Origin of the sequence: Candidatus Didemnitutus sp., assembly GCA_019634575.1 — a bacterium.
In the GTDB taxonomy this organism is placed as follows: domain Bacteria; phylum Verrucomicrobiota; class Verrucomicrobiia; order Opitutales; family Opitutaceae; genus Didemnitutus.
Genome location: JAHCAY010000001.1, coordinates 2871548 through 3102233, shown reverse-complemented (window position 1 = coordinate 3102233; position 230686 = coordinate 2871548). Strand labels below are relative to the sequence as shown.

Genomic DNA, 230686 nt, shown 5'->3' with positions numbered 1-230686 from the left:
TATCGGGCCGCTCAACCCCCAACTGTGTTCAAACTTGCGCGCTTATGGGCGAAGTCTGCGCATCCGTTGCGTGCAAGGCGTTAGGGCAAAACGAAAAGCCCCATCCCGCCGCCGCACGCGCCGTGTGTGTCAATTTGCGGTGACAGGGCGGCGCTCCGAGTCCGAGTGCCGTCTAAGCAACGGCTTCCAACGTCCCAATGTCGACCGCCGGGTTCGCCAACGTAGCCTGGAAACGAGGCTCGAGCGCCTGCACGCGACCCGCCGCGACGGTGACCACCAGATCAGCGACCGCGAGGAAGGCAGGCGTGTGCGCCGCGACGATCACCGTGCGGCCCATCGCACGCTGGCGTTCGCAGAGGGCGACAAGTGTTTGCTCGGCTTTCGCGTCGAGAGCGGAGCTGGGCTCGTCGAGCAGGAGGATCGGTGCATCGAGATAGAGCGCGCGCACGAGCGCGAGCCGCTGGCGCTGGCCGCCGGAAAGATTGCCACCGTTCTCGCTGAGGTGCGTGAGGAAGCCTTGCGGCAGTTGCTCGACGAATTCCAACACGCCGACCTCGCGGCAGAGGCGGAGGATTTTCTCCATGTCGGGCGCAGCGTCGCCGGGCGCGAGATTCTCCACGATGGTGCCGGCGAGCAGGTGCGTCTGCTGCGGGACGACGGCAAGATTACGGCGAAGACTTTCGAGGCGGTAATACTGCACGTCGTGTTCGCCGATGGAGACGCGGCCGGCGCTAGGTTGATAAAGGCGCTGAATAAGCGCGAACAGCGTGCTCTTGCCGCAGCCGCTCTCGCCGACGAACACGGTGAGTTTTCCGGCGGGAATCGTCAGCGTGATGTCCTGCAGCGTCGCCATGCGGCCGGCGTGCTTGAACGACACCTGCTCGAACCGGATGTCACCAACGCGCTCGGACGTAAGCTCGATGGTGCCATGGTCCTTTTCGAGTTCGAGGTCCATGATCTCGAAGAGGCGGTCGGTCGCGATGAGCGTTTCCTGGATCTGCGTGTTGAGGCCGAGCAATGCCGTGATGGGGCCGGTGAGATAGCCGGCCAGCGTGTAGCACGACATGAGTTGCCCCGGCGTCAGGCTGGCATCGAGCACGAGTGTCGCGCCGAGCCAGAGCAAACCGATGAGGTAGCCCTGCGTGATGAGCGAGCCAGCAGTCCCGGTGCCGAGCGCGGCGAGGCCGGCGTGCCAGCCGGTCTTGAGCAGCCGCACGAGTCGCACCTCCGTGCGCAACTCCGCGTAGTCCTCGAGCCGGAAGCGGCGGAGCGCCGGCTGGGCTTGGAGCGACTCGACGAGTTGGGCGTCGAAATCCGCCGCGCGCTCCATGATCTGGCGCTGGTAGGTGCGGTTGCGGAGGTTGATGAACCAGTAGAGTGCGCCGTTCAGCGGCAGCAGCGCGAGCGAGAGCAGCGCCAGTTTCCACGACCACAGGAACATCGCGCCGAGCGAGAAGACCAGGATCAGCGGATTGAGAACGAGGTTGAGCAGCGCGCCGTTGAGGAAATTGCGGACCTTCACCGCGTCCGCCACGCGCGAGGTAATCTCTCCCACGCGCATCGAGTCGAAGAACGGCTGCGGCAACCGCATCAGGTGCCGGTAGTAGGCGAGGATGAGCGACGCATCGATCTGCTGCGCCGTGCGCATCGAGAGCAGCGACTGGAAAACGCCGAGCAGGAGCTTGAAGGCGAGGATGACCAGCATCGCGACGCCGAGCAGATTGAGCAGCGAACGGTTTCCGTCCGGGATGACGTGATCGACGATTTTCTGAACGTAAACCGACATCGCGAGCCCAAGGATCGTGGTCACGACCGCGCCGACTAAGGCCTGCACGAGCACGCTGCGATGCGGCGCGAGCAAACTCCATAGCCGCCGCCACGGCGACACCGTCGAGTCGCCCGGCCGGAATTCCTCGCCCGGCGCCACGAGGATCAGCACGCCGGTCCACACCGCCCTGAACTTCTCGTGCGACCATTTCTCGACGCGGCCGATCGCCGGGTCCATCACGCGTGCGTGCTTCGGCGTCCACTCCACGAGCACGACGTAGTGAAGGAGTTTCTGATCGATCAAACAGTGCGCGATCGCCGGCAGTGGCACCGTCGGCAACGCCTCCGCCGGCCCCTTCACGCCCTTGGCCGTAAAGCCGAGCTGCTTCGCCGCCTCGACGAGCCCTAAGGCCGTGGACCCGCGCTGGTTGGTGCCCGCGAGCTGCCGCAACCGCGCCACCGGCACGTCTCGCCGGTAATGCGCCCCGATGAAGCGCAGGCACGCCGCGCCGCAGTCGGTGATATCACGTTGGCGGAAAATTCTGCTCATAGCACTTTCCGATCAGATGTCGGACTCGGGCTCGGCGCATCGTTCCTTCCAAACAAAAGCGTAATTATTTGCGAAACCACCGTATGTTTTTCGCCAGCACGATCCAATAGAAAACCGCACAAATACCAGTCGTGAGCCAGTAACAGGCAGCAAAATCGCTCCATCCGGTTAGAATCCCAAATTTCGCAAGAATGTCGCGGAGAAGCACGCTGATGACAGCGATTGCGAGATTTCCAGCCATCATTCTCCAGTGATTAAGGTCAGACAGTTTCATGATCGAGTTGCCGACGAAGGGCATACTTCGTCGGCAAGTGAAGACTACGGTCAGTTGACGCCGTTGGCGTTCAGGACCGTTTCGGTAGCATAGGCAGCCATGGCACCGTCAATGGCAATCGCCGTTCCGATTGCAGCCGTTGCAATCACTCCCGCCCCAAGCAGTGGAAGAGCGACAGCCGCTGCGGCACCCAGCACCCCGATTGTTACAGCACCTGCAACTGCGCCCCAGAAGCTAGCTTGGGATGCACCACCTTGGACTGATGCAAGTTCCGATTCCGTGAGTTCAACAATTTCGTTTTTCATTTGTTTTGTTTTATCCACGGCGGGATTGCCGTGAAATTGGTTTAATCGACAGGGTTGCGCGCAGTATTTTCTTTCATCTCGCCGCCCTCGGCCTGCTCGACTCGCAGCCAGTTGAAATCGCCGAGAACGCGGCGCGCTTCTTCGAGAGTCGCATCGCGAAACTCCATCCGCTCCGCCTCGGGCACGTCGGCCATCACGTGCGGCATCCGCAGCTCCAATACGCCGACGTTTTTCGGTTTCAGGTAGGCGCGCATCTCGGCGCAGGCCTGCGCCCAATTCATGCCGTAGCACTCGCGGAAGACCGCCTCCGTCGCGCCATCGTGTAGCGCCACCTCGGCGAAGGCCCAATAACCGTCCCGGTTGCGTCCATTCGTCGTCGAACCGAAGGGACTCCATCGTCCGAAGAGCGCCGTCTGAAATTCGGAGCTCCACCCTGCGGTCGCGACTCCCTTGTCGCTGCACTTGCCAATTTTCGCCGGACCAATCGTTCGCAACGCCGCATAGCGGGCGCGCGCTGCGTCGTCACGCGCCCAAGTTTCGCCGAGTGTGAGTAACGCATCGGCTTCGGCAGTGTAGCCATGGCGGCGGTGCAACTCGATGGCTGCTACGATGTAGTCGGGCTCGTCGCGAAAGAACTGCGCGCCTTCAAACAGCACGGCGAGATGGCGCTTCGTCGGTGCCACGGCACTCTGCGCCCACACTTCGGCGATCATTTGATAGATCTCCAACACGGGCGGTTTGCGCGCTCGCGCGGCGAAAAGCGGGGTGAGCACGCGATCCAGCGCTTCGACCGACAATTTTCCATCAGCCGGCAGACCGATGCGCATGTCCGCCAATCGTAGGCGCGCCAGCGCTAGTAATGCGGGCGTGCCGGCGGCATGGTGCGCAAAGGCGTAGTCGAGGTGCGGACGCGCGGCATCCGGGTGCCCCGTCTCGTATTCGAGCAAGCCAGCCAGTTCGTGCACCTTGGGATCGTCAGCGGCTTTCCTTAATCCCCGGGCAACAGTGCGGCGAGCGGCGGCCTCATATGTTGAGGCCACTTGCGGCAACGCAGAGCGCAGCCGGAGCATTTCCATGCGCTCGAAATTCCCCTTCAACCGCGCAATCTCGCCCTCGGTTGCCGACCGAAATGACAGGTGGGCAAACGCCGGCAGCGCGTCGCTGAGGTGCGGAACCGCCACGTAAGGAGACTCTGCGCGCGCGCGCCGTGCGAATTCGACCAGCTCGGCTTCAGCTTGAGCATCGTCGATGCCGAACACAGCTTGGAAGGACATCCCTGTCGTCGGCTGGCTGCGCGCGTGCGCAACAAACATCCAAAATCTACGCGTGAAATCCGGCGTTGTCCGCGAACCGAACAACGCCCAGCGCAAGAGCAGGCCCGCTTGCGCGCAATAACGCGAATCGCGCGAAACCATCGACGCGTTTTTCTGCCAATCCGTGAAGAATCGGTTCCAAGGTATCAGATCTTCAGGCGAAAAGTCGGCCGGCCATGGAAGGCAAGGTAGACGGATGAGATCGACCGATTTTCCAACGAAGCCCGTGGCATCCCTCTGATGGACGGATTGAATCCCAAGGTCGCCTGGGAACAGCCCCCACGTTCCCACCAACCCTTCTTTCAGCCATAGCGGGGTCACGGGCCTGTTTCGCTCCAGCAGCGAGCGAGCGTAATGAATCGCCGCATGTTCATAGGAATCGACCGCGGAGAGATTCGCGGAAAGATACACTGCGCTGCCATCGCTTCGTGCGATCACGTTGGGAATGAACCAGCCGTCGGACTTGAAACCGAAGTCGTAGCCGCTCTCAAGATAGGAGCGTTTTCTTGTTGGTTTAAGCGGGGATCGCTTCCCGCCCCATAGGACCACTTGCACCGGTTCATTACCCCCGTCTTGCAGCGACTCGGGCAAAAACAGGGCTCCGCGCGCCTGCGCCTCCACAAACTCCCGCGAAAGCGACTCGCTGCAAAGTGTCAGGATCTCGAATCCGTTCACGGACGCGAACTGCCAGCTCAATCCATCGGCATTCTCCTGCACGACGAACGGCGCCAACTTCACCACGTCGTCTGCGCCGTCCGGAGCGTCAGCGAGCGGCATGGCCGCCGCGCCGGTCGCCACCACCGATAAGAAAGCGCATCGCGCCGCCAGTCTGTTCATGATGAGAACGGGCTGCACTCCACGGAGGAGTGCAGCAGGAGCGTCAGATCGCGCGGTAAACACCATTCCCCGCATCATAGGGATTCGGCTCCGGCGGCGTGAGCAGCGCCAACAGTCGTAGAATTTCTGGGGAGAAACCCTCGGTGAAGGGTGTGCTGTCGCCGCCGCCAATGATGGCGGTCAATTCGTGTTGGTTCAGTGTAGTCATGGTTTTGTTTTTTCGCGGCGGGATTGCCGGGAAAGGGGTTAGGAACGCGGGCCTGTCGCGGCGTGGTTCTGCGGGTCGAGCCATTCGCTCGCGTCCTGGTAGAGAATTTGGAGCAGCGTGCGGCGGGTGGTGATGAAGCGCGCGGAGACCGTCATGCCTTTGCCGAGCGCGCCGACGGCACCGTTCGCGAGTGTGAGGTGCGGTCGCGCGGGCTCGATCGTGACCTTGAACACCGGCGGCGAGCCGCTGCTCGCGCTGGATGCGTCGGCGGCGACACCGGCCACGCGTCCTTCGAGCAACCCCCACTGCGTGTAAGGAAAGGCGTCCACTTGCAGCCGCACCGTCTGCCCGACGCGCACGAGGCCGATATCGCGGGCCGATACGAGCGTCTCGACACGCAAACGGTCGTCTGGAGAGATGTTCGCGATTGGCTGCGCGGCGTTGACGAACGCGCCGGTGCTCACTCCGACCAACCCCTGGATCGCGCCGGCGACGGGCGCTCGCACGATGGCCAGCGCACGTTCGGCTTCGAGGCGCTTCGCTTCGGAGATCAAGTTGTCGAGTGCCACCCCTTCGTCCTCGCGCCGCCCGTGCCAGCGCGTGCGCACCTGCTCAACCGTCAGTCGTGACTCGGCTTGCACGCGCTCAAGCGCGTAGCGGGCGTCGTCCAGCTCACGCTGCGTCGCGATGCCTTTTTCGGCGAGCGCAGTGGCGCGACCCAGCTCGGTGCGCGCCTTCGCTTCTGCGACGCGACCGGCCTCGATCTGGACGCGCAGTTGGGTCGTTTCCTGCCGCAACGCCCTCAATCCGGCAAAGGATTCCACGGCGCGCCCCACATCCAGCATTTGCAACACGTTTGGTTCGGTCAGGCGCGCCGCGGAAAGATCATCCAACAACGTGAGCAGCGCGCGTTTCTCCGCTTGCAGTGCGGCATTGCGTGCGAGGCGCTCGTCGAGATCGGGCGTCGCCAGTTCCAACAACGGCTGGTTCAGCGTCACGCGCTCGTTGTCCTGCGCGAGCACGCGCGCGATGCGTCCGCTCAATGGCAAACGCAGTTCGACGCGCTCGGTGGCCGGCCGCACGATGCCCGGCGCGCTCACCGAGACGTCCACCTCCACGAAGGGGAGACTCCCCAGCCCGACAATCACTCCGGTGAGTGCCAGCCAGTAGATCCACGGCCGCCCGCCACCGTGCAACGCACGCAGGCTCTCCACCGTGTGAGGAGCGAGGGCGACCGGAAGGGGCGTGGTCTGAACAACGGGCACGGCCGGCCAAGCTGCGCAGCCGGAGTCAGCGAGCGAGCCCACCGAATTACCAATTCAGGTGAAAGGAATCGCTTGACGGCCCGGTAGCTAAACCGGACCGGCGTCGGCGCGGCTTGCGCTGGAACGAGGCAGGAATCCGAAGCCGTGCACGATCGCCCAATGCGTGAGTCGCGCGGAAGTATGAAGGTCGAGCTTCTGCATCACGTTGCGCCGATGCGCTCTTGCCGTGTGCTCGCTGACGCCGAGCGCCGCGGCGATTTCCCCGTCCTTCTCCGCCCGGGCGAAATGCGGCAGCAACGCGACTTCGCGGGGCGAAAGCAGCTTGAAGAACGCCTGCGGGTCCGCGCGGAACCGCCGCAACGCCGCGCGCACGTCCGGCGGATAGTATTTGGCGCCGGCAGCCACCGCTTCGAGTGCGATCGGCAGTTGCTGGATCAGATCGCCGGCTTTCCAGAGCAGGCCGGCGATATGGGGCTCGCTCGCCGTGTGGAGGACCGCCGAATCCCGCCGCACCGATACGATCACGACGCGTGGTGGGCGAGCCGACAGCAGCAGATCTCGCGCGAGTTCGCTGCCATCGGCATCGGGCAGGCCGAGATCGAGCAAGACGATGTCCGGTCGCAGTGCGGTCGCGACGGCCAAGCCATCGCTCGCCGTCGAGGCCGATTGCAGTTGTCCCGTGCGCGGCCAGCCACGCAGCGCGGCGGCAATCACGGTCTGCCAAAGGGAGTCGTCCTCGATATGAAGGATCGAGTAGGTTCGTTGCGTCATTCAGTCCTGGCCCGTGAGCGCGACTCACCGATGGGCAAGATCCCGTGTTCGACAACCGAAAACCGGCACGCACCGCGTGTTAAACGTTCAAGCGCCCGGCCGTGCCATCGGACTCACTCTCCACCGTCGCTGCGCGAAGCATCGTATCCCTTCTCGCCGTCCTCGCGCACGACCCAGCCGTCGCTCGGCGGGCGGACGAAGCCGCGCATGATCGCCCAGTGGATCAGGCGCGCCGTGCTATGCAGGCCCAGTTTCGTGAGGATGTTTTGCCGGTGCGACTTCACCGTGTGGATGCTGAGGTTGAAAAACCGCGCCACTTCCTCGTCCGACATGCCCTCGCCGAAGCGCGGCAGCAGCTCCAGTTCGCGATCGGAGAGGATCTTGAAATACGCCTGCGGGTCCGCGCGGAATTTCCGCAACGCCTCGCGCACCTCGGGCGGATGGTATTTGCCGCCGGCGGCGACGATGCGGATCGCTTCGGGCAATTTTTCCAGCACATCGCCCGTCTTCCACAGCAGCGCCGCGATGGGCGGACTGCCGGCGGCTTGCAGCACCACGTCGTCGCGCCGCACCGAGAGCAACACGATGCGCGGCGGCGTTTCCAGCGCGCCGAGCGCCCGCGCCACCGCCAACCCATCGCCGTCCGGCAGCACCACATCGAGAAGCACGACGTCGGGTCGCAGCACGGGCACCCGGTCGAGCGCGGCGGCGGCACTGGTTACCGTCTCGAACACCCGGATCTCGGGCATCCCGGCCACCGCGCCGGCGATGGTCGTTTGCCAGAGGGAATCGTCGTCAACATGGAGCAGGCAAATGGAAGGTTTCGTCACTCAACCTGGCCCGTGAGTCGCCCCAGCCAAAGCTCCGCTCCGGAAGCGGCAAGCCCGAACCCCGGTGAGTGATACCCAGTGCGCATCGGGAGTAGGCGGAGCGGTGCCGATGATCACGCGCCGCGCTTACGATTTTGCTTCGCCGTTTTTTCCGGCATCCAGCGAGCCACGTCCCTGTGCCGTGGCTGACCCGCGCTCGGAGAGCGCGGGCTACCTCGCATCGCATCGCCGCACCACCAGCGGGCGGCCGTGGAGTTTGTCGGTTAATCGCCGCCGTCGCCGCCGGAGGGCGGGCGGATCACGCTGCCGTAGAAGACCGCGTTAAAGAACACGCGATTGCCGCCATACCAGAAGCCGCGGAAGTTCGGGTCGTCGGGCATCGCCACCACGGCCCCACGACCGACCGGCAACGCGACGAGCGCCGCGGTGTTGGCGAGCGCGGCCTGGTTGGCTTCGGAGATGAAGCCAGATTGGAGCGGCTTCGCCGTGTAGACGGCGGGCGTCTCGTAGGGCGACTTGGCGTGCTTCAGGAAAATACCGTTTTTGCGGAAGAACGAGACGCGTTCGTCGCTGAAGCCGTAGCCGAGCGGATGCGTTGGATCGATGGACGCGGCCACGACGGCGCCGGCGATCAGGCGCTGCGCCTCGCGGTCGCCGGCGGAGGCGTAGGGGAAGCGTCGGCCGCCGTCGGCCGCGTCGTCGCCCGGCGCGGCGCTCGCGCGCGTGCGACCGCCGCTCGTCGCCGCCGTTTCCGTCGAGCTGCGGCCGGCGAATTCGAGCGCGGCGAGTTCCTTTTTCGCCGCCCAAGACGCGGCGCGACCCATGAGGACGAGCGTGCCACCGTCGCGGACCCAGCGTTTGAGATTGGCGACGGTCGTGTCGCTCACGGTGTCGTCGTAGCGGCCGTCGGCGAAGACGATCGTGGTGTAGCGCGCGAGGTCGGCGCGGCCGAGTTGCGCGAGGTCGAGGAGCGTGGGCGTGAGACCGACGCGCTGATCGAGCACGTGCCACGCGGCACCGATATCGTGCGGGTCCACGCCGTCGCCGCAGATCAGCGCGACGCGCGCGGGCGGGAGCACGACGAACGACGCGCTGCCGAAATCCACGCCCTTCGGCGTCAAGCCGGTGCCGCAGGCGTAGACGGTGACTGCATCTTCCTTCACGATCGTGTCGATGACGGCGCGGATCGCGGCGGCGCGCTCGGGTTGCAGACCGACGGGCACGAGCACGGCGCCGTAGCCGAAGGCATGGCGCGCACCGTCGGCCGTGAGCGCCTCGATGGGCGAAGTGAGGCCTTTCACGAGGATGCCGGCGGCGTGGAGGCGCTGGAGCGCGCGCGGGGCGAAGTAGCCGTTCCAGTTGAAAAGGTAGGCGTAGTCGCTGTGGCCGCCGACGAGTTGGCCGGCGGGAAACTCGGGCGCACCGAGCGGCTGGCCGGCCGCGGGAGCGCGGTCGAGTTCGGCGTAGGGCAGGTTGAAGGCGAGCGGGAGCGTCCACGCGGAGACGTCGTAGAAAACCGGGTCCTCGAACGTCGTGCGTTTGACGAACATCTCCGTGAGCAGGCGGAATTGCGGCTGGTTGGTCAGCGCGACCCACGCCGCGCCAGCCTGGTAGGTGCGACCGTCGGCGGTGACGTCTTCGGCGAGCGCGCGGACTTCGATGTGATGGCGCGCGAGCAGCGAGCGGAACGCCCACGCGCGGGCCGGATCGCCGTCGTCGCCGAAGACATAGGCTTTCGTCTTGGCTTTCGCGGCGAGATCGGCGGTCTCGCGCGGGAAATCCTTTTGCAGGCCGAGCAGCTCGGTGCGGAGCGCGACGGAGGCGTCGATCGAGCTGAGCGAGGACAGCACGTGGTTGCGGATCGCGAAGGCGAACGTGAGCACGCCGTTGCTGCTCTCCTGCGCGTGGCCGCGCGCGCTCGCCTGCTCGAAGAGGATGCCGATGGTGCCGTGGAGGTCGGGATACGTGGAACCCTTGCCCGGGTAGAAATCGTCGAAGCCCTGCTCACTGTAGTAGAAAATGCCTTTGCCGTTCAGCGCGCGCTCGTGGAACGCGGCGACCTTGGCGGTGAGTTCGAAAACTTTGGCCGGCGAACTCGGGTTGTTGCGCGTCGGCACGCCGGGCTGGAAGAAGAACGTGCCGTTCGTGCCCATCTCGTGGTGGTCGGTGAGGAGGTTCGGGCGCCAGCGGTGGAAAAGCTCCGCGCGGGCCTGCGCCTCGGGGTGCACGAGCGGCAGCCAGTCGCGATTCGGATCGAACCAGTAGTGGTTGAACCGGCCGCGCGGCCACGCCTCGTTGTGCTCGCGGTCGAGCGGGTCGACGGAGGGCGCGTTGAGCGACTTGTGCTGGTTGAACCACTGCGCGGCGCGGTCGCCGCCGTCGGGATTGCGCTGCGCCTCGACGAGGATGACGGAGCGCTGGAGGATTTCCGCGACCTTCGCGTCCTGCGCGGCGGCGAGATAGTAGACGACGAGCGGCATGGCGTTCACGCCGCTCGGCTCGTTGCCGTGGATGCTGTAACCGAGATCGACGACCACGGGCATCGCCGCGACGTCGAGCGCGGCGCTCTTCGCCGGATCGAGCAACGCGAGGTGGTCGGCGCGGATCTGCTCGAGCTTCGCATGGTTCTCCGGCGCGGTGATCGTGAGAAGGACGAGGGGCTTGCGCTCGTGCGTGTAGCCCATGATCTCGAACTTCACGCGGTCGGGCGCAGCGGCGGCGACGGCGCGGAGGTAGGCGGTGTTGAGCTCGCTGCGGATGTGCCAGTCGCCGACTTGGAAGCCGAAGAACTGCTCCGGCGTCGGGACCTTCGGGTTGTAGGTCGTGCCGGCGGGCAGGTAGTAATCGAGCGGCACCCCGGCGCGCAGCACCGGGGCCAGGGAAACGATCAACGCGAGCGCGAGGGGTAGCAGGCGGCGAAGCAGCATAGTCCGGCCACGTTGCACGCCCGGAGTTTTCCCGCCAACCGAAATGGATGGCGTAGATTTACGCCCCGGCGCGTGACTGCGCGCTGGCCAAACCACCGCGCGTCCCTACAACTCGCGCACTCCCCTCCTCCATGATGCGACGACTTCTGTTCGTGTTCGCGTGCGCCGCCCTATCGCTCGGCGCTCAGGAAAAATCTCCCGCGGCGACCGCCGCTGCGTCAGCCGCCGCGCCCGCGCTGCCCGACGGCCTCTACGCCGAGTTCACGACGCCGCACGGCGCATTCGTGGCCGAGTTGTTTTATCGAAAAACACCGATGACGGTCGCGTCGTTCGTCGGCCGCGCCGAGACCGGCATCGCGGCGCGCGAGGGCCAACCGTTCTTCAGCGGCCTGACTTGGTATCGCGTCGTGCCGAACTTCGTCATCCAGAGCGGCGACCCCATCCGCAGCGCGATGAAGCCCGACGCCAAACCCACCGACGCCGACGACGCGGCCGGCCACCCGTTTCCCTTCCCCGACGAAATCGCGCCGGGCCTGCACCACGAAGCCGCCGGCATTCTCTCGATGGCCAACGGCGGCCCCGACACGAACAGCAGCGAGTTCTTCATCACCCTCCGCGATACGAACCGCCTGAACTACCTGCACAGCGTCTTCGGGCGCGTGGTGCGCGGCGTGGAGCTGCTCCCGCAGATCAAGCAGGACGAAGGTTTCACGGTCAAAATCCTCCGCGTCGGCGCGGCCGCGCGGGCCTTCAAGGCCGACCAGATCGCCTTCGCCGGCTACATCGACGCCGCGAAGAAATACGCCGCCGCCCGCGAGCCGGGCCCGACGGCGCACTTCGACGATCCCGACAAGGTGCTGCCCGCCGAGCCGCCGCGCGCCGTGTATTTCAACTACAAGCTCGCCAACTTCGAGCGCTTCACCGGCCGGAAGATCTACGCCCGTGTCTTCGCCAAATCCCCGACCGAAGCCGAGGACGCCCAGCCCGGCGCCTACATGAGCGCGCTCGCCAAGAAACTCGGCACCGATCGCGACGGCGTGCTCGCCGTGTATTTCGCCGACGAGAAGGACTGGCGCATCTGGTTCGGCGACGAGGCCGTCGCGACCTTCCTCGGCCGCAAGCCCACCGCCGCGGACCTCGCGCCCGACGGCCCGCTGCATAACGCGAAGATGGCGTTCATCGACGCCGCCGTCGCGCGCGGCGACGCCTTCGCCAAACAAGTCATCGCCGAGGGCCGCCCCGTGAACGACGCGCAACACATCAAACTCACCGTCGACGAAATCCTCGACGGCCTGATCTATCTCTTCGAGCCGAAATCCAAGTAACCCGCCCCATGTCGCTCCCCCGCTCTTCCCTCCTCGCCCTCGCTCTCTGCGCTCCGTTGGCCGCGTTCGCCGGCCCGGAACTCAAAGACGCCGTCACCGCCCGGGTGAACGCCGAGTATCCCTCGCTCGAAGTCATCTACCGCGACCTGCACACGCACCCGGAACTTTCGTTCGTCGAGAAGCGCACCGCCGGCATCGCCGCCGAGCAGCTGCGCGCGGCCGGTTTCACCGTCACCGAAAACGTCGGCAACACCGGCGTCGTCGCCGTCCTGCAAAACGGCCCCGGCCCCACGCTGGCCATCCGTGCCGACATGGATGCGCTGCCGATCAAGGAGGCGACCGGCCTGCCCTACGCGAGCCAGGTCACGATGGCGGACGTCGCCGGCAAGCAGCAGCCCGCCATGCACGCGTGCGGCCACGACACACACGTCACCACGCTCATCGGCACCGCGCGCACGATGGCGGCGCTGAAAGCTCACTGGTCCGGCACGCTCGTGTTCTTCGTCCAACCCGCCGAGGAAATCGGCGGCGGCGCGCGCGCGATGTTGAAGGACGGCCTGTTCACGAAATTTCCGCGGCCGGACAACGTAATTGCATTCCACGTCGGCGGCGACTCGCCCGCCGGCCAGGTCGCCACGCTCGAAGGTCCGAGCTACGCCAACGTCGACTCGATCGACATCCTCGTGCGTGGCATCGGCGGTCACGGCGCGCGCCCGCATTCGACGCGCGACCCGATCGTGCTCGCCTCGGAAATCGTCCTCGCGCTCCAGACCATCGTCAGCCGCGAGCTGAAGCCCGGCACGCCGGCCGTGATCACCGTCGGCGCCATCCACGGCGGCACGAAGCGCAACATCATCCCCGCCGAGGTGCGGCTCGAACTCACGCTCCGCAGCTACAGCGACGAAGTGGCCGCACACCTGCTCGCCTCGATCAAGCGCATCGCGGAAAACACCGCCCGCGCCGCCGGCATGCCCGACGACCTGTTGCCGGTCATCACGGTCGAGCAGACGCGCACACCCTTCACGTTCAACGACCCCGCGCTCACGCGCCGCCTGACCGGCGTGTTCGCGCAATGGTTCCCCGCCGAGCAGCTCGGCACCGCGGAGGCCGGCACCTATGGCGAGGATTTCGCCGAATACGGCCGCACCCAACCGCGCATCCCGATCTCGATCTTCTGGGTCGGCGGCAGCGACCCGAAGGTCCTCGCCGACGCGGCGGCGAAAGGTCAGCTCGCGCCGTCGAACCACAGCGCCTTCTGGGCGCCGCTCCCCGAGCCGACGATCAAGACCGCCATCACCGCGATGAGCGCCGCCGCGCTGGACTTGCTGCGTAAGAAATGACCGCCCTCCATCTCTCCCGACGACTGGCGCGGCTGGCGCTCGCCGTCACCGTCTCCATCGGTGCCCAAGCTGCAGACCGCCATGAGCGCGACATGCAACGCGCGCGCTCCATGTTCCCTCGCGTGTGGGCCAAGATCCAGGCCGAGAGTTATGATCCCACCTTCGGCGGCGTGAATACCACTGAACTGGAACGCACTGCCACCAGCCAGCTGGAGAATACCAAATCCCTCGCGGAAACCTATGCGGTGATCGCGCAAGCCGTCGTAAATCTCAACGACTCGCACACCCGCTTCTTTCCCCCGCTCCGCCCAGTGCGCATCGAATACGGCGTCTCCTTCGATGTCGTCGGCAAAAACGTCTACGTCGGCGCCGTAAAGCCCGGCAGCGATGCCGCCAAGCAAGGCCTCCAAGCCGGCGAGCGCGTGTTGAGCGTCAATGGCATGCCCGCTTTCCGCGACAGCCTCAGTCTCATCCAATATTCCATCCTCACCCTCAACCCGCAAACCGGGCTACGTCTACAGCTGGCGCGGGCCGACGGTGCGATCCGTGAGCTGACTTTTGCTGCGGAGGTCAAAACTCTGCCCCGGAATCTCGACCTCGCCGGCGGCGATTTTCTGCGCCTGATGCTCAAGCAAGAAGAACGCGAGGCTCAGCTCACCAGCAAGTTCGTGGACCTCGCACCGAAGGTGCTTTGGTGGCAGCTCTCGACGTTCAGTCTCCCAGAGGAAGTGGAACGAGGACTCCGCAAGTCCGCGAACTATGACCATGTGATCATCGACCTGCGTCGCAATCGCGGCGGACTCGAGAGCGAGATGCTCGATGCCATCGGAGCCTGTCTGGGAAAAGGTCGCCACCCCATCGGCAAAATCCAAGAACGCACCAAGGAGACGCCGCTACAGGCGAGCAGCCGATTCAATATCCCGGGCAAACTCTATGTGCTGATCGACGGCAATTCCGCCTCCGCTTCCGAGGTTTTCGCTCGCGCACTCCAGCTTGCCGGTCGCGCGACGGTGCTTGGTGATCTCTCCGCCGGGAAGGTCAACCGCTCGCGCACGCACGTGCTGACGCTCGGCGATGGTGCCAATCTCGTGGTGTTCGCCGTGCAAGTCACGGAAGGCCAGATCACGATGAGTGACGGCCAGATCTTGGAGAAAAACGGCGTCACACCCGACGTCTGGCTTGTGCCTTCCCCCAAGGATCTAGCCGCCGGCGACGATCCCGTGCTCGCCACTGCGGCCAAGATGGCCGGCGTCACGCTCAGCAAACAACAAGCGGGGGAGATTACGCGCAAACATCGCCCTCAGCTATTCGACTGATTTCATGTCGTTCACGATTCGTCCCCTTCTCTTCGGACTCCTGCTGCTGAACTGCGCCCCGGCGCGCGCCGCCACCGAGGCGCATGTCGCCGCCGACATCCGCGCCACTCTCATGGCGCAGGTCGAAGCCTGGAATACGGGCGACGTGGCCAAGTTCATGGAATTCTACCTCAAGAGCGACGCGCTGCGCTTTGCTTCCGGTGGCTCCATCACCTATGGTTGGCGCACCACGCTCGAGCGCTACCAGAAACATTACCCGGACAAAGCCACGATGGGCACGCTGGCCTTCACGCTGCACGAGATCGAGGTGCTCACGCCCGACACCGCACTCGTCTTCGGCAAGTGGGAGCTCACACGCGCACAGGACAAGCCATGGGGCCTCTTCACGCTCGTGATGAAAAAAACTGCCGACGGCTGGCGCGTCGCCTCCGATCACACATCGAGCGCGGCAAAATCCTGAGCGGGCAGCAAAAAGCCCGCGAGTGACGGCGCGGGCTTTCAGGAACCACGAGAAAGTCGCAGCAAAAATCAGAGCAACTCGGGCAACACTTTGAGTTTCCCGTCGGCGGCGGGGCGCAGGCGGTCGCGGGCCATCTCGTGCGCGATCTCGCGCCACGTGATGTCCTTCGCGCGGTGCGAGGCGCGACGCGCGAACATCTCGTCGATGTTCTCCGTGATGATGCGCGTGACGACCTTCTCGATGAACGCGCGGCCCTTGCCGTCCTCGGCCATGACGCGCGCGCGAAACTCCGCGTCGACGTCGGCCTTGGCCTCGATGAAGGCGGCGATCACACCGCCGGAGTTCGCGATGAAGTCCGTCAGGCACACGATGCCGCGACGGTGTTGCAGGAAATACTCGCTGACGAGGTCGGCCGGGTTGTTCGCGCCCTGCAGCACGATGCGCGTGTGGATGTGCGGCGCGTTGTCCGGGTGGATCGCGTGCGGGCGCGCGGCGGGCACGAGGATCGTGCAGGGCATCTCCATCATGCGGTCGAGATGCTCGCCGTCGAAACGGTGTTTCACCGGGCCGGTGTAGCCGGCGAGGCCGGCGGGGCTCCGGCGGAGCGCGAGCAGCTGCGGGACGTCGAGCCCGGCCGGATTGTAGAGGCCGGCGTTGATGTCGGAGGCGCCGACGATGCGCGCGCCGAGCGACGCGAGTTTCTCCGCGATGGGCGCGCCGACGTTGCCGAAGCCTTGGATCACCACGCTCGAGTCCTTGATGCGGAAATCCGGGATGTGTTTCTCCGACGCGATGGCGGCGGCGAAGAGGCCGTGTGCGGTGATGGCCCACTCGTCGAGCGGGAAGCCGCCCTTCGCGGGCGGACGGCCGACGCCGCCGCGGCCGTGGTTGGCCGCGCCGTTCTTCTGCGCGAAGACCTCGTAGATCGTCTGCATGTCGGTCTCGTTCGTGCCCATGTCGGGACCGGGGATGTAGTCGGGGATGCCCCACAGCGCCTCGGCAAACATGGCCACGAGCGCGCGTTTCTCCTCGGGCTTGTCGGCGAAGTAGCGCGGCTCCACGCGCAGGCCGCTCTTCGCGCCGCCGAGCGGCAGCATGGCGGCGGAGCTCTTCATCGTCATCGCGGCGGCGAGGCCGTAGACCTCGTCGACGGTCACGTCGGGCGCGAGACGCACGCCGCCGAGACCGCGTCCGCGCACGAGATTATCGACCGCCACGAAACCCCACGTCGCGTCGTCGGCGGGGTCGTGAATGCGGTAGATGCACTCGGGCCCGAATTCGTTGCGGGCGATCTTGAAGCGTTGCTCGATGGCTTCGCCCTTCACGGCCTCGGCGACGAGGCGGCTGGGCAGACGGAAGTTTTGCATGGGGGGATTTTTTCGGGGAGAAACGCCTACCCAAGGGCAAAACTCGAAGCCGCCGCAACCATGAGGCGGCGAACTCTCGCGATTATCCGCCCGAATAATCGGCAAAACGCGCTTTCTTCACGTTGCGAAAACCGGCAGCGTCGCGGACCGGTCCCTCCTCTCCATGCGCAAATTCGGTTTTATTCTCATCCTCGGCGGCGTGCTGGCGTTCATCGCGATTCAGGCGCGCACGGGCATCTTCCGCCGCGCCAATCCCGGCAAGCCCGCCAACAAATACGTGCGCGAAATGCAGGAGGCGCAGGAGCTCGCACCGGAGGACATCGCCGTCATCAAGCAGAAATACCCGGACGCGATCGTCACGCCCTCGGGCTTGCGCTATGTGGTGCGCCGCGAGGGCGCCGGCTCGCCGCCGTCGTTCGGAGCGATGGTCTCGGCGCATTACGATGGCCGTCTCATCGGCGGCGTGAAGTTCGACAGCAGCTACGATCGCGGCACGCCGTATGCCTTCCGCGTCGGCACGGGCGAGGTCATCAAAGGCTGGGACGAGGCGTTCGCGCACATGAAAAAGGGCGAGCGCCGCACGCTGATCGTGCCGTGGTGGCTGGGCTACGGCGTGCAGGGCAAGGGCCCGATCCCCGCGCGCGCCACGCTGGTTTTCGAGGTCGAGTTGGTGGACATCCAATAGGCCGCTCTCCCGTCGAGTCGGGAAATTAGCTCGCCGCGCCGGACCGCGCCGCGCCTACTGGAGGTCGTGGCTGCCGCAAAGTCACCGCCCCATCCCCTGCGTGCGTTCGGCGTGCACGACACGCTGAAGTTGCGGTTGTTTCTGCTCTCGCTGGCGCTGGCCGTCCCGCTGATCGTATTGATCGGCGTCGGCATCCGGAAGAAATTCGTCGACGACCGCGCCGCCGCGCTCCAGCGCCTGCACGCCCAGCGCATCACCGCCGAGCAGACGCTGAACAACTATCTCGAGCACGTGCAGTTCATGCTGGCGGAACTCGAGGACGTCGTCGGCTTCCGCGACCTCGCCTCCGCGCACGCCCACGAACAAACGGCGCAATTCCTCCGCCTGCACCCCGAGTTCATCAACGTCGCGGTGATGGATCGCGGCGGCACGCTGCGCTTTTCCACGGCGTTCCCCCTCGCCGATCCGCCGCAAAACTACCGCGGCATGGCCAACATCGAGGAAGTGCTGCACACGCACGACTTCATCGTGAGCGGTGCCGCCCGCGGCGTGACCACCGGCCGCTGGGGCTGCGTCGCCGCGCGCCCGCTCCGCGCCCAACCCGACCTCGTCCTCGCCACGCCCATCGATCTCGCGCGGCTCTCCCAACAACTGTTCTTCGCCCCGGACAATTCGGCGCTCGTGGTCAACGTCATCGACGCGCGCAACACCGTGGTGCTCTCCTCCTACGTCGCGCACACGCGGATCGGCCAGACCCGCCCGATGGGCGAGGACGTCCGCCGTGCGCTCGCCGCCGGCGCCAACGTCGGAGAAATCGACGGCGACGACGGCCCGCGCCGCACCTTCGACGCCGCGCGGACCCGCATCGCCGACTGGATCGTCGTCGCGTCCGTGCCCACGGACGAGATCTACGCCGACGCCTGGCGCAATCTCCGCCTCGCGCTCGCCGCGGTCGCCGCCGTGCTGGCGGCCGTCGCCGTGCTGATCCACTTCTACGCCCACACCCTGATCCGGCCGGTCGCGGCGCTCGCCGAGGTGGCGCGCGCCCACGCGATCGGCGACGACCAGCGCCTCGCCCCGGTTGCCGGACCCGAGGAGATCGCGGACACCGCGCGCGCCTTCAACGAGATGGCCGCCGCGCGCCAGCGGGCGCAAGCCGGGCTGGTCGAGAGCGAGCTGCGCTACCGCACCGTCGTGGATCAATCCGGCCTGCTCGTCTACGACCTCGACATCCCGAGCGGCCGCATCGAGTGGTTCGGCGAAAGCGCCATCGCCGACATCGCCGGGCACACCGCCGAGGAATTCTCCCGCGTCGACGGCGCCGGCTGGGAGGAACGCATCCACGCCGACGATCGCCCGCGCGTGCTCGCCGCGTTCCATCGCTGCCTGAGCACGCGCGAACCGTTCCTCGCCGAGTATCGCTTCCGCCGCTCCGACGGCTCGTTCCGCACCGTGGAGGACTTCGGGTTCGTCCTGCCCGACGCCACGGGCAAACCGCTCCGCATGCTCGGCCGCATGAGCGACATCACCACGCGCCGCCAGACCGAGGACGCGTTGCGCGAGAGCGAGCAACGCTACCGGCTCGTCATGGAGCAGACCGGCCAGTTGATCTACGACCTCGACGTCGAGGCGCAACGCGTGCGCTGGTTCGGCACCGCCGCCGCCGAGCAAATCCTCGGTTGCAGCGCGGAGGAATTTTCCCGCCTCGGCATCGACGGCTGGCGCGCCTGCCTGCATCCCGAGGATCGCGACCGAGCCGTCGCACGCCTGGAGCATTGCCTGCGCACCGGCGACCCCTGCCAGGCGGAATACCGGATGCGCCACCGCGACGGCACCTATCACCTGGTCGAGGAGCGCGGCGCCGTGCTCCGCAAGGCCGACGGCGCCATCCACCGCATGGTCGGCCGCATGACCGACATCACTGAGCGCCGTCAGGTCGAATTGGAGCGCCAGCAACTCGACAAGAAACTCCTCGAAACGCAGAAGCTCGAGAGCCTCGGCGTGCTCGCCGGCGGCATCGCCCACGATTTCAACAACCTGCTCACCGGCGTCCTCGGCAACGCCGGTCTCGCCCGCATCGACCTGCCGTCCGACTCCGCCGCGCACAAGCAAATCGCCCAGATCGAGCACGCCGCCCAGCGCGCCGCCGATCTCTGCAAGCAGATGCTCGCCTACTCCGGCAAGGGGCGCTTCGTCGTGCAGACGCTCAACCTCAACGAACTCGTCGAGGAATGCCTCGCGCTGCTCACCGTTTCGATCTCCAAGAAAGCTGCGCTCCGCTTCGACCCCGCCCCCGCCCTGCCCCCCGTCTCCGCCGACGCCACGCAGCTGCGGCAGGTCGTCATGAATCTCGTCATCAACGCCTCCGAAGCCCTCGAAGGCGCCGCCGGCCAGATCACCGTCACCACCGGCACCCTCGCCGTGGACGCGGCCTACCTCGCCACCGCGCAATTCACCGGCGACCTCCGCCCCGGACCCGCCGTGTTCCTCGCGATCACCGACACCGGCACCGGCATGACGCGCGAGACCATCGCCCGCATCTTCGATCCGTTCTTCACCACGAAATTCACCGGCCGCGGCCTCGGCCTCGCCGCCGTGCTCGGCATCATCCGCGGACACAAGGGCGCCATCAAAGTCGACAGCGCGCCGGGCTCCGGCACGACCTTCCGCCTCCTCTTCCCCGCCGCCCTGGGATGCGCCCAACCGATCACGCCCCCGGCGCCCGCACACTCGACCTGGAAAGGAAGCGGCCGCGTGCTCGTGATCGACGACGAGGAAGCGGTGCGCGAAGTGAGCCTTTCGATCCTGCGCGCGCTGGGATTCGAAGCCGAGGCGGCGCAGGACGGCATCGAGGGCCTCGAGAAATTCGAAGCCGGTCCCGGCCGCTACGCCGCCGTGCTCCTCGACCTGACGATGCCCCGCATCGACGGCGAGGAGACCTTCCTGCGCCTCCGCCAACTCCAGCCCGACGTGAAGGTCATCCTGATGAGCGGCTACAACCGCGTGGACGCGATCAATCGCTTCATCGGCAAGGGACTCGCCGGCTTCGTGCAAAAACCCTTCCCGGTCGAGACGCTCGCCGCCGAGTTGCAACGCGTCTTCACCACCGATCTCCGGCGCTGACCGCGCGCGCCGGGCGCGACCACACGGCCCGGCACCCGCGCCACGCTCACAACCCGAGCAGCGAGCCGTTCCGCTTCAACCAGCGCTCGGCATCCTTCCACCACGGGCAAACCTCCTCCACGCGCGCCCAGAAGCGCTCGCTGTGGTTCATTTCCTTCAGGTGCATCAGCTCGTGGTAGATGATGTAGTCGCGCACGGTGTCCGGCGTCTGCACGAGCCGCCAGTTGAGCGACACCCCGCCGGCCGCCGAGCACGAGCCCCAGCGCGCCCGCTGGTTGCGCACGCTCACGCTCTTCAAATCCACGCCCGTCTCCGCCGCCAGCTCCCACGTGCGCGCCGGCAACTCGATCTTCGCACGCCGGGCGAAATGCGCCTCGAGCGTCGGCCGCAGGTCGCCGTCCAGGGACGCGACACGGAACACGTCCGCCGCCACGCTCACCTGCGGCTTTTCGCCCTCCACCGCCACGCGCACCTGGTGCATCTCGCCGCGCCAGAGCACATGCGTGCCCACGGTCCAGATTTCCGCGGCGCGCGGCCGTTTCGCCTGCCGCGCTCGCGCCCGCTCGAGCCAGTCGCGATGCTGCTCGACGAACCGCTGCGCCTCACGCTCGTTGCCCCGGAGCGGAATCGTCGCCACCGCCACGCCGTCGCGCCGCAACGTCAGCCGATAGCGCCGCGCCTGCGCGCTGCGCACATAGACAATCTCGGGCGACGGCGCCATGACCGTGCCCAGCTGAAAAAATTCCTGCTCCCCGCTGTTCACAACCGGTCAGCTAAATTCGGACGCCGGCGTTTTCCAACGAAAACTCGCGGCTCCTAAATTCGCTTAAAGAAGATTGCGTTCGTCGCGAAAGTGCCGTCGGGGTCGCGCGCGTAGTCGGGAATGCCGCCGCAGTGGGTGTAGCCGAGCTTCTCGTAGAGACGCACCGCGCCGCTCGCGCCCACGCTGGTGTCGAGGAAGAGCAAGGTGCGTCCCGCGCGCCCGCCCTCGGCTTCCAACTCGCGCATCAGCGCCGTGCCGATCCCGCGGCCGCGCGCCGCGTGGAGCACGAGAAGCTTCTGAATCTCCGCGCGATGCCGGCCGTTCGGGCGCGATTCGAAGGCGATCTGCCCGCTGCCGAGCAACGTGCCGTCGGCGCCGAGCGCACCGAGGAGCACCTTGTTGCCGACAGCCAGCTGGCTGGCGACGCTTTGCCAGTAGGCCTTCGCTTCGCCGTCGCCCAGCGGCAGCATGAAGCCGATCGACGCGCCGTGGGTGACGGCGTCGGTGAGAAGATTTTCGAATTCACGCAGACGCGCGAGCAGCTGCGTGTCGGAGAAACGGACGATTTGCATGCTCTCGCTTCGCAGGAAACGCGCCAGCGCCTTCGTCACACGCGCATCAGTTTCCACTGTGGCGGCGCGCCCGCCTCGACGGTGAGCCACGCGAAACTCGCCGGCGCGCCGCGATTCGGGCGGGAGATGCAGCCGGGATTCAGCCAGCGCACGCCGGCGGCGTCGGTCTCGTCGCGCGGCACGTGCGTGTGCCCGTGCAGGACGAAATGCGTGCCACGCGGCACACGGCGCGGCGGGATGTGGGTAAGAAAGAAACGCCAGCCGGCGCGTTCGAGCGTCAGCTCCAGCGGCCAGAAATTGTGCGCCTCGTTGTTGCCGAGCACGACGTGCAGCGGCTTCCCGAGCTGTTCGAACTCCACCAGCACCTCCGGCTCGCACACATCGCCGAGGTGCCAGATCTCGTCCGCCGCCGCGAGTCGGGCGGGGAGATCGGCGGGGTATCGGTCGTGCGTGTCGGAGATGACCGCGATGCGCATCGCGCGACTCAAGTTCGCCCGCCGCCGCCGGGCAATGCCGGAGTCGCCGGACCGCGGCCGCGCGGTCGGAACCTGAAATATTCTTAATCGAGTTTGCCCTCGCGACCGCGCGCCCCGCGGGTTTTCATTTTTCCGTCACCCCACTCCGTGAAAATCCTGATCGTCGAAGACGAGCGGCGGCTCGGCCAATTCATCCGGAAGAGTCTCGTGGAGCGGAGCTATACCGCGACGTGGGTGGCGAGTTGCGCGGCCGCGCGCGACGCGCTGTGCGAGACCGGCTACGATGTCATCATCCTCGATCTCGGCCTGCCGGACGGCGACGGCCTCGAGTTGCTGCGCGAATGGCGGCACAGCGGCTTCAATGAGCCCGTCCTCATTCTCAGCGCGCGCGACGCCGTGGAGGACCGCATCAAGGGACTCGACGTCGGCGCCGACGACTACCTCGCGAAACCGTTTTCGCTCGAGGAACTGCTCGCGCGAGTGCGCTCGCTGCTGCGCCGGCACAGTGCGGTGAAGGAAACCGTCCTCGAGCATCGCGGCGTGCGGATGGATTTGCTCGCGCGCACCGTGACCCTCGACGGCCGGCCGGTCGAGCTGACCAGTCGCGAGTTCGCGCTGCTCGAGGTGTTCCTGCAAAACGCCGGGCGCCTCCTGCCGCGCACGCTCATCGCGGAAAAAATCTGGGAGGCGCACTACGACATGGATGGCAACCTGCTCGACGTCTACATGAGCAAGCTGCGCGCGAAGTTCGACACGGAGCCCGCGCGGCCGCTGTTCAAGACCGTGCGCGGCGTCGGTTACCAGTTGTTGCCATGAGATCCATCGGCGCGCGGCTGGCCCTGTGGTATGCCAGCGTCTCGACCGCCACGCTGGTGCTGCTCTTCGTCGCCGGCTACTACCTGCTGCAACAGCATCTCGTGCGCGGCCTCGACACGCTCAACCGTGCCGAGTTCGAGCAGATCAAATCCAGCCTCGGGCCCGACTACGCCAAACTCAGCCGTGCGGAAGTCGAGGAGCGCATGCGTGGGGTCGCGGAGCTGGCGTCGGTGCTGTTCTACGTCGAGATCCACGCGAAGGACAAAAGCCTGCTCTTCGCCTCGCCCAATCTCGGGCCGCGGCGGTTGCAGGACGTGCCGGGCGAACACGAGTTCGCCGGAAATCTCGAAGGCTTGGGCGCCGTGCGCATCGGCGAGTTCTTCCTCGGGCCGATGGACATCCTCGTCGCGACCTCGGCGGATCAGGTGCGCCAAGTCATGAACGGCTACGCCGAGATCAGCCTCATCCTCGTGTGCCTGATGCTCGTGCTCAGTCTCATCACCGGTCTCGTGCTCAGCCGCGCGGCCCTCAGTCCGGTGCGCGCCATCCAGGAGACCGCTCACCGCATCCGCTCCGACAATCTCAGCGAGCGGATCCCCGTGGGCGAGGTGCAGGATGAAATCTCGAACCTCGCCCGCCTGCTCAACGAGATGTTCGACCGCCTCGAAATCTCGTTCAATCAGATCCGCCGCTTCACCGCCGAGGCGTCGCACGAACTGAAGACACCGCTCTCGCTCGTGCGCCTCCAGGCGGAGAAACTCCTCGTCGAAGGCGGACTCACTCCCGCACAGGAGGAGGCCGTGCAGGTGCAACTCGAGGAGATCGCGCGGCTGAACAAGATCATCGAGGAACTTCTCTTCCTTTCCCGCGCCGAGGCGCGCGCCGTGCGCCTCGATTTCCGGCGCGAGGATCCGCGGGCGTTCCTGCAATCGTTCGCGCAGGATGCCCGCGTCCTCGCGGAGCACCGCGGTGTGGATTTCGCCCTCCAACTCGAAGGCGACGGACTCGTGGAGTTCGACCCCAGCTGGCTGCGCCAAGTGTTGTTCAACCTGGTGCAGAACGCACTCAACGTCTCGCCTACGGGCGGCTCGATCCAGCTGGTCTCGGACTTCACCGTCGAATCGTGGCGCGTCGCGCTCGAGGACGAGGGGCCGGGCGTGGCGCCGGAACAACGCGAACGGATTTTCGACCGGTTTGTGCGGCTCGAGACCGACGAGAAACCCGCCGCCGCGAAAGGCAGCGGACTCGGCCAGGCCATTTCCCGCAGCATCGTCGGCCTGCACGGCGGCACGATCCGCGCCGAGGCCGGCGCAAGCGGCCGCGGCTTGCGCATCGTCTTCGAGCTGCCCGTGCTCGAGCGCCGCGTGGGCGACGGCGCGCGGGCGGGAGCCTGATTTCACCACAGCCCGATCGTCCGCCACCACGGCAGCCCGACGCCGAGCCAGATGCCGAGGTTCGCGAGCGAAACGATGAAGCCGAGCAGCCACCAATGGCCCTGGCGCACGTAGCCCGCGCCGAAATACACCGGCGCGGAGCCCGTGCCATAGTGCGTGATACCGGCGTTCAAATTGGAGAAAAACGCCAACGGCCACACCGCCAGCGCCGGCGGCACGCCCGCCGCGAGCGCCGCGCCGAGAAATCCCGGATACAACGCCGACACGTGCGCCGTCATGCTCGCGAAAGTGTAGTGCGCATAGAGGTAGGTCACAACCAGCGCGCCGAGCGCCATCGCCCACGGCCAGCCGTGCAGGTGCGCGAACACCTCGGCGGAGAGCAGGCGGATCACGCCTTGTTGCTGGAGCTGCTCCGCCATCATCAGCAGCGGCGCGAACCAGATGAGGGCATCCCACGCGGTCTTGTCACCCAGCAACTCGTCCCACGTCACCACACGGCAAAGCAAAACCAGGCTCACGCCGGCGAGCGCCACGGTGGTGTTGCCGAGACCGTGCCATGGTGCCGTGACCCACGCACCGAGCACGAGCAGCATGATGCCGACGAGCACGCGTTCGCCCCGACTCATCGGGCCGAGATCGTGCAATTTTGCCCGCGCATGCGTGCGCGCATGCTCCGTCTCGCGCAGATCGGGCGGACTGAGTTCGTGCAGTAACCACGGGATCAACGCGAACGAACACAGCCCCGGCAACGACGCCGCGAGCGCCCAGCGTCCCCACGTCATGTCGACCCCCGCAGTCGTCTTCGCGAGGCGCGCGATCAGCGGGTTCGCCGCCATGCCAGTGAGGAACATCGCCGAGGCCGTGTAGGTGCAATGAAAGCCGACGAGCGTCAGGTAGGCGCCGATGCGATTCGCCGTCGGGCCCGGTCGCGAATCGAGTGCCTCGGCCAAGCTGCGCACAATCGGCGCGATGATGCCGCCGCCGCGCGCCGTGTCCGAGGGCACGACCGGCGCCAGCACGAGGTCGGAGATCGCCACCGAGTAACCGAGCGTGAGCGAGGTGCGGCCGAACCAGCTGATGAAAAAATACGCGATACGCGCCCCGAGCCGCGTGGTGTGAATCGCCCGCGCAAAGAGGAACGCCGCGAAGATGAGCCACACCGTCGTGTTGCCGAAGGCCGCCAGCGCCGTCTCCGCTTCGAGCGTGCCGGTGAGAATCAGGAGCACCGTGGCGAGAAAGACGCTGACGCCCATCTCCACGGGGCGCACGACGAGCGCCAGGATCGTCGCCGCGAAAATCGCCAGCAGATGCCGTTGCGGATCGGTGAACGGCCCGAGCGGCGCGAAATACAGCGCGAATCCCGGCGCCAGCACGAGCGCCCAGCGACGCAGCGTCGTCGCGGCGGAAAGTTTCATCGGCTGAGGGGTGGTCACCGCGGATCCGACGCTGCGAGACGCCTCGCGCGGAGGCAAGGGAGTTGCGCTCAGCTCAACGCGCGGAGCGCGAGCAGCGTGAGCGTCACGGTGAGCGCGCCGCCGATGCGGGTCGCGATCTGCGCGAACGGCATCAGCTGCATGCGGTTCGCCGCCGTGAGGATCGCGACATCGCCCGTGCCGCCCTGCCCGCTGTGGCAGGCGTTCACGATCGCGGCTTCGAGCGGGTAGAGCTTCACCCAGCGCCCGACGATCCACCCGGTCGTCATCAGCGTCGCGACGGTGGCGACGATCGTGACGAGGTTCGCCCAATGGAACGCGGCGATGAGCTTGTCCCACGGCGTCATCACGCCGCCGATGGCGAAGAGCAGCGGATAGGTGACGGCGATGCGGAAGAAGCGATACACGACGTAGGCGCCGGCCTGCGTGCGCGGCGGCACGACGAAGGCGAGCTTCGCCGCCACCGCGAGGAACAGCATCGTGACTGGCGCCGGAAAACCGAAGAGCTCCTTGCCCATCAAGCCCGCGAGATAGAGCGTGACCGCGAACATGCCGGCAGCGGCGATGTGGTCGATGTCCATGTGGTCCGGCACCTCGTGTTCGCCGGCCTTCAGGTCGTCCTGTTCGCCGGGTTGCAAGCGACCCTCGCCGGTGAGGTGCGGGAATTTCTTCCCAAGGAAATTCAACAGCCCCGAGAACACCACGGCGGTCAGGCTGCCGAACATCACGGGCGGCAGGATCTGGGCGAACAACTCGCCTTGGTCGACATGCAGCAACTCCGCGTAACCCGTCGAGAGCGGGATCGCGCCCTCGCCCACTCCGCCCGCCATGATCGGCACGACCACAAACAGCAGCGTGTGCCGCGCGCCGAGCCCGAGCGCCGTGCCGACCGCCGTGCCGACGATCAGCGCCGCGAGCGACCCGGCCGCGAGCGGCACGAAGATCTTCACAAAGCCCCGGATCAACACGCGCCGATCCATGCCGAGAATGCTCCCGACGATCACCGCGGTGATGAACACGTAGAGGAATTGCGAGGACTTGGTGAAGTCCGCCACCGGCTGCATGATCGTGTCGGGCAGGATGCCGTAGAACGCCAGCGCCGACGGCACGAAGGTCGCGCAGATCGCCGCGCCGCCGATGTGCTTGAGCAGCGGCAGGTGCTTGCCGACCTCGGCGCAGAGAAATCCACCGACGCCGATCACGGCGATCATCATGCACATCTCGGCCGGCACTTTGCCGAGCCATACGAAATACCCGACGATGCCGATCAGCGCCACGAGCACCGGCAGCGGAACGACGCCGACCCGCCGCTCCATCCAACGCCACCAACCATGCGGCCAGAACGACTCGCGCGCCGGTGGATTCGCAGGCTTCGCCGGCGCGACACCGTCGGCGGCGGGCGGCAGTGTGGCGGGTTCAGTGGACACGCGGAGCCTCCGGAAGAGCCGCGCGCGACACAGCGACGGCGGGATTGGCGCGAACGACACCCGCCGCGGTCCGATTCGCCCGCCGGCGCAACCAGCTCGCGACGCCGGTATAGGTGAGCAGCGACACGGACAGCGCGCCGAGCAGCAGCACGAGTTGCATTGCCGGCCCACCCCACACGCCCGTGTGGAGCGACATCATGAAATAGTAGACGCGCAGCCCGGTCGGCGCGGTCGCATAAGGCTGTGCGCGCAACAGCGCCCCGCTCGCGCCGTCCCAGTAGGCGTAGGAGCGGGCGTTGGGATGCGCAGCGCCGGCTTCAATGCTGTAGGCGGAGACGACGCCCCCCTTTTTCGGCAGCGGAAGATAGGTCTCACGCGCGGTGGGAAAATGTTCCGCCATGGCGGCAGCGATGCGGTTGAAGCCGACGAACGACTTCGCGCCGGGCGTGCGCGCCAGCGGCGGCGCGGCTTTCGTGGACCCGGTGAGCGGATAGAGCGCGTTCTTCAGCCAATCGAGGGAGATCGGCGATCCGGTGAGCGCGAGGACGGCCAGCACGAGCGCGGCGTAGATGCCGACCGTCTTGTGCAGGCTGAGATTCCACGGGCGGCCGGTGAGCTTCCAGTTCAACGTGAGTCCGGCGACGAGCGCGCGTCGCGTGGCCGGCCACCAGAGCACGACGCCGGTGGCGACGATGAGCACGAAGGCGAGTGCATTGTAGCCGCTGATCGTTTCTCCGATGGAGGATGGCGCGATCTGGAAATATTTGTGCAGGCCCTCGATCCACCCGAAACCTTCGCCGTAGCGCGCGCGGACGCCGAGCACTTCGCCGGTGTAGGGATTCAGGTGCACGTAGTCCTTGTTGGAAAAATAGACGAGGAACGGCGCCGTGGCGTCGCCGAAATAGCGCAGGCTCTCGAGCTCGCCGGTCGGGTGCGCGGCGACGGCGCGCGCGACGAGTTCCTCCGGCGCCAGGCGCGCTGTGCCGGGAACGACGATCCAGCGTTGGGGATCGAGGCGGCGTTCAAGGTTGCTGCGAAAAACCAGCAGCGCGCCCGTGAGCGAAACGACGAGCAGCAGCGCCCCGAGTCCGAGACCCGCCCACAGGTGGAAGTTCAAAAACCATTTGCGCGCGGCGGGAGTCATGCGGAGAAGTGGCGGAGAGGTTGGCGCGGATGCGGGGCGCAGCGGGGAGCGGCCGGCGGGCTCAGAAAATGTAGCGGGCGCTGAAGGTGATCTTGCGCGGCTCGCCGGGGTTGAGGCGCGTGGCGTCGCCCGGGAGCGCGCCGGCGATGTAGGAGCGGTCGAGCACGTTGCCGACGTTCAGTGCGTAGTCGAAGTGCTTCGTGCGGTAGTAGAGGCCGGCGTCGATGCGCGCGTAGCTCGGCAGCTCGAGGCGCGAGGTCGCGACGTTGGTGATGACGGCCTGGCGCTGGCCGGCATAGACGCCGCCGAGACCGAAGCCGAGGCCCTTGAGACGACCGTCGGGAATGTTGTAGCGCGTCCAGAAGCTCGCGCCGTGATGCGGCGTGTTGTCGAGCAGCGCGCCGACAAGCGCCGCGGTGGTCGAAGTTTTGACCGTGGCGTCGATGTAGGTGTAGCCGACTTGGATTTGCCAATAGGGCTTCGGCAGCCAGGCGGCGGAAAGTTCGACGCCGCGGCTTTCCTGCAGGCCGGAGAGGTTCGCGATGGAGTTGCCGGAGGGCGACGTGGTGCCGGTGGTGGTGAGGACGTTCTTCTTCTTGATGTCGTAGAGCGCGACCGACGCGGTGAGGCCCCGCGCGGGGAGTTCGAGTTTCACGCCGGCTTCGACTTGATTGGAGCTCTCGGGCGGGAAGCTGGGGTTGTCGTTGAGGTCGACGTTGCCCGGCGACTGCGGCTTGAAACCCTCGCAATAGCTGCCGTAAACGGACCACTCGGTGGTGGGATGAAACACGAGGCCGAGCGAGGGCAGGCTCTTCGACTCGGAGGGTTTGAGGCCCTTGTGGGGAATCACGTCGAGCTGGTAGGAATCCTGTTTGTCCCAGCGCCAGCCGATCGAGGCGTCGAAGCGCTCGCCGAGCTTCATCACGTCGGAGGCGTAGAGGCCGTAGTTCCAGAATTGCGTGCGGCGATCCTGCAGGCCGGAGGGCGTGAGCGCGTAGTTGCCCGGCGCGTCGGGAACGGAGACGTAGAGGTTAACGGGCGTGACCTGCGGGCCGAAAGCCTTGCGATTGGTGTCGAGGAACTCGTGTCCGCCGTTCGCGCCGAGAATGACCGTGTGCTTGACCTTGCCGGTGACGAACTCGCCGACGGCGTTCGCGTCGACGAAGTTGTAGCGTTTGGTGTTCAGCTGAACGCGGTAGCGCGGGCGGATGGTCGAGAGGCGGTAGTTGGTGGTATTGCTGACGATGGCGCCTTGGGCGGTCTCGAGCGCGAGACGGGAATCGGTGTGATAGGTCGTGCGATACGCCGCGCGCACCGTCCATGTGTCGAGCACGCGTGTCTGGAAACTGAGGCTCGCGGACTCACCGTAATCGGTGTCGCGGGCGTCGGGCGCTTGGTAGGTGACGTTGATCGGCGGGAGCAGCGCGAGGTTCAGGAACGGGACGGCGAGGCCGTCGTCCGCGTGGCGGTCCTCGCGGACGTATTCGGTTTTCAGGGTGACGAACGTGTCCTTGTTCCAGCGATAGGTGAGCGACGGGTAGAGGTATTTGTTGCGCTCCATCGCGTAGTCGCGGAACGAGGTCTTGTCCTCGTAGCTGGCAACGATGCGATAGAGCCACTTGCCGGCTTGGTCGATCGGGCCGGTGGAGTCGAAAGAGGTCGTGAGGCTGTTGGAGTCGCCGAGGCTGCTGGTGTTGCCGGAGTAGGTGCTGGCGAAAACCGAGAGCGACGTCTGGGCGCGGGCGAGCGGGCTCTTCGTGACGATATTGAGCAGGCCGCCGGGGTTGGCCTGGCCGTAGAGGACGGAGGTCGGGCCCTTGATCACTTCGAGGCGTTCGACGTTGACGGTCGGCGGCGAGGCGAAGCGCGACGGCGGACCCGGCAGGCCGTCGACCTGGATGCTTTGCAGATTGGAGCCGGCGGCGGAAAAGCCGCGCAGCGTGAAGGCGTTGGCGTTCGTGCCCTGCTTGTTCAGGCCGACGACGTAGCCGAACGCGTCTTCGAGCCGCGAGGAGCGCACGTCGTCGAGGAAGGCGCGGTTGAGCACCTGCACGCTGAAGGGCAAGTCGACTTGCGCGACGGGCATCTTCATCGCGCCGGTCGTGGTGGCGTCGGTGTAGCGGCCGAGCGTCGTGGTGACCTTGTAGGCGTCGAGGTGGACGACGTTTTCAGAATCGCCGCCGGTCGCGGCGGACGACGTTGCCGTCTGCGCGAGCAGGAGCGAGGGGCAAAGGAGGAGACCGGCGACGAGTGGGGCGCAGCGCAGGGGGTGAGCGGCCGAAGAGTTCATGGGGGCGTGGGGTGAGCGGGCGGAGATACCCGGAGGTGCGCCGCGAAGGTAGTCGTCGATTTTTAAAGGAAACTGAAGCCCGTCTGAAAATAATTTCAGGTCCCGTTCCTCCACGTCGCGAAGCCGGGCGGGAAGAGGTGAAAATTGCTCGCTCACCCCGAGCGCGAACGCACTGTGAGGGGAACCGGGCCTATAGCTCAACGGTTAGAGCAGGGGACTCATAATCCCTTGGTTCTGGGTTCGAATCCCAGTGGGCCCACCACGGTCTCTGCGTCCAGAGAACTGGCTTGGTGCTGGTTCTCCGGCGGCGCACCACATCGGCAAATCGGCGCTGAATGCCGTGCGGGAGGTGTCGCGGTTGGTGTGCGGATCCCGAGTCGTGAAATCCGCGGATGGTGCGCGGACCTCAGACTCGACGGTGGAAATGAAAACGCCGGACCCTTTCGGGTCCGGCGTCGAGAGCCCGGCTTACGCGCCGGCGAATCAGTTCTTCGCCGCGGCGGCGGGATTCACGAGCTTGTCGCGCAGGAGTTGCGCGGCGAGAAGCTCGACGATGTTGCTCGCACCGCTTGTGCCGCCTTGGCCGGCGACGATGTCGGGCACGAGCTTCTGCCCGCTGCTGGCGAGGGCGCGCGCGACTTCGATCGCAACGAAGCTCTCGCGGCTCGTGGCCTCGGCCTTCTGCTTGATCACGGCGGCCTCGGCCAAGCCGATCTTCTGGGTCTTCTCGGCCTCGGCAGCGCCGACGTTCTTGATCACGGTGGCGTCGGCTTCGGAGAGCGCGGTCTTGGCGCGCGCTTCACCCTCGGCCTTGCGGATCGCGGCTTGCGCGGCGAACTCGGCGATCGCGACCGAGCGCTCGGAGTCGACGACCTTGGCCTGCGTGGCGGCAACGGCCTTGGCCTGCTCGAGCTCCTTGCGCACGACTTCGGCCTGGCGTTGCGTCTCGTAGGTGACGCGCTCCTGCTCGGCGATTTTCCGGTCCGTGAGGGTCTTCATCAGATCCTCGGGCGGCACGATGTCGCCGATGAGCGTGTCGACGGCGCCGACGTTGTAGTGCTCGAGCGCGGCGCTGATCTGCTTGCGCGCGTCGCCCTGCTTTTCCGAGCGGGCCTTGAGGAACTCGATGACGTCGGAACTCTGGGCCGCATTGCGGAAGTAGTTGCCGATGGTCGGCTCGAGGACCTGCGTGACGAGGTTCACCATGTTGCCGAAGCGCGCGATGACCTTGGGTGCGTCGTTGCGCGGAATGTGGATGATCTGCGAGACATCGAGGTTGAACTTGAAGCCGTCGGACGAGCGCACGGTGATCGTCGAGAGTTTCTCGTCGAGGCGGTGCGACTCGGTTTTGCCGGTGGCCCAGTTGAGGACGACGTTGGCGGTCGGGACATTCTCGACGCGGTGCGTGCGCGGGTTGATCGCGTAACGGCCCGGATCGAGCGGTTCGGCCCAGACGCCTTTTTTGCCCTTCTCGACGAGATTGCCGTGTTTGAACGACTCGCCGGTCACGTCGCGGCCGACCTCGCCCACATAGGCGATGACGACGCCGGCGTGCGCGATCGGCACCTCGGTCATGTCGACGGTCTCGACGGTCGCGAAGGCGGGATTGATGAAGTAGCGGCCCGCGAGGAGCACCTGTTCCTGCAAGCCCTTGAAGCCGCCCGCAGAGACGAAGGTCTCGCCGTCCTGGAAGGAGTTGTGCCCGTCGATGGTGCGACCGGCAATCTCACCCTGCGGGAGGCTGCGACCTTCCTTGGTGGTGATGATGCCGACGCGGTTCTCCTTGATCTCGAGCACCGACGCGTCGCTCACGGTGAACAGCGCCGTGTTGATGCGGTAAGTGCCGGGCGGAATGATCGCGATCTGCGGTCCGCGCTGACCGCCAGTTTGCAGGAAGGCGCGCGCGTCCTGGAACGAGTCGCAATCGACCTTGCGGCCGAGCACGCGACCGCCGGAGAGCGGCTCGCCGTCCCGCGCCTCGACGACACCGAGCTTGCCCTCGGGCACGGTGACGAACGGGACGATGTCCACGGTGTATTGCCACGGCCAGAGCCAGCAATGCAGGCCCGGCGCGAGGGTGTCGGCCTGGATGCCCGCTTCGCCGTTGAGCGCGATGATGCGGCCATCGGGCAGGCGCGAGCTGGCGCCGCTGAGGCCGAATTTTTTGGTCACGATGCCCACGCCATTGTTCGGCACGATGACCACGCCGAACAGGCGCAGCCACAGCCGATAGGTGGCGAGGAGAAGGACCGCCAGCATGCCGGCGGCCGCAAGGACAATGAGGAGTGTATTCATGGTGGGAATGGGTTCGACGCGGCAGCATGACCATCGATGTCGGAGCGACAATGCTAACTGGTTTAAAACTACACTGCTTTATTGTATCTCGATAATGCTTAATTAAATTGCGCCTTGAATTTACAACTGCGGCGGCGCAACCTGCGTCCATGCCGAAAGTGAGGGCCATCACCGAAGCGGAACGCGCCTATCTCGAGCGCCGGCTGGCGCCGGTCCTGCAGGCGCTGCGGGAAGACAAGGCGTTGTGCGAGGAGTTTCTCGTCTTTGTGCGCGAGCGCGGCGGAAGCATGTCTCTTACGCTGGATCGGCTGAAGACTGTCTGGTGGCCGAGCCGGAAGTCGATGTATCCGGGCTTCTTCGTGCTGGCGCTGGCGGAATTCGGCCTCGCCCACGACTTGTGGGCGAACGAGAAGCCGCGCCGCGCCAACAAGCGCTGACCGACGGAGCCTGTCAGCTCAGCGTCGGGATGCGCTTCGGCTCGGCTGGCGGCGCGCCGACCGAAGCGCGCGTGACGAGTTCGACGGGAAACACGATGGGCTTGTCGGTCGACCCGGCGATGGTGTCGGGACGCGTAATGCGGTTGAGCAACACATCGACTGCGCGCGCACCCATGGCGCGGAGCGGCTGGCGGACGGTCGTCAGCTGCGGCACGCACATGCGGGCGGCGAGCGAATCGTCGAATCCCACGACGGAAATATCCTCGGGCACGCGGAAACCGCACTCGGCCAGCACCTCGATGCAGCCGATGGCGACGCCGTCGTTCACGCAGAAGATCGCATCCGGCAGCGGCTCCCCGGCGTGCCGCCGCAACCAGGCGCGGAGCGCGGCGGCGCCTTCGTGGGTGTTGAAACCGGCCGGCACCACCCATGCCGGATCGCTCGCCTGACGCAGCGAAGCGAGCGCGCGCCTGTAGCCGCTGATGCGGCGCTGTGGGCCGGTCAAATCCTCGGGACCGGCCAGATGCAGGATGCGACGGTGCCCCTCCACGAGCAGGCGACGGGTGATTTCGTAAGCACCGCGCTCCTCGTCGCTCTCGACGTTGAGCACGCCAGGCAGGGGAATGTTCGCATGGATCGAGACGAACGGCGTGTGCGTCGGCAACGGGACGTGATCTTCATGAAACGTCGGCGCCAACAGGATGAGTCCGTCGATGCGGCCGTCGCAGAAACGGTGCAGACGCTCGGGATCCTTCTGCCAATCGTGCAGCGAGAAAACCGTCGTGTTCTGATCATGGCGCGCGGCGGCCTCGAGGATGCCGTTGAACACTTCGAGGAAGTAGTGGTTCAACTCGCCGTCGGTGATGACCGCGGCGACGCCGAGCGTGTCCATGCGCCGATTGGCGAGCGCGCGGGCGGCGGCGTTGGGGCGGTAGGCGAGCTTGCTCGCGGCGGCGAGGATGCGCTCGCGCGTCTCCGACGAGATGCGCGACGACGTGCGCGCGCCGTTGAGGACCGCGGACGCGGCCATGGCGGACACGCCGGCGGCGCGGCCGACATCGGCGAGTGTGGCGGCCCGGACGGGCTTGGTCTTCTTTTTCTTCACGGCGCGCGGCATGGTGGGACGGGCAATCTCAGGGCAGGCGCGGCCCGGTGCAAGCCACGGCATGAAAGCGCACCGGTTTCACGCGAGAGTGAGGATGACCGTGTCGCTGCCGGCCACAGCGGCGGTCGCGGGACCGTTGGCGACTTGGGCGGACCAGCGCGGCGGCAGCGCGCCTTGCCATTTCACCTCGATGCGTGGCCCGCTGCGGCGCGCGATCGCGGAAGCCAGCAACTCGCCGCGCGCGTCATGCAGATCGCATTTTGCCGTCGCTCCGTCCGTCAGTTCGTAGACGCGGAGATTCACCCGGTCGGCGAAATCGTAATCGGGCCGGTCGTCGCGCGCGCCGAAGGCGATCAAGCTGTCCGGGCGGGCGAAAAGCGGCAGGCTGAGAAAACCATGCCGCGCGCGGTGCCAGCGTCCGCCTTCGAGGACTTCACCCGTAAGCACGTGAGTCCAACGGCCGGCCGGCAGGTAGTAGTCGACGCTGCCATCTTCGGTGAAGACCGGCGCGACGAGCAGCGAGGAGCCGAGCAGGTATTGGCGATCGAGCGTGTCGCACGCAGGATCGCCGGGGAATTCGAGCAGCATCGCGCGCAGCGTCGGCACGCCTTCGCGGTGCGCTTCGACAGCCGCGCTCCACAGGTAAGGCATGAGCCGGCACTTTAACTTGGTGAAGAACCGCACGACATCGCACGCCTCGTCATCGTAGGCCCACGGCACGCGGTAGCTGCCGCTGCCGTGCAGGCGACTGTGCGATGAGAGCAGGCCGAACGCCGCCCAGCGCTTGTAGATGTAGGCGGGCGCCGTGCCTTCGAAGCCGCCGATGTCGTGGCTCCAGAAACCGAAACCGCACAGGCTGAGCGACAGCCCGCCGCGCAGAGACTCCGCCATCGACTCCATGGTCGACCAGCAATCGCCACCCCAGTGCACCGGGAAACGCTGGCCGGTCGCGTAGCTCGAGCGAGCGAACAGCACCGCCTCGCCTCGTCCGCGCGCGGCCTCCACGGCGCGAAAGACGCACTCGTTGTAGAGGATCGGGTAGAAGTTGTGCATCTTCACCGGATCGGAGCCGTCGTGGTAGACGACACCCTCGGTCGGAATGCGCTCGCCGAAGTCGGTCTTGATCGCATCGACGCCCAGGCGCAGCAGGCGTGTGATGTGGCCGGCGAACCACTCCGCCGCCGCCGGATTCGTGAAGTCCACGATCGCCATGCCGGGCTGCCAAAGATCTGTCTGCCAGACCGAGCCGTCGGCGCGCTTAAGGAAAAAGCCCTTGGCTGCGCCTTCCGCGAAGAGCGGGGAACGCTGCGCGACATAGGAATTGATCCACACGCTCACGCGCAGGCCGCGTGCGTGGAGCCGTTGCAACAGACCCGCTGGGTCCGGAAACACGCGCGGATCCCACTCGAAGCTGCACCAGTCGAACTCGCGCATCCAAAAACAGTCGAAGTGGAACACATGCAGCGGCAAGTCGCGCTGCTTCATGCCGTCGATGAAGCTCGTGGCCGTCGCCTCGTCGTAATCCGTCGTGAACGAGGTCGAGAGCCACAGGCCGAACGACCACGGCGGCGGCAACGCCGGCCGGCCGGTGAGCGCCGCGAGGCGGCGCAACACGTCCTTCGGATCGGGACCGAGGATCACGAAATACTCGAGACTCTCGCCGGGGACGGAGAACTGCACGCGCGAGACCTTTTCCGACGCGACCTCGAACGAGACATGCCCGCACTCGTTCACGAGCACGCCGTAGCCGCGATTCGTGAGGTAGAACGGCACGTTCTTGTAAGCCTGTTCGCTGCCGGTGCCGCCGTCCTTGTTGGCGATCTCCACGGTCTGTCCGTTCTTCACGAAGCTCGTGAAGCGCTCGCCGAGACCATAGACGTTTTCGCCGACGGCGAGGCTGAGCCCCTCGACCATGTGACTCGGCCCGCCGGCGCACTGCATGTAGGCGGCGCCGCGCCAGCCACTGCGGGTGACGACGCGTTCGCCGTCGAGGAAACTGAGCGCCCAGCCGCCCTGCCGCTCGACGCGCGCCGTGAGCGCGCCGCTCGTGAGCGCGCCGCTCGTGAGCGTGGCGCTCTGGTCGTTGCTCGTGAGGCGCACACCGGTGGCTTGCTCGGCGAGCAGCGGCAGTTGCGGACCACGATTCAGTCCGCCGGAGAAATGCTCGATGCGCACGCGCACGACGTTTTCCAACGGTGAGCTGAGCCGAATCGTCAGCAACGGACCCTGCAGCGTATCGCCGCGGTGCCGGATCGGGCGAGTCGGCGCGTGGATAACCAACGCGTCGCCTTCGCGAGTCACGGTGTGCGCTTCAGCGGGATAGTGGGCTTGCACGCCCGGCTGCAGCAACCAGGCGCCATCGGTGAACTTCATGGGATGCGAGGGGCGGATTAGCTTGATGTAGCGTTAAATCTTGCAAGGCAACCCGATTCTTCCTCTCAATCCGGGCCCGCTGCTCCCCTCCCCTTCATGAAAAGCCTGGCCGGTCTCCGCTCGTGCCGCGCGCTGCTGGGCGCGTCGCTGTTTCTCTCGTTCGTCGCCTTGTTTGCCGCCACCGCACCGCCCGCGGTCGAGTCCTATGCATGGCGCAACGTCGCGATCCGCGGCGGCGGCTACGTGACGGGCTTGGCGTTTCACCCCACGGCGCCCGATGTGCTGTTCGCGCGCACGGACGTCGGCGGCGCCTATCGCTGGGACGCCGCACGACGCGCCTGGCAGCCGCTGAACGACGGCATCGACCGCGCCAATGGCGACCTCTACGGCGTGCTCAGCCTGGCGCTCGATCCCACCGATGCGCGAAAAGTCTACCTCGCGTGCGGAGCCTACTTTTCCGAGTGGGCGCGTAATGCCGCGGTGCTTCGCTCGAGCGATGGCGGGCAAAGCTGGGAGGCGGTCGACCTGCCGCTGAAGCTCGGTGGCAACCAAGACGGCCGCGGCACAGGCGAGCGACTGCAAGTGGACCCGCACGACGGCGCGCACCTCCTGCTCGGCACGAATCACGACGGACTCTGGCGCAGCTACGACGCCGGCCGCACGTGGGCGCGCGTCGGTCGTTTCCCCGCGTCGGGCGTGACCTTCGTGTTGTTCGATGCCCACACGGCCGCCGACGGGAAACCAAATACGACGATCTACGTGGGCGCCGCCGACCCGCAACGACCGGTCCTCTACCGATCGCTCGATGCCGGCAAATCATGGAATCCGGTGCCCCGGCAACCCACCGGCCTGCTTGTCCACCACGCCGCGCTCGATGCACGCGGCACGCTCCACCTCGCCTACGGCAACGGTCCCGGCCCGAACAACATCACTCACGGCGCGATCTGGAAACTCGACCCGACGAACGATACCTGGACCGACATCACGCCCGAGCGCCCCGACGTCGCCGCGAACAACGGCTTCGGCTACGCCGGCTTCGTGCTCGATCCGAAACACCCCGGCACACTCTACGTCTCCACGCTCGATCGTTGGTCGAAGGGCGACGAGATTTTCCGCAGCACCGATGGCGGCACGACGTGGACACCGTTGCTCGCGCACTCGCAATGGAGCCGCCTCGGCGCGCCCTATGTGAAGGACTTCAAGCCGCACTGGATCAGCGACGTCGCGGTCGACCCCGCGCACCCGGAGCGCCTGTGGTTCGTCACCGGCTACGGCGTCTGGGCCACCGATCAGGCCAACGCTGACATCGTCGCCGGCCAAACGCTCACCTGGCTCTTCCCCAACAAAGGTCTCGAAGAAACTGTCATCGACGAACTCATCAGCCCGCCCGAGGGCGCGCCGCTGCTGAGCGCGATGGGCGACCTCGGCGGCTTTCGCCACGACGACCTCGCGATTTCCCCGAAGGGCGGTGCATTCCAGCCGCTCCACGGCAGCAATCCCAGCATCGCCTTCGCCGCGCAGCAGCCAGCGCTGCTGGTGCGCACCCATTGGGGCCCCACGCGCGGCGCACTTTCGCGCGACGGCGGCACCACATGGGAGAACTTCGCCAGCGCGCCCGAGGCCGCCGCGAAAATCGGCCCCGGCATCGCCACGATTTCCGCCGACGGCGCGCGCCTCGTGTGGCTGCCCAAGGGCGCAAAGCCCTTTTATTCGACGGACGGCGGCCGCTCGTGGAAAGAGAGCCGCGCCGACCTCGTCGCGACCACCGAGTGGAAAACCTATGGACCGGTCGCCGACCCCGTGAACCCGCGCCGGTTCTATCTCTACGACCCGATGAACGGCGCGCTGCACGTGAGCGAGGACGGCGGCGAAAGTTTCGCGAAGGTGAAATCTCTCCCCGCCGAAGCCGGTAAACTTCGCGCGGAGCCAGGCGTCGAAGGCCATCTCTGGTTGCCGACCGCCGAAGGACTGCTCGTCTCGACCGACGCGGGGAAAAATTTCCGCGCGCTCGCCGGCGTTGAGAGCGCCCACCAAATCGGCTTCGGCGCGCCTCCGGCGGGTCGGAGCAATCCCGCGGTCTTTCTCGACGGCACGGTGCGTGGAGAGGAGGCGCTCTTCCGCAGCGACGACGGCGGCCAGTCGTGGGTGCGTATCAGCGACGCGCGGATGCGCCTCGGCTGGCTGCGCTGTCTCACGGGCGACGCCCGCGTGCCCGGCCGCGTCTACCTCGGCACGAGCGGGCGCGGCATTCTCGTGGGCGATCCGCTGAAGTAGCGCCGGCTTCCAGCCTGCTTCCGCGTAACGCCGAGATGGCCGCACCACCCTCGCTCATCCGACCGCAGTCCGCGCGATCACTTCGGCGCGTTGGCGGGCAACGCCGCCGGTTCCTCGTCGATCACGAAGCCGCAACTCAGCAGGTAAGTATCCGGCTGGTCCGTTTTCGGCGTCAGCACGAGGCACCAGACGGAATTGCCATCGACGGCCATGAGCATCGTCGCGGGCTTCATTTGTTCGACCGTCGAGTTCACGAATTTTCCCAGCTTGCGCCCGGTCTGCTCCCAAATTTGGCGCACGATGGCTTGCAAAGCCAAGTTTGGCTTCGCGGTTTTCAGAGCAACGCCGACACTGTAGTCGGCCGCAGCGAGTCGCGGTCGGCTGCCGTCTTTGGTGACGCGCTTCATTCTTTCCGAGAGCGGATAAACGTAAATCTGAGAATGCCCGGGAAGCAGTTCGAACTCCGGACAGGTCTTCAGATTAACCACATGGATCGGCTGGTCAGCGCAGAGGCGAACGCACGTGGCACACACAAACACGAGGAGCGAAATCAGTTTCATGGGGGCGATGCTTCTTGGCTCGTGAGGTTGAATAGTGGCGACTCGTTAGGCGAGAGGCTGAGCCGCGAGTGCGGCGGATCAAAGCAATAGTGGTGTGCACGCGGACTCCCCACACGCTGCGGGACCGACTGAAGCGGCCCCGACGGCCCGCGAACAGCGCTCAGACGATCGCGTTGCGCGCGATGATCTCGGCGTAGTAGCGCGCGGAGAGTTTCGGTGTGCGGCGCTGCGTCGTGTAGTCGACGTGCACGATCCCGAAGCGCCGTTCGTAGCCGTCCTCCCACTCGAAGTTGTCCATGAACGACCAGAGAAAATAGCCGGCGACCGGCACGCCGTCGCGGATGGCGCGCTCGAGTTCGCGCAGGTGCGCGCGGAGGAAGTCGCGGCGGTGCAGGTCGAACACTTCGCCGTTCACGACCGGCTCCTCGTTGTAGCCGCAGCCATTTTCCGTGATGTAGATCGGCCGCGCGCCGTAAGTCTCGAACGCCAGTCGCGTGCCCCAATACATCACTTGCGGCGCCCAATGCAGCCATGCGCTGTCGGCCTTGGGATAATGCGCGGGCAGCGGCAGTTCCTCGAATTTGTCATCGCGGCCGGCGCGCACGAACGTGCCGGTGTAGAGGTTGAGACCAAGGAAATCCGTCGGCGCGCTGATCAACGCAAAATCGCCGTCGTGCACCACCGGCGCCGCCGCGCCGCAACGCGCGAGGTATTCCGGCGAATAGCTGCCGCGATAGATGGCGCCGAGGATAAAGTCGTTGCGCCAGGCGAACCACGTGCGCGCCGCCGCGATGTCGGCCTCCGTCTCCGTCGCGGGCATGCAGATGTCGCTGTTGTCGGTGAGTCCGACCCGTGCGCCAGGACCGCCGAATTGCCGCACCGCGCGCACCGCGTGACCATGGCAGAGAATCGCGTGATGGTAGGTTTGGTTGAGCTCCTGCGGCGTGACCTTACGACCGGGCGCCTTGCCGCCGAAGCCGTAGCCGAGTGTCGTGAAGCAGCGAATTTCATTCAGCGTGATCCAATTCTTCACCACATCGCCGAACGCCTGCACGACGGTGTCGGCATAGCGCGCGAAAGCGTCGACCGTCGCGCGGCTCACCCAGCCGCCGCGATCCTCGAGCGCCTGCGGCAAATCCCAGTGGAAAAGCGTCACCCACGGCGTGATGCCGTGCTCGGCCATGGAGGCGAAAAGCCGGCGGTAGAAATCGAGGCCGGCCTGGTTCACCGCGCCGTCGCCCTGTGGGAAAATCCGCGGCCACGCGAGCGACAGCCGGTAGTGGCGGATGCCGAGCGAGCGCATGAGCGCGAAATCCTCCGCGTAGCGGTGATAGTGATCGCAGGCGACATCGAGCGTGTCGCCGCCGTGGATCTTGCCGGACTGGCGGGAAAAACGATCCCAGACCGACTCGCCCTTTCCGTCCTCACGGGCGGCTCCTTCAATCTGCGGCGCGGCGGTGGCGACGCCCCAGACAAAATGCGGCGGAAACGACGATGAGGGGAGGAGCGAGGACATGGAAAGACAGGCGGAGAGCGACGGTGGAAGTGGTCAGTCTGCGCAAAAGGACGCCCGAGAAAAGCCTGATTTAACGAAAAACTTGCGGTTTTCAGGCCCGTCGCCCACGGTTTCCACCCACCCCTGCGGCGCGCCGCATCCCCTGCCCTCCCCATGAAGCGACTGATTCTCCCGGTGCTGCTCGCCCTGTTGAGCGCGACGCATTTGATCGGCGCACCGACCCGCGAGCGGCTGAACATCGACGCCGGCTGGCGCTTCGCGTTCGGCCATCCGTCGGATGCCGCGAAGGATTTCAACCACGGCACCGGCTACTTTTCCTACTGGGCGAAAGCCGGCTACGGCGACGGCCCCGCCGATCCGAAGTTCGATGCGAGCAAGTGGCGCGAACTCGACTTGCCGCACGACTGGGCCGTCGAGGCGCCGTTCGATGCGAAAGGTAGCCACAGCCACGGCTACAAGGCCGTCGGCCGCAATTTTCCCGAGCGCAGCGTCGGCTGGTATCGCAAGACCTTCCACATCGCGGAGCACGATCTCGGGCGGCGCATCGCACTGGAGTTCGACGGCGTGCACCGCGACTCGATCGTGTGGGTGAACGGCTTTTATCTCGGCCGCCAACTCAGCGGCTCGACGAGCTTCCGCTACGACATCACGGACTATCTGAACTACGGCGGCGAAAACGTCGTGGCGGTGCGCGTCGACGTGACGATGGAGGAAGGCTGGTATTACGAGGGCGCGGGCATCCACCGCCATGTCTGGCTGACGAAGACCCCTCCGCTGCACGTCGGGCACTGGGGCACTTTCGTTTCGACGGAGCTCGGCGCCGATCATTCCGCCTCCGTCGTCACGGCGCGCGCCACGCTCGTGAACGACGGCCCCGCTGCCGCCGCTTTTCAGCTCGAGCAAATCGTCCTGCGTCCGGATGGCAGCACCGCCGCGACGTTTCTTGGCGCCCCCGCGACCATCGACGCGGGCGCGCAGCAGAAAGCAGTCGCGACGATGAACGTCGCGCAGCCGCAGCTCTGGTCGATCGAGACGCCGGTGATGCACCGCTTGATCACGATCGTGCGCGACGCGGCGGGCGCGGAAATCGACCGCTACGAGACGCCTTTCGGCATCCGCTCGGTGCGCTTCGATCCGGACCACGGCTTCTTTCTGAATGGCCAGCGCGTCACGCTCAAAGGCGTGAATCTTCACCAGGATCACGCCGGCGTCGGCGTGGCCGTGCCGGACGCGCTGATCGAATTCCGCCTGCGCCGCCTGCGCGAGTTCGGCTGCAACGCCGTGCGCACTTCGCACGAGCCGCCGAGCCCGGCGTTCCTCGACGCGTGCGACCGCCTGGGCTTCCTCGTCATCGACGAAAACCGCCTCATGGGCGCGAGCCCCGACCAGCTCGACCGCCTCGCGGCGATGATCCGCCGCGACCGCAATCACCCGAGCGTCATCCTCTGGTCGGTCGGCAACGAAGAATGGCGCATCGAGGGCAATATCCTCGGCGCGCGCCTCACCGCGACGATGCAGGCGCTCGCGCGCCGCCTCGATCCCACGCGCCGCTCGACTGTCGCCATCAGTGGCGGCTGGGGCGGCAGTTCCACGACCACGGATGTCGTCGGCTACAACTACATCTCGCAGTCGAATCCCGACGAGCAGCACCGGAAGTTTCCGCGACAGCCGGGCGTCGGCACCGAGGAAACCACGACGCAGGGCACACGCAGCGTTTACTTCGACGACCAGCCGCGCGGCCACCTCGCACCGCTCGCGAAAGGCGACAGCGGCGGCAACTGCGAGATCGGCTGGCAATACTACGCCGCGCGCCCATTTCTCGCCGGCCTGTTTTTCTGGACCGGCTTCGACTACCGCGGCGAGTCGACGCCGTTCGGCTTCCCGGCGATCAGTTCGCAATTCGGCATCCTCGATACCTGCGGTTTTCCGAAGGACAGTTTTTATTACCTGCAAGCGTGGTGGACCGACCAGCCCGTGTTGCACGTCGCCCCGCATTGGAACTGGCCCGACCGCGTCGGCCAGGAGCTGAAAGTCACGTGCTACAGCAATCACCAAGCCGTCGAACTGTTCCTCAACGGCGTCTCGCTCGGGAAAAGAGACCTGCCACGCAACGGCCATCTCGAGTGGCCAGTCGTCTACCAGCCCGGCGTGCTCGAAGCGCGCGCCTACCGCGGCGGCGCGGTCGTGCAGACCACGCGCGTCGAGACGACCGGCGCGCCCGCGCGACTCGTGCTCGTGCCGGACCGCACGGAGTTGCGCGCCGACGGAGCGGATGTGGCGGTGTTCGCGGTGTCGGCAGTGGACGCGCAAGGCCGGCACGTGCCGACCGCGAGCGACTTCGTCGAGTTCGCCGTCGAGGGCGGGCGCGTGCTCGGCGTCGGCAACGGCGACCCGAGTTGCCACGAGCCGGACGTGGCGAGCGCGCGGAGCCTGTTCAACGGCTACGCACAGGTGATTGTGCAGACGCCGCGCCGCGCCGGACCAATCAAACTCACCGCCCGCGCCGCCGGCCTGGCCCCGGCGGAGGCCACGCTCAACGCTCGTTGAAAAAATTTCCCATGAGTTCCCCCACTCCGCCTGTCACCGCTCCGGAAGATCGCGTGCCGGTGCCGCAAAAACTCGGCTACGGCCTCGGCACCGTCCTCGATATGTGGGGCCACTGGCTCTACCCGACGCTGGTCAACCAGGTGTTCAACATCGGCCTCGGCGTCTCGCCCGCGCTCGTGAGCACGGCGATCATGTTGAACCGCGTGTTCGACGCGTTTTCCGATCCGCTGTTCGGCTGGTGGTCGGACAACACGCGCACGCGCTGGGGCCGGCGCCGGCCGTTCATGCTCGTGGGCTCGATCATCGCGGGCGTTTGCCTGCCGCTCTTGTTCTGGGTTCACCCAGGTTGGAGCCAGATGGGCTACTTCTGGTTCATGGTGTTTTCGTCGGCGATCTACATCCCGGTGATGAGCTGCTTCTACATGCCTTACGTGAGTCTCGGCTCGGAGCTGACGCCGGACTACCACGAGCGCACGAGCGTGCAGTCCTACAAATACGCCGTGCAAAAGCTCCCGGAGCTCGGGCTGTTTTTCGCGGCGCAGTTCACCACGCTCGCGCTGTGGGTCGGCGCGAATTCCACCAATGTCGGCGAGCGCGTCCTCAATCTGCTGCGCAGCACCGCCGCGTGGGCGCCGGCGCCCGCGGGTTCGCACCCCAACATCGTCCTCGCCGCGCAGGTCTACTGCATGATCCTCGGCTCGCTGATGGTCGTCGCGGGCGTCGTGTTGTTTCTCACGGTGCGCGAGCGCTACTATGACAAGCTCGTCGCGGGCAAACAGGAGCGGACGTCGCTGATCACTTCGGTGAAACAGACAGCGTCGTGCCGGCCGTTCCTGCTGCTCATCGGCATGCGCCTCGCCTACGGCATGGGCCTGAGCATGGTCGGCACGCTCGGCTACTACGACACCGTCTACTACGTCTGCCGCGGCGACCTCGCCGCGGGCGCGGGCTGGAATTTCTGGATGGGCGTCTCGGGCATGCTGCTCGGCTTCGCGGGTATTCCGACCTTCACGGCGATCGCGCACCGACTCGGCAAACGCCACGGCATGCGCGCGGTGATGTTGACCGCGATCGGCGTGTTCGTGGCCACATGGTGGTTCTACGATCCGGCGCGTCCGTGGCTGCAGCCGCTGGCGTCGGGCTTCATTGCGTTCACCGGCGCGGGCTTTTGGACGCTCGACGGCTCGATGCTCGCGGACGTGATCGACTACGACGAACTGCAAACCGGCCAGCGCCGCGAAGGCGTGTTCTCGTCCGCCGCCTCGTGGATCATGAAATGCGGCATGGCGCTCGGCGCCGGCGCGGCGGGCTTCATCCTCGCCGGCACCGGCTTCGACGTCGCGCTCGGCGGCAACCAGACGGAGCACGCGCTGTTCATGATGCGCCTCCTGCTCGCCGCGATCCCGATCGTCGGCCTGCTGCTCGCCCTCGGTGCGCTGGCGAAATTCCCGCTCACGCAGGACGTGATGCTCGACATCCGCCGCCAGCTCGAGGCGCGGCGCGGCCGGGTGTGACAACCCCCGGCCAACCGGGGGCGCATTCTCAATCGCACAACAACTAACCTCATTCCGTCGCGCGACCCGTTCGCGTAGACTGGGCGTCCCCAAACCGCTTCACCCCATGCCTACGCCTCGTCTCCTGTTCGCGAGCGTCCTCGTCTTTGCCGCCATGAACGTCTCCGCCGGCGCATCGCCCGCCGACTCCGCCATCACGCCCGTGCCGCCGCAAGCGCAGCTCCGTGTCGCCGCCGTGCAGGTGCGCGTCGCGCCCGACCATCGCGACTGGACCTACCGGCTCGGCGAGTCGGCGAAATTCCGCGTCAGCATCGTCGCCGACAACGAACCGATCGAGGACGTCGCGATCACTTACCAGGCCGGCCAGGAGCTGCGACCGACCGAGACGAAATCCGCCATCGTGCCGCTCGACGGACTCGTGATCGACGGTGGCACACTACAGGAACCTGGCTTCCTCCGCTGCATCGTCACCGCCAAGGTCGCCGGCCGCGAGGTGAAGGGCGTCGCCACCGCGGCGTTCGAGCCGGAAAAGATCGTCCCGACGCAGACCGAACCGGCGGACTTCGACGCGTTCTGGCAAAAGGGCCGCGAGGATCTCGCGAAGGTTCCGCTGGAGGCGAAGCTCACGCTCCTGCCCGACCAATGCACCGACAAGGTGAACGTTTACCACGTGAGCTTCCGCGTCGTGAGCCCCGACTGGAACGCCGTCAAGGGCCGCATCTACGGCATCTATTGCGAGCCGAAAGCGCCCGGGAAATATCCCGCGCTCCTCCGCGTGCCCGGCGCCGGGGTGCGGCCGTATTTCGGCGACAAGGGTTTTGCCGCCGAAGGCGCGCTCACGCTCGAGATCGGCATCCACGGCCTCCCGGTCAACCTGCCGCAGGAAGTCTACGACCAGCTCGGCGCGGGCGCGTTGAGCGACTACTGTTTCTTCAACTTCGACGACAAGGAGGCGTATTACTTCCACCGCGTGTTTCTCGGCGTGCTGCGGGCGAACGATTTCCTCGCCTCCCGCGCAAACTGGGACGGCCGGCACCTCGTCGTCGCCGGTGCCAGCCAGGGCGGCTGGCTCTCCCTCGTCGCGGGCGCGCTCGACCCGCGCGTCACCGCGATCTCCGTCACACATCCCGCCGGTTGCGATCTGACGGGCGACTTGCACGGCCGCGCCTCCGGCTGGCCGTGGCCGTTCCGCCAATGGCAATTCCCCGCGCCGTCGCCCCACGCGACGCCCGCGAAGATCGCCACGACGTCCTACTACGACGGCGTGAACTTCGCCAAACGCATCAAAATCCCCGGCTACTACACCTGGGGCTACAACGACGACGTCTGCACGCCGACCTCGACCTACGCCGCCTACAACGTCATCCGCGCGCCCAAGACGCTCGGCCTGACGCTCGAGCTCGCGCACACCTACACGCCGGAGCAGGGCGAAGCGATCAACGCGCACCTCCGCCAGTTCCTCGGCCTGAAGTGAGCCATCTTCACATGAGTTTTCCGCAAGACTTCACCTGGGGCGCCGCCGCCGCGGCCTACCAAATCGAAGGCGCCACCACGACCGACGGCCGCGGCTTGTCCGTGTGGGACGTGTTCGCGCACGAGCCCGGCAAGACCTTCGAAGGCCACAACGGCGACGTCGCCTGCGATCATTATCACCGCTACGCGGAAGACGTCGCGCTCATGCGCGACCTCGGCGCGAAGGCCTACCGCCTCTCCATCGCGTGGCCGCGCGTGCTGCCCGAGGGCACCGGCCACGTGAACGAAAAGGGCCTCGCGTTCTACGACCGTCTCGTCGACGAGCTGCTCGCCGTCGGCGTCACGCCCTGGGTGACGCTGTTCCATTGGGATTTGCCGCAGGCCCTGCAGTTGCGCGGCGCGTGGTGCAATCGCGAGATCGTCGAGTGGTTCGGCGACTACGCCGCCATCGTCGCCGACAAACTCGGCGATCGCGTGAAGCACTGGATGACGATCAACGAGCCGCCCGTCGTCATCGGTCTCGGCTATCACGAAGGCATGTTCGCGCCCGGCCAGCACCTCAGCTTCCGCGAATGCCTGCTCGGTTCGCACCACCTGCTCATGGCGCACGGCCGCGCCACGCAGGCGCTGCGCGCCCGCTGCCAGGGCCCGATCAAGGTCTCGCTCGCACACACCGGCCGCGAGCGCATCCCCGCCACGAATTCCGCCGCCGATCTCGAGGCCGCGCGGCGCGACTACTTCGGTTGCACGAGGAAGAACATGTGGAACATCTCCTGGTGGATGGACCCGGTGCACCTCGGCCACTACCCGCACGACGCGGCGGCCGCATTCGGCGCCGACATGCCGCAGGTGACCGACGCCGACCTCGAACTCATCGCGCAGCCGATCGATTTCACCGGCTACAACTGCTACTCCGGCTGGCTCGTGCGCGCGAAAACCGACGGCGCGCCGGAGAACGTCCCGCACCCGTGGGGCATCGGCAACCCGCGCGGCACGCTCTCGTGGCTGAACATCGCGCCCGACGCGATGTATTGGGCCGCGCGCTTCATCCACGAGCGTTACCAACTCCCCGTCGTCTTCACCGAAAACGGCTACTGCAACACCGACTTCGTCCACCTCGACGGCCAGGTCCACGATCCGCAGCGCATCGACTTCATGGCGCGTTATCTCGCTGCGATGAAACGTGCCGTCGCCGAAGGCGTGCCCGTCGCCGGCTATTTCTACTGGTCCGTGATGGACAACTTCGAGTGGAAGGAAGGCTACAAGGACCGCTTCGGTCTCATCCACGTCGACTACCAGACGCAGAAGCGCACACCGAAGGATTCCTATTACTGGTATCGCGACCTCATCCGCACCAACGGCGCCAACCTGCCGGGTTGATTTTCGACCCAACCGTCCAACCACGAATGGACACGAATTCACACGAATACCGGGAGTCAAGGTCGTCGCCGCGGTCTCTCGCGCCGGCAATCGCACGCTAGTTCATTCGTGTCCATTCGTGTTCATTCGTGGTTTCTCCTCTTCCTTCCCCATGAAAACCCTCTTCGCGCTCGTCTTCTCCTCCGCGCTCGCGCTCACCGCCATGGCCAAGAAATTCGACCAGCTCGCCCTCACGCCGCCGATGGGTTGGAACACATGGAACACCTTCGCGGCCGACATCCATGAGTCGCTCATCCGCCAGACCGCCGACGCCATGGTCGCGAACGGCATGCGCGACGCCGGCTACGTCTACATCGTCATCGACGACTGCTGGTCGCTGAAACAACGCGACGCCGACGGCAACCTCGTGCCCGATCCGCAGAAATTCCCGAGCGGCATGAAGGCCCTCGGCGATTACCTGCACGAGCGCGGCTTCAAGTTCGGCCTCTACTCCTGCGCCGGCACGCGCACCTGCGGCGATTACCCGGGCAGCTGGGGCCACGAGTTCCAGGACGCGCGCCTCTTCGCCGCGTGGGGCGTCGATTACCTCAAATACGACTGGTGCAACCACGGCGACGCGAACGCCAAGGACGCCTACACACGCATGCGCGACGCACTGTTCGCCGCGGGCCGCCCGGTCGTCTTCTCCATCTGCGAATGGGGCCAGAACAAACCCTGGGAATGGGCCGCCGACATCGGCCACCTCTGGCGCACGACCGGCGACATTTACGATTCCTACGACGGCCGCAAAGGCTGGGAGTCCGGCTGGAAGCGCCTCCTCGACCAGCAATACGCGCTCGTCGAAAACGTCGGTGCCGACGGCCTGAACAAGTTCGCCGGCCCCGGCCACTGGAACGATCCCGACATGCTCGAAGTCGGCAACTCCGGCCTCACGCTCGCCGAGTCGCGCGCGCATTTCTCCCTCTGGTGCATGCTCGCCGCGCCGCTCATGGCCGGCAACGACGTCACGCACATGAAGCCCGAGATTCGCGCCATCCTCACGGACAAGGACGTCATCGCCATCGATCAGGACAAACTCGGCAAACAGGGCTTCCGCGCCCTCGCCGAACCGGCGAAGAACATCGAAATCTGGATCAAGCCGCTCAGCGGCGGCGACTGGGCCGTGTGCGCGCTCAACACTTCCGCCGCCGCGGCCGACCTCACCGTCGAGTGGGACCGACTCTGGACGCTCGACCACCGCACCTACCAGGTGCGCGACGTGTGGGCGAAGCAGGACGCCGGCGACACGAGCAAGCCGCTCACCGTCCGCGTCGAGTCGCACGACGTCGCGCTGTTTCGACTCACACCGACCGCGCGCTGAAGCTCTTTCTCCTTCGCCGCCCATGCGCCGCCTCGCTTTCCTGTTTTCCCTCGGCGCACTGGCAACGCTCGCCGCGGCGGACACACCGACTCGCACCATCGCCGCCGACGTCACGCACGCGCGCGGCCCGATGAGCCGCATGTATAACTTTTGCGTGGGCGCCGGCCGCGCCAACGAAGGCCTCCGCGCCGACTGGCAACGCCAGCTGCGCTTCGTCCGCGAGACCTGCGGCTTTCGCTACATCCGTTTCCACGGCCTGTTCTGCGACGACATGGGCGTCTACCACGAGGACACGCAGGGCCGCGCGGTCTACAACTGGCAGTATGTCGACGAGCTGTTCGATTTTCTCACGGGCATCGGGATGAAGCCGTTCGTCGAGCTGAGCTTCATGCCCGAAGCGCTCGCGAGCGGGAAGGATACGATCTTCTGGTATCGCGCGAACGTCACGCCGCCGAAGGACTACGCGAAATGGGAGGCGCTCATCGCGGCGTTCGTGCGCCACGTCACCGAGCGCTACGGCGCGGCCGAAGTGCGCTCGTGGTATTTCGAGGTTTGGAACGAGCCCAATCTCGACGGCTTCTGGCTCGGCAAGAGCAGCGGCCGCACCTTCGCGGAGTTCCTCCCCATCGGCCTCGCCGAATACCAGAAGCTCTACGCCGCCACCGCGCGCGCCGTGAAGTCCGTCGACGCCACCTATCGCGTCGGTGGACCAGCCACCGCGGGCAGCGGCTGGATCGACGAGACGCTCGCGTTCTGCGCCGCGCAGAAGGTGCCGCTCGATTTCGTCAGCACGCATACCTACGCCACGTCCAGCGGCTACCTCGACGAGACCGGCAACGCGGGCACGGTGTTCTCGCCCGAGCGCAACGCCATCACGGCCGAGGTGCTCGCCACCCGCGCCAAGATCGAGCGCTCGTCCTTCGCCGGCACCGAGCTGCACTACACCGAGTGGAGCAGCTCCTACACGCCGTCGGACCCGTTGCACGACAGCTATCACAGCGCCGCTTTCATTTTGAACAAGATCCGCCACATCGGCGCGGCCGCGCAGTCGATGTCGTATTGGACGTTCACCGACATCTTCGAGGAAGCCGGTCCGCGCACCACGCCGTTCCATGGCGGCTTCGGGTTGCTCAACTACCAGGACCTGCCGAAGCCGTCGTATTTCGCCTATCGCTTCCTCCACCGCCTCGGCGACACGGAGCTCGCGACCGACGACCCCGAATCGTTCGTCTGCCGTGACGAAACCGGCGGCCTGCAAGCCCTGTTCTGGGACTTCACCATCACGCACCCGGGCCCTTCGGCGATCAACCAGGAGTTCTACGCCCGCGACCAACCCGCGAAACCGAAGGGCGACGTCGCTCTGCACCTCACCGGCCTGAAACCCGGCCGCTACCGGCTCACCGCCACGCTCGTCGGCTATCGGCAAAACGACGTCCAGTCCGCCTGGCGCGACCTCGGCTCCCCGACGCAGCTCACCCGCGCGCAAGTCGCCACGCTGTGCACCGCCGCCGCCGGCACGCCGTCGATGGACGAAATCCTCACCGTCGGACCTGACGGCCGCCTCCTCCGCACCTTTCCCCAACGCGAAAACGACGTCTGGCTCGTCGAGCTCCAACCGCTGGCGCCGCACAGCGTCTCAAGTCGCGAACAATAGAACTCATTAACGGCGGCGCACGCAGCGCGTAAACTGGCGCCGTCGTTTCCCCACCCCTTTCATCGCTCGCCGGCCGGCGCCCACGGTGCCACCGGGCGTCCGTTACCGTTCGCTATGCAACTCAAGATCGTCGGTCCCTCTCTCCCCAACCTGCCGTGGCAGCCGCGCCCGGCCGGCAACCCCGACCTCGTCTGGCGCTACGACGCCAACCCGGTCATCGGCCGACGCCCGCTGCCGCGCGTCACCGGCATCTATAACAGCGCCGTCGTGCCGTGGCAGGACGGTTTCATCGGCGTGTTCCGCACCGAGGGCATGGACCGCGTGCCGCACCTCCATGTCGGCCGCAGCGCGGACGGCTTCAAGTTCACCTTCGAGCCCACGCCGATCGATTTCCAGTGCGACGACCCCGAGGTGCGCCGCCACGAGTTCGCCTACGACCCCCGCGTCACGAAGATCGAGGACACCCACTACGTCACCTGGTGCAACGGCTACCACGGCCCCACCATCGGCCTCGCCCGCACGCAGGACTTCGTGCACTTCGAGCAGCTCGAGAACGCCTTCCTCCCCTACAACCGCAACGGCGTGCTCTTCCCCCGCAAGGTCAACGGCAAGTATCTCCTGTTCTCGCGCCCGTCCGACACGGCGCACACGCCCTTCGGCGACATCTTCATCTCCGAGTCGCCCGACCTCGTGTATTGGGGCAAACACCGCCACGTCATGGGCCGCGGCTGGCCGTGGTTCCAAGGCGTCAAGATCGGCGCCGGCCCGTCGCCCATCGAGACCAGCGAAGGCTGGCTCCTCTTCTACCACGCGGTCACCAGCACCTGTAACGGCTTCGTCTACTCGATGAGCGCCGCGCTGCTCGACCTCGACCAGCCGTGGAAAGTCATCGCCTCCGCCAACCAGGCGCTCTTCTGTCCGGAAGCCCCGTATGAACTCTCCGGCTTCGTCCCCGGCGTGTGTTTCCCCGTCGGATGTCTCTGCGACGCCGCCACCGGCCGCATCGCGATCTACTACGGCGCCGCCGACACGTTCTCCGCGCTATGCTTCTGCCAGGCGCAGGACATCGTCCAATTCATCAAGGAAAACCCCTTGAAACGCTGACGGCGATGCCGGCGCGTCCAAGCTCACGCAGCCGAGGTCCGGGCGCCGTCTCGCGGCGCCCTTCCTGCGCGCACCGCCCGAGCCGGACGCCGCCAGACTGCGCGCCTACCACCTAACTCCTCCCGCTTTCCACCTCGCTCGCCATGCAGCAGCTCTCCCTCCACACCGCGCCGTGGCGCTTTCGCGACGCGACCGCCGGCGGCCCGTGGCGCGACGCCGTCGTGCCCGGCTGCGTCCACACCGATCTCCGCCGCCACGAACTCATCCCCGATCCGTTCTGGGGCACCCACGAGCTCGATCTCCAGTGGATCGAGGAGCGCGACTGGGAATACACCGCCAAACTGCACGTCTCCGCTCAGTTGTTGACCGAGGAAAACGTCGAGCTCGTCGCCGACGGCCTCGACACCGTCGCCACCGTCACCCTCAACGGCCGCAAGGTCGCGCGCACCGCTAACATGTTCGTCGCGCACCGCTGGGACGTGAAGAAACTCCTGCGCCCCGGCGTCAACGAACTCACGATCCGCTTCGACAGCGCGCTCGCCTACATCCGCCGCACGCGCCGCACGCACGCACCGAAGGAGTTCAACGACCCCGTCGGCCGCAGCCAGGTCATCCGCAAGCAGCAATGCCAGTTCGGCTGGGACTGGGGCCCGCGTTTCGTCACCGCCGGCATCTGGCGCGACCTCCGCCTCGAAGGCTGGAGCAAAAACCGCCTGCTCGGCGTGCGCCTCACGCAGGAACACGCCGCCGACGGCACCGTCGCCCTCACCCTCGCCCCCGAGCTCGCGCGCGCCGACCGCACCGCCACCTGCCACTACCGGCTCAAGCTCAGCGGCATCGTCGTCGCCGAAGGCGTGGGTCACCGCATCGTCATCGACCACCCGCAACTCTGGTGGCCCAACGGCCACGGCGCCCAACCGCTCTACACGCTCGCCATCGAGATCCGCCGCGGCGACGGCACGCCGATCGGCGCGCGCGTGCACCGCGTCGGCCTGCGCACGATCGAGCTCGACCGCCACGCCGACGCCGCCGGCGAGACCTTTCAATTCAAGGTCAACGGCCGCGTGATTTTCGCCAAGGGCGCCAACTGGATCCCCGCCCACGCTTTCGTCACCACGCTGAAACGCTCCGACTACGAACGCGACCTGCGCAGCGCCGTCGAGGCGCACATGAACATGATCCGCGTCTGGGGCGGCGGCATCTACGAAAACGAGGAGTTCTACGACCTGTGCGACGAACTCGGCCTCCTCGTCTGGCAGGACTTCATGTTCGCCTGCGCCATTTACCCGGGCGACCGCAGCTTCGTCCGCAGCGTGAAGACTGAAGCCGAGCAACAGGTCCGCCGCCTCCGCCACCGCGCGTGCCTCGCCCTGTGGTGCGGCAACAACGAGATCGAGGCGCTCAACAACGATCCCGCCCACGGCAACCCGCCGCTGCTCTCCACTCCCGCTAACCGCGCCGCCTACGCCGCACTCTTCGAGACGACACTCCCCGCCGTCGTCGACGCCGTCGACGGCGTCACGCCCTACTGGCCCTCTTCGCCGCACCGCCCCAGCGGCGACAAACGCGAAGGCCTCGGCGGCGTGAAACACACCGACGGCGAGAAGCGCGGCGACACGCATTACTGGGATGTCTGGCACGCGCGAAACCCCGTGAAGGATTACGAGAAGTGGCGCTTCCGTTTCGTCTCGGAGTTCGGGATGCAGAGCTACTGCTCGCCCGAGACGCAGGCCACCTTCTGTCCGCCCGGCGACCGCAACGTCTTCGGCGCGGCGATGGAGAACCACCAAAAGAACCGCGGCGGCAACCAGGTGATCCTCGACTACGTGTCGCGCCGCTACCGTTTCCCGCGCACGCAGGACGACCTGATCTACCTCTCGCAGCTCAATCAGGCCTATTGCATGCAGACCGGCGTCGAGCACTACCGCCGCCTCATGCCGCACTGCCAGGGCGCGCTCTACTGGCAGTTGAACGACTGCTGGCCCGTCGCCTCGTGGAGCTCGATCGAGTTCACCGGCCGCTGGCGCGCGCTGCACTACGTCGCGCGGCGCTTCTTCGCCCCGGCGCTCGTCTCCGCACATCTCCCCGGCGACGAGATCGCCGGCATCGGCAACTACCGCCGCTCCACCGTGCGCGAAGTGCACCTCCACACCGTCTACGACGCCCCCGCGTCCGCGCGCGGCGTGTTGCGCTGGGACCTCTTCACCCTCGCCGGCAAAATCGTGCTCCAAGGGGAAAAGAAAGTCGCGCTCCACTACGGCGAGAGCGTGCGCCAGCAGACCCTCGACCTCGCCCAGCCCATCGCCGCGCACGACCGCGGCGCGCTCTATCTGCGCGTCGCACTGGACATCGACCGCACGCGCGTGAGCGAGGACACCGTGTTCCTCACCGCGCCGCGCTTCATGGACCTGCCGCGCGCCACCACGCACGCGCAGACGGAGCTGCTGAGCCCGCGCCAGGCGCAGGTGTCGTTCCTCTCGCCCGTTTTCCAGCACCGCTTCGCGTTCGAGCTGCCCGGCCTCGCGCACAAGGCGAGCGACAACTATTTCGAGCTCTACCCGCGCGAGCCGAAGACCGTCACCCTCGACTTCGCCCGCCCGGTCACGCTCGCGCGGCTGCGCGAGGCGCTGCAATGGCGGTCGCTGGCCGACACCTACTAGCCCTTCCGCCTGCCGGAGCCTGCTTGCAGGCGCCCTCCCCACCCCGCCCCATGAGCCAGACTTTTCCCACCGCCGCCGGCGATCGCGTGCCGCTCGCCCAGAAATTCGGCATGGGCCTCGGCTCCGTCCACGACATGTGGGGCCACTGGCTCTACGTCGGCATGGCCTATCAGGTGTTCAACATCTACCTCGGCGTCTCGCCGGCGTGGATCGGCCGCGCGCTGCTGATCAAATTGTTCTTCGAGGCGATCTGGGATTCGGTGTTCGGTTGGTGGTCGGACAACACCCGCACGCGCTTCGGCCGCCGCCGGCCGTTCATCCTCGTCGGTTCGGTGCTGTCCGGCTTCGCGCTGCCGCTGCTGTTCGCAGCGCGCCCCGGCTGGAGCGAGGTGCAGTATTTCTGGTTCATGGTGGCGACGCTCGCGGTGTTCGTGCCGATCATGAGCTGTTTCTACATGCCGTTCCTCAGCATCGGCGCGGAGCTCACACCCGACTACCACGAGCGCACCGCGTTGGCGGCATTCCGCAGCGTCTGCCAAAAAGTGCCCGAAGTCGCGATGTTCGCCGCCGCCGCGTTCACCACCGCAGGCGTGTGGGTCGCGGCGAGCTGGGCCGACGTGCCGGCGCGGCTCGGCGCGCTCGCGCAGCAGACGGGCGCGTGGTTCGGCGGCGTGTTCGGCAACCTCTTCCACCTCGACTTCGCCGCCCTCGGCCGGCTCGCGCAAACGCTCTTCGGCTGGCTGCCCCCGGCGGCGGGCGCGAAGCCCAACATCCTCCTCGGCGCGCAAGTCTACACCGTGCTCCTCGGCAGCGTCATGATCGTCGCGGGCGTCGTGATGTTTTTCCTGCTCCGCGAACGCTACTACGAGAAGCTCGTCGTCGGTCGCAATCAGGAGCGCGTGACGATTCTGGAGACGCTCGTGCTCGCGCTGCGCTGCCGGCCGTTCCGGGCGAACCTCTGCATGGCGCTCGCCTACGGCTCGGGCACGGCGCTGGTCGGCACGTTCGGCTACTACGCGACGGTTTACTACGTCTGCAAAGGCGACGTCGCCGCGGCCGGCACGTGGAATTTCTGGATGGGACTTTCGGGCATGGCGTTCGGCTTTCTCGGCATCCCGTTCTACGCGACGCTCGCGCGCCGGCTCGGCAAGAAGACCGGCATGATGGCGGTGCAACTCTCCGCCATGGCGGTGTTCATCGCCACGTGGTGGCTCTACACGCCCGAAGTGCGCTGGCTGCAGGTGTTCGCCTCCGGATTGATCGCGTTCACGAGCGCGGGATTCTGGATGATCTACAGCTCCATCGGCGCGGACGTGATGGACTACGACGAACTCGAATCCGGCAAGCGCCGCGAAGGCGCGTTCTCCGCCTGCGGCGCGTGGATCATGAAATTCGGCATGGCGATCGCGGGCTGGCTCACGAGCGAGGCGCTCGCGCTAACTGGCTTCGACGCCGCGCTGGGCGGCAACCAGTCCGCGTCGGCCATCTTCACCATTCGCTTCCTCCTCGCCGCCGTGCCCGTCGCCGGCCTGCTCATCGCCTTCATCCTGCTCGCGCGCCTCGGCCTCACGCAGGAAAAGATGGCCGAGGTCCGCACCGCCCTCGAGGCGCGCCGCGGTCAGGTTTGATTTCCCCGCCTCCCTCCACCCCGCCGTCCGCCATGTCCGCTCCCGCTCCCCAGAACAAACTCCCGCTGCGCGAAATGCTCGCGTTCGGCTGCGGCGATTTCGCCTCGGTGCTGTATTGGCAGACGTTCATGAAATACCTGCCGTTCTTCTACACGGAGGTTTTCGGCATCACGGCGGGCGCGCTCGCGACGATGCTGCTCGTCAGCCGGATCTGGGACGGCGTGAACGATCCGATCATCGGCATGTTCGCCGACCGCACCGAGACGCGCTGGGGAAAATTCCGGCCGTTCATCCTCTTCGGCTGCGTGCCCTTCGCGATCTTCGGCATGCTCACGTTCACCACGCCGGGCTTAGGACCGGCCGGCAAACTCGTCTGGGCCTACCTCACCTACAACGCCCTCATGATGCTCTACACCACCGTGAACATCCCCTACACGGCGCTGATGGGCGTGATGACCAACGACGCCGTCGAGCGCACCCGCCTCTCGTCGATCAAGTTCATCTTCGCGTTCTCCGCCGGCATGGTCATCTCCGCGACGCTGCTCCCGATGGTCTCGGCGCTCGGCGGCGACCGGAATCCCCAGCTCGGCTGGCAACTCGCTTTCGCGATCGTCGGCGTCGTCGCGATCGGCTTCTTCCTCGTCACCGTCTTCGGCACGAAGGAGCGCATCAAGCCCGCGCCCGAGGAAAACACGTCCGTGGCGCGCGACCTCAAGTTCCTCCTCGCGAACAACGCCTGGGTGCTCCTGCTCTGCACGACACTCACGTGGATCTTGTTCGTCGCGCTGCGCAGCTCGGTCTCGGCACACTATTTCAAATACTACCTCTACAACGGCGCGCCCGACACGCCGCTGACCTTCCTCGGCCGTCCCTTCGCGCTCGAAGGCTTGCTCTCGGCCTTCAACACGCTCGGCCAGGCCGCGTCGGTGGCAGGCGTGCTGCTCGTGACGTTCATCGTCGGCCGCTTTCCGAAGAAGGGTCTCTTCATCACACTCTTCACGCTGCAAATCTTCACGACCGTCGCCTACCTGTTCCTCCAACCCGGCCAGCTCGGCGCGATCTTCGTGCTCGAGATCGTCGGCAGCTTCCTCGGCGCGCCGCTGCCCGTGCTGATGTGGGCCATGTATGCCGACACCGCCGACTACGGCGAATGGAAGAGCGGCCGCCGCACCACCGCGCTCGTGTTCTCCGCCTCGACCATGAGCCAGAAATTCGGCTGGGCGCTGGCGGCCTACCTCGCGTTTCAATTGCTCCAGTTCGTCGGCTTCCAAGCCAACGTCCTGCCCTCGCCCGAAGTGAAGGACAGTCTCGTGCGCCTGATGAGCGTCTATCCCGCCGCGCTCGGCGTGCTCTCGATCGCGATCTTTCTTTTCTATCCGCTGAACGAAGCCCGCATGGCCGCGATCAACGCGGACCTCGCCGCGCGCCGCGCCCAACGCGCCTCCCCCGCGGCTTAGGCCACCTCGCGGCTTGCGAAACGCCCCCGCCGAACCAACCTCCGGCCCGTGCGTCCGCAAGTGCTGCTCGTTTTCCTGAACCGCTTCGAGGAGAGCATGGCCATGCTCCGCGGCGTCGTGCACTACGAACGCACGCACCAGATCTGGACCGCGTTCCACGACGACCAGGCCCGCGCCGAGATCGACCCGCGCTGGCTCGAGCACAACCAGTGGGACGGCATCATCAGCCGCCACACCACGCCGGGCCTCGTCGAGACCTGCCGCAAGCAACGCATCCCGCTCGTCGACCTCAACGACGTGCCGCGCTTTCCCGGCGTGCCGAAGATCCGCCCCGACAACGTCGCCATCGGCCACCTCGCCGCGGAGCATTTCCTCGAGCGCGGCTTCCAGAACTTCGGCTTCACCGGCTTCTCCAACGACGGCTGGTCGTGCGAACGCCGCGAAGGCTTCATGGAGGCGCTGCGCCTCGCCGGCCGCACCTGCCACCTGCACGACATCCATTACCCCGGCGACGTCACGCCCGCCTGGGACCTTGAGCAAATCGGCGGCCTCTCCGACTGGCTGAAGCGCCTCCCCAAACCCTGCGGCGTGATGGCCTGCTTCGATCTGCGCGCCAACCAAATCCTCACCGCCGCCCACGCCCACGGCATGCTCGTCCCCGAGGAGATCGCCGTCATCGGCGCGAACAACGATCCCATCCGCTGCGAACTCGCCTACCCGCCGCTCAGCAGCGTCGCGCCCAACGCCTTCCAATCCGGCTACCGCGCCGCCGAGGTCCTCGCCTCGATGCTCGCCGGCGAGCGCCTGGCCGACCTCGACGAGCGCATCGAGCCGATCGGCGTCGTCACGCGCCCCTCTTCCGACGTCCTCGCGATCGACGACCGCAACGTCGCCGCCGCCCTCAGCATCATCCGCGAACGCGCCACGCAAGGCCTCACCGTCGACGAGGTGGTGCGCCACGCCCACGCCTCGCGCAGCCAGCTGGAAAAAAAATTCCGCCGCCACCTCGGCCGCTCCCCGCAGGCCGAAATCCGCCGCGTCCAAGTCCAGAAAATCCGCCAGCTGCTCATGGAAACCGACTTCCCGCTGAAGAAGATCGCCGAACTCGCCGGCTTCGAGCACGTCGAGTATATGTGCGTGGTCTTCAAGCGCCTGACGGGCGATTCCCCCGGCGAATTCCGCCGCAAAACAGAAGCAAAGAGAATCCAATGAGGCTTGCCCCCCATGGGGCATTTACCGGGCATGTAGCGTTAAATCATCCCGGCAATAAGACTTAATTGCGGTGCAAGTGAACTCATTCACCGCGGCCGGTCCCCGCGGTATAGTCCGCCCGCTGCGAAAGCCTCCGCACCGGAGTTCGCAGCGCGGTTCGCCCCCCCTGCGCAACCGAGCCTCCCCAACTCCTACACCCCAAACCCCGATGATCATGTCCCGCCCATCCTTGCGGCTGCGCACCCTTTGCGTCACGTCCGCACTGACCCTCGCGGCAATGCACTCCGCCCATGCGCAGAGCACGCCGCCCGCCTCGCCCCCCGCCCCGGGCGACCAGAAGACCGACGAGACCGTGGTGCTCTCCCCCTTCGTCGTCACCGCCGACGAGGACGTCGGCTACACCGCGAACAGCACCCTGGCCGGCACGCGCGTGCGCACGGAGCTGAAGGACGTCGCCTCCGCCATCAGCGTCGTGACCTCGCAATTCCTGCAGGACACCGGATCCAAGAACCAGCAGGACCTGCTCGTCTACACGACGAACACCGAAGTCGCAGGCGTGCGCGGCAACTTCTCCGCCGCCGGCGGCGCCGCCACCTACAACGAGAACAGCAATCTGCTCCGCCCGGCCAACAACACACGCGTCCGCGGCCTCGACGCCGCCGACAACACCCGCGACTACTTCCTCACCGAGATCCCGTGGGACGGCTACATCGTCGACCGCGTCGACCTCCAGCGCGGCCCCAACTCCATCCTCTTCGGCGTCGGCAGCCCGGCGGGCATCATCAACACCAGCATCAACACCGCCACGTTCAAGGACGCGAACAAGATCGAGAACCGCGTCGGCCGCTACGGCTCCGTCCGCACCTCCGGCGATTTCAACTACGTCGCGATCAAGAACGTCCTGTCGCTCCGCGCCGCGTTCCTCGACGACGACACGAAGTATCAGCAAAAGCCCGCGTTCAACCACGACAAGCGCCTCTTCGCCGCGATGCGCTACGAGCCGAAACTCTTCGGCGACGGCGCGCACACCACCATCCGCGCCAACTACGAGAACGGCAACGTCAACGCCAACCGCCCCCGCTCGCTCCCCCCGATCGACGCGATCACCCCGTGGTTCCAGACCGGCACCACCAACGGCGTCGCCAACCTGAACAAGCTCACGCTCAACCCGGTCACCACCTGGGCCCGCTACGGCGAAAATTACAACGGCACCAGCGCCGCTTATCCGTGGTTCCGCGAAGCCTTCCTCGGCCGCATGATGAGCTCCAACATCGCCGGCTTCTTCGACGCCAACAGCGGCGGCCTCTTCAACCAGATGCCGAACTACGGCACCCCGCTCGGCCGCGGCAGCGACGGCTCCATCGACACCACCATCGCCGGCGTTCCCTTCGCCCGCCCATGGGGCATCGCGACCTTCAACAACTACGCCCGCGTCGCCGTCCCCGGTGGCAAATACTACTCCAACGTCTCCCTCTCCGACACCTCGATCTTCGACTTCTTCAACAACCTGATCGACGGAAACAACAAACGCGAATGGCAGGACTGGGACGCCGCCAACGTCGCGATCTCGCAGACCTTCCTCAACGATCGCGTCGGCTTCGAATTCGTCTACGATTACCAACGCTACGGCGACGGCCAGCTCTCCTTCCTCCAAGGCGACCAATACGCCCTCTCCGTCGACATCAACACCCACCTGATCGACGGCTCCGCCAACCCGAACGTCGGCCGTCCCTACGTCGCCAACTCCGGCCAATACGGCAACGCCGAGAACTACATCGACCGCGACGCCAAGCGCCTCACCGCGTTCGCCGACCTCAACACCGAGGACTACCTCGGCAAGACCTGGCTCTCCAAGCTCCTCGGTCGCCACGTCTTCACCGGCCTCTGGTCCAAGGACACCAAGGAAACCGACCAGCGCTCCTTCTCGCGCTGGGCCTCCGATCCCGCATTCACCACCAGCCTCGGCCTCGACAACTCGATCATCAACGGCGCCCGCCAATACGACTGGATCGCCTACCTCGGGCCTTCCCTCCTCTCCAAGTCCACCGCCTCCGGCGCCAACCTCAGCCGGGTCAACAGCGTGATCAACCCCAACGGCAACGTTAACGTCCGCTACTTCGACTCCCACTGGAACTCGAACGTCGCCTTCGACGCGCCCTACACCTACACGACCTACGACGCCAACGGCAACCCCGTCACCAACACGAGCACCCAATCCGAAAACCCCGCCAACTACGCCGGCTGGCGCTCGGGCTCGTTCAAGGTCCTCAATTACGAGAATCCCGCCGACCGCGCCTCGCTCTACAGCAGCGCGCAATACGCCAAGAACGTCATCGAATCGAAAGCCTTCATCTGGCAGGCGTATCTCCTGGACGGCACGCTCGTGCCGACCTTCGGCTGGCGCCGCGACGAGATCACGAACGAAAGCCGCCAAGGCAAGAAGCTCGCCAACGACGTCTCGAGCACCGACTACAGCCTCTCCACGCCGAACCTTCAGGACGTCGCCGGCGAGAGCAAGAGCTGGGGCGTCGTCCTCCACACCCCACGCGGCCTCCGCGCCAAGCTGCCCTTCGGCTCGAACCTCAGCCTCTTCGCCAACAAGTCCGATAACTTCAAGGCCGACGCCCCCCGCGGCGACATCTTCGGCAACCAGATCGACAACCCGAAAGCCGAAACCAAGGACTACGGCGTCGTCCTCAGCACGCTCGACGACCGCCTCACCTTCAAGGTCACGAAGTATGAGACCAAGATGAAGAACGCCACGCTCCAGGCCGACAGCGCCGGCTTCTCCGGCAATCTCTACTACGCCTGGGCCCTGCCCTACTGGGGCGCCACCCACGCCCTCGCCGCGCTCGACGGCATCGCCGACCCGCAGCTCCGCCAAGGCAACTGGGGTTGGCCGTGGAACGGCATCGAAGGCGGCGACCCCGTCCGCATTCAGGCCATCGTGAACGACTACTTCAAAAACTTCCCGCTCACGCAGGGCTTCGCCGACGAATACGGCCTCGGCCTCAACGTCGCCGCGATGCGCGCCGCCACCACCAACGCCCAGCGCTACGCCGCGGTCCCCACCTACGGCGTCAACGGCAACGGCGCCGCCGCCCTCGGCCTCCAGCCCGCCTACGGCGGCCGCCTCAAGAGCTTCGGCTCCGGCCCCGTCGCCTCCGTCGACACCACCTCGAAGGGCCTCGAATTCGAAATCACCGCCCAGCCCACCAAGAACTGGTCCGTCGCCGTGAACTTCTCCAAGACCAAGGCCACCCGCGACGCCATCAGCCCGACCATCGACAGCTGGATCACCACCTACACCAAGTTCCTCGCCGGCGACGCCGGCCTCATCCGCCTCTGGGGCGGCGACACCCTCCGCAAGGTCTGGGCCGACAACATCCTCGCCCCCTACGCAGTTCTCCAAGCGCAAATCGGCAGCCAAGTCCCCGAGGTCGCTCCCTGGCGCTTCAACGCCGTCACGAATTACAATTTCCGTGAAGGCGTCCTGAAGGACGTGAACGCCGGCCTCGCCTACCGCTGGGAAGACAAGCGCATCCTCGGCTACAAATACAACTCCACCAAGGATGTCCTCGACATCGACCAGCCGCTCTACGGCCCGACCGACGACCACTTCGACCTCTGGGTCGGCTACCAGCGCAAGCTCACCAAGAAGGTCGGCTGGCGCGTGCAGCTCAACCTCCGCAACGTCGGCGAGAAGACCCACCTCGTGCCCGTCAACATTCAGCCCGACGGCACCGTGGCCCTCTCCCGCATCCAGGAAGGCCTGGGCTGGACGATCACGAATACCTTCTCGTTCTGAGGTAATCCGACGTTCCGCGGCCCGGCTTGGGATTCGCGCCGCGGAACTGGGGTGCTAAAAGGCGCCGGAAGCAATTCCGGCGCCTTCTTCTTTTCCGGCGCTCGCTCTCCACCCGCGTCCAACCAAACTCATTTTCCGAACTCGTCCGCCATGCGATAGTCCCCGCTGCCATGCGCCGCCCCACCACTTTTGTCTGCCTCGTCGCCGCGCTGCTCGCCCTCCTCCCTGCCGCCGTTGCCCGTGCCGGGCCCGTGCGCTTCGAATTCACCGTCGCCCCCGCGCCCGGCATCGCCAACCCCTTCGCCCGCGAAATCTGGGCCGAAGTCACTCCGCCCTCCGGCGCCACGCTGCTGCTCCCCGCCTTCTACGTCGGCCAGCAAATCTACGCCGTGCACGCGCGCCCCGACCGACGCGGCACCTACACACTCGGTCGCATCCTCGAGAGCACGCGCGGCGCGCCCGCCACCGCGATCGCCGCCACACCCCACTCGCCTTCCACTTTCGAAAACCCCGCGCCGCTCCGTCTGCCGCCCGTCGGCGTCGACCCGCGTTCGCCGGGCGGCTTCGCCCGCGCCGATGGCCACGCCTTCATGCCCTTCGGCGCCAACGTCGCCTGGGCACCCGAGCCCGACGTCCTCGCCTTCTATCGCGCCACGCTCGATGCCTTCGCCGCCAACCACCTGAACTGGATGCGCGTCTGGATGGTGCACTGGGGCGGCACCAATCTCGACTGGCCGCGCCCCGAGGACGGCGTGCCTATCCCGCCCGGCGGCATCGACGCCACCGTCGCCGCCCGCTGGGACTCCCTCCTCGCCGCCGCCGAGGAACGCGGCGTCTATCTCCAAATCGTTCTCCAGCACCACGGCCAATACAGCACCGCCGTGAATCCCTCATGGATCGACAATCCCTGGAACGCCGCCCACCCCGGCGGCTTTCTCAAAACCCCCGCCGAATTCTTCACCGATCCGCGCGCCCGCCTGCTCACCGCGCTCAAATACCGCTACATCGTCGCCCGCTGGGGCTGGTCGCCCGCCGTCTTCGCCTGGGAGCTTTTCAACGAAGTCCACTGGGTCGACGCGCTCAAACTCGACCGCGACGAAACCGCCGTTGCCCAATGGCACGCCGACATGGTCCGGCTCATCCGCTCCGTCGATGTCTACGCGCACCCCATCACCACGAGCACGGAAGACCTCCGTAGCCCCATCTACGCCGCGATGGATTTTCTCCAGCCGCACCTCTACAGCGCCGACCTCGTCGCCGCCGCCCGCACGTTCGCGCCGCGCCGCGCCGGCGACACCCGACCGGTGTTCTACGGCGAGTTCGGCGACGATCACCTCCGCCTCCCGGACGACGTGAAAAAATCCGGCCTCGTCGAACCGCCCGCCGTGTGGGCCAGCCTCATGGGCGTCGGCTCGCTCCCCGCGCAAGCGTGGGAAGGGGAAAAACTCCGCGCCACCCGCCGGCTCGCCGAGCTCGGCGCCGTCCACCGCTTCGTCGTCCTCTCCGGCTGGTCGCGCCACCACGACCTGCAACCATTCTCCGCCGCCGTCGAATGCACCGCGCGCGTCCCGCTCCAACTCGACGGCGCGCAACCCTGGCAACGACGTCCCGCCCGCGAATTCACGCTGCCGCTCGACGGCCGCGAACCGCTCGAGCTCGGCGACTGGCCCGCCACGTTCGCCACCCCGGCAGCGGAAGCGAAGGACGGCTTCCCGAGTCGCGCCGTTTTCCACGCCACGTTCCCGCGCGCCACCGTCGCGCGACTCGAAATCGTCGGCGTCTCCGAAAACGGCGGTGCCCTGCGGGTGTCCCTCGACGGCCAGTCTGCCGCCGCCGGCTCGTGGCCGGCCGGCGACACCTTCCCCGCGACACTCACCTTTCCCATTCCCGCCGGCTCGCACGCCATTGCCCTCGAAAACACCGGCGCGCGCGACTGGGTGCAGATCTCCCACCTCGACCTCGGACTCACCGCGCCGGCGCTCGCCGCCATCGGCCAACGCAACGACCGCTTCATCGCGCTCTGGGTGCGCCACCGCGCCAACCTCTTCGCCCTCGAACCCGGCGCGCCCAGCGAAGGCACCATCGTGTTGGACGACGTTCCGGCCGGCACCTGGGAAGTGAAATGGTGGGACACCGCCGGAGCCACCGTGACCGCCACGGAAATCCTGTCGCACGCTGGCGGCACGCTGCGCCTGCCCACGCACGCCGTGACGCGCCACGCCGCCATCGTGCTCTCGCGCCAACCTTGAACCCATGAACCCTCTCCGCCTCGTCATGATCGGCGACTCCATCACCGAATGGGGCCGCCCCGCGCCCACCGCTCCGGACTACGCCACCGCACTCGGCCATGGCTACGTCGCGCTGACCGCCCAGCAACTCACCCGCCGCAACCCCGCGCGCCGTCTCGAGGTGATCAACCGCGGCATCGGCGGCAACACTGTGCGCGACCTCGCCGCCCGCTGGTCGCGCGACGTGCTCGACCTCTCGCCCGACTGGCTGACCGTGATGATCGGCATCAACGACGTGTGGCGCTTCTTCGATCCGGCGCGCCGCGCCGACGCCGTGCCACCCGCGGAATACGAGACCACGCTCGACCGCCTCCTCGCCGCCGCGCGCCCGCGCGTGCGCGAACTCGTGCTGTTAACGCCGTTCTACGTCGAACCCAATCGCGCGGAACCGATGCGCCATCGCATGGACGAGTTCGGCGCGATCGTCGCGCGCCTCGCTCCGCAACACGGCGCGCGCCTCATCGACACGCAGGCGATCATCGATCGCCTGCTCGCGCTGCACGCCCCTGAAACGATCGCCCTCGATCGCGTGCACATCGGCGATCTTGGCCACACCGCCTTCGCCGACGCCGTGTGCGCGACGCTGTCCGCGGCTTCGTAGAATGGGCGGACCGCAGTCGGCCGCGGCGGAACCGCCCGGAGTCGACGCGCGGGCTGCATCCCGTCACCCGATCTTCGTCCACCGCCGCATGCCGATGCCGACCACGAGCAGACTCGAGAGCGAGCTCGCCGGCATGATGACCGCGGCGATCAGCGGATTCATGTGTCCGAACGCCGCCAGCGTCACCGTCGTGCAATTATAGGCGATCGAGAAGACGATCAGCACGAGCTGGGTGCGGCGCCGCGTCTCGTTCACCGCGAACATCCGGCGCAAGCCGTCGAGCCCGCGGCCGAGATAATAGAAGTCGGCCTTGCCCTCGAGCACGCCGCGATGCACGACCGGCGTGCCGCGCACGAACGCCGCGTCGAACGCCAGCGAATCGTTCGCGCCGTCGCCGAGCATCAGCGTGTCGTCGCGATCCGTGCGCTTCAGCCATTGCGCCTTCTCTGTCGGGGTGGCCTCCGCGATGGCGTGTTGCGGCTTCACGCCGAGTCCTTCGGCCATCGCCGCGACCTTTTCCTTCCGATCGCCGCTGAGGATGAAGGTCTCGAAACCGGCCGCGTGCAGGGCCGCGATTTCCTCGCGCGCACCGGGCCGCACCGCATCGGTGAACTTGAACCGCGCCAGCACGACGCCATCGCACGCGAACTCCGTGTCGTGCGCCTCGCCGCCATTGTAACCTAATAGGTTACAATTCGCGCTGCTCAACCAGCCGGGGCGGCCGAGCGACCAGCGGCCGAGTTCGCCGCGCAACGTGACACCGAAGCCGGTTTCCTCGTTCACTTCGCCCGGGGCGGGTTCGAGGCCGTTGACGAGTCCGTCGGAGAGCAGGTTCTCGTTCAGGCACTGGCTGATCGGGTGCGGATTGTCGCGCACGAGCGCGAGCAGCGCGGCGCGCGCGGACAGCGAGAGCGCATGCAACGCCGCTGGATTCGACAGCACCGGCGTCTCGAGCGTGAGCGTGCCGGTCTTGTCGAAGACGATTTTCCTCAGCCGCGTGAGGCGCGGGAAGAGATCGTTTTCCCGCACGAACACGCCGAAGCGGCGCAGCGCAACCGTCGCCATCTCGTCGGCGAGCGGATAAGCGAGGCCGATCGCGCACGGACAGGAAACCACGAGCACTGCGGTGACGGCCGACCAGGTGAGCGCGACGTCGTGTTTCGTCACCCACCAACCGATGGTGGTCGCGGTCGCGACGACGAAGATGCCGACGAGATAACCCGTCACGACGCGCTCGAGCAGACGGTGGCGGTATTGGTCGCGACCGGTCGGACGCAGCAGTTGCGCGAGCAACGAGACGTGCCAGGGTTGCAACGCGCGCAAGCGGACGGAGCCGCGGGAAAGGTTCAATGCGCCGGATTGCACGCGGGCGCCGGCGCGGGCTTCGCGCGGGTCCGCTTCGCCGCTGATCCACGCCGTGCCGAGAGTGGCCGCGGTGGATTCGAGCTGCGACTCGACGGGAATCACCTGGCCCGAGCGCACGGCGTAGACGTCGCCGACGGCGAGTTCCTCGACCGGGCGGTCGACGGCGCCGCGCGGGGTGTCGACGGAGACTTTTTGCGGCCGCGTGTTCGTGGTGAGCAGGCGCCGGCGGTTGCGCTCGACGGCGACGACCTGCGCCCAGCGGCCGAAAAGCATCAGCACGATGAACATGCCGACGAAGTCGAAGTAGACCACCGAGTGGTTGCCGGTGAGCCAGCCGTAGATCGAGCCGGCGTAGGAGCCCACGATGCCGACCGCGATCGGCAGATCGATGTGCATGACGCGATCGCGCAGGGCGCGCGCGGCGCGGCTGATGAAATACGTGCCGCCGGCCAGCACACTGAACGTGGCGCAGGCCATCGCGAGCGTGTCGAAGAGCCGGGCGTAGGCGAAAGTCCGCTCCATGCCGAAGTAGGCCGGCAGCGCGAACAGCATGATGTTCATCGCGAACGCGGCGCACAGGCCGATGCGACGGATCAGGAATTTGCTCTCGGGGACGGCGGGCTCCTCGCCGGGCGGACCGACGAGATAATTGAACGACTGCAACGCGCGCGCGAACTCCGTGGCGTCGAACTTCCCGCGCTCCCAGCGGAAACGCATGCGACCGAGCTGCGCGTCGGTCTCGATAAAGAGTGCTCCGGCGTGCTTGTGGAAAATTTTCTCGATCAGCCAGACGCAGCCGGCGCAGGAGATGCCTTGGACTTCGAGCGTGAGCTCGGGCGCGGGCGCGGCCTCGGCGTGGCGTTGCAGCTCGGCGAGCCAGGTGAAATCGCGCGGCTGGAAGACCGTCTGGTCGACCGGCGCGATGACGGAGTCGCGGATTTTGTAGTAACCCTCGAGTCCTTGTTCGTGCACGAGGCGGTGCACGTAGGTGCAGCCCGAGCAGCAGAAGCCGGACTCGCGCGCGGCCTCGGTTTTCAGCGGCGCGCCGCAGTGAAGGCAGGAGTGGACGGGAGCGGTCCTGCCGACACGAGGTCCACGCACCTCCGTCGGGGCCACACCCCCGTCCACCCAATCCGGTCGAGATGCCGGGGAGTCGGACATCTCAGTGACAGACAAAATTGTTCACGTCGGGCCCGGGCAAACCGAGCGTCGAGCGCAGGCGCCACGCGAGCACGCCGGCGATCACGAGCGCGAGCGCGGTCTGCGCGCGCGCGAGCCAGACCGGGCCGAGCTTCAGGCGCAGCCAGTGGTAGTTGGTCTGTGCGAACCACAGCAGCGGCACGGTGCCGAGGCCGAAGGCCAGCAGCGTCTCCGCGCCGCGCAGCGCCGAACCGGAAAGCAGCGCGAGCGAGATCAGAAAATACAGCGGTCCGCACGGCAGGAGCGGCGTGGCGAGACCGAGTGCGGCGGCGGCGCGCAGGCGCGAGCGGTTTTGCGCACCGCGCAGATGACCCGCGACCCACCCGTAGGCGCGGCCGAGCACCGGCAGGCGCGGGAGGCGCTGGTCGAAGCGGATGGCGACGGCGATGAAGAACAGGACGAGCAGCCACGGCAGGTAGCGCACGACGTCGTCGCTGAGGAAATTCAGCGGCAGGCGGCCGACGCCGCCGGCGAGAGCGCCGAGCGCGCCGTAGCCGAACAGGCGCGAGACGTGGTAGACGGTGCTGACAGTCTGCGGGTCGGCGTCGTTGCGATTCGCCGGCATGACGGCGCACGCAAGGGGACCGCACATGCCGGCGCAGTGCAGGCTGGTGACCAGTCCGGCGAGGAAGGCGGTGGAGGCGCTGTTGATGCCGGCGAGCTCCATCATGGCTTGGCTCCCTTCGTGGCGAGCGGGACTTCGCGGGTGTCGATGTGCCGTGAGGCGGTGAACATCACGACCCAGAGCAACGCGCCGAAGGCAAACACGACGCCCACCCACAGCCAGAGGCCGCGGCTGGATTTCGACTCGTTGGTCTGACTGGCGATGGACTGTGGCGTGGAGGAGTCCATGGGGTCAGCGTTTGATGCCTTTGTCGTGATCCTCCTCTTCGAGGAGGCGGGCGTCGGGCCCGAGGAATTCGATCTGTCGCGAGAGCGTGAACGTGCCCTTCTCGTCCTGGACGAGGACGGTGAACTTGAAGGGGCCGGCGTAGTGCTTGCGGTCGATCGTGAGCACGAGCGGCGAGACCTGCTCGGCGAGCGGCGCGACCGTCACGGGAGCCGTGAAGCCGCTCTGCTCGACGTGATGGGGCACGCCGTCGAGATGCACGTGGTAGGTGGCCGGCACGTTCCGCTTGTTGACGATGCGCAGCATGAACTGATTCCGCACATCGTCGTGGTCGACGAAGTAGGCGGCACCGGTCATGCGGAAGACGATCATGCTCGCCGGCTTCACGGACGAAAATGCGAACGACGCGACGGTGATGCCGATGAGCAGCAGCACGAAATAGACGATGGTGCGCGCGCGGATCCAGCGGGTCTTGCCGCCGGCGAACGCGGCGAGGGAGTCGTAGCGGATGAGGCCGGTGGGGCGCTTGACCTTGGTCATCACCTCGTCGCACGCATCGATGCAGGCGGCGCAGGCGATGCACTCGAGCTGGAGGCTGGCTTGGCGGATGTCGATGCCGGTGGGGCAGACTTGCACGCAGCGATTGCAGTCAATGCAGGAACCGGCGTCGGGCGTGCCGATCTTGCCGCGCGGCTCACCGCGCTTGGCGTCGTAGCCGATGGTGACGGTATGGTCGTCGGACAGCGCGGACTGGAGGCGGCCGTAGGGGCAGATGACGATGCAGAGCTGCTCGCGGAACCAGGCGAAGTTGAAATAGAGAATGCCCGTCGCGATGCCCATGAACACGAAGGCGGCCCAGTGGTCGCGCGGGGCGGAGGACATCATGTGCCAAACCTCGGGCCAGCTGACGAAGTAGGCGAGGAACAGGTGCGTGATGACGAGCGTGGTGAGGAGGTAGAGCGTGTGCTTGAGGACGCGGCGCGCGAGCTTGGCGCCGGACATGGGCGCGGCGTCGAGTTTGCGGCGCGCGAGGGCGTCGCCCTCGACCATGCGCTCGATGCGGCGGTAGATGTGCTCGAGGAAAACGGTCTGCGGGCAGGCGTAGCCGCACCAGAGGCGGCCGAGGAGCGCGGTGATGAAGAACAGGCTGAAGCCGACGCCGGTCAGGGCGAAGAACAGCAGCCAGGCATCCTGCGCGGCGAGCGTGTAGCCGAAGAAGTGGAAGCGGCGCTCGGCGAGATCGAGGAAGACGGCGGGATAGCCGTCGATCGGGATCCACGGCAGCAGCACGTAGACGCCGACGAGGAAGAGGCCGAGGAAGCGGCGGACGCGCGTGAACCAGCCGTGGACGTCGGCGGTCTGCAGGAAGTAGCGCGAGCCGTCGTCGTTGATCGTGGTGACGGAATCGCGCGACGGCGCATGGCGCGCAAGTGCAGCGGGCTTGGGCGGCGTCGGCCGTTGGAACGGCGAGGACGGAGGTGTCGGTTGGTTTTTGGGTTCTGCGCTCATGTCGTGGTTAGAGCGTAGGCGGGTGGCGGCGCCCATGGCGTGGCGCGCGCCTGTGATCGACTACTTGGAAACTTCGACGGTGATCTCCTCGCCCTTCTTGTGTTTGGAGAGGACGTAGGCGACGACCTCAGCGACCTTTTTCTGGCCGAGGACCGGTTCCCACGTGGGCATGCCTTTCACGAGGACGCCCTTGGAGACGGTGTTGTAGATTTCCTTCGGCGTGCCGCCGTGGATCCACGCGGTGTCGGTGAGGTTCGGGCCGACGGCGGCGGGATTCTCACCCTTGCCACGCATGCTCGGGAGGTGGCATTGCACGCAGAGGGAGTCGAAGGTCTGCTTGCCGGCGTTCACGAACTCGGGGTTCTGGCTCATCTGCCAGAAGAGGTCGTCGTTGTTGACGTCGATGGAGGAGGCCATCTTCACGGCGTTGATCTTGGCCATCGCGGTGTCGACCTGCGCGCCGTCGGAGGGGACGATGTGCGCGATCTGGTGGGCGAACCAGTAGAACACCCAGAAGGCGATGGTGCCGTAGAGGGTGTAGAGCCACCAGTTCGGCAGGCGCTTGTCGTATTCGCGGATGCCGTCGTAGGTGTGCGGACGGAATTTCTCGTCGCGGTCGTCGGCGGGATGTTGGGGATTCATGTGCGTGTGCGGCGGAGAGGTTATTCTTTTTCGAAGGGCAGGTTCGCGAGGCGGTCGATCTGCGCGGGTTTCATCTTCGTGGCGCGCCAAGCGGCGGCCACGTAGACGAGGGAGGCGACGGCGAGCGCGACTACGGGGAAGATCAGCTGCCAGTCTTCGTAGATGATGCGGCTAAGCATGGGATAAGAGGGTTCGAGATTAGTGCGTGGCGGCGGTGCCGGCGGTCGTGGGGGTCCACTTCTTGCCGAGGCATTGGAGGTAGCTGATGAGCGCGACGATCTCCTTGTCCGGGGCGATGTAGCGGCCCTGGGCCTGGAGGTCCTTGGCGATTTCCTTCGCTTGCTCGTGGGCGAGCGTGGAGATCATGGAGTCGGACCAGTTCGGGAACGGGACACCGAGCATCTTCTGGACGGCGATCTTCTTCGGGAGGACGGAGTAGTTGGTGTCGTTCTCGTGGAGGTGGCCGTAGGTCGGCATGTTGGAACCGGTCGAGATCGAGCGCGGGTCCTTCATGTGGTCGAAGTGCCAGGCGTGGTTGTATTTTCCGCCGACGCGGGCGAGGTCGGGGCCGTTGCGCTTGGAGCCCCATTGATACGGGTGATCCCAGATGGATTCGCCGAGGCGGGAATAGTCGCCGTAGCGCATGACGTCGGGAACGAGCGTGCGGATCATCTGCGAGTGGCAGGTGTAGCAGCCTTCGCGGACGTAGATGTCGCGGCCGGCGAGTTCGAGCGGCGTGTAGACGTCGGCCTTGCGGTCCTCGACCTGCAGCTGCTTGTCGATCGTCAGCATCGGGATGATCTGGATGAGGCCGCCGGCAGCGACGGCGAGGAACGTGAGGACCGTGAAGGGCATCGCGTTCAGGAGGAGCTTGTCATACCACTCGCCCCAGGCGGTGCCGCGGGTCTGGAAGTGGCCGATGGCCATGAGCGCCGCCATGACGGTGGCGAAGAGGCCGAGGAGATTGACCCAGCCGCTGGTGAACATCCACACGCAGGCGGCGGTGCAGCCGAGGACGGTGTAGATGACCGGGGCGTTGAGGAAGGTGCCGGGGAGCGAGAGATTTTCCTTCTCCTCGAAATTCTCGACGTAGACTTCCATCGTGCCATTGACGGCCTTGGCGCCGGCGATGGTCCTGAAGATGTTGTAGGCCATCATCAGGAAGCCGATGAGGTAAAGCGCGCCGCCGACGATGCGTAGCGCCATGAGCGGGCGGATCGCGTTAACGGTCTCGAGGAAGTTCGGATACTTCAGGATGGTGCCGCCTTCCGCGGTGGCGTTGAGCATCAGGCCCTGGCCGATGCCGGAAGCCCACATGGCGCCCATGTAGAGGAGGATGCCGAAGGTCCCGAGCCAGAAGTGGAGGTTGGCGAGCGATTGGGAGTGCAGCGGCTTGTTCCAGAGGCGCGGAGCGAGCCAGTAGAACATGCCGGCGGCCATGAAGCCGTTCCAGCCGAGCGCGCCGCCGTGCACGTGACCGATGATCCAGTCGGTGTAGTGGCCGAGCGCATTGACGGCCTTGATGGACAGGAGCGGTCCCTCGAAGGTCGACATGCCGTAGAAGGTGACGCCAGCGGCGAAGAACTTGATCACCGGATCGGTGCGGAGCTTGTCCCAGCCGCCGCGGAGCGTGAGCAGGCCGTTGAGCATGCCGCCCCAAGACGGTGCCCAGAGCATGAGCGAGAAGGTCATGCCGAGCAATTGGAGCCAGTTGGGCAGCGCAGTGTTCAGCAAGTGGTGCGGGCCGGCCCAGATGTAGAGGAACACCAGCGACCAGAAGTGCACGACCGAGAGGCGATACGAATAGACCGGACGCTCGGCCGCCTTCGGCAGGAAGTAATACATGATGCCGAGGATCGGCGTGGTGAGGAAGAACGCCACGGCGTTGTGGCCATACCACCATTGGACGAGACCATCCTGCGCACCGGCGAACACGCCGTAGGAGTGGATCCACGACGTCGGGATCGAGAGGTGGTTGACGATGTAGAGCATCGCCACGGTGATGATCGTCGCGATGTAGAACCAGATGGCGACGTAGATGGACTTCTCGTTGCGCTTCGCGAGCGTCCAGAAGAAGTTCACCGCGAACACGACCCAGATGAGCGCGACGGCGACGTTGATGGGCCAGATGAGCTCGGCGTATTCCTTGCCGCGCGTGAGGCCGAGCGGGAGCGTGACCGCGGCCGCGACGATGATCGCCTGCCAGCCCCAGAAATGGAGCTGCGAGAGGAAATCGCTCGCGAGCCGCGCCTTCACGAGGCGCTGAGTGGAGTAGTAGATGCCGGCGAACATCATGTTGCCGACGAACGCGAAGATGACCGCGTTGGTGTGGAGGGGGCGCAAGCGGCCGAAGCTCGTGAACGACAGGCCGAAGTTGGCCTGCCAGAAGTTAAGCTGCGTCGCGATGAGGACGCCGACGAGCATACCCACGACGCCGAAGATAATCGACGCGAGGATGAACTGCCGGACGACCTTGTCGTTGAACTCGATGGTGGTTTTTTGTCCTGTCGTCATGGTGTGTGCGAACCGGAGGGGTTAGAAATAGAGGTCGCCCGGCGCGGGAGCGTCGGGCGACACAGCAATGGCGGGTGAGTTTTTCGGCGCCGCAGGGCGCTCGTCGGCCAGCGGCAGCAACGAGTCGCGCTCGACGCTGGCAAAACGGTGGCGGCGTTGTTCGCGGAGAAACATGACGACGAAAAACGCGGCCAATAGCAGGCTGAAGAAAACCGTAATCGGAATGACAGACATGGCGTGGAGGATGTCGCCCACATCATCTGGATTTTTCCCCTATCCGGCTGCGCACGGTTTGGCATTGTCCGACCAATTCTTGGCGAGGTATGCCGCTCCCCCTCCAATATATGCGCAAGGTTGCCCAACACGTGGCGAGCTGGGGAAAGTCAGTCGTGGCAAACTCCCGGACGTGGATCAGAGCGAGCATGCGCAGTTGGAGGGACTTCGCCCCGCCGTGAAGACGGAATGGGAAGCGTTGCTGCGCTCAGAGCCGGCGCCCTCCCCCTTGGGCAATCCCGACACCTTGCTCTACCTGATGGACGAGACCATCACCCAGGTGTTCAAATCCCTGACGGAAAACCCGCTTGATTCGGTGCTCAAGAAGTCCTCCGCGCTGCTGGTGCCGCTGCAACGGCATTGCACCTGCGGGTTGAACCCCTTGCTGAATTACTACGCGACCGGTGAGCTCGCGCTGCACCTCGTCGCCGCCAAGCGCCTGCCGCAGCCGATACTCGACGCGGTGCTGACCAGCTTCCACCTGCTCGCCCAGCAGGAAATCGACACGCTGTGCTCGGTGTGCCTGAACCGCTCGTCTCCGGCCTGCCAATCGCCGGCCGTGCACTCGACGCACCAGCAACGGATGCGGCGCGCGAAATTCGCCTGAGGCGGGCGGCGCGGGGCGTCAGTTCTGCTTCAACTTGGCGCGCCAGGTCGTGGGCGACTCGCCCACGATCTTGCGGAACACGCGGTTGAACTGCGACAGCGACTGGAATCCCGTCTCGTAAGCCGCCTCGCTGATGCGCTTGTGCGGGTTGAGCAGGAGGTTCTTCACCTTCTCGATGCGCACGCGCGCGAGATAGTCGGTGAAGGTCAGGCCGGTCGCCTGCTTGAACATCTTGCAGAAATAAAAGGCGCTCGTGTTGACCGACGCCGCGACCTGGCGCAGCGAGATTTCCTCGTGCTGGTGCTCGGCGATGAAGGTCTTCGCCCGCGTGATCATCGGCGACTCGGCCTGCTTGGCCGAGAGCATCAGCTGGTTGCTGAGCGAGGAAAGATGCTGCGCGAAAATCGTCAGCAAGCGCAGGACGGCCTCGTATTGCTTCTTATCGAGCAGGCGGGAGTTGTAGTAGGCCTCCTCGAGTTTCTTCACGTCGGCCTGCACGCCCCAGCTGATCACTTCGCGGGCGAGCTTGTTGAACTCCTTGCTGTTCGGCTTGTGCAGCAGCACCTGGCCGGTCTGGAGGAACGCCACGAGATTCTCGCCCACGCGCACCGGCACCGCCGAATCGCAGAAACCCGCGAAACACTTCAGCGTCTTCGGCTCGATCCGCGCCTCCTCCTCGACGCGCTTCTGCAACTGCAGGCACGCCGAGCAGGTGTGGTTGGTGCTCGCCATGAGCGAGCAGAACGGACTCTCGTTCGGATCGCCGTGGTGCGGCAGATCAAACGCCTCGATCGCACGCAACGTGATCGGCAAGCCCGTCGTCTCGCGAAACGCCGCTTCGTAGTCGCGATAGATCTGCGACTCTTTGAGCTGTTTCACGAGCTCGCGGCTGCGGCGTGTGTCGTCCGAGGTAACCACGGCGGCTAGAGAATGAATTTACCGGTGCCGCGCAACGCTATCGCAAAATCTGCGCAGAGGTAGCAGGGAAACGCGTGACTGTGCATAAATTTGCTTTTCGTGAGTCGGGACGAATCGGACGCGATTCCGGCCGCGAAGAAAGGGTAAATGCGACCACCGGTCCGCGAATAGCATTCCGTCCGCAGCGCCCGCACCGCGATACTCGGGCCATGTTAGCCGAGAGCCTGCTGCTCGTGGTGTTGGGCGCCGCCAGTCCGGTCGCGCCGGGCGAGCCGCTGCGCTGGTCCGAGGTGCGCGTCGGCCTCCCGCGCGAACAAGTCGGCGAACTGCTCGGCCAACCGCTCCTGCGCAACGCCGCGCGCGGCTACGAACGCTGGATCTACGACGACGGCTGCGAAGTGCAGTTCACTCGCGGCACCGTCTCGGCCTGGACCGCCCCGCGCAACGCCCCGCCGGCAGGCGCGCCGGTCTCGCGCCGCGAACCCGCGCCGTCCGAGCGCCGTCTTTGATCGGCGGGCGTAGTTCTACCCGTTCGCAACTCCACTCTGGCCAGACGGCGGCGCGCCTGATTTCGTGCGACGCTTTCTCCGCCATGAGTCACCCCGTTTCCTCCACGCCGGCCGCACCGCGCCGTTGGTTCCACCTTTCGCTCACGCAACAAATCGTCCTCGGGCTCATCGTCGGCATCCTCGCCGGCTGGTGGATGAGCACGCTGCCAACCGCGACCCACGAAAAGTGGGACGATGGCTTCAAGGTCGTGCGCGACGTCTTCCTGCACCTGATCAAGGCGATGATCGCACCGCTCATCTTCGCGAGCATCGTGCAGGGCTTCGCCGGCACCGGCGACATGAAGAAGGCCCAGCGCATCGGCTGGAAGTCGCTCCTTTATTTCGAGGTCGTGACCACGGCCGCGCTCTTCGTCGGCCTGCTCGTCGTCAACGTCGTGAAACCCGGCGCCGGCGTCGTCCTGCAAATGGACCAGGCGCAATCCACCGCCGCGCTCGCCAAGCCCCAGTCGCTCGCCGAGATCGTCGTGCACATCTTCCCCACGAGTCTCATGGAGGCCATGGCGAAGAACGATGTGCTCCAGATCGTGGCGTTCGCCGTGATTTTCGCGATGGCCGTCATCGCCGCCGGAGACGCCGGCAAGCCAGTCCTCGAGTTCTGCGGCAGCCTCACCCAGGTGATGTTCAAGTTCGCCGGCATCATCATGAAGTTCGCGCCGTTCGGCGTCGGCGCGGCGATTGCCGTGACCGTCGGCCACCAAGGCCTCGGCTCGCTCGTCACGCTGGCGAAACTCGTGTTCACTCTCTACGGCGCGCTCGTCATCTTCGTGGTCGGTGTGTTCGGCACTGTGATCTGGATCGCCAAGGTGCCGCTGAAGGCCTTCGTGAAAGCCGTGCGCGAGCCGTTCACGCTCGCCTTCGCCACCGCCAACAGCGAAGCCGCGCTGCCGAAGGCCTTTGAGAACATGGAAAAGGTCGGCGTGCCGCGCGGTATCGTCGGCTTCGTGCTGCCGGCGGGTTACTCGTTCAACCTCGACGGTTCCACGCTTCACCTTGCCGTCGCCTCGGTCTTCGTCGCGCAGGCAGCCGAGACGACCACGGGCATCCATTTCAGCATCGATCAGCAAATCACCATGATGCTGATGCTCATGCTCACCTCGAAAGGCGTCGCCGCCGTGCCGCGCGCGTCGTTCGTGGTGCTCGTGGCGGCGCTGGAGTCCTTCAAGCTCCCGCTCGCCGGCGCGTTCCTCATCCTCGGCGTCGACGCGCTGCTCGACATGGCGCGCACCTCCGTGAACGTCATGGGCAACTGCCTCGCCTCCGTCGTCGTCGCCCGCTGGGAAGGCGAATTCGACGACCAAAAGGCCCAGGAGTTCGCGGCCCAAAAGTCAGCCGATTCCTGAGCGCCGCTTGCTCGGGTAAACCGCCCCGGCCCGCCGCCAATCGCCCTCGCAGTTCACCCGCGAGGGCGCTGCCCGAGCTTGCGCCGCCGCCCCTGTGACTTGTAAAGCCCACTGTCGTCGAAGCACTTGGGCGCTTAATTTACGGTCGCGTGAGCCGTTGGATCGGGTAAATTGGTTGCCCGGCTCCTCCGCCGGCCTACCTTTCGCCGCTCCATGCATTCCGTGGCCCTCGAACTCGCCGTCATCGCGCTGCTGTTGGTCATCAACGGCGTCTTCGCGCTGGCCGAGATCGCCCTCGTCTCCTCGCGCAAATCGCGCCTGAAGGCTCTCGCCGACCACGGCAACGACCGCGCCCAACTCGCGCTCGCGCAGGCGGAGAGCCCCACGAAATTCCTCTCCACCGTCCAGTTCGGCGTCACGTTGAGCGGCATCGCCGCCGGCGCCTTCTCCGGTGCCGCGCTCGCGCGGGAGTTGAACCACTGGCTGGTCGAGCGCTTCCCCGCCGCTGCCGAATACAGCAACTACGTCAGCTTCGGCAGCGTGGTGCTCGGCATCACGTTTTTCACCATCGTGCTCGGCGAACTCGTCCCGAAACGCCTCGGCCTCGCCAACCCCGAGCGCTGGGCCGTCGCCCTCGCGCGACCGATGAATCTCATCGCGAAACTCGCCGCGCCCTTCGTCTGGCTGCTCACCGTGTGCACCGACGGCGTGGCCAAGCTCCTCGGATCGCGCGCGGAGCCCACCGTCACCGTCTCCGACGAGGAAGTCGCCTCGCTCATCGAGCAGGGCCTCCACGCCGGCGTCTTCCACAAAGCCGAAAAAGCCATGGTCGAAGGCGTCATGGCCCTCGACCGCTGCTCCGTCACCGCCCTGATGACGCCGCGCCCCAAAATGGTGTGGCTCAATATCGAGGACCCCGACGAAGCCAACTGGCGCAAGATCGTCGCGAGCGGCCACTCGCATTTTCCCGTCTACCAAAAGCACCGCGACAGCGTCCTCGGCATGGTGCACATCAAGGCCCTGTGGGCGCACGCCGCCTTCGGCCTGCCGACGAATCTCCGCAATCTCGTCACGCCCGCCACGATGCTGCCCGAGACCACCACCGCCATCCAAGCGCTCGAGCAGTTCAAGAAGTCCGGCAAACACACCGCGCTGATCATCGACGAATTCGGCGGCGTGCAGGGAATGATCACCCTGATCGACATTCTCGAGGCGATCGTCGGCGACCTGCCGGATCAAATCCGCCGCGCCCAGCCCGAGGCCAAGCGCCGCGACGACGGCTCCTGGCTCGTCGACGCCACCCTCGCCACTTCCGAAGTGAAGTCCCTGCTCAGCCTCCGCGAACTGCCCGGCGAAGACACCGCCGACTTCCAGACCCTCGGCGGCTTCATCGTCACCCAACTCGGCCGCATCCCCGCCGCCGGCGACTACTTCGATTGGAACGGCTGGCGTTTCGAGGTCATGGACATGGACCGCCAGCGCGTGGACAAAGTCCTCCTCGCCCGCGCGCCCGCCAGCGCCACGCCGGCGGAAAAAGCCTCCGCCTGACGCGAGCTCCGGCCGGCTTCGGCCCGGCCCGCAACATCTTCCGCGCATCCGCCGCCCATCGGCCGGCGTATCGTTCGCGAATGGTATCAGTGTTTCCCCATTTCTCCGATCTGCCCGGCCCGGCGGCGAATTAGCCCGCGGCGTTTTCGGGCGAATCCCGCCGCCTCCGCCCGCGCGCTCAACGGCGCGCGCGCTGGAGCATCTCGCGCGTGACCGCGAGCACCGACGGCGCTGGCGCGGTGGTCCAGACCACGAGCAACCCGTGCTCGTCGTCGACGACCACTTTCTCGTTCGCGCCGCAGGTCAACTTCTCGCCCGCGAAAGTGTAGGCGTCGCCGGGCTTGAGTTCGCGCGCGCGATGGTTCTCCGGCAGGGCTGAGAGTTGTTCGGCGATGAAGTTGCGCGCCGACTGCTCCGTCATTTTCGCCTGGCGGAAAGGTTTCAGTCCCTCGGCGATCGACACGTCTTTCTCGTCCAACGTGACCGTGTAAAGCAAAGCCCCGGCCGGCTCCTCGATCAGCCAAACGAGGACGTTCTTCTGCGGCGTCGCCTCGGGCTTGCCGAAACGCGCGCGCAACTCGGCCGACTTCTCGCCGAGGCGCGCGTGCACCGGCGCGACGGCCGCCAGCACGGCGAACAAGCAGATGAAAGAGAGGTTCCGCGCGCGCCTCATGGGATCAGCCGATGAGGTTCTTCAGCGCCGCGAGGTATTTTTCCTGCGTGCGGCGGATGATGTCGTCGGGAATGTGCGGCGCCGGCGGCTTTTGGTCCCACTTGATCGCCAACAGGTGGTCGCGCACGAACTGCTTGTCGTAACTCGGCGGCGACATGCCGGGCGCGTAGCTCTCCGCCGGCCAGTAACGGGAGGAGTCGGGCGTGAGCACTTCGTCGATCAGGATCAGGTTGCCGGCGGCGTCGGTGCCGAATTCGAATTTCGTGTCGGCGAGGATCATGCCGGCGGCGCGCGCGCGATCGTGACCGAGGCGATAGAGCGCGAGGCTGGTCGCCTTCACTTTTTCATAGAGCGCGGCGCCGATCGCGGCGGCGCCTTGCGCGTCGTTGATCGGCTCGTCGTGCTGGCCCTTCGGCGCCTTGGTCGTGGGCGTGAAAATCGGCTCGGGCAACCGGTCCGCCTGACGCAGCCCGGCGGGCAACTTGATGCCGCACACCTCGCCCGTCTTTTGGTAGGAATTCCAGCCGCTGCCGATGAGGTAGCCGCGCGCGACGCACTCGATCGTGAGGGGTTTCAGTTTCCGCACGACCATGCTGCGCAGCTGCAGGTCGCGGTCCACGATGCCGCGGCGCGAGAATTCGCCCGCTTGGTCGGGCAGGAGGTGGTTCGCGATCAGCGATTCGGTCTGCTGAAACCACCACAAGCTCATCTGCGTGAGGATCGCGCCCTTGCCGGGGATGCCCTCGGGCATGATCACGTCGAAGGCGGAAAGCCGATCGGTCGCCACGAGCAGCAGGGCGTCGCCGAGATCGAAGATCTCCCGCACCTTGCCCGACGCGACGCGGGGGAACGGCAGATCGGCGATCGTGTTGACGGCATGGCGGGGCAGCGCCGCGGCGATTTCGGCAAAAGTCATTGCCCGAGACATAGACGCTCTTCCGCCCGAAAGCCAATCCCGCGCCGCGACACCGATGTGAAAATTTTCGCCCCCATCGCGCGGCAAGGCTCACGCGACACCGCGCCTCCGGTTAAGCGGGGACGCCCCGAACCACGCCAGCGTCGCTCGCCGCGGCAAACGCGGGAGCGACGGGTGGATCCTCAGTGGGTGACGACCAGACGGAAGAAGCACGTCGGAATGCCGCTAGACGAGTAGGTCGCGCGCCACGTCTCGATGCCGCCGGTGGTCGTCACGCGCGCGTGTGTCACTCCGGTGGATCGCCACGTCGTGAGGTTCGTCGAGTATTCGACCGTGTAGGTGACGTCGGGGCGATCGGCCGGGCGACTGTAGGTGAACCTCCACTCGCCCGCGACCAAGCCCATTTGTGGCGCGGCGGCCGCGGAGTTCGCGCGCGGGTGCGTGCCGAGCGCGTATTCGGTCAGATTCACGAAGCCGTCGCCATCGGGGTCCGCATTCGGGCCGGAGATTGCGGCATCGAGCAGTTCGGCGGCGCTGAAATAATTCAACCGCCAAGCATCGAAGGTCGTCCCGACCACGAACGTGCGGTCCACGAACGCGGCGAGGAAATTCTCGTCGCCGGCCTGGCTGGCGCGCACGGTGACCGTGCCGCTGCCGAGCAGTTGGAGCGAGTTGCCGGTGATTGTCGCGGGACCGGAGACAACGGAGAACACGATCTCGAGTCCGGAGGTGGTCGTCGCGCTGAGCGTCAACGGCGCAGTCGTGAACGGCTGGTCGGCGGGGCCGGCGAAGGTGATGGTTTGCGCGGCCTTCTCGATCGTGAACGTGGCCGTGGCGGTGCCGGAGAAACGCGTGTCGGTCACGGTGGCCGTGACGGCATACGTGCCCGGGGCGACGGGCGCCGGTGTCCAGCCGTTGTAGGTGATGGCTACGCCTAGTCCGCCCGGATTGGTCGCCGCGGTCGCGCTCTTCGGCGTGCCGTCGAAGACGGCCGTGAGATCGCCGAGCGCGACGCTCGCCGTCGCCTTGCCAACCGTGAAGGTGTGCGCGACCGGCGGAGCGGCGGCGTAAGTGCTGTCGCCTGCCTGCGTGGCGCGAACCGTGACTGGTCCGGCAGCGGTGAGCGTGAGCGAGTTGCCGTTCAGCTGCGCCGGGCCGCTGACGACCTCCAAGCTCACCGGCAGACCGGAGCTGGCCGTGGCATCGAGCGTGAGCGCCGTCGCGGAGTAGTCGCGATCGCCAAGCGCGGCGAACGCGATGCTTTGCGGTGTTTTCTCGTAGTCGACGACAGCCGTGAGGCTCGTCGCGGAGCCGTTGGCGTCGGAGACAACCACGGTGTAGTTGCCCACCGCGCCGACGGAGAAACCGCCCAGCCGGAGCGTATCGGTGGCGGTGCCACTGCGGGTCGCGGTGTCGTCCAAGGCGACGCCATTTCGCCGCCATTGATAAGCGAGCGAACCCGCACCGGACGCCGTCACGCGGAGCGTGACTGTGGCGCCTTCGCGCCCGTTTTCACTCTGAGGATGCGCGGTGATTGTGGGACCCGATCCCGTCGAGCCGGCGACGAGGGCGAGTCCGTGACGAATGCCGGTCGCGATGTCCAGCGTCGGCCCGAGATCGGCGGGAGTGCTGGCGACGCCATCGCTCGCATCGCCCCACACGACGACAGTGCCGTCCGCCTTCAACGCGAGACAGTAGTCGGCCGCGGCGCGCAAGGCGACGACGCCGCTGAGGCCGGCGGGCACGGAGGTTTGCCCGAGCTGATTGCGCCCCCATGCCACGACGGTGCCGTCGGCTTTCAGCGCGACGCTGTGTGAAGTGCCGGCCGCGATCGCGACGACATTGCTCAACCCCGCTGGGACGGTCGTTTGTCCGTAGGTGTTGTCGCCCCAGGCGAGAACGGTGCCGTCGGCCTTCAGCACGAGCGCATGCAGTCCGCCGGCAGCCACGGCCACGCCAGTCGAGACGACTGGCGCACTGTAGTTGTTGGTGCCCCAGGATAGCACTGAGCCGTCGTCGCGCAGCGCGACCGATTGCGTATAGCCCGCGGCGATCGCGATCACGCCCTTGAGCGTGGAAGGAACCGTGCCCTGCGAGGTGCCGCTCGCGCCCCAACCCACGACGGTGCCGTCGGACTTCAGCGCGAGATTGTGGAAACCTCCGGCCGCGATGGCGACGACGGAGGCGAGATCGCCGGGCACCGCGGTCTGCCCCTGATTATTGGCGCCCCACGCCGCCACGCGCCCGTCGCGCGACAAGGCCAACGAATGCGCGTCACCGGCCGCGACGCGGATCGAATCCGCGAGGCCGGGCGGCACGATGGTCTGCCCCCACGATCCTAGTCCCCAGCTGCGAACACGCGTCGCGCCGTAGTTCGGCAACACGAAGATCGTCGCACGCGAGACACGGCTCAAGGCGTCGGTGACTTCCAGCGTGTAGGCGCCGGCGTCCGTGTTGGCGAAGCTGGCCAAATTGAACGTCGCCGCGGTCGCGCCGGCGAGGACACGTCCGTCTTTTTTCCACTGATAGCTCAGGGTGCCCGTGCCGCTCGCGTTGACGGCGAGCACCACTTCCTGGCCGAGTGCGGGCTGCAGGCGCGACGAGCCGGTAAGGGTGAGCGTCGGGCCGCCGCTGCTTGCGAAGGTCAATGTCGCGCTCGCGCTGGTCACGGTGCCGATGTGGTTGCTGACCACGACATCGTAGGTGGCGGCGGCCGAGCTATCGACGTAGTAGAGCGTGAGCGTGGCGCTCGTCTGATAACTGATCGGCGCACCGTTCTTGCGCCATTGATAGCTGAGCGGGCCGGCACCGGTGGCTGTGGCGGTGAACGAGTAGCTGTTGCCCAGGGTCGCGGCTACGTTGGCCGGCTGCGCCGTGATCGCGGGCGCGAGATCGCCCGCGGTGCTGCGCAGCGCTGCGACGCTATCGCTACCGGCCGTCAAGCGATGGACGGTTCCGAGCCCCGCCGGGATCGTGGCCTGACTGTAGTAGTTTTGCCCCCAGACGACGATGGTGCCGTCAGACTTGCGGGCATACGAAGTCCACGCCCCCGCAGCGATCTCGACTACGCCGGTGAGATTCGCCGGCACGGTGACTTGGCCGTAATTGCTGCTGCCCCATGCGACGACGGTGCCGTCGGACTTCAACGCCAGCGCGTGCCCCGCACCGAGCGCGATCCTGACGACACCACTCAAGCCAGCGGGCACGCTGCCCTGCCCGTAATAGTTGTCGCCCCACACGACCACTGAACCGTCGGACTTCAACGCCGCCGAGGTGTTGCTGCAGGCCGCGATCGCGACGACTTCGGAGAGGTTCGCGGGCACGGTGGACTGACCGGCGTTATTGTAGCCCCAAGCGGCGACTGTCCCATCGGCGCGCAGAGCCAGCGAATGGTTATCTCCCGCAGCGACGGCGACGATGTCGCGGAGCGATGCCGGCACTGTCGTTTGTCCGTAGCTGCTGCTACCCCATGCCACGACGAGACCATTGCTGCGCAACGCGAGGGCGTGGGAATAACCCACCGAAATTCGCACGGCGTCGCTCAATGCCGGACTGTTGCCGATGGAATTCGAACTCAGCACGGTCAATGCGCCGCTCGCGCGGATTCCCGCGAGCCCCCCGTTCCCGATGGAGACATCCACCACATCGGCCACCGCGGCCGACGACGAAGTGCTGCTCGAGCCCCACGAACGCACCTGCGTCGGCCCGTAGTTCGGTTGCACGAAGGACGTCGCGTAGGCGCGATGTCCGTGCGCATCGGTGGCCACGAGCGTGTAGGCGCCGGCATCGGCAAAGGTGAAGTTCGGAATCGAATAGCTGGCTGAGGTCGCGCCGGCGATGGGCCGGTTGTCCTTGTTCCACTGGTAGCTGACGGGCGCATACGTGGCGCTGACCGTGGCGGTCAACGCGAGCTCGCTGCCCGTCGTGACACTCACCCGCTCCGCCGGGCGCTGCGCGAACGTCGGACCATTTTCCACCGTGAGCGTCGCGGCGGCGCTGGTCGTGGAGCCGATGTGATTCGAGACAACGACGTCGTAGCTGCCGGCCGCGGCCGAACTGACATTTTCGAGCGCGAGCGACGCGCCGGTGGCGCCGGCGATGGGCGCGCCGTCCTTGCGCCATTGATAGCTGAGCGGCCCCGCGCTGGAAGACGTCACCGCAAACGTGCCGCGCTCGCCTGTTCCCAGCACGAGCGCCACCGGCGCGCTCGAGATCACCGGCGCCGTGTCGGCGGAAGCATCACGCAGCGCGATGACGTGGTTACCCGCATTGCTCGCCAACGCGGTCACCGCAGCGAGATTTGCGGGCAGCGGCGTGACTCCAGATTGGTTCGAGCCCCAAGCGACCACGGTGCCGTCGGCTTTCACGGCGAAGGAGGAATTTGCCGAAGCGGTGACCGCCACGACGTTCGTCAGGCCGGTCGGAACGGTCGTCTGGCCGTAGGTGTTGCCTCCCCAAGCGACGACGGTGCCGTCGCTGCGGAGCGCGAGCCAGTGTTGGTAACCCGCCGCGACGCCGACCACGGTGCCGAGGTTGTCGGGGATGGTGACGGTCTGCGTCGTCAGGGAAACGACGCTGCCATCCGCCTTCAGACCGATCGCGCCGCTGTTGCCCATCGCGATCGCCACGATGTCGCGCGGAGCGGCGGTCGTCGCGTTTTGGTTGTAGATGCTCCAGTAAACGACGGTCCCGTCAGAGCGCAGCAGAGCGGCGTTGGAGCCGCCGGCAGCGACCGCCACGACGTCGGGGAAGGGTCCCGGCACATACGAGTAGCTCCCCCAACTCCGCACGGTGCCGTCGTCGTGCAACGTGAGCAGCGAGGAATCTGTCGCCGCCGCGCCCACCACGCCGCCGAGGGTCAACGACGATGTTTGCGTGCTGAATCGGCCCCACGCGACGAGCCCGCCGTCGCGGCGGATCACCGCGGATTGGCTGGGCCCGGCAGTGATCGCCACTGCATCCGTCAGCCCCGCCGGCACGTTGGTCGGATTGTAGCTGTCGCCGCTGCCGCCCCACGCGGTCACTTGCGTAAGTGCCGCCGGGACGGTCAACCACCGCGGCTGCGACCGCCGCGCGCCATTCGCATCGGTGACGACGCAGAGATACCAACCGGAATCGGCCGCGGTGAGATTGGTGAGGGCCAGAGTCGAGGTTGTGGCGCCCGGAATTGGGCGGCCGTTGCGAATCCATTGGTAGGATATGCTGCCTGTGCCACTCGCCGAAACCGAGAAGGTCACCGCACCACCCGGCACCACGACATTGCGCCGTGCACCGGTCATGGTGACGGTCGGCAGCGGCGCCACAGTCAACGTCGCCGACGCACTCGTGACGGAGCCGACGTGGTTCGTCACCACGACATCATACGCGCCCGCTTGCGTGGGCGTGACACTCGGGAGCGAGAGCGAGGATGAAGTCGCTCCCGCGAGCGCGACACCGTCCCTGCGCCATTGGTAAGTCAGCGTGCCGGAGCCAGTGGCGGTGACGGCAAGTGTAGTCGCACCGCCTTCGACGACGGTCGTGGCCTGCGGCGGCAACGTGATCACCGGCGCGAGATCGGAACTCGCGTTGCGCAGAGCAAGCGATCGGGAATAGCCCGTCGCGACCGCGAAACAAGCGGTCGTGTTCGCAGGGATCGTCGTCTCGCCATTGCTGGCAGTGCCCCAAGCCGCGAGCGAGCCATCGGAGCGCAGCGCGAGCACGTGGTAGGCCGCCAGAGACACGTCACTGACCGGGCCCACGTTGGCCGGAATCGTCAGCTGCCCGTAAACGTTCGAGCCCCAACCAACCACGCTTCCGTCAATCTTCACGCCCACGACACTGTAGGAGCTGCCCGAGAGCCGGGAGAATCCGGTCTGCGTCGCCGCACCGCTGATCTGCCCATTCGACGCCGTGCCCCAAGCGGCGACCGTGCCGTCCGCCTTCAGCGCGAGGGAGTAGTTGTCGTAGGCGGCCACCGCTACGACGTCAGTCAGCCCGGCGGGCACTGCGGTGGCGCCATAACCGGTGTAACCCCAGGCGGCGACGGAACCGTCCGACTTCAGCGCCAGTGCATGCGACGAGCCCGCCGAGATCGCGATGACATCGCTCAGTCCGGTCGGCGGCACCATCGTCGTGTTGCCGGAATTTCCCCACATCACGACGGTGCCGTCGGATTTGAGCGCGAGAGCATAGCTGCCGTAAGCCGCCACCGCCACAACGCCGCCAAGTCCCGCCGGCACATTCGTTTCCCCAGAGCCGTTGTAGCCCCAGGCCGCCACCGTGCCGTCCAGCCGCAAGGCGACGTTAAACGAACTTCCCGCGGCCACGCTCGCCAACGGACCAGAGATGGTGCTGGGCAAGGTCGTCAGCGCGTAACTGCTCGCATTGCCGAATCCCACGAGCTGTGTCGCGCTGAAAGCCGGCAACACGAAGCTCGTGCGCCGGCTCGTGCGGCCGGCCGCATCGCTGACTTCGACCGTATAAGCACCGGCATCGGCCACCGTGAAGCTGGCGAGCGAGTAGCTCGCGGTGTTCGCACCGGCGACCACGCGGTTGTTTTTCTTCCAACGATACGAAAGCGGCCCGTTCGTCGTAGTCGCGGTGACCGATAGCGCCAGCGGCTGGCCGGGCGCAATGGTGAGGCGCTGGCTGGAGCCGCCGGTGATTTGCGGCGGCACGTCGACGGTCAGCGCCGCCGCGACACTCGTGATGCTGCCGCGGTGATTCGTGACAACGACATCGTAGCTGCCGACGTCGTTGGTGGCAGCCGCATTGATGGCGTAAGTCGCCGTCGTCGCGCCCGCGATCGGCGTGCCGTTACGGCGCCATTGATAAGAGAGCGGCGCAGTGCCCGTGGCCGTCACGCTGAAGGTCGCGCGCATGCCCGCGCCGACATTCTGCGCGCTCGGCTGCGTCGTGATCACCGGCGCGGCATCGCCGGCGGCATTGCGCAGCGCGAGCACGTGGTTACCGCTGGCAGCCGCGGCCCACACGTTGTCCAAACCGGCGGGGACGCTCGTCAGCGCGCTGCTCGAGCCCCACGCTGCGAGCGTGCCATCGGGCTTGATCGCAAACGACAGCTCCTGCGCCGCGGCGATCGCGGCCGCGGACGTCACGCCGGCGGGAACCGTCGCTTCCGACGCATAGCTGTAATTGCTCCACGCCACCACAGCGCCGTCAGCCTTGCGGGCGAGCAAATGGCGCGACCCCATGGCCAAATCGACCGGACGCAAGCCGGCCGGCGCCGCGAGATTGCGCAGCTCGCCCCACACGACCACCGAACCGTCCGCGAGCAACGCAGCACTCGAATTGCCGCCGGCGGCGATGGCCACGACGTTGCTCAACCCAGCCGGCACGGCGCATTGGCCGTAACCATCGTAGCCCCACGCCACCACCGTGCCGTCAGCGCGCAACGCGAGGTAGTGCGACGAGCTCGCGGCAATCGCCACCACCCCGGTCGCCGTCGTCGGCACGGTGTAACTGCTGCTGCTCAGGCTCACGACGCGCTGGTCCGACCGCAGCGCAATCGCGCCGGCAATGTCGACGATTTCGCTCAAGCTCGCGACAATCGAACTCGAGCCGCCGGTGTAGCCCCAGGCGACCACTTCGCCGTTGGCACGCAGCGCAAACGAGAGGGAGTTTGCCGCGCTCACCTTGATCGCGTCGCCCAAGGTCGCCGGCACATTGGTCTCGCCGCTGTTGTTGCTGCCCCAGGCCCGCACCTGCGTGACGACATTCGCCGGCAGCACGAACGTCGTGACGTGTGTCACCAAGCCCAGGGAATCGGTCGCCTCGAGCGTGTAAGCGCCCGCGTCGGCAAACGTGAACGACGCCAAATTTAGCGTCGCACTCGTCGCCCCCACAATGGGCCGCATGCCCTTTTTCCACTGATAACTCAGGCTGCCGTTCGCGGTGGTGACCGTGACGCCCAGACTGAGGGGCTGGCCGAGCGGCGCCGCCGTGCGAGCTGCCGGACGGCTGGTCACCGCCGGTGGTGCGAGAACGGTCAACGTAGCGGCCACGCTCCGGCGCGAACCCGCAATATTCGAAACGACGACTGAATAGGCGCCGGCATCGGTGGTCGCGACCTTTTCGAACGGGAGGCTCGCGCTCGTCGCGCCCGCGATGGCCACGCCATCCTTGAACCACTGATACGAGAGAGGGGCAGCGCCGGTAGCGACGACTGAGAAGGTATAGCTCGCACCAATCGCGCGCGTCGCTGACTGAGGCTCGGCGGTGAGTGTCGGCGGCGCGTCGGCGTTCGCGTCCCGCAACACCACGACATGATCGGCGCCAGTATCGAAGCCCAGCACGACGCCAAGATCAGCCGGCACCGTCGTCTCGCCGGAGCCGCCCGAACTGCCAAAGCTGCGCAGGGTCCCATCGGGGAGTTGCGCGATACCGAAAGTATCCGAACACGAGACCGCGACGGCGCTGGCGGGCGCACCGCTCGCATACGATCCCCAGGTGACGAGTGTCCCGTCGGACTTGATGGCGGCGTAGAGACCGCCGCCCGCCGCGATGCTCGCGACGTCACCTAGACTCGGGAGATTGACCGTCGAGTTGCTCGTCAACCACGCGACCACGGTGCCATCGAGCCTCAGCGCCATAGCCTGGTAGTCGCCAGCACAGACGGCAACGGCACCCTTCGCCGACGGCGGCACGGAAAAGACAGTGGAAGATGCGAGGGGATGCCACGAAACCACGCGTCCGTCGGAGCACAAGGCCACGGCGGTCTCGCCCGCCGCGATGGCGATCACGTTGGTCAGCGCGGGAACGAACGCGCTCGGCGTCGTGGACGAATAGCTGTTCTGCCACGCACGCACGGTGCCGTCCTGCCGCAATGCCAGCGAGAATCCGTCTCCCGCGGCGATCGCCACCACATCCCGCAAATCGGACGGAACGGCATACGCATCGGTCGTGTAGCTGCCCCACGCCAGCACGGTGCCATCGGCGCGCAGGGCCAGCGAATGATAAGAGCCGGCCGCGACAGCGATCGCGTCACTCACCGCTATGGGCAAGGAGGTCGCCGGGCTTGCGCCCCAAGCGCGCAGTTGCGTGCGCCCGCGCGCCGCGAGCACGAAGGAAGTCACGCGCGTCAGCACACCGCGAGCATCGGAGATTTCGAGCGTGTAGGCACCCGCATCGGCCGAGGTGAAAGAACCGAGCGAGAACGTGCCCGAATTCGCTCCGGGCAAGAGGCAGTTGTTGCGACGCCACTGGTAGGAGAGCGGGCCGTTGGCGCTCGTCGCCGTGGCAGAGAGCGTGAGCGGCGCACCGGGCGACACCACCACGCGCGCGGCCGGGGCCGTGACCACGGTCGGCGGCGTGGTGACGGTGAGCGTCGCCACCGCGCTGGTGACTGTGCCCGCCGGATTGCTGACGAGCACGTCGTAGTCGCCGCTCGCGGCATCGGTCAGCGCCGTAAGTTCGAGCGTCGCCGCGGTCGCGCCGGCGATGACGGTGCCCGCGCGCCGCCACTGATACGATAGGGGGCGAGCGCTGGTGGCAGTGACCGAGAGCGTGTGCGCGCCGCCGCGCGCCGCGTAGGCCGATTGCGGCTGTGCGGTGATGACCGGCAGGGCGTCGGCGCCTGCGGTCCGGGCCGCCAGAACGTTAGAATTTCGGCCAAGGGCGAGGGCGACAAATCCGCCGAGGTTCGCTGGGGGAGCATTCACGCCATAGCTGTTACTGCCCCACACGATCGGGTTGCCGTCCGCTTTGATCGCCGCGGAAAGGTTGCTGCGAGCCGAGATGGAGAGAACGCCGCCGAGGTCGTAAGGCAGCGCGAGCTCGGCGCTCGTGAGCGCACCCCAAGTGACGGCCGTGCCATCCTCCCGCAGGACGAGCGAGTGATAATCGCCGACGGACACCGCCGCGACACCGGTCAACCCGGCGGGCACCGTCGCCTGGCCGCTGCTGTTTGCGCCCCAAGCCATCACGGTGCCATCGGCGCGCAACGCGAGCGCGTGCGAGCTCACGGCCAACGCGCACACGTCGGTGACTGCGTCGGGCACTTTGGATACGGCGCTGGAGCTATCGCCCCACACGACAATCGTGCCGTCTGACTTGATCGCGAAGGCGTTTCCGTCAGCCGCGAGAACGGAGATGACGTCGGTCAGGCCTGCCGGGACGGTGGTCTGCCCGTAACTGGCGTAACCCCACGCGGTCACCGTGCCGTCTGCTTTGAGCGCCAGCGTGTATTCGGAGCCGGAGGAGAGGGCGACGACGTCCGCCAGCCCGGCCGGCACATTTCGAGCTGAAGAGCTTTGCGCGCTCCACACGGCCACCGTGCCGTCGCGACGGAGGACCGCACCCTGATAATAGCCCGGCGCAACCGCGACGACGTTATCCAGTCCGGCGGGCACCGGCCCCGTGCCACTGGTGTTGCCCCAAGCGACCACTTCCGTCCGACCGTAGTCGGGCAGCAAGAACGTCGTGGCGCGACCGACGAGTCCGTTGGCGTCGGTCGCTTCGAGCGTATAGGCGCCGGCGTCGGCGTTTGTGAACGCGGCGAGCGAGAATGTAGCGCTGGTCGCGCCCGGGATAGGACGGTTGTTTTTCTTCCAGCGGTAGGCAATCGGTCCGGTTGCGGATGTCGCGTTGCCAGTGAGCGTGACGGGCTGGCCGAGCGTCGGCGTGAGTCGCGGCGTCGGGCGGGTGGTAAACACCGGCGCCGGCGCGAGCGTCAGCACCGCAGGAGCGCTCGTGACGCTGCCGACATAATTCGTCACGACCAGTTCGTAAGCGCCCGCGACACTGGCATCGGTGATATTGATCCGCAACGTGGGCGAAGTGGCGCCGGAGACCGCCAGACCGTTGCGGCGCCATTGGTAGCTGAGGGTGCCGCTGCCGGTGGCGGACGCGCTGAAGGTGACCTTTCCGCCGAGCGCGGCCAGCGCGCCTTGCGGCTGAGTGGTGATGACCGGCGCGGTGTCGCCGACGGCGCCGCAGAGCGCGAGCGCGAAGTTGCCGCCCGCGGCGAACTCGTGCACGAGGCCGAGATCGGTCGGGAGATTGCGGGCGCCTGACGAGGTGTCACCCCAACTGAGGAAACTTCCATCCCGCAGGCGCAGCAGGCCGTAATTCGAACCGCAGTCTATGGCCGTAGCCTCCGTATTGCCGATCGCGAGATTGGACGCTCCGGAACCCCAAATGGTCACTTTGCCGTCCGCGCCGAGCGCGGCCGACGTATTCCCGCCCGCGGTGATCGCGGCGACTCCCGCGAGCCCGGCAGGCACGTTCGTCTCGTTGTTGTAAGTCGTGCCGTTGCTCCACGCGGCGACCGTGCCGTTCGCGCGCAGCGCGAGGAATTGCGTCGCACCTGCCGCAATGGCAACGACGTTGGTCACACCTGCAGGCGGCGTGGTGGAACTGGAGCTGTATTCCCAAGTCACGACCGTGCCGTCGGACTTCAGCGCGATGCTGCGGTTATCGCCGGCAGCGATGGCGATGACATCGCGGAGGCCGCTCGGAGCCGAGCCGCCGCCGCCCCAAGTAAGGACCGTGCCGTCGGAGCGCAGGGCGAGCGAGTGGGAGGCGCCGGCGGCCACGGCGACGACATCGGCGACGTTGGCCGGCACGCTCGCCGCACTGCTGTTCGACCCGCCCCACGCCGCCACCGTGCCATCACGCCGCAGCGCGAGTCCGTGTGTGCTGCCCGCGGAAATGGCGATCGCGTCGCCGAGTGCCGCCGGAACCGCCAGCTGACCATAGTCGCTGTTGCCCCACGCGCGCACGCGTGTCGGCCCGCGGTCGAGCAGCACGAAGCTCGTGCGGCGGACGGTTAAACCCTGCGGATTGGTCACTGTGAGCGTGTAGGCGCCCGCGCTCGCGGTGGTCACCGACGGGATCGCGTAACTGGGGCCGTTCGCTCCGGCGATCAATTGCGTGTTGAAATACCAGCGGTAAACGAGGCCCGTGGTATCGCCGGCCAACGTGAAGCTCAGCGTCGCCGGTTGGCCGATCGTCACGACTTGGCGGGCCGCGGGCATCGTGGCGAAATTGGGCGGCGTCACGACCGTGAGCGTGGCTGCTGTGCTCGTCGTCGAGCCGACGTGGTTCGACACCACGACATCGTAGCTGGCGTTATCGACGGCAGTGGCGGCCGGGATGGTCAGACTGGCGGCGGTGGCGCCGGCGATTGGCGTGCCGTTGCGGCGCCATTGATAGCGGATGGGGCCGATGCCACTCGCAACCACCGTGAAAGTCGCGTCGGTGCCTGCCGCCACAAGCGCGCTGACAGGTGCGGTGACGATGGTCGGCGCGGCGTCGCTCGGTCCTTCTCGCAGAATGAGCGTGCGAAAATCGGCGAGGGCGATCGCGAACGCACCGGTCACATCCGCCTGCCCGGAAGGTTGGGCGTAGGTGCTGTGGCCCCAACCGGTCACCGTGCCGTCGGCCTTCAGCACGACACCGTGATAATAACCCAAGCCGAGATCACGGGCCGGCGGCAACGAGGTCGGCACCGGCAGCACGTAGCTGCCACTACCCCACCCCACGATTGTTCCGTCCGCACGCAAGCCGAGCGCGGTGGTCGAGCTCAGCGCCACTTTCACGAGACCGGATTGGCCGGCCGCACCTGTGACCCGCGAATCGTTGCTCGAAGCTCCCCAGACCACCGCTGTGCCGTCCGCCTTCACGGCCGCGGAATATCCCGAATACGCGGCGATCGCCGACACGTCGGCGAGCCCCGCCAGCAAAGCGGGCAAATTGCCCGGTGTCTGGATGGGATCGGCGACGTCGCTGCGCGTCCAGGCCACGACGGTGCCGTTCGCGCGCAGGGCGAGGTGGTGGGATTCGCAGGTCGCGATCGCGATGACCTCGCTCAACCCGGGCACAGTTTCGACCGCCGCGTAGCTGCGGCCCCACGTCGCCACGGTGCCGTCGGATTTGAGCGCCATGCTGCTGGTGCCGTTCGCCGCGACGGCCACGACATTGGCGAGGCCGCTGGGCACGTTCGTCTGCAAGGAGGTGTTAGAACCCCAAGCCACCACGGTGCCGTCGGCGCGGAGCGCGACCGCGTGGGATGATCCCGCCGCCAGCGACACGAGCGAGTTGCCCGCGTCGGCCGGGACCGCTGCGAGATTCGCCGGCACATCGCCGAAGGCCAGGAACTGCGTGTTGCTGCGCGCCGCGAGCACGAACGAAGTAGCGCGCGACACCACGCCGCGGCTGTCGATCACCTCGACGGTGTAGGCTCCGGCTTGGTCGTCGGTGAAGCTGGGCAGCGCCAGCGTGGCAGACGTGGCGCCGGCGATCGGCCGGTTGTTCTTTTTCCAGCGATACGTGAGCGGGCCGAAGGGCGAACTCGCCGCGACCGTCAGGGTCGTCGGCGCACCGCTAGCCACCACGAGTCGGCGCGCCGGGGCCGAGGTGATCTGCGGGCCTTCCGCCAAGGTCAGCGCCGCGCCCTGGCTCGTGACCGAGCCAGCGAGGTTGGACACGACGACATCGTAAGTCCCGACATCCGCCACCTGAGCAGACGCGAGAACCATCGCAGCGCCGGTCGCGCCCGCGATCGCCACGCCGTCTTTCCGCCACTGATAGCTGAGGGGGGCCACGCCGGTCGCGGCGACGCGGAAGATCGCAGAGTCGCCGGCGGCCACGGTCGCGGCGGCAGGTTGCTGGGTAATGACCGGCAGCGACAACGACGAGCGATCCAGCATCGCCAGCGCATGCGAACCGCCGACGACGAAGCCGACGACGACCCCAAGGTCGGCCGGCACGGTGGTGAGCGCGATTGAACCGTTGGTGGTCCACACCCGGAGCTTGCCGTTGGTGAGCAAGGCGGCGGAGGAGTTCGAGCCGCTCGCAATGGCGGACGCGCCGCCGGGGCCGATCGCGACATTGGCGGAGTTGTCGCCCCACGCCACGATGGAGCCGTCGGCCTTCAATGCGACGGATTGATACCCGCCGGCACTGATGGCTGAGACCTGGGAAAGATTCGCGGGGACGCTGGCGGCGTTGACCGACGAGGAATACGTGGACGCGGCCCACCCGCGCACACTGCCGTCCGCCTGCAACGCGAGCACATGCTCGTAACCGCGCGCGAGCGCCACGACGCCGGAAACACCGAAGGGGCCCATGTCGACCACCGCGCCGGTCGAGAGCGACCACGTCACAACACTGCCATCGGACAGCAACGCGCTCGCCTGTCCGCTGCCTAACGCGATACTGATCGCGCCACGCACGCGCGCCGACACCGGCAACGAGGTGTAGCCCGCGCCCCACGTGCGCACCGTGCCATCGCTGCGCAACACGGCCGCGTAATCACCACTCGTTGCGATGGCGACCGCTTCGCCGAGGTCCGTCGGCACCGTGATCGCACTGCCGTAGGAGCTGTAGCGCCCCCACGCCACGACGGCTCCGTTTCCCCGCAAGGCCAGATTGCCCGAGCCGCCTGCTGCGACGGCGACGACATCGTCGAGTCCGGCGGGCACATCGGTCTGGCCCGTATCGTTGGCACCCCACGCGCGCACGGCGGTGGCACCGGGAACCAAAACGAAGGTGGTCGCGCGGGTAACGACGCCCCGCGCGTCGGTGATCTCCAGCGTGTAGGCGCCGGCATCGACACGCGTGACGCTGGACAACGCGTATGCCGCCGCCGTCGCGCCGGTGATCGGACGGTTGTTTTTCTTCCACTGATAGGTGAGCGGTCCGTTCGCGCTGCTCGCGGTGAACGCGAGCGTGACGGGTGCGCCCACGCTCGCGATGATGCGGCGCACGGGCGTGCCGGTGATGGCTGGCGGCGCGAGCACGTTCACCGGCACGCGGTTGCTTGTGACGCTGCCCACGTGATTCGACACCACGACGTCGTAGTCGCCCGTAGCGGCGAGTTCGATCGGGGAAAGCGTGTAGGTCGCCGCCGTCACACCGGAGATCGGCGTGCCGTTCCGGCGCCACTGATAGGCCAGATTGCCCGGACCGTTCGCGGCGACGCGCAGCGTCAGCGTATCACCGGCCGTCATCACCGAGGGAGCCGACGGTTGCGTTGTGATCGTCGGAAGTGCGTCGCCCGTCGAACGGCGCAACCAAACCACGTTCGACGAGTAGTTCCCCGCCGAGGTAACGGTCAAAGCTGGCCCGACGGAGGACAGGACCGAAGCGCCACCGGAGCCCCAACCCACCACGGAGCCATCTGCGCGCAGCGCGTTGGCGCGGCTGTCGCGCGCATCGAGAGCAACAACGTCAGTCAGCCACGCGGGCGGTTTGAACTGCCCATTGTTCACGGTGGATCCCCACTGCACCACCGTGCCATCGGCCTTCAGTGCGAGCGAAAAGTCGTTCCCGGCCGCGATTGCCACGACGCCGGTCAGGCCGGCAGGGACAATGGTCTCGCCCTCGTAATTGCTACCGGACGCGACCACGGTGCCGTCGATCTGCAACATCAGCAGATGCGACGTGCCGACGGCGATCGCGGTCACCGGCAGCGTTGGCTCTCGGAGCATCACCACGTTGCCGTAGTAGTCCCAAGAGTAGACCCGTCCGTCAGACCGGAGGGCATATATGATCGAGGATCCGCGTGCGGCATCGATCGCAACAAGACTGTTCAACGTCGCCGGCGGATTTCCCAAGGTGCTGTAGGGCGAATCCGCCCAAGTCGCGATCTTGCCATCCGCACCCAACGCAAGCCCGGCGTAATCGAGAGGCCGCACATCAACGAACGGCACCGTGCTCGTCGGCAACCCGCCGACAAAATTCGCACCCCAGCCCACGAGCGTGCCGTCGCGCCGCAGCGCGACTGCGGTGAGATATCCCGTGCGCACGGCGAGCGCATCTCCGAGTGTCGCGGGAATGTCGGTTAGATAGGAATAGTCGGTGCGCACCTGCGTCGGCCCCGGGTCGAGCACGAGGAACGTCGTCGCGCGGCTGACCGCGCCGAGCGCATCAGTGACCTCCACGGTGTAGGCTCCAGCGTCGGCCGGAGTGGCTTGGCGGAACGTGAGATTCGGTGCCGTGGCGCCGGAGATCGGCCGGTTGTTCTTCTTCCACTGGTAGGCTAGCGGGCCATGGGCCGTGGTCGCCGTGACGCCGAGGCGAACGTATCCACCCGGCTGGGCCAGCACGCGCTGCGGCGGAGCGGCGGTGACCGTCGGCGGCGTGACGATCGAGAGGGCGGCTGCCGCGCTCGTCACCGAGCCGACGTGGTTCGAGACCACCACATCGTAGCTGCCGGCGTCGCTGGCCTGGACATTCAGCTGGTCGAACACCGGAGCTGTCACGCCGGTCGCGACGCCGTTCTTGCGCCACGTGTAGTTGAGCGGCGCGGTCCCGGTCGCCCGCACGGTGAACCGCACGTGTTCGCCGGCCGCGGTGACGACGGCGTTCGGCTGTTGCACGACGACCGGGCCGCTATCGGCCGATGCCCGTCGAAGAAGTCCGGGCACCGAGGAGCCAGCGCCGACGGCAACGATCCCGGAGAGATTGGCGGGAAAGGTGAGGTAGTCCGACGACGTCGTTCCCCACAGAGCGAGCGATCCGTCAACCCGGAGCCCGAGCGATAAGTTATAGCCCGCGGCAATCGCGCCGATGGCAGGCAAATCCGCGGGCACTGACGTGCCGTTGCCCCAGCTCACGACGGCGCCGCCGGAGACCAACGCCAACGAATGGTAATTGCCCGCGGCGATCGCGACGACGTTGGCGAGATTCGCTGGGACCGTGGCTTGCCCGTAGTTGTTGCCGCCCAGTGCGACCACGGTGCCGTCCAGCTTCAGCGCGAGCAGGTGCGTGGCGCCGGCCGAGATCGCGGTCACGCCGGCTAGCTCCACTGGCACCGTGGGGGCGTAGCTGCCGCCCCAAGTGCGCACCGTGCCATCGGCCAGCAAGGCGGCAGCGAAGCCGTCGCTCGCGGCGATCGCGATCACGTCGAGATAGGGTTCGACGGTCGCTCCACCTGAGCTCCGCCAAGTCACGACGCGGCCATCGGAGCGCAGCACGACAAACCCGTTGTCCAGTGGGGCGGCGGCGACGGCGTCGGTCACGCTGGCGGCGAACGTCTTGGCGGCCGTGGTCGCGCTTTCGCCCCACAGCGCGAGGGCGCCGTTGGCGCGCACGGCCACTGCGAGAGACGATCCGATGCGGAATGCCACCGCATCGCCGAGCGTCGGCGGCACGTTCTTCAGCCCGTAGCTGCTGTTGCCCCAAACCTCCAGCTGCGTGGGGCCGAACGCGGGACGCACGAAGGTCAGGGTGCGCACCACGACGCCGTGCGCATCCGTGCTTTCCAACACATAGGCGCCTGCATCGGCGGCGGTGAACGACGGGAGCGAATAGGTCGGCGACGTCGCGCCGGGGATCGCGCGATTGTCGCGGAACCATTGATAGGAAAGCGGGCCGTTTGCCGCGGTGACATTGACCGCGAGCGTCAACGGAGCGCCCACGACGGCCTCGTTGATGCGCGGCGGCGCGGCTGTCACGAACGGAGGATTCTCGATCGTCAGCACGGCCGCGGCGCTCGTGGTCGAGCCAACATGATTGCCGACGATGACATCGTAGGCGCCGGCGTCGGCCGGTTGGAGCGAATTGAAGACCAGTGTCGTGGACGTGGCGCCGGGAATGGCCGTCCCGTCCTTGCGCCATTGGTAGGAAAACACCCCGGGGCCCGTCGCCGTCACTCGCAGCGTGTGCGGCGCGCCGAGGCCGCGCGTGGCGCTTTGAGGAGGTGCGGCGATCGTCGGCGCCGTATCCGCCGCGGCATCGCAGACCGCGATTGCGTGATAGGAATTGGCGGAAAGTCCCCACACCGGGCCAAGGTCGGCGGGCGGCGTGCCACCCGTGCCGGAGGTGGCCCAAGCGGTGAGCCGGCCATCCGGGCCGACGGCAAATGCGCCCACCGCGTCGAGCGCGAGTTGGGAGCGATCGTCGAACATTGAAGGAGCCGCCACGACATTGCTGCCCCACCCAACCGTCGTGCCGCCCGCTTTCAGGGCGAGCGCGTTGCCATTGCCGGTGGCGATGGACTTCACGCCGGTCAGTGCGACCGGCGGCGCGGCGTTGGCCGACCCCCAACTCACGACGGAGCCGTCCGACTTCAGCGCCAGCGAATTGGAGGTGCCCGCGGCAATCGCCACCACCCCACTCAGTCCGGCGGGCGGCGACAGCACGCTCGAACTCGCCGAACCCCAACTCACAACGGTGCCGTCCGACTTCAGGGCAACCACATGGTAATTGCCCGCCGCGATCGCGACCACATCGCGCAGGTTCGCGGGCACACTCGGCACATTGGCCCCCATGTTGGCGGAGCCACCGATCACCACGGTGCCGTCGCGCCGCAGAGCGGCGGTGAAATCGTAACCGGCGGCAATCGCGACAGCGTCGCTCACCGCCGGCGCCACGCCGGTGGAGCCCCAGCTCACGATGGTGCCGTCGGCCTTCAACGCCGCGGAGTGTCCACTGCCTGCGGCAACTGCGACGACGCGGTTCAGCCCGGCCGGGATCGTCGTCTGGCTCGACGCACTGGCAGCGCCCCAAGCACGCACGCGAGTGATCGCCGGCGCCGTGTTCACGAAGAACGGCGCGCTGCGGGTCGTGCCGATGGTGTTGGTGAGCGTCACCCAATACGCGGCGAAGCCGCGCTGCGCCGCGCCGCTGACGTCATAGGTCGCGCTCGTGGCTCCGGCGATCGGCCGGCCGTTGCAGAACCATTGGTAAGCGACCGCGCCGTTCACGCTGAATCCCGAGACACTGAGCGTGGTCGACTCGCCCGGAGCGAGGACGGTCGCCGGGGCAGACGCGGTCGTCAGGGCGGGCGCCGCAGCGTTGACCGTCAGTGTCAGCGTCGCGGTGCCGGTGCCGATGTCGTTGGTGGCGCGGAGCGTGATCGAGAAAACGCCGGTCGTCGTCGGGCGGCCGGAGAGAATGCCGGTGGTCGGATCGATCGCGACGCCCGGCGGCAATCCATCAGCCGCGAAGGCGCTCGCGTAGCCAGCCGTGGTCGTTTGATAGGTGATAGGGTGCCCCACAGCGGCGCTCCCAACGCTGCTGCTGGTGATGACCGGCGCGGTTGCGACGACGGTGCCGGCGAGCGCGTATCGGCCCACGCTGCCGTAGCTGGTGTAGCCGCTCGGCGGATTGGCGAGAGGCGTGCCCATGCCGGACGCCGTGACCTTGAGGTAGTAGATGCCTGCGGGCACCGGCACCCCGGTAAATACGCCGCCGATGCGGGTCGTCGCGGGATCGTCGAGGGCGATGACGGTCCCGGAAGAGTTCAACAATTCCAAGCGCAGGTCCGTGTTGCCGTAGGCGACCGGAGATACGCTGAATCCAATGCGCCCCGCGGCCGTGACCACGCGATGAAACCGGCTCTCGTTCGCGCTGAGAAGCACGCCCGCGGCGCTGACGTCGTTGCCGGTCGTCGGGGCGTCGGTGGCGGTGGCGAGCGACGCGCCGGCCGCGTCGCCGCGCAGCGTCAGGCGCGCACCGATGAGGGCGAGGTCATCCTGCGGATTGTTCGCCGCGTAGTATTCACCCTTGGACCACTGCGTGATCGAGCGCGAGTAAGGCGCGCCCATGATCGGGCCCCACGAAAATTCGCCCGTGCCATGGCCCCCATAATACTGCGCGGTGGTGGTGCCATCGTGCGAGAGCGCGAGATTGTGACCGAGTTCGTGCGACACGGCCTCGGCCACCGAGGCCGGGCCCGAAAGCGAATCGAAATACACGAATGCCGGCGAATACCACGCCACGTCGTTGCGCCCGTAAACGTCGATATACGCTACACCCGCGGCGGTGGTGCTCGAAGGGTTGGCCACGCCGTTGGCGTCCACGGTGCGCGTGATCAGCGCGCGGAGCGTCGTGGCGGTGAAAGCAGCGGGTTCCTCGGTCGTCACGTCGACGTCGAACGGGCTGTAGTCGTCCGCGACGCGCTGCCAGATCTCGACGATTTGCGCCTGCTCGGTGGAACTGAACGTGGCCTCGTTACCGTCGGTGTCGTAAGGGCGGCAGGCGTAGGTTCCGATGGCCGGGCGATTCGCGGAAGGATTGGCTTCGTTCCAAGCGGTGCCGGTAACGTCGTGCCCATTGAAGTCGAGGTAGAGCACGCGCGACGCACCGGGCCGGCTGTGCCGAATCGGCGGCGTGGGCGGGACCGTCAACGCCGCGCTCGCCGCCGGCAGCGAGGTCTGTTCCACGGCAGCGGCCGCGAGCTCGCGCTGGCATTCGTAATAGAGCTGCCCATTCGCGTCCGTCGCGAGCGAGCCGACGTCGAGATACGGCACCCGCAATCGCCCGAGAGCAGCCAAGGCCTGCACCCGTGCGGCTGGCTTCAGTTTCCCCAGTTGTTCGCGAAAACGTCCAGTCGGCACCTCATCGAGGGTCACCGGCCCTCGCACCCCGAAGATCGCGGGTAAGTCCGCACCCGCGGTGGCGGGTGCCGCCGTCGCCGCCGCTCCGGCAGCGACCGGCGTGGCGCGCACCGGTGCGTCTTGCGCCACAGCGGAGCCAGCGGAGGCCTTCGCGGGCAATTGGCGATGCGAAAACACGCGCCAGCCGACGGCGAGCGCGACGGCAATTGCGACAAGGGCGGTGATGCGAAGGACTTTCATCGGTAGTAGCGAACGCCCGGTGCGACCGAGCGGAAGCGATCAAGCGCTAACCAGTCCCGTTGCACGCCGAGAAGTCCCGCATCGACCCTCGGCACAAGAGCGCCAAGGCGGCGGCGGGCAAACCGGAAGACGACAACGGGGCTGGCAGGGTTCAGGACACGAATAAGGTCGCGTGCATGAGGCATGCGCGCGCGTTGATATGATCCAGTTTGGCAAATTTCTCCGCCAAGGCCCGAGACCGGATAAAGTTAAGCATGCCCCCTCGAAGAGGAGATGCGCAAGACTTTGGTGGTGATTGCGCGCGCAAAAAGACCATCCGCGTCGCCCCATTAGATGCTGAATGGCTCCCCTCGATTTTCAGGAGCAGTTCGAGTCACTGATCGCCGCGTATAACTCTGGCAGTAAGAACATCGAGGACCTCCTCAATGAACTGTTGGCCTTTAGTCGAACGCTGACGCAGGAAGAGACGCGGCATGTCCGGGAGGAAGAGGAGCTGCCTATTTTTGACATTCTGACTCGACCAGGGCCGGAACTCAGCACGTCTGAGCGCAACGCAGTGAAGAAGGTCGCGTCACATCTGCTCGAACGGTTGAAGAAGATCCAGCGAGCGTCAACTAGGCCACACCTCAGATACGAGGCTGGTTCCCGCACCGAGGTCCACGAGTTGGTGGGTGATACCGTGAACCCGAAAAGAAGCCGACCAACGAGGATGTCGCATGCCTCGTTGAATCCCTTCGGGACTCCGTTGACGTTCGCAGTTTTTTCGAACCGTGAGCGCGATTTCGGCCATGCGGAGGAGCTCGGCAATACATTTGAAGCCTGAAGCACCGGCTTGGTGATCGGTGCCGCCCGATAAGCACCCCCTCCCCTCGGCGTCATTAATTTCATTCCGCGTCAGTCCTGAATCTATAGGAAGATTATTGGAAAAACTAATGATTGGAGCCTTATATGACCCAAAGCAAATGCCGCTAACTCGTTTGAGATAGCGGCATTGCGGTAGATTGGCGTCCCCACGGGGATTCGAACCCCGGTTCTCACCGTGAAAGGGTGGTGTCCTGGACCGGGCTAGACGATGGGGACGTAGCTCGGATTTGCGTTGGGCAAAAAACGGAAGGGCGAAAGTAGGACCCGCCCCCCCTCGCGCAAGGATTTTCTCGCATCGGCGCCGCGCGCCGCCCAACCCCGCCCGCCGCTCACCCCAAAACGATTGGCCGCCTGCATCTTACTCGCAAAAACGCGCGGACTGCGGGATAGAGCTGTGCGTTCGCATGTCCTCCCTCCTCTCCTCTCCGGACGGCGTCATTCTGCTCGATCCCCATCCGCGCAAGATCGAGCGCATCTTCGACGAACCGACGAAACGCCGGCTCGAACGCCTCGGCCGCGTCCTCTGGCACGACGGGTCGCCCGCCAGCGCCGAACACATCGAAAAACACCTGCCGGACACCATCGCCCTCATCGGTCAATCGCCCTTGGACAAGGCGCGCCTCGACCGCGCGCCGCGGTTGCGCGCCGTCTTCAACGTCGAGAGCAACTTCCTGCCGAACGTCGACTACGCCGAATGCCACCGCCGCGGCATCCCCGTGCTCTCCACCGCGCCGGTCTACGCCCGCCCCGTCGCCGAGATGGCGCTCGGCATGGCCATCTCGCTCGCCCGCCGCATGCACGAGGCCGATGCCGCCTTGCGCGCCGGCCGGGAGTTCAAGGGCGACAACCACGACTCCTTCCTCCTCCACGGAAAACCCCTCGCGCTCGTCGGCTTCGGCAATCTCGGGCGCGCCCTGCTGCCGCTGCTGCGCCCGTTCTCCCGCGAAATCCTGATTCACGATCCGTGGATACATCCCGCCGTGCTGCGCGAAATGGACGTCCTCCCCGCCACGCTCGACGAGTGTTTCGCCCGCGCCCGCGTCGTCTTTCTCCTCGCCGCCAACACGGCCGAAAACACCGGCCAGATCGGCGCGCGCCACTTCGCGAGCATGTCGCCGGGCAGCGTCGTCATCCTCGCCAGCCGCGCCGCCCTCGTGAACTTCCCCGAGCTGCTCGCCGCCGCCCGCAGCGGACACATCCGCGCCGGCATCGACGTCTGGCCCGAGGAACCGATCCCGCGGGACGAGCCTGGCCGCACCACGCCCAACACACTGCTGCAAGCGCATCGCTGCGGCAGCGTGCCCGAGATCCAGACGCTCATCGGCCAGCTCGTCGTCGACGATCTCGAGAGCATTCTCTCCGGCCTCCCGCCCCAACGCTGCCAACGCGCCACGCTCGAGACGGTCGGCCGCCTGCGCAGCATCCCCGTCGGCGCCTGGTCCCTCAGCGACACGTCGCGCCCGCCCTCCCGTTCCCCATGAAAATCCTCTTCGTCGGCGGCTCCGGCATCATCAGCCGCGCCGTCGCCCAACTCACCCTCGCCGCCGGCCACGAGCTCTGGCTGCTCAACCGCGGACGCCACGCCCCGGTCGCCGGCACGCGCACCCTCGTCGCCGACATCGCCGATCCCGCCGCGACTCGCGCCGCGCTCGAAGGCCACACCTGGGACGTCGTCGTGCAATGGATCGCCTTCCACGCCGCCGATGTCCGCCGCGACATCGAACTTTTCCGCGACCGCACGCGCCAGTATTTCTTCATCAGCTCCGCCAGCGTCTATCAAAAGCCGCTCGCGCACTACCTCATCACCGAATCCACCCCGCGCGCCAACCCGCACTGGGATTACTCGCGCAACAAGATCGCCGCCGAAGAGGAACTGGAAAAAGCCCACCAAGCCTTCGGCTTCCCCGGCGTGATCATCCGCCCCTCGCTCACCTACGGCGACGACCAGATTCCGCTCGTGCTGAACTCCTGGCAATTTCCCTGGACCGCCATCGATCGCCTCCGCCGCGGCGCACCCGCCATCATCCCCGGCGACGGCACCTCGCTCTGGACGATCACGCACAACACCGATTTCGCCGCCGGACTCGTCGGCCTCTTTGGCAACCCCGCGACGCTCGGCCACGCCTTCCACATCACGTCCGACGAGGCGCTGACGTGGAACCAGATCTTCCGCCTCACCGCCGAAGCCGCCGGCGTGACGCAGCCGAAGTTCCTCCACATCCCGTCGGACTTCATCATCTCGTGCGTCCCCGCTGTCGAAGGCACGCTGCTCGGCGACAAGGCCGTCTCCGCCATCTTCGACAACACCAAGATCAGGCGCTTCGTCCCCGGCTTCGCCGCCCGCACGCCGTTCACCCAAGGCATCCGCCGCACCCTCGCGTGGTTCGGAGCCGATGCGACGCGCCAACAGATCGATGCGGAGATGAACGGGCGCTGGGACCGTCTCACCGCCGCCTACGAGACCGCGCTCGCCGACGCGCGCACGCGTTTCCTCGCCGGCTGAGCGCCCTGCACGGACCGCGCTACGCCAGCTTCCGCTCGCGCGCGACGAACCACCGCGGCGTCCCCGCCTCGTCGAGGAACGGGCTCATCCGCACCGCCACGCGGTAGCGCGAGCCGTCCTTGTGATAGTTCACCAGCTCCACGTTGCAGCCGACGCCCGCGCGTTGCGCCCCGCGGAGCCGGCCGACCGCCGCACGATCGGTCTCCGCGCCCTGGAGCAACGCCCCCGGCTTGCGCCCGCGCAGCTCGTCGAGCGTGTAGCCGCACAACGCCGTGAACGCATCGTTCACCCACTCGACGCGCCCCGCCGGATCGGTCACCACGAACGCCTCGCGCTCGCGCTGCTGCGGCCAGGAATCCACCGCAGCCAGGATGCGCGCCTTCAACTCGATCGGCAGCGTCCCGTCGCTGCGCCGCGGCCACGGCGTCAACGCACTCGCGGCCTCCTGCAGCGCCGACACATGCGCGCCGAGCTCCGCGTCGAACGCAACGATGACCTCAAAGCTCTCGCGCTCCGCTGCACTCATCGTGCCGGAGACGAACTGGGCCGCGCGATCCTGGAAAAACTCCGAGAGCACGCGCCCATCGAACACAGGCCGGCCCACGCCAGTCAAAACCGGATTGCCCGTCCCCGCGCCCGACGCCGGCCCAAAGCGCAGCCGTGCGCCGATTCCGGACGCACGGCTGGAAATCACACCCGCGGCAAACTCAGCGCTGCGCCGTCTCGCACGGCTCCACATCCTGCGCTGCGTCCATCTCGGCGGCCGGCGCCACGGCGCCGCGCTTCGACCAACCCGTCCACAGACCGCAGACAAACCACCCGAGCGCCAGCGCGCCGATGCCGAAGATCACGTCGCCCGGCGTGCGCCACCAGCGCAGCGTCGCCATGAACGGCTGCGCGAGAAATTCCGCCGAACGCGCATACCACGTCCCGTGATCGATGCTCGCGATGGTTTGCAGGACGCCGATCGGCAACAGCGAGAGCACCACCATGAGGACGAGGCCGGCGTTGAACGACCAATAGGCCACGTTCAGCGCGCGCTCGTTCCACTGCGGACGCAGGTCGGCGAGCCGCAGCGTGAACAGCATCAGCCCGATGCCGAGCATGCCGTAGACGCCGAAGAGCGCCGTGTGACCGTGCACGGCCGTCGTATTGAGGCCCTGCATGTAATAGAGCGCGATCGGCGGATTGATGAGGAAACCGAAGACGCCCGCGCCCACGAGATTCCAGAACGCGACCGCGACGAAGAACTTCACCGGCCAGCGAAACGTCGCGAGCCACGCGCGACCCTGCAGGAGCTTCATGTTCTCCGCCGCCTCGAGGCCCACGAGCGTGAGCGGCACGACTTCGAGCGCGCTGAACACCGCGCCGAGCGCCAGCACACTGAGCGGCGTGCCCGTGAAATAGAGGTGATGCATCGTGCCGATGATGCCGCCGAAGAGGAAGATCGTGCACGAACCGATGACCGCCGCCGTCGCACTCGCGAGCCGCAACAGGCCGAGACGGGTAAACAAGAATGTGATCACGACCGTCGCGAAGACCTCGAAGAAACCCTCGACCCAGAGGTGCACGACCCACCAGCGCCAGTATTCCGTGATCGCGAGGTGCGTGCGCTGGCCCCACATCAGGCCCGCGCCGTAGAACAAGCCGATGGCGCCCGACGCGACGAGGAACAGCACCAGCAGGTGGCGGTTCGGGCCGGGATTGCGCAGCGCCGGCGCGATGGAGCGCACGACGAGTCCGAGCCACAGGAACAAACCGACAAACAGGAACAGCTGCCAGAAGCGGCCGAGGTCCACGTATTCCAGACCTTGGTGGCCGAACCAGAAATTCGCCGCGAGACCGAGGCGCTGCCGCGTCGCATACCAAGTGCCGAAGAGTGTGCCGACGACGATCACAAGCAGGCAGCCGAAGAGGAAGTTCACGCCGAGGCGCTGGAACTTCGGCTCGTAGCCGGACACCGCCGGTCCGATGAACAGGCCCGTCGCCAGCCACGCCGTCGCGATCCAGAAGATGCCGATCTGCGTGTGCCAGGTGCGCGTCACCGAGTAAGGCAGCCACTCCGCCAGCGGGATGCCGTAGAAGCCCTTGCCCTCGACGCCATAGTGCGCCGTCACCGCGCCGAGCACGACCTGCACGACGATCAGCGCCGCCACGACCCAGAAGTATTTCAGCGTCGCCCGCATCGAAGGCGTGAGCACGAGGCCGGCAAACGGATTCGTCGCGGGCGCCTGCGGCGGCTCCTCTTCGTGCGCGCGGGCGCGATACCAGACGAGCGCACCGATGCCGGCGAGTAGAAGCACGAAACTCACGAGCGACCACATCACCATCGAGCCCGTGGCGCGGTTGCCCACGAGCGGTTCATACGGCCAGTTGCTGGTATAAGTCAGGTCGACGTCGCCGGCCTTGAGGCCGGGGCGCGAAGTGCTGCACGACCACGCCGCCCAGAAAAAGAAATGGTTCATCAGCTCCTGCCGTGCCGGATCCTTGATCGTGTCCGTCGCGATCGCGTAAGCCTCGCGCAGTCCCGCCGGCGACTTGCCCGCGTCGGCGAGCCAGCGCACATCGTCGGGAAACGCCTCGGCGCGACCGAAGATCGCGCCGTAATAACGCCCGAGCGCCGCGACGGCCGTCGTGCGCTCCGGCGAAAGCGTCAGCGTGCGCGTGGCCTCGTCGTAGTCGTTGCGGCGAATCTCCGTCTGCACCCAGCGCTGGATCGCCGCCTGCTGTTCGCTCGTCACCTCGGCATACCCGCGCCCGAGCGTCGCGCGCGCCCGCTGTTCCATCATGAACAACGCCTCGCGGTGCACGTAATCCGCCGACCAGTCCGGCGCCACGTAGGAGCCGTGACCCCAGACGCTGCCCAACTGCTGGCCGCCGATGGATTGCCAGACGCTCTGGCCGTCCTGGATTTGCTCGCCGGTCATGAGCACGCGCCCGCTCGCGTCGACGACGCGTTCCGGGACCGGCGGCTTGTGCTGCCAAATTTGCACGCCGTAATATCCGAGCACGGCGAGCGAACCGAGGGTGACGGTCGCGAACGCGAGCCACAGTTTGAAGTAGTTTGGTTTCATGCGGGGAGCCGGCCGCGTTCCCGAGTGGGACCGTCCGCCGTGCCGCCAAACTACCGCAACGCGCCGCGCGTGGCCTTGAGCTGCGTCAAGAGCCCCGCGAATTGCTACAAGCCGCGAGAGCCCCGCTCAGCGCTGATAATGAGGCTTTCGCAGTCCGAGCTGGATGTCCCACTCTACAAGCAGTTGCTGCGCGAAATCCTCGGCTGCTTCCCGGATATTCTCGGCGATGAAAGCCGCATCGCTCGCGAGCCCCTCAGCCGGTCGCGCTTGCGATGCAACGCCCGAAATCACACCTGACCAGAGAATCTCACCGTCCGCCGTAGTCAGAGTGGCTCGACCCGTAAGACGCACGCGAAGAAGGATGTCATCCTCGCTCTTGGAGAGCGGCGATTTCTGAAATCCGTAGCGCACTATCTCCGTGCTGATGCGCGCCCTGCCTCGATCGCTGACCCGGGAGCCGAAAAACTCGTGTTTTGCCAGCGCGCTACGCAGCGCTTCTCCGAGTTGAGTCGTCGGCACCTGAGCGAGAGCCTCAGCGAGGGCGGGAAACGTGTGCCCGTCTTTGGACTCGAATTTCTTTTGTTGTTTGGACGTCACCGAGGCGTCGATCGCCGATCCAATCAACGCGGGAAGCAGGCCGCCACCGGTGAACTGCGGAATACCCTGCGCCATGCCGGGCGAGTCGGTCGCGTCCGGTTTCTGATATGTGCCGGCTGGTGCGCTTGGCGGTTCCACCGCAATCGAAGCCAGCTTGGCTTTCTGCCCTTCGCTCCAAGTCGTCGCGCAACCGGAGAACACCGTCGCGGCGACACTCAGGGCAAGGCAACCCAGAAGCCGTTGGAGAAAGGGCGAACGCACAGGAGTCATTTTCAATGGAGTTGCGGAGGCCGGCCCAAGCCTCCGCTCCAGAATTCCCGGAGCACCTGTGGTGAAAAGCCAAATTCCGCACTTCGTCCGATTACGCTGCGCGTCGTGTGTGCGGCATCCGTTCCCGGTCGGAACGGGGTTGATCTCGATTTCAAGTCTTCGCAATTTTCTCCGATTGTCCGCCGCCTTTGGGCCAAGCCGGCTGGGCCTGTTGCTACCATCGTATCACCACCCAATCCCATGCTCATTCGTCGTTCCTGTCTGCTCATCGTCCTCGGCAGCGCGCTTTCGCTGCTCATCAGTGGTTGCTCCACATTCGGAGAGGCCAAAGAAATCGATCCCGCCACCGGCCGGATCAAGACCGAATCGGTCTACGGCTCGATCAAGGCCTCGGTGGTGAAAAGCGAGAAGGTGCCGGTGCAAAACTACCGGCGGCTGATCCTCACGCTCGGCGGGAAGTTCTTCAAGGACCAGACGGTCAAGTTCGGCTATTTCGAGAAGGTGGTGAACCGCGAGGACATGGAGCAGCTGCTCATCAAGGAGGGCAAAAGCGAGATCGTGAGCGATGTGACAAACCTCCTGTCGTGGAAGAAAATCGCTGACAACTACCAGCCCTTCCTCGTTCTGCGCCCACAGGTGCGTGAGGAGGGACGCACCAGCTACGCCCAGCTGAAGGTGATCCGGGCAGACACCGCCGCCGAGGTATTCGTTGCCGAGGTGAAGATGGATTTCATGTGGAAGGGCGTGAACGACGACACCGTGTTCTACCCGCTCTACAACGCGTTCATCGACTGGGTGAACGAAAACAAGTCCTGAGCGCGCGTCCCCGCTCGAAAAGTTCAGGCGCCGGAGTGAACCGGCGCCTTCAACTTTAACGGCCTGACGATCACGCGGGGATCGGGGCGTTAGCGCATAGGTGCGTTGTTGTCTGCGCGGCGCCGCCACAGGGCGGTGAGCAGCGCAAGGGTTCCACAAAGTGCGGCAGCGGTCGACGGCTCGGGCACCGCCACGGTGGTGCTGAAATTGTCAGCGGTCATGACTCCGTCGCCGAATGCGCTGCTCGGCATCCCGTTCGCGACATTGCTTGCCATCAGGCGCAACCCGAAATTGTCGCTGCTGGTGAGCCCCCATGCCGTGGCGGTATTCACCGTCGTGAGCGTGGTGAAATTATCCGTGCCGGTCACCCCATCCGTATCGTAGCTGAGCGTCAGAAGGTGCGTCGTGGCATCAAAGGAAAAGAGGAACGTGATCATCGCCGCATTGGCGGAAGACTGGTCGGTGGTCCCCGCCGCGCCATTGATATAGGGAGTGCCGAGGATTGTTCGAAACGGGTCCTGCTGGTAGGAATGCACCACCTGTCCTGAGAGGTAGTCGTCGGGCGAGGGATTCGTCAGGGCGGCCGCGATGAACGTCCAGCGCGTGATCTGGCCCGCCACCATCGTCGCACCCGTGCCGAGATCGACCCGTGCCGACCAGTTTGCGGCAGCCGAGAGGGACGCCGTCCAATCGCGCTGCGCCGATGCCGTATTGCCTGTGGAAAGTGCCCCGCTGGTGAAATTCAGCACGCCGCCACTGATTGTGAACGCTCCGCCTCCCGTTGTCACATCCGCCTCCCACAGGCCGGAATTCCCGGAAAAGCTGTCCGTGACGGTTGATTGGGCCGACAGGACCAAGGGCCAGGCGATCAGGGGCAGCAAGGCGCTCAGCAATTTCATGCGCTCATCATAGCCTCATGCGAGGTCGCGTGCTCCGCGCAACTTGCCATGAAATTCCGACGCGCAATGAATGCGCAGTGCACCCGGGACCATCCGCGCTCCCGCGCCGGTGCCTTCTCAACCGGCGCGCCGGCGCAGCGTGATCACGCACTCGAGGTGGCGTGTCTGCGGGAACAAGTCGAATGGCTGCACCGCCGTCAGCTCGTAGCCGGCGGCGAGGAAGCTCTTCAGGTCGCGCATCTGCGTCGCCGGGTCGCACGAGACGTAGACGACCGCGCGCGGACCGAACGTGAACAGCTGCGCGAGGAACGATTCGTCGCACCCCTTGCGCGGCGGGTCGATCACCACGGCGGTGTCGGCCGGTGCGAAGCCCGCGTCGAGTCCGGCGAAGATCGTCGCGGCGTCGCCAGCGGAGAAAGTCGCGTTGGCGATGCCGTTGGCCGCAGCGTTCTCGCGGGCGAACTTCACCGAGGTCTCGCTCACTTCCACGCCCGCCACCCGCTCGAACGCCGGCGCGCAACTCAGCGCGAACAGTCCGCTGCCGCAGTAGGCGTCGACGAGGAAGCGCGCCCCGCTCGCTCGCGCCTGCTCGCGCACATAGCCGGTGAACGCCGGCAGGATGAACGGGTTGTTCTGGAAGAAATCGCGCGCGAGAAAGTGCAGCCGCAGCGGCGCCCCCGAGGCCTTGTAACCTATTAGGTTACAATCCTCCCTCGCGTCCGCTCTAGCTACCTCCTGCTTGTAACCTAATAGGTTACAATCTCCCGGGGCGACAACTTCGTGAATCACCGCGTCGTAGTCGGTGATCACGCCTTCCTGCGCGTGGCGGAGGAGCAGCGTGGCGTCGCGCTTGAACTCGCCCGCCGCGAGCCGCTGGTGCGTGCGCGCGCGGACTTCGGGGAGTTTCGCGTTGATCTCGGGCGTGGCGATGGGGCACGCCGGCACGTCAACGAGCTCGAAGCGCGTGCCCTGCTTGAGAAAACCGATAGGCGTCTCGAGTGCGGGCGAGGCGACGTGATCGCCGGCCGCTCCTGCCACACCGGCACCGGGCTGACCCGGCGTTCCGCGCTCCGCGCTCCGCATTCCGCGCACTTGAAAATGCGGCGTGATCTTCGAGCGGTAGCCGAACTCGCGCGGCGAACCGATGACCGGCGCGACGGGAAATTCGACGTCCGCCATGTGCCGGAGCAGCTCCTCGACCTGTCGGCGCTTCCAAACCAGCTGTTCGGCGTAGGTCAGATGCTGATATTGGCAGCCGCCGCAGCGACCGAAGAGCTCGCAGCGCGGTGCGATGCGGTGCGGCGACGGCGTGAGCACCTCGAGCAGATCGGCCTCGGAGAAATTCTTATGGTTGCGGTAGACGCGGGCCTTCACGCGCTCGCCCGGCAGGGTGAAGGGCACCATCACGACCCAGCGCCCGCCCTCGCGCTCGACGCGCCCAAGGCCGACGCCGAGGTTGGTGAGCGTGGAGATCTCCAGCTCGATCTCGGTGCGATACGGGAAGGGATGGTCGTTGAACTTCTTCTTTTTGCCCACGGCACACACAGAACACACGGAATGGGCCGGTAAAAGGAAATTGCTGGGGCTCTTTTCCGTGTGTTCCGTGTGTGCCGTGGGCCCTTTCGTCGAAAAAATCACCAGCCTCCAGAATCCGCGCGTGAAACAGCTCGTGCGCCTGCGCGAGCGGCGCGCGCGCGACGAAGCGGGTCTGTTTCTCGTCGAGGGCTACCGGGAGGTGCGCCGCGCGCTCGAGAAGGGCGTGAAGCTCAAGGAGCTCTATTTCGCGCCCGACTGGTTTCTGGGCGAAAATGAGCCCGCACTGATCGAACAGGCGCAGCAGGCCGGCGCGCAGCTCTTCGAGTTGTCGAAGGACTCCTTCGCCAAGTGTGCCTATCGCGAACGTCCGGATGGCTTGCTCGCCGTCGCCCCGCAGTGGAAACGCTCGCTCGACGACCTGCCGCTCGGCACCACGCCGTTCCTGCTCGTCTGCGAATCGATCGAGAAGCCCGGCAATCTCGGCACCATCCTGCGCAGCGCCGACGCGGCGGGTTGCGATGCACTCATCCTGTGCGATGCGGTGACCGACCTTTTCAATCCGAACGTCGTGCGCGCCTCCACCGGCGTGCTATTCTCCGTGCCGGTCGTCGTCGCCGACTCCGCGACGGTGCACGCGTGGCTGAAGGCGAAGGGCATTCGCACTGCCGCCACCACGCCGCACACCGAAAATCTCTACACGCAGACCGACCTGCGCGGCCCGCTCGCCGTCGTCATGGGCAGCGAGCAATACGGCCTGAGCGAGTTCTGGATGAAGGGCGCCGATGTGCTCGTGCGCATCCCGATGGCCGGTCAGGCCGACTCGCTCAACGTCGCCATGGCGACCATCATTACACTCTTCGAAGCCGTGCGGCAGCGGGACGCCTAGAACGCGTTCCCCGCGCGGTAGTGCGCGATGAGCTCCGCCGTGCCGGCGCTCATTGTCATGCGCGGGGCGTAGCCGAGGTCGCGGCGCGCGGCGTCGATCTTGAACCAGTGGTCCGTCGCCAGCTCCTTGACCACGAAGCGCGTCGTGGGCGGCTCGCCTTGCAACGGCAGCACGCGCCAGAGGAATTCCAGCACGCCGGCGGCGCGGTAGGCGGTCGCGAGCGAGATGTGTTTTATCACGGGCGGCTCGCCGAGTCCGCGGAGGAGCTCGTTGATCCAGTCCCAGAGCACGATCGGTTCGCCGTTGGTGACGAAATAGGCTTTGCCGCGCGGGTCGCGCGCCGTAGCGGCAGCAGAGGGATTGTAACCTATTAGGTTACAATCGTCGTGGGTCCGCTCGGAGTCGGGGGATGGAATGTAACCTAATAGGTTACAATGGGCGAGGGCGTGCTCGGCGAGGAGGTGGGCGTCGACGACGTTGGCGATGTGGGTGCAATCGACGAGATTGCGGCCGGGGCCGATGATCTTCAGGCGGCCGGAGCGGGCGAGTTTCAGCACGCGCGGGATGATGTTCTTGTCGCCCGGCCCCCAGACGAGATGCGGGCGGAGCGAGACGGTCGCGAACGTCGCGTCGTTGGCGGCGGAGACGAGGCGCTCGGCGGCGGCCTTGCTCGTGGGATAGGCGCACGGCGCGTGCGTGCAGAGCGGCGCGGTCTCGTCGACGCCGGCGAGATCGCCGCCGTTGAAGACGACGCTCGGCGAACTCGTGTAGACGAGGCGCGGCACACGCGCGGCGCGGCACGCCGCGATCACGTGCCGCGTGCCCTCGACGTTGACGCGGAAAAAATCGGCGTCCGGCCCCCAGACGCCGACGCGGCCGGCGACATGGAAAACCGTGCCGGCGCCCTCCATGCCGCGTGCGAGTGCGGCGGTGTCGTCGAGGTCGCCGCGGACGACACGCGCGCCGAGTTGCTCGAGGTCCGGCAACGGACGGCGGGCGAGCACGCGCACTTCACGGCCGGCGGCGAGAAGACGCTCGGCGATTTTGCCGCCGATGAAGCCGCTCGCACCGGTGATGAAGACCGCGTCGGTCATGGCGCGGAAGCGGTCAACCGAATCGCCTCACCCGGCTTTGCCGAGCTCGCGATGACCGAAACGGAGATGATTGTCCGCTGCTCGCCGCGAGGGCGCAGCAAGACTGCGCCCCTACGACTAAAGCGGCGGCTTGGAGGGCGGATCATCGTTTCAACGACTCGAGCGACACGTCGCGCTTGTCGAGTTCGTAGCCGGTCGTGTGTTCCGCCCACTTGGTGAGCGTGAGGCGGTGGATTTTGGCGTTATGCCGCACGTCGACCGGGAAACCGGGGTGCAGGAACGCGAGCCGGATGCGGTCCGTTTGCGGGCGTCCGACTCCGAGCGCGCGCAGCTCGCGCACGAGCTTCCGGCGCAGCGACGGCGTGGCGACGATTTCGCGCGAAGTCGGCTCCGCGACGATGGCCGGGCGCTGTTCGCCGCGCGGGCCGAGACCGACGAGGGCGGTGCGCCGAACGTCGGGATGCTGGTTGAAGATCGGTTCGACTTGATCGGGGAACAGTGTGCCGTCGCGCATCTCGACCCGCTCGGCCTTGCGGCCGACGAACCAGAGGCGGCCCTTCGTGTCGATGTAGCCGGCGTCGCCCATACGGTGCCAGACGGCGGCGGCGGAGCCGAGCGGAGAGTCGGCGATCTTGGCGGCGGCGGTGGCCTCCGGGAGGGCGTCGTAGAGTTTGGTGACGACCGGGCCGCGCACGATGATCTCGCCGATTTCGCCGGGTGGGAGTTCGCGGGCCTCGGAGAAAGTGGCGAGCGGGGCGTCGGTGAGAGCGATGATCTTCGCTTCGACCTCGGGCACTGGGCGACCGACGCACGTGCCGGCGCCGGCGAGCGAGGCGACACTGGTTTCGCCCAGCACTTCGGCGGCGGCGATCGACGCGATGGGCAACGACTCGGTGGCGCCGTAGGGGCTGTGGGCTGAACCGTTCGACAGGAGTGCCTGCACATCGGCGAACAGTCCGGGCGGCACGGGCGCGCCGGCCATGAGGACGCGCTTCATGGTCGGAAGCGTGACGCCCTGCTCCTTCGCGTGCGCGGCGATCTTGCGCCAGAGCGTCGGCGAGCCGAAGGAGTTCGTCACTTTTTCCTGCTGGATCGCCTGGATGATCTTCGCGGGGTCGACGGTCGCGGGGCGCGACGGATCGATCTCGGGCACGACGGTGGTCATGCCGAGCGCAGGGTTGAAGAGCGCGAAGATCGGCAGCATCGGCAGGTCGACTTCGCCCGGTTGAATGTCGTAGGTGGCGCGCACGAGCCGCACCTGCGCGTCGAACATGCCGTGTTCGTAGCAAACGCCTTTCGGCGCACCGGTGGAGCCGGAGGTGAACAGCACCGCCGCCAGATCGGCGGCATCGCTGCTCACCATTTCCGATTTGGGATTCTGGATTTCGGATTTCGGCGCGCGCGCGGTCGCGGAACCGCTGACCCAGACGCGCACTTCGATGGATGAAAACGCGGCGCGGTGGAGGTAGCTGAAGAACTGCGCGAGCGGGATGCCGAGCAACAAGCGCGGACGCGAGCGGGCGACGCAGGCGAGGAAACTCTCCTTGCCCATGCCGGGATCGATGATGACCGGCACGGCGCCGAGCTTGAAGAGCGCAAAGGCCGCGGCGATGAGCGGCAGGCCTTGGCGCACCATCACGAGCACGCGGTCGCCGCGGCGCACGCCTTTGGCCGCGAGGTGCGCGACCCAGGCGTCGACTTCCGCGTCGAGTTCGCGGAAGGAGAGCGCGAGGTAATCGATGCGGCCGTCGCGCGTGCGGCCGCGCGGGATCTTGACGGCGGGATGATCGGGCTGTCGCGCCGCCATCAGCGGCAGGTGGCGGGCAATGTTGGCGGAGTCGGTCATCGGATGCGCGACGCGCGGCTAGCTTCCGCATCGCGGCGCGCCCGGAGGTCGCGCCCTACCCGCGCTGCCGCGCGAGAATACAGTCGGCGGTGCATGATTGGCTCAGCCTTTCCACGCAGGCTCGCCTTTCAGGAGCTGAGCCTGCCAGGGAAGGAGCACGGCGTCGATCGTCGCGGGACTGCGCGCGACCTGCACGAGCTGCGAGCGGGTGGCGATCATCGTGGGATCGAGATTGAGGCTTTGGGCGAGGCGGTCGCGGTCGGCCTTGATCTTGTCCTGGCGCGACAGTTCCTCGGGCGTGAGTGGCGCGAATTCGCGGCGGCGCTCGCGGCGCGGGAGCGAACGCGGATCGGTGGCGAAGCCGTGACGCACGGCCTCGGCGAGGCTCGGGAAAAGACGGTCGTGGCGGCGGCCGAGGTGGACCTCGAGCGCCTTGGCGACCGGCGCGCCGTCATCGGCGGCGCGGGCAATGCGCATGAGCATTTCGTTGCCGGTGACCTTGAAGGGCGGCGTGTCGAGCTTCTCGGCCCAGCGTTCGCGCCAGTGCCAGACTTGGTAGAGGACGGCGAGGCCGCGGCCGCCGAGTTTCTCGGAGCCGCCGACGCGCCAGGAATTTTCGTCCGGGCCGGCGAAGCCTTCGCCGGCGACGTCAATCTGCCACTGGCATTTCTGCTTCTGCCACTCGACGCGGCCGAGCGCGGCGAGTTGCTCGGTGAGTTTGTCGCGCAGGCCGAACAGGAAGTGCACGTCCATCGCGGCGTAATCGAGCATGTCGCGATCGAGGGGGCGTTGCGACCAGTTCGCCTTCTGGTGATCCTTGTCGAGCTTGATGCCGAAGTGCTGTTCGAGGAGCGCGGCGAGGCCGAAGCGCGGGATGTTGAGCAGCTGCGCGGCGAACATGGTGTCGAAGAGGCTGCGCGGCCGGAAATCGCAGAGCCCGCGCAGCAGGCGCAGGTCGTAATCGCTGCCGTGCATCACGAGGTGCTTGGTGGCGAGGCGTTGCCAGAGCGGCTCTAGCGGCAGATCGGCGAGCAAGTCGACGAGGAAGATCTCGCCGCCGGCGAGGATCTGCAGCAGGCAGACCTTGGTGCGGTAGCGGAAGAGGTTGTCCGCTTCGGTATCGAGGGCGATTTCGTCGACGCGATCGAGCGCGGCGTAGAGCGGCTCGAATTGGTCGGCTTTATCGAGGAGTCGGTAATGCGGTATCGTATGCACGCGGCGAAATTTTCACTGGTTCCAGGCGGTGAGGAACGCGTCGATGAGTTGCGGGAGTTGGTCGCTGTAGCCGCCCTCGAGCACGGCGGCGGCGGGCAGTCCGCTTTGGCGGAGCCAGCGGCCGAGCTCGGCGAAGTCGTCGAGTGCGAGCGTCATCTCGGTGATCGGGTCGCCCTCGAAGGCGTCGAAGCCGGCGGAGACGAGCACGAGGTCGGGCTTGAAGGCCTGCACCGCCTCCCACGAGCGGGCGAGTTCGCCGAGGTGGAATTCGCGGGGCGTGTGCGGTTTCACGGGGAAATTGCGGCAATTCACCGTCGAGCGCGTGCCGGTGCCGGGATAGCCGGGAATCTGGTGCACCGAGGCGAAGAAGACGCCGGGTTTGCCCTCGAGGATGTCCTCGGTGCCGTTGCCATGATGCGCGTCGAAATCCCAGACCGCCACGCGGACGCCGCGGTTGGCCTGGGCCTCGAGCGCGGCGACGGCGACCTGGTTGAGGTAACAAAAACCCATCGCCTGGTTGCGCGTGCAGTGATGGCCGGGCGGGCGCATCAGCGCGAAGGCGCGCTGGCCCGCGAGCGCAGCGGCGGTGGCGTCGAGCGCGGCCGCTACGGAACGGCGGGCGTGTTGCGCGATGCCGGGAAAGTGCGGCGTGTCCTCGTCGATGTCCGCCGGCTCCTCGATGCGTTTGAGAAGGGCCGCCGTGTGGGCGCGCAGGAGGACGGCGTCGTCAAATTGCCCCGGCACCCGCCACTCCCAATCGGGGTGCGCGTTCTGAAGATGCGGGACGGTGCGAGCGATGCGCGCGGGCTGTTCCGGCCGCATGTGCGAGCCATAGCCAACGCAAGATGAGTCGTGAAAGAGAATCATGAACTGTGTCCGCCTACGGACGGAAGGAAGGCCGCAGAAAAAGCCTAAACCGCCGCGCGCAGCAAGGCCGGATTGTCGCCGAGGAGGCCGCCCACACCCCACCCCGCCAACTGGCGGGCGACGTGCGCCTCGTTCACCGTCCACGACCACACGCCAAAGCCCCGGGAAGTTATCCCGCGCACCCACGCCGCGGAGCAAATCGCCCGGTGATTCACGCTCAGGCCGGCAGCGTCGCAGGCCGCGAGCTGGCGCACGAGCGCGGCAGGCGCGGCGCGTCCTTCCGAGATCAACATGCGCGGGATGGCCGGAGCGAGGCGCCGCGCGTCCCGGACGAGGGCGGCGGAAAACGAAGCGAGGATCACGGCGTCGGAGGCGCGCGCGGCCTGCACGGCGCGCACGACGGGCGCGACCGGCACACCGGCCTTGAGCTCGATCTGCACGACGCAACGGCCCCGGGTCAGGCGCAGGACGTCGACGAGGCGCGGGATCGGCTCCACGCCGCGCACGCGCAGCGGACGCAGCTCGCGCCATGTGCGCGATGCGATGCGCCCGCGCACGCCGGTGAGGCGGCGCAGGTCGGCGTCGTGGAAGACCACCGGCACGCCGTCGCGGGTGACGTGCACGTCGAGCTCGATGCCGTCGACCCGCAGTGCCAGCGCGCGCCGGAAGGCGGCGAGAGTGTTCTCCGGCCGCTCGGCGGAGGCGCCGCGATGGGCGATGATCAGGGGGCGAGAGGAAAGGGCCACAAAAAGCACAGAAGGCGCAAAGGTGACCCATGGCAACGAGGCGCTGGCGCGGCGGCGAGTCTCGGCGCGGAGCGGAGTCCGCGCCCTACCCGTTTCCCTCGCTCCTGTGCAGTTTGTTTTTGAGCTTTCCGCGCTTTTTGTGGCCAACTGCTGCCATGAAAGTCGTCGTGCTCTGCTCCGGCGGGATGGATTCCGTGACCGCGCTCCATTGGGCGCGGCGCGAGCACGACGTGCGCGCGGTGCTGAGTTTCGACTACGGCTCGAAGCACAACGCCTCCGAGTTGCCGTTCGCGGCGGCGCACGCGCGGGCGCTCGGCGTGCGGCACGTGGTGGTGCCGCTGGCGTTTATCGGCGAGCATTTCACGTCGGACTTGCTGCAGAGCGGCGGCGAGATTCCCGAGGGACATTACGCGGCCGACAACATGAAGCGCACCGTCGTGCCGTTCCGCAACGGCATCATGCTCGCGGTCGCCGGCGGTTTTGCCGAGAGCGCCGAGGCGACCGGCCTCGTGATCGCCGCGCACACGGGCGACCACACGATCTATCCGGATTGCCGCGAGGATTTCATGCGCGCGATGGGCGATGCGCTGCGGCTCGGCACCTATGCGGGCATCGAGTTGCTGCGACCGTTCATCGCCTTGACGAAGGGCCAGATCGCCGCCGAGGGCGCGCGCCTCGGCGTGGATTTCGCGCAGACGTGGTCGTGCTACAAGGGCGGCGCCGTGCACTGCGGCAAATGCGGCACATGCGTCGAGCGCCGCGAGGCGTTCCAGCAAGCCGGGCTGGTCGATCCGACTGTTTACGAGGCCACGCCGCCGCTGCCGAGCGCTCCGCGCAGCGTTCAGCCGTCAGCTGACAGCGATCAGCCAAACAAAAACAGCCAACCGAAAGCGGACAGCTGAACGCTGATCGCTGAAAGCTCACGCCGGTCATGCTGATCTCCGAAATTTTCCATTCCATCCAAGGCGAGGGCGAACTCGTCGGCGTGCCGTCGGTGTTCGTGCGCACGAGCGGGTGCAATCTCCGCTGCAACTGGTGCGACACCCCCTACGCCTCGTGGTCGCCCGAGGGCACGCAGCTGGGCGTCGACCAAATCCTCGCGGAGATCGCCCGGTATCCGGCCAAGCACGTCGTGTTGACCGGCGGCGAGCCGATGATCGCGCCGGAGATCCACGAGCTGGCGTTTCAGCTGAAGGAACGCGGTTACCACATCACGATCGAGACGGCGGCGACCGTGCCGCCACGCGGCATCGCGTTCGACCTCGCCTCACTCAGCCCGAAGCTCGCGCACTCCGCGCCCGATTCGCGCCTGGACGACACCTGGCGGCGGAAACACGAGGCGCTGCGCCGGCAGCCCGAAGTGATCGCGGCATGGATCGCGGCGGGCGACTACCAATTGAAGCTCGTCGTCCGCGACGAGGCCGACGTGGCCGAGATCGAGGAACTGTTGCGCGACACGCTCTGCGTCGTGCCGCCACACAAGGTCCTGCTCATGCCCGAGGGCACGACGCTCGAGACGCTCCGCGCGCGCGCGGGCTGGTTGAGCGAATTGTGCAAGGCGCGCGGCTACCGCTACGCGCACCGCCTGCACGTCGAGCTCTACGGCAACCGGCGCGGCACCTGATCAGCCGCCCAAACGCTCGAGGATGCGGCGCACCGCCTCCACGATCACCGTCGCCCAGAATGCGAAATAGCCCACCGTGCCCACGAAAAGCGTGTAGCCCGCCGCGATGCCGAAGCCGTCGCGTTCAAGCAGGCTCATGGTGAGGACGACGATCACGAGCGCCGGCAACGTGTTCGTGAGCGGCGGCACCGGCGGCAAAGGCAGGAGCAGCAACACCGCGGCCGCGGCCACGACCAGCGTGTGCAGGCGGATTTTCCACGGCGCGTCCGACAGCCAATCCCATCGCGGCCGCAGCTGGCGCTCGATCCAGCCGACGATCCTGCTGCCCGCCTCGAGGACGCGCGCGAAGAATTTCGGCGGCAGTTTCACGTCGCGCAGGCGCGCCGGCAACCAGGGCGGCAAACCGGCCGCGAAGCGCAGCGCGAGGATCAGGATCACGAGCCCGAACGGCGTCGACAGGCCCGGAATCGTGACCGGCGAGCAGAACGGCAGGCTGCACACCACGATGAGCAGCGCGGACGCGCGCGCGCCCAGTTTTCCCATCACCTCCCCGAGCGTCACCGCATGGTCGCTGAAGGCGACGGAGAGCGCGTGGAGGTCGTCCGACAAACGGCGCAGCGGGTCGTGCGGCGAGGAATACGCAGAAAAGGGCACGGGAGAAAAATGTGGACCGGAGCGGCGGGCTCTCAAGTGCGGTTTGTCCCCGCCGGCGCCGGTCGGGCCGGAATCAGCAGCGAAGCGGCGATCGCGCCCGCGAGCAACGCCCCGATGAGGCCGAGCGACCAGCCGATGGGGAACTTGCCGCCGAAGGCGTCGTTCAGCCACACCATCTTCAGGCCGACGAAGATCAGGATCAGCCCGAGCCCGTATTTCAGGAAGCGGAACTTGTGCATGACGCCCGCGAGCAGGAAGAACAGCGCGCGCAGTCCGAGGATGGCGAAGATGTTCGAGGTGAACACCACCAACGGCTCCTTCGTCAGCGCGAAGATCGCCGGCACGCTGTCCACCGCGAAGACGATGTCCGTCACCTCGAGAAACACGAGGCACACGAGCAGCGGCGTCGCATGCCACGCGCCGTCGAGTTTCGCGAAGAAGCTCTGGCCGTGCAGCTGCGCGGTCACGGGCATCAGGCGCCGCAGCAGGCGAATGAACGGATTTTTCTCCGGCTCGATCGGCTTTTCGGGCGCGAACAAGATCTTGCAACCGGTCAGCACGAGGAAGCCGCCGAAGAGCCAGATCACCCAGTGGAATTTCATCAGCACCGCGCCCAGCGCGATGAAGATCACGCGAAACACGAGCGCGCCGAGGATGCCGTAGAAGAGGACGCGATGCTGGTATTTCAGCGGCACCGCGAAGTAGCCGAACACGACGACGAACACGAAGATGTTGTCCACCGACAGCGATTTTTCGACGACGAAGCCCGTGAGGTATTCGAGCCCGGTCTGCCTCGCCAGCGCCGCGTGATCGAGCCCGGCCAGCCGCGGATCGAGCGGGAACTGGTAGAGCGCATACTGGTAGAGCCCGTAGCCGAACAGCAGCGCGAGCGTGATCCAGACTGCGCTCCAGCCCAGCGCCTCCTTGAAGCGCACCTCGTGCGCCTGGCGGTGAAACACCCCGAGATCGAGCGCGAGCATGCCCAGCACGAACAGCGTGAACAGTCCGTAGAGCCACCAATAGTCGGCGAACGGAAACAGGGGAATGGAGTCGGTCATGGCGAGGCTGCCGAGATTCCGCGCCGACCGCACGCCCGCAAGCCGGACCAGCTTGGAAACCTCCGCGAAGTTTCCAGCAAGACGCGGCCGCGCCGTTCCGTGCGGTCACCCTCACCCGCGGCGCGATTTCGCCGTGCCTTGCGCTTGAATTTTCCAGCCAACCCCGAAACAGTCCCGCCCGGGCCAAACCACGCATGTGTTCGGCCCTATCCATTCTCCAGATCGAAGACGACCCGCTGTGGCGGGATTTTTGCGCCGCCACGCTGCGTGATCGACCGGAAATCGGCTCGCTCGAGGCCGCCGTCGACGGCGCGGGCGGACTCGCCCTCGCCCAGCTGCGCCGCCCGGACGTCGTGCTCCTCGACCTGCGCCTGCCCGACATCGATGGCCTCGTCCTGCTCGAACAGCTCGCCAAGCTTCGCCCGCGGCCGCCGAAAATCCTGATCCTCTCGGTGCGCCACGACGCGTGGGCGCTGTTCCGCTCGCGCGACGAGCGCGTGCACGGCTTCCTCTGGAAGAGCGGCGAGATCCAGGCCCACCTGCTCGCCGCTCTCACCGCCCTCGCGCAGGGCAACAAATACTACCCCGCCGACGTGCGCCAAGCGTGGTCGGAGCTTCGCGCCGACCCGAGCGCGTTTTTCAAAATCCTCTCCAGCCGCGAAATCGACCTGATGCACCATTTCGCCAGCGGCCTCGGCGACGCCGAGATCGCACAGCGGATCGGCCTCAGCACCCTCACGGTGAAATCCCACCGCCAGCACGTGATGACCAAGATCGGCGTGCACAGCACGCCTCAGCTGATCCACTGGGCCATCCGCGCGGGATTCGGACGCGGCGACGGAAAAGACGCGCCGCTGTGAGCCGGTGCCGCGACCGACCGCTCAGATTTTCAGCACGATCTTTCCGAACTGCGCCGCCGCCTCCATGTGCCGCAACGCCAGCTCGGCCTCGCCCAGCGCGAAGACGCGATCGACCGTCGGCACGATCTTCGCCGCCGCGACCAGCGTCGCCATCCCGGCGAAATCGACCGGCGAACCCATCGTCGTGCCCAGCACGTTGATTTGCCGGAAGAAACTTTTCCGCATCTCGAACAACTTCGGATTGCCCGCCGTCGCCCCGAAAAACGCGATGCGCCCGCCCGGCTTCGTGCAGTCGATGAGTTTGGTGAAACCGTCGCCGCCCGCGCTGTCGACGATCACGTCGAACGCGCCGCCTGCCGCCCGCAAGAGTTGTTCGCTCCAGTCCGCGTCGCGGTAGTTCACGCCTCCCAGCGCACCGAGGGATTTCGCCCGCGCGATTTTCTCCGGCGAACTCGACGTCACCCACACCTCCGCGCCCGCCGCGCGTGCGAATTGCAACGCGAAGAGCGCCGCGCCGCCGCCGATGCCGGTCACGAGCACGCGTTCGCCGGCCTTCAACTGCGCGCGCGTGAACACCGCGCGCCACGCCGTCAACCCCGCCAGCGGCAACGCGGCGGCCTGCTCCCACGTGAGGTGCGCGGGCTTCGTCGCGAGGTTCGCCACCGGCACCGCGATCTGTTCCGCGAACGTGCCGGCATCAGGCATGCCGAGGATGCGAAACGCCGACCCCTGCGCGCGTGGATCCGCGCCCCAGTCCAACGCCGGATTGATGATCACTTCGCGCCCGATCCACGCTGCGTCCCCGTCGCTGCCGACCGCGGTGACGACGCCCGCGCCGTCCGAGCCGGGCGTGATCGGCAGCTTGATGCCGGGATACAGCCCTTGCTGGATGAAAACGTCGCGGTGGTTCAACGCCGCCGCCTTCAGCTGCACCACAGCGCAGCCGGCGGCCGCGACCGGCGCGGGCACATCGTGGAGCGAGACGGGCTGTTTGATCGCGGTGATCTGGACGGCTTTCATGCGAGCGACGATACGACGCGCGCTGCGGAGCGCAAACGCTCGCAAGGCCGGGCGGCGAGTCCGTTCGCCGCCTCAGGCGTTTGCCGTGGCCGCGAGCTCGCCCGCAACTTCGCGCGAGGAGGCGGACGGCGCGGAGTTCGCGCTCTGCCCGCTCATTTCACGTAGTGCTGATAAATCAGCTTCGCGATCGTCAGCGTCGCCATCACGAGGAAGATCGGCCGCACGAACCGCGCGCCGCGCGTCATCGCCAAGTGCGCGCCCAACCGCGCGCCGATGAGCTGCCCCGCTCCGATCGCGAGTCCCGGGCCGGGCACCACCGCGCCCGCCGCGGCGAAAAACGCCAGCGCCGCCGCGTTGCTCGCGAGATTCATCACCTTCGTGTGCGCCGCCGCCTTCACGAAGTTGTGCCCGAGAACCATCACGAACGCGATGGTCCAGAACGAGCCGACGCCCGGCCCGAAAAATCCGTCGTAGAAACCGAAACCCAACCCGAACACCGCATAGAACGCCGACGTTTCCATCCGGTGATGGCGATCGGTTTCGCCGAGTTGCGGCCGGAAAACCATGTAGATCACGATCGCCGCCAGCAGCCAGGGAATCGCTTTCCCGAGCAGCGCCGGGTCCAGCAATCGCACCGCAAACGCTCCCGCGACGGCGCCGATGGCCGTGAACGCGACACCGCGCCCGCACTCGCGCAAATCCACCGCGCCCTGCCGCGCAAAGCTCCACGTCGCCGACGCCGTGCCGAAAACCGAGCCGAGCTTGTTGCTGCCCAGCGCCAGCGCCGGCGGCAACCCGACGCCCAGCATCGCCGGCAGCGTGATCAGCCCGCCTCCACCCGCGATCGCGTCCACCGTGCCCGCCACCAAGCCGGCGGCGAAAAGCAGCGCGTAGTGGGCGGCGGTCAACTCGGGCAACATGGCTTGCGTTTATTTCCGCCCGTCGCGACGAGGGAAAGCTAGAACGTTTCACCCGCGGCATCGCGCGGCCCAAATCGCCCGTCCGACACGCAGGCTTTGACATCGCCCGCGGCGCAATCCCACGATGCGTCGACGAGCGCCCCATGCCCGCCCGCAAGCCCACTCCCGTTGCGCCCCTAGCCGCCGGCCCCGCCCCGGCCGCCGTGGCGTTGCTCGAGTCGCTCCCCGAGGCCGCGCTAATCACGCGCGACAAATGGGACGCGGCCGGCGTCGAGATTCTCGCCGCCAACGCCCGCTTCGCCGCGCTCTGCGGCTACAGCGTCGCCGAACTCGTCGGCCGCAACACCCGCCTGTTGCACGGCCCGAAGACCGAGGTGCTCACGCCCCGCGCCGGCCGCGCCGCCGCGGAGCGCCTGCTCGCGGGCGAGGGTTGGCTGCATCGCAAGGACGGCAGCGCGTTCTTTGCCGGTTGGAATTTTTCCTCGCTGGGCGACGGCCTGCTCGTCGCCGTATTTCGCGACCTCTCCGAAGTGCGCCGCCTGCAGGAAGCGATGTTTCACTCGCAGAAACTCGACACCGTCGGCCAGCTCACCGGCGGCGTTGCCCACGACTTCAACAACCTCCTCTCGATCATCAACGGCTACTGCGAGATCATGAGCGCCAAGCTCGCCGGTCTCCCCGCCGCGCAGAAGGACCTCGAGGAAATCCACCGCGCCGGGCAAAAAGCCGCGCGGCTCGCCCGCCAGATCCTCGAGTTCAGCCGGCGTCAGGAAACCGAGGCCCGCGTCGTCAACCCGAACACGCTCATCCGCGAGATCGCCGACATTCTCCGCCGCGTCGTGGGCGAGGCGGTGAAGGTCGAGATGCGTCTCGCCTCCGACCTCGGCAACACGCGTATCGATCCGACGCAGTTCCAGCAGGTGCTGCTCAACCTCTGTTTCAACGCCCGCGACGCCATGCCGCACGGCGGCAAGCTCACCGTCCGCACCGCCAACCACAAACAAGCGGCGGCCACCGCGGACCTGCGCGCCGGCGATTACGTGATGCTGCAGGTCTCCGACACCGGCACCGGCATGGACGAGGCGACGCTCGCGCGGATGTGGGAACCGTTTTTCACCACCAAGCCCCACGGCACCGGCCTTGGCCTGCCGATGGCCTTCGCCGTCGTGAAAAGCTGCGAGGGCCGCATCACCGTCCGCAGCAAACCGGGCGCCGGCACGACCTTCGAGGTCCTGCTCCCCGAGACGCCCGAGCCCGAGCAGGTCTACAGCACGATGATCCCCGCGCTGCCCGGCGCACGCGGCTCCGAGACGCTCTGGCTCGTCGAAGAGGATGAAGTCCTGCGCAAAATGGTCAGCGGCATCCTCGCTGTCGACGGCTACAAGGTGCAGGAATTCGCGACCGTAGCCCTCGCCCTCGGCAGCGTCGGCAAGGGTCCCGCGCCGCATCTGCTGCTCATCGACGCCGGCGTGGCCGACGCGGCGAAATTCATCCAGTTGCTCGCCGGGAAATGCCCGCGCCTGCGCGTCCTTGCCGTGTCGGTCGACTCGCCCGCCTCGGCGTTGCGCGATTTTCCGCCGCGCTCGTTCGCGCATCTGCCGAAGCCTTTTGCGCTGAGCACGCTGCTCCGCTCCGTCCGCGGGCTGCTCGACACGCGATGAAGCTGCTGCTGACGGGCGCGTCCGGCCTGCTCGGCGCCGCCCTCGCCCGTGCCGCCGCGGCACAAGGCGATGAGGTGATCGGCATCGTCGGCCGCTGGCCCGCCGCGGTGCCCGGCGTCGCGCGGCAGGTTTCCCTCGATCTCTCACAACCGGAAACCGTGGCCGCACTCGCCCGCGAAACCCGACCCGACGCCATCGTGAACTGCGCCGCCATCGCCGAATCCGCGGCGTGCGAAGCCGCGCCCGAACTCGCGCAACGCGTGAACGTCGATCTCCCGGCCGCATTCGCCGAGGTCGCGCGCGAAGTCGGTGCCCGCTGCGTGCATGTGTCGACCGAGCAGGTCTTCGACGGCGCGAACCCGCCCTACTCCCTCGCCTCGCCGGTCAATCCACTTCACCGCTACGGCCGGCAGAAACTCGCATCGGAACAACGCGTGCTCGCCGCCGATCCGCACGCAGCCGTGGTGCGCGTGCCGCTGATGTTCGGCAACAGCCTCGGCGGCCGGCGCAGCGTGCACGAAAAGTTCCTCGAAGCCTGGGCGGCCGGGAAAACCATGGCGCTCTTCACCGACGAGATTCGCGCCGTGTGCAGCGCGGAGAACGTCGCCGCGGCGCTGCTCGAACTCGCCGCGCGGCCCGACCTCGCCGGCGTGCTGCATTGGACAGGCGCGGACCCGGTCTCGCGCTGGGAAATGGGCCGCGCGATCTGCGCCCGCTTCGGTTTTCCGACGGACTGGATATCGGCGACTTCGCGCGCGGCGATGCCGCAATTCACCGCGACGCGCCCACGCGACCTCACGCTGGACCTGGCGCCGCTCGACCGCGCGTTGCGCGTGAAGCCCGAGCGGTTCGCCGCGGCCGTGGAGCGACTGGTGTTGCCGCCGTGGTGGCGCGGCTTCGGCCAGGGCTAAACGTCGATTGGACACGCGCGCGGCGACGCCTAAATGTGGTCAGTCCATGAGCACCGTTTCGCCCCTTCACGTCCTGCCCGTCCGCACCGCGGGTGCCGCCGAGAACATGGCGATCGATTTCCTGCTGCTGCAACGCTACCCGGACGCCGCCGCCGCGCGCTTCCGGCACTACGAATGGCGCGGGCCGGCGTTCACCTTCGGTTTCAGCCAGAAAATCGCCTTCGTGCGCGAGAAACTCGCCGCCGATTTGCCCGCCGATATTTGCCGACGGCCGACGGGCGGCGGCATCGTCGACCATCGCAACGACTGGACCTACGCGCTCGTGATCCCGCGCGGCCATCCGCTGGAGGAGGCGCGCGCCACGCAGTCCTACCGCGTGGTCCACGAGTGCCTGACCGAGTCGCTGGTCGAGCTCGGTCAACCGGTGGAACTCAAGGCCGTCTGCGAACCGCCGCCGGAAGGCGCGGATTGTCCGCCCGGCCCCGGTGTGTGCTTCCAGCGCGCAGAGTTGTTCGACGTCGTGAACTCCCGCACCGGCGCCAAGGTCGCCGGCGCCGCGCAGAAGCGCAACAAGCACGGCCTGCTCTTTCAGGGCTCGATCGAAAAAGGCAGCGTCGGCGCTCTTGATTGGGATGATTTCGGCGCGCGCTTCGTCGCCCGATTAGGCCGCGCGCTCGCCGCCGCAGCCGTCGAAACGCCCTGGCCGGAGCTGAACGAGGACGAGGTCTCCGGGCTGATCGAACAGTATTCGTCGGCCGACTGGGTCGAGTATCGCTGAATCCGCCTCTTTCGTGGAGGCGGATGCGTCGTTCGTCGCATCGGGCGGACACGGCTTTGACTCGCGCGCGGCGTTCGGTTTGCTCGCGCCAGAATGAAAACTCCTCGCGTTGTCGCGTTGTTCGTCACCGTGGTGCTCGCTGTGGCCGCCGTCGCGGCCGACAAGCGCCCGATCACGCCGCAGGACCTCTGGGCCATCAAACGCCTCGGCAGTCCCGCCCTTTCGCCCGACGGCAAGACCGTCGTGTTCACGCAGCAGGAATGGTCTATCGAGAAGAACAAGCCCACGAGCAACCTGTGGGCGGTCGACGTGGCGAGCGGCGCCGTGCGACGCCTGACCACGGCCGCCGCCGGTGACGGCTCGCCAGTGTGGAGCCCGGACGGCACGCGCATCGCCTTCACGTCGAAACGCGGTGACGACGAGGCCGCATCGCTCTACGTCATCCCCTTCGGCGGCGGCGAGGCGGAGAAGGTGCTCGAGTTGCCCGGCTCCGTCTCAAACCCCAAATGGATGCCCGATGGCCGCGGCGTCGTGGTGGCGACGACCGTGATCCCCGAACTCGTCGGCAAACTCGGCAAGGACGACCTCGCCGCGATGAAGAAGGAACTGAAACGCCGCAAAGACTCGAAGATGACCGCGAAAGTCACCGAGAACCGCGTCTACCGCTACTTCGACCACTACCTCGTCGACAGCGCCGCGACGCACCTCGTGCTCGTCGACGTCGCGACCAAGACGATCCAGGACCTCACGCCGAAGGTCGACCGACTCTTCAGCAGCAGCGGCGAAGTGCATTTCGACATCGCGCCCGACGGCAAGACCATCGCGCTGGACTTCAACAGCACGCCGCCGCCCTACCGCGATTTCCCGAACCAGGACATCTACCTCGTGCCGACCGACGGCTCCGGCGCGATGCAGAACATCACGCCCGAAAACAAGGGCGGTGACGAATCGCCCAAGTGGGCACCCGACGGCAAGAGCGTCTACTTCGTCCGCACCGAGACGCCGTATTACTCCGGCGAATTCCAGAAGCTCTGGCGCCACGACCTCGCGAGCGGCAAGAACGTATCGGTCACCGACGCGCTCGACTACTCGATCGACGAGGTGGAATTCTCCGCCGACGGCCGCACGCTCTGGTTCGCCGCCGAGGACAAGGGCGTCGTGCCGATCTTCAAGGCCAACGCCGACGGCTCGGGCCTCACCGCCGTGTATCGCGCCGGCACCTCGTCGAGCGTGCGCGTCGATGGCGGCACGGTCGTTTTCCTCAACGACACCACCTCGCGCCCGAACGAGCTCTTCGTCCTCGACGCAGCGACCGGCCAGACCCGCCAGCTCACGCACGTGAACGACGCGTTCATGGCGCAGCTCGATCTCGGCAAGGTGGAAAGCTACACGTTCGCCGGCGCCGGCGGCCTCGAGATCCAGGGCTGGCTCGTGTTCCCTCCCGGCTACGACGCCGCGAAGAAATACCCGCTCGTGCAGCTCATGCACGGCGGCCCGCACACGATGTGCCGCGACAGCTGGAGCTATCGCTGGAACACGCACGTATTCGCCGCACCCGGCTACGTCGTCACCTGGGTGAACCGCCACGGCTCGACCGGCTTCGGTGAGGAGTTTTCCCGCAGCATCCTGAACCAGTGGGGCGACATGCCGTTCGAGGACATCATGCGCTCGACCGACTACCTGCTCGATCGCTTCAAGAACCTCGATCCGCAGCGCCTCGCCGCCGCCGGCGCCAGCTACGGCGGCTACATGGCCGCGTGGGTGCTCGGTCACACGGATCGTTTCAAAGCCATCATCGATCACGCCGGCGTGAACAGCAGCTACGCCCAATACGCCACGGACGTCCCGCATGGCTTCCCCGAAGTCATGGGCGGCAAGCCGTGGGACAACGTCGAAGGCCTGCAGCGCGAGAACCCGATGTTCTACGCGAAGAACTTCAAGACTCCGACACTCGTGCTGCACGGCGAGATGGATTACCGCGTCCCCTACGGCAACGGCCTCGAGCTCTACGGCGTGTTGCAGGCGATGGGCGTGCCGTCGCGACTGGTCGTATTTCCGGACGAAAACCACTGGGTGCTCAAACCGCAGAACGCGATCTACTGGCACTGGGAAATGCAGAGCTGGCTCAGCCGCTACATCGGCGGCAAACCCGCCCTCGAAAAGCCCGACTTCGACGCCGAGAAGAAGGCCGACGACAAAAAAGACGCCGCCGCGTTCGCGCCGAAGGCGTGAACCGCGATTGGCGGCCGCGCGTCGGACCGTCCCGGCGCGCCGTCGTCGACCGCCATCGCGCGGGAGGGCGCGGCTACCGCCGCGCCGCGAACGTCACTGGATTCCAGTCCCCACTCGGCGCGGCAGCAGCCGCGCCCTCCAGGAGAATGCCGAAACAAAAAGAGCCGGTCTTGCGACCGGCTCGAAATTTTCGCGCTAGCGCCTGATCAGCCTTCGAACGCGCTGAGCTGCTTGTCGACGCGCTCGCCGTGCAGGCGGATGTAGGACGGGATGCCGTTTTCATACGGCACCGTGACTTCGCCCTGAATCAGCGGCGTGGCGTAGCGGTAGAACTGGAAGTTCAGGCTGACGCCGTCCTCGTTGATCCACTCGCGCGGGAGCTTCTTGGTGTTGCCCGCCAGATCGGCGAACGCCACGAGGCCCGTCTCGCAGGTGTAGGTGTCGGTGTCGCCACGGACGAGCGTGATCATTTTCTCGCTCTCGCCGTCGATAGCGGCCTTGACCGCGGCCTGGCCGGCGAGGAACGCCTCATCGGCGTCCGTCTTCGAGGCGAGGTGGGCAGCGGCGCGCTGGGTGACGCCGAGGCGGGTGAGGCGGACCTTCGCGCCGACCTGCGACTCGACGATCTCCTTGAGGTAATCGCCCACGCCGCCGAATTGCGCGGCGGTGGTGGCATCGCCGGACTCGACGGCGACGTAGTTGCCGTCCTTGTCGACGAGGCCTTCGCCCACGACGATCACGCAGTGCTTCTCGCGCTTGAGAATGCGGCGGACGTCATCGGCGAACTTGGCGGAGTCGAACGCGACTTCGGGCACGTAGACGAGGTGCGGCGGGTCGTTCGGGTGATCGCGGCGCTTGGCCAGCGTGGCGGCGGCGGCGAGCCAGCCGGTGTTGCGGCCCATGACTTCGACGACGGTGACGATGTCGTTCTGCGCGGTGGCGTCGGCGTCGATCGAGAGTTCGCGCACGGTCGTGGCGATGAACTTCGCGGCGCTGCCGTAGCCGGGGCAGTGGTCGGTCGTCGGGACGTCGTTGTCGATCGTCTTCGGCACGCCGATGACGTTGAGGTCGTAGTTCGCGGCGCGGGCGGCCTCGGCGATCTTGGCGGCGGACTCCTGGGAGTCGCCGTCGCCGATGTGGAAATAGTAACGGATGTTGTGCGCCTTGAGGACTTCGAGCGCGCGGGCGACTTCCGTGTCCTTCTTCAGCTTCGTGCGGCAGCTGCCCAGCGCGGCGCCGGGCGTGTAACGCAGGCCGCGGATCGCCTGTTGGGATTCGGCCGCGAGGTCGACGAGGTCCTCCTGGAGGAGGCCCGCGACGCCGTTGAGCGCGCCGTAGACTTCCTCGATGTTGCCGTGATTGAGGGCCTCGGAAACGATGCCGGCGATGGTCGCGTTAACGACCGCGGTCGGGCCGCCGGATTGGCCGATGAGACAGTTGCCTGCGAGTTCTGCCATGGTTGTGTGGAGTTAAAGCTGTTAAAGAAACGGAAAGAGGGTCCAAAAAAGGTCGGGCCGCGAGCACTGGCAAACCAATTCTCCCACCGCGCCGGGAAATAGTAAAAACGCCAGGTCGTCTCGGGGAAACGCGCCGTGCCGCGCCGTGCAGAAGCGCAGCGTAGCCGCGGCGGGGACAGGGAACCTGTAGGGCTCGACCTCGTGTCGAGCCTACCGGCCGAAGGCGGCACGCGCCTCGTTCGCCGCCAGGGCCTCACGCAAGGCGGGGCCCTACAGCCTCTCTCCCAACTCCTGTGGTCAGCGTGCTTGCGCGCGCCTCGTTCGGACCGGCGCGCGCAAGCACGCTGACCCACGGGCACCCCGGCGCCAGCTCAGAGCAGTTTGCCGGGCCGGTAATCGGCCGCGCCTTTCGCCGCCTTCGCGAGCGGCTTCACGGTGGCGACGAATTCGTCGACTTGGTGCGGCGCGGCGCCGACGAAGCGGCTGCTTTGCGCGAGGATTTCCTGGAGCTTCTTCTTGCCGAGGCCGACCTTCTTGTCGGCGGCGAGGAGCGAGAGCAGATCGGCGTTGCCGCCGGAGCGGAGCGCCTTGGCGGCGGCGAGGGCGTGGAGCTTGATCGCCTCGTGCGCGGTCTCGCGGCCGGCGCCGTTCTTCACCGCCTCCATCAGGATCGTCGTCGTGGCGAGGAACGGCAGGTTGCGCTCGTTCTCGGCGGCGATCGCCGCGGGGAAAATCTCCATCTGCCGCAGAATCGTCAGGTAGGTTTCGAACAGCCCGTCGATCGCGTAGAACGCATCCGGCAACGCCACGCGGCGCACGACGGAGCACGACACGTCGCCCTCGTTCCACTGGTGGCCGGAGAGGCTCGCCGTCATCGTGACGTAGCCGCTGAGGATCGTCGAAAAACCACAGACACGCTCGCAATTGCGGGCGTTGACCTTGTGCGGCATCGCCGAGGAGCCGACCTGGCCTTCCTGGAAACCCTCGGTGAGCAGGCCGGCGCCGGCCATGAGGCGCAGCGTCGTGCAACAGCTCGCGGCCGCCGCGCCGACTTGGTGCAGCGCGCTCACGACGTCGAAATCCAACGACCGCGGGTAAACTTGTCCGACCGCGCCGAGCGAGGCCTTGAAACCGAGATGTTTCACGACGCGCGCCTCGAGCTGGTCGACCTTCGCGGCGTCGCCGCCGAGCAACGTGAGTTGGTCGAGCTGCGTGCCGACGGCGCCCTTCAGGCCGCGCACCGGATAGCGCGCGATGAGGTCCTCGAGTCGCGCGTGGGCGATGAGCAATTCCTGCCCGAACATCGCCAGGCGTTTGCCGAGCGTCGTGGGCTGCGCCGGCACGTTGTGCGTGCGACCGGTGATCATCACGTCGCGCATTTCCGTGGCGCGGGTGGCGAGCAGGTGGAGGGCGGCGACGGCCTTGAAACGGACGAGTTCGAGCGCCCGCGCCACTTGGAGCTGCTCGACGTTTTCCGTGAGGTCGCGGCTCGTGAGGCCGAGGTGAATGAACTGGCGTTTCGCCAAATCGGAAAACTCCTCGATGCGCGCCTTCACGTCGTGGAGCGTCGTGCGCTCGCGCTCGGCGATGCGCGCGAGATTCACGTCGCCTTTCACGCGCTCGTAGTCGCGGATCGCCTCGGTCGGGATCGCGACGCCGAGGTCGCGCTGCGCCTTCATCACTGCGATCCAGTAGTCGCGTTCGAGCAGGATGCGGCCGTGCGCCGACCAGATTTCCTTCATCGCCGGCGACGCGTAGCGCTCAGCGAGGACGTTCGGGATGGAGGCAGGAGAGGGCGAAGCGGCGTCGGACATGGGAGGCGCCAACGGTTACGGACGGCCGGGGAACGTTGCCAGCGGAAAACCTGTCAGCGCGCGGACGCGTCGTGAACCGGTGGTCGCCGGCGTCCCCGACGGCGACAAATCTGCGCCGCAGGCATGGCGCCGCCGAGACGTCGGTGCCCACCCATCCGATCTCACTGTCGTGCGCTCAGAGAAACGAGCAGATGTATTCGCAAAGCCCGCTCTTCACCTCGATGGTGAAGCCCGACTTGCCCGGGACATCGAAAAATGTGCCGGCCGCGTAGTCCTGCCAATCCTTGCCCCCGTCGAGCTGCACGCGGCAACCACCCGCGACGATCTCCATGCGCTCCGGCGCACCGGTGCCGAAATGATACGAGCCCTGATAAATCAGCCCGAGCGTCTTCTTCGCGCCGCCCGGCAGCAGCACGGTGTGGCTGACGACCTTGCCGTCGAAATAGACGTTGGCCTTCGTGTGAACCGTGACGCCGGAGAACTCGGTGGGGAGCGACATGATGCCGCGACCGTGTCAGCCCGCCCGCTTGCGCCGCAAGCCGCGCCCCTGTCATGTCGCGGGACGCGTTCCAAAACTGCAGCCGGACTCGCTGAGCCCGGCCGGTTGGAGCCGTTCCGGTCGGCGAGCGTCTTTTCGCCGGGGTCGGCGACCCCGGCTACAGGTTGCGATCCGGGTAGGCAGCGAGCTTGCTCGCGCCATTTTTCCGCAGCGGAGCTCGGTTGGGCGCGTGCAAGCCCGCTGCCTACTCGGATAAATCACGCGCCGAGGCAGCGCACGACCATCTCGCGCATCACGGTCTCCTGCTCGTTTGGCCGGCGGATGATCTCCTCGAACGCGCGGATGAATTCCTGCTGGTTGTCGATCAGGCGGCGCAACGTCGGGAGCTTCGCGCCGCCGACGAGCTTGCCGGCATACCATTGGTTCTGGGTGAAGAGATTGAACGAGCTCTTCTCCGCATCGCCGCCGAAGCGCGCCGAGTAGACGCCCTGCGCGCGCGCCCACGCCGACTTGTCGAAACCGAACCGCTCCGACGGTGGCTTCAGCTCACCCGCGTCGATCAGCACTCGCGCTTGGATCAGGATGCGATTGCGGTTCTGGAGCGACGAGATGAGCGGCCGCGAGTCGCCGCCAGCGAAGAAGTGCCGCTGCAACGCATCGAGCGTCCCGCGCAAATCGGCCGCGAAGAACCGATCCGCCGCCTCGAAGAAGTCGCCCTCGGCGACGTTGGGCGTGAGATCGGCCACGTGCGCCTCCTCGATCGCCGCACCCTCGCCGGCGAAGGTGGCGAGCTTGCGCACTTCCTCGGTGATGAGGCGCGTGTTGGCGCCGACTTTGGTGAGCAACAACTCCACGGCACCGTCACCGAAGCTGGCGCCGATCGCGCGCGCCTCGGCCAGCGCCACGCCCGCGAGGCCCTCGGCCGCGCTGTCAGCATCGCCGCCGACGAGTTCGAAGTCGGCGTGCGACTCGCACCATTTCGGGAAACTGCGGCGGCGGTCGAGCGGCGCGGCGGTGACGATCACGCCGACCTCCTCGGGGTTCACCTTCTCGAGGATTTCCTGGAGCGCCTCGACCTGCCGGAGCGTGCCTTCGGCGCGACCGGTGACGGTGTCAGCTAGGAAGTTCACGTCCTTGAACCACACCACGCGCTTGCCGCCGAACATCGCGACCGTCTGCACGGAATCGCGGAAGCGGTTCACCGCCGTCTCGACCTCATCGACGTTGTTGGCGAAGCCGCTCAGGATCTCGCGCGAAAAATCGTCCGCGCCCGCCTCCTGCGCCATGGCCTCGAAGCGTTCCTTGCCCAGCCGGCCGACGAGGAAGTCGTCGGGACCGCAGATGAAGACGAAGGATTTGGCGCCGGGCATCGCCCAACACACAACGCCCGCCCCGCCCGCTGGCAAGCGCAGGCTCAGTCGTTGCCCAGCGGCGCGTCGGCGGTGAAGAGCCGCACGATGCGACCCGCGATCACGAAGGCGACGAATCCGACGCCCATCCGGAGCACCGGCACGACCGCCAGTTGGCCGTTCACGGCCCCGCCCGCCCCGCCGCTGATCAACCGCAGCAGATCGGCCCCGGAAGAGAACAACAGATAAATGCCGAGCAGGCGCACGAACAACGTGGCGAGATATGCAGCTACTTTCATGGATATTGGCTGGCCCGCGCCCGGGAGACAGCCGTGGCCGGCGAAATCACGCAGCTGTTATTCAGCCACGCCGCGCCCTGCTTTCACGGCGTCAGTTCGCCAACGGATTCGCCGCGCGCCGCGCTTCGCGGACGATCTCGCGGCGCAACCAGTCGATCGCGGCCGTGACCGCGCGCTGCTTCACCGCGGGGCGCTGGCCGGGATAGCTGAGTTTTTTCGACCAGTCTCCGGCCGGCGAATGCAGGCCGATGTAGATCGTGCCCACGCCATTGTCGTCGCAGCATTTGCCGCTGTTCGTCGGGCCGGCGTAGCCCGTGATCGCCAGGCCGTAATCGGCGCTGAGCTGCTCCGCCACGCCGCACGCCATCGCCACCGCGCACTCGGCGCTGACCGCGCCATGTTGCGAGAGCAGGCACTCGGGACAGTCGAGCAGCAGCATCTTCGCGTCGTTGCTGTAGCCGACGATGCCGCCCATGAAGAACTTCGAGGCGCCGCACACGTCCGTGAAACTGTTGGAGAGCAACCCGCCGGTGCACGACTCGGCCACCGCGAGCGTGCGCCCGCTTTGGCGCAAGTGATCGGCCGCGACCTTCGCGAGCGAGTCGTGGCCGAAGCACACGAAGTCGTCGCCGAGCAGCGCGGCGCACTCGTCGGCGATGGCCTGGAGCGTCGCGCGCGTGTATTGGCCGTCCGGCGAGCTCACGCGGCAATCGACCTGCCATTGATGCGCGCAATACGCGATGCCGAGCCCGGGAAACCGATCGAAGATCGGCTGGAAGCGCGTCTCGAGCATCGATTCGCCCACGCCAGCCGTGCGGATCTGGACGTAGGACTCGGTTTCCGAAACGAGGCCGAGCCGCGCCAGCAGCGGCAACACCTGATCGGTGAACATCGGCTGCAACTCGTTCGGCGGGCCGGGCAGCATGACGAGCACCTTGCCATCCTGCTGCGCCCAGAGGCCCGGCGCGGTGCCGTTGGGATTCGGGAAAACTTCGCCGCGCGAGAAACGGAACGCCTGCTTGCGGTTGTTGGGCGTGCAGGTGCGGTTGAATTTTGCGAACCGGTCCTCGATCGCCGCCATGAGCGCGGGATCGAACACGAGCTCCTGCCCGAGCACTTCCGCCACGACCTCACGCGTGCGGTCGTCGCACGTGGGCCCGAGTCCGCCGGTGGTGATGATCACGTCGGCCCGCGCCCAGCTCTCGCGGAACTGCCGCGCGATCGTGTCGGCGTCGTCGGAAATGGTGACATTGCGGTCGAGCTGCACGCCGCGCCGGCCGAGCTGTGCGCCGATCCACGTGAGGTGGGAATTGGCCGTCAGCCCGAGGAGCAACTCGTCGCCGAGCGTGACGAGCTCGAAGCGCGGAGATGATTTGCCAGCCGAGGCGGGCTGGGGATTGTTCGACGGAGAGGCGGCCATGACCTGAAGTCGCACCGTAGCGCTAAATTTCCAAAAATCCAGCCGCAGAGCAGGAAACCACGAATGAACACGAATAGACACGAATGGCGGAACCGGAGCGGCGCTCGTCGGAATTTCGCGGGCCGCCACGCGCGCAAGCATCAGCGCGCCCGCGTCGCACGGCGCTCAGTGAGTTATTCGTGTGCATTCGTGTCCATTCGTGGTTCGTTCCCTCCTTCTTCCCGTGCCTGAATCCCGCTCCATCGACGCCATCCGCGAGAAAGTCCGCGCGCTGCCGGACACGCCGGGCGTTTACCTGATGAAGGATCGGCTCGGCCGCATCATCTACGTCGGCAAGGCCAAGAGCCTGAAGAAGCGCGTCTCGTCCTACTTCCAGCCCGGCCGCACGCGCCAGCTCCGCCACCAACCGAAAATCCGCACGCTGATCGAGATGATCGCCGACTTCGAAACGATCGACGTGAAGTCCGAGCCCGAGGCGCTGCTGCTCGAAGGCAAGCTGATCAAGCAGTGGCGCCCGAAATACAACACGGACTTCACCGATGACAAACGCTTCCTCCTCGTCCGCGTGAACCTCGAGCACGAGATGCCGCACTTCGCGCTCACGCGCTTCCGCAAGGAGGACCGCTCGCGCTACTTCGGGCCGTTCGCGCACTCCGGCCTCCTCCGCCGCACGCTCGCGACCATGCGCAAGCAATACGGCGTGCTCCTCGGCGACGCGCACCCGATCAAGCTCCCCGACGGTCGCTATCAGCTCTACGAGGACGTCCGCGCCGAGCTCTACGGCTGGCCCAACGAGGTCACGGCCGCCGACTACCGCGCGCGGGTGGAGCAAGCCTGCGACTTCCTCGACGGCAAGAGCCGCGAATGGCTCGACGAGTTGCGCGAGGAGATGAAAGCGCGCGCCGCCAAACAGGAATACGAGAAGGCCGCCGAGCTGCGTGACGTCGTGCTCGCCCTCGAACGCACGCTGTCGAAAACCCGCAAATTCACCCGCGACCTCACGCGTCTGCGCCCGAACGACGAAGCGCTGCGCGCCGTGCAGGAGGCCGTCGGCCTCGAGGCGCCGCCGCGCCACATGGAGTGCTTCGACATCTCGCACATCAGCGGCACGTTCGTCGTCGCCTCGATGGTGCACTTCACCGACGGCGTGCCCGACAAGGACAACTACCGCCGTTTCTCGATCAAGAGCTTCATCGGCAACGACGACTTCCGCGCCATGGAGGAAGTCGTCGGCCGCCGCTACCGCCGCCTGATCGAGGAACAGAAGCCGTTCCCCGATCTCGTCGTGATCGACGGCGGCCGCGGCCAGATCGCGGCGGCGCTGAAGGCCTTCCTCGCCCTCGAATGCCCGCCGCCACCCATGATCGGCCTCGCGAAGAAGCACGAGACGATCATCTTCCCCGATGCCCGCGACCCGCTGAACCTGCCGCTCACGCACCCGGGCCTGAATCTCCTCCAACGCCTGCGCGACGAGGCCCACCGCTTCGCCAACACCTACAACGCCGACCTCCGTTCGCGCAAAATCCGCGAGAGCATCCTCGACGACTTCCCCGGTCTCGGCGCGAAACGGAAAGCCGCGCTCCTCGCGCATTTCGGCTCCATCGACCGCCTGCGCGCCGCGACGCCCGACGAGATCGCCCAAGCCGAAGGCATCGGCCCGAAGTTCGCGGCCGAGCTCCACGCCTTCCTCGCCACGCCGCTTTCGTCACCAAACGAAGATTGACGACGTTAGCCTGCGCGATGTCGTTTCCGGCGGGCCACCCTTCTCTATGAAAAATTGGATCCGCTTCGGGTGCGTTGCGCTGTTTTTCGCTCTAAACTACAGCGTAGAGGTGCGCCTGGAGCGCGGTGCCGGCACCTCCGAGCAGCTGTTCCTCTTCACCGGCCAAAAGGTCAGTTACCTCATCTGTCTGCTCGCGTCCCTCGTCGCCGCAACTGCATTGACGGCCTCTAGCGCCCCAAGAGCGTCCCTGCCGCGTCGGCGCTGGCCCACCTGGGCGGAGATTCCGAAGTGGCCGATGCTCGCATTCCTGCTCCTGTTCGCGACGGGCTCCTGGCGGCAGGATGGCTATGCCGGACGCGACGGTTACATCACCATCAAGTATGGTTGGTTTCGCGAAGCGAACCTCGGCCTTTATCTCGCGGTAGTGGTGACAGTAATTCTCGTGGATATCGCGCTGCGTCGCTCCGCCGACCGCCGCACCGCCTGAACTTTCGCCTCGGGCAACTACGCCGCTCAATTGAACGACCCGATGCGGAGCATCGGGTTTATCGAATACCCGGATCGCCACCGTTCTGGTAGGTTCCGAGCGAACCGCCCGCCCCATGAATGCCGAATCCGTTCCGACCTCGTCGCCTGCTCCCGCTCCTGCTCCGCGGCTGACTCTCCCGAAACGCAAAGCCGCCATCGTGCGCAACGCGCTGCAGGAAATGGCGCGCCAGGAAATGATCGCTCCAGCGTTGGCCGATGACCTCTCGGCGCGCATCGTGCCGCTGAACTTCGACTGGCGCCGCCTCGCACGCTACTCGTTCGCGGGCGCAATCGTGTGCCTCGTCATCGCCGTCGGCGCCGCGCTGGCCGACAAATGGATCATGGAGCTGATCGCGCGCCTCTTCCACGCCTCGTGGGGTTGGAAGAGCCTCGCGTGCGCCGCGCTCTCCGCCGTGCTCTTCTGGTTCGGCACGCAGCGCCGCCACCGCGCGCCGGACAAAATCTACAGCAACGAGGCCATCTACTTCGGCGGCGTGCTGGGCATCGCGGCGTCGGTCGCGTGCCTGGGCAAGGCGATCGGCGACGGCAGCGGACACTTCTCGCTGCTCATCCTGCTCGCCGCGCTCGTCTACAGCGCCCTCGGCCTGCTGCTGGAGTCGAAACTCATCTGGATCTTCGGGCTCCTCTCGCTCGGCAGCTGGTTCGGGGCGGAGACGGGCTACGCGTCGGGTTGGGGCGCGTATTATCTCGGGATGGCGTATCCGCTGCGCTTCGTGCTCTTCGGTGCGGCGCTGACGCTGCTCTCGCTCCTGCTGCGCGGCCGGCCGCGTTTCGCGGAATTCTTCGGCACGACGCGCGTGGTCGGTCTGCTCTACCTGTTCATCGCACTGTGGATCCTGTCGATCTGGGGTAACTACGACGGCTACGCCTCCTGGCACCGCGCCACGCACTTCGAGCTGTTGCACTGGTCGCTCTACTTCGGCGCCGCCGCCGCCGGCTGCATCTACCTCGGATTGAAAAGCGACGACGGCGTGCTCCGCGGCTTCGGTCTGACCTTCCTCGGAATCAATCTCTACACGCGTTTCTTCGAGTTCTTCTGGGACGGCCTGCACAAGGCCGTATTCTTCGCGATCCTCGGCGCGAGCTTCTGGTTGATCGGCTCCCGCGCGGAGACGATCTGGCAAATGCGCCGGCTCAAGCATCGCCTCGCGAGCGACAGCGACGACGAGTAGTGCGGCACCTCTCGCAGCCGCACGACCGGCGCGTTCACCGCCGCAGCCGCACGATGCGCGCGAACAGCCGGTTCGGCAGGAGCCACTTCAAAAGCAGAAAAATCTTCGCGTGAAACGGCGCCGCGTAGCGCGGCGGCGGATTGCGGCTCGTGAGCGCGTCCTCGACGCAGCGCGCGATGTCGTCCGGCGCGCCGGCCACCGAGCGCAGCTTCTTGTAGCCGACGCGGAAGCCCGCGAGGAACGGCTCGTAAGGTCCCGCCTGCGCGAGAAATTCGTCCGACGCCGCGTCCGCCGCCGAGACGAACTCCGTCACGATGTAACCCGGCCGGATGAGCGTCACGCGCACGCCGAACGGCTCCAACTCGCCGCGCAAGCCGTCCGTCAGCGCTTCGAGCGCGTGCTTGGTCGAATCGTAGATGCTCGACAGCGGTCGCGCGATGCGCCCGGCGACGGAGCCGATGTTCACCACGCAGCCGCTGCCCTGCGCGCGCATGGTCGGCAGCACCAGCTGGGTGAGCGCGAGGAGCGAAAAGACGTTGGTCTCGAAATTCCGGCGGATCGCCTCCACTGGCACAATCTCCAGCGGACCGCGCGTGCCGTAGCCGGCGTTGTTCACGAGCCCGTCGATGCGGCCGAATTTCGCGAGCGTCACCTCCACGAGCCGGCGGCGGTCGGCGTCGCTCGTCACGTCGCCCGCGACCGCGAGCACGTTTGCGTCGCTCGGATCGAGTTCGCTCGCCAGCGCATCGAGGCGATCCTGGCGGCGCGCGGAGATGACGATCTTCGCCCCCCCGCGCGCCAAACGTCGCGCCGTGGCTTCGCCAATGCCCGACGAAGCACCCGTGACGATGACGACCTGACCGGAAAGCGATGGCATCACCTTGAGATAGCGGAGTCTGGCACCATGAACAGTTTTTCTCTAAGAACTTTCCGCTCTCGCCGTCGTCTCATTGCACCCAATCGATATGAAACTCCTCCGGCTCACCGCCCTCCTCTCCCTGTTCGCCGCCGCGCTCTCCGCCGCGCCGGTCGAATCCACCATTTCCGCCGTCACGGTCTACACCGACCGCGCCGTCGTCACTCGCACCGCCACCGTCGATCTTGCCGGGGGCCAGGCCGAACTCGTCTTTGCCAACCTGCCCGAGTCGCTCCTCGACCAGTCCGTGCAGGTCAGCGGCCGCGGCACCGCGCAAGCCGTCATCCTCGACGTCGCTGCGCGGCGGACCTTCGTCGACTTCACGCCCAACGCCCGCGTGAAAGAAATCGAGGATCAGCTCCGCGCCCTCCGTAACGACGACCGCACGCTCGGCGACCAGGTCGCCGTCCTCGGCAGCCAACGCGACAGCATCAACGAATTCATGAAGAACGCCGTCGCCGCCTCCAAGGACGCCGGCCGGCCGAAACTCGAAGACGTGCGCGCCACGCTCGAGTTCGGCCAGAAACAGCTCCTCGATATCGCGCAAGCGAACCAGAAGCTCGACCAGCAACGCGAGGAACTCGGCAACAAGATCGCCGCGCTCGAACAGCAGCTCAACGAGCTCCGCGGCACCGGCGGCAAGGGCTTCAAGACCGTCGTCGTCCGCGTCTCCGCCGCCCAGGCCGGCAACCTCGAGCTCGCGCTCTCCTACACCGTCGGCAACGCCCGCTGGACGCCCAGCTACGACGCCCGCGTGCTCAGCGGCGAACGCTCGGTGGCGCTCGGCTACTTCGGCGTCGTCCGCCAGACGACCGGCGAGGACTGGAAGAATGTCGCCCTCACGCTCTCGACCGCGCGCCCGTCGCTCGGCGGCGCCGCGCCGACGCTGACGGCGTGGAATTTGGATGTGTGGGTCAACCGCCCGATGGCGGCAGCATCTGAGCCCCGTGACGCTTACGAGGCCGACAAACGCGAGCAACGGGCCAAGCTCAACGCCGCCCGCGTCGTGAACATGCAAGCCTTCACCACCAACGCCGCGCCCGCCGACATGGCCCCGCCGCCGCCCGAAGCCGAACTCGCCTCCGCCACCGTCGAATCCGGCGCCACCAGCGCATCCTTCAAAATCGCCACTGCCTTCACGATCCCGAGCGACGGCTCCGCGCAGAAGGTCCCGATCGCCGCCGCCAAGCTCGCCGCCAATCCCGAATACCTCACCGTCCCGAAGCGCCAGCAGACCGCGTTCCTCACCACCAAGGTCGTCAACTCCACCGACTTCCCGCTGCTCGCCGGCCCGATGAACGTGTTCCTCGACGGCACCTTCGTCGCCACCAGCGCGCTCCGCACCGTGATGGCCGGCGAGAAGTTCGACCTCGCCCTCGGCGCCGACGAGGGGATCAGCGTGAAGCACAAGCGCGTGCAGAAGTTCACCGAGGACACCGGCCTCACCAACTCCGGCAAGCGCATCACATACGAGTATCTCCTCACGATCCAGAACAACAAGAAGTCCGCCGAGCGCGTGATCGTCGTCGACCAGCTCCCGCTCTCGCGCAACGAGAAGGTCGTCGTCAAGCAGCTCGCTCCTGACGCCCGCGAAGTGAAGCCCACCGACGAAGGTTCGCTGAAGTGGACGCTCGACCTGAAGCCCGGCGAGAAGCGCGAGATCACCGTGAAGTTCGCCGTCGAGTATCCCAACGACGTCAACGTCACCGGCCTCGAGTAATATTCCGGATATCTTCCGCGCCTTTCTGGGTGCGCGAGGGCCCGCCGCCAGGCGGGCCCTCTTTTTGGCCCGCGCGCTGACTCGTTGTAGGGCGGGGTCTCCCGACCCCGCCGTCGGGCTTGTCTACGCGCTCCGGATAAGCGAACTTCACATCGGGTCGGGCCACCCTCGCATCCATGAATCGCCCTGACCGCAACCACCTTCGCCGTTTGGCGCACGTCTGGATCGAAAACCCCATCTACTTCGTGACGGTTTGCGTCACGCACCGGCGTCCGCTCTTGGCGAGGACCGCGGTCGCTGAAGAATTGCGGCGTGCCTGGGAAAAATCTCCTTCCCTGCATCGCTGGGCCATCGGGCGTTATGTGGTCATGCCGGACCATGTGCATTTCTTCGCCCGTGCTTGCCCGGATGCGAAGTCGCTCGCTGATTTCATGCGCGATTGGAAGAAGTGGACGAGCCGCCGGATCGCCTCCGTGGCGCTCGAGCACGCACCGATTTGGCAGCCCGAATATTTCGACCATGTGCTGCGATCTGCGGCCAGTTACGCAGAGAAATGGAATTATGTGTCCGCCAACCCAGTCCGTGCGGGACTGGCGACACGCGCGGAAGACTGGCCGTATACCGGGGAGTGTGTGGTGCTCACGTTCTGAAGAAGGCGGGGTCGGGAGACCCCGCCCTACATCGGTGGGATTCGGTCCACCCCGGCTTGCGCGTCGGCTCCCCTTCCGCCTGCATACGCGCCATGTCCACGCCGACCCGCTCGTCCGCCGCCGTGCCCGCGCTGCTCGTCGCCGCCGCGGCGCTGTTCCTCAGCGGCGTATTCTTCCCGTTCTTCCATGTGGCTAAATTCTGGGTCTTTCACGAAGCCATCTCCGTCGTGGGCGGCATCGTCACCCTCTTCCAGGAAGGCGAGTATTTCCTCTTCGCGGTGCTGACGCTGTTCACGCTCGTCTTCCCCGCCGCCAAGCTCGGACTGCTCGCGCTGATCTGGCTCGAGCGCGACAAGGACCTCTCGCGCATCCAGCGCCTGCACCGCTGGGTCGCCACGCTCGGCAAGTGGTCGATGCTCGACGTGTTCGTCGTCGCCATCCTGATCGTGGTGATGAAGGCCGCCGGGCTCGCCCAGATCGAAATCGGTTTCGGCCTCTACCTGTTCACATTTTCGGTCGTCGCCACGCAAATCGCGTCCGCGTGGATCGACCGGCAGCTGGGCGCCTGACCGCCGCGACGCGGCAAAGAAACTCCGAAGCCGTGCAACAGATAGCAAGCCGCCGCCCTTGTCGGCGCCGGTCCGCGCATTTTGAGTGAGCGCACCGGATCGGTTCCCGCGCGTCGGCGAATCCGCGCCCCCGCCGGAATCCGCGCCGCTTCACCCCATGAAAATCCGCCTGTTCCTCCGCTGTTTCTGCCTGGCTCTCCCGCTCGCCCTCACCGCCGCCCCGACCGAATCCGCGCCGCCGCTCAACCCCTCCGGCTTCCGCATCCACCGCGGCACGAACCTCAGCCACTGGCTCTCGCAATACGCCGGCGCGCCGCGCGACCGGTTCATCACCGAGGACGATTTCCGCTTCATCGCCCGCACCGGCTTCGACCATGTGCGCCTGCCCGTCGACGAAAAGGAGCTCTGGGACGACGCCGGCCGGCCGAACGAGGAGAACTTCGGCTACCTCACGAAGGCGCTCGGCTGGGCTCGCGCGCACCAGCTGCGCGTCATCGTCGATCTCCACACCGTCCGCGCGCACCACTTCAACGTCGCCAACGACGGCGGCCCCGCCAACACACTCTTCAGCGACCCCGCCGCCCAGCGGCACTTTCTCGGTCTGTGGCAACAGCTCTCCACGCGCCTGCGCGACCAGCCGGTCGACGCCGTCGCCTACGAGATCCTCAACGAAGCCGTCGCGGACCACGACGAGGACTGGAACCGCCTCGCCGCCGCCGCCCTCGCGCAGATCCGCGCCACCGAGCCGCGGCGCGTCGTCGTCATCGGCTCGAACCGCTGGCAAGGCGCGTGGAAATTTCCCGCGCTGCAAGTCCCCGCCGGCGACCCGAACATCATCCTCAGCACGCACTGCTACGAGCCGTTCACCTTCACGCACTATCGCGCCAGCTGGGCGCCGGTGAAACTCTACACCGGTCCCGTGCAATATCCCGGCCGCCCGATTCCCGCCGAGGAACTCGCCAAAATCGAGGCGCAGCAACCGCGGCACATCGTCGATCAGTTCGCCAGCGCCCGCCGCGAGTGGAACGTCGACACCATCCGCGCGGACCTGATGCCAGCCATCAAGCGCGCGCGCGAACTCGGCCTGCAGCTTTACTGCGGCGAGTTCGGCTGCCTGCCGACCGTGCCGCGCGCGGATCGGCTGCGCTATTACCGCGATTTCGTCGGCGTGCTCGAGAGCGAGGGGATGGCTTGGGCCAACTGGGACTACAAAGGCAACTTCGGCCTCTTCCAACGCAAGGGAACGGACAAATCCTCGGGCGCGCCCGACGCCGAACTCCTCGCCGCGCTGTTTCAGCAATAGGCGGAACCGTCACGCCTCCGCCGCTCGCCGCAGGGTATCCTCCAGTGCATCGAGCGCGAACGCGCTCTTCACCGGACTCATGCTTCGGTGCTCGAGCGCCGCGAGACCTTCGCGCGCCGTCGCCGCCGCCTCACGCCTTCGCCCCTCGGCGAGCAACACCGCCGCCTCGGCGCGGAGCCGCGTGGCGGGATCGAAATCGAGCCGGCCCGCCGTCGCGATCCACGCCCGCGCGACCGCGGCGTCGCCGGTTTGCGTGGCGAGGAGCCACGCGTATTCCGCGCGCGCCATCTCCCGCAACAGCGGCAGCAATTTCGCCTCGCCGGCGAGCACGTAGTCGAGATGCGCCTGCGCCCGCGCCATTTCGCCGAGATCGGCCGCGTGCGCATACGCGGTGAAATGCGCATAGAGATCGAAGATCGATCCGTCGCGCAGCACCAGCGCACGCTCCACCAACGCCGGGTCGAAGTCCGCCGGCCGCACGCCCGCGAGACTCGTCGCGGTCAGCGCCATCAACGCCGTCTCCTGATCCGACCGCCGGTCGCCGCGCAACAACTCGAACAGACGTCGGCCATCGGACTTGAATCCGCACATCGTGCTCGGCAGGAGCGTCGCGAGCGCCACGATCAGCGACATCCACGCCACCGAGATGACGCCGCGATGCGCGATTTCCCGCCCGGCATTTGTCGCCGCCGGATCGGCGATCGCCACCGCGGCCCAGAGCGCAGCCAGCGCGAGCAGCAGGCTCGCGAGCGGGCCGCCCGCGATCATCACCGCCATGCGCCGCGGCGTCGTGCGCTCCGCTTCGAGCGGCAGACACGAAGCGAGCCCGCCGGCGGCGTTGAGGCTCCAATTCCAAAAGAAACGCACCCCGCCCGGCGTGCGCTGCCATTTCCACGGGCCGACCGCGTAGAGGAGAAATTTTCCGCCGACCGCCCAACCGCCGAGCAGATGGCCGAGTTCGTGCACCGCGACCGCGAGCAGCCACACGAACGGCAGGAAGAGCACGGGTGCCAACCCGAGCCACTTTGAACCGGCACCCCGCGGCAAAACGCCCGCGCCGAGCTGGGCGCCGAACTTCACGCCCAAATAGCCGGCTCCGGCGCCAACCAACGCGAGCGGTAGCAAGCGCAGCCAGAATTTCGCCGACCTCTCCGCCGGTGGCGGCGCGGGTGGAGGACGAACGGTGACGGTCTGTCGGCCGGCGGCGGCAGGCGTCGGCGAAAAGGCATCGGTCTCCATGGCCCGACGTGAGCGCCGCCCGCGCCCGAGCACAACCCGGGCATAGATCAGCGGGCGAAATCGCGGACGACTGGCGCCCGCGAAACGGGACCGCGCTAACGGCGACGACCGACGAGAAAACGCAGCACGTCCGGCAGGCGCGCCGCCCACGCCGCCTCGTTGTGCTCGCCGCCGGCGATCTCGCGGTATTCCAGATCGTCGCCCTGCGCCCAGCCGGCCGCCACGAGCGTGTCGCGGAAAAATTGCGCCACTTCCCATCCTTCCTCGGCCGTGCCCATGTCGAGCCAGAGCCGGAAGTCCGGCTTGCGCTTCAACCGCGCAAAGTCGCGCAACGCGACGCGGTCATCCCACCAAAGCGAAGGCGAGAGCGCCGCGACATTGCCGAACACCCGCGGGTGCCAGAGCCCGAAGTAGAGCGAAACGAGTCCGCCCATGGACGAGCCGACGACCGACGTCGTGCGCGGCCCCGGCAGCGTGAGATAACGCGCGTCGATGAAGGGCTTCAGCTCGGTCTCGACGAAGCGCGCGTAGCGCTTCGCGTCGCCGGCGCTGCGGAGCTTCGCGCCGTCCATGCCTTCGTAGTCGGCGCGGCTCGGCGTGTATTCGTTGATGCGGTTCGAGCCGGTGTTGGCGATGCCGACGAGGATGGGTGGCGTGATTTCGCGGGCGCGGATGAGTTTTTCCGCCGCCGCACCGGCGCCCCAGGCGACGCCGCCGAACGCGGTCTTCGGATCGAAGATGTTCTGCCCATCCTGGAAATAGACGACCGGGTGCCGTCGCCGCGGATCGCCGTAGCCGGGCGGCGTCCAGATCGTGACGTCGCGGCTGTTGCGGAAGATCCGCGAGTGAAACCGTTCGAGCACGCGGAGCTGCGCGGCGCGTTGGACGCGGCGGGTGGCGCGGAAAGAGGCGGGAAGTTTCTCGGGAGCGGACATGCGGCGGCGCGGACCCTACGCGTCGCGCCGCCTCGACCGCAAGCTCCGGGCTCCCGGCGGCGCGGCGGCGGCCGGAACTCCCGGAGCGGCCGACAACGGCTTGCGCCCGCTCCAACGTCTCCTAGGAGTGAAGGGCACACCCCCTGCTCCGCCGTCCTCCGCATGCACGAGCAATACGTCCGTTGGTATACGCCCCACCTGAGCCGCGATTTCGAGATGCTCGTCTTTGGCCACGGCGGCCTGCCCATCATCCTGTTCCCGACTTCGCTCGGCCGTTATTATCAGAACAAGGATTTCGGTTTGGTCGGCTCCGTCGCCTCGTGGGTCGACTCCGGCCGGGTGAAGATCTATTGCCCGGACGGCCTCGACGAGCAGAGCTGGTATAACAAGAACATCCATCCGGCCGACCGCGTGAAGACGCACATGGCCTACGAGCGCGTCATCCTGCACGAGATCGTCCCCCGCGCCCAGCACGAGACCGGCTGGGGCCGGGTGGCCGTCGCCGGCGCGAGTTTCGGCGGCTACCACGCGGTGAACTTCGCGCTGCGGCACCCGGATGTGGCGGCGTATTGCGTGAGCTTGAGCGGGGCGTTCGACATCCGGTCGTTCCTCGACGGTCATTTCGACGACAACGCCTTTTTCAACAACCCCGTCGACTACCTGCCCGGGCTGGGCGATCCGTGGTTTCTCGATCACATCCGCCGCATGGGCATCATCCTCGGCACGGGCGACAGCGACGTCTGCCGCGACCGCAACCTCCACCTCTCGCACCTCCTCCACTCGAAAAGCATCCCGCACTTCCTCGACGACCGTAAATGGTGTGGACACGACTGGAACTACTGGCGCGACATGTTTCCGTATTACCTCTCCCTCCTCCCGATTTGATCGGGTGCCCGACTTCGATTTCCTTCCCCATCCCATCCGCCCACCTGCTCCGTTTTCCCATGAAAAAAATCGGCATTCTCCACGGCAAGGAACGCACTTTCCCGCTCGCGCTCATTGAGCGCATCAACTCCCTCAACGAGCCCGGCATCGTCGCCGAGCCGGTGAACATCAACCAAGTCGCCCAAGGCGAACCCACCGCCTACGCCGTCATCCTCGATCGCATCTCGCAGGACGTCCCGTTCTACCGCGCGTATCTCAAGAACGCCGCACTCAACGGCACCGCCGTCGTGAACAACCCGTTCTGGTGGTCGGCCGACGAGAAGTTCTTCAACAACTGTCTTGCGACGAAGCTCGGTGTCGCGGTGCCCAACACCGTCATCCTGCCCTCGAAGGATCACCCGACGGATTGCAGCGCGGAGTCGTTCAGCAACCTCGCCTACCCACTCGATTGGGACGGCATCTTCGGCTACATCGGCTTCCCCGCCTACTTCAAGCCGCACGCCGGCGGCGGCTGGAAGAACGTCTACAAGGTCAACAACCGCGAGGAGTTCTTCAAAGCCTACAACGAGACCGGCCAGCTCGTGATGCTGCTCCAGTCCGAGGTGATCTTCGACGACTACTACCGCTGCTACTGCATCGGCGGCACCGACGTCCGCATCATGCCCTACGAGCCGCGCAACCCGCACCACTTGCGCTACGTCGTCGACCGCCCGCCCGCGCCGCCCGCGCTCCTCGAACGCATCAAGCGCGACGTCCTCACGCTCAACCAGGCGCTCGGCTACGACTTCAACACCGTCGAATTCGGCGTGAGCAAGGGCGTCCCCTACGCGATCGACTTCTGCAACCCCGCGCCCGACGCCGACCGCAATTCCGTCGGCGAGGAAAACTTCAAGTGGGTCGTCGACGCCGCCACGAAGATGCTCGTCGCCCGCGCCAAGGCCCACAAAGACGGCGCCGACAACCTCACGTGGGGCAAATACGTCCAAGCCAGCGCCGCGGGCAAATTCGTCGGCACGGCCTTTGCAGCCAAGAAATCGTAGCTCTCAATCTGGAGGGCGCGGCTACTGCCGCGCCGCGGCCCGGCAGTAGCCGGGCCCTCCGTTTCTTCCGCCACCTACCCGCTGCTCACTACTCGCTACTTCTTTCTCCTCCGTCCCCATGGCCACGCGCAAAAAACACCAGTTCACCCTCGGCATCGAAGAAGAGTTTCAGATCGTCGACCCGGTGTCGCGCGAGCTGAAGTCGCACATCGAGGAGATCATCGAAGGCGGCAAGATGATCCTGAAGGAGCGCGTGAAACCCGAGATGCACCAATCGGTCGTCGAGGTCGGCACCGACATCTGCACCAACGTCGCCGACGCGCGCCGCTCCGTCACCGGCCTGCGCACCGACCTCGCCCGGCTCGCGATGAAGACCAACCTCCGCATCGCCGCCGCCGGCACGCACCCGTTCTCGCACTGGATCGACCAGAAGATTTCCCCCGGCGAGCGCTATCAGGGCGTGATCAACGACCTCCAGCAGGTCGCCCGCGCCAACCTCATCTTCGGCCTGCACGTCCACCTCGGCATGCCCGACCGCGAGACCGCCATCCAGCTCCAGAACACCGCACGCTACTTCCTGCCGCACATCTTCGCGCTCTCGACCAACTCGCCCTTCTGGGTCGGCCGCAACACCGGTTACGCGTCGTATCGCCTGCAGATTTTCCAACGCTTCCCGCGCACCGGCATTCCCGACCTCTTCGAATCCGTCAACGAGTTCGACGACTACGTGAACTTGCTCGTGAAGACCGGCTGCATCGATAACGCCAAAAAAATCTGGTGGGACATCCGCCTGCATCCGCTCTTCGGCACGCTCGAGTTCCGCATATGCGACATCCCGATGCGCGTCGACGAGACCATCTGCCTCGCCGCCATCATGCAGGCCGTCATCGCCAAGCTCTACAAACTGCACCGGCAAAACATGGGCTTCCGCACCTACCGCGCCCGCCTGATCAACGAAAACCGCTGGCGCGCCGCCCGCTACGGCATCAAGGGCAAGATGATCGACTTCGGCAAACAGGAGGAGGTCGAGACCCGCTCCCTCATCGCCGAGCTGCTCGAGTTCATCGACGACGTCGTGGACGAACTCGGCTCGCGCGACGAAATCAACTACGTCCAAACCATTCTCACCCAAGGCACCGGCGCCGACCGCCAGCTCGACGTCTGGGAAAAAACCAAAGACCTGAAGGCCGTGGTCGATTACATCATCTCCGAAACCCACCACGGCCTCCCGCTCTAAGTAATCTTTCTCTTTCCTCTTTCTCTTAATCTTTCTCCCTCCGTCGTCTTCTTCGCTGCCGCGCACCGCCCGGCAGATTGAAGAGAAAGATAAAGAGAAAGAGGAAAGATTCCGACTAACACCTCCCGCACCTTGTATTCTGACGCTCCCTCCCGCACGCCGCAGTCTCCGGCTCCTCGCTCCCCGCTCCCTGCTCCCCGCTCCGCCATGCACGCCGCCACGCTCCCGACCACCTTCGACCCGGAGCTCACGCCCGGCGCTCGCAACGCGATCCACGTCTGCCTCGCGCTGAAAAAGCACGAACGCATGACCATCATCGCCGACAACGCCTGCGCCGAGATCGCCGCCGCGCTCGTCGCCGAGGTGGAGAAAACTGGCGCCGCCTACGACGTCTTCATCCTCGAGGAATACGCCCCGCGCCCGCACCGTGACATGCCCGCCGAGATCCTCGCGCACCTCGCGCAATCGCAGGTCTCCATCTACGCCTGCATCACGCAGACCGGCGAGCTCCGCACGCGCATGCAGATGATGGACGTCATCAACCCGCGCAAAATCCGCCACGGGCACATGGTGAACATCAACCGCCAGATCATGCTCGAAGGCATGCGCGCCGACTTCCTCGCCATCGACGCCCTCTCGCAAAAACTCATCGAGAAATGCCGCCGCGCCTCGCGCGTCACCTGCCGCACCGCCGCCGGCACCGACTACGTCGCCGAACTTTCCCAATCGCTGAAGTGGGTCAAAACCTCCGGCCTCATCTCGCCCGAAAAATGGGGCAACCTCCCCGGCGGCGAAATCTTCACCTCGCCCTTCAACTCCAACGGCCGCTTTGTCGTCGACGGCGTCGTGGGCGATTACCTCTGCCAGAAATACGGCGACATCGCCGCCACGCCGCTGACGATCGACATCAAGGACAACCGCATCGCCAGCCTCGCCTGCGAGAACCAGGAGTTGCTCCGCGAGTTCGACGCCTATTGCCACACCGACGAAAACTCGAACCGCGTCGGCGAATTCGCCATCGGCACTAACCTCGCCTGCACGCACATCATCGGTCACATTTTGCAGGACGAGAAGCTCCCCGGCATCCACATCGCCTTCGGCCACCCGTATAGCGAACACACCGGCCAACCCTGGAAGAGCACAACCCACATCGACTGCGTCGGGAGAAACTTCGACATCTGGCTCGATGACGAGCAGGTGATGGCGAAGGGGAAGTTCCTGATCTGATCTTCCGGAATTGAGTCACAGAGCACACAGAGACCCACAGAGTCAGAAGAGAGCCTCCGTGCTCTCGGATCGGACCTCTGTGCTCTCTGTGTCCCAACAAGGAGTCCTGTCGCGGCAATGATCCCCGCCCTCCGCCAGCGCTACAACGCCGCGTTCACCGACGCCCGCTACGCCGCCTTCTCGCGCGAGCTGAACCGCTCGATGTATTGGCCGGTGGATTTCCGCGTCGCCGAATCCCCGCTCTTCCTCGACGAGGCCACCACCCGCGCGCTCGTCGACGCCGCGGCCGACATCACGCGCCAGCTCGCCATGCCCGAGTTCCGTCGCCACGCCGCCAATGCCATCCCGGCCAACCTCGCCGTCCCGCACGAGACCGAGTTTCCCCACTTTCTCTGCATCGACTTCGCGCTCTGCTCCGACGCCGACGGCCGCGTGCTTCCACAGCTGATCGAGCTGCAAGGCTTCCCCACCGTCGCCTGCTGGCAAACGCTCCTCACCTGCGCCTACCGCGCGCATTTCCCGGAGATCCCATCCGACTTCACGCCCTACTTCGGCAGCCACGACGACGACCGCTACCTCGACGCTCTCCGCTCCGCAGTCGTCGGCGACTGCCTCCCGGAAAACGTCGTCCTCCTCGAGATCGAACCCGAGAAACAGAAGACGCGCATCGATTTCGCCTGCACGCACAGCTTCCTCAACGTCCGCCCGATGTGCCTCTCCAAGGTGCGCCAGCGCGGCCGCCAGCTCGTGTATTTCTCCGGCGGACGCGAGGTGCCGATCCAGCGCATCTACAACCGCGTTATTTTCGACGAGCTCCTGCGCAAACCCGACTTCAAGCCCGGCTTCAACCTCCGCGACGACCGCCTCGACGTGCAGTGGGTCAGCCACCCGAACTGGTATTTCCGCATCAGTAAGCACACGCTGCCCTTCCTGAAAAGCCGCTACGTCCCCGACTGTCGTTTCGTCAGCGAACTCGGTGCCGACATCCCCGCCGACCTCGAGAACTACGTCCTCAAGCCGCTCTACTCCTTCGCCGGCCTCGGCGTGGACATCGCGCCCACCCGCGAAAAAATCGCCGCGCTCCCGAATCCCGCCGAGTGGCTCCTCCAGCGCAAAGTCGCCTACGCGCCAATCCTCGCCACGCCCGACGGCCCCGCGAAAGCCGAGGTGCGCCTCATCCTAGCCGGCGACGGCAGCGCGATGCCGACGCTCCTCAACCAACTCGTCCGCCTCACGAAAGGCGCGATGCACGGCGTCGACTTCAACAAGGGCAAAACCTGGGTCGGCGCCAGCGCCGGCTTCCACGCCCCGCTCTGAGCCGGCTTCGCCGGGAATTTCACGGCGCGCATCGACTTCCGGTAGCCGCGCCGCGCGCGAACTGCTAAGGTGTCTTTTCGCATGCGTCGCCTCGTCCTGCTCGCCCTTGTTCTCTCCCTGCCCTCGCTGGCCCTGGCCCAGTTCGTCCGCGTCGAAGGCAGTCGCTTCGTCCGTCCCGACGGCAGCACGCTGCACATCAAGGGCACCAACCTCGGCAACTGGCTCGTGCCCGAGGGCTACATGTGGCAACTGGAGGACGGCGTCACCGCCTCGCCGCGCGAGATCGAGACGATCGTCGCTCTCCTGCTCGGCCCCGACCGCTCCGCGGCTTTCTGGCGCGACTACCGCGCCCGCTACATCACCGAGGCCGACATCCGTTTTCTCGCCGCCACCGGCCTCAACACCCTGCGCGTGCCGCTGCACTACAAGTTCTTCACCACGGACGACGGCGAGGGCTTCGCGCTGCTCGACCGCCTCGCCGGCTGGTGCCGCGACGCCGGCTTGTCCCTGATCCTCGGCCTGCACTGCGCCCCCGGCGGCCAGACCGGCACCAACATCGACGACAGCCTCGGCTATCCCTGGCTCTTCGAGAGCCCCTCCGCGCAGGAGCAGTTCCTGCAGGTCTGGCGGCGCATCGCGCACCACTACCGCGACGAACCCGTCATCCTCGGCTACGACCTGCTCAACGAGCCGCTGCCCCACTTCAAGGGCTGGGAGCACCTCCAGCCCAAACTCGACCCGCTCCTCCGGCGCGCGCTCGCGGAGGTCCGCGCCGTCGATCCGCATCACATCGTCTTCTTCACCGGCTCGCACTGGGGCTCGGACTTCAGCGTCCTCGGCGCCCCGCCCGCGCCGAACCTCGCCTACACGTTCCACAAATACTGGCAGCCGGCCAAACAGTCCTCGATCCAACCCTACCTCGATTTCCGCACTCAGCACAACGTCCCGCTCTGGCTCGGCGAATCGGGCGAGAACAAGGACGCGTGGATCGCCCAGTTCCGCACCCTCCTCGACCAGCACGACATCGGCTGGACGTTCTGGCCCTACAAGAAGATGGGCAGCGCGGTCGGCTTCGTGCGCTTCGCCCCGCCGGTGCACTGGGAAAAAGTGCAGGCCTTCGCCGCCCGCAACCGCGGCACGACCGACGTCGAGGCCGATCAGTCGCGCCGGCCGACGCCCGCCGAGATCGAAGCCTGCTTCACCGACCTGCTGCGCCAGATCGAGTTCGCGCACTGCGTCGCGAATGCCGGCTATCTGACGGCACTCGGCCTGCAGGTGCCGCCCGCCGGCCCCTGACGCGACTCACGGCGCGTCGCGCCGCAGCCAGCCGCTCGTGAGCAAGCGGCAGCGCAGGCCGCCGCGCCCCTTCATCCAATCCTCCGCGCCCGGCGCCACCGCCTTGTCCATCCAATGGCACGGCCGGCACTCCTCCACGGCCTCGAGCTCGATCCCTTGCAGCGTAAAACGCGTGCCGATGAGCGTGTTCAAATCCACGCCCTCCGAAATCACGTTGCGCCGGAAAACCTCCGGCGACAGCCCCGGCAGCTTGAATTCCCGCCGCAACGCCTCGCACACTTCCATCGCGAAAAACGTCACCTGCCCCTTGTAGTCGGGCCGATAGCCGAAGAACCGGTCACCGCGCAACCCGTAGCCCGCGACGCACTCGACCTCCGCGACATCGTGCGTCGGGTGCGTGCCGGCCGGTCCGCTGTAGCGCCCGAAGAAATTGTGCCCGGGCGAAATGAAGATGTGCCGCACGCGCATCATGCGGATGGCGGTTTCCGTCGTTGCAACGCCTCGCTGAACGCCACCGCCGGCCCCCACCAGCCCCGCCGCCGCAAGGCGCGCGCGATCGAGGCGGGTTGAAAAAGAGACAACACCGACAACAGCACCGCTCCCACCGCGACGAAGCGCACCGTCAGCCACAGCACCTTTTCCCACGGCCGCCCCATCAGCAGCAGCGCCACCGCCACCACCAGCAACGGCAGCCAGAATTGCCAGCGCCGCAGCTCGCGCGCGACCCGCCGCCAGCGCCGCTGCTCCGGCATGGTGTGGGAAATCGCCGCCGCCGGATTGGCCAGCCGCGCCTGCAGCCAGTGCGGCGCCTCCCGCCAATACCACGCCGCCAGCGCCATCACGGCGCCGGCGCACGCATGCACCACCGCCCACGCGACGATCACCGCCGCGAGCGACGGCGCCGCCACTTCGCGATGCGCCATCAGCCACTCCGTCGCCTTCGAATAGGTCACGACCAGATCGTCACCGAGCAGCAGATACTGCAGCACCACGCCTTGCAGCGCCGCCCACGCTCCGATCAACGCGCCGCCGATCGCCACCGCGAGCGCGTTCCAGCCGAGCAGCTGCACCGCGCCGCCAAACAGCGTTCCCTGCATCGCGATCGCCACCATCGGCCGCACGCGTCCGCCACCCGGCGAAAACGCCTTCAAGCCCGACGAAATGAACGCCACCCACACGACGCGGCCCGGCGGATTCAGCTTCGCCGACGCCGACGTCAGCATCGCCGCCTGCACACTCGCCAGCGCCGCTCCACGCAACGGAAACTTCACCGCGTGCAACGTCGCGCCGATCGACATCTCGACCGCACCTGACGCGCCGCCCCACAAACCGACCCGCGTCCATTCGCCATACTCCGCACACGCCTGCTGCAATCGCACCGGCGTCGCCGGATCGGCGGCCGACAAAATCAAATCCGGCTCGCGCCCCTGCCATTTCGCCGCCGCGTCAGCCGCGAGACCGCGCAACACCACGATGCGCGCAGCCGGAGCGATCGGCGCAACCGGATCCGCCGCCGCGTCCACGAGCGTGATGTCGCCGCGCTCGGCCGCCGCGCGCAGAAATTCCGCCAGCTCGGCGGCCTCCGCGCCCGCGCCTTCGCCCACGAGGGCGATCAAAAGGGCGTTCTCCGCGGTGGGCGACATGTAGTCAGCCAATCACCCCGCCGCCATCACGCAAGCGCGCTTCCCCCTGCGGGCCACCCGCGCGCCCAGGAAAAAGCCGCGGCGCCTTGCGGCCGCCGCGGCTGGTTCTGCACACACTTAGTCTGACCCAAATATCAGAAGCGGATGTTCGCGCCGACCGAGTAGGTCATGTTCTTGTCGTCGTCGCGCTCGACGCCGGCCTGGATGCCGACGCGGCTCGTGACCCAGTAGTTGGCTTTCACGCCGTAGTTCCACGAGTCGTTGTTCGAACCGCGGGTGAGGTCCTCGTAACGCACGTAGGGCGTGACGGTGAAGGCGGACGCGACATCGATTTCAGCACCGACGCCGAGGCCCCACGCGAACGAATCGTCGCTGAAGCCCGCGGCCTTCTGCCACACCCAGCCGATGCCGGCCTCGACGTAGGGCTTGAAGCCCGCGGAGGTCAGATACGCGCGCGCGCCGGCCATGAGGTCGTGCTGCGTGATGCGGGTGCCGGCGAACGAGCTGGAGCGCGTGTAGCCGTATTCGAAAAGGCCATCGAGGCCCTCGCGCAGGCTCTGGTTGGCCGCGAGCGAGAAGCGCGAGGCGTGGACGTTGGTGCCGTCGAGATCGACGTAACCGTAGCCGAGCGTGGTGTAATTCTGGCCGAGCAGGCCGTTGGCTTTGGTGTCGGCCGGATTCGGCACGGCGACATTCGCGCTCTGCGCGAACGACGCGGAAGCGAGGCCGAGCGAAACCGCCGCGGCCAGGATCAAAGTTTTGCAGGAAGGAACGTTTTTCATGTGTTTGGTTTGTTGCTTGGTCGTGCCCACGCTTGGGGCCGCGTTGGAGAACGCGGTTGCGTGTTCACGCGGAGAGAAACACGGGCGCGCCCGCGAAGTTCCGGGAGAAAATTTTCGCAGCGTGCGGAACCTCGCCGCGGTGGAATTGTCGGGCCGCCGCCTTTTTCCCAAGCGTGGGACGCCTGGCGTAGGCGCGGCGAAATTTCGCGGAAAAATCCGCGCGTCACGCTCCACTTGCGCAAACGATCAAGCCGCGTAGCGTGCCGCACCAACCCCGCTTCCCACCATGAAATCCACGCGCCTCCTCTTCACCCTCGCCACCGCCATGCTCTTTTTCGCCACCTCGAACGCCGAGCCCGTCAAGGTCGGCGACGCCGCCCCCTCCGTCACCGGCACCACCGACACCGGCGCCAAGCTCGACCTCGCCGACGTCTATCGGCAGCACGCCTACACGCTCGTCTATTTCTATCCCAAGGCCGACACTCCCGGCTGCACGAAGCAGGGCTGCTCGCTGCGCGACGGCTACGAAGCGCTCACGAAAATCGGCGTCGCCGTCATCGGCGTCAGCCACGACGACGTGAAGGCGCAGACGGAGTTTAAGCAGAAATACAATCTGCCGTTCACGCTCATCGCCGACACCGACAAGACGGTGATCAACGCCTTCGGCGTGCCGACGCGCAACGTCCCGATGGTCGGCGAATTCGCCTCGCGCTCCGCCTACCTCATCAAGGACGGCAAGATCGTCTACACCGACTACAAGGGCACGACGACCGAGCAGGCGAAGGTGATCCTCGATTTCATCGCGGCACAGAAAAGCTGAGCGCGGCGCACACGCATTCTGCATTCATCGGCGCGGCTGAGGCCGCGCCTTTTGTTTTCCCCTGTGGGAGCCCGCCCGCGGCGCGCCGTCGCGAGCAAGCTCGCTCTCACAAGACAGGCAAACCTCAGCGGCCCCAGCGGTTCGCCAGCACGCCGTTCACGAGCAGCTGCACCGGGTGATAGAACATGATCGGCAGCAGAATCAGCGAAAGATCCACGCGCGCGCCGAAGATCAGCACCGCCAGCGGCACGCCCATCGCGAGCGTCTTCTTCACCGCGCAGAAATAGCCCGCGATGAAATCCTCGCGATTCAGCCGCAGCGCGCGACACGACGCCGCGATCAGCACGGACATGAAGGCGAACAACCCGACCGCGAGCGCGAGCGTCGCGAGCGTCACGTCGGCGCCGTGCCGCTGCCACACACGGTCCTGCACCGAATCGCAGAACGCCGCGTAGACCATGAAGAGGATCGCGCCGTTGCTCAGACGCGTGACCCATTTCTTCCGCGCGTCGATCCACGCCGCGGCGCGCGTGCGCGCCAGCGCGCCGCATGCGAACGGCGCGAGCGTGAGCGCGGTGATTTTCAACAGCAGCGGACCGATCGGCGTGGTCTGGCCGGTCGTGCGCATCAGCAGCTGCACGAGGAGAGGCGTGAGCAGCACGCCGAGGACATTCGAGAACGCGGCGTTGAACAGCGCGCCCGCCGTGTTGCCGCGCGCCACCGAGGTGAACACGACCGAACTCGAGACCGTCGACGGCAGCACGCAGAGATAGAGAAATCCGTCGCGGATCGCGCCCGGCATCGCCGGCCAAAACGTCGGCACGAGCGCGTTGAGTCCGAGTCCCACGAGCGGAAACACGGCAAACGTGAACAGCTGCACGACGACGTGCAGCCGCCAGTTCGCCGCGCCCTCGCGGACTTTTTCGAACGGCAGCGACCAGCCTTGCAGGAAAAGGATCAGCGCGACGCCGACATTCGTCAGCAGTTCCGGCTGCATCCAACCGCCGCGCGCGGCCGGCGCGGGAAACACGAACGCCAGCGCCGTGACCGCGAGCAGTCCGAACAGAAAGGCGTTGGCGCGGAGCCAAGTCATCTGAGCAGCAGAAGCCACAGATGGACACCGATGCACACAGATAAAACCCCGGCCACGCGCGCCCGCACTGGAACGAACATCGGGACCGCATTGGCGACCGGGCCCGAACCGAGACCAACACCGCATCTGTGTCCATCTGTGTTCATCTGTGGTTAGGAAAATTCACAGTTCATCGTCGTTCACCGGCGCGAGCACCTGCGCGCGCGGATCGAGTTTGGCGCGCCCAATCCAATCGCTGAAGAGCGGCGCACGGTCGAGCAACTCGCGCGTCAAGGGCGCCGCCACCAGATCGATCACGCGCAGTTCGCCGCGTTCGTCGCGCACGACATTGCGATCGTGCGTGTCGGCCACCAGCCACGGTTCGCCGTCGAGAAAGGCCAGGCGCGGGTGATCGCGGTCGGCGCGCAAGAAACGCGAGGGGATCGGGATGAACCGCTCGGGGTCGAGCCCCGAGACATCCGCCTTTTCCGGCAACGGCCGGCCGTAGGTCTGCTTCGCCACGAGCACGCCTTCGGGCGTGATGCCCACGAGCTCCGTCGGCATGCCGACGATATGCGTGAGGCGGAGCTTTTCGAACAAGCGCCGGTAGCTGCCCGGCACGGCAGTCGCGACAATCAGGCCGTCATCGCCGCGATCGAAGCGGAACGTCGCGCCGACGTCGCCGCCTTCGCGGAAGAGGAAGAACTTGTAGACCGATTGTTGCGCGTCGGCGAACGCCAGCGCCTCCACGCCTCCGCCGATGCGGTGCAGGCGCGTGGTGTTGCTCTCGAACGGGTCGTCGAGCTCCGAGTCGAAGCCGAAGTCCTCCAACCGCACCAACGGCAGTGTCGCACGGAACGCTCGGATGGCGTCACCGAGCTCCGCCCAGCGCGGCTCGGCGAGCTCCAGCAGGCCTACTTCGTCTCCGGGAGCGAGGACGAGCGGGCGGTCTTGATGTGTTCCGAAAGCGCATTGGGCTGCTTTCGTGCCCACTTGATCGAGCGCCCGAAGTCGTTGCCCGTGACGGTCCAGAATCCCTGCCCATGCTTCGCCGCCGGGGAGCCGGGGGCCTTCGAGGAATGTTTCTCCTCCGGTGAAGGGGTCTTTTTGCATGCGTCGGACACGAGCCTGACCGTGCGCCGGGCGGAGGCGGAGGCAAAGGCTATTTTGTGCGCAACGTGTTCACAAAGCCCGCGCGAGGCCAGCCCTTTGCCCGACGCCTCTTCGTTCTCGTTCTCCATTTCTCCTAATCGTTCTCCCAGAACTTCCGGACCTGCTTTTGCCGGGAGAAAGAGAAAGATTAAGAGAACGAGAACGATCCGAAGGACCGCCTGTGGGCCGAAAGGACGAGCGGACTTGTAACGACGGCGCACTTGCGCCGGGGCGGACGCAGGATTGCCTCTCAATCCTGACGCTTGACACCCCCCCGCCCCTCCACTGACGTTGGCCCTCTTTTTTTAACAAAACCATGCAACCTACATTCCGTCCGCACCGCAAGAAGCGCGCTCGCAAGATCGGTTACCGCGCCCGCAAGGCCACTCGCGGTGGCCGCAAGGTCCTCGCCTCCCGCCGCCGCAAGGGCCGCAAGCGCCTGACCGTCGTCTGATTTCCACCCGCCGTGCCCGGCGCTGACACGCCTCCGCCGTCGCAGCGCCTCCGCGCTGCGCAGCGCGTGAAGCGCAACCGCGACTTCCGCGCCGCACGCGAGCACGGTCGCCGCGCCGATTGCGGCGCGTTTCAACTCGTCTGGCGCGCCCGGCCCGCGCCGGAAGACGCGACCCCCGCCCGCGTGGGCGTGGTCGCCTCCAAGGCCGCCGTCGGCAACGCCGCCGTCCTGCGCAACCGCGCCAAGCGCCGCCTGCGCGAGATCTACCGCAAGCACCAGCACCTCGTGCCCGCCGGGCTCGACCTCGTGTTGACCGCCCGCGCCGCCGCGCTCCGCCAGCCCTACGCCGAGGTGGAGCAAAGATTCATCACCGCCTGTCGGAAATTGGCTCCCGCCACGCCACCTCATGCCTGAGCCGATCCACACCGCGTTCCGTTTCGCCGCCCGCCTGCCTGCGCGCGCCGTGGACGCGTTGCTCTGGCTCTACCAAAAACTCGTTTCCCCGGCGCTCGCCGTCGCCGCGCCGTCCTGCGGCTGCCGCTTCGCGCCGACCTGCTCGCACTACGCCCGCGAGGCGCTGCGCGAACACGGCCTCCTCGCCGGACTCGCGCTCACGGTGCGTCGCCTCGCGAAATGCGGCCCGTGGCACCCCGGCGGCCTGGACCCGGTGCCGGCGCGAAAATTCTCCTGCATCAAAATCTCATCTCCGATCACGCCGGCTGAAAGCTGACCGCTGATCGCCGACACCTTCATTCATGGACAAGAAAAACACCGCCATCGGCGTGCTGCTCCTCGTGGCCGCCATGCTCGCCTTCTATTTCAGCGCGAAATTCTCGCCGCCGCCGCCGAAGCCCGTGATTCCGTCCACGCCGGTCACGAGTCCCGTCGCGACGAACGCGGCGCCCGCGGCCGGCCCCGCGCATTCGCCGGCCGACACCACGCTCTCCGCCGCCCAGCCCGCCAGCAACGCCCCCGCGGAATACGTCACACTCGGCAACGACTTCGTGAACGTCCGCTTCACCACCGCCGGCGGCGCCATCGACCACGTCGAACTGAAAAAACACTCCGCCACGCTCGACGCGCACGGCAAACCGTCCGACGCCCGCTACACCCTCAACGCCCCGCAAGCCGCGCCCGCGCTCAGCTTCGGCACGCTGCCCGGCGCCGATAAGGACGCGCGCTACGAACTCGTCTCGCACACCGCCAACACCGTTGTCTACCGCATCGTCGTCGACGGCAAACTCGAGGTCACGCGCCGCTACGAACTGCTCGGCGGCACCGCCGGCGACCCGTATCAAATCCGCCACGAGACGACCTTCCGCAACCTCACCGCGCAAGCGCTCCCGCTCCCGCGCACCTCGCTCAACCTCGGCACCGCCGCGCCGCTCGGCCCGCTCGACACGGGCATGTATGTCAACGCCGGCTACTACAACGACGACGGCACGGAATTCATCCGCCGCGACGAACTCGCCGGCGGCGGCTTCTTCACCTCGAGCCCGCCGCTGCCGTTCATGGACAAGATCGCCCCGGTCACCTGGGCCGCGGTCAAAAACCAGTTCTTCGCCGCCATCCTCACGCCTGACGAGCCCGGCGTCGGCCTGCGCATCGAGCGCCTGAAAATCGATCCGCTGAAGCCGGTCGAGGATCGTTCCGCCTACGCGATCACCGGCGAACTGCTCGTCGACCTGAAGCCCATCCCGGCCAGCGGCAGCGCCAAGTGGAGCGCCACCTATTACGTCGGCCCGAAGGAATACAGCCGCCTCTCCGCCACCGATCACTTCAAGAAGAACGAGGACAAGGTGATGAATTTCGCCCCGTTCTTCTTCAACAAGATCTTCCTCTCCCAATACGTCGGCCCGGGTATGATCTGGCTGCTCGCCAAGGTGCACAGCTTCATCCCGAACTGGGGCTGGGCCATCGTCGTCATGACGATCCTGCTCAAGGTCGTCACGCTGCCCTTCACGCTCGCCGCGTCCCGCTCCGCCAAGCGCATGCAGAAGCTCATGCCGCTCATCCAGGAGTCGCGCGAGAAATACAAGGACAACCCCCAGAAGGCGCAGGAAGCGATGATGCGCATCTACAAGGAGAACAAGGTCAACCCGCTCGGCGGTTGCATCCCGATTCTCATCACGATGCCGCTCTTCATCGGCTTCTTCGCCGTGCTCCAGGGCGCCGCCGAGCTCCGCTTCGCGCCGTTCCTCTGGGCCGTCGACCTGTCCGCGCCCGACACCGTCTACTCCTTCGGCGCCGTCACGCTGCCGCTGCTCGGCCTGACCCATCTGAACATCAACATCCTCCCCATCATCATGGGCGCGACGATGATTTATCAGATGAAGCTCACGCCGACCGCGCCCAACGTCGACCCGGCACAGGCCACGATGATGAAGTTCATGCCGTGGATGTTCGCGCTCTTCTGCTACAACTTCGCCTCCGCGCTCGCGCTCTACTCGAGCATCAACGCGCTGTTCTCGATCGGCCAGCAGATGTTCATCAACAAAATGCCCGAGCCGCAACTCGCCGGCGCCGTCGGCTCCGACGGTTTGAAGAACGTGACGCCGAAGAAAAAGCGCTAAGCGAAAAGCGTTAGGCTCTAAGCGCCGCGCCCCCTAACGCGCCTCGTTTTGGGCTTACAGCTTAGAGCTTATTGCTTACAGCTGCCTTCCCCCATGGCCGGCCACAACAAATGGTCCAAAGTCAAACGCCTCAAGGCCGTCACTGACGCGCGCAAGGGCAAGGTCTTCTCGCGCCTCGCGCGCGACATCACCCTCGCCGCCAAATCCGGCGGCGGCTCGCCCGACGCCAACGCCCGTCTCCGCACGCTCCTGCTGAAGGCGCGCGAGTCGAACATGCCCGCCGACAACGTCGACCGCGCCATCAAGAAAGGCACGGGCGAATTGCCGGGCGTCGTGTTCGAGGAGATGACCTACGAGGGCTACGGCGCGGGCGGCGTCGCGATCGTCGTGAAGGTTCTCACCGACAACAAGCAGCGCGCCGCACAGGAAGTGCGCTCCATCTTCACGCGCTGGGGCGGCAACCTCGCGCAGACCGGCTCGGTGTCCTTCCAATTTTTGCATGCTGGCCAGTTCCTCATCGCCGCGGGCAAGACCTCAGAGGACAAACTCATGGAGGTCGCGCTCGAGGCCGGCGCCGACGACGTCATCGCCACCGAGCAAGGCTTCGAGGTCCGCTGCGCCATCCACGCCTTCGACAAGGTCGCCCACGCGCTCGAACAAGCCGGCATCAAGCCCGACTCCTCCGAGATCGCCCATATTCCGAACGTCACCGTGCCCGTCACCGACCTCGGCATCGCGAAGAACCTCGTGCGCCTCCAGGAAGCCCTCGAGGAAAACGACGACGTCCAAGCCGTCTTCTCAAACGAGGAAATGGACGAGGCGACCAGCGAAGCCGCCCACGCGTAATCGCCCGACGCCGCGCGCCTAAGTTTGCGCCGATTCGAGCGTATCATGGCCATGCACCGACTCCTTCGCTTCGCGCGAACCCTGCTCGGCTCTGGCACGCTCTTCGGCGCCGTCGGCCTTCTCTTCGGCAACGCGTCCGACCTCGCGCCGCCGCTCCCCGATTTCCCTCGTCTCCTCGCCAATGCGACCGCAGTGACTGTCTACGAAGGCCTGCCGCATCCCTTGTGGGAGAAACGGACCTTCACCGAGGAGCGCCGCACCAAGACCAACTTCGAGCTCGCCGGCGAGTTCTTCTACGCGGAACCGCTCGCCGTGCCCGCGACCGATCTCCAGGGGCTCGAGCAGATTTTCCGCACCACGAAAGTGTGCGTGCCGTTTCGCGGCGAGAAATTCTGCGGCGGCTTCCATGCCGACTACCTCATCGAATGGCAAAAGGGCGAGGCCCGCCTCGCGTCCGTTCTGCTCTGCTTCGGTTGCCACGAACTGAAACTGGTCGCGCCCGACCTCGCGGTCCGCACCGACCTGTCGGAAGCCGGCTTCGCCGCGCTCCGCTCGATCTTGACCCGCTATCGCCAGCACCGACCGCCCTTCAAGATCGACGACGGCAAGAAAGCGCCCAAGCCGCCGCCCGTGCGCGTCGAAGTGAAAATGTGAAGACCGCGCCGCCGCCGGCTCAGGCTACCGACGCCCGCAGCCGCACGAACGTCTGCTCCGCACGCTCCACGGCGCCGTGGAACTGATCCATCGAGAGTCCGGCGGCCGCGAGCGACTGCGGTGCCGTGTTCGGATGATCGCCAGGCAAGCCGTAGCCGTTCTGCGTCGCGACCGTCGAGGCCAGGTCCAGCAAGTGCACGACCGGCTCCGACCGCACGATGGCCTCATCGTGGTGCTCGATCGCGAGCACGATGTCCGGTGGAAGGTGCCAGTGTTGAAGCACCGCCGCACACACCTGCCAGCAATCCGTGCCCCAAAACCGATGCTGCCAGACCGCGAGACTCTCTTCCCCGCTGTGGTGGAACGGCGTCACCGTGAGGTTCTCGCGCGCGGCTGCGCGCTCGAGGATCAGCATGCCGAGGCTGCGCAGCAACCCGATGGTATAGCAGTCCTGCGCGTCGAGCTTCGCCCGCACCGCGAACTCTTCCATCAGCGTCGCCACGAAAAGGGAATTTTCCCGATAGCGCGCGCTGCTCACGCCATGTAGCGACAGCGGCGTCTCCGCCAGCTGCACCGAAGCCAGCGCGCCGACGAGGCGGTGCACTTCGCTGAAACCCACCGCCACGACGGCATCCTCGATCGCACCGATCGGTTCCGCGCGTCCGTAGGCCGCGCTGTTGGCCATGCGCAGCACGCGCGACACGAGCGCCGAATCGCGCTTGAGCAACGCCACGACATCGCGCGCGTCGGTCTCCGGTGTGCGCACCAGTCGACCCAGTTCCGCCAGCAAGCGCGGCGCCGCCGGCAATTGCTGCGCCAAATCGTGCAGCGTCATCTCGGAAATCTTGGCACTCGTCATAGGGGGGTCCCGCCTACATCGGCACACCGTTTCCCCAACTGAATCCCGCGTGAGCATCAAATTAGGGCCGAAACGCACTATTTACCCAGGCAGAAAGGCTCCATAGTTGCTGATTTTCAGATATTTATCTGATTACACCTTGATCTGGGTAATATTCCTGCCACTACCCCCCGCGTCACCTGCCGGCGCCCCACCCCATCCTCCGCCGGTTCCTCGCACTCTACGATTCAGCACGTCGAGCCCCAGCTCGAGCGCGCTGCGTTTTCTGACCGACATGAACACACACACCCATCCCACCCGCGTCGGGCCGCGCATGCGCGCGCTCCGATTTTTCGCCAGCGTTGCGCTGGCCGCCGGCGCCACCCTGTCGTCCCGCGGCGACGTCGTTTTCAGCCGTAACACGACGACCGCCGAACCCTGGGCTGCCTACTCGGCCACCTTCACACCGACCGTCTCCGGCAACTACAGCTTCGGCTTCAACCTCACGGCCGGTGGCCCTTCGGGCGACAACTCCATCCTCGTCGACGCCGTGAAGATCACCCAGGGCGCCACGACCGTGTTCTCCGACGGCTTCGAGACGCCCAATCTTGCGGCCAACAGTGGCAGCTCGGCCAGCGGCGGCACCGCCACCATCGGCAACTGGACGTGCACCAACTACAGCGGCGTCCTCGACGGCTCCCCGCCGAACTGGGGCCTCGCCGCGCAGGGCCTCGGCACCGCCGACGGCACCACGCAATACGCCTACCTTCAAGCGGTGTTCGGCACCTTGGGCAAAATCAAGGCCGTCAACACCGTCTCTCTCGTCGCCGGCCAGACCTACACGATCTCGTTCTACCAGGCCTCGCGCCACGACTTCGGCGGCACCACCAGCTACACTGTGACGCTCGATTACGTGCCCCCGACCGTCTACGCCAGCGGCCTCTCACCCGTGATCGCCTACGATCCGATTTTCCCGAGCTATCCGGTGGTTCCCGATAGCCTGGAAGGCAAGCCGGCGCCCACGGTCGGATACGACGATCCGCGCTGGACCAATCCCCACCCCGCGACCTCATTCCCCATTGGCTCGCACCCCTGGGAGTTCATCGCCCCCTACGACTTCTCGGCCAACTGGATCAACGCCTGGTCCAATATGAACTCCGACGGCCATGGCTTCCCTGGCAACGCCAACTGGGCACGCTGGGACTGGAACATCTGGGGCTACAACTACTCCATCTACCAAAGCTGGACCAAGTATTCGACCATCATCAACGGCAACGGCTCCTACGTGCTGCAGTTCCTCGCCGATAATGCCTCCTGGATCTATATCGATAGCCAGCTCATCGGCTACCAAGACTACAGCTGGGGCTCGAACGGCACCGGCCGCTACACCATCAATCTCACCGGCAACGGCCCGCATGAGCTCAGCTTCGTGATCTGGGACGGCGGCGGCCTCGCCGGCGGCAAGTTCCGCCTCGAGACCACCCAGTCCTTCTCCACCAACAACCCCGGCGTCCCGCTCCCGCCCGCCCCGCCGGCATCCGACACCACCGCCCCGGTCATCACCGCCCCGGCCGACATCGTCACCGAGGCCACCGGCCCGGCCGGCGCCACCGTCACCTTCACCGCTACCGCGACCGACGATAAGGACGGCACCGTCCCCGTGACCGCCGCCCCCGCTTCCGGCAGCACCTTCGCCCTCGGCGTGACCGCGGTCGGCCTCGCTGCCAGCGACGCCGCCGGCAACACCGCCACCGCGTCATTCGATGTCACCGTGCAAGACACCACCGCACCGGTCATCACCGCTCCCGCCAACATCACCACCGAAGCCACCAGCGCCGCCGGCGCCGCCGTCAGCTACACCGCCAGCGCCTACGACCTCGTGGACAATTCCACCACCGTCATCGGCACGCCGGCCTCCGGCAGCACCTTCGCCCTCGGCACCACCACGGTCGCGCTGTCGTCGAGCGACTCGCGGCACAACACGTCTTCGAAATCCTTCACCGTCACCGTGCAGGACACCACCGCGCCCGTCATCACCGCTCCCGCCAACATCGTCGCCGAGGCCACCAGCGCCAACGGCGCCGCTGTCAGCTACAGCGCCAGCGCCACCGACCTCGTCGACGGCAACACCGCCGTCAGCGGCTCGCCGGCCTCCGGCAGCGTGTTCGCGCTCGGCACCACCTCGGTCGCCCTCGCCTCGCACGACGCGCACGGCAACGCCTCGTCCGCCTCGTTCAGCGTCACCGTCCGCGACACCACCGCGCCCGTGCTGAACGTCCCCGCGAACCAAGTGATCGAAGCCACCAGCGCCGTCGGCGCCGTCGCCACGTTCAATGCCACTGCCACCGACGCCGTCGGCGTCACCTCGCTCACCACCAGCGTGGCGAGCGGCTCGACGTTCCCGATCGGCACCACGACCGTCTCCGTCACCGCCGCGGACGCCGCCGGCAACGCCGCGAGCGGCTCCTTCACCGTCACCGTGCAGGATACCACGGCCCCCGCCCTCCACGTCCCCGCGAATCAGGTGATCGAAGCCACCAGCGCCGCCGGCGCCGTCGCCACGTTCAATGCCACCGCCACCGACGCCGTCGGCGTCACCTCGCTCACCACGAGCGCAGCGAGCGGCGCCACGTTCCCCATCGGCACCACCACGATCTCCGTCGTCGCTCAGGACGCCGCCGGCAACACTTCCTCCGGCTCGTTCACGGTCACCGTCCGCGACACCACCGCTCCCGCGATCACCGCCACGCTGACCCCGCGCCGCGGCGGCGGCGACGACGAGTCCGCGCAGTTCTTCACCATCGCCTTCGCGTCCACCGACGCCGTCGGCGTGAAGACGCTCACCGCCGTGCTGAACGGCGTCACCGTCACCAACGGCCAGGTCGTGCAATTGCAGCTGAAGAAATCCGGCGCGCAGACCGTGAAGCGCGACGACGGCAAGCTACAGATCAAAGCCACCTCCTTTGCTCTGGTCGTCACCGCCACCGATGCGGCCGGCAACGTCGCCACCAAAACCATCGTGCCCGTCTTCGTGAAGAACGGCAAAGACGACAAGGACGACGACGATAAGGGCGGTGACAAAAACGACGGCAAGAAGGACGACGACAAGGGCAAGTCCTCGAAGGGCTGACCCCTTTTCCTAAACTCATCACCCACGAGTCCGCCCCCCACCGGGGCGGACTTTTTTGTCACTTTTGCCGGGCCGCGTCCGCGCCATCGGGCGGCTCCACCGCGCTCTTCCGATACGGCGCCAGGTCGACATGCTCGAACAGGTCGCCTACGCCGCTATCCACCCCGACCGTCGTCGCATACAGCCCGAAGCGGCTCGCTCCCGGCGCATCCAGCTCGGCGAACGGCTGTTCCGCGTAGCCCTGCGAACGGTGCATCTTGCCCCCAGCCTCGCCGATTTGCAGGCAAGTGCGGTCCGTGCCCGGGACCAACACATCCTGCCGAAACTCCAGCGGACGCGTCGGCCAGCGGTGCACATAGAGCTTCTTCACCGACCAGGCCGCCGTCACCTCCGTGCCTCCGCGTGTCGCGTCCGCCGCCCACGCGCACGCCTTCGTCACCGAGAGCGCGCAACCGACATGGTTCGGATGGCCCGACTCGCCATCGAGCGCGTGCGTCACCACCACGTCGGGACGGTAGTGGCGGATTTGCGCGGCCAGCCACTCGGCCGCCCGGCTTTCGCCGCCCCAGAGTTTCCAGTTGTCCTCCAACGTGCCCTGCCACGCGCCGTCGGCGAAACGCGCGAAGACCGGCTCGTTGGGCAAACCGTAGACGCGGCACGCACGCCGTTGCTCCTCCTCGCGCAGCTCGCGATTGCCCGCCGGAGTGATCCCGGCCTCGCCACTCGTCAGCACGACGAAGACCACGGGCAGCTTCCGCACGAGACACACATAGGGCAACAGCCCCGGAAAATACGCCTCATCGTCCGGATGCGCGATGACGACCATCAACGCCGCCTTCGCCGGTTGCTCCGCCCCAGTCGTCGACGCAGCGGACGACGCGCCGCGCGCCAGCACCACGCTGACGCCGAGCGCCATCAACGCCACCCACCACAACCCGCTCCGCCGATGGCGCACGCAGTTCATGCCGGCGGTCGCACCGTCACTCCGGCGTCAGGTGACCGATCTGCCGGCTGAGCGATTTCTCGAGGCTCCCGCAGACGAGTTCGCACAGCTTCGGGATCGTCGGATCGCTGATGCGGTAAAAGACCTGCAAGCCCTCCTTGCGCCGCGCGAGGATGTGCGCCGCCGTCAGCGTCTGGAGGTGCCGCGAGACGTTCGCCTGCGTGCCGCCCGTGGCCTCGACGAGGTCGGTCACATTGCGCTCCCCCTCGAACAGCGACTGGATCAGGCGCAGCCGCATCGGCTCCGAGAGCACCGCGAAACGGGCGGCGACGAGCTGGAGGGCGTCCTCATTGAGCGGGCGATGCTTGGGCATGTGGCGCAGGAAACAGCCTCTTGACATGGTGGCAAGTATATGCGTTTATGCGCATATAGAGTCAATACGAATCCTCGCCATGACCACCCACGACCTCGTCCGCCTCCTCGCCGGCTCCGTCCTTCTCCTCGGCGTCGCCCTCACGCACTTCGTCAGCCCCTGGTGGCTGCTGCTGCCACTGTTCGTCGGCCTCAACCTGATCCAGTCCGTCTTCACCGGCTTTTGCCCGCCCACGCTGCTCCTGCGCAAACTCGGCTGGGTCGACGACCAGGACGTCATTCACTGGGGCGGCCGCTGATCTTCGCCATGCCCGCGTGGTTGCGCTTCCTCCTGCCGATCCTGGCCGGAGCCGCCTTCGGGGCGGCGCTCGGCTACTACGGCCAATGCTCCTCCGGCACCTGCCCGCTCACCTCCACTTGGTGGCGCGGCGCGCTCTACGGCGCCGTGCTCGGCCTCCTCTGGTCCTCCGGCCAACGCTCCTCTTCCTGAACATGCATTCCCTGCTCCGCCCGGCGCTCGTGCCGGTCCTTCTCCTCTCCTTTGCCGCCGCCGGCGCGGCCCCCTGGACCGCGTCCGACGCCGTCGCCACCGCCCTGCGCGACAACCCCGACGCCGCCCTCGCCCGCCAGCGCATCGCCGCCGCCGAAGCGATGATCGAGCAGGCCAACGCCGCCTGGCTCCCTCAGCTCAACCTCTCCGGCCGTTACACCGACACAAACAGCCCGATGATGGCCTTCGGCTCCATCCTCAACCAGCGGGCCTTCAACTTCGGCCTCGATTTCAACCACCCGGGCAAGATCGACAACCTCAACCTCACCGGCACCGTCGGCTACAACCTCTACAGCGGCGGCCGCGCCACCGCCGGCCGCGACGCCGCCCGCGCCGGCGCCCGCGCCGCCGCCGAGGATCTCCGCGCCGCCCAACAGCAGCTCGCCACCGAGGCGATCAAATCCCTCCTCAATCTCCGCAAGGCCCGCGAAGCCGTCACCGCCGTCGCCGCTGGCGTCCGCGCCTACGAAGCCGCCCTCGCCAACGCCCGCCTCCGCTTCGAGGCCGGCCAAGTCCTCAAAGCCGACCTCCTCAGCCTCGAGGTCCAGCTCGCCCAAACCCGCGAGCAACTCACCGTCACCCGCCACGGCGCCGCGCTCGCCGAACGCGCCTTCCTCTTCGTCCTCGGTCGCGAGCCCCAGCCCGGCGAGTCCGTCGAGCTCGCCGCCGCCGACCCGTCGCTCGACGCCCTCACCGTCCCCTCCGCCACCGACAGCGCCAACCGCCCCGAACTCGCCGGCCTCCGTCAGCGTCTCGCCGCCGCCGAAAAAATGGTCGCAGCCGCCCGCGGCGCGCGCCGCCCGACCGTCAACGCCTTCGCCTCCTATCAATACGACCACGGCTGGAAACTCGACCGCCACGCCGACAGCTGGCTCGCCGGCGTCTCCGTCGACCTGAACGTCTTCGACGGCGGCCAGACCTCCGGCAAAATCCGCCAAGCCGAAGCCGAACTCGCCCAAGTGAAGGAAATGCTCCGCAAGGCCGAACTCGGTTTCGCCCTCGAAGCCGAACAAGCCCGCCTCGCCCACGAATCCGCGCGCGAACGCCTCGCCGTCTCCACCCAAACCGTCGCCCAAGCCGAGGAGAGCGCCGTCCTCACCCGCGCCCGCTTCGAGAAAGGCGCGCTCCTCGCCTCCGACCTCATCGGCGTCGAAAGCCGCCTCATCGAAGCGCGCATGCGCCGCACCATCGCCGAAGCCGACGAGCGCATCGCCCTCGCCGAACTCCACCGCGCCGTCGGCCTCACCCCGCTCGCGCAACCGTGAACCCTTTAACAACGACCATGAAACTCCCCGCCACCGCCCTCGTCCTCGCTCTCGCGCTCCTCGCCGGCTGCGCGAAGCACGGCGCCGATTCCGCGACCGCCGCCGCCGCGCTCCCCACCGCGCGCGTGTCCGTCGCGCCAGCCGCCGCCGTCGACGCCCCGATCCTCACCGAAGTCACCGGCACCGTCCGCCCCGCCCAGCGCGCGCTGCTCGCCGCCAAGGTGATGGGCACCATCTCCGACCTGCCCGTTACGCTCGGCCAACCCGTCGCCGCCGGCGAGGTGCTGCTGAAAATCTCCGCCGCCGAAATCTCCGCGCGCGTCGCCCAAGCCCGCTCTCAATACAACGTCGCCCAACGCGATCTCGCCCGCGAACGCGACCTCCTCGCCAAGGGCGCCAGCACCGCCGACATGGTCCGCGGTCTCGAAGACCGCTTCGCCGGTGCCGAGGCGATGGTCCGCGAAGCCGAGACCATGCTCGGCTACACCGAGCTGCACGCCCCCTTCGCCGGCACGATCGTCCGCAAATTCGTTCACGCCGGCGACCTCGCCGCTCCCGGCCAGCCGCTCCTCGAAGTCGAGGGCGCCGGCGACCTCCAGATTGAGACCGGCATCCCCGACTCGCTCGCCGCCCACGTGAAAACCGGCGACGCACTCCTCGTGCAGGCCGAGTCCGGCGCCTCCTTCCGCGCCACCGTGACGGAACTCTCCACCGCCGCCGACGCCGCCTCGCGCACCGTCACCGCCAAGCTCGCCGTCGCCGCCGACGCGCCCGTGCGCTCCGGCCAGTTCGTCCGCGTCCACGTTCCCTCCGCCACCGTGCACGCCATCCTCGTGCCGGCCGACGCCGTCAGCACCGCCGGCCAATTGGAGCGCGTCTTTGTTGCCACCAACAAGCGCGCCGAGCTCCGCCTCGTGAAAACCGGCGGCACCCACGACGGCCACATCGAGATTCTCGCCGGCCTCGCCGCCGGCGAGACCGTCATCGTCCGCGCCCCGGCCGGCCTCCGCGAAGGTCAACCGCTCGAGATCGCCCCATGAGCACCGCCCCCCGCCAATACGGCATCGCCGGCCGCATGGCCGCGATGTTCATCGATTCGAAGCTCACGCCCATCGTCGTCGCTGCGTCGCTCCTGCTCGGCGTGTTCGCCGTGCTCATGCTTCCGCGCGAAGAGGAGCCGCAGATCAAGGTGCCCATGATCGACGTCATGGTCGCCATGCCCGGCGCCAGCGCCGCCGAGGTCGAGAACCGCGTCACGCGCCCGATGGAGAAGCTCCTCTGGGAAATCGCCGGCGTCGAATACCTCTACTCCACCGCCAGCCCCGGCGGCAGCATGACCATCGTGCGCTTCAAGGTCGGCACCGACCTCGAGACCGCGCTCGTCCGCCTCAACCAGAAACTCCAGACCAACTTCGACCACATCCCGCTCGGCGTCTCGCCGCCGCTCATCAAGCCGCGCACGATCGACGACGTGCCCGTCGTCGCGCTCACGTTCCACAGCGCGCACTACGACCACTACACGCTCCGCCGCATCGCCGCGCAGGTCGAGGAGTCCGTCAAAGCCATCCCGATGGTCGCCGAGACAACGCTCATCGGCGGCACGCGCCGCCAAGTCCGCGTCGCGCTCGATCCCAACGCCCTCACCGCGCGCAACCTCTCCGCCTCCTACCTCGTGCCCATGTTGCAGCAGGCGAATTCGCAGGCGCACACCGGCGCGCAGTCCTTCGCCAATCAGGAAACCCTCCTGCAAACCGGCACGTTCCTCCGCGACGCACGCGACGTCGGCAACGTCGTCGTCGGCGTCTACGGCGACCGCCCCGTCTATCTCCGCGACGTCGCCACGATCAGCGACACCGCCGAGGAGCCGAGCAACTACGTCCTCTTCGGGGTGGGCGCCAGCGCGGCCGGTTCCTCAATCCTCAATCCAAAATCCGAAATCCAAAATTCCGAGCAGCCCGCCGTCACACTCTCGCTCGCCAAGCGCCCCGGCGCGAACGCCGTCGAGGTCGTCGCCGCCGTAAACGAGAAAATCGCCGCGCTCCGCGGCACCACGATCCCCGCCGACGTCGAGGTGACGCTCACGCGCGACTACGGCGCCACCGCCGCCGAGAAATCCAACGAGCTGCTCCTCCACATGGGCATCGCCGTTTTCGGCGTCGCGATCCTCATCATGTTCTTCCTCGGCTGGCGCGAATCGCTCGTCGTGCTGCTCGCCATTCCCGTGACGCTCGGCCTCACGCTGCTGGTTTTCTATCTCTACGGCTACACGCTGAACCGCATCACGCTCTTCGCGCTGATCTTCTCCATCGGCATCCTCGTGGACGACGCGATCGTCGTCGTCGAAAACATCGTTCGGCACATGAACCTCCCGGGCTGCCGCCACCGGCCGCTGATCGATGTCGCCATCGAGGCCGTGGACGAAGTCGGCAACCCCACGATCCTCGCGACCTGGGCCGTCATCGCCGCCGTGCTGCCGATGGCGTTCGTCAGCGGCATGATGGGCCCCTACATGCGCCCGATTCCGATCGGCTCGAGCGCCGCGATGCTCTTCTCGCTGCTCGTCGCGTTCGCCGTCACGCCGTGGGCCGCACTGAAAGTTCTTCGCGGCCACCACAATCAGGACGGTCACACTTCCGAATTCGTCCCCACCGCCGCCGAGGATCACGACGCGATGCCGGACACCGCGTTCACGCGCCTCTACACGCGCTTCATGCGTCCGCTGCTCGAGCATCGCTCGTGGCGCTGGGCGTTCCTCGCCGTCGTCGCCTTCCTCACGGTCGGCTCGATGGGCCTCGTCGGCATCGGTGCCGTTAAGGTCAAGATGCTGCCCTTCGACAACAAGTCGGAATTCCAAGTCATCATCAACCTCCCCGAGGGCACGACGCTCGAGCAATCCGCCCGCGTCGCCCGCGAGATGGCCGCCTCGCTCCGCATCGAGCCCGAGGTGCGCGACTACCAGGTTTACGCCGGCGCGGCGTCGCCGTTTAATTTCAACGGCCTCGTGCGCCACTACTTCATGCGCCGCGGCAGCAACGTCGCCGACATCCAGGTCAACCTCGTGCCGAAGCACGAGCGCTCCGCGCAAAGCCACGACATCGCCAAACGCATCCGCCCGCGGCTCACCGCCATCGCCGAAAAATACGACGCTGTCGTCGTCGTCGCCGAGGTGCCGCCCGGCCCGCCGGTCCTCTCGACACTCGTCGCCGAAATCTACGGCCCCACCGAGGAAGCGCGCCTCAAGCTCGCCGATAAGGTCCGCAGCATCTTCAAGTCCTCGCCGGGCGTCGTGGACGTGGATTGGTATGTCGAGGCCGAGCAGCCGAAAACGATCCTACGCGTCGACAAGGCCAAGGCCGCGCTCCACGGCCTGACCGAAGCCGCCATCGCGCGCACCGTGCAGATGGGCGTGCAAGGTTACCCGGTCACGCTCCTCCACGCTCCCGCCGAACGCGAGGACGTGAACATCGTCCTGGAACTCCCGCGCGCCGCCCGCGCCCGCCCCGACGACATCCTCGCGCTCACCGTGCGCTCCGAGATGAACCCCGCCGCGCCGCTCGTGCCGCTCCGCGAGCTCGTCACCGTCGAGCAAACGCGCTCGGAGCGGAACATCTACCACAAGAACCTCATGCCCGTGACCTACGTCACCGGCGACGTCGCCGGCGTGGTCGAGAGCCCGGTCTACGCCATCCTCGCGATGAACCAGGAACTCGCGAAACTCAAAGGCACCGACTTCGGCGGCACGACCGACGCCGTGAAGCTCTACAACTCCTCCATGCCCTTCGACGACCGCGAGCCCGCGATGAAGTGGGACGGCGAGTGGCAGGTCACGATCGAGGTCTTCCGCGACCTCGGCCTGGCCTTCGGCGCCGTGCTCATCCTCATCTACATGCTCATGGTCGGCTGGTTCAAAAACTACTCCACGCCGCTCATCGTGATGACCGTGATTCCGTTCTCGCTCGTCGGCATCATGCCGGCGCACGCCGTGATGGGCGCGTTCTTCACCGCTACGTCGATGATCGGCTTCATGGCCGGTGCCGGCATCGTCGTGCGAAACTCGATCATCCTCGTCGACTTCATCGAGCTCCGCCTCAGCCACGGCCGCACGCTCGCCCAAGCCTGCATCGAGTCCGGCGCCGTGCGCTTCCGCCCGATGATGCTCACCGCGCTCGCAGTGGTGGTCGGCGGCCTCGTCATCCTCGCCGACCCGATATTCCAGGGCCTCGCGATCTCACTGCTCTTCGGCGCCATCGCCTCGCTCGTCATCAGCCCGCTCGCCGTCCCGCTCATTTACTACATGACCCACGCCGGCCAACCCACCACGCCGCCGCCCGCGCCGAAGTGCGAACTGCCGGCCGAAAAATCTCCGACTTCATGAATTGGTTCCTCCTCCTCATCCTCGCGTTCATGGCCTTCATGGTCGTGCGCCAGCTCATCGCCATGCGTCCGGGCATTCCGCTCGAAGACGCCAAGGCCGCGCTCAAAGCCGGCACCGCCGTGCTCGTGGATCTGCGCGAGCCGATGGAGTGGCACAGCGGCGTGGCCAAGACCGCCTCGCTCATGCCGCTCAGCGACCTCCGCGGCGAGCGCACGCAATGGCGCGCCTTCCTCGAGAAAAACAAGGGCAAGAAACTCCTCCTCTACTGCGCCTCCGGCACCCGCTCCGGCATGGCCGCCTCGACTTTGAAAAAACAAGGTTTCGACGCCGTGAACGCCGGCTCGCTCCGCGACTGGGACAAAGCCGGCTGGCCCATCTGCTCCCCGAAGCACCGCTGAAACTCCGGGCCGCCTTGCCATGAGTTCCGCCCCTCACTTCGTCATCGTCGGCGGCGTCGCCGCCGGCGCCTCGGCCGCCGCGCGCGCGCGTCGCCTCAACGAGTCCGCCCGCATCACCCTCATCGAGCGCGGCCCCGACGTCTCCTTCGCCAACTGCGGCCTGCCCTACTACATCGGCGGCGAAATCAAATCCCGCGACGCCCTCGCGGTCCAAACTCCGCAAACCCTCAAGGCCATGCTCGCCCTCGACGTCCGCACGAGCACCGAGGCCCTCACCATCGACCGCGCCGGCCGCCGCCTCGAGATCCGTCACCTCGATTCCGGCACCACCGAGTGGCTCGCCTACGACAAACTCCTCCTCGCGCCCGGCGCCGTGCCGCTCCGCCCGAATCTTCCCGGCATCGACGACCCGCGTCTCTTCACGCTGCGCTCCCTCACCGACATGGACCGCATCAAAGCCGCCGCCGCGACCGCGCAGCGCGTCGCCGTCATCGGCGCCGGCTTCATCGGCCTCGAAATGGCCGAGCAATTCGTCCACCTCGGCAAACACGTCACGCTCGTCGAGTTGCTCCCGCAAGTTCTCCCGCCGCTCGACCCGCTGATGACCGCGTTGCTCGAAGACGAGCTCCGCCGTCGCGGCGTCGAACTCATCCTCGGCGACGGCCTCGCCGGCTTCTCCGGCGACACCGAGCTGCAATGCCGTCTCGCCTCCGGCCGCACCTTCGCCGCCGACCTCGTCGTGCTCGCGCTCGGCGTGCGCCCCGAGACCGCACTCGCGCGCGCTGCCGGTCTCGCGCTCGGCGTCCGCGGCCACATCCGCGTGAACGACTTCATGCAGACGGACGATCCCGACATCTACGCCGCGGGCGACGCCGTCGAGACCGAGGATCTCGTCACCGGCGGCGCTGTCGCCGTGCCGCTCGGCGGTCCCGCCAACCGCCAGGGCCGCCTCGTCGCCGATCACATTTTCCGCCCCGAGCTCGCCAAACCCTGGCCCGGCACGCTCGGCACCGCCATCGTCCGCGTCTTCGACGTCGCCGCCGGACTCACCGGTTGGTCCGAAAAACGCCTCCGCGCGCTCGGCCTCGCCTACCGCACCGTCACGGTGAACGACAACCACCACGCCGGCTACTTCCCCGGCGCGAAGCCGATCATCCTCAAACTCGTCTGGGACCCCGCCAACGGCCGCATCCTCGGCGCGCAAGCCACCGGTTTCGCCGGCGTGGACAAGCGCCTCGACGTCATCGCCACCGCCATCGCCGGCGGACTCACGATCGACGACCTCGCCCAACTCGAGCTCTCCTACGCGCCGCCCTTCGGCTCCGCCAAGGACATCGTCAACCTCGCCGGTTTCGCCGCCTGCAACACCCGCGACGGCCTCGTCACGCCCATCGACGCGCTGCCCGACGATCCCGCCGTGCAAATCCTCGACGTCCGTCCACCGCCACTCGTGCAGAAGCACCCGCTCCCGCGCGTCGGCGTCGTGAACATCCCGCTCGCCGCGCTCCGCTCGCGCCTCGGCGAACTCGATCGCGTCCGCCCCGTCGTCACCGTCTGCGCGCTCGGCAAAACCGCCTACTTCGCCGCGCGCATCCTCGCACAAAACGGCTTCACCGCCTCCTCGCTCACCGGCGGCATCCGCGCCCACTTCGACCCGCGCACGCCGGCCAAGCTCCCGACACCATGAGCGACGCACCGGTCGATTTCATCGCCGACGTCATCGGCGCCAGCGAGCAGCGGCCCGTGCTCGTGGACTTCTGGGCCGGCTGGTGCGGTCCGTGCAAGATGCTCAAGCCGCTCCTCGAGCGCCTCGCCGACGAGCCGGAATGCCGCTGGTCGCTCGTGAAGATCGACTCCGCCGCGCAAGCCGACCTCGCGCAACAACTCGGCGTGCGCGGCATCCCCGACGTCCGCCTCTATCACCACGGCAAGGAAGTCGCGCGCTTCGCTGGCTACATGCCCGAGCCGAATCTCCGCGCGTGGCTCGCCGAACACTTGCCCACGCCGAAACGCGACTCGATGGCCCGCGCCCGCGAATTGCTCCTCGCCGCCCGCGCCGACGAAGCCGCCCGCCTGCTCGAACCGCTGCACGCCGCCGCGCCCGACGATGCCGAACTGCGCGTTCTCACGGGCCGCGCGCTGGTCTTCGCCGCTCCCGCCCGCGCCGCCGCCCTCGTCGAGCCCGCGCTCGATTCCGCGTGGCAAGACGGCGCGCGCACCGTCACCGCTATCGCCGCCGCCCTCCAGCGCCTCGACGCCACGGGGGAATTCGGCACCTTGCTGCTCTGTGAGCGTTACCTCGCTGGCTTGCGCGCGCTGCAGGCGCAGGATTTCCGCGCCGCCGCCGACGCGCTCGTCGAAGTTCTCCTCGAAAAGCCCCACTTCGACGAAGGCCGCGCCCGCGCCGCCTGTCTCGCGATCTTCCAACACCTCGGCGCACGCCACGCCGTCACCGAGGAATTTTTCCGCCGCTACAGCATGGCGGTGAACATCTGATTTCCCCCGAACCCCAAAATCCAACCCAACTGATCCTATGAAAACCAATGTCGGCTTCATCGACCGCGTCGTTCGCGTCATCCTCGGCTGCGCCATCCTCGGCGCGGGTTACTACTTCAAGAGCTGGTGGGGCCTCGTCGGCGCCGTGCCCTTGCTCACCGCCGCGCTCGGCTTCTGCCCGCTCTACCGGCCGCTCGGCCTCAATACCTGCGCCCTGAAAGACCAATAATGACGGGCTGTCGGCGTTGCCCCGCGCCGCCGCTCGTCTCTCACTACGAACATGTGGCTCTGGGCTGAATGGATTGCCGATCGTGCCGTCGCCGCGAGCGGGCTGGATGCCGCGCGCGGCGCCGGCGCAGCGCTGCACTTTTTCGTCTACGACCTGCTGAAGGTCGTCGTCCTCGTCGCGGGCGTCTCGTTCCTGATGGCGCTCGTCCGCGGCGCCATCCCGCACGACAAGCTCCGCGCCAAACTCGAAGGCCGCGGCGGCCGCCTGCTCGGCTATCCCGCCGCCGCGCTCTTCGGCGCGCTCACTCCCTTCTGCTCGTGCTCGTCGGTGCCGATCTTCCTCGGCTTCGTCCAGGCGCGGTTCCCCATCGGCGTCGCGTTCGCCTTCCTCATCGCCTCGCCGCTGGTGAACGAGATCGCGGTCGCGATCATGGCCGCCACCTTCGGCTGGAAACTCGCGCTCGGCTACGCGCTGGCCGGCATCCTGCTCGGCATCGTCGGCGGACTGGCCCTCGGCGCGCTGCACGCCGAACGCTGGCTGCAACCGGACGCGCACTACACCGGCGAGGAAGATGACGATGTGCCGCCCGAAGGCTGGCGCGCGCGCCTCGTCGACGCCGCGCAAACCAGCGGCCGCATCCTGCGCAACATCGCACCGTGGCTCGTCGGCGCGCTCGTGCTCGGCGCCGCATTGCACGGCTTCGTGCCGGAAAACTTTTTCCAATCGCTCTTCGCCGGCCGCGGCGCGTGGACCGTGCCGCTCGCCGCGCTGGCCGGCCTGCCGCTCTACGTCAGCGCCAACGCCACCGTGCCGCTCCTCGAAGCCTTCGTCGCCAAAGGCGTGCCGCTCGGCACCGCTCTAGCCTTCCTGCTTTCCGCCGTCGGCGTGTCGCTGCCCGAGCTGGTCATGCTGCGCAGCGTGATGACGGTGAGCCTGCTGGTGATTTTTTCCGGCGTCGTGCTTGTCGGCACGACAATTGTGGGTTGGGTGTTCAACGCATGGCACTGAACCCCTCCTACGGCGCCGAATTCTGGGACAACCGCTACTCGACCTCCGGCTTCGTCTTCGGAACGGAGCCGAATGATTTTCTCCGCAGCGTCGCGGACCGCATCCCCGCCGGCCCCGTGCTCTGTCTCGCCGAGGGCGAAGGGCGCAACGCCGTGTTCCTCGCGACGCGCGGCCATGCCGTGACCGCCACCGATCTTTCCTCCGCGGGACTCGCCAAGGCGCAAACACTCGCTGCCCAACGCGGCGTCGCGCTCACGACGCAAGTGGCCGACCTCGCCGCCTACGCCATCGCGCCGGGTGCGTGGAGCGGCATCGTGGCGACCTTCATGCATCTGCCACCGGAGCTGCGGCGCGCCGTCCTCGTCCGCGCCGCCGCAGGTCTTCGCCCGGGCGGCGTCTTCGTGATGGAGGCCTACACGCCGGCCCAAATTCCGAACAACACCGGCGGTCCGAAAGACCCGGCGCTGCTGCCCACGCTCGAGCTGCTGCGCGCGGAGCTGCCGGGGCTCGAGTTCGAGATCGGACGCGAACTCGAGCGCGACGTCCACGAAGGCGGCGGCCACACCGGCCGCAGCGCGGTCGTTCAGATTCTCGCGCGGCAACCGGCCTGAGCGCGCCCGCCGCATGCGCCACCGGGGCGCGAGGCCCACGCGGAACGCCCGCGCCCGCCCTCGCCGGTGAACGCTGCGAGATGCCGCTCCGAGGCGCGTTCCAGATTGGTCGCCACAGCCTTGAGGGCTTCGCTCTGGGTCGCGCCGAGCAACGCCTGTAAGTCGGCGATGTCCTGTTTTTCCACCGCCGCGCCGGCCGCGAGCGCTTCGACGGCGGACACGAGGCCCCGCGCACGCAGTGTGTCGTAGCGCTGCTGGAGCACGGGGTCCGTGAAGCGGCCCGGCTGCGCGGCGGGCAACGCGACTCCCGCGCGCTGCGCAAGCGCGCGGAGCGCTTGCTCGTGTCGCGTCTCGGCTTGGAGGATGCGGTGGAATTGCGTCGTGTCCCAGCGCGCGGCCAACTCCGTATAAAGTTCGCGCGCCATGCGCTCCTCTTCGACTTGGAAGACCAGCGCCTTGGCCTCGTCGGCGTTCAAGGTGACCGGCGCGGGCGAGGTCGCGGCGCAGCCGGCAGCGCCATCGGCACGGCGCGGGCAATCCGCGGCGGGACGCGCGGCTGCGCCGAGCGTGAGGACAGGAAGAAGAATCCAGGTGATCGTTTTCATGCTGCCCCGTGAAACCCCGGAGCCGCGCCGCGCATTACGGACAAAATCAAATTCGCCCCGCCGTAATGCCGGGCGCGCGGCGGTGTTTCATCGAAGCGAAAGGAAAAACATGAAAACCAAGATCCTCCTCCTCACCTGCATCAGCCTCGCCCTCGTGGGCGCGACTTCCACCTACGCGACCGGTCGCGGCAGCAGCGGCGGTGGCGGCCGCGGCGCCGGCACGACGATGGCGCCGAACCGCGGGGCCACCAACCCGTCGCGCGCTCCCGTCGTCAACGGCACCGGCACGGCGCAGCCCACGCCGAAGAAGGACGGCACCGGCGGCCCGGGCAAGCCCGCCAACCCGACCGGCCCGCAGGACGGCACCAGCCCCGGGCCCGGCCCGAAGGGGCCGCGCACCTGAACCGCGCTCCCGCGTCTCAAGCACGAAAGGCGGAACCTCGCGGTTCCGCCTCTCTTTTGGGCCGCAAGAAAACGCGATTGCGCGCGTCAGTGCTTTGCCGCGCGTTCGCGGAGGAATTGCTCCACGCGTTCGCGGCGCAATTTCGTCCGTTCCTCGGGCGAGAGGCCCTCGAGCACGCGGCGCAGCTCGGCGCGACCGGCATCATCGAGTGACTGCATGTAATCGCGCCAGCCCGCGCGGATCTCCGGGGATTCGTGGCCCCATCCACGACGGAGTTGCTCGCGCTCGGCCGCGGGCAGGCGCCGGAACTCCTCGATCTGCGCGCGGAGCTGCGCGCGCTCGGCCGCGCTCATCGCGCGCACGCGGGCGATCGCCTGCTGCATCTGCGCGAGCTGCGCATCGTCGAGCGCGAGGAATTGTTCGAGCGTCGAAAGCTCGCGGACGTCGGCCGGCGCCTCGGCGGCACGCAGGTCGAGGCCGAGGCTCAACCCGAGGACGAGAAATAGGGTGGTTTTCATGGCGAGTGGACGGGTCATTCGTGAGCGGGAGCGACGGGTAATTCGGTGCACAGTTCGCGGTTGAGCGGATCAAGCAGCGGGCGCGCCGGCGCGAGCGATTCGTCGAGAGCCAACAACGTTTCGAAGTCGGGCGCGGCGACAGCTTCGTGGCGCGGCGCGAACACGAGCGCGAAGCCGGCGGCCGCCAGAGCGGGCAGCAGATACCACACCCAACGGCGGGTGCGGCGGGGCCGGACGGCGCGCTCGGCCTCGATCCGGCCCGCGACGCGGTCTGCGAAGCCGGCGGGGTGGTTGCGCAAACGCGCGGCAAGCAGGCGGTCGAGTTCTTCGTCGGTGACGGGGCGTTTCATGACAGTTCCTCCATGCGGGTCTTGAGTTCCTGGCGGGCGCGATGCACGAGCACGCGCACAGCGTTGGGGTTGGAGTGCAGCGCGACGGCCGCCTCCTCGTAAGAGAGTCCCTGTTGCGCGATCAGCAGCAGCGCGGTGCGGGCCTTCGGCGCGAGTTGCGCGAGGGCGAGCTGAAAAACCTCCTCCAGCTCCGCGAGCCGCCGCTCCGCGGCCGGATCGGCGGCGAGATGGTCAAACGCTTCCGGCGCCACCGGCTCGGCGGGCTTGCGGCGGCGGCGGCGCAGCTCGTTGAGCGCGAGACGGTGCGCGATGGCGAAGAGATAGGTGGAGAAGCGCGCCGTCGGCGCGTAGCCGGGCGCGGCGCGGTGCACGCGCACGAACACCTCCACCGCGAGATCCTCCGCCGTGGCCGCCGACCCCACGATCCGCCGGAAAAATCCCAGCAGGGGTTGCTGCCAGCGGTCGACCAACGCCCGCAACGCGGCCGCATCGCCCGCGGCGACGCGCTGCATCGCGGCGGCGTCTTCCCCGGGATCGGCGGGCGGAATTGCGGCGAGAGGCGAAGCGGAAGCGGACATGAGGCAGCGGGTTCAACCCCGCCGACGCGGCAACATTACGCGATTTTCCGCGCGTCCGGTGCGCATGGCGTGTCTTTCTCACGCCCGTCCTGCGTCGTCTGGCGATATCCGCCGGTTCGCGGCCGAGCGCTCCCACGCCCGGCGGTCGCGGGCTACCGCCTCACCCCTGCGGCACGATCTTCTCCAGCGCGAGCGTCACCGCGGCGGTGCGGTTCTCCACGCCGAGTTTCACGAAGGTGCTTTCGAGGTGCTTCTTCACCGTCGTGAGCTGGATGCCGAGGATCGTGCCGATCTCCGGGTTCGTCTTTCCCTGCACCACCCACGACAAAATCTCCGCCTCGCGCGGCGTGAGGCCGAGCGCCTTCTCCAGCGCGGCGGGCGTCGCGTCCGCCACCGAGGCGGAGCGGCCGGCGCCGGCCTGCTTGCGGCGGCGCAGGCGCGCCGCGACCGCCGAGATCAGGTCCGCCGGCTCGACCGGCTTTACGAGGTAGTCGTCCGCCCCGAGATTCATGCCCGCGCGCAAATCCTCCTTCTCGCCCCAGCCGGTGAGAAAAATGAACGGCGCCGCCGCCATCGTCGCGTCCTCGCGCAACGCCTGCAGCACGCGGTGCCCGTTCATCTCGGGCATGGTGATGTCGCACACGACGAGATCGGGCTTCTCCTTCAGCGCGAGCGCGACGCCTTCGCGACCGTTGTGCGCCTCGATCGTTTGGTAGCCTTCGGAGGAGAGCAGCGCGGCGATTTGCCGGCGCATCTTCGCATCGTCGTCGATCACGAGGATTTTTTCCACGCGCGGAGATTGGTCAGCCGCCGCGCCGAAGTAAAGCGGGCAGCGCTGCGCCAAGTGTCCCGATAACGGGAAAAAATTCCTAGCCGACCGGCCCGCGCCCGCTGGCCAATACCACGCCGCGACGCGGCCCGCTATCCTCGTCGCAGCAAAACCAACTCCTCCCTCCGCCATGACGCCCCAGGAAATTCTTCTCGTCCGCCAATCGTTCGCCAAGGTCGCGCCCATCGCCGACCAGGCCGCCGCCCTCTTCTACGCGCGCCTCTTCGAGCTCGATCCGTCGCTCCGCGCCATCTTCCGCGGCGACATGTCTGCGCAGGGCAAAAAGCTCATGCAGGCGATCGGCTTCTGCGTCGCGAGCCTCGACCGCCTCAACACCATCGTCCCCGTCGTCCGCGAGATGGGCCTGCGCCACGCCGGCTACCAAGTGCGCGACGAGCACTACGACACCGTCGGCGCCGCGCTGCTCTGGACGCTCGAGAAAGGACTCGGCGCCGACTTCACCGCCGATACGAAGGCCGCCTGGGCCAAGGTCTACTGGCTCCTCGCCGAGACGATGAAAGCCGGCGCGCGCGACGGCGCGGCGCAACAGGCCCGCGTCGCCTGAGCCACGCCCGACACGCCCGCGCTCACGCCATGCACTCCGCCCTCGAAGCCGCCCCGTTCGAAGCCCCGCTCCCCGCCTGGGCCTGCATCGCGGCCGTCATCCAAGCCGTGCTGTTCTTCTCCAGTCTCACGCTGCTTTTCCTCAACTGAATTTTCCCGATCGACGGACACACAACACACAACTCCACGCTTCCGTCATCATGAAACCTACGAACACCCTCCTCCTCGCCGCCGGCCTCCTGGTCGTCGCTCCCGTTCTCTCCGCGCAAGCGCCGGCCGAAAGCGCCACCGTCACACGCGGCCGCTACCTCGTGGAGAACGTCATCGGTTGCGCCGACTGCCACTCGGCGCGCGACCAGCGCGGTCAGATCATTCCTGAAAAGCATCTCATGGGCGCGCCGCTGCCGTTCGCCCCGACCGTGCCGATGCCCGCCTGGGGCGCTGTGACGCCCGCGATCGTCGACCTGCCCGGTTACACCGACGCGCAGGCCGTGACGCTCTTCACGACCGGCGTGAAACCCGACGGCTCGATGCCGCGGCCGCCGATGCCGCAATTCCGCCTCAACGAGGAAGACGCGCGCGCCGTCGTCGCCTATCTCCGCGCGTTGAAGAAGTAGCTTTCCGCTTCCGGCGGGCGCGCTGCGCTCGCCGGCCAACAACAGGGGTAACACTCGGGGCGCGGGCCATCACCGCCCGCGCCCCGAACACCGCTCCCGCCATGACTCCCATTCTCGACCAGATTTCCAAATCCAACATCGCGTCCATCGACGGCGGCCTGCTCGTCATCGCCGGCTGCATCGCGCTCGTCTCGGTGCTGCTCGTCAGCCTGCACGCCCCGCGCCGCCGCGAGCGGTAAGACGCCGGCGATTCCGCCCGCCGCCGGGGATCTCGCCGCGCACGCCCCGCCGATCTTTCTCTTTCCTCTTTCTCTTAATCTTTCTCTCCAGCCAGCATCGAGCGGAGGAAAGATAAGGATTAAGAGAAAGAGGAAAAGATCCACGGGACCGCTCACTTCCGTTCGCGTTCGATCCGGCCAACGGCGAAAGACCCTCCGCGCGCCCCCCCCGCTTCCGGCATTGCCCGCGCGCGTCGCGCGGCAAAGATGCCCGCCCGCATGGCCGACCCGCGCCCCGCCTCCGCTCCGCCCATCGCCGCTCACGAGAACGTCCTCCGCGCGTTCCTCGCCAGCCCGGCCATGCTCGCGGTCACGCGACGGCGCGACGGCGTGTTGCTCGACGCCAACCCCGCCTTCCTCGCCGCCGGCGATCTCACCCGGGAAGAAGCCATCGGCCGCATCATCACCGATCTCGGTCTGTGGATCGAGGAGCACCGGCGCGCCGAATACCGCCGCCTCCTCGCCACCGAAGGCCGGGCGCGCGACTTCGAGGCGCGCTTCCGCAACCGCCGGGGCATCGAGCGCGACACCGTGCTCAACGCCGAGATCGTGGACATCGACGGCGAGAAATGCGTCGTCGTCATCGGCCTCGACATCACCGGCCGCCGCCAGCGCGAGCGCGAGCAGGACGCCGTTTACCGCATCTCCGAGGCCACCAACTCCACCACCGACCTCGCGACGCTGTTCAAACGACTGCACGAGATCATCGGCGGCCTCATGCCGGCGCAAAATCTCTTCTTCGCCCTCGTCAGCCCCGACGGCCGCGAAGTCTCGTTCCCCTACTACGAGGACGAATGCTCGCAACGCCCCGCCCCGCGCCCGCGCGGCAAGGGCCTCACCGACTACGTCATCGACTCGAAGAAGCCGCTCCTCGCGCGCACCGAGGAACTGATCCAGATCCTCGCCGGCCAGGGCTACAAACCCACCGGCACGCCATCCGCCGTCTGGCTCGGCGCGCCGCTCATCGTCGAGGGCCGCGCCATCGGCGTCGTGGCCGTGCAGGATTACCGCGACGAGACCGTCTACGGCGAGGAGGCCAAGCGCCTGCTGACCTTCGTCGCCAGCCAGGTCGCCAGCGCCGTCGAGCGCCGCCGCAGCGAGGCGGTCCAGCGCGAGTCGCAGGACTATTTCACGAAATCCTTCCACGCCAGCCCCGCGCTGATGCTCCTCGCCGATCTGGCATCGTCGAAGATCCTCGAGACGAACGCCGCGTTCCTGCGCGCCTCGGGCTTCGCGCGCGAGGAAGTCATCGGCCGCACCTCGGTCGATCTCGGCGTCTGGGCCGACAAACTCGAGCGCGAGCGCGTGCTCGCCGAGTTGCGCGCCCGCGGCTTCGTCCACGGCTACGAAACGGTCTTCCGCAACAAGGCGGGCGAGCCGCGCTACGTGCTGCTCAACGCCGACGTCTTCGAGCTCGGCGGCCGGCCCGCCATGCTCATCACCGCCATCGACCTCACCGAGCGCCGCCGGCGCGAGCAGGTGCAGGAATCCACCTACCGCATCTCGCGCGCCGTGCTCTCGGGCGGCGACCTGCAGGCGTTGTTCGCCGAGGTGCACCGCATCGTCGCCGGCCTGATGCCCGCGCGGAATTTCTACATCGCGCTGCTCAGCGCCGACGGCCGCGCCGTCTCGTTCCCGTATTTCTCCGACCAGCATGACGGCGGCAAAGCGCAGACGCCGTCCACCCGCCCGCTCGGCCTCGGCTTCACCGAATACGTCATCGAATCCGGCCGCCCCACGCTGATCGCGCAGGCGGACCTGACCAAAATCCTCTCCGCACGCGGCGACTACCGGCCGCCCACCGCCGCGCCGCTCGTGCGCCTCGGCGCGCCCATGCTCATCGACGGCCGCCCCATCGGCGCGCTCGCGCTGCACGACTACGAGAACGCCCACGCCTACAACGCCGACGACCTCGCGCTCGTCGACTTCGTCGCGCAACAGGCCGCCGCCGCCGTCCGCCGCCGCGAAGCCGAGCAGGCGCTCGCGCGCGCCGAGCGGCAATTCCGTGGCATCTTCGAGAACGCCGTCGAGGGCCTCTATCAATCCACACCCAGCGGCCGCTTCCTCCGGGTCAACCCCGCGCTCGCCACGATGCTCGGCTACGACTCGCCGGAACAGATGATCGCCGCGGTGAACGATATCCGCGCGCAATTCTACATCCAGCCGGGCCGCCGCGAGGATTTTCTCCACCTCATCCAGACCGCGGACGAGCTCAGCAACTTCGACTCGGAAATCCTGCGCCGCGATGGCTCGCGCGTCTGGGTCTCCGAATCCGTGCGCGTCATCCGCCGCCCCAACGGCGAGCCCGATCACTTCGAAGGCGTCGTCATCGACATCACCGCGCGACGCGAGGCCGACCGCGTGCTCCGCGCCGCCAAGGAAGCCGCCGACGAGGCGAGCCGCGCCAAGACGCAGTTCCTCGCCAGCATGAGCCACGAGCTGCGCACGCCGCTCAACGGCATCCTCGGCTACACGCAAATCCTGCGCCGCGACACCGCCCTGACCGAGAAGCAGCGCGGCGGCCTCGCCGTCATCCACCAGTCCGCCGAGCATCTCCTCGCCCTCATCAACGACGTCCTCGACCTCGCCAAGATCGAGGCGCGCAAGCTCGAGCTGCATCCCGCCGAGTTCGGCCTGCCCGAGTTCTGCCAGAGCGTGGCCGAAGTCTTCGCGCCACGCGCCCGCGAGAAAAACCTCCGCCTCGAGACCGCCTTCGCCGCCGACCTGCCGCGCGCCGTCATCTGCGACGCGCAGCGCCTGCGGCAGGTGTTGTTCAATTTGCTCAGCAACGCCGTGAAATTCACGCAACAAGGCGGCGTCGTTTTCACGATCGAGCGCGCGATGTTCGGCACGGTGCGTTTCTCCGTCAGCGACACCGGCCCCGGCATCGCCGAGGCGGATCAGGCGAAATTGTTCGAGCCGTTTGCGCAAGTCGGCGACGAGCGCCAGCGCGCCGGCGGCACCGGCCTCGGCCTCAACGTCAGCCGCAGCATCGTCGAGCAGATGGGCAGCCGCCTGCACGTCGAAAGCCGCGTCGGCTGGGGCACGCGCTTCTGGTTCGACCTGCTCCTCCGCGAGAGCGACAGCGCCGCCGCCCCCGCCGGCTCGACCTCGCCCTGGCGCCTCACCGGCTACGAAGGCGCGCGCCGCCGCGTCCTCGTCGCCGACGACCATGAGCCGAACCGCGTGCTGCTGATCGACCTGCTCCAACCGCTCGGCTTCGAGCTCGTGACCGCGCAGGACGGCGAAGAGGCCGTGCGCGTCGCGCTCGAAACCTCGCCGCACCTCGCGCTCCTCGACGTGCGCATGCCGCAGGTCGACGGCCTCGCCGCCGCGCGGCGCATCCGGGAAAAACTCGGCGACGCCGCGCCGGTCTGCATCGCGATCTCCGCCAGCGCCCACGACCAGCAACACGCCAACGCCATCGCCGCCGGCTGCGTGGCGTTCCTCGCCAAGCCGTTCAAGGACGAGGAGCTCTTCGTCCTCATCGGCCGCCACCTCAACCTGACGTGGAAACTCAGCGACACCACTGCGCCCGGCGAAACCGCGTCGCCGTTCCCCTCGCTGCCCTTCCCGCCCACGCCCGCGCAAGCCGACCAGCTCTTCGAACTCGCCAGCTCCGGCGATGTCGCCGCCGTGCGCACGTTCGTGCAGAAACTCGCCGCCGAGGATCCGCGCCTCGCCGCCTTCGCGCAGCAGATCATGGAACTCGCCGCGCGCTTCAAGATGAAGGCCATCCGCACCCTCGTCGCGCGCTACCTTAACCCGCCGCCCTGATCTTTCTCTTTCCTCTTTCTCTTAATCTTCCTCCTCTCCGCCGCGAGAAGGAGAAAGATTAAGAGAAAGAGGAAAGATTCCCGCGCTCTGTCTTCCGTCCTCCGCTATCAATTCTCCCCGCCCCCCGCTCCCCGCTTCTTCATGCCCGAGACCATCCTCCTCGTCGACGATACCCCCGCCAATCTCAGCGTGCTCGCGGAGTGCCTGAGCGACGCCGGCTACGCGCTGCTCGTGGCCGAGGACGGCGAGGACGCGCTTGCGCTCACCGCGCGCAACGCCCCCGACCTGATCCTCCTCGACGTGATGATGCCCGGCATCGACGGCTTCGCGACCTGCCGTCGCCTCAAGGAACGCGCCGAGACGCGCGACATCCCGGTGATCTTCATGACCGCGCTGACCGACACCGCGGAAAAACTGAAGGCCTTCGAGGCCGGCGCAGTCGACTACATCACCAAGCCCATTCAGCACGAGGAGGCGCTCGCGCGCGTGAACACCCATCTCACGATCCGCCGCCTCCGCCACGAGCTCGAGCAGCAGCTGGCGTTGAAGGAGCGTTTCATGCGCGTGGCGAGCCACGACCTGCGCAATCCCCTTTGCCTGATCCTCATGTCCGGCGAGCTCGCGAAGCGCAAAGGCGCGTCGCCCGAGGTGACCGAATATCTCGAGAGCATCCACGACTCGGCGAAGCAGATGCAGCGCATCGTGGATACCTTCCTGAATCTCCGCCGCTCAGGCGCGCAGACGGCGTCCGACCGCTGCGACCTGAATCTCCTCGCCGCCGCCGTCGTGGCGCAACAGGAGCCCGCGGCCGAGATCAAGCATACCATGCTCTCGCTCGAACTCGCGGAGGTGATGCCGCCCGTTCGCGCCGACGCCGGCCACGCCTACCAGGCGCTCACGAACTACGTGAGCAACGCGCTGAAATTCACGCCGCGCGGCGGCCGCGTGACGGTGCGCACGCGCGAAGCCGGTGCGCGCGCGCGGGTCGAGGTCGCCGACTCGGGCCCGGGCGTGCCCGCGGCGGAGCGCGCCGCGCTGTTCACGGAATTCGCCCGTCTCTCACCCCGCCCCACGGGCGGCGAGGAGAGCCATGGCGTCGGCCTGAGCATCGTGAAACAACTGGTCGAGTCGCAGGGCGGCGCGGTCGGGGCCGACTTTCCGGCGGAGGGCGGCGCGGTGTTCTGGTTCGAATTGCCAATCGGCGGCGTCTGACGCGCGGGTGTCGGCGTAAGGAGGACATTTGCTTGCGCCGGTGCGGGCTATAGGGTGTTTTCCCGGCGGCCCAACCACCCCTGTGCTCCTGCGCCTGCGAAGCCTCTTGTTTGCGTGCCTGTTTCCCGCCGTCGTCGCGGGTTGGGTGCCCATTGTGATGTTCGAGCGCCATCCCGTGTGGCTCGAGGAAGCGCTGCATTGGCACGAATACGCCGCCATCGCGGTGGCGACCTTCGGGCTCGGCAGCTACTTCCAATGCGCGTGGCATTTCCTGCAAAAGGGCCGCGGCACGGTGGCTCCGTTCGACGCGCCGCGAAAGCTCGTCCAGCGCGGCCTCTATCGCTGGGTGCGCAACCCGATGTATCTCTCGCTCGGGACGGTCGTCGCGAGCGAAGCGGTCTATTTCGAATCATGGCGCATCGCGCTCTACCTGCTCTGTCTCGCGTGCATCGCGCAGATCGCAGTCGTGCTGCACGAGGAGCCCGAACTGGGTTTCCGCTTCGGCGCGATGTATGAGGACTACAAGCGCGTCGTGCCGCGCTGGCTGCCGCGCCGCCCGCGAGCCTCCGCCTTCGCGCCCGATCCGACCAACGTCGAGCGCTGAACGTCAGCCAAGAAGCGCCGTCGCGGATCGACGACTCACTCGATCCGGCCTTCGTCGAACTCGATCAGGTCGACCACGCTCACGATTTGGTCCACGCGGTCGGCGCAACCCATGTTGGTCAGCGCTTCCTTGAGGAATTCGCGGCCGCTCGGCGTCATGCCTTTTTGCACGTAGTCGCGGTTCCATTTCGCCACGCGGAGATCGGCGGAGAAAAGCGCGAGCAGGCGCCGGTCGCGTTCCGCGTCGTCGAGGCCGGCATCGATGCATTCGAAGACGATTTTCTCCACCGCCGCCGGGTCGATACCGAGGTGCAGGCAGAGAAACCGGTCCATCCCGCGCTTGTAGTTTTTCGCGTAACTCGCGGGGAGCGCGCCGTGCTCTTTCACGTATCTCGCCTTCGCGAGAAAGCGCGGCAGGTGCAGCAAGCCGGTCGCCGCATGCGGCACGTAAGCCGACGGAAGACACGTGAGCACTTCGCCGCTGGAGCCGGGAATGGGTTTCGAGGGCATCGGCGAAACAGCCAACGCATCCGCGATGCGCTGGCAAGCACGCGGGCTCGCTCAAAACTCCCACCGCACGCCGGCACCCGCGCCGGCTTCCCAGCGGGCGTAGTCGGCGATGGCGGGCTCGGTGCTGTCGCGGCGTTCGTGACTGACGAACACCCGGAAATCGCAGCGCTCGCGCCAGGTGTAGAGCAGCTCCGCGCCGAGCGAGCCGGTGACGTCGCGGCGCGAGCGGTCGGCGTGCGTGTAGTCGGTCCCGGTCACGCGAGCGGTGGCGCGCCACGCGAGTTTGCCGCGGATCGGTTGCTGCCAGGCGGCGGTGAGGCCGGCCTCGGCGCGGTCGTTCCAGCTGCGCGGGAGCAGGCCGTAGGTTTCGGTGGTCGACCAGCGGCGCGCGAGATCGGCGCCGACGAGGACGGTCGCTTTGCCGGCGACGGTCCATTGGCGGTAGAGCGCGGCGTCCCAGGCGAGTTCGCGATAAAACGTGCGGCCGGCGCTGCGGTTGTGGAGCAACGTGCCCTGGAGCGCGCTGGCGGCGAGCCACGGGCCGCGTTGCCAGGTGGCGCGGAGGTGCGTGCCGAGCAGGTCGAAGTTGTTGCGGTCGACCTGAAGGTAATCGATCACGCGGTCGTCGTCGCTGGCGAAGCCGTAGCGGAACATCTGGCCGTGCGCGCCGGCGGCGAGGCGCAGCTTGCCGGCGGCGACCGTGCGTTCGAGGCAGTTCACATCGCCGCCGAGCTGGAACGACGAGACGGTCGTCTCGCCGGAATTGGTCTCGGTGAATGTGGCGTTGTCGGTCCACGAGGCATCCACGCGCGACCAGACGGCGAAGCGCGTGGGGCGGCCGGCGGCGGGCTGGAGCAGGTATTGCGGGCCGGTGTCGTCGAGCTCGCCGCGATAGAGCTCCTCGACGGTGGCGGCAGCCGGGGGGCCGGCTGGTGCGGCGGCGGGCGCGGCGAGCGGCAGCGTGGCGGCAGCGAGTGAGAGGAGAGCGAAATGGAAAAGCGGTTTCATCGCGGACCCGTTCAGTTGGGCTTGGAGATCTGGATCGCGGTGGGTTGCGCGCCGGTGCCGCCGGCAGCGACGGACACGAAGTCCTGCGCGGGTTTGTCGGCGTAGGTGACGTCGCGGATGAAGTTCACGTAGCCGGTCGCCGCGGAGGCACCGGTGTTGGGGTTCGGCGCGAGGAGGCCGTTCTCGCTGACGAGACGCACCGTCGTGCCGGAGGCGAAGTGCACGGACTCGAGCACGAGCGTGCGGGCGCCGAGGTTGACCTCGGCAAACGCGCGGAAATCCAACGCGCGCGCCGTGATCGTGTCGTTGCCCGTGCCTTGGAAAACGCTGCCGGCGGGCGCGGTGAACGTCAGCGTGTCGAACGTGAGCGATTTGCCGGAGTCGGCCCAGAAATTGCCGCCGAGCGCGAAGTTCGATTGGCGGATCGTGACGCCCGCGGCACCCGAGATCGCGAAGGCGCCGCCGGGGGCGTCGACGAGCGCGCGCGTCACGGAGACGTTGCCGACACGAGCGTCGAGGTTCACAGCGCCGGCGACGGTCGCGAGCGCGCCGATGGGCGCGTCGGAGTGGAAAGTCGTGCCGTCGAGCACGACGTCGCCGCTGTGGGATTGGAGGATGACGCCGCCGCCGTGCGACTCGAAGGTGACGGCGCCGAGCGTGAAGGTCTCGTCGGTGTCGAAATAGAACGTGCCGTGCGTCGCGCTGGTGAACGTGGCCGAGATCGTGCCGCTCGACGGCAGGTTCACCTGCGGGCTGAAGAGGCGCAGGAAGTTCACCTTGCCGAGGTCCGTGAACTTCAGCCCGCCGGTGACGTCGATGCGGGTCTTGCCGACGAGCTGGAAATCCGTCGGACCGCCCCACGTCGAGAGGCTGAGCGTCGGCGTGGTGATCGTGAGCGTGTCGGCGAGCAGGCCGGTGATGAGCGTGTCGGATTGGGCGTTGAGATACGGGCTCTCGCTCTTCGGCACGAGCAGCGGCGAGCGGAACACGCGCGCCTCAGGCAGCGTGGGCGTGGAGAGCGTCGCAGAGGTGTTGAGCGCGAGGCGCTGCGCGGCGGTGAATTCGCCGACGAGGTTGTTGTCGGCGTCGGGGCCGGAGGTCTCGATGCCGTTGACCTGCGTGTCGCTGCTGGCGGCAAAGACGAGGAAGCCGGTGGTGACGTAGCGGCCGAGTCCCACGGCCTTGCCCTGCGTCTGGATCGCGCGGTCGATGCGCGCCTGCGACGGGAGTGGACGCGAGAAACCCTGGACGAGCTTCGAGCCCTTCACCTGCCGCGCCAGATCGAACGGCACCACCGGTCCCGGCACGCCGACGCCGCCGGTGCCGGGGCGCACGAACGTGAGCTGGCCGGCCTCGAGCTGGAGTGCGTTGCCTGAGGCGAATTTCACCTCGGCGCGGCCTTCGAGCACGAGCAGCTTGTAGCCGCCGTCGGGCGTCGTCGCGGCGATGAGCGTCGTGCCGAGCACGGTGGCCGAGGCCGACGAGGTGCGGATCGTGCCGCCGCCTTTGCCGGTCGGCGAATGGAAGAGCAGGCTGCCGCGCTCGAGGCGCAGCTCGCGTCCGCGCGGGTCGAACGCGAAAAGCGTGTTCGCGCCGACGCGCGTGATCGTGCCGTCCTCGGCGCGGAGTTCGGCGCGGGAGTCGCGACCGGTGCGCAGGCGGTCCGGCGCGCGCAGCTCCATCTGCACCACGGCCGGCGTCACGGCGTCGGTCGGCACGGCGAGGTGGTCGACATGGTTGACCACCTCGATGACGGTCGAGTGGTCCAACACGAGCGGCGCCGCGGAGACGGACACGACGGAGGCGGCCAACGCGAAGACGCAGTGGCGGAGGGCGGTTTTCATGGCGGAAAGTGGTTTCATTTTTCTTCGAGGCGGAGCGTGCCGTCCCACGACGCGGGCGGGTGCGCGGCCAGGGCGTCGGCACGTTGGGCCTGAAACGCAACCAGCTCGCGCGCTCGCGGCGTGTCGGGGACGAGGGTGGCAAGGCTCGCTCGCGCCGCAGCGAAGTCGCCCGCCTGGAGCAGCGCGACGGCTTTTTGGTAACCATTTTGCCACAATGGCTCAGGCTCATCGGCCCGACCGATCGGCGTGAACACCTCTTCCGGCGCGGCGCGGCCGGCGAGTCGCACGCGCGCGACGAACGCGAAACGGAACCGCCCCGCCGCGAGTCGCGCGACCGGCGCGCCGACGAGCAACGGCAGGCCGAGGTGCTTTGTCGCGCCCTCGAGGCGCGAGGCGGTGTTCACGGCGTCGCCGAGCACGCCGAATTCCATGCGGCGAGGATGACCGATGTTGCCGACGGTGACGACACCGTGCTGCAGGCCCACGCCCATGCGCAGCGGCACGCGGTCGGGACGCGCGGCCCACTCGGCGTTGAGGCGGACGAGGGCGGCGTCCATCGCGAGCGCCGCGGCGACGGCGCGCGAGGCGTCCTCGGCGGCGCCCGCCGAATGCGTGTCGCCCCAGACGGCAAGGATCGCGTCGCCGATGAATTTCTGCACCGTGCCCCCCTCGGCGAGGATGCAGTCGACGGTCGCGTGCATGTATTCGTTCAGCTGCGCGACCAACGCGTCCGGCGGCCGCTCCTCGGAGAGCCGGGTGAAGCCGCGCAAATCGGAAAACAACACCGTCACCGGCCGGCGCTCGCCGCGCATCGCGGCCGCGAGCGATTCCGGCTGGTTGACGATCACTTCGGCGATCTGCTCCGAGACGTAGCTGCCCAGCAGCGTCCGCAGGCGGCGCCGCTGGCGCTGTTCGCCGGCGTAGCGCACCGCAATGCCGCCGACGCCGGCGGTGAGCAGCGCCAGCACCGGCGCGGCCACCGGCAACACCCCGCCGGCCGCGAGTAGCACGCCTTGCGCGAGCACCAGCCACGCCCCGAGGATGGCGAGCAACGTCAGCGATTGCCGCACCGCGCCCGCGGCGCGCACGCAGACCACGCCGGCGAGCGCCGCCGCCACCGCCACCGCCAGCCAGCCGAGCCACGCGGGCGCGGCCCAGAGCAATCCGCGGCCGGACAGCGATGCGATGAGGTTGGCCTGCAATTCGGCGCCGGCCATCAGGCCGAACGGCGTGGCGTGGTAGTCTTTGAACCGCACCTCCGACCATGGCCCGACGACGACGATGCGATCGCGGAAAAACTCGCCGCGCGCGAGCACGGAGCCGTTCCAGCGGTCCGGGAGGAACAGGTTTTCGATCGGCACGCGCGGGACCGTGCCATCGGGACCGAGGAAGTTGATGAGTCCGTCCCGTGCTTCCACGGCCGCCCCGCCCCCCAACACGCGCGCCGCCGCGAGCGCGAGCGACGGCTCCGCCGCCTCGCCGCCCGGCGCATCTCCGAGCAACTCGCCCGGCGCCAGCGCCAGCCGCGTATCGCGCACGACGCCATCGTCGTCAGGCCAGACGTTCGCGAAACCCGTGCGCACCCGCGGCGCCGCCCCGGCAAACTCCGTCCGCGGCTCGATCGTCGAGACACTTCGCTCCCCCTCGAGCGTCTCGCTCACCACGTATTCCCGCGCCAAAATGACCGGCACCGGCGACGCCGCGAGCGCCGCGGCGAATTCGGGATCGCCCGCCGTCTCCGCCGCGAACACGACGTCGAACACCACGGCGCGAGCCCCGGCCCGCGCAAGCTGGTCGAGCACCGCGGCGAACACCCGCCGATCCCACGGCCACGGCTGCCCCATGCGTGCGAGCACGGGCTCGCGTCGCGCAGCGTCCGGCGCCCGCTCCGCCAGCGAAAAACTCGACTCCTCGATGCTTACGATGACCACCGGAGACGCGTCACGCGTCACCCCGCGCAACCGCAGCCGGAAGTCCGCCGTGTCCGCTTCCCAATGGCGGAGCCACGTCCAGGGGAGCGCGAAAAAGCCCGCCGCCGCGAACGCGCACAACACGATGGCACGGCGACCGGAAGACACGGAGCTGGAGCGTGGATTTCTCACGTGAACATCCGAACCATTCCCGGCTACGACCGCCCCGCGGCAAGCGCCAAGTGTGCGCAGATCTTGCTCACCGGCGGCCGCAGGGCCCCGCCCGCTCCGTCGCGCACCGACCCGAGAGCCGGGCTGCGAACTTTTCAGGACGTTGTCCCTCTGGTGCGAAGCTGAGAGAGATGGGTTGGAAACAAAGCAGCCCACTCTGGAGGCACCGGAAGGACAGGCACACCAATACTCGGACTACCCCGCGTAGTTGAGAGGACATCGCGCGTTTGGTTTGGTCGGGAAGCAGACGCCGAAGACCGTGCGCAAGTGGATGAGCCGGTTCGAGGCCGACGGCGCGACCGGCCCGCACTCCGATAAGGATCCCGTAGAACGGCACTGTGAAGTCCGGCGGTGCACCACAAGCGAGAGCATCCCGGTTAGTTGCTCCACTTCGACCCCAAGAAGCTCGGCCGCATCGCGCGACCGAATCGTCGCGTCACCGGCAATCGCCGTGATCCCAGCCGTGGAACAGGCTGGGAGTGCTTGCACATCGTATCGACGGCCACCCCCACTCCAGCCACGCCGCGATCCGTCCCGACGACTCACACCGAGCGAGCGGGCGCGAGGTCGACCGCGGCCGGTGCGGCTTCGCGAACCGCTTGCCGGCCGGTGTGGGCCGCCAGCTCAGCGGAGTGCGCGTCCTCCTCCACCCGCGCGGCTTTTGCGCCGCGGATGATCGCGTGCAGTCGGCCCATCGCGGCGCGGAGTTCCTCGGTTTGCGCGTGCAACTCTTCCGAGGCGGACGCGGATTCCTCCGCTGAGGCGGCGTTCTCCTGCGTGAGCTTGTCCATCTCCGCCATCGCCGTGTTCACCTGGGTGAGGCCGGCATCCTGTTCCCGCGCGGCAACGACGATCGCCTCCATGGCTTCGTCGACCTGGCGGGTCTTGGCGAGAATCTCGGTCAACCGGCCCTGCACGCGCTCGACGTAGTCGCGGCCGGATTTGCTGGCGGTGCTGGCGGCGGTGATGCGCTGCGCGGTGTCCTTGGCGGCATCGGCGGCGCGCTGCGCGAGCGTGCGCACCTCGCCGGCCACGACGGCGAAACCGGCGCCGGCCTCGCCAGCGCGCGCGGCCTCGACGGAAGCGTTGAGCGCGAGGATGTTCGTTTGGAAGGCGATCTCGTCGATCGTCTTCACGATGGCTTCGACTTCGCGCGTGGCGCGGCCGATGTCGTCCATTGCCTGGCTCATTTGCGCGACGTCGCTCTCGCTGGTCTCGGCGGCGCCACGGGCTTCGCCGGCGACGGCTTTAGCGTCCCGCGCATGATCGGCGGCGCGTTTCGTCATGCTCGAGATCTCGGCGAGCGTGGCGGAGGTCTCTTCGAGCGCGGCGGCCTGGCGGCTGGCGCCTGCGGCGAGATTGGAGCTGGCGCTGGCAATCTGTCCGGCAGCGGCGGCGGTTTGATCGGCCCCGGCATCGAGCGTCGCACTGACTTCGCCGACGCGGCGGGAGAGCGAGAACGCGAGCGCGAAACCGAAGGCCAGCGCGAGCACGACGCCGACGAGCGCCGCGAGAGCGACCCCTCGACCGGAAGCTCGCGCGTCATCCTGAGCGGTATCGACCGCCTTGTTTGCGTCCTGCCTGGAAGCGTCGACCAACGCCGCGTAGGAGGCCTGCACAACGCGCTGCTTGTCGCGCACTTCGGTCATCGTGATGTGATCGAGCTGATCGTAGATGGTGCGCGCCTTGGCGGTCTCGGCCAGCAGGGAGCCGAACATGCCGATGGTCTCGTCGGCGGCCGGCACGAGGTTTTCGGTGTAGATCTTTTGCGCCTCGGCCGTTTCACCGGCCGCGAGCCTGGCCTGGATACTCGCGACCGCGGCATGAAAGCGGGTGTGCGGATCGCGCGATTTCTCCATGAGGCCGCTGATCGCTGGATTGCTGGTCTGGTAGCTGGCGAGCCATTTGCCGTAGCGGCAGGCTGTGGGGTCGGCGCCTCCCGTGTAGGTCTTGCCGCCGAAGATGTGGGTGGCGGCGCGGGCGATGGCTTGATGGTGATCGCCGCGAAAGCCCTCCTGCTGCGCTTCGAGCGCCACCGGATTGGTGACGTCCATCTGCTCGAGCACGCGCACGGTAGCGAAGAATTTGTCGTTCGCCTGTTTCCATTCGGCGACCTGCCGTTCGAGCTGCGTGATCTCGGCGGCGTGCGGTCCGTGTTTCGCCTCCGCGGCGTAGAAGCCGAATTCCTTCTGGTAGCGCTCCAGGGCGTCACGCGCGTTGGTGAATTGCCGCGCGCGGTCGTCGGGCTTGAGGTTCGGGGAAAGCAGGGTGCGCTGGGCGACCCTCAGGCTTTCGAGCTCGAAGCGGGAATCGAGCAATCCCTCCATCGCGGGCATCGTGTGCTCGCCAATGCGCTCGACGTAACCGCTGACGCGATGGGTGGCGAGATAGCCGATGCTGGCGACGACGAGGGCGATGGACGCAACAACGCCGAAGGCCAGCAGCAGCTGGACGCGGAGGCTGAGGTTTTTCATGGGAAAGGTGACCACCTTCTCAACGGCACATCCGCCGCGACATTTACAACCCCTTGCCGCGGGCCCGCGGATGAGAGGAGAACTTTCGGACGGAATTCGCCCGGCTACTGTGCCGCACCGGCAGCGTAAGCTGTGTTAATCTATTTGAGCATTTGCTCATATAACTAGCCATGCGTGTTCCTTGGCGCAATCCGTGCGCAGCCAGCGGGGCGGCACATGTGCGAGAATGCCGCCGGATCGGCCACGCCGCCCAACCAACCCCATGAAATCCCTGCGCACCCTTCTCCCGCTCGCGGCCACGCTCGCGGCAGTCGGTTTAACGAGCCCGCTGGTCGCGACCAACGGCATGAACATGGAGGGCTACGGCCCCATCGCCACGGCGATGGGCGGCACCTCGATGGCCTTCGACAACGGCGCCGCCGCCGTGATCAACAACCCGGCGACGCTCGGCCTCATGGCCGAGCGCGCCCGCCTCGATGTCGCCCTCGGCGTCCTCGGGCCCGATATCACGGCAACCAATCCCGCCGGCGCATCGGCCGATTCGCAGCTCACGGCGTTCTACATGCCGGCCTTCGGCTATGCGCGCCGCTCAGGCGATTTTACCTATGGCCTCGGCATCTTCGGCCAGGGCGGCATGGGCTGCCAATACGACGCCAATTCCTGGCGCGGCCTCGGCTTCGGCCTCGAGAACCGCACCGAAGTCTCCGTCGGCCGCGTCATCGCCCCGCTCGTCTGGAAGGTGAACGACCGCCTCCACGTCGCCGCGACGGCCGATTTCATGTGGGCCGGCATGGATCTGAAGATGGCGATGAGCGGCACGCAGTTCTTCGACCTCGTGATGCCGACCAGCCAGCAGTTCGGCCGCGCCTCCGGCACGATCGTGCAGAGCTTCAGCGGCATGTTGGCCACGCTGCCCGCCGGCACGAACGTCGACTACGCCTATTTCAACTTCTCCAACGGCAACGCCATGACCGGCGAGGCCAAGGGCTACGGCTACGCCGGCAAGATCGGCCTCGTCTACCAAGCCAGCCCGCAACTCACGCTCGGCCTCACCTACCACACGAAGTCCTCGCTCAGCGACCTGAAGACCAGCCGCGCCGCGCTGAGCTTCCAGCTGAACATCCCCGGCATGGGCGCGATGGCGCAGACACTCCACGGCGAGATGAAGGTGAACGGTTTCGAGTGGCCCGCCATGCTCGGCGCCGGCCTCGCCTACCGCCCGAACGAGCGCTGGCTCATCGCCGCCGATCTCCGCCAGATCTACTGGGCGAGCGTGATGAACCAGTTCGCGATGACCTTCACCGCGTCGTCCGCCGCCAGCAACGGCAACTTCGCCGGCCAGCAGCTGAGCGCGGTGCTCTTCCAGAATTGGGACGACCAGCTCGTCGCGCAGTTCGGCGCCGCCTACCAGGCGACCGACCGGTTCACCGTGCGCTTCGGCGGCTCCTACTCGACCGACCCGATCCCGGACAAGTTCCTCAACTGCCTTTTCCCCGCCACGATCGAGAAGCACCTGATGGTCGGTTGCGGCTGGAAGTTCGACGACCGCTCGAGCGTCGACTTCTCGTTCACCCACGGCTTCGAGGTCGGCAAGACCAACGGCTACGGCATCCACATCACCCACGGGCAGAACAACGCCCAGCTGATGTATAGCTACCGGTTCTGAGGCCGGTCCCGCGAAAGCATTTCTAATCTGTATGCGCATATGCGCATATAACATCTAATCCGGGGCGGTTTCCACTGGCGAGACCGCCCCGCTTTTCGGATAGTCTCCTCCGCCACCCCACCTTCGCCATGAAAAAACTCCTCATCCTCGGCGCCGGCACCGCGGGCACCATGATGGCCAACAAAATGGCCCACGCGCTCGACCGCTCCGAATGGCAGATCACGATCGTCGACCGCGACGGCACGCACCACTACCAGCCGGGCTACCTCTTCGTCCCCTTCGGCGTCTACACCGCCCGCGACGTCGTGAAGCCCCGCAAGGACTACCTCGCGCCGGGCATCGACATCGTCATCTCCCCGATCGACGTCATCGAGCCGGACCAGAATCAGGTGCGCCTCACCAACGGCCGCATCCTCGCCTACGATTATCTCATCATCGCCACCGGCACGCGCCCCGTCCCGACGCAGACCGAGGGTCTGGCCGGCCCGGGCTGGCAGAAGAACGCCTTCGACTTCTACACCCTCGAGGGCGCCGTCGCCCTTGCCCGCAAGCTCCAGACCTGGGAAGGCGGCCGCATGGTCATCAACATCGTCGAGATGCCCATCAAGTGCCCGGTCGCCCCGCTCGAATTCGCCTTCCTCGCCGACTGGTTCTTCACCACCCGCGGCCTGCGCGACAAGGTCGAGATCGAATACGTCACCCCGCTCCCCGGAGCCTTCACCAAGCCGAAGGCCTCCGCCCTGCTCGGCGGCGTCCTCGACCAGAAGAAAATCAAGCTCACGGCCGACTACTCCGTCGGCCGCGTCGATACCGAGGAGCGCAAGCTCTTCTCGTGGGACGAACGCGAGGTCCCCTACGACCTCCTCGTCACCGTGCCCACCAACATGGGCGACGAGTCCATCGCCCGCTCCGGCTTCGGCGACGAGCTCAACTACGTCCCCACCGACAAGCACACGCTTCGCACCAAGGTCCGCGACAACATCTTCGCCCTCGGCGACGCCACCGACCTGCCCGCCTCCAAGGCCGGCTCCGTCGTGCACTTCCAGGCCGACATCCTGGTCGAAAACCTCCTCGCCGCCATCGACGAGCGCCCGCTGCACGGCCACTTCGACGGCCACGCCAACTGCTTCATCGAATCCGGCTTCGGCAAGGCCTTCCTCATCGACTTCAACTACGACACCGAGCCTCTCCCCGGCCTCTTCCCGTTCCCCGGCGTCGGCCCGCTCGCGCTCCTCGAGGAGACGCGGATGAACCACTACGGCAAGATGATGTTCCGCTGGGTCTACTGGAACGTCCTCCTCCGCGGCCTCGAACTCCCCATGGACTCCGCCCTGAGCATGGCGGGCAAACGCCGCTGACCGCCATGAACGCCACGCCCGACACCGCGCTCGCCGAACGCCTCGAGGCGCTCGACCGCAAGATGGACCTCGTGCTCGAGGAACTGGCCGCCGTCCGCCGCGTCCGCCGCGAGATCGACGAGCTCCGCGACGACCTCACCCGCGTCGGCAAGGAAATGCTCCCCGCCCTCGCCACCGAGCTCGACGACGTCTCGCCGCACCTCCGCCCCGACGACGTCGCGGCCCTCCTCAAGCAGGTTCTCCGCAGCGTCGACGACCTCCAAGCCTCGCTCGTCGCCCTCCACGGCGCGCGCGAACTCGTCACCGACGCCACCCCCATCGCGCGCGAGCTCATGAACGACGCCATCGCGAAACTCGATGAGCTCGACCGCAAGGGCTACTTCGAGAAAGGCCGCGAGATGACCAAGGTCCTCGACAACGTCGTCGCCAACTTCTCCATCGAGGACATCCGCCTCCTCTCGGAGAACGTCGTCGCGATCCTCTCCACTGTGAAAAACCTCACGCAACCGGAGATGCTCCTGGCGATCAACAACGCCGTCGAGGTCTACAAGAAGATCGATTTCGACCGCGTCGAGGAGTTCTCCCTCTGGACCGCGTTCAAGGAGGTCAACAAGCCCGAGATGCGCCGCGGCCTCGGCTTCCTCATCGTCTTCCTCCGCAACCTCAGCGCGCACACCCCCGGCAGCGCCGCACGCCTGCCCGTCAAATCCTGACCCCATTTCTTCAACCGCCAACCCACCATCGCCATGGCCATCCGCACCATCAACAACAAGCCCATCGACTTCGACGCCGAGGGTTTCATGACCAACTCCAAGGACTGGGACGCCGAAATCGCCAAGGTCCTCGCCACCGAGGAAGGCATCGCCGCCCTCACCGATCGGCACTTCGTCGTGCTGAACTACATGCGCAAGGAATTCGAGACGAAGGGCGACGGCCCCTCCATGCGCAAGCTCACCAAGGAGAGCGGCGTCCCGACCAAGGAGCTCTACGAACTCTTCCCCGGCGGCCCCGCCAAGAAAGCCGCCAAGATCGCCGGCATCAAGAAGCCCCACGGCTGCATCTGAGCCAGCCGCCCGACTCTTTCCTCCTTCTCTTAATCTTTCTCTTTCTCCCCGCTTCAGTCGCGCTCGCGCATAACGAGCAGCCGGAGGGAGAAAGACGAAAGAGAAAGATTAAGAGGAAAGATCATCCTCCGCACACTGCGCTCCCGTCTACTCGCTACCCACTACCCGCTACTCGCTACTTCTTCCGCCATGTCTTCACCCGAAAAAATCAAGAAGGTCTCGATCATCGTCTCGCGCGGCTCGCTCGACGGCGTTTATCCCGGCCTCATCATGGCCAACGGCGCCCGCATGGAGGGCATCGAAGCCAACCTCTTCTTCACCTTCTTCGGCCTCTACGCCGTGATGAAGGACTATCAGGACAAAATTAAGATCTCCACCGTCGGCAACGCCGCCATGCGCGTGCCCGACGCGAAAGGCTTCCCGCTGCCGACCATCCTCGGCGCGCTGCCCGGCATGTCCTCCTTCGCCACGAACATGATGAAAAAGGAGATGGAGGCCCTCGACATCCCGCCCGTCTCCGAGTTCGTGCAAATGATCTCCGACGCCGGCGGCCACCTCTACGCCTGCAAGGCCACCGTCGACATGTTCCACCTCACGCAGGCCGACTTCGTGCCCGCGATGGAAAAAGTTCTCACCGTCGGTGACTTCTACGAATTGGCCGCGGGCGGCCAGATCATCTTCACCTGAGCGCAGGTGGGTGCGCGGCGTTCACGCGCCGCGTTCACATGGCGGGCCCCGTCGACTCCCGTCGGCGGGGCCTTACCATTTTCACCCTGCGCATCTCTTGCGAAAGTTTGCCGCCGTAGGCAAAGCGCCGCACCGGGTGTATACTTTCCCCATGAAGCACTCCCGCTACCCCGCGGTGCTCGTCGGCCTGTGCGCGCTGTTGTCCGCGCAAGAACCCGCGAAACCCGAAATGAAATTCTCGTGGGCCGCCGGCAGCGATCCCGAGGCCGCCGCCATCAGCCAATCCGGCGAACGCCTCATCGATCGCGTCGGCGGCTCGCTGATGGTCGAAGTCGAGCGCACGCTCGCGGCGAAGGGCCTCGACGAAGCCGTCGAGCTGCTGCACCTCAAGTCCCTCGCGCCACCGAAGCCCGTCGCCGGCAAGCCCGTCGTCACCGCGATCAAGCTGACGAGCTTCCGCGTCCGCGACCCGAAGAACGCGCCCGACGCAGCCGACTTCGCCGCCCTCGACCTCGTGCGCATCGCCATGCAATCCGGTGAATCGCCACCGAAGTTGATCGTGCAAAAAGTCGAGCAGCCCGGCGCCCCGCTCGAGTGGCGCGTCTACCGCCCCATCGCCGTGAACCCGAAATGCCTGCTCTGCCACGGCCAGGTCGAGTCGCTGCAACCCCAGGTGTTGCACATGCTCGAGCGCCTCTACCCGGAGGACAAAGCGACCGGCTACCAGGCGTGGGAATGGCGCGGCCTCATCCGCGTCTCCTACGAAAATCCGCCTCCCGCCCCCGCGGCTACTCCGCCGAAGACAGACTGAGCCGCTTGCCCCGCACGCGATTCCGCGCAAGCTCGGGGCATGCTCCAGAAACTCGCCGTCCTCTTCCTCCTCGGTGCCCTGACGTTGTGCGGCGCCGAAGTCGCCCGCATCACTCCCGCCGAGGCCGCGAAACTCGTCGCCGACGGCAAGGCCACGCTCATCGACGTCCGCGAGCCGGCCGAGTGGTTCCAGACCGGCGTCGCCGCGCCGGCCGTGCTGCTGCCGCAGAGCGATTTCGAGAACGCCCAGTTCGAGTGGAAGCCCTTCCTCGCCAAAGCCGCGAAGGACAAGACGCTCATCCTCTACTGCCGCTCCGGCAAACGCGCCGGCAATGTCGGCGCCGCGCTGGCCGAGAAAGGCTACAAAGTCGTGAACGCCGGCGGCCTGCAGGCTTGGATCGACGCCGGTCTCCCGGTGCGCCAGCTCGAAACCAAGAAATGAGGTCCGCGTGAGCGAGTTTTTCCGGGAGACCGAAGCCGCCCTGCTGCCCCCCGACGACGGCCAGCCCTGCGGCAGCGACTGCCGCTTCGCACGCACGATCCGCACCGATCCGTTCGCCGAGGAGTGGCTCTGGTGCGCCCATCCCGCGCGCGCCACGCGTCTCGTGCATCCCGGCCGCCCCTGCGCCCGCTACGCACCGGGTGCCCACGGCACCGTCGCCCTCCCGCCGTCCTGGGCGTGAATTTCAACCGCCCCATGCGCGCAACCGCGCGGCGGTGATCACGCACACGCAATCCTCGCCGTCCTGCGTCGACAGCCAGTGCGGGTCGAGCTCGGATAATTTCGCCGCGAGCGCGGCCTTCGCCTGACCGACCTCGAGCGTCACGATGCCGTGCGGTTGCAGTCGCTCGCGCGCCTGACGCAGCAACTTGCGCACGATGTCGAGCCCGTCCGCGCCGCCGTCCAGCGCCATCGCCGGTTCTTTCCGGAATTCCTCCGGCAGGCCTTTCATCTCCCGCGACGGCACGTAGGGCGGATTCGAGAGGATGACGTCGTATTTCACCGGCGGCACGGCGTCGAAGACGTCCGAGCGGTGCAGCTTGATGCGCGCGCCGAGTTCGTTCTGGGCGAAGTTGAACCGAGCCACCGCCGCGGCATCCGGCGAGAGCTCGATCGCGTCGACCTTCGCCTCCGGGAAACGATCCGCGAGCAACACCGCGAGACACCCGCTGCCGGTGCAGACATCGACGACGCGTTTCACGGGCTTGCCGGCCGGCAACCACTGCGGAATCGCCTCCGGCAGCAGCTCGACGAAATACGAACGCGGGATGATCACGCGCTCGTCGACGTAGAACTTGTGCCCGCCGAGCCATGCCTCGCGCGTGAGATACGCCGCCGGCGTGCGCTCGTCGATGCGACGCCGGAAAACCTCCGTGAGCGCGGCGGCCTGCTCGGGTGTGGTCTTGCGCCGCAGCACGCTGCGTGGGCTTTCGAGCGGCAGCTCGAGTGTGCGGAGCAAAAGGTAGAGCGCTTCGTCGTGCGCATTGTCCGCCACCTGGCCGAGCGCGACGTCCTCGCGGGCGTAGCGCCGCACGGCCCACTCGAGCCATTCACCGACGGTGTGCGGGCGCGCGGGCATGGTTCAGCTCTTTTTGCCGCCGCGATGCTCCGAGCAATAACACTTGTCGTCGTCGCCGTAGCGGAAGTCCTCCATCGGATGCGTGAGCTCGGTCTTGCCGCAGACCACGCAGCGGTGGCGCGGCTCGCGCTCGTCGGCCCGGGCGGCGGCGGCGCGGGCCTGATGCTCCATGCGCCGGCGGCCGGTTTTGACCCGTTGCACGATGTCGCTGGAGAAAAAGAGCAGGAAGTTGCCGACGGCGGCGAGCGTCGCGAGTTTGACCGGCCACGGGCCGAAGACGACCGCGTAGCCGTAGAAGAGCCACTGGATCAGCGCGAGCCACTTGATCTTCACCGGCAGGATGAAGAAGAGCATCATCTCGAAATCCGGATTCAGGAACGCGAACGCCAGGAACACGCTGCCAGCGAGGAAGACGTTGATCGCATACGTCCCCGGAAAAAGAAACGCCACGCCGGCCGTGAGCGCCCAGCCCGTGAAGATGAAGAGATTGTAGCGAAACACGCCCCAGTAACCCTCGAGCGCGCTGCCCATCATCCAGAACAGATACCACGCGAACGCGATGAACACCGGATGCGAGCTCGGTGGATAAAACAGGAACGACACCAGTCGCCAGAATTCGCCCTGACGCACCGCAATCGGCAGCAGGGCGATGCGCTCGAGATCGAAATAGCCTAGGAAGCTGACGCTCCAGAAGAAGACCTGGCCGATGACGAGGTAGAGCGAGAGATTGGGAATCGCGAAGCGCCCGAGCGTGCGTTCGAGGCGATTGAGCAAAGGCATGCGTGGGACTTGCCAGTCCGGCCCGCTGCGCGCAAGCGCCGAGCGGCCAGTTGGAAATTCGTCGCTTATTTCGCGGTTTTGGCCGCCGCGGGTGCGTTCGTCCCGGCCAGCGCGTCGATGACCTTTTGCTTCTCGTCGGTCAGCTTCAGGTCCGTGACCTGATCGAGCAGCGCGCGCGCCTCGTCGCGCCGGTCGAGCTTCACGAGGATGTTGGCGCGCTGGAGCTTGATCAGCTGCCGCATCGACTCGGTCGTGGCGCGGCCCCCGAGTTTTTCCCAGACCGCGAGCGCCTCGTCCCAGCGCGGCGGCTCGATCTCGTAGTAGGCCTTGGCGTGCTGATAGGCGAGCGACAGGTCGGCGGGCGCGAGGTCGGCCGCGCGCTGGAACGCCTCGAGCATCGCCTTATCGAGGGACGCGCGCGTCCACGTGCCTTCGTGCAGGAAGTCGTCGCGCGCGGCGAGCAGCAGCTGCCCGAGGTGGAAGTGGTAAAGCGGCTCATTCGGCGCGAGGTCGATGGCCGAGGTGAGATACGGCAGCGCCTCGAGCGGCTTGCCGTCCTCCGCGAGGTGCTTTGCCAGCTGGTTTTTCACCAGCGGGATGTTCGGGTCGAGCTTGTTGGCCTTCAGCAGCATCGCGACCGCCGCCTTGGTCATGTCGATCTTGCCGAGGAACACGCCGTAGGCGACGTAGCCGGCGGCGAAGTCGGGGTTATTCAGGATAAAGACGTCGTAGCTGCTCGCGATGCCCTTCGCCTCGCCGGCGAAGCGCGCCTCGTCGAGCTGGTCGCCTTCCTTCTCGGCGCGTTCGAAGAGCTGCTTCTGTCGCTCGACGATTTCCTTCAACGATTTTTCGGCCAGCGTCTCCGCCGCGAACGACGGGGCAACGCACACAGCCAACAAGGCGCACAAGGCAAGGAGACGATGGGACACGCGGCAGTAGGACACAGGCGGCGGGAATTCGTTCAATGCTGCGCCAGTTTTACGCCGGCGGGCGACGTTTTTCTAAACCTTCGCACCGAGCTGCCGCGCCGCCGACCAGACGTCCGCCGGCACCTCGATCGGTGCCATGAAGCCCCGCGCCGGATAACTCGCCAACCGCTCGAACTCGCCCGCGACCTGCGTGCGCAGCGCCAACCCGTGCCGCGCGTAGAACGCTTCCTCCTCGGCCAGCGACCGCACGGCGCAAGTGCCGACGCTCCGCACCTCCGGCCAATGCCGCCGCACCGTCGCTAGCGCGCGACGCAACCGGCACGGCGTCGCCACGACGATCGCCGAACGCAGCCCGTCGCCCGGCCGCAAATCCGGCCGCGCCGCCGCGAGCGCGGCGGTGGTAAACGCGAGATTCTCACCCGTGTTCGTCGAACGCGTTTCAAGCAGCGCGATCCGCGCCTCGACCGCTGGCCAGTGTCGCCGCACGTCGTCGCGGAATTCCAACGCCTCCGCCTGCGTGAAATCGCCACTGCCCGCGCCGACGCCGCCGGAGAAAACGATCCAGCGCGCCCGCCCCGCCAGCGCCAGCTCCGCACACAGCCGCGGAATCGTCCGGTCGAAATGCCCGAGGCCGAGCACGACGTCCGCCGCTTCCGCCGGCAACGCGTCCGCCGCGGCGAGATACGCGAAGGCAAGCTCGAGCGCGCGGGAATCGGCGGCGGCGGACATGGCGACCATCTCATCGCGCGCGCGGCACGACATCAACGCCGCGCGCGGCGATTTTTCGCCCGCGATTTCCACTTCGTGCTGGCGGCGCGGACCGCTTGCATACCTTCGCCGCATGTCCACCGCGCCCGCCCCGTCGCCTGCTCCCATCGGCCGCGGCGCGCGCGTGAATCCCGCCAACCGCTTCGAGCCCATCGCGGTGGAGGCCGACCCCGACTTCGTCGAGTTCGACGACCACGGCGTGCCCATCGAGCGGCCGCTTCCGCGCACGCAGTTCTTCGACGATGCGAGCGAGACCGTGCTCTCGGCCAACGACAGCCCCGACGTCGGCGCGGCTTTCGGCCTCAATCCCTACCGCGGCTGCGAGCACGGTTGCGCCTATTGCTTCGCCCGGCCGTTCCACGACTACCTCGGCTGGAGCAGCGGCCTGGATTTCGAGACGAAGATTCTGGTAAAGCGCCGCGCGCCCGAATTGCTGCGGCGCGAGCTCGCGGCGAAAAAGTGGCAGCCGCAGCCGGTCATGCTCAGCGGCGTCACCGACTGCTACCAGCCCGCCGAGCGGCGCTTCGGCCTCACGCGCGCCTGCCTCGAGGTGTTCGCGGAGTTCCGGAACCCCGTCGCCCTCATCACGAAAAACTTCCTCATCACGCGCGACGTCGACCTGCTCGCCGAGCTCGCACGCTGGCATTGCGTCTCCGTCACGCTCAGCGTCACGACGCTCGACGCCGCGCTCGCCGGCAAGCTCGAGCCGCGCGCCGCGCGTCCCGAGCATCGCCTGCGCGCGATTCGCCTGCTCGCGGAGGCTGGCGTGCCGGTCAGCGTGAACGTCGCGCCCGTGATTCCCGGCCTCACCGACCACGAACTGCCCGCCATCCTCGAGGCCGCGCGCGACGCCGGCGCGCGACGCGCCAACTACATCACGCTGCGCCTGCCGCACGCGGTGAAGGACGTGTTCATCGACTGGCTCGACGCCCACGAGCCGGGCAAAAAGGAGCGCGTGCTCGCCCGCGTGCGCGAGATGCGCGGCGGCAAGCTCTACGATGCGCGCTTCGGCGTGCGTGGGCGCGGCGAAGGCATTTTTGCCGAGCAGTTGCGGCAGGTATTCGCGGTGACGACGCGCCGTCTCGGCCTGAACCGCGAGGAGTTCACGCTCTCGACTGCGCACTTCCGCCGGCCCGGCGGCGTGCAGCTGGAATTGCTCTAGACGCGATCCCAAAGCGCGCTTTGCCGAAGCGGTAGGCAGCGATCTTGATCGCGCCCCAGAGAGCAACGGGCGCGCGCCAGCACGCTGTCGACGGCGGAAGCCCGGTTTTCGGACAACCTTTGGCGGTTCAACCGAGGACCCAGTGACCGCCGCCCGTGGCACGGCTGCGCAGGCGGAACTTGCCGCCGTGCAACACGACCGAGATGTCTTCCAGCACAGGACCGATATTGAAGCAGTAGCCGTGGCCCAGCACCGAGAGATTGTAGTGCGAAACATCCACCGTCTCCAAATTCGGCGCGGTCGTGACCGGCGGGCAGATGCCGGCGCGCGGATTGTCATGCAGTTCCTGCGAGGCAAACAGGGCGAGGTCGTCCTTCGCGGCGTAGAGCGTGTGCCCGGCCGTCAGTCCCGGCGCCGCCGCAACCCGCGCCAGCTGGCGCAGGAATTCACGTTGAGGCACGTCGGGGGCGGCGAAGATCACCTGGCCAATCTGCGGACCGCCGGCGGCACCCTGCAATGCGACCTCATGCAGCGCCTGGAGCAGCGCCCGATTGCCCATGCTGTGCGCGATCACGTGGAGTCGACGGCCTTGCGCCGCCGCGGTGGCGGCGAGCGTCCGCACGAAATCCTTCAAGGCGGCGACGGATTCGCGCGCGGCTTCTTCGTCCGCGAGATAGCCGGCGAGCTTGCCGCGTGATGGCCAACTGAAAAGCGCGACCGGCAGATCCAGTTCGTAGCTCAACTGTCCCGCACTCTCCGCCGCGGCACGAAAGGTCGTGCGGAAGCCGTGCACGAACAGGAGCATCGCCGGTGCCTCCTTGATGGCGCTGAGCGTGCTCGCGAGCCGGGACAAAAAATCCGCCTCCGCCAGCGGCATGATGCTGCCGAGCTCAAGTTCGGTTTGCTCGCGATGGATCAGGCGGCCGAGCCAGCCGCGTCCCGAGCCGCCCTTCACGTAGCGCTTCGGCACGTTCACGGTGCAATAGCCGTAATGCATGCGATCATCGGTGGCACCGCCATAGCCATCGTGTTCGTCCGCCGCGTTTTCCGGCCGGCGGTTCGTGCCATACCACACCGGCACGATGCGCGGGTCGCTCAGCAGATCATCCGGCAATGGTGCAGCCGGCGGACGCGCGGTGCCCAACGAAAATGCGGGGGCCTCATCCGCCGAGGTTTCCGCCTCCCCCTCCTCGAGGTCGGCTGGCGGCCTTCTCAGTTTGTGGGCCACCCAAGGTATCTCCGGCTTGGATAGCCTGCGCGCGAGTTCATCCGGCGGCGGCGCGGTGCGATCCCATTCGGCGAGCAGAGCGCGCCCGGCTTCGGTCAGGCTGAACCCCTTTTCTCCCCCCTTCTTCACGACGACAACTGCGCCGCAATCCAAGAGCAGGGTGAGTGCGGCGCGCACTCTGACTTTGATAAAGCGGGCGTCGCGAGCGGCCGCTTCGGTGAGAGCGGACACGCTGAGCCATGCATTCCGGCTCAACGCCTGCAGCATGCGGTGGGACAATCGGTCGTAGCGGGGCGCATTCATGGGAGGCAAGTGCTTCGATTGCGCTCGTGCGGACTCGCACAAGCGTGGCCCGGGAATCTCTTTTGCCCCCTTCCCCTCGAAGGGACAAGCGGCGATCTGGACGCGACACACTCCACGCTTTCGCTTTGGCGCGAAAGCGGCATCTTCCGCCCCATGGCCAACGTCTACGAAACTCTCCGTGCCGACATCGTCACCGCCATGAAGGCGCGCGACACCGCCCGCTCCACCGCGCTCCGCACCATGGACGCCGCGATCCAGCGCGCCGCGATGGACGCGAACAAGCCGATCGACGACGCCCTCGCGATCACGGCCATCCGCAAGGCCGTGAAAAATCTTTCCGACGCCCGCACCGAGTTCGAGAAGGGTGGCCGCGCCGACCTCGTCGCCGCCAACACCGCCGAGATCGGCCACCTCGAGAAATATCTCCCGCAAGGCCTCGACCCCGCCAAGCTCGACGCGCTCATCGCCGAGGTGATCGCCGCCACCGGCGCCGCCTCGAAGAAGGAAATGGGCAAGGTGATCGGCGCGCTCAAACAGCGCCCGGAGGCGCCGCTCATCGACTTCGCCGCCGCGAGCAAGGCCATCCAGGCCAAGTTGCCGTAAGCGTAACGCCGCGCGCCCGCCGCGTTACTCCGGAAACGCGGCGCGGTTCACCCGCTCACGCCCCGTCGCGGCTGGATCGCAGCGGCGGCGGGAGATTCGAACGGAGCCAGTAGCCGACGATGCGCAGCGCGAGTTCCCGCTGATCCTCGAGCCGGCTCGGCTTCACGAGGAATGAATTCGCGCCGATCTCGTAGGCTTGCGTGACATCGGACTCGAGCGCCGACGACGTGAGGATCACCACGATCAGCTTGCGCAGCTCCGGCGTCGCGCGGATCTGCCGCAGCACGTCCAGACCGGAGATGTAGGGCACTTTCAGGTCGAGCAGGACGACGTTCGGCAGCGGGTGCTTCACGCGGTCGCTGAAACCGTCGCAACCGAGGAGATAATCCAACGCCTGACGGCCGTCGCTTGCCACGTGGAGATCGATGACGGCACCCGCGCTTTGCAGCGCGCGCCGCAGGAAGAAAACGTCGTTCTCGTCATCCTCGACCACCAACACATGCGGCGTGCCGTCGTTCATGGGCGTGCGAAGGTTCATGGAGGGCGCTGGTAAGCTCCGCTTGGATCGCCCCGAGGCCCACAGGGTGGTTGCGCGGATAAAAGGAGCGGACCGCCAGTGCCCGACGGCGTCAAGCGCGCGTCTGCCTCGAAACTACTCAATTAGCGGAGGAACTTACTCCCCAGCCGCGCCACAGCATCCGGCGCCAGGCCAGCGCCACGATCCACGCGAGCAACATCGTCGTCACGGTGTGGCTGAGGTAGTGCGCCCCCTTTAGCATCTGATACGCACCCATATACCAACCGAGGCCCAGGCCGAGCGCGAGGCCGACAGCACGCATGCGCCGCGACGGCCGCAGCCACGCGAGCGCGAGCAGGGCGAAGCCGCCGCTGGCGTGGCCGGCGGGGAAACAGTGGCCTTTTTGCTTCGGCTGGTCGTCCGCGGGATACGGCGAGCAGAGCTTCGCGTAGGCCACATCGCCGCCGTAGCGGCGGATCTCGGACGGACAGTGGACGTTGGTGAAATTCTTCCCGAGGCCGGCGAGCGCCGGCACCGTCGCGAGCGTCGCGACCGCGACCCACAAACCGCGCCGCTCCAGGCGCAACCGCTCGCGCCAGCGCGCCGGGCCGAGCGCGAGCGCGAGCAGCGCCACGCCGGTGACCATCACGCCGATCTTCGGAATGTTGTAGAACAAGGCGCGGCCGACCGGCTCGGTGCCGTCGACAATCCAGCGCTGCTGCGCGAAGTCGTAGAAATGGTCCTGCAACGCCAGGTCGACGTCCGTGAACTCGAAAATCGCCAGCGCGCCGGCGAGCAGCAGCACCGCTGGCCAGAGCGTGCGATCGAGAAATTCGGGCGCGCGCAGCGTCATGGCGCCGACGCTGGGTCTTTTTTCCGACCGAGCAAGCGCTTGAAATCGAAGTTCACCCGGAGCTTGGCGTTGAGGCCGACGTCGTTGCCGTCCGGTCCGTGCGTGAAACGGAAGCCGACACCGAGCAGCCACTTGCCTTTGGCGTGGAAGGTGTATTTCGGCGGAATCGTCCACACGACGCCGGGGCGAATGCCGAGCACGTAACGGTCGCTGTCGCTGGTGAAGCGCGTCGTCTGGTAGGTCGTCTCGAGCGTGTAAGTCGTCGGGCCGCGCTCCCAGAGCACGCCGCCGGAGAGACCAAGCGAGTCGTCGCGGAGGTCGTTCTTCTCGAGCTTGCCGATGACGTCGGTCTGCGTGACGTCGTCGTAGCCGAGCCCCCAGAACACGCGCCAGCCGGGATGCGACTGGAGCGGGCGCGACATGGTGAAGTAGGGCGAGACGTGTTTCAGGCCATCGGTGACATCCGGTGGCGGCGTGCCGAGCGGGCGCGACCAATCGAGGCCGATCGACGTATCGACGCCGAGCTTCAGCGGGTCACCGAGGCGATATTTCGTGCCGAGGTGAATCGAGGCAAAGCCCGCCTCTTCGCCGAAATTGCCGCCCTTCAAACCGTGCGTGAAGTAGGCGTCGGTCTCCGCGGTGGCTTCCCATTCCGCGGTGAGGCCGTAGCGCAATCCCAGCGCGGTGCGGATCTCGTCGCGCTTCGTGAGGTCGCCGAGGTGCGGGTGCACGATCAGGCGCAACGAACTCTTCCGCTCGGTGCCGGGGAGCGCGCTGTTGAAGATGCCTTGGATGCGCAGGTCGTCGTCGGTCGCCTTTTGGACTTTCGCCGGCTCGGTCGCGACGGGCGGAGTGGGCTCCTCCGCGCGCACGAGCGGCGCGAGGCAAAGCACGACGAGCGCGGGGAGGTTGCGACGGAGATTCATTTGCCGGTCGTTTTTTCGGCGGCGCGCTTTTCACCCTCGGCGGTGAACTTCGCCAGCTCTTCCGGCGTGAGGGCATTGTAGGCGCGGTGTTCGTAGAGGTAATTTGCGCTCTGGTAGTAGCCGATGGCGGCGTTCTCGTTCGCCTCGTCGCGCGGGGCGGGTGTGAGGCCGCCGGTGCGCAGGTCCACGGTGTAGGAATTGGCGCCGCGCTGCGGGCGGAGCACGACGAAGTGGCCATGCTCGAGGTGGCCGAGCTTCTGGTAGTTGCCGATGAGCGCGCGGGCGTTTTCCGGCGGGGTGCGGCGGATGTCGTGACCGAAGAAGCGCGAGACGTAGCTCCAGTTGAGCAGGCCGAGCAGCGTGGGCGCGTAGTCGACCTGGCTGGTGAGCGCCTGGATGCGGCCGGGTGCGATGTGGCCGCCGGGCGAGTAGATGAAGAGCGGGATGTGGTAGTTCTGCACCGGCAGCTCGGCGCGGCCGGCGCTGGAGGCGCAGTGGTCGGCGACGATGACGAACACGGTGTTCTTGAACCACGGCTTCGACTCCGCGTCCTTGAGGAACTGGCCGATGGCGAAGTCGGTGTATTTCACCGCGCCGGCGCGGCCGGAGATCTTCGACGGCAGGTCGATCTTGCCCTCGGGAAACGTGTAGGGGCGGTGATTCGACGTCGTCATGACGAAGTAGTGGAACGGCTTGCCGGTGGCGAAGGACTTGTCGGCCTCTCGCATCGTCCAGCGATAGAGGTCCTCGTCGCACGCGCCCCAGACGTTGGCGAAGGTGACGTCGGCCTCGGGGCTGTTGCGGTCGATGACGCGATAGCCGTTGTGGCCGAAAAAGTAGTTCATGTTGTCGAAGTAGCCGAAGCCGCCGTAGATGAACGCGGTGTCGTAGCCCTTCGCCTGGAACACGGAGCCGAGCGTGAACATGTTCTCGTTGTTCGGGCGCTTGATCATCGAGCGGCCGGGTGTCGGCGGCAGCGAGAGCGTGAGCGCCTCCATGCCGCGGTCGGTGCGCGTGCCGGTGGCATAGAAATTATCGAACACCAGACTGTGCCGCGCGAGCGCCTCGAGATGCGGCGTGAGCTTCGAGGCGTGGTTGAAGATGCCGACGAAGTCGGCGCTCAGGCTCTCGACCGTGATCTGGATGACGTTCGGACGCAGCTCGGGGCCGCCGTCGTTTTTCACGAAACGCAGCGTGTCGCGCTCGCCGGGGCGCAGCAGCGTGGAGCCGTCGACGACGAGTTTGGCCTGCACTTGGGCGAACGCCTCGTCGATCGGGAGAGTTTTGTAGAACTGCTCGTAATCGAGGATGTTGTTCTTGAACGCCGCGAAGAGCGCCCAGAGGCCGTTCTTGCCGATCTCGCGGTTGAAATTGTTTTTGAAGGTCGGCAGCAGCCGCTCGTCCTGGATGGAGCCGAACGCGATCGCGGCGCAGAACCAGATCGCCGCCGCCTTCCAGCGCCGGCCCATCGGCTCGGTCGCGTGCGCGAACCATGTCTGCGGCCAACCCGCGCGCGCGAGCAGCCACACCCCGAGCGCGGACACGGCGGCGACGCCGCCGATGATCGCGGGGAGATTGTAGGATTCGCGGATGTTGCCTACGACCTCGGTGGTGTAGACGAGGTAGTCGACCGCGATGAAGTTGAACCGCACGCCGAACTCCTCCCAGAACGTCCACTCGGAAACCGTGCCGAAAAACAGCGCGTAGACGATCGCGAACGCACCGAGCGCCGCCAGCCAGCGCGCCCATGCCCACTCGAAGAACCGCGCCGGCAGCGCCGCGAGCAGAAGCGTCAGCGGCAGCGAAGCCCACGCCGCCGCGCCCAGGTCGTAGAGCACGCCCCAGAAAAATGCCGCGAGCAAAGACGGGGTCCACACCACGTCGTGCCGCGCCTGGATCAGCAGCGCCACCCGCGTGACGAAGGCCGCGATCAGAAAGACCGCGAAAAAGATGGCTACGCCGCCGTGGCGGCGCGAGAGGAGTCGAGACCAGAGCGAGCGGCGCCCGTCAGCGGGCGTCGGTGAAGTGCGGGACATGGCGCAAGTTGGGGAGCGGAGATGAATCGGCGATGAACCGCCGATGAACGGCGATTCATTTCCCTTCATGTCAGAGTGGGCAACTCCATTAAACGAACGGGAAATTTTCCGGTGATCGCCGGCGAAGCCGCGCCGGCGGCAAGCAACGCCAGCACCAGCAATCCCGCCGCAAACCGCCGCGCCTCGCGGCGCAACATCCATCCGCGAATCAAAAGCCCCACCATGGCCACGGCGCCAGCCGTCACCACCAGCCAGCGCGGGATCGCGGAAAGCCCCTCCACCATCGAGATGCCCAGCCCGGAGCCGATCCAGCCGGCGACACCGTAGACGATCGCGGCGCATTTCGCGCGACTGCTGCGCGAGGGATAGAAAACGAGCGCGGTCGAGTAGATCGAAACCGCGGCGGTGTAGAGCAACACGCCCTCGGTGAGCTTGGCGCGGTTCGGCTCGATGAGCAGGCAGGCCGCGAGCAACATCATCGTGGCCAGCAGCACGGCGCGACCGATCCAGCGCTTGTCCATCATGTAGCCGGCCAGCAACGCGGCCGCGAAATGGATCGCGGCGTTCGCGTAGAGACGTCCGCTGCCCCACGTCATTTCCTTCAGGTAGGGCGAATGCTGGATGATGTTGAACGCCCCGCTGTCGAGCCACACGAGCGCCAGGAGCACCAGCACCCACGCGACGAGGCCGGGCGTTTGATAGTCGAAATTATTCGGCACCTGCCGCGGCGCCCGCGCATCGAGCAGGTGCACGCCGATCAGGCCCACGCAGGCCGCTGCGAGCGCGACGAACCCGTGGGTTTCCCGGCCGCCGTTGAAGACGAACGGCAGATTGCAGATCGCGTAGGCGGCGCCCGTGCCGAGGCCGATCGCCGAACCGAGCCGATCACCGCCCGTCACCCGCCGCAACGTGCCGGCGAGCGTGACCGTGAGTCCGCCGAGGCCCAGCCCGATCAGGAGCGACACGAGGAAGAGCGGCCACGCCGAGCGCGCCACGAGGCTCAAACCCGCCGCCGCCCCACAGATCGCGAACATCGCCACCAACCGGCGCTGGCTCCGGCTATCCGTGAACGTCCAGCCGGCCCACGCGCTGCCGCCCAATCCCGCCACGGCCATCACCCCGAGGATCGCTTTCATCAGCGGGCTTCCCTCGCCCACGACGCTCTGCACGAGCTTCAGGAAACCGAACTGCGCGAAAATCAGAAAGATGACGTAGGTCGCGCCCACCGTCACGGCCGCGCCGGCCCACGCGCTGGGTTGCGGCGTAAATTCTTCATGGTAATGCCCGCGATCGTCGCCGGCGTTGTGCGAAGGGTGACTCATTCGCGTCGGGGGAGCGCCCCGTTGTCGGGACTTATGCCGCGGCGGGCAAAAGAAATCGCTTGCCGCTTTCGGCCCATCCCGGCTTTTTGGCGGTCCGCTTCGTCATGGTTCTCAACCACCACCATCACCACTCCTCCTAGCCTTCCCTGCCCGGGAAGGCAGCGTGCCTTCCCGTGGTGATGAAACCCAATTTCTGAAACCCCGGTGGCACTCGCCCCCGGGGTTTTTCTTTTCCCACCGCCTACCATCTACTCGCTACTCACCACCCGCTACTCGCTACTTCCTCCGCCCATGTCACCCGTCGTCACTCCCGCCTCCAAAGACCGCCTCCGCCTCGCCATCCAGAAGAGCGGACGCCTCTCCACCGACTCCCTCGACCTGCTCAACCGCTGCGGCATCAAGGTCAAGGCCCCCAAGGAAAAACTCCTCCTCCACGCCGAGAACTTCCCCATCGACATCCTCTTCGTCCGCGACGACGACATCCCGCAGCTCGTCATGGACGGCGTGTGCGACCTCGGCATCGTCGGCGAGAACGTCCTCGAGGAAACCGCCCTCGAGCGCACCTCCGGCGGCACGCACAACCCCTACGTCGTCGACCGTCGCCTCGATTTCGGCGGCTGCCGCCTCGCTGTCGCCCTCCCCGAGGAGCGCGGCTACGCCTCCTCCGCCGACCTCGCCGGCCTGCGCATCGCGACTTCCTACCCGCGCCTCACCAAGCGCTGGCTCGCCGCGCAAAACGTGAAAGCCGACGTCGTCCTCCTCACCGGCTCGGTCGAGATCGCCCCGCGCCTCGGCCTCGCCGACGCCATCTGCGACCTCGTCGCCACCGGATCCACCCTCGAGGCCAACCGCCTCCGCGCCGTCGAAACCATCTTCAAGTCCAAGGCCACGCTCCTCCGCTGCGACCGCCCACTCGACGCCGCCAAGCGCCACGCCCTCGACATCCTGCTCCGCCGCATCGACGGCGTGCAGCTCGCCGCCGAAGCGAAATACATCATGCTCCACGCCCCGAAGAGCGCGCTGCCCGAGATCAAGAAACTCCTCCCGGGCTCCGAGAACCCGACCATCCTCCCTCTCGCCGGCGACGACACCAAGGTCGCCCTCCACGCCGTCTGCCAGGAAGCCGTCTTCTGGGAGACCATGGAGTCCCTCAAGCGCGCCGGCGCCAGCGCCATCCTTGTGCTCCCGATCGAAAAGATGATGATGTGAACGACTCGTTCTCTTTCTCGTAATCGTTCTCGTTCTCTTCGGAGGAGAACGAGGAACGAGAAAGAAGAACGAGAACGAGATCATGCAAACGCTCGTCTGGAAAAAACTCTCGCCCGCCCGCCGCGCCGCCACTCTCGAACGGCCCGCGCAGACGCGCCGCACCGACATCGCGAGCGCCGTCTCCCGCATCATCATGGAGGTGTGCCACGACGGCGACGCCGCGTTGAAGCGCCTGACGGCAAAATTCGACGGCACCAAACTCACTTCGCTGCGCGTCAGCCCCGCCGAGTTCGCCGCCGCCGAAAAAGCCCTCGCTCCCACCGACAAGGCCGCCCTCCGCACCGCCTACCGCAACATCCGCCGCTTCCACGCCGCGCAGGCCGCGAAATCTATCCGCGTCGAGACGATGCCCGGCATCGTCTGCGAAAAAGTCACTCGCCCCATCGAACGCGTCGGCCTCTACGTCCCGGGCGGCAGCGCGCCGCTCTTCTCCACCGCGCTCATGCTCGGCGTCCCCGCGCAGCTCGCCGGTTGCCCGACGCGTGTGCTCTGCACGCCGCCCGGTCGCGACGGCCGCGTGAACCCCTGGATCCTTTTCGCCGCGCAGCTCTGCGGCATCACCGACGTCTTCAAGGTCGGCGGCGCGCAGGCCATCGCCGCCATGGCCGCCGGCACGAAAACGATTCCGAAGTGCGACAAACTCTTCGGCCCCGGCAACGCCTTTGTCACCGAAGCGAAGCTCCAAGTCTCGCGCTCCGCCGCCGGCGCCGCCATCGACATGCCCGCCGGCCCCTCCGAGGTCATGGTCATCGCTGATCGCACCGCCGATCCGGCCTTCGTCGCCGCCGACCTCCTCTCGCAAGCCGAGCACGGCCCCGATTCGCAGGTCGTGCTGGTCACCTTCTCCGAAAAAATCGCCGCGCGCGTCGCCACCGAGGTCGCCGTGCAACTTCGCCTCCTCCCCCGCCGCGAGATCGCCGAAGTCGCGCTGAAAAAGAGCCGCGTCCTCCTCGCCGCCTCGCCCGCCGAAGCCGTCAAAATCGCCAACGCCTACGCGCCCGAGCACCTCATCCTCCAGCTCGCCAACCCACGCCGCCTGCTCCCGCAGATCACCGCGGCCGGCTCGGTCTTCGTCGGCCCATGGACGCCCGAGTCGCTCGGCGACTACGCGAGCGGCACGAACCACGTCCTGCCGACCTACGGCTGGGCGCGCTCGTTCAGCGGCCTCGGCCTCGCCGACTTCTCGCGCACGATGACCGTGCAGGAAGCCACGCCGCTCGGCTTCGCCCGCCTAGGCGGCACCGTCGCCCGCCTCGCCGACGCCGAGAGCCTCGTCGCCCACCGCCGCGCCGTCACTGTCCGCCTCCAGAAACTCTCCCGATGACCTCCGACCCCGTGCTCTCTCTCGTCCGCGCCGAAATCCTCGCGCTCACGCCGTATTCATCGGCCCGCAAGGAAGCCTCCGGCGGCAAAGTCTGGCTCGACGCCAACGAAAATCCCTCGACCCCGCACGCCGGCGCACCGCGCCTGAACCGTTACCCCGAGCCGCAACCCGCCGAAGTCGTCGCGCGCCTCGCCTCGCTCTACGGCGTCAAACCCGACCGCATCCTCGTCACGCGCGGCTCCGACGAAGGCATCGACCTCCTCCTCCGCGCCTTCTGCCGCGCCGGCCAGGATTCGATTCTCACCACTCCGCCGACCTACGGCATGTATTCCGTCGCCGCCGCCATCCAGGGCGCCCGCGCCCTCACCGTTCCGCTCGTCCGCGAAAAAGACTTCGCCGTCGATCCCGACGCCGTCATCCGCGCAATCACGCCCGAAACCAAACTCGTTTTCCTCTGCTCGCCCAACAACCCCACCGGCCAGCTCCTCGATCGCGACGCCGTCCTCAAAGTCGTCACCGCCCTCGCCACGCGCGCCGTCGTCGTGGTTGACGAAGCTTACGCCGAGTTCTCCACCGAACCGAGTCTCGTGCAGGAACTCGACGCCAACCCCAACCTCGTCGTCCTCCGCACGCTCTCGAAAGCCTACGGCCTCGCCGGCGCGCGCGTCGGCGTCACTCTCGCCTCGCCGCAACTGATCGGCGTCCTGCAAAAAATCATCGCGCCCTACCCGATCCCCGCACCGGTCGTCCGCGCCGCGCTCGATGCACTCACTCCCGCCGGCATCTCCGCCGCGCGCCAGTCCGCCCTCGATCTCGTCGGTGAACGCCGCCGCCTCACCGCCGCCCTCGTGAAGCTCCCGCACGTCCGCAAAATCTGGCCGAGCGACGCCAACTTCCTCCTCGTCGAAGTCACCGACTCCGCCCGCGTCATGAACATCGCCCGCGCCGCTGGCCTCGTCATCCGCGACCGCAGCAAGGATGTCCCCAACACCGTCCGCATCACCATCGGCACGCGCGCCGAAAACGACTTCGCCCTGGAGACCCTCGCCCGTGTCTGAGCGAAATCTTTCCTCTTTCTCTTAATCTTTCTCTTTCTTCCGCCAAATCCGCGCGTTCGCTCCCACGCTCCGATGTCTAAGAAACTCCTCTTCCTCGACCGCGACGGCACGCTCATCGCCGAGCCCGTCGACCAGCAGATCGACCGCCTCGACAAATTCGCCCTCGAACCCGAGGTCATCCCTGCGCTCCGCCGCCTGCGCGATGCCGGCTACACCTTCGTCATGGTCACGAATCAGGATGGCCTCGGCACGCCGAGCTTCCGCGAGAGCGAGTTCCGCCCGCTACAAGACCTGTTGATCAACCTCCTCGCCTCGCAGGGCATCAAATTCGAGGCCGTCCGCGTCTGCCCGCACACCGCCGCCGACCGTTGCGATTGCCGAAAACCGAAACCCGGCCTCGTCATGGACTATCTGCGCGACACCGCGTGGGACCGCGCCGCTTCCGCCGTCATCGGCGACCGCGAAACCGACCTGCAACTCGCTGAGACGCTCGGCATCCGCGGCCTGCGCTACGACCGCACCAAGCTCAATTGGACCGAACTCGCCCGCCAGCTCGTCGACGCCCCGCGCCGCGCCACCATCAAACGCGAGACCAAAGAAACGAAGATCACCGTCACCGTGGACCTCGACGCCACCGCGCCCGTCTCGTTCCGCACCGGCCTAGGGTTCTTCGACCACATGCTCGAGCAAATCGCCCGCAACGCCGGCATCAGCCTCGTCATCACCTGCGACGGCGATCTCCACATCGACGAACACCACACCATCGAGGACGTCGGCCTCGCCCTCGGCACCGCGCTCAAGCAGGCCCTCGGCGACAAACGCGGCATCGGCCGCTACGGTTTCGTCATGCCGATGGACGAGGCGCGCGCCGACGTCGCCCTCGATCTCAGCGGCCGCGCCTGGCTGGTCTTCGAAGCGGATTTCCCGCGCGAAAATGTCGGCGAACTGCCGACCGAGATGGTCTCGCACTTCTTCAAATCGCTCAGCGATACGCTCGCCGCCACGCTCCACATGAAGGTCACGGGCGACAACACCCACCACATGATCGAAGCGCTCTTCAAGGGTTTCGGCCGCGCCTTGCGCCCTGCCGTCGCCCGCACCGCCGGCAGCGACATTCCGAGTTCGAAGGGAGTGCTCTGATGTTAGCCATCGTCGACAGCGGCGGCGCCAACATCGCCTCGGTGCGCTTCGCGCTCGAGCGCCTCGGCATCGCCAGCCAGCTCACCGCCGATCCCGCGACCATCCGCTCGGCCGACCGCGTGATCCTGCCCGGCGTGGGCTCCGCGCAGGAAGGCATGCGCAAACTCCGCGCGCGCGATCTCGTGGACACCATCCGCAGCCTCACACAACCCGTGATCGGCTTCTGCCTCGGCGAGCAGCTCCTCTTCGACTCCTCCGACGAGGGCGACACCACCTCCCTCGGCCTCATCCCCGGCCGCGTCGCCCGAATTCCCGAGTCGCCCGGCATCACCGTGCCGCACATGGGCTGGAACACCCTCGAAGTCCTGCGCGACACACCGCTCCTCCACGGCATCGCCCGCGACGCGCGTTTCTATTTCGTCCACAGCTACGCCGGCCCGGTGAACGCCCACACACTCGCCAGCGCCACGCACGGCACGCCCTTCGCCGCCGTCGTCCAGCGCGGCAACTTCTACGGCGTGCAATTCCATCCCGAGCGCTCCGGTTTCGCGGGCGCACAGCTGCTGAAGAATTTTTTGGCCATCACCGCATGATCCTTTATCCCGCCATCGACCTCCGCCGCGGGCGCGTCGTGCGCCTCACCGAGGGCAGCTTCGACGCCGAGAAAGCCTACTTCGACGACCCCGCCGCCGTCGCGCGCGACTTCGCCGCCGCGGGCTCGCCGTGGCTGCACCTCGTCGACCTCGACGGCGCCAAGGACCCCGCGCAGCGCCAGACCGCGCTCGTCGCCGCCATCGTCCAAGCCTGTGGCCTACGCGTCCAATCCGGCGGCGGCGTCCGCGACGAGTCGCACGTTCGCACGCTCCTCGACGCCGGCGTCACGCGCGTGATCGTCGGCAGCCTCGCCGTGAAACAACCCGACCTCGTCGGCGGCTGGCTCGAGAAATTCGGCCCGGAGAAAATCGTCCTCGCGCTCGACGTCCGCCTCAACGCCGCCGGCGTGCCGATGATCGCCGTCGCCGGCTGGCAAGCCGACAGCGGCGTCACACTCGACGCCACGCTGCGCACGTTTATCCCGCGCGGACTGAAACACATCCTCTGCACCGACATCTCGCGCGACGGCAAGCTGACCGGTCCGAACTTCGAGCTCTACGCGCAGCTGCGCCGCGATTTTCCGACCATCGACGCGCAAGCGTCCGGCGGCGTTTCCTCGCTCGACGACCTCCGCCGCCTCAAGCGCGAAGGTGCCCCCGGCGCCATCGTCGGCCGCGCGCTCTACGAGAAGAAGTTCACGCTCCAGGAGGCGCTCGTATGCTAGCCCGCCGCATCATCCCCTGCCTCGACGTCCGCGATGGCCGCGTCGTCAAAGGCGTCCAGTTCCGCAACCACGAGGACATGGGCGACATCATCGAGCTGGCCCAACGCTACCGCGACGCCGGCGCCGACGAGCTCGTCTTCTACGACATCACCGCCAGCTCCGACGGCCGCACCGTCTCCGCCGCGTGGGTCGAGCGCGTCGCCCGCGTGATCGACATCCCTTTCTGCGTCGCCGGCGGCATCCGCTCGCTCGACGGCGCACGCGTGATCCTCCACAGCGGCGCCGACAAGGTCTCGCTCAACTCGCCCGCCCTCGAAAACCCGGATCTGATCACCTCACTGGCCGACGAATTCGGCTCGCAAGCCGTCGTCGTCGGCATCGACTCCCGCCAGGAAAACGGCGACTACTTCGTGAAGGCCTACACCGGCAATCCCGACAAGACGCAGTCCACGCGCTGGCGCACGATCGACTGGGCCGCCGAGGCGCAGAAGCGCGGCGCCGGCGAGGTCGTGCTCAATTGCATGAACCAGGACGGCGTGCGCGCCGGCTACGACCTCGCGCAGCTCAAACTCGTCCGCGCCGTGCTGACGATCCCGCTCGTCGCCTCCGGCGGCGCGGGCGCGCCGGAGCATTTCCGCGACGTTTTCCAACAAGCCGGCGTGGACGGCGCGCTCGCCGCGTCCGTCTTCCACAAGGGCACCATCCCGATCCCCGACCTGAAATCCTACCTCGCCCGCGAAGGCGTCTGCGTCCGCACCTGAAAAGTAGGGCCAGTCTCCGACTGGCCCAGTCAGGCCAGAGACCGAACCTTCTCACCCACACCCAAACAAACTTAACCACGAATGGACACGAATTCACACGAATGACTCCGGCTCACGATTCAGCTTTTCCTGATTCGTGTTCATTCGTGTCCATTCGTGGTTTCCAAAATTTCCCATGACCGCTCTCTCCGCTCTCGACTGGCAGAAAGGCGACGGCCTCCTCCCCGCCATCATCCAGGACGCCGACACGCAGCAAGTCCTCATGCTCGGCTACATGAACGCCGCCGCACTCGAGCAGACGCTCGCGACGAAGCGCATCACCTTCTTCTCGCGCTCGAAGAACCGCCTCTGGATCAAGGGTGAATCGTCCGGCCACTTCCTCGACCTCGTGAGCGTCGAGGGCGACTGCGACAACGACACGCTGCTTGTCCGCGCGCGCCCGAACGGCCCCACCTGCCACCGCGGCACCTGCTCGTGCTTCGGCGAAGGCGGCGGCGCCACCGGCACCGGTTTCCTCGCCCAGCTCGAACGCACCGTGAACCGGCGCATCGCCTCCGATGACGAGAAAAGCTACACCGCCAAACTCGTCCGCGAAGGCGTGAAGCGCGTCGCGCAGAAAGTCGGCGAGGAAGGCGTGGAAACCGCGCTCGCCGCCACCGCCGGCGACAACGTCGAGCTCGCCAACGAAGCCGCCGACCTGCTCTTCCACCTCATCGTGCTCCTCCGCGTCAAAGGCCTCTCGCTCCAAGACGCCCTCAGCGTTCTCGAGAAACGCCACACGGGAAAAAAGTGAATCTAGCGTAATACGCTAGATTTCGCCGTAGCGCAGAGCGATCCGACAGGTCGCTGGCGCTCCCCTCTACCGCCTCACGCGCACGCCCAGTCCGGCCACTGGCTGCGGATGTAGCCGCCGGCCGCGTCGAGCACGGCTTGCACGAGCGGCGCCGGTTGCCCCCGCCACAATGCCGCCACCTCGACCGGATCGCAGCCTTCGAGCGGCAGCGCGCGCACGTCGCGATGCTTGATCACGCCGGGAATCGCCACATTCACGCCGACGCCGTAGCCGCTCGCGACGTATTGCGTGATGAGTTCCAGCGAACTCGCCTCGATCGCCGGCGTCCACGCCGTGCGATGGTATTTCAAGTGTCGTTGGAAAATCATGCTCATGCACTCGTTCGCCGGCAGGCAGATGAGCGACTCCTCGGGTATGCCGCCGGCCCACAGTTCCTCGGCCTTCTTCCACCGCGATTTTTTCGGCACCAGCAGCACGATCGGCACGCGCAACAGGAGCTTGTGCTCCACGCCGGCCGGCGGGCGGCTGTCGATCGGCGTGATCGCGAGATCGATTTCCTTGTCGAGCAACCAGCGCTCGATCTGCGGCTGGAAGCCCGAGCGCAGGCTCAATCGCACCTTCGGCTCATGCCGGCGCAGATGCCCGATGATCGCCGGCAAGTGATCGCGCAGGGCCAGCTCCGATGCGCCGATGCGCAACTGCGGCGCGGCGCTCTTGCGCAAGCGCGCGCCCACGGCCCCGACGTTCTCGAAGAACGGCGTGATGAACGTCATCAGCTCCTCGCCGGTCGGGGTCAGGCGAAACGGCGTGCGCTCGAAGAGCTTCGCGCCGAGATCCTGCTCCAGCTGGAGGATCTGGCTGCTCACCGCCGGCTGCTGGATGCCGTAGGGCATCGAGCGCACCGCGCGGCTGATGCCGCCGTGCTTCGCCACATAGTAGAAAAGTTCGAGGTGATGGATGTTCATCGCGCGCCCGGCAGCGTGCGGCGCACCGCCGCCACTGGCAATCCCGCGCGCGCCGCAAGCTGCCGACGCGGATTCCGCTCGGTAGGGGCGCAGTCTTGCCTGCGCCCGTCATCCGCTCGCGGCGCTGTTCCGGGCGCAGCAAGACAGCGCCCCTACAGCCGACCAGGCGTCCGCGCCGGTGCCAACGCCCTGCCTCAATATCCGCATCAAGTTTATCAATTAACGCCGACGCGACGCGCTCGGGTAACCTGCGCGCCATGAACTCCCGCCGCCTGCTCCTCCTCCCCGCCGCCCTCACCCTCGCGCTGCTCACCGGTTGCGTCGGCTTCTTCGGCGAACGCTCGCACCACGAGGCGAGCAGCATCGTGCAATTCCTCTATCCGAACAAGGAAACGCCCTTCGTCCAACCGACCATCCCCACGCTGCGCCTGCCACTGCGCGTCGGCGTGGCGTTCGTGCCGACCGGCGTCAGCAACGGCCAAGGCTCCTTCTACCGCACGCCGGGCAATATCTCCGAGGCGCAGAAAACCGAGCTGCTCCGCAAGGTCGCGGGCCAATTCAAGACCCTCCCCTTCGTCCAATCCATCGAGATCATCCCCACGACCTACCTGCGCCCCGGCGGCGGCTTCGAAAACCTCGACCAGCTCCGCGCCATGATGGGCATCGATGTGATCGCGCTCCTCTCCTACGACCAGTCGCAAAACTCTTCGGACACCGAGGCGAGCATCGCCTACTGGACCATCGTCGGCGCCTACATCGTGCCCGCCCAGCGCAACACCACGCACACGCTGATGGAAGCGGTCGTCTACGACATCTCCAGCCGCAGCCTGCTCTTCCGTGCACCGGGCACCAGCACCGTGCAGAACCACTCCACGCTGTTCCGCACCGACGATTTCCTCCGCGAGGCCTCTGCCAAGGGCATCACCGACGCCGCCGCGCAGATGACGGCCAATCTCTCCCAGGAACTCGAACTCTTCAAAGTGCGCGCCAAGGAGGAACCGCAGAACATCCGCATCGAGCACAAGCCCGGCTACATCGGCGGCGGCGCGTTCGATGGCGCCTTCGCCGCCGCGCTCGCGCTGCTCTTCGTCGGTGCCGCCTTCGCGGGCAAAGCGCGACCGCTGGGCGCGCCGCGAATGTGGTGACAACCACGCGGCGGCCCAGCCGCCGAGGCCGCCGCACTCGTCGCGATCCCGTCCTCCTCCACGCAACGTCGCCTTTTCGCCTCTTCCGAGCATGAAAACTCTCCGCTCCCCGCTCGCCCTCTTCGCGCTCCCCGCCCTTGCCGCCGCGCTTGCGCCCGCGTGGTTCATCTACGACCGCGCCGCCATCTCCGCGGGCCAATGGTGGCGGGTCGCGACCGGTCACTGGGTGCACTTCTCCGCCTCGCACGCCGCTTGGAACCTGCTCGTCCTCCTCGTCGCGGGCGCGTGGCTCGAACGGACGCGGCCCGGCGTGCTGCTGCGCTACACGGTGCTCGCTGCACCCGCGATCGGCCTCGGTCTCTTTGCCCTCGCTCCGACCATGGCCATCTACGGCGGCCTTTCCGGACTCGCCGTCGGCATCGTGCTGCTGCTGGCGCTGACACAACTCGCGACCGCTCCCGCCGCACGCGCCTGGTGGCTCGCCGCGCTCACGCTCGTCGTCGCAAAACTCGTCTGGGAGTCCCAGGGCGGCGCCGCCCTCTTCAGCGATTTCGGCTCCACGGCAATCCGCCCGTCCGTCGCAGCGCACGTGTTGGGCGCAGCCGCTGCCCTCGCCTACCACCTCGCGTCGCGCACCCCGGCTTTTCTCCCTTCCCCACGCACCTTCGCCTCATGAACTCCCCCCGCAACTACCGCCGCCTCCTCGCCGGCCAATTCCTCGGCGCCTTCGGCGACAACTTCGTCCTCGCCGCCGCGCTCGGACCGCTGACGTTCAGCCTCGCCAGCGGCGCGATCACCGAACGCGAGGTGAACGCCCAGAACGCGCTCTTCAGCGCCGTGTTCTTCATCCCCTTCATCGTCCTCGCGCCACTCGCAGGCTGGCTCAACGACCGCCTGCCGAAGACCGCGTGGCTCTTCGGCGGCAACGTGGTGAAACTCCTCGGCACGCTGCTCGCGCTCGCCGGCGTCTGGCTGCATGCGGGCGATTTCCACGCCAGCCGCACCTGGCAGGTCGTCGGCTACGCGATCATCGGACTCGGCGCCTGCGTCTACTCGCCGGCGAAATACGGCATCCTCCCCGAAATCCTGCCCGCCGAACGCCTCGTGAAAGCGAACGGCATGGTCGAGATGCTCACCCTCATCGCCATCGTCGGCGGACTCGGCGGCGGCGCCGCACTCTACGACGCGACGCGCTCGCTGCCCGCGTGCTACCTCGCGAGCGCCGTGCTCTACGTCGCCGCCCTCATCTGCAACAGCCGCATGGAACGCACGCCGCACAACGCCGCCGCCTCGCTGCGCCACAGCGCCGGTGAATTCGCCGCGAGCCTCCGCCGCCTCGTCACGCACGCGCGCCTCGGACGCGTGCTGTTCGGCTGCGCGCTGTTCTGGTTCGCCGGCGCCACGCTGCGCAGCAACCTCCAGGGCTGGGGTCTGCAAGTCTTCCACGAAGCCGGACGCCACGACGTCACCAACACCCGGCTCGCGCTCCTCAAGCTCGGCCTCGTGCTCGGCATCGTCGCCGGCAGCGTGCTCGCCGGCCGCCTCCACCGCCTCGGCGATCTCTCGTGGACGCGCCGCTACGGATGGTTGATGGCCGCCGCCGTGCTCGCGCTGGGCTTGCTCGGCGGACACGCCGGGCTCGCCGTCGTCATCGCCGCTCTCGTCGCCGCCGGCGTTTTCGCGGGCCTGCTCATCGTGCCGCTCAACGCCGCGCTCCAGCACGAGAGCGACCCCGGCCAGCTCGGCAAGACGATCGCGATTCAGAATTTCACCGACTACCTCGCGATGCTCGTCGGCGCGGGCTTCCTCGGCGCACTGACCGCCGCCGGCCTCTCGCCCACGCAAGTCTTCATCGCGTTGCCCATCGCGCTAGCGGTCGCCTCGGTGGCTCTGCGCATCAGGTCCGCTTCCCCGGTGGTCGCCGACGTCCCGGCGGCGACCAAAGCCGCGTAGCGAGACCCGCAGGATCCTGCCGCGCTGCCACCGCCACTCCCACGGCGAAAGCCTCACCGCTTCCGCTCCGTCCGAACCATCTCTGCTTTCTCCACCATGAAAACCTTCGCGCGCTGGCTCCTTCGGTTGCTGTTCCGCTTCCGCGCCTACAACACCGCCGGCCTCACTGCGCCCGGCCCGGTGCTGCTCGTGCCGAACCACGTCTCGTGGCTCGACTGGCTGTTCCTCTACGTCGTGCTCGACGACGACTGGAAGTTCGTCACCTCGTCCACCACGGCGGAAACCAACTGGCTCACGCGGCGCATGATGGTCAACCGCCGCACGTTTCCCGTCGACCACGCCTCGCCCTACGCCGTCCGTGACATGGCCGAGCACCTCGCGCGCGGCGGCCGGCTCGTGCTCTTCGCCGAGGGACGCATCTCGCTCACCGGTTCGATGATGAAGCTCTTCGATGGCACCGGCTTTCTCATCGGCCGCACTGGCGCGCGCGTCATCACCTGCTACCTGCGCGGCGCGAACCGCCTGCGCTTCGTCCGCCATCGCGGCTGGACGAAATGGTTCCCGCGCGTGACGGCGCATTTCAGCGACGTGCTGACGCCGCCGCGCTGCGACGATCTGCCCGGACACGA

Annotated in this window: 187 protein-coding genes and 2 tRNA genes (1 of these 189 only partly in view); 102 read left to right on the top strand and 87 right to left on the bottom strand. The window is 67.0% G+C overall.

Translation table 11 applies throughout. The features are described from left to right. Positions 1–172: 172 nt before the first annotated feature. From KF715_12960 to KF715_12920, 9 genes are all read right to left on the bottom strand, one after another. The gene (locus tag KF715_12960) at positions 173–2317 is read right to left on the bottom strand and encodes a peptidase domain-containing ABC transporter (protein MBX3737599.1); all 2145 of its coding nucleotides are present in this window, start codon (positions 2315–2317) and stop codon (positions 173–175) included. 64 nt (positions 2318–2381) lie between these two features. Further along, a complete protein-coding gene (locus KF715_12955; GenBank protein MBX3737598.1) occupies positions 2382–2591 on the bottom strand; it encodes a hypothetical protein in 210 nt (69 codons plus the stop codon). Positions 2592–2641: 50 nt separating this feature from the next. Next, positions 2642–2914: a hypothetical protein gene (locus KF715_12950; GenBank protein ID MBX3737597.1), complete on the bottom strand. Its 273-nt coding sequence runs from the start codon at positions 2912–2914 to the stop codon at positions 2642–2644. A 23-nt stretch (positions 2915–2937) separates the two neighbouring features. Continuing rightward, entirely contained in the window at positions 2938–5046 is a 2109-nt protein-coding gene (locus KF715_12945) for a hypothetical protein (protein ID MBX3737596.1), read from the bottom strand. Between the two features lie 43 nt (positions 5047–5089). Continuing rightward, complete coding sequence (locus tag KF715_12940; protein ID MBX3737595.1) at positions 5090–5254, bottom strand: hypothetical protein; 165 nt, start codon at positions 5252–5254, stop codon at positions 5090–5092. Between the two features lie 38 nt (positions 5255–5292). Next, positions 5293–6468, bottom strand: coding sequence for an HlyD family efflux transporter periplasmic adaptor subunit (locus tag KF715_12935; GenBank protein ID MBX3737594.1), 1176 nt, complete (start codon positions 6466–6468; stop codon positions 5293–5295). A 138-nt stretch (positions 6469–6606) separates the two neighbouring features. Beyond that, positions 6607–7290, bottom strand: coding sequence for a response regulator transcription factor (locus KF715_12930; GenBank protein MBX3737593.1), 684 nt, complete (start codon positions 7288–7290; stop codon positions 6607–6609). Between the two features lie 113 nt (positions 7291–7403). Continuing rightward, positions 7404–8120 (bottom strand): response regulator transcription factor, encoded by a 717-nt coding sequence (locus KF715_12925; GenBank protein MBX3737592.1) that lies wholly within the window; start codon positions 8118–8120, stop codon positions 7404–7406. A gap of 263 nt (positions 8121–8383) precedes the next feature. Beyond that, entirely contained in the window at positions 8384–11047 is a 2664-nt protein-coding gene (locus KF715_12920; protein ID MBX3737591.1) for a hypothetical protein, read from the bottom strand. Positions 11048–11178: 131 nt separating this feature from the next. Between KF715_12920 and KF715_12915 the strand changes: the two genes are divergently transcribed. From KF715_12915 to KF715_12900, 4 genes are read left to right on the top strand one after another with little or no spacing between them, the layout of a single operon-like run. Next, the gene (locus KF715_12915; protein MBX3737590.1) at positions 11179–12372 is read left to right on the top strand and encodes a peptidylprolyl isomerase; all 1194 of its coding nucleotides are present in this window, start codon (positions 11179–11181) and stop codon (positions 12370–12372) included. Positions 12373–12380: 8 nt separating this feature from the next. Beyond that, positions 12381–13712 (top strand): amidohydrolase, encoded by a 1332-nt coding sequence (locus KF715_12910; GenBank protein MBX3737589.1) that lies wholly within the window; start codon positions 12381–12383, stop codon positions 13710–13712. Further along, entirely contained in the window at positions 13709–15028 is a 1320-nt protein-coding gene (locus tag KF715_12905) for a PDZ domain-containing protein (GenBank protein MBX3737588.1), read from the top strand. The genes KF715_12910 and KF715_12905 overlap by 4 nt, the downstream gene beginning before the upstream one ends. 4 nt (positions 15029–15032) lie before the next feature. Continuing rightward, the gene (locus KF715_12900; protein MBX3737587.1) at positions 15033–15488 is read left to right on the top strand and encodes a DUF3225 domain-containing protein; all 456 of its coding nucleotides are present in this window, start codon (positions 15033–15035) and stop codon (positions 15486–15488) included. A 68-nt stretch (positions 15489–15556) separates the two neighbouring features. Here KF715_12900 and KF715_12895 read toward each other — a convergent pair whose 3' ends face one another. Beyond that, the gene (locus KF715_12895) at positions 15557–16855 is read right to left on the bottom strand and encodes a Glu/Leu/Phe/Val dehydrogenase (GenBank protein ID MBX3737586.1); all 1299 of its coding nucleotides are present in this window, start codon (positions 16853–16855) and stop codon (positions 15557–15559) included. Between the two features lie 163 nt (positions 16856–17018). Between KF715_12895 and KF715_12890 the strand changes: the two genes are divergently transcribed. Both KF715_12890 and KF715_12885 read left to right on the top strand, forming a co-directional pair. Next, on the top strand, positions 17019–17540 hold the full coding sequence (locus tag KF715_12890) for an FKBP-type peptidyl-prolyl cis-trans isomerase (GenBank protein MBX3737585.1): 522 nt from the start codon (positions 17019–17021) through the stop codon (positions 17538–17540). Between the two features lie 66 nt (positions 17541–17606). Then, positions 17607–20663 (top strand): PAS domain-containing protein, encoded by a 3057-nt coding sequence (locus KF715_12885; GenBank protein MBX3737584.1) that lies wholly within the window; start codon positions 17607–17609, stop codon positions 20661–20663. A gap of 46 nt (positions 20664–20709) precedes the next feature. Here the strand turns inward: KF715_12885 and KF715_12880 are convergent, their stop codons facing one another. From KF715_12880 to KF715_12870, 3 genes are all read right to left on the bottom strand, one after another. After that, positions 20710–21384 (bottom strand): M48 family metallopeptidase, encoded by a 675-nt coding sequence (locus tag KF715_12880; protein MBX3737583.1) that lies wholly within the window; start codon positions 21382–21384, stop codon positions 20710–20712. A 95-nt stretch (positions 21385–21479) separates the two neighbouring features. Next, entirely contained in the window at positions 21480–21998 is a 519-nt protein-coding gene (locus KF715_12875) for a GNAT family N-acetyltransferase (GenBank protein MBX3737582.1), read from the bottom strand. A gap of 35 nt (positions 21999–22033) precedes the next feature. Beyond that, the gene (locus KF715_12870; GenBank protein MBX3737581.1) at positions 22034–22474 is read right to left on the bottom strand and encodes a metallophosphoesterase family protein; all 441 of its coding nucleotides are present in this window, start codon (positions 22472–22474) and stop codon (positions 22034–22036) included. 147 nt (positions 22475–22621) lie between these two features. Here KF715_12870 and KF715_12865 point away from each other — a divergent pair, with 147 nt between their 5' ends. Together KF715_12865 and KF715_12860 are read left to right on the top strand one after the other, a co-directional pair. Beyond that, entirely contained in the window at positions 22622–23290 is a 669-nt protein-coding gene (locus tag KF715_12865) for a response regulator transcription factor (protein ID MBX3737580.1), read from the top strand. Further along, positions 23287–24684, top strand: a complete 1398-nt coding sequence (locus KF715_12860; protein MBX3737579.1) for a HAMP domain-containing protein — start codon at positions 23287–23289, stop codon at positions 24682–24684. The genes KF715_12865 and KF715_12860 overlap by 4 nt, the downstream gene beginning before the upstream one ends. A 2-nt stretch (positions 24685–24686) precedes the next feature. Here KF715_12860 and KF715_12855 read toward each other — a convergent pair whose 3' ends face one another. The 4 genes from KF715_12855 to KF715_12840 form a co-directional block, all read right to left on the bottom strand. Further along, entirely contained in the window at positions 24687–26099 is a 1413-nt protein-coding gene (locus KF715_12855) for a DASS family sodium-coupled anion symporter (protein MBX3737578.1), read from the bottom strand. Between the two features lie 68 nt (positions 26100–26167). After that, the gene (locus KF715_12850) at positions 26168–27544 is read right to left on the bottom strand and encodes a 2-hydroxycarboxylate transporter family protein (GenBank protein MBX3737577.1); all 1377 of its coding nucleotides are present in this window, start codon (positions 27542–27544) and stop codon (positions 26168–26170) included. Continuing rightward, the gene (locus tag KF715_12845; GenBank protein ID MBX3737576.1) at positions 27534–28688 is read right to left on the bottom strand and encodes a PepSY domain-containing protein; all 1155 of its coding nucleotides are present in this window, start codon (positions 28686–28688) and stop codon (positions 27534–27536) included. Before KF715_12845 ends, KF715_12850 begins: the two co-directional genes overlap by 11 nt. A gap of 61 nt (positions 28689–28749) precedes the next feature. Next, on the bottom strand, positions 28750–30978 hold the full coding sequence (locus tag KF715_12840; GenBank protein MBX3737575.1) for a TonB-dependent siderophore receptor: 2229 nt from the start codon (positions 30976–30978) through the stop codon (positions 28750–28752). Between the two features lie 186 nt (positions 30979–31164). Here KF715_12840 and KF715_12835 point away from each other — a divergent pair. Continuing rightward, positions 31165–31240, top strand: a tRNA-Ile gene (locus tag KF715_12835). Between the two features lie 221 nt (positions 31241–31461). Here the strand turns inward: KF715_12835 and KF715_12830 are convergent. Continuing rightward, positions 31462–33273 (bottom strand): hypothetical protein, encoded by a 1812-nt coding sequence (locus tag KF715_12830; protein MBX3737574.1) that lies wholly within the window; start codon positions 33271–33273, stop codon positions 31462–31464. 149 nt (positions 33274–33422) lie between these two features. Here KF715_12830 and KF715_12825 point away from each other — a divergent pair, with 149 nt between their 5' ends. Then, positions 33423–33710 (top strand): hypothetical protein, encoded by a 288-nt coding sequence (locus KF715_12825; GenBank protein ID MBX3737573.1) that lies wholly within the window; start codon positions 33423–33425, stop codon positions 33708–33710. Positions 33711–33723: 13 nt separating this feature from the next. Here the strand turns inward: KF715_12825 and KF715_12820 are convergent, their stop codons facing one another. Both KF715_12820 and yicI read right to left on the bottom strand, forming a co-directional pair. Beyond that, positions 33724–34827 (bottom strand): LacI family DNA-binding transcriptional regulator, encoded by a 1104-nt coding sequence (locus KF715_12820; protein ID MBX3737572.1) that lies wholly within the window; start codon positions 34825–34827, stop codon positions 33724–33726. Positions 34828–34893: 66 nt separating this feature from the next. Further along, a complete protein-coding gene (gene yicI, locus KF715_12815; protein ID MBX3737571.1) occupies positions 34894–37188 on the bottom strand; it encodes an alpha-xylosidase in 2295 nt (764 codons plus the stop codon). Positions 37189–37284: 96 nt separating this feature from the next. On the opposite strand from yicI, the gene KF715_12810 reads away from it, so the two are divergent. After that, positions 37285–39462, top strand: a complete 2178-nt coding sequence (locus tag KF715_12810; protein ID MBX3737570.1) for a hypothetical protein — start codon at positions 37285–37287, stop codon at positions 39460–39462. 77 nt (positions 39463–39539) lie between these two features. On the opposite strand, the gene KF715_12805 is transcribed toward KF715_12810, so the two are convergent. Then, a complete protein-coding gene (locus KF715_12805) occupies positions 39540–40022 on the bottom strand; it encodes a hypothetical protein (GenBank protein MBX3737569.1) in 483 nt (160 codons plus the stop codon). 160 nt (positions 40023–40182) lie between these two features. Continuing rightward, positions 40183–41538 carry a beta-glucosidase gene (locus tag KF715_12800; protein MBX3737568.1) on the bottom strand — a complete coding sequence of 452 codons (1356 nt, stop codon included), beginning with the start codon at positions 41536–41538 and terminating at the stop codon, positions 40183–40185. A gap of 153 nt (positions 41539–41691) precedes the next feature. Here KF715_12800 and KF715_12795 point away from each other — a divergent pair, with 153 nt between their 5' ends. The 14 genes from KF715_12795 (at position 41692) to KF715_12730 (ending at position 66224) form a co-directional block, all read left to right on the top strand. Then, the gene (locus KF715_12795; GenBank protein ID MBX3737567.1) at positions 41692–44085 is read left to right on the top strand and encodes a DUF4982 domain-containing protein; all 2394 of its coding nucleotides are present in this window, start codon (positions 41692–41694) and stop codon (positions 44083–44085) included. Between the two features lie 11 nt (positions 44086–44096). Continuing rightward, positions 44097–45599, top strand: a complete 1503-nt coding sequence (locus KF715_12790; GenBank protein ID MBX3737566.1) for an MFS transporter — start codon at positions 44097–44099, stop codon at positions 45597–45599. A 106-nt stretch (positions 45600–45705) separates the two neighbouring features. Further along, positions 45706–47073 (top strand): acetylxylan esterase, encoded by a 1368-nt coding sequence (locus KF715_12785; GenBank protein MBX3737565.1) that lies wholly within the window; start codon positions 45706–45708, stop codon positions 47071–47073. 11 nt (positions 47074–47084) lie between these two features. Next, positions 47085–48452 carry a beta-glucosidase gene (locus tag KF715_12780; GenBank protein ID MBX3737564.1) on the top strand — a complete coding sequence of 456 codons (1368 nt, stop codon included), beginning with the start codon at positions 47085–47087 and terminating at the stop codon, positions 48450–48452. Positions 48453–48603: 151 nt separating this feature from the next. Then, positions 48604–49812 carry a glycoside hydrolase family 27 protein gene (locus KF715_12775; protein MBX3737563.1) on the top strand — a complete coding sequence of 403 codons (1209 nt, stop codon included), beginning with the start codon at positions 48604–48606 and terminating at the stop codon, positions 49810–49812. 22 nt (positions 49813–49834) lie between these two features. Beyond that, a complete protein-coding gene (locus KF715_12770; GenBank protein ID MBX3737562.1) occupies positions 49835–51466 on the top strand; it encodes a hypothetical protein in 1632 nt (543 codons plus the stop codon). 114 nt (positions 51467–51580) lie between these two features. Then, a complete protein-coding gene (locus KF715_12765) occupies positions 51581–52570 on the top strand; it encodes a glycoside hydrolase family 130 protein (GenBank protein MBX3737561.1) in 990 nt (329 codons plus the stop codon). Between the two features lie 143 nt (positions 52571–52713). Beyond that, the gene (locus tag KF715_12760) at positions 52714–55230 is read left to right on the top strand and encodes a glycoside hydrolase family 2 protein (GenBank protein ID MBX3737560.1); all 2517 of its coding nucleotides are present in this window, start codon (positions 52714–52716) and stop codon (positions 55228–55230) included. A 50-nt stretch (positions 55231–55280) separates the two neighbouring features. Then, positions 55281–56858, top strand: coding sequence for an MFS transporter (locus KF715_12755; GenBank protein ID MBX3737559.1), 1578 nt, complete (start codon positions 55281–55283; stop codon positions 56856–56858). A gap of 32 nt (positions 56859–56890) precedes the next feature. Further along, positions 56891–58315: an MFS transporter gene (locus tag KF715_12750; protein ID MBX3737558.1), complete on the top strand. Its 1425-nt coding sequence runs from the start codon at positions 56891–56893 to the stop codon at positions 58313–58315. 48 nt (positions 58316–58363) lie between these two features. After that, positions 58364–59527: a XylR family transcriptional regulator gene (locus KF715_12745; protein MBX3737557.1), complete on the top strand. Its 1164-nt coding sequence runs from the start codon at positions 58364–58366 to the stop codon at positions 59525–59527. Positions 59528–59741: 214 nt separating this feature from the next. Then, on the top strand, positions 59742–63335 hold the full coding sequence (locus KF715_12740; protein MBX3737556.1) for a hypothetical protein: 3594 nt from the start codon (positions 59742–59744) through the stop codon (positions 63333–63335). Positions 63336–63505: 170 nt separating this feature from the next. Beyond that, positions 63506–65584: a DUF5060 domain-containing protein gene (locus KF715_12735; protein MBX3737555.1), complete on the top strand. Its 2079-nt coding sequence runs from the start codon at positions 63506–63508 to the stop codon at positions 65582–65584. A gap of 4 nt (positions 65585–65588) precedes the next feature. Continuing rightward, the gene (locus KF715_12730; protein MBX3737554.1) at positions 65589–66224 is read left to right on the top strand and encodes an SGNH/GDSL hydrolase family protein; all 636 of its coding nucleotides are present in this window, start codon (positions 65589–65591) and stop codon (positions 66222–66224) included. A gap of 63 nt (positions 66225–66287) precedes the next feature. Here the strand turns inward: KF715_12730 and KF715_12725 are convergent, their stop codons facing one another. The 8 genes from KF715_12725 to KF715_12690 are packed head-to-tail and all read right to left on the bottom strand — an operon-like array spanning position 66288 to position 74559. Then, entirely contained in the window at positions 66288–68750 is a 2463-nt protein-coding gene (locus tag KF715_12725; protein MBX3737553.1) for a heavy metal translocating P-type ATPase metal-binding domain-containing protein, read from the bottom strand. Position 68751: 1 nt separating this feature from the next. Then, positions 68752–69456, bottom strand: coding sequence for a sulfite exporter TauE/SafE family protein (locus KF715_12720; protein ID MBX3737552.1), 705 nt, complete (start codon positions 69454–69456; stop codon positions 68752–68754). Further along, entirely contained in the window at positions 69456–69641 is a 186-nt protein-coding gene (locus tag KF715_12715) for a hypothetical protein (protein MBX3737551.1), read from the bottom strand. The genes KF715_12720 and KF715_12715 overlap by 1 nt, the downstream gene beginning before the upstream one ends. Positions 69642–69645: 4 nt before the next feature. After that, positions 69646–71148: a cytochrome c oxidase accessory protein CcoG gene (gene ccoG / locus KF715_12710; GenBank protein ID MBX3737550.1), complete on the bottom strand. Its 1503-nt coding sequence runs from the start codon at positions 71146–71148 to the stop codon at positions 69646–69648. Positions 71149–71208: 60 nt separating this feature from the next. Next, complete coding sequence (locus tag KF715_12705; protein MBX3737549.1) at positions 71209–71790, bottom strand: c-type cytochrome; 582 nt, start codon at positions 71788–71790, stop codon at positions 71209–71211. A 20-nt stretch (positions 71791–71810) separates the two neighbouring features. Next, positions 71811–71969 carry a hypothetical protein gene (locus tag KF715_12700; protein ID MBX3737548.1) on the bottom strand — a complete coding sequence of 53 codons (159 nt, stop codon included), beginning with the start codon at positions 71967–71969 and terminating at the stop codon, positions 71811–71813. A 19-nt stretch (positions 71970–71988) separates the two neighbouring features. Beyond that, the gene (gene ccoN, locus KF715_12695) at positions 71989–74304 is read right to left on the bottom strand and encodes a cytochrome-c oxidase, cbb3-type subunit I (protein MBX3737547.1); all 2316 of its coding nucleotides are present in this window, start codon (positions 74302–74304) and stop codon (positions 71989–71991) included. Between the two features lie 21 nt (positions 74305–74325). Next, positions 74326–74559, bottom strand: a complete 234-nt coding sequence (locus tag KF715_12690; GenBank protein MBX3737546.1) for a hypothetical protein — start codon at positions 74557–74559, stop codon at positions 74326–74328. A gap of 196 nt (positions 74560–74755) precedes the next feature. Between KF715_12690 and KF715_12685 the strand changes: the two genes are divergently transcribed. Continuing rightward, positions 74756–75184 (top strand): hypothetical protein, encoded by a 429-nt coding sequence (locus KF715_12685; protein ID MBX3737545.1) that lies wholly within the window; start codon positions 74756–74758, stop codon positions 75182–75184. Positions 75185–75202: 18 nt separating this feature from the next. Here the strand turns inward: KF715_12685 and KF715_12680 are convergent, their stop codons facing one another. After that, positions 75203–76102, bottom strand: a complete 900-nt coding sequence (locus KF715_12680; protein MBX3737544.1) for a PocR ligand-binding domain-containing protein — start codon at positions 76100–76102, stop codon at positions 75203–75205. A 209-nt stretch (positions 76103–76311) separates the two neighbouring features. Here KF715_12680 and KF715_12675 point away from each other — a divergent pair, with 209 nt between their 5' ends. The 3 genes from KF715_12675 (at position 76312) to KF715_12665 (ending at position 79559) form a co-directional block, all read left to right on the top strand. Continuing rightward, on the top strand, positions 76312–76611 hold the full coding sequence (locus KF715_12675) for a hypothetical protein (GenBank protein ID MBX3737543.1): 300 nt from the start codon (positions 76312–76314) through the stop codon (positions 76609–76611). 83 nt (positions 76612–76694) lie between these two features. Further along, positions 76695–78011 (top strand): cation:dicarboxylase symporter family transporter, encoded by a 1317-nt coding sequence (locus KF715_12670; protein ID MBX3737542.1) that lies wholly within the window; start codon positions 76695–76697, stop codon positions 78009–78011. A 213-nt stretch (positions 78012–78224) separates the two neighbouring features. Then, a complete protein-coding gene (locus KF715_12665) occupies positions 78225–79559 on the top strand; it encodes an HlyC/CorC family transporter (GenBank protein MBX3737541.1) in 1335 nt (444 codons plus the stop codon). A gap of 178 nt (positions 79560–79737) precedes the next feature. Here the strand turns inward: KF715_12665 and KF715_12660 are convergent, their stop codons facing one another. The 3 genes from KF715_12660 to KF715_12650 all read right to left on the bottom strand — a co-directional run bounded on the left by KF715_12660 (position 79738) and on the right by KF715_12650 (position 101670). Beyond that, a complete protein-coding gene (locus KF715_12660) occupies positions 79738–80232 on the bottom strand; it encodes a hypothetical protein (protein MBX3737540.1) in 495 nt (164 codons plus the stop codon). 4 nt (positions 80233–80236) lie between these two features. Continuing rightward, positions 80237–81148, bottom strand: coding sequence for a phosphoribosylaminoimidazolesuccinocarboxamide synthase (locus KF715_12655; GenBank protein MBX3737539.1), 912 nt, complete (start codon positions 81146–81148; stop codon positions 80237–80239). A gap of 182 nt (positions 81149–81330) precedes the next feature. Continuing rightward, complete coding sequence (locus KF715_12650; GenBank protein ID MBX3737538.1) at positions 81331–101670, bottom strand: immunoglobulin domain-containing protein; 20340 nt, start codon at positions 101668–101670, stop codon at positions 81331–81333. Between the two features lie 340 nt (positions 101671–102010). Between KF715_12650 and KF715_12645 the strand changes: the two genes are divergently transcribed. After that, positions 102011–102493: a DUF3387 domain-containing protein gene (locus KF715_12645; protein ID MBX3737537.1), complete on the top strand. Its 483-nt coding sequence runs from the start codon at positions 102011–102013 to the stop codon at positions 102491–102493. A gap of 179 nt (positions 102494–102672) precedes the next feature. Here KF715_12645 and KF715_12640 read toward each other — a convergent pair. Continuing rightward, positions 102673–102750, bottom strand: a tRNA-Glu gene (locus KF715_12640). 188 nt (positions 102751–102938) lie between these two features. Between KF715_12640 and KF715_12635 the strand changes: the two genes are divergently transcribed. Continuing rightward, the gene (locus KF715_12635) at positions 102939–104015 is read left to right on the top strand and encodes a hydroxyacid dehydrogenase (protein MBX3737536.1); all 1077 of its coding nucleotides are present in this window, start codon (positions 102939–102941) and stop codon (positions 104013–104015) included. Next, positions 104012–105037, top strand: coding sequence for an SDR family oxidoreductase (locus tag KF715_12630; protein ID MBX3737535.1), 1026 nt, complete (start codon positions 104012–104014; stop codon positions 105035–105037). Before KF715_12635 ends, KF715_12630 begins: the two co-directional genes overlap by 4 nt. Before the next feature lie 19 nt (positions 105038–105056). Here KF715_12630 and KF715_12625 read toward each other — a convergent pair whose 3' ends face one another. From KF715_12625 to KF715_12615, 3 genes are all read right to left on the bottom strand, one after another. Further along, positions 105057–105641, bottom strand: a complete 585-nt coding sequence (locus tag KF715_12625) for a PAS domain-containing protein (GenBank protein ID MBX3737534.1) — start codon at positions 105639–105641, stop codon at positions 105057–105059. Between the two features lie 103 nt (positions 105642–105744). Continuing rightward, the gene (locus tag KF715_12620; GenBank protein ID MBX3737533.1) at positions 105745–108111 is read right to left on the bottom strand and encodes a nitric-oxide reductase large subunit; all 2367 of its coding nucleotides are present in this window, start codon (positions 108109–108111) and stop codon (positions 105745–105747) included. Between the two features lie 126 nt (positions 108112–108237). Continuing rightward, positions 108238–108978, bottom strand: coding sequence for a hypothetical protein (locus tag KF715_12615; GenBank protein MBX3737532.1), 741 nt, complete (start codon positions 108976–108978; stop codon positions 108238–108240). Positions 108979–109218: 240 nt separating this feature from the next. Between KF715_12615 and KF715_12610 the strand changes: the two genes are divergently transcribed. Next, entirely contained in the window at positions 109219–109794 is a 576-nt protein-coding gene (locus KF715_12610; protein MBX3737531.1) for a hypothetical protein, read from the top strand. An 89-nt stretch (positions 109795–109883) separates the two neighbouring features. Here KF715_12610 and KF715_12605 read toward each other — a convergent pair whose 3' ends face one another. Beyond that, positions 109884–110693 carry a PEP-CTERM sorting domain-containing protein gene (locus KF715_12605; GenBank protein MBX3737530.1) on the bottom strand — a complete coding sequence of 270 codons (810 nt, stop codon included), beginning with the start codon at positions 110691–110693 and terminating at the stop codon, positions 109884–109886. Between the two features lie 117 nt (positions 110694–110810). Continuing rightward, complete coding sequence (locus tag KF715_12600) at positions 110811–112238, bottom strand: class I SAM-dependent RNA methyltransferase (protein ID MBX3737529.1); 1428 nt, start codon at positions 112236–112238, stop codon at positions 110811–110813. A gap of 67 nt (positions 112239–112305) precedes the next feature. Here KF715_12600 and KF715_12595 point away from each other — a divergent pair, with 67 nt between their 5' ends. Beyond that, positions 112306–113115 carry an RNA methyltransferase gene (locus tag KF715_12595; protein MBX3737528.1) on the top strand — a complete coding sequence of 270 codons (810 nt, stop codon included), beginning with the start codon at positions 112306–112308 and terminating at the stop codon, positions 113113–113115. On the opposite strand, the gene KF715_12590 is transcribed toward KF715_12595, so the two are convergent. The 5 genes from KF715_12590 to KF715_12570 all read right to left on the bottom strand — a co-directional run bounded on the left by KF715_12590 (position 113112) and on the right by KF715_12570 (position 118883). Next, entirely contained in the window at positions 113112–114209 is a 1098-nt protein-coding gene (locus KF715_12590) for an NAD-dependent epimerase/dehydratase family protein (protein MBX3737527.1), read from the bottom strand. The two genes, KF715_12595 and KF715_12590, sit on opposite strands and share 4 nt — an antisense overlap. 142 nt (positions 114210–114351) lie before the next feature. Then, positions 114352–116055, bottom strand: a complete 1704-nt coding sequence (locus KF715_12585) for an AMP-binding protein (GenBank protein MBX3737526.1) — start codon at positions 116053–116055, stop codon at positions 114352–114354. A gap of 102 nt (positions 116056–116157) precedes the next feature. Continuing rightward, on the bottom strand, positions 116158–117270 hold the full coding sequence (locus KF715_12580) for an HRDC domain-containing protein (GenBank protein MBX3737525.1): 1113 nt from the start codon (positions 117268–117270) through the stop codon (positions 116158–116160). A gap of 12 nt (positions 117271–117282) precedes the next feature. Further along, positions 117283–118092 (bottom strand): histone deacetylase, encoded by an 810-nt coding sequence (locus tag KF715_12575; GenBank protein MBX3737524.1) that lies wholly within the window; start codon positions 118090–118092, stop codon positions 117283–117285. Positions 118093–118181: 89 nt separating this feature from the next. Then, a complete protein-coding gene (locus tag KF715_12570; GenBank protein MBX3737523.1) occupies positions 118182–118883 on the bottom strand; it encodes a glycerophosphodiester phosphodiesterase in 702 nt (233 codons plus the stop codon). Positions 118884–119038: 155 nt separating this feature from the next. Here KF715_12570 and queC point away from each other — a divergent pair, with 155 nt between their 5' ends. Together queC and KF715_12560 are read left to right on the top strand one after the other, a co-directional pair. After that, positions 119039–119785, top strand: a complete 747-nt coding sequence (queC, locus tag KF715_12565) for a 7-cyano-7-deazaguanine synthase QueC (protein ID MBX3737522.1) — start codon at positions 119039–119041, stop codon at positions 119783–119785. A gap of 29 nt (positions 119786–119814) precedes the next feature. After that, positions 119815–120507 (top strand): 7-carboxy-7-deazaguanine synthase QueE, encoded by a 693-nt coding sequence (locus KF715_12560; protein MBX3737521.1) that lies wholly within the window; start codon positions 119815–119817, stop codon positions 120505–120507. Here the strand turns inward: KF715_12560 and KF715_12555 are convergent, their stop codons facing one another. Together KF715_12555 and KF715_12550 are read right to left on the bottom strand one after the other, a co-directional pair. Then, on the bottom strand, positions 120508–121161 hold the full coding sequence (locus KF715_12555; GenBank protein ID MBX3737520.1) for an exopolysaccharide biosynthesis protein: 654 nt from the start codon (positions 121159–121161) through the stop codon (positions 120508–120510). 32 nt (positions 121162–121193) lie between these two features. Further along, positions 121194–122219, bottom strand: coding sequence for a TerC family protein (locus KF715_12550; GenBank protein ID MBX3737519.1), 1026 nt, complete (start codon positions 122217–122219; stop codon positions 121194–121196). A 194-nt stretch (positions 122220–122413) separates the two neighbouring features. On the opposite strand from KF715_12550, the gene KF715_12545 reads away from it, so the two are divergent. Continuing rightward, a complete protein-coding gene (locus tag KF715_12545) occupies positions 122414–123079 on the top strand; it encodes a response regulator transcription factor (GenBank protein ID MBX3737518.1) in 666 nt (221 codons plus the stop codon). 21 nt (positions 123080–123100) lie between these two features. Here KF715_12545 and KF715_12540 read toward each other — a convergent pair whose 3' ends face one another. Both KF715_12540 and KF715_12535 read right to left on the bottom strand, forming a co-directional pair. Further along, positions 123101–124099 carry a zinc-binding dehydrogenase gene (locus KF715_12540; protein ID MBX3737517.1) on the bottom strand — a complete coding sequence of 333 codons (999 nt, stop codon included), beginning with the start codon at positions 124097–124099 and terminating at the stop codon, positions 123101–123103. A gap of 152 nt (positions 124100–124251) precedes the next feature. Further along, the gene (locus KF715_12535; GenBank protein MBX3737516.1) at positions 124252–125019 is read right to left on the bottom strand and encodes a TSUP family transporter; all 768 of its coding nucleotides are present in this window, start codon (positions 125017–125019) and stop codon (positions 124252–124254) included. 143 nt (positions 125020–125162) lie between these two features. Between KF715_12535 and KF715_12530 the strand changes: the two genes are divergently transcribed. From KF715_12530 to KF715_12515, 4 genes are all read left to right on the top strand, one after another. Next, positions 125163–126680 (top strand): PAS domain S-box protein, encoded by a 1518-nt coding sequence (locus KF715_12530; protein ID MBX3737515.1) that lies wholly within the window; start codon positions 125163–125165, stop codon positions 126678–126680. Beyond that, complete coding sequence (locus KF715_12525) at positions 126677–127591, top strand: SDR family oxidoreductase (protein MBX3737514.1); 915 nt, start codon at positions 126677–126679, stop codon at positions 127589–127591. The genes KF715_12530 and KF715_12525 overlap by 4 nt, the downstream gene beginning before the upstream one ends. A 46-nt stretch (positions 127592–127637) precedes the next feature. Next, positions 127638–128369, top strand: coding sequence for a lipoate--protein ligase family protein (locus KF715_12520; protein MBX3737513.1), 732 nt, complete (start codon positions 127638–127640; stop codon positions 128367–128369). Positions 128370–128462: 93 nt separating this feature from the next. Then, on the top strand, positions 128463–130601 hold the full coding sequence (locus tag KF715_12515; GenBank protein MBX3737512.1) for a S9 family peptidase: 2139 nt from the start codon (positions 128463–128465) through the stop codon (positions 130599–130601). A gap of 206 nt (positions 130602–130807) precedes the next feature. On the opposite strand, the gene KF715_12510 is transcribed toward KF715_12515, so the two are convergent. The 6 genes from KF715_12510 to KF715_12485 form a co-directional block, all read right to left on the bottom strand. Beyond that, positions 130808–132058, bottom strand: a complete 1251-nt coding sequence (locus KF715_12510; GenBank protein ID MBX3737511.1) for a 6-phosphofructokinase — start codon at positions 132056–132058, stop codon at positions 130808–130810. A 371-nt stretch (positions 132059–132429) separates the two neighbouring features. Continuing rightward, positions 132430–133872: an adenylosuccinate lyase gene (locus KF715_12505; protein ID MBX3737510.1), complete on the bottom strand. Its 1443-nt coding sequence runs from the start codon at positions 133870–133872 to the stop codon at positions 132430–132432. A 175-nt stretch (positions 133873–134047) separates the two neighbouring features. Beyond that, positions 134048–134374: a pyrimidine/purine nucleoside phosphorylase gene (locus KF715_12500; protein MBX3737509.1), complete on the bottom strand. Its 327-nt coding sequence runs from the start codon at positions 134372–134374 to the stop codon at positions 134048–134050. A 254-nt stretch (positions 134375–134628) separates the two neighbouring features. After that, positions 134629–135741, bottom strand: coding sequence for a DNA polymerase III subunit delta (locus KF715_12495; GenBank protein MBX3737508.1), 1113 nt, complete (start codon positions 135739–135741; stop codon positions 134629–134631). A 44-nt stretch (positions 135742–135785) separates the two neighbouring features. Next, positions 135786–136019: a hypothetical protein gene (locus KF715_12490; GenBank protein ID MBX3737507.1), complete on the bottom strand. Its 234-nt coding sequence runs from the start codon at positions 136017–136019 to the stop codon at positions 135786–135788. 91 nt (positions 136020–136110) lie between these two features. Beyond that, positions 136111–137439, bottom strand: a complete 1329-nt coding sequence (locus KF715_12485; GenBank protein MBX3737506.1) for a CinA family nicotinamide mononucleotide deamidase-related protein — start codon at positions 137437–137439, stop codon at positions 136111–136113. A 298-nt stretch (positions 137440–137737) separates the two neighbouring features. Here KF715_12485 and KF715_12480 point away from each other — a divergent pair, with 298 nt between their 5' ends. The 3 genes from KF715_12480 to KF715_12470 all read left to right on the top strand — a co-directional run bounded on the left by KF715_12480 (position 137738) and on the right by KF715_12470 (position 140883). Then, complete coding sequence (locus KF715_12480; GenBank protein MBX3737505.1) at positions 137738–139162, top strand: excinuclease ABC subunit UvrC; 1425 nt, start codon at positions 137738–137740, stop codon at positions 139160–139162. A gap of 46 nt (positions 139163–139208) precedes the next feature. Next, positions 139209–139649: a hypothetical protein gene (locus KF715_12475; protein MBX3737504.1), complete on the top strand. Its 441-nt coding sequence runs from the start codon at positions 139209–139211 to the stop codon at positions 139647–139649. Between the two features lie 115 nt (positions 139650–139764). Next, complete coding sequence (locus tag KF715_12470; protein ID MBX3737503.1) at positions 139765–140883, top strand: hypothetical protein; 1119 nt, start codon at positions 139765–139767, stop codon at positions 140881–140883. Positions 140884–140917: 34 nt separating this feature from the next. On the opposite strand, the gene KF715_12465 is transcribed toward KF715_12470, so the two are convergent. Next, positions 140918–141760 (bottom strand): SDR family NAD(P)-dependent oxidoreductase, encoded by an 843-nt coding sequence (locus KF715_12465; GenBank protein MBX3737502.1) that lies wholly within the window; start codon positions 141758–141760, stop codon positions 140918–140920. 88 nt (positions 141761–141848) lie between these two features. On the opposite strand from KF715_12465, the gene KF715_12460 reads away from it, so the two are divergent. The 4 genes from KF715_12460 to KF715_12445 all read left to right on the top strand — a co-directional run bounded on the left by KF715_12460 (position 141849) and on the right by KF715_12445 (position 146041). Next, the gene (locus KF715_12460) at positions 141849–143519 is read left to right on the top strand and encodes a mucoidy inhibitor MuiA family protein (protein ID MBX3737501.1); all 1671 of its coding nucleotides are present in this window, start codon (positions 141849–141851) and stop codon (positions 143517–143519) included. A gap of 176 nt (positions 143520–143695) precedes the next feature. Further along, positions 143696–144169, top strand: coding sequence for a transposase (locus KF715_12455; protein ID MBX3737500.1), 474 nt, complete (start codon positions 143696–143698; stop codon positions 144167–144169). 92 nt (positions 144170–144261) lie between these two features. Then, positions 144262–144738, top strand: a complete 477-nt coding sequence (locus KF715_12450; GenBank protein MBX3737499.1) for a paraquat-inducible protein A — start codon at positions 144262–144264, stop codon at positions 144736–144738. Positions 144739–144895: 157 nt separating this feature from the next. Then, entirely contained in the window at positions 144896–146041 is a 1146-nt protein-coding gene (locus KF715_12445) for a cellulase family glycosylhydrolase (protein ID MBX3737498.1), read from the top strand. A gap of 9 nt (positions 146042–146050) precedes the next feature. Here KF715_12445 and KF715_12440 read toward each other — a convergent pair whose 3' ends face one another. Then, positions 146051–147280, bottom strand: coding sequence for a hypothetical protein (locus KF715_12440; GenBank protein MBX3737497.1), 1230 nt, complete (start codon positions 147278–147280; stop codon positions 146051–146053). A 95-nt stretch (positions 147281–147375) separates the two neighbouring features. Beyond that, positions 147376–148215 (bottom strand): alpha/beta hydrolase, encoded by an 840-nt coding sequence (locus KF715_12435; protein MBX3737496.1) that lies wholly within the window; start codon positions 148213–148215, stop codon positions 147376–147378. A gap of 162 nt (positions 148216–148377) precedes the next feature. Between KF715_12435 and KF715_12430 the strand changes: the two genes are divergently transcribed. From KF715_12430 to KF715_12405, 6 genes are all read left to right on the top strand, one after another. After that, positions 148378–149100, top strand: coding sequence for an esterase family protein (locus KF715_12430; GenBank protein MBX3737495.1), 723 nt, complete (start codon positions 148378–148380; stop codon positions 149098–149100). Positions 149101–149159: 59 nt separating this feature from the next. Continuing rightward, entirely contained in the window at positions 149160–150140 is a 981-nt protein-coding gene (locus KF715_12425) for a hypothetical protein (protein MBX3737494.1), read from the top strand. Positions 150141–150258: 118 nt separating this feature from the next. Beyond that, entirely contained in the window at positions 150259–151377 is a 1119-nt protein-coding gene (locus KF715_12420; protein ID MBX3737493.1) for a carboxylate-amine ligase, read from the top strand. 207 nt (positions 151378–151584) lie between these two features. Beyond that, the gene (locus tag KF715_12415) at positions 151585–152604 is read left to right on the top strand and encodes an aminopeptidase (GenBank protein MBX3737492.1); all 1020 of its coding nucleotides are present in this window, start codon (positions 151585–151587) and stop codon (positions 152602–152604) included. 117 nt (positions 152605–152721) lie between these two features. Further along, a complete protein-coding gene (locus tag KF715_12410) occupies positions 152722–153921 on the top strand; it encodes a hypothetical protein (GenBank protein ID MBX3737491.1) in 1200 nt (399 codons plus the stop codon). 81 nt (positions 153922–154002) lie between these two features. Then, the gene (locus KF715_12405) at positions 154003–155217 is read left to right on the top strand and encodes a cellulase family glycosylhydrolase (GenBank protein MBX3737490.1); all 1215 of its coding nucleotides are present in this window, start codon (positions 154003–154005) and stop codon (positions 155215–155217) included. A gap of 6 nt (positions 155218–155223) precedes the next feature. Here KF715_12405 and KF715_12400 read toward each other — a convergent pair whose 3' ends face one another. The 3 genes from KF715_12400 to KF715_12390 all read right to left on the bottom strand — a co-directional run bounded on the left by KF715_12400 (position 155224) and on the right by KF715_12390 (position 157642). Then, the gene (locus KF715_12400) at positions 155224–155688 is read right to left on the bottom strand and encodes a molybdenum cofactor biosysynthesis protein (GenBank protein MBX3737489.1); all 465 of its coding nucleotides are present in this window, start codon (positions 155686–155688) and stop codon (positions 155224–155226) included. Beyond that, positions 155685–156860 (bottom strand): hypothetical protein, encoded by a 1176-nt coding sequence (locus KF715_12395; GenBank protein ID MBX3737488.1) that lies wholly within the window; start codon positions 156858–156860, stop codon positions 155685–155687. Before KF715_12395 ends, KF715_12400 begins: the two co-directional genes overlap by 4 nt. Before the next feature lie 134 nt (positions 156861–156994). Continuing rightward, positions 156995–157642 (bottom strand): hypothetical protein, encoded by a 648-nt coding sequence (locus KF715_12390; protein MBX3737487.1) that lies wholly within the window; start codon positions 157640–157642, stop codon positions 156995–156997. Positions 157643–157928: 286 nt separating this feature from the next. Between KF715_12390 and KF715_12385 the strand changes: the two genes are divergently transcribed. Continuing rightward, entirely contained in the window at positions 157929–158462 is a 534-nt protein-coding gene (locus KF715_12385) for a peroxiredoxin (GenBank protein ID MBX3737486.1), read from the top strand. A gap of 124 nt (positions 158463–158586) precedes the next feature. On the opposite strand, the gene KF715_12380 is transcribed toward KF715_12385, so the two are convergent. Further along, a complete protein-coding gene (locus KF715_12380) occupies positions 158587–159555 on the bottom strand; it encodes a bile acid:sodium symporter (GenBank protein MBX3737485.1) in 969 nt (322 codons plus the stop codon). Positions 159556–159717: 162 nt separating this feature from the next. Continuing rightward, positions 159718–160647, bottom strand: coding sequence for a hypothetical protein (locus KF715_12375; GenBank protein MBX3737484.1), 930 nt, complete (start codon positions 160645–160647; stop codon positions 159718–159720). A gap of 355 nt (positions 160648–161002) precedes the next feature. Between KF715_12375 and rpmH the strand changes: the two genes are divergently transcribed. From rpmH to KF715_12345, 6 genes are all read left to right on the top strand, one after another. After that, positions 161003–161140, top strand: coding sequence for a 50S ribosomal protein L34 (rpmH, locus tag KF715_12370; protein ID MBX3737483.1), 138 nt, complete (start codon positions 161003–161005; stop codon positions 161138–161140). A 12-nt stretch (positions 161141–161152) separates the two neighbouring features. Continuing rightward, positions 161153–161554, top strand: a complete 402-nt coding sequence (gene rnpA, locus KF715_12365; GenBank protein ID MBX3737482.1) for a ribonuclease P protein component — start codon at positions 161153–161155, stop codon at positions 161552–161554. Beyond that, positions 161547–161870 (top strand): membrane protein insertion efficiency factor YidD, encoded by a 324-nt coding sequence (gene yidD / locus KF715_12360; protein ID MBX3737481.1) that lies wholly within the window; start codon positions 161547–161549, stop codon positions 161868–161870. Before rnpA ends, yidD begins: the two co-directional genes overlap by 8 nt. A 25-nt stretch (positions 161871–161895) precedes the next feature. Then, complete coding sequence (yidC, locus tag KF715_12355; protein MBX3737480.1) at positions 161896–163713, top strand: membrane protein insertase YidC; 1818 nt, start codon at positions 161896–161898, stop codon at positions 163711–163713. Between the two features lie 93 nt (positions 163714–163806). Beyond that, positions 163807–164559 carry a YebC/PmpR family DNA-binding transcriptional regulator gene (locus tag KF715_12350; protein ID MBX3737479.1) on the top strand — a complete coding sequence of 251 codons (753 nt, stop codon included), beginning with the start codon at positions 163807–163809 and terminating at the stop codon, positions 164557–164559. Between the two features lie 51 nt (positions 164560–164610). Next, positions 164611–165213 carry a hypothetical protein gene (locus KF715_12345; GenBank protein MBX3737478.1) on the top strand — a complete coding sequence of 201 codons (603 nt, stop codon included), beginning with the start codon at positions 164611–164613 and terminating at the stop codon, positions 165211–165213. A gap of 19 nt (positions 165214–165232) precedes the next feature. Here the strand turns inward: KF715_12345 and KF715_12340 are convergent, their stop codons facing one another. Next, positions 165233–166129 (bottom strand): HDOD domain-containing protein, encoded by an 897-nt coding sequence (locus KF715_12340; GenBank protein MBX3737477.1) that lies wholly within the window; start codon positions 166127–166129, stop codon positions 165233–165235. Positions 166130–166346: 217 nt separating this feature from the next. Here KF715_12340 and KF715_12335 point away from each other — a divergent pair, with 217 nt between their 5' ends. Then, positions 166347–169181 carry an HYR domain-containing protein gene (locus KF715_12335; GenBank protein ID MBX3737476.1) on the top strand — a complete coding sequence of 945 codons (2835 nt, stop codon included), beginning with the start codon at positions 166347–166349 and terminating at the stop codon, positions 169179–169181. A gap of 58 nt (positions 169182–169239) precedes the next feature. Here the strand turns inward: KF715_12335 and KF715_12330 are convergent, their stop codons facing one another. Together KF715_12330 and KF715_12325 are read right to left on the bottom strand one after the other, a co-directional pair. After that, on the bottom strand, positions 169240–170145 hold the full coding sequence (locus tag KF715_12330; protein MBX3737475.1) for a PIG-L family deacetylase: 906 nt from the start codon (positions 170143–170145) through the stop codon (positions 169240–169242). Between the two features lie 16 nt (positions 170146–170161). After that, positions 170162–170497, bottom strand: coding sequence for a helix-turn-helix transcriptional regulator (locus tag KF715_12325; GenBank protein ID MBX3737474.1), 336 nt, complete (start codon positions 170495–170497; stop codon positions 170162–170164). A gap of 79 nt (positions 170498–170576) precedes the next feature. On the opposite strand from KF715_12325, the gene KF715_12320 reads away from it, so the two are divergent. From KF715_12320 to KF715_12270, 11 genes are read left to right on the top strand one after another with little or no spacing between them, the layout of a single operon-like run. Beyond that, positions 170577–170795 carry a DUF2892 domain-containing protein gene (locus KF715_12320; GenBank protein MBX3737473.1) on the top strand — a complete coding sequence of 73 codons (219 nt, stop codon included), beginning with the start codon at positions 170577–170579 and terminating at the stop codon, positions 170793–170795. An 8-nt stretch (positions 170796–170803) separates the two neighbouring features. Then, positions 170804–170986, top strand: a complete 183-nt coding sequence (locus KF715_12315; protein MBX3737472.1) for a hypothetical protein — start codon at positions 170804–170806, stop codon at positions 170984–170986. After that, on the top strand, positions 170983–172311 hold the full coding sequence (locus tag KF715_12310) for a TolC family protein (GenBank protein ID MBX3737471.1): 1329 nt from the start codon (positions 170983–170985) through the stop codon (positions 172309–172311). Before KF715_12315 ends, KF715_12310 begins: the two co-directional genes overlap by 4 nt. Positions 172312–172328: 17 nt before the next feature. Beyond that, positions 172329–173351 (top strand): efflux RND transporter periplasmic adaptor subunit, encoded by a 1023-nt coding sequence (locus tag KF715_12305; GenBank protein MBX3737470.1) that lies wholly within the window; start codon positions 172329–172331, stop codon positions 173349–173351. Then, on the top strand, positions 173348–176686 hold the full coding sequence (locus KF715_12300) for an efflux RND transporter permease subunit (protein MBX3737469.1): 3339 nt from the start codon (positions 173348–173350) through the stop codon (positions 176684–176686). Before KF715_12305 ends, KF715_12300 begins: the two co-directional genes overlap by 4 nt. Next, positions 176683–177084 carry a rhodanese-like domain-containing protein gene (locus KF715_12295; GenBank protein ID MBX3737468.1) on the top strand — a complete coding sequence of 134 codons (402 nt, stop codon included), beginning with the start codon at positions 176683–176685 and terminating at the stop codon, positions 177082–177084. Before KF715_12300 ends, KF715_12295 begins: the two co-directional genes overlap by 4 nt. 19 nt (positions 177085–177103) lie before the next feature. After that, entirely contained in the window at positions 177104–178771 is a 1668-nt protein-coding gene (locus tag KF715_12290) for an FAD-dependent oxidoreductase (GenBank protein ID MBX3737467.1), read from the top strand. Further along, positions 178768–179580, top strand: coding sequence for a tetratricopeptide repeat protein (locus KF715_12285; GenBank protein ID MBX3737466.1), 813 nt, complete (start codon positions 178768–178770; stop codon positions 179578–179580). The genes KF715_12290 and KF715_12285 overlap by 4 nt, the downstream gene beginning before the upstream one ends. Before the next feature lie 37 nt (positions 179581–179617). Then, positions 179618–179809 (top strand): DUF2892 domain-containing protein, encoded by a 192-nt coding sequence (locus KF715_12280; GenBank protein MBX3737465.1) that lies wholly within the window; start codon positions 179618–179620, stop codon positions 179807–179809. 51 nt (positions 179810–179860) lie between these two features. Next, a complete protein-coding gene (locus KF715_12275) occupies positions 179861–180817 on the top strand; it encodes a permease (protein ID MBX3737464.1) in 957 nt (318 codons plus the stop codon). Then, a complete protein-coding gene (locus KF715_12270; protein ID MBX3737463.1) occupies positions 180814–181428 on the top strand; it encodes a class I SAM-dependent methyltransferase in 615 nt (204 codons plus the stop codon). Before KF715_12275 ends, KF715_12270 begins: the two co-directional genes overlap by 4 nt. On the opposite strand, the gene KF715_12265 is transcribed toward KF715_12270, so the two are convergent. Further along, on the bottom strand, positions 181401–182033 hold the full coding sequence (locus KF715_12265; protein ID MBX3737462.1) for a DUF2202 domain-containing protein: 633 nt from the start codon (positions 182031–182033) through the stop codon (positions 181401–181403). The two genes, KF715_12270 and KF715_12265, sit on opposite strands and share 28 nt — an antisense overlap. A gap of 109 nt (positions 182034–182142) precedes the next feature. Between KF715_12265 and KF715_12260 the strand changes: the two genes are divergently transcribed. After that, positions 182143–182436, top strand: coding sequence for a hypothetical protein (locus tag KF715_12260; protein MBX3737461.1), 294 nt, complete (start codon positions 182143–182145; stop codon positions 182434–182436). Between the two features lie 86 nt (positions 182437–182522). On the opposite strand, the gene KF715_12255 is transcribed toward KF715_12260, so the two are convergent. The 4 genes from KF715_12255 to KF715_12240 all read right to left on the bottom strand — a co-directional run bounded on the left by KF715_12255 (position 182523) and on the right by KF715_12240 (position 184672). Then, positions 182523–182954: a DUF3106 domain-containing protein gene (locus tag KF715_12255; GenBank protein MBX3737460.1), complete on the bottom strand. Its 432-nt coding sequence runs from the start codon at positions 182952–182954 to the stop codon at positions 182523–182525. A gap of 14 nt (positions 182955–182968) precedes the next feature. Next, a complete protein-coding gene (locus tag KF715_12250) occupies positions 182969–183304 on the bottom strand; it encodes a hypothetical protein (protein ID MBX3737459.1) in 336 nt (111 codons plus the stop codon). Next, positions 183301–183882, bottom strand: a complete 582-nt coding sequence (locus KF715_12245; protein ID MBX3737458.1) for an RNA polymerase sigma factor — start codon at positions 183880–183882, stop codon at positions 183301–183303. Before KF715_12245 ends, KF715_12250 begins: the two co-directional genes overlap by 4 nt. A gap of 160 nt (positions 183883–184042) precedes the next feature. After that, entirely contained in the window at positions 184043–184672 is a 630-nt protein-coding gene (locus KF715_12240) for a response regulator transcription factor (protein MBX3737457.1), read from the bottom strand. A gap of 169 nt (positions 184673–184841) precedes the next feature. On the opposite strand from KF715_12240, the gene KF715_12235 reads away from it, so the two are divergent. The 6 genes from KF715_12235 (at position 184842) to KF715_12210 (ending at position 191763) form a co-directional block, all read left to right on the top strand. Further along, positions 184842–185276 carry a hypothetical protein gene (locus KF715_12235; protein ID MBX3737456.1) on the top strand — a complete coding sequence of 145 codons (435 nt, stop codon included), beginning with the start codon at positions 184842–184844 and terminating at the stop codon, positions 185274–185276. 199 nt (positions 185277–185475) lie between these two features. After that, positions 185476–185892 (top strand): c-type cytochrome, encoded by a 417-nt coding sequence (locus KF715_12230; protein ID MBX3737455.1) that lies wholly within the window; start codon positions 185476–185478, stop codon positions 185890–185892. 101 nt (positions 185893–185993) lie between these two features. Next, the gene (locus KF715_12225) at positions 185994–186131 is read left to right on the top strand and encodes a hypothetical protein (GenBank protein ID MBX3737454.1); all 138 of its coding nucleotides are present in this window, start codon (positions 185994–185996) and stop codon (positions 186129–186131) included. 258 nt (positions 186132–186389) lie between these two features. Beyond that, positions 186390–189947 (top strand): PAS domain S-box protein, encoded by a 3558-nt coding sequence (locus KF715_12220; GenBank protein ID MBX3737453.1) that lies wholly within the window; start codon positions 186390–186392, stop codon positions 189945–189947. A 141-nt stretch (positions 189948–190088) separates the two neighbouring features. Further along, positions 190089–191159, top strand: a complete 1071-nt coding sequence (locus KF715_12215; GenBank protein ID MBX3737452.1) for a hybrid sensor histidine kinase/response regulator — start codon at positions 190089–190091, stop codon at positions 191157–191159. An 82-nt stretch (positions 191160–191241) separates the two neighbouring features. Next, positions 191242–191763, top strand: a complete 522-nt coding sequence (locus tag KF715_12210; protein ID MBX3737451.1) for an isoprenylcysteine carboxylmethyltransferase family protein — start codon at positions 191242–191244, stop codon at positions 191761–191763. Positions 191764–191798: 35 nt separating this feature from the next. On the opposite strand, the gene KF715_12205 is transcribed toward KF715_12210, so the two are convergent. From KF715_12205 to KF715_12185, 5 genes are all read right to left on the bottom strand, one after another. Then, on the bottom strand, positions 191799–192272 hold the full coding sequence (locus KF715_12205; GenBank protein MBX3737450.1) for a DUF5069 domain-containing protein: 474 nt from the start codon (positions 192270–192272) through the stop codon (positions 191799–191801). 51 nt (positions 192273–192323) lie between these two features. Further along, positions 192324–193280 (bottom strand): hypothetical protein, encoded by a 957-nt coding sequence (locus tag KF715_12200; GenBank protein ID MBX3737449.1) that lies wholly within the window; start codon positions 193278–193280, stop codon positions 192324–192326. Positions 193281–193291: 11 nt separating this feature from the next. After that, entirely contained in the window at positions 193292–195124 is a 1833-nt protein-coding gene (locus KF715_12195; protein ID MBX3737448.1) for a FecR domain-containing protein, read from the bottom strand. A gap of 14 nt (positions 195125–195138) precedes the next feature. Then, complete coding sequence (locus tag KF715_12190) at positions 195139–197202, bottom strand: adenylate/guanylate cyclase domain-containing protein (GenBank protein MBX3737447.1); 2064 nt, start codon at positions 197200–197202, stop codon at positions 195139–195141. A gap of 605 nt (positions 197203–197807) precedes the next feature. After that, positions 197808–199739: a hypothetical protein gene (locus tag KF715_12185; protein MBX3737446.1), complete on the bottom strand. Its 1932-nt coding sequence runs from the start codon at positions 199737–199739 to the stop codon at positions 197808–197810. A gap of 262 nt (positions 199740–200001) precedes the next feature. Here KF715_12185 and KF715_12180 point away from each other — a divergent pair, with 262 nt between their 5' ends. The 8 genes from KF715_12180 to KF715_12145 all read left to right on the top strand — a co-directional run bounded on the left by KF715_12180 (position 200002) and on the right by KF715_12145 (position 206007). Beyond that, on the top strand, positions 200002–201405 hold the full coding sequence (locus KF715_12180) for an outer membrane protein transport protein (GenBank protein MBX3737445.1): 1404 nt from the start codon (positions 200002–200004) through the stop codon (positions 201403–201405). 128 nt (positions 201406–201533) lie between these two features. Next, positions 201534–202763, top strand: a complete 1230-nt coding sequence (locus tag KF715_12175; GenBank protein MBX3737444.1) for an NAD(P)/FAD-dependent oxidoreductase — start codon at positions 201534–201536, stop codon at positions 202761–202763. A 5-nt stretch (positions 202764–202768) separates the two neighbouring features. Next, complete coding sequence (locus KF715_12170) at positions 202769–203476, top strand: DUF1641 domain-containing protein (GenBank protein ID MBX3737443.1); 708 nt, start codon at positions 202769–202771, stop codon at positions 203474–203476. Between the two features lie 33 nt (positions 203477–203509). Continuing rightward, positions 203510–203827, top strand: a complete 318-nt coding sequence (locus KF715_12165) for a TusE/DsrC/DsvC family sulfur relay protein (GenBank protein MBX3737442.1) — start codon at positions 203510–203512, stop codon at positions 203825–203827. A gap of 189 nt (positions 203828–204016) precedes the next feature. Next, on the top strand, positions 204017–204514 hold the full coding sequence (locus tag KF715_12160) for a DsrE/DsrF/DrsH-like family protein (protein ID MBX3737441.1): 498 nt from the start codon (positions 204017–204019) through the stop codon (positions 204512–204514). A gap of 151 nt (positions 204515–204665) precedes the next feature. Next, on the top strand, positions 204666–205325 hold the full coding sequence (locus KF715_12155; protein ID MBX3737440.1) for a DUF3365 domain-containing protein: 660 nt from the start codon (positions 204666–204668) through the stop codon (positions 205323–205325). A gap of 39 nt (positions 205326–205364) precedes the next feature. Beyond that, positions 205365–205766, top strand: a complete 402-nt coding sequence (locus KF715_12150) for a rhodanese-like domain-containing protein (protein MBX3737439.1) — start codon at positions 205365–205367, stop codon at positions 205764–205766. Positions 205767–205773: 7 nt separating this feature from the next. After that, positions 205774–206007, top strand: coding sequence for a hypothetical protein (locus KF715_12145; protein MBX3737438.1), 234 nt, complete (start codon positions 205774–205776; stop codon positions 206005–206007). Between the two features lie 3 nt (positions 206008–206010). Here the strand turns inward: KF715_12145 and prmB are convergent, their stop codons facing one another. The 4 genes from prmB to KF715_12125 form a co-directional block, all read right to left on the bottom strand. After that, a complete protein-coding gene (prmB, locus tag KF715_12140; GenBank protein MBX3737437.1) occupies positions 206011–206904 on the bottom strand; it encodes a 50S ribosomal protein L3 N(5)-glutamine methyltransferase in 894 nt (297 codons plus the stop codon). Between the two features lie 3 nt (positions 206905–206907). Continuing rightward, positions 206908–207684, bottom strand: coding sequence for a hypothetical protein (locus KF715_12135; protein MBX3737436.1), 777 nt, complete (start codon positions 207682–207684; stop codon positions 206908–206910). A gap of 65 nt (positions 207685–207749) precedes the next feature. After that, the gene (locus tag KF715_12130) at positions 207750–208613 is read right to left on the bottom strand and encodes a hypothetical protein (GenBank protein ID MBX3737435.1); all 864 of its coding nucleotides are present in this window, start codon (positions 208611–208613) and stop codon (positions 207750–207752) included. Between the two features lie 72 nt (positions 208614–208685). Continuing rightward, positions 208686–209342: a YdcF family protein gene (locus KF715_12125; protein MBX3737434.1), complete on the bottom strand. Its 657-nt coding sequence runs from the start codon at positions 209340–209342 to the stop codon at positions 208686–208688. Positions 209343–209454: 112 nt separating this feature from the next. Here KF715_12125 and KF715_12120 point away from each other — a divergent pair, with 112 nt between their 5' ends. Further along, on the top strand, positions 209455–210543 hold the full coding sequence (locus tag KF715_12120) for a PA0069 family radical SAM protein (GenBank protein MBX3737433.1): 1089 nt from the start codon (positions 209455–209457) through the stop codon (positions 210541–210543). Between the two features lie 127 nt (positions 210544–210670). On the opposite strand, the gene KF715_12115 is transcribed toward KF715_12120, so the two are convergent. Further along, entirely contained in the window at positions 210671–212074 is a 1404-nt protein-coding gene (locus KF715_12115; GenBank protein ID MBX3737432.1) for an alpha/beta fold hydrolase, read from the bottom strand. A gap of 153 nt (positions 212075–212227) precedes the next feature. Between KF715_12115 and KF715_12110 the strand changes: the two genes are divergently transcribed. Further along, positions 212228–212677 (top strand): GatB/YqeY domain-containing protein, encoded by a 450-nt coding sequence (locus tag KF715_12110; protein MBX3737431.1) that lies wholly within the window; start codon positions 212228–212230, stop codon positions 212675–212677. Positions 212678–212732: 55 nt separating this feature from the next. Here KF715_12110 and KF715_12105 read toward each other — a convergent pair whose 3' ends face one another. The 5 genes from KF715_12105 to KF715_12085 all read right to left on the bottom strand — a co-directional run bounded on the left by KF715_12105 (position 212733) and on the right by KF715_12085 (position 218331). Then, the gene (locus tag KF715_12105; protein ID MBX3737430.1) at positions 212733–213215 is read right to left on the bottom strand and encodes a response regulator; all 483 of its coding nucleotides are present in this window, start codon (positions 213213–213215) and stop codon (positions 212733–212735) included. 118 nt (positions 213216–213333) lie between these two features. Beyond that, entirely contained in the window at positions 213334–214047 is a 714-nt protein-coding gene (locus tag KF715_12100) for a phosphatase PAP2 family protein (protein ID MBX3737429.1), read from the bottom strand. After that, positions 214044–214973 (bottom strand): hypothetical protein, encoded by a 930-nt coding sequence (locus tag KF715_12095; GenBank protein MBX3737428.1) that lies wholly within the window; start codon positions 214971–214973, stop codon positions 214044–214046. Before KF715_12095 ends, KF715_12100 begins: the two co-directional genes overlap by 4 nt. After that, entirely contained in the window at positions 214970–217078 is a 2109-nt protein-coding gene (locus KF715_12090) for a sulfatase-like hydrolase/transferase (GenBank protein ID MBX3737427.1), read from the bottom strand. Before KF715_12090 ends, KF715_12095 begins: the two co-directional genes overlap by 4 nt. Beyond that, positions 217075–218331, bottom strand: coding sequence for a hypothetical protein (locus tag KF715_12085; GenBank protein MBX3737426.1), 1257 nt, complete (start codon positions 218329–218331; stop codon positions 217075–217077). Before KF715_12085 ends, KF715_12090 begins: the two co-directional genes overlap by 4 nt. 291 nt (positions 218332–218622) lie before the next feature. Here KF715_12085 and hisG point away from each other — a divergent pair, with 291 nt between their 5' ends. The 8 genes from hisG (at position 218623) to KF715_12045 (ending at position 225994) form a co-directional block, all read left to right on the top strand. Then, positions 218623–219540: an ATP phosphoribosyltransferase gene (hisG, locus tag KF715_12080; protein MBX3737425.1), complete on the top strand. Its 918-nt coding sequence runs from the start codon at positions 218623–218625 to the stop codon at positions 219538–219540. An 82-nt stretch (positions 219541–219622) separates the two neighbouring features. Then, positions 219623–220924 (top strand): histidinol dehydrogenase, encoded by a 1302-nt coding sequence (hisD, locus tag KF715_12075; GenBank protein MBX3737424.1) that lies wholly within the window; start codon positions 219623–219625, stop codon positions 220922–220924. Beyond that, entirely contained in the window at positions 220921–221982 is a 1062-nt protein-coding gene (gene hisC / locus KF715_12070; protein MBX3737423.1) for a histidinol-phosphate transaminase, read from the top strand. Before hisD ends, hisC begins: the two co-directional genes overlap by 4 nt. 72 nt (positions 221983–222054) lie before the next feature. Then, positions 222055–223122, top strand: a complete 1068-nt coding sequence (gene hisB / locus KF715_12065; GenBank protein MBX3737422.1) for a bifunctional histidinol-phosphatase/imidazoleglycerol-phosphate dehydratase HisB — start codon at positions 222055–222057, stop codon at positions 223120–223122. Then, the gene (gene hisH, locus KF715_12060; GenBank protein MBX3737421.1) at positions 223122–223715 is read left to right on the top strand and encodes an imidazole glycerol phosphate synthase subunit HisH; all 594 of its coding nucleotides are present in this window, start codon (positions 223122–223124) and stop codon (positions 223713–223715) included. The genes hisB and hisH overlap by 1 nt, the downstream gene beginning before the upstream one ends. After that, complete coding sequence (hisA, locus tag KF715_12055; GenBank protein MBX3737420.1) at positions 223712–224440, top strand: 1-(5-phosphoribosyl)-5-[(5-phosphoribosylamino)methylideneamino]imidazole-4-carboxamide isomerase; 729 nt, start codon at positions 223712–223714, stop codon at positions 224438–224440. The genes hisH and hisA overlap by 4 nt, the downstream gene beginning before the upstream one ends. After that, entirely contained in the window at positions 224434–225201 is a 768-nt protein-coding gene (gene hisF, locus KF715_12050) for an imidazole glycerol phosphate synthase subunit HisF (protein ID MBX3737419.1), read from the top strand. Before hisA ends, hisF begins: the two co-directional genes overlap by 7 nt. A 175-nt stretch (positions 225202–225376) precedes the next feature. Further along, on the top strand, positions 225377–225994 hold the full coding sequence (locus tag KF715_12045) for a bifunctional phosphoribosyl-AMP cyclohydrolase/phosphoribosyl-ATP diphosphatase HisIE (protein ID MBX3737418.1): 618 nt from the start codon (positions 225377–225379) through the stop codon (positions 225992–225994). Positions 225995–226068: 74 nt separating this feature from the next. Here KF715_12045 and KF715_12040 read toward each other — a convergent pair whose 3' ends face one another. After that, positions 226069–226959 (bottom strand): LysR family transcriptional regulator, encoded by an 891-nt coding sequence (locus KF715_12040; GenBank protein MBX3737417.1) that lies wholly within the window; start codon positions 226957–226959, stop codon positions 226069–226071. Positions 226960–227216: 257 nt separating this feature from the next. Between KF715_12040 and rhlP the strand changes: the two genes are divergently transcribed. From rhlP to KF715_12020, 4 genes are all read left to right on the top strand, one after another. Further along, on the top strand, positions 227217–228104 hold the full coding sequence (gene rhlP / locus KF715_12035) for a rhombotarget lipoprotein (GenBank protein MBX3737416.1): 888 nt from the start codon (positions 227217–227219) through the stop codon (positions 228102–228104). A gap of 91 nt (positions 228105–228195) precedes the next feature. After that, a complete protein-coding gene (gene rrtA, locus KF715_12030) occupies positions 228196–228780 on the top strand; it encodes a rhombosortase (GenBank protein ID MBX3737415.1) in 585 nt (194 codons plus the stop codon). After that, a complete protein-coding gene (locus tag KF715_12025) occupies positions 228777–230057 on the top strand; it encodes an MFS transporter (GenBank protein MBX3737414.1) in 1281 nt (426 codons plus the stop codon). The genes rrtA and KF715_12025 overlap by 4 nt, the downstream gene beginning before the upstream one ends. 96 nt (positions 230058–230153) lie before the next feature. Continuing rightward, positions 230154–230686: the 5' end (the start) of an AMP-binding protein gene (locus KF715_12020; GenBank protein ID MBX3737413.1), read on the top strand. It continues 1774 nt past the right edge of the window; the window shows 533 of its 2307 coding nt (coding positions 1–533); it begins with the start codon at positions 230154–230156; the stop codon falls past the right edge of the window.

What these genes read in the sequence shown, in the direction of transcription:
- KF715_12960 (MBX3737599.1), bottom strand. Translation starts at nt 2,317, where the DNA reads ATGAGCAGAATTTTCCGCCAACGTGATATCACCGACTGCGGCGCGGCG.
- KF715_12955 (MBX3737598.1), bottom strand. Translation starts at nt 2,591, where the DNA reads ATGAAACTGTCTGACCTTAATCACTGGAGAATGATGGCTGGAAATCTC.
- KF715_12945 (MBX3737596.1), bottom strand. Translation starts at nt 5,046, where the DNA reads ATGAACAGACTGGCGGCGCGATGCGCTTTCTTATCGGTGGTGGCGACC.
- KF715_12940 (MBX3737595.1), bottom strand. Translation starts at nt 5,254, where the DNA reads ATGACTACACTGAACCAACACGAATTGACCGCCATCATTGGCGGCGGC.
- KF715_12930 (MBX3737593.1), bottom strand. Translation starts at nt 7,290, where the DNA reads ATGACGCAACGAACCTACTCGATCCTTCATATCGAGGACGACTCCCTT.
- KF715_12920 (MBX3737591.1), bottom strand. Translation starts at nt 11,047, where the DNA reads ATGCTGCTTCGCCGCCTGCTACCCCTCGCGCTCGCGTTGATCGTTTCC.
- KF715_12915 (MBX3737590.1), top strand. Translation starts at nt 11,179, where the DNA reads ATGATGCGACGACTTCTGTTCGTGTTCGCGTGCGCCGCCCTATCGCTC.
- KF715_12910 (MBX3737589.1), top strand. Translation starts at nt 12,381, where the DNA reads ATGTCGCTCCCCCGCTCTTCCCTCCTCGCCCTCGCTCTCTGCGCTCCG.
- KF715_12905 (MBX3737588.1), top strand. Translation starts at nt 13,709, where the DNA reads ATGACCGCCCTCCATCTCTCCCGACGACTGGCGCGGCTGGCGCTCGCC.
- KF715_12900 (MBX3737587.1), top strand. Translation starts at nt 15,033, where the DNA reads ATGTCGTTCACGATTCGTCCCCTTCTCTTCGGACTCCTGCTGCTGAAC.
- KF715_12895 (MBX3737586.1), bottom strand. Translation starts at nt 16,855, where the DNA reads ATGCAAAACTTCCGTCTGCCCAGCCGCCTCGTCGCCGAGGCCGTGAAG.
- KF715_12890 (MBX3737585.1), top strand. Translation starts at nt 17,019, where the DNA reads ATGCGCAAATTCGGTTTTATTCTCATCCTCGGCGGCGTGCTGGCGTTC.
- KF715_12880 (MBX3737583.1), bottom strand. Translation starts at nt 21,384, where the DNA reads ATGGCGCCGTCGCCCGAGATTGTCTATGTGCGCAGCGCGCAGGCGCGG.
- KF715_12875 (MBX3737582.1), bottom strand. Translation starts at nt 21,998, where the DNA reads ATGCAAATCGTCCGTTTCTCCGACACGCAGCTGCTCGCGCGTCTGCGT.
- KF715_12870 (MBX3737581.1), bottom strand. Translation starts at nt 22,474, where the DNA reads ATGCGCATCGCGGTCATCTCCGACACGCACGACCGATACCCCGCCGAT.
- KF715_12860 (MBX3737579.1), top strand. Translation starts at nt 23,287, where the DNA reads ATGAGATCCATCGGCGCGCGGCTGGCCCTGTGGTATGCCAGCGTCTCG.
- KF715_12855 (MBX3737578.1), bottom strand. Translation starts at nt 26,099, where the DNA reads ATGAAACTTTCCGCCGCGACGACGCTGCGTCGCTGGGCGCTCGTGCTG.
- KF715_12845 (MBX3737576.1), bottom strand. Translation starts at nt 28,688, where the DNA reads ATGACTCCCGCCGCGCGCAAATGGTTTTTGAACTTCCACCTGTGGGCG.
- KF715_12840 (MBX3737575.1), bottom strand. Translation starts at nt 30,978, where the DNA reads ATGAACTCTTCGGCCGCTCACCCCCTGCGCTGCGCCCCACTCGTCGCC.
- KF715_12830 (MBX3737574.1), bottom strand. Translation starts at nt 33,273, where the DNA reads ATGAATACACTCCTCATTGTCCTTGCGGCCGCCGGCATGCTGGCGGTC.
- KF715_12825 (MBX3737573.1), top strand. Translation starts at nt 33,423, where the DNA reads ATGCCGAAAGTGAGGGCCATCACCGAAGCGGAACGCGCCTATCTCGAG.
- KF715_12820 (MBX3737572.1), bottom strand. Translation starts at nt 34,827, where the DNA reads ATGCCGCGCGCCGTGAAGAAAAAGAAGACCAAGCCCGTCCGGGCCGCC.
- yicI (MBX3737571.1), bottom strand. Translation starts at nt 37,188, where the DNA reads ATGAAGTTCACCGATGGCGCCTGGTTGCTGCAGCCGGGCGTGCAAGCC.
- KF715_12810 (MBX3737570.1), top strand. Translation starts at nt 37,285, where the DNA reads ATGAAAAGCCTGGCCGGTCTCCGCTCGTGCCGCGCGCTGCTGGGCGCG.
- KF715_12805 (MBX3737569.1), bottom strand. Translation starts at nt 40,022, where the DNA reads ATGAAACTGATTTCGCTCCTCGTGTTTGTGTGTGCCACGTGCGTTCGC.
- KF715_12800 (MBX3737568.1), bottom strand. Translation starts at nt 41,538, where the DNA reads ATGTCCTCGCTCCTCCCCTCATCGTCGTTTCCGCCGCATTTTGTCTGG.
- KF715_12795 (MBX3737567.1), top strand. Translation starts at nt 41,692, where the DNA reads ATGAAGCGACTGATTCTCCCGGTGCTGCTCGCCCTGTTGAGCGCGACG.
- KF715_12790 (MBX3737566.1), top strand. Translation starts at nt 44,097, where the DNA reads ATGAGTTCCCCCACTCCGCCTGTCACCGCTCCGGAAGATCGCGTGCCG.
- KF715_12785 (MBX3737565.1), top strand. Translation starts at nt 45,706, where the DNA reads ATGCCTACGCCTCGTCTCCTGTTCGCGAGCGTCCTCGTCTTTGCCGCC.
- KF715_12780 (MBX3737564.1), top strand. Translation starts at nt 47,085, where the DNA reads ATGAGTTTTCCGCAAGACTTCACCTGGGGCGCCGCCGCCGCGGCCTAC.
- KF715_12775 (MBX3737563.1), top strand. Translation starts at nt 48,604, where the DNA reads ATGAAAACCCTCTTCGCGCTCGTCTTCTCCTCCGCGCTCGCGCTCACC.
- KF715_12770 (MBX3737562.1), top strand. Translation starts at nt 49,835, where the DNA reads ATGCGCCGCCTCGCTTTCCTGTTTTCCCTCGGCGCACTGGCAACGCTC.
- KF715_12765 (MBX3737561.1), top strand. Translation starts at nt 51,581, where the DNA reads ATGCAACTCAAGATCGTCGGTCCCTCTCTCCCCAACCTGCCGTGGCAG.
- KF715_12760 (MBX3737560.1), top strand. Translation starts at nt 52,714, where the DNA reads ATGCAGCAGCTCTCCCTCCACACCGCGCCGTGGCGCTTTCGCGACGCG.
- KF715_12755 (MBX3737559.1), top strand. Translation starts at nt 55,281, where the DNA reads ATGAGCCAGACTTTTCCCACCGCCGCCGGCGATCGCGTGCCGCTCGCC.
- KF715_12750 (MBX3737558.1), top strand. Translation starts at nt 56,891, where the DNA reads ATGTCCGCTCCCGCTCCCCAGAACAAACTCCCGCTGCGCGAAATGCTC.
- KF715_12740 (MBX3737556.1), top strand. Translation starts at nt 59,742, where the DNA reads ATGTCCCGCCCATCCTTGCGGCTGCGCACCCTTTGCGTCACGTCCGCA.
- KF715_12735 (MBX3737555.1), top strand. Translation starts at nt 63,506, where the DNA reads ATGCGCCGCCCCACCACTTTTGTCTGCCTCGTCGCCGCGCTGCTCGCC.
- KF715_12730 (MBX3737554.1), top strand. Translation starts at nt 65,589, where the DNA reads ATGAACCCTCTCCGCCTCGTCATGATCGGCGACTCCATCACCGAATGG.
- KF715_12725 (MBX3737553.1), bottom strand. Translation starts at nt 68,750, where the DNA reads ATGTCCGACTCCCCGGCATCTCGACCGGATTGGGTGGACGGGGGTGTG.
- KF715_12720 (MBX3737552.1), bottom strand. Translation starts at nt 69,456, where the DNA reads ATGGAGCTCGCCGGCATCAACAGCGCCTCCACCGCCTTCCTCGCCGGA.
- KF715_12715 (MBX3737551.1), bottom strand. Translation starts at nt 69,641, where the DNA reads ATGGACTCCTCCACGCCACAGTCCATCGCCAGTCAGACCAACGAGTCG.
- ccoG (MBX3737550.1), bottom strand. Translation starts at nt 71,148, where the DNA reads ATGAGCGCAGAACCCAAAAACCAACCGACACCTCCGTCCTCGCCGTTC.
- KF715_12705 (MBX3737549.1), bottom strand. Translation starts at nt 71,790, where the DNA reads ATGAATCCCCAACATCCCGCCGACGACCGCGACGAGAAATTCCGTCCG.
- KF715_12700 (MBX3737548.1), bottom strand. Translation starts at nt 71,969, where the DNA reads ATGCTTAGCCGCATCATCTACGAAGACTGGCAGCTGATCTTCCCCGTA.
- ccoN (MBX3737547.1), bottom strand. Translation starts at nt 74,304, where the DNA reads ATGACGACAGGACAAAAAACCACCATCGAGTTCAACGACAAGGTCGTC.
- KF715_12675 (MBX3737543.1), top strand. Translation starts at nt 76,312, where the DNA reads ATGTTAGCCGAGAGCCTGCTGCTCGTGGTGTTGGGCGCCGCCAGTCCG.
- KF715_12670 (MBX3737542.1), top strand. Translation starts at nt 76,695, where the DNA reads ATGAGTCACCCCGTTTCCTCCACGCCGGCCGCACCGCGCCGTTGGTTC.
- KF715_12665 (MBX3737541.1), top strand. Translation starts at nt 78,225, where the DNA reads ATGCATTCCGTGGCCCTCGAACTCGCCGTCATCGCGCTGCTGTTGGTC.
- KF715_12660 (MBX3737540.1), bottom strand. Translation starts at nt 80,232, where the DNA reads ATGAGGCGCGCGCGGAACCTCTCTTTCATCTGCTTGTTCGCCGTGCTG.
- KF715_12655 (MBX3737539.1), bottom strand. Translation starts at nt 81,148, where the DNA reads ATGACTTTTGCCGAAATCGCCGCGGCGCTGCCCCGCCATGCCGTCAAC.
- KF715_12650 (MBX3737538.1), bottom strand. Translation starts at nt 101,670, where the DNA reads ATGAAAGTCCTTCGCATCACCGCCCTTGTCGCAATTGCCGTCGCGCTC.
- KF715_12645 (MBX3737537.1), top strand. Translation starts at nt 102,011, where the DNA reads ATGGCTCCCCTCGATTTTCAGGAGCAGTTCGAGTCACTGATCGCCGCG.
- KF715_12635 (MBX3737536.1), top strand. Translation starts at nt 102,939, where the DNA reads ATGTCCTCCCTCCTCTCCTCTCCGGACGGCGTCATTCTGCTCGATCCC.
- KF715_12630 (MBX3737535.1), top strand. Translation starts at nt 104,012, where the DNA reads ATGAAAATCCTCTTCGTCGGCGGCTCCGGCATCATCAGCCGCGCCGTC.
- KF715_12620 (MBX3737533.1), bottom strand. Translation starts at nt 108,111, where the DNA reads ATGAAACCAAACTACTTCAAACTGTGGCTCGCGTTCGCGACCGTCACC.
- KF715_12615 (MBX3737532.1), bottom strand. Translation starts at nt 108,978, where the DNA reads ATGACTCCTGTGCGTTCGCCCTTTCTCCAACGGCTTCTGGGTTGCCTT.
- KF715_12610 (MBX3737531.1), top strand. Translation starts at nt 109,219, where the DNA reads ATGCTCATTCGTCGTTCCTGTCTGCTCATCGTCCTCGGCAGCGCGCTT.
- KF715_12605 (MBX3737530.1), bottom strand. Translation starts at nt 110,693, where the DNA reads ATGAAATTGCTGAGCGCCTTGCTGCCCCTGATCGCCTGGCCCTTGGTC.
- KF715_12590 (MBX3737527.1), bottom strand. Translation starts at nt 114,209, where the DNA reads ATGACCGACGCGGTCTTCATCACCGGTGCGAGCGGCTTCATCGGCGGC.
- KF715_12585 (MBX3737526.1), bottom strand. Translation starts at nt 116,055, where the DNA reads ATGACCGACTCCGCCAACATTGCCCGCCACCTGCCGCTGATGGCGGCG.
- KF715_12575 (MBX3737524.1), bottom strand. Translation starts at nt 118,092, where the DNA reads ATGCGGCCGGAACAGCCCGCGCGCATCGCTCGCACCGTCCCGCATCTT.
- queC (MBX3737522.1), top strand. Translation starts at nt 119,039, where the DNA reads ATGAAAGTCGTCGTGCTCTGCTCCGGCGGGATGGATTCCGTGACCGCG.
- KF715_12560 (MBX3737521.1), top strand. Translation starts at nt 119,815, where the DNA reads ATGCTGATCTCCGAAATTTTCCATTCCATCCAAGGCGAGGGCGAACTC.
- KF715_12550 (MBX3737519.1), bottom strand. Translation starts at nt 122,219, where the DNA reads ATGACCGACTCCATTCCCCTGTTTCCGTTCGCCGACTATTGGTGGCTC.
- KF715_12545 (MBX3737518.1), top strand. Translation starts at nt 122,414, where the DNA reads ATGTGTTCGGCCCTATCCATTCTCCAGATCGAAGACGACCCGCTGTGG.
- KF715_12540 (MBX3737517.1), bottom strand. Translation starts at nt 124,099, where the DNA reads ATGAAAGCCGTCCAGATCACCGCGATCAAACAGCCCGTCTCGCTCCAC.
- KF715_12535 (MBX3737516.1), bottom strand. Translation starts at nt 125,019, where the DNA reads ATGTTGCCCGAGTTGACCGCCGCCCACTACGCGCTGCTTTTCGCCGCC.
- KF715_12530 (MBX3737515.1), top strand. Translation starts at nt 125,163, where the DNA reads ATGCCCGCCCGCAAGCCCACTCCCGTTGCGCCCCTAGCCGCCGGCCCC.
- KF715_12525 (MBX3737514.1), top strand. Translation starts at nt 126,677, where the DNA reads ATGAAGCTGCTGCTGACGGGCGCGTCCGGCCTGCTCGGCGCCGCCCTC.
- KF715_12520 (MBX3737513.1), top strand. Translation starts at nt 127,638, where the DNA reads ATGAGCACCGTTTCGCCCCTTCACGTCCTGCCCGTCCGCACCGCGGGT.
- KF715_12515 (MBX3737512.1), top strand. Translation starts at nt 128,463, where the DNA reads ATGAAAACTCCTCGCGTTGTCGCGTTGTTCGTCACCGTGGTGCTCGCT.
- KF715_12510 (MBX3737511.1), bottom strand. Translation starts at nt 132,058, where the DNA reads ATGGCAGAACTCGCAGGCAACTGTCTCATCGGCCAATCCGGCGGCCCG.
- KF715_12505 (MBX3737510.1), bottom strand. Translation starts at nt 133,872, where the DNA reads ATGTCCGACGCCGCTTCGCCCTCTCCTGCCTCCATCCCGAACGTCCTC.
- KF715_12495 (MBX3737508.1), bottom strand. Translation starts at nt 135,741, where the DNA reads ATGCCCGGCGCCAAATCCTTCGTCTTCATCTGCGGTCCCGACGACTTC.
- KF715_12490 (MBX3737507.1), bottom strand. Translation starts at nt 136,019, where the DNA reads ATGAAAGTAGCTGCATATCTCGCCACGTTGTTCGTGCGCCTGCTCGGC.
- KF715_12485 (MBX3737506.1), bottom strand. Translation starts at nt 137,439, where the DNA reads ATGGCCGCCTCTCCGTCGAACAATCCCCAGCCCGCCTCGGCTGGCAAA.
- KF715_12480 (MBX3737505.1), top strand. Translation starts at nt 137,738, where the DNA reads ATGAAGGATCGGCTCGGCCGCATCATCTACGTCGGCAAGGCCAAGAGC.
- KF715_12475 (MBX3737504.1), top strand. Translation starts at nt 139,209, where the DNA reads ATGAAAAATTGGATCCGCTTCGGGTGCGTTGCGCTGTTTTTCGCTCTA.
- KF715_12470 (MBX3737503.1), top strand. Translation starts at nt 139,765, where the DNA reads ATGAATGCCGAATCCGTTCCGACCTCGTCGCCTGCTCCCGCTCCTGCT.
- KF715_12465 (MBX3737502.1), bottom strand. Translation starts at nt 141,760, where the DNA reads ATGCCATCGCTTTCCGGTCAGGTCGTCATCGTCACGGGTGCTTCGTCG.
- KF715_12460 (MBX3737501.1), top strand. Translation starts at nt 141,849, where the DNA reads ATGAAACTCCTCCGGCTCACCGCCCTCCTCTCCCTGTTCGCCGCCGCG.
- KF715_12455 (MBX3737500.1), top strand. Translation starts at nt 143,696, where the DNA reads ATGAATCGCCCTGACCGCAACCACCTTCGCCGTTTGGCGCACGTCTGG.
- KF715_12450 (MBX3737499.1), top strand. Translation starts at nt 144,262, where the DNA reads ATGTCCACGCCGACCCGCTCGTCCGCCGCCGTGCCCGCGCTGCTCGTC.
- KF715_12445 (MBX3737498.1), top strand. Translation starts at nt 144,896, where the DNA reads ATGAAAATCCGCCTGTTCCTCCGCTGTTTCTGCCTGGCTCTCCCGCTC.
- KF715_12440 (MBX3737497.1), bottom strand. Translation starts at nt 147,280, where the DNA reads ATGGAGACCGATGCCTTTTCGCCGACGCCTGCCGCCGCCGGCCGACAG.
- KF715_12435 (MBX3737496.1), bottom strand. Translation starts at nt 148,215, where the DNA reads ATGTCCGCTCCCGAGAAACTTCCCGCCTCTTTCCGCGCCACCCGCCGC.
- KF715_12430 (MBX3737495.1), top strand. Translation starts at nt 148,378, where the DNA reads ATGCACGAGCAATACGTCCGTTGGTATACGCCCCACCTGAGCCGCGAT.
- KF715_12425 (MBX3737494.1), top strand. Translation starts at nt 149,160, where the DNA reads ATGAAAAAAATCGGCATTCTCCACGGCAAGGAACGCACTTTCCCGCTC.
- KF715_12420 (MBX3737493.1), top strand. Translation starts at nt 150,259, where the DNA reads ATGGCCACGCGCAAAAAACACCAGTTCACCCTCGGCATCGAAGAAGAG.
- KF715_12415 (MBX3737492.1), top strand. Translation starts at nt 151,585, where the DNA reads ATGCACGCCGCCACGCTCCCGACCACCTTCGACCCGGAGCTCACGCCC.
- KF715_12410 (MBX3737491.1), top strand. Translation starts at nt 152,722, where the DNA reads ATGATCCCCGCCCTCCGCCAGCGCTACAACGCCGCGTTCACCGACGCC.
- KF715_12405 (MBX3737490.1), top strand. Translation starts at nt 154,003, where the DNA reads ATGCGTCGCCTCGTCCTGCTCGCCCTTGTTCTCTCCCTGCCCTCGCTG.
- KF715_12400 (MBX3737489.1), bottom strand. Translation starts at nt 155,688, where the DNA reads ATGATGCGCGTGCGGCACATCTTCATTTCGCCCGGGCACAATTTCTTC.
- KF715_12395 (MBX3737488.1), bottom strand. Translation starts at nt 156,860, where the DNA reads ATGTCGCCCACCGCGGAGAACGCCCTTTTGATCGCCCTCGTGGGCGAA.
- KF715_12390 (MBX3737487.1), bottom strand. Translation starts at nt 157,642, where the DNA reads ATGAAAAACGTTCCTTCCTGCAAAACTTTGATCCTGGCCGCGGCGGTT.
- KF715_12385 (MBX3737486.1), top strand. Translation starts at nt 157,929, where the DNA reads ATGAAATCCACGCGCCTCCTCTTCACCCTCGCCACCGCCATGCTCTTT.
- KF715_12380 (MBX3737485.1), bottom strand. Translation starts at nt 159,555, where the DNA reads ATGACTTGGCTCCGCGCCAACGCCTTTCTGTTCGGACTGCTCGCGGTC.
- KF715_12375 (MBX3737484.1), bottom strand. Translation starts at nt 160,647, where the DNA reads ATGCAAAAAGACCCCTTCACCGGAGGAGAAACATTCCTCGAAGGCCCC.
- rpmH (MBX3737483.1), top strand. Translation starts at nt 161,003, where the DNA reads ATGCAACCTACATTCCGTCCGCACCGCAAGAAGCGCGCTCGCAAGATC.
- yidD (MBX3737481.1), top strand. Translation starts at nt 161,547, where the DNA reads ATGCCTGAGCCGATCCACACCGCGTTCCGTTTCGCCGCCCGCCTGCCT.
- yidC (MBX3737480.1), top strand. Translation starts at nt 161,896, where the DNA reads ATGGACAAGAAAAACACCGCCATCGGCGTGCTGCTCCTCGTGGCCGCC.
- KF715_12350 (MBX3737479.1), top strand. Translation starts at nt 163,807, where the DNA reads ATGGCCGGCCACAACAAATGGTCCAAAGTCAAACGCCTCAAGGCCGTC.
- KF715_12345 (MBX3737478.1), top strand. Translation starts at nt 164,611, where the DNA reads ATGCACCGACTCCTTCGCTTCGCGCGAACCCTGCTCGGCTCTGGCACG.
- KF715_12340 (MBX3737477.1), bottom strand. Translation starts at nt 166,129, where the DNA reads ATGCTCACGCGGGATTCAGTTGGGGAAACGGTGTGCCGATGTAGGCGG.
- KF715_12335 (MBX3737476.1), top strand. Translation starts at nt 166,347, where the DNA reads ATGAACACACACACCCATCCCACCCGCGTCGGGCCGCGCATGCGCGCG.
- KF715_12330 (MBX3737475.1), bottom strand. Translation starts at nt 170,145, where the DNA reads ATGAACTGCGTGCGCCATCGGCGGAGCGGGTTGTGGTGGGTGGCGTTG.
- KF715_12325 (MBX3737474.1), bottom strand. Translation starts at nt 170,497, where the DNA reads ATGCCCAAGCATCGCCCGCTCAATGAGGACGCCCTCCAGCTCGTCGCC.
- KF715_12320 (MBX3737473.1), top strand. Translation starts at nt 170,577, where the DNA reads ATGACCACCCACGACCTCGTCCGCCTCCTCGCCGGCTCCGTCCTTCTC.
- KF715_12315 (MBX3737472.1), top strand. Translation starts at nt 170,804, where the DNA reads ATGCCCGCGTGGTTGCGCTTCCTCCTGCCGATCCTGGCCGGAGCCGCC.
- KF715_12305 (MBX3737470.1), top strand. Translation starts at nt 172,329, where the DNA reads ATGAAACTCCCCGCCACCGCCCTCGTCCTCGCTCTCGCGCTCCTCGCC.
- KF715_12300 (MBX3737469.1), top strand. Translation starts at nt 173,348, where the DNA reads ATGAGCACCGCCCCCCGCCAATACGGCATCGCCGGCCGCATGGCCGCG.
- KF715_12295 (MBX3737468.1), top strand. Translation starts at nt 176,683, where the DNA reads ATGAATTGGTTCCTCCTCCTCATCCTCGCGTTCATGGCCTTCATGGTC.
- KF715_12290 (MBX3737467.1), top strand. Translation starts at nt 177,104, where the DNA reads ATGAGTTCCGCCCCTCACTTCGTCATCGTCGGCGGCGTCGCCGCCGGC.
- KF715_12285 (MBX3737466.1), top strand. Translation starts at nt 178,768, where the DNA reads ATGAGCGACGCACCGGTCGATTTCATCGCCGACGTCATCGGCGCCAGC.
- KF715_12280 (MBX3737465.1), top strand. Translation starts at nt 179,618, where the DNA reads ATGAAAACCAATGTCGGCTTCATCGACCGCGTCGTTCGCGTCATCCTC.
- KF715_12275 (MBX3737464.1), top strand. Translation starts at nt 179,861, where the DNA reads ATGTGGCTCTGGGCTGAATGGATTGCCGATCGTGCCGTCGCCGCGAGC.
- KF715_12265 (MBX3737462.1), bottom strand. Translation starts at nt 182,033, where the DNA reads ATGAAAACGATCACCTGGATTCTTCTTCCTGTCCTCACGCTCGGCGCA.
- KF715_12260 (MBX3737461.1), top strand. Translation starts at nt 182,143, where the DNA reads ATGAAAACCAAGATCCTCCTCCTCACCTGCATCAGCCTCGCCCTCGTG.
- KF715_12255 (MBX3737460.1), bottom strand. Translation starts at nt 182,954, where the DNA reads ATGAAAACCACCCTATTTCTCGTCCTCGGGTTGAGCCTCGGCCTCGAC.
- KF715_12250 (MBX3737459.1), bottom strand. Translation starts at nt 183,304, where the DNA reads ATGAAACGCCCCGTCACCGACGAAGAACTCGACCGCCTGCTTGCCGCG.
- KF715_12245 (MBX3737458.1), bottom strand. Translation starts at nt 183,882, where the DNA reads ATGTCCGCTTCCGCTTCGCCTCTCGCCGCAATTCCGCCCGCCGATCCC.
- KF715_12235 (MBX3737456.1), top strand. Translation starts at nt 184,842, where the DNA reads ATGACGCCCCAGGAAATTCTTCTCGTCCGCCAATCGTTCGCCAAGGTC.
- KF715_12230 (MBX3737455.1), top strand. Translation starts at nt 185,476, where the DNA reads ATGAAACCTACGAACACCCTCCTCCTCGCCGCCGGCCTCCTGGTCGTC.
- KF715_12225 (MBX3737454.1), top strand. Translation starts at nt 185,994, where the DNA reads ATGACTCCCATTCTCGACCAGATTTCCAAATCCAACATCGCGTCCATC.
- KF715_12220 (MBX3737453.1), top strand. Translation starts at nt 186,390, where the DNA reads ATGGCCGACCCGCGCCCCGCCTCCGCTCCGCCCATCGCCGCTCACGAG.
- KF715_12215 (MBX3737452.1), top strand. Translation starts at nt 190,089, where the DNA reads ATGCCCGAGACCATCCTCCTCGTCGACGATACCCCCGCCAATCTCAGC.
- KF715_12205 (MBX3737450.1), bottom strand. Translation starts at nt 192,272, where the DNA reads ATGCCCTCGAAACCCATTCCCGGCTCCAGCGGCGAAGTGCTCACGTGT.
- KF715_12200 (MBX3737449.1), bottom strand. Translation starts at nt 193,280, where the DNA reads ATGAAACCGCTTTTCCATTTCGCTCTCCTCTCACTCGCTGCCGCCACG.
- KF715_12195 (MBX3737448.1), bottom strand. Translation starts at nt 195,124, where the DNA reads ATGAAAACCGCCCTCCGCCACTGCGTCTTCGCGTTGGCCGCCTCCGTC.
- KF715_12185 (MBX3737446.1), bottom strand. Translation starts at nt 199,739, where the DNA reads ATGAAAAACCTCAGCCTCCGCGTCCAGCTGCTGCTGGCCTTCGGCGTT.
- KF715_12180 (MBX3737445.1), top strand. Translation starts at nt 200,002, where the DNA reads ATGAAATCCCTGCGCACCCTTCTCCCGCTCGCGGCCACGCTCGCGGCA.
- KF715_12175 (MBX3737444.1), top strand. Translation starts at nt 201,534, where the DNA reads ATGAAAAAACTCCTCATCCTCGGCGCCGGCACCGCGGGCACCATGATG.
- KF715_12170 (MBX3737443.1), top strand. Translation starts at nt 202,769, where the DNA reads ATGAACGCCACGCCCGACACCGCGCTCGCCGAACGCCTCGAGGCGCTC.
- KF715_12165 (MBX3737442.1), top strand. Translation starts at nt 203,510, where the DNA reads ATGGCCATCCGCACCATCAACAACAAGCCCATCGACTTCGACGCCGAG.
- KF715_12160 (MBX3737441.1), top strand. Translation starts at nt 204,017, where the DNA reads ATGTCTTCACCCGAAAAAATCAAGAAGGTCTCGATCATCGTCTCGCGC.
- KF715_12155 (MBX3737440.1), top strand. Translation starts at nt 204,666, where the DNA reads ATGAAGCACTCCCGCTACCCCGCGGTGCTCGTCGGCCTGTGCGCGCTG.
- KF715_12150 (MBX3737439.1), top strand. Translation starts at nt 205,365, where the DNA reads ATGCTCCAGAAACTCGCCGTCCTCTTCCTCCTCGGTGCCCTGACGTTG.
- prmB (MBX3737437.1), bottom strand. Translation starts at nt 206,904, where the DNA reads ATGCCCGCGCGCCCGCACACCGTCGGTGAATGGCTCGAGTGGGCCGTG.
- KF715_12135 (MBX3737436.1), bottom strand. Translation starts at nt 207,684, where the DNA reads ATGCCTTTGCTCAATCGCCTCGAACGCACGCTCGGGCGCTTCGCGATT.
- KF715_12125 (MBX3737434.1), bottom strand. Translation starts at nt 209,342, where the DNA reads ATGTCCGCCGCCGCCGATTCCCGCGCGCTCGAGCTTGCCTTCGCGTAT.
- KF715_12120 (MBX3737433.1), top strand. Translation starts at nt 209,455, where the DNA reads ATGTCCACCGCGCCCGCCCCGTCGCCTGCTCCCATCGGCCGCGGCGCG.
- KF715_12115 (MBX3737432.1), bottom strand. Translation starts at nt 212,074, where the DNA reads ATGAATGCGCCCCGCTACGACCGATTGTCCCACCGCATGCTGCAGGCG.
- KF715_12110 (MBX3737431.1), top strand. Translation starts at nt 212,228, where the DNA reads ATGGCCAACGTCTACGAAACTCTCCGTGCCGACATCGTCACCGCCATG.
- KF715_12105 (MBX3737430.1), bottom strand. Translation starts at nt 213,215, where the DNA reads ATGAACCTTCGCACGCCCATGAACGACGGCACGCCGCATGTGTTGGTG.
- KF715_12100 (MBX3737429.1), bottom strand. Translation starts at nt 214,047, where the DNA reads ATGACGCTGCGCGCGCCCGAATTTCTCGATCGCACGCTCTGGCCAGCG.
- KF715_12095 (MBX3737428.1), bottom strand. Translation starts at nt 214,973, where the DNA reads ATGAATCTCCGTCGCAACCTCCCCGCGCTCGTCGTGCTTTGCCTCGCG.
- KF715_12090 (MBX3737427.1), bottom strand. Translation starts at nt 217,078, where the DNA reads ATGAAGGGAAATGAATCGCCGTTCATCGGCGGTTCATCGCCGATTCAT.
- KF715_12085 (MBX3737426.1), bottom strand. Translation starts at nt 218,331, where the DNA reads ATGAGTCACCCTTCGCACAACGCCGGCGACGATCGCGGGCATTACCAT.
- hisG (MBX3737425.1), top strand. Translation starts at nt 218,623, where the DNA reads ATGTCACCCGTCGTCACTCCCGCCTCCAAAGACCGCCTCCGCCTCGCC.
- hisD (MBX3737424.1), top strand. Translation starts at nt 219,623, where the DNA reads ATGCAAACGCTCGTCTGGAAAAAACTCTCGCCCGCCCGCCGCGCCGCC.
- hisC (MBX3737423.1), top strand. Translation starts at nt 220,921, where the DNA reads ATGACCTCCGACCCCGTGCTCTCTCTCGTCCGCGCCGAAATCCTCGCG.
- hisB (MBX3737422.1), top strand. Translation starts at nt 222,055, where the DNA reads ATGTCTAAGAAACTCCTCTTCCTCGACCGCGACGGCACGCTCATCGCC.
- hisH (MBX3737421.1), top strand. Translation starts at nt 223,122, where the DNA reads ATGTTAGCCATCGTCGACAGCGGCGGCGCCAACATCGCCTCGGTGCGC.
- hisA (MBX3737420.1), top strand. Translation starts at nt 223,712, where the DNA reads ATGATCCTTTATCCCGCCATCGACCTCCGCCGCGGGCGCGTCGTGCGC.
- hisF (MBX3737419.1), top strand. Translation starts at nt 224,434, where the DNA reads ATGCTAGCCCGCCGCATCATCCCCTGCCTCGACGTCCGCGATGGCCGC.
- KF715_12045 (MBX3737418.1), top strand. Translation starts at nt 225,377, where the DNA reads ATGACCGCTCTCTCCGCTCTCGACTGGCAGAAAGGCGACGGCCTCCTC.
- KF715_12040 (MBX3737417.1), bottom strand. Translation starts at nt 226,959, where the DNA reads ATGAACATCCATCACCTCGAACTTTTCTACTATGTGGCGAAGCACGGC.
- rhlP (MBX3737416.1), top strand. Translation starts at nt 227,217, where the DNA reads ATGAACTCCCGCCGCCTGCTCCTCCTCCCCGCCGCCCTCACCCTCGCG.
- rrtA (MBX3737415.1), top strand. Translation starts at nt 228,196, where the DNA reads ATGAAAACTCTCCGCTCCCCGCTCGCCCTCTTCGCGCTCCCCGCCCTT.
- KF715_12025 (MBX3737414.1), top strand. Translation starts at nt 228,777, where the DNA reads ATGAACTCCCCCCGCAACTACCGCCGCCTCCTCGCCGGCCAATTCCTC.